Origin of the sequence: Sinorhizobium alkalisoli (assembly GCF_008932245.1) — a bacterium.
Lineage (GTDB): Bacteria > Pseudomonadota > Alphaproteobacteria > Rhizobiales > Rhizobiaceae > Sinorhizobium > Sinorhizobium alkalisoli.
Genome location: NZ_CP034910.1, coordinates 114,257 through 342,686, shown reverse-complemented (window position 1 = coordinate 342,686; position 228,430 = coordinate 114,257). Strand labels below are relative to the sequence as shown.

Below are 228,430 nucleotides of genomic sequence, written 5' to 3'. Positions count from 1 at the left end.
TCGCGGCGAGGCAGCCAATCGGCGGTGCTCGCCGCATGGAGTTTCATCAGCATGCGCGTCTGGCCGTGTCCGGCGAGCCCGGCGAGCCCGACGATCTCGCCGCGTTTGGCCTGAAGGGACAGGCCGCGGCCGGTCTGCGCGATCACCACGGGCTCTTTGGCAAGGTCGCGCAGCGTGCGCCGATGCGCCTCGCCCTTGACGACGCTTCCCATGGCCTCGACCAGGCCGTGCTCGCTCCAGGCATCGGCAGGCCGTTCGGCGACGATGCGCCCGTCCTTCATGACCACGATCCGGCTCGCCGTGGCGAGGATCTCGTGGAGGATATGGGAAATCAGAAAGACCGCACCGCCGCCCGCGACGAAACGCCGGACATAAGCGAGCATCTGCTCGGCGAGGCTCCCATCGAGCGAGGAGGTCGGCTCGTCCAGGATGATGAGCCGGGGCGCAATGCCGGCATCGGAGAATGCCATGGCAATCTCGACCATCTGCCGTTCGGCGATGGAAAGATCCCCGACGGTCCTGTCGCTTTCGATCCCGTGGCCCGGAAAAACCGCATCGAGGCTGCGCTCGATCACGAGCCTTGCCCGCCTGCGCCAGCCGAGGCCACCCAGTTGGCGGTGCAGAATGCGGGTATTTTCGACCACGGTGAGGTTCGGGCAGAGAGAAAGCTCCTGGAAGACGCAGCGTATGCCGCGCGCCCTGGCCGCGTTGATACCGTAGCGCTGAAGAGGTTCGCCGTCGCCCGAGATGCTGCCCTGCTGCGGCGTCAGGCCACCATTGATGACGCTGACGATCGTCGACTTGCCGGCACCGTTATGGCCGACGAGGCCGACGCATTCCCCCGGCCGGATGGCGAGCGTCACGCCGGCGAGCGCCCTGACCGCTCCGAAACTCACCTTGGCGTCGGCAACCTCGATTATCGACTTCGACATTCTGACCGTCATTTACCGCCGTCTGTTGTATTGGGATCGATTTGAACGGGGTCTGTGGCGCGGCCCCGAAGAGGACCGCGCGACATGGGCAAGACCGTCATTCCGCGGATTCGATCACCTTGATCGCATCGGCCTGCGAATATTCGACGTTGGCAACACCGCCGGCCTGGGTATTGGCGAGGTTCTCTTCGAGATTGTCCTGGTCGATGCGCAGGAAGGGCACGACGAGGTCCTTCTTGACTTCCTTGCCGTCGAGGATCTGCTGGGCAACCCAGAATGCGAGCGTGGAGACACCGGGCGCGATCGAGACCGACATGGTTTCATAGCCGTTGGCATCCTTCTGCTCCTTCCACCACTTCAGTTCGTCCTCGCGGTTTCCCATGATGATGATCGGCATCGGCCGATTGGCGGCTGCGAACGCCTGGGCGGCGCCATAGCCGTCACCGCCCTGGGTTACGACGCCGACGATCTCGGGAAGGCTCGGCAGGATACCGGCGACGGCCTTCTGGGCGACATCCTGCGCCCAATCGCCATGGACGGACCCGACGATCTTGAACTGCGGGTACTGCTTGACGCCCTCGTGAATGCCCGCCGAGATCTCATCATCGACGAAGACGCCGGCAAGGCCGCGGATCTCAAGGAGGTTCCCGCCCTCGGGCAGCTTCTTCGACAGATATTCGACCTCGCTGCGGCCCATTTCCTTGAAATTGACGGCGATCCGCCAGGCACAGGGCTCGCTCACCACGCCGTCGAACGAGACGACGATGATGCCGGCATCGCATGCCTCCTTGACCGCGCCGTTGAGCGCGGTCGGCGAGGCGGCGTTGAGGACGATGGCGTCATAGCCCTGCAGGATCATGTTCTGGATCTGCGCGGCCTGCTCGGTCGCCTGGTTTTCCGCCGTCGTGAAGGGATCGGCAGCCGCAACCACGCCCGCCTTGACGGCCTCGCCCGTCACCTTGTCCCAGCTCGTGAGCATCGCCTGCCGCCAGGAGTTTCCGGCATAATTGTTCGAAAGCGCAATCTTCTTGTCGGATGTTTCGGCCGACGCGGAATTCGGCATTGCGGCGCACAGGACGACCGCTGACGCCAGAAGCATCTTGCGAAATGTCATGTTTTCCTCCCTCTGGACCCGGCTTCGGCCGGATCGCCTCATCGGCCGCTCTCTCTGCGGTCGTCTGCAAATGGGACTTGCACTGAGCTTCCTCCTCTCAGTAATGGCAGGATGCGGGAGAATTTGTCGCCTGTATAGATCGTATACGGCAACCCGTTTGCGGGCTTTTGCACAAAAGGCTGCGTGTTCGTGCAAGACGAGCACGCCCTGTCGAGCGCTTAATGGAGCTGGCGGTCGCCGCACACGGAGCAACGGGCGCGATCGCGGGAGGAACAGCGCACATGCCGCATCTGGCGCCGGCCGCCTTGGTCGATCACTATCTTGGCATATCCCGGCTGCTTGCCGGCCAGCTCGACTTCCGCTCGGCGATCCGCGCCGTCGCGGCGGAAGTGGCGCATATCATCCCCCATGATCACCTCGACGTCTGCATCCTGATGGTCGACGGCAACTATCACACCGCCTACGAGACCGGCATGGACACCGCCTGGGGCGATGCCGCCTCGGCGCCGGTCGTCAACAGCCCGATCCGTTCCCTGCTCTGGGGCGAGGTCGATTACCTACTGACGGACGACGCCATCAATGATGCGCGCTTCCATTTCGAGGGCGCCTTCAAGCGGCCGATCATCGAACAATCGCTGCGCAGCCGCTTGCACGTACCGCTGAAGGTTCAAGGCAAGATCATCGCCGCGCTCAGCTGCTCGTCGCAGACGCCCGGCCTATATACGAAGCAGGACGTCGGCAGGGCGCGGATCATCGCCGACCTGCTGGCACCCTATTTCTTCGCGCTCAGGGCCGCCGAACAGGCCCAGCAATCCGCCATCGTCGAGGCGGAGGCGCGTGCGCGCGAGGAAGGCTTGCGCCAGGGCGCGTTGAAGCTGACCGAGGCGCTCGAACAGGAGCGCCAGCGCATCGGCATGGACCTCCACGACCAGACCCTTGCCGATCTTACGCGGCTGTCGCGCCGCATCGATCGCCTGGCCCGCGCCGGCGAGCTGAGCAGCGAGGTGCTGGAACCGGTTTCCCGCAGTCTGCATCATTGCATGCAGGATCTGCGGCAGATCATCGAACAGGCAAAGCCCTCCGTTTTGCAGCTCTTCGGCCTTGCCCAGGCAATCGAAAACCATCTCGACCGGTCGGTGCGCGACAGCGGGATGCCGATCGAGTGGGCTCTCGTCGACGAGAGCGGTGGCGCTCTCGACGGCCTTGAACCGACGGTCAGCGTCGCGCTTTTCCGAATTGCGCAGGAGGCGATCAACAATGCCGTCCGCCACGCCCAGCCGATGGCGATCACCGTCAGGCTGCGGCTTGAAGCCGGCGAGCTCGCCATCGAGATTTCGGACGACGGACGCGGCCTCGCCAGAGCCCGCGGGCGCATCGGCGGCGGTATCGACAACATGAAGACGCGGGCACGGCTCATTTCCGCGAAATTCGCGATCGGACCGGGTGATAGGAACCGCGGCACGACGGTCGCTGTCCTGCTGCCGCTCGAAGAGCGCCGGGCAGACCTCGAGCCCCAGCCGCAAGCAGCCATCAAGGAGGATCCGCGATGAAGGTACTGATCGTGGAGGACGATCCGCTTCACCGTTCGTATCTGCACGAGGCGGTCTGTGCCGCCCTTCCCGAATGCGATACCGTCATCGAGGCGGAGAACGGCATCGCCGGCGAGCAGCTCGCGCGAGATCACAAGTCGGCACATATCGTCATGGACCTGCAGATGCAGACACGCAACGGGATCGAGGCGGCGCGCACCATCTGGAAAGAGCGCCCGGAAACGCGCATCCTCTTCTGGTCGAACTACTCCGACGAGGCCTATGTCCGCGGCGTGTCGCGCATCGTTCCGGACGGGGCCGCCTATGGTTACGTGCTGAAGTCCGCCTCCGACGAGCGGCTGAAGCTGGCGCTTCGCTCGATTTTCGTGGAAAGCCAATGCGTGATCGACCGCGAGGTGCGCGGTTTACAGCAAAGGAGCATCGGCCACGCGAACAGCTTCACCGATTCCGAATACGAGATTCTCGTCGACATTGCGCTCGGTCTGACGGACCGGACAATTGCCAAACGCCGCAACCTGTCACTGCGCAGCGTCCAGAACCGGTTGCAGCAGCTCTATGACAAGCTCGACGTCTACCAGGCCGTCGCCGAGGAACAATCCGACGGCCAATTCAACCTCCGCGCCCGCGCCGTCACCGTCGCTTTCCTCCGGAAGCTGCTGAACTACAGCGCATTGGAGAAAGCCGAATCCGAGCTTCAGGAGTGGCTCCAGGAACAGAAGTGAATGGGAAAGGATGGCAATTCACTGAAAAGACGACATCATCGCCAGCTTCCATCGATATCATCCCGGCAAGGACGCAAAGCGCCATCCCGGGGTGGCGAGTTCTGAAGCAAGGTCGCAGGGGCGATCCGTGCCTGGTCCGGTCCTCGAAATCGGCACCACAAGCAGTCGCTATGTATTTGCGGTCGGCGCTCGCCGTTTCGTCGAAGCCTGGAATGCAGAAGGACCTGCCCACTCTTGCGGGTCGGCGCTGCCCATATTGGCGCAAGCGCGACGAAGGGGAAGGGCAGGAAGTTGAGCATGATCCAGGAGTCCGTAGCGGCTGATCGCGCCGGCCTACTTGTTAACCGGTCACGAATGCCTTGCGCCTGCAGGCTCTTGCTGGTCCAACTTCGCCGTAAGGTCACCTCTGTATTCCAAACTGTACCCGACAGGGAACCATTGCCAGTCCCGCATTCTGCTGAACAGACCCCAGAGGCCACCAGGTGAGAAGAGCACGATGAGCAGTGTCAGCACACCGAGGACGATCATGTAGCTCGCCCCGTAGTGGCTGAAGAGGCGTGTCGCGAAGAAGTAAAGCAGTGCTCCGACGATTGGCCCTTCGAGGCGGCCGAGGCCACCGACCATGACGATGAATATGCAGATGGACGACCAGTAAGGGTCGAAGCCACTACTTGGCGAGATGCGCAGTTGCGCCATGTAGTAGATCGCGCCCGCCAGACCGGTCCCCATTGCTGCCATCACGAAGATGCCGAAGCGCATGCGCCCCACGTTCACCCCCTGGCTCGCCGCAGAAACCCGATCGTCGCGCATGGCCGTCATGGCGAGCCCGAGCCGCGAACGCAGCATAATGAAGGTTCCGCCGACCGTGACGAGCAGCAGGAGCGCGCACAGGATCAGGCATCCGGCGCGCTGCCGGACCTCGCGCTTCTCGACGTGATGATGCCGGGGATGAGCGGCTTCGAACTTGCGGCCTGCATGCGACTGCGCCCAGGGCTCAGGGAGACCCGTATTGTCATGATGTCGTCCGCTGGCCGGCCAAGCGACGACGCGCTGCTGCGCAGACTGGATGTCTCCAGACTGCTGGTGAAACCGGTGAAACAGTCCGATCTCCTGAATGCGATCACCAACGCACTCGGGGTCTCTATGCGGGAAGACGAGGGCGAAGGCCCGGCCGGCGCGGCGCGCCTGCGGAGGGGCCCGGGGCTCATCGTGCTGCTTGCCGAGGACGGGGCGGTCAACCGGCAGGTCGCCGTCGATCTTCTGACGAAGCGCGGCCACCGGGTCGTGGCCGTTGGGAATGGCCAGGAAGCCGTTGAAGCGGTCGACCGTGAAGGTTACGACCTGGTGCTCATGGACGTCCACATGCCGGTCATGGACGGGCTCGCCGCGACCGCGGCAATTCGGGCGCTCGCTCGGCCCGAGAAGGCTCGTGTACCGATCGTCGCGCTGACCGCGAGCGCGACGGCTGCCGATCGCGAGCGTTGTCTCGCGGCAGGAATGGACGGCTACGTCACCAAACCATTTCGCGCCGCCGAGCTGTTCCGTGTCGTTGAACAATATGACTCCAAGCGGGTTCAGGCGCCGGAAGAACCGGTAACCGCCGTCCCAGCGCAGCCGTTGGCTGCCGACGCCTCGGTCCTGGATTGGGAGCGTGCTCTGCGCAATCTCGATCGGAACGAGGCGCTGCTGCGCGAACTGGCGGCAATGTTCGTGATCGAATACCCGAAGCTGATCGCCGCGCTCGATGCGGCTTATACCAATGACAATGCTGCGGAGTTGCGGCGTGCAGCTCACACCTTAAAGGGCTCAGCGGACGTGATTGGCGCCGATGGCGTGGTGACCGCCGCCCAGCGGCTCGCGGACCTAGGCCGCGAAGGCAAGCTTGCACCCGTTCCAGAGGCACGGCGCGCACTGGGCGCCGAGCTGGATCGACTTGAGCCGGAACTCCAACGAGCGATATTGGACGCCGAGTAAAGTAAAGCGCTTCTACTGGATTGGCCCGCTGGAAAGGCGGGCAGTCGCTGGATTCGGCCTAAACCTTATTTGCGGACCCGGTCACATGTATATGGGTGATGGAGACCGGTAGGGCATTCGCATCCCACGTCAACGACTAACCTTGTAAGGGCTCATGAAACCTTGATTCCCCGGGCGCGCAAGCTCCTTTTTCCATCCGCCAACGATTGTACCAGTCGCTCACAAGCCGCTTGGATGTGCGATCTGGTCAGTCGTGACAAAAGTTAGCATTCTTGCTACAGGCGACTCCATGCTCACGCAACGCATCTCGCGCATCAGCGACAGGCCGAGAAAGCCTCTCCGCATGTCAGTATAGCCTGTCGCCAGCCAGACCTTCACACCGCTCGGGACCGGGATCATCATCGCTCCAACACATCGAGGATGCGGGCCAAGGCTTCGATGTCGACGTCACTCTCGACCCGGAGACGACGGCCATTGCCAAGTTCGATCATCACCATGGGTGCCTTTTTGCGCGGCCGGGAGACTGGCGGCGGCTCGGGCGGGATCGCCGGTGCTGGCAGCGCTTCGACGACCTCCACCGGAACGAGCTGCGGGACGGACGGCGCGGAGATTTGGCAGAGCTCCTTGCGCCAGCGGAAGAGCTGGCTCACCTGAATGCCGGCCGAGTGCGCGATCTCCGAAACGCTTGCGCCTGGCTCAAGCGTCGCCGCGACCAGCCGCTCCTTCTCCTCCCGAGACCAGCGCCGACGCCGCTCGACCGACGTAATCACCTCAATCTGATGCTTCGTCATAGGACTACTCGTAGTGCTTGCACTAGGAATTGTAGTCTTCAGCCTACGTCGGCAAGGCGGCCATCACCGGAGGGGTACTCGAATCCAGTCAAGGGCGCCGGACCGAAGGGTCGGTTTTTGGCCGGCAAGGGGGCTGCTGACCGGTTTGCGCTTGCAAAGGGGGCCGCACCAGACGCCGCAGCAGAATGCGGCAATGGTGGAGGAATCGACAGCGGCGACCAACCGGCTTGCCGACGAGGCGGCAAACCTAGCGCGGCTGATCGCCAGCTTTAAGATCGAGGCCGGTATGGCGGTGCTGCGCGCCGCTGGCAGCGGCAGGAGGTCCGTCGTCTCGCCCGCCCGCGCCCTCAGCCGCAAGCTCGCCGGCGCCTTCGGGTGCCGCGGGACAGCCGCAACAGCGGTCGCCTCCAACCGAACTTAGCCCGTATTCTGGCCTGAGGGGGAGGCTTTCTCCGCAGAGGTCTTCCGCTTACGTAAGTGATGGCGGGGGGCAATTTTCGCGCGCACAGCCTTCAATGGCCGGGCGAGCTCTTCGGAAAGCGCTTCACGGACGGACTCGGCGATTGCGGACACGACAAAGTCCGCTTGTAGCTCTTCGACCAGCTCGGTCCTTGACGCACCGTCCTCGTGCCAGAGCACGATACCGATGCGCGACATTGGCGCAATGCGCTTCAGCCGCCGCACGATGAACCTGGCATGTCGCAGCGAATCCTGGTCGAGAAAGCTCACGAGGATCGCATTGCGACCGGCGAAGGGGAGTCCTCGGATAGCGCCCGGCTTCAAGTCCCTATGACTCGCAGAAGCAACTTCCGCCCCCTGGACTCGGATGACCTGTGCCAGCATCGATGCAGTTACGTCGTCGAGATCGCCCCGTCCGCCGATGCACAGCACGGATTTTCCATCTCCAAGAGGCAAGTCGTACTGCTCGTCTCCATCACCGGTCTCTTCGCCAAACCCTTCTTCCTCCTCCTCCTCCTCTTCTTCACTGGCGATCTCCTCCAGATTGGAGACGAGAGTGCGCGCACTCTGGGCGATCTGAGCCACCTGCGGCTCGGCCAGCGCGCCTCGCACTCGGTCGCGTTCCGCGAGCAGCAGCGCGGGTATAGCGACCGTGTCGTAGAACTCGATGAGGTATTTCTCCTCGAGCATCTCCTCCGCATTGTCGGTCGCCTCGTCCGGATCCCCGGCCAGCAGTCGCTGATAAAGCCGCTCCTTGGGGTTGAGCACAGGTTCGTTGCCCAACAGAATTTCGAGGAACTCGAACTGCGGGACATGGCGACCGAGCACCACGAGGCAAACCGTCAGCGGCGTCGACAGCACCAGTCCGACCGGGCCCCAGAGCCAAGCCCAGAAGATCGCTGCAACGATGATCGCAAGCGGCGAAAGGCCGGTCCGCGAGCCGTACAGCCAAGGCTCGACCACATTGTTGCTGACGAGCTCGAGGACAATGAACAGGGCCGCTGTCCATACCAGCAGGGCCCAGCCCGGAGCCGCGGCAAAGGCTAGAAACAGGGGAAGGCTCGCCGCGATGACCGGGCCGATATAGGGCACGAAGCGCAGCACAATGGCAAGCATTCCCCACAGGACCGCATTGGGTATTCCGAGCAACCAGAGACCGATAGCAAGCGGTATTCCGTACGCGATGTTCACCACCAGCTGCATCAGCAGGTACTGGCCGACCCGCGCGCCGGCATCCTGCAGGGCCTCGGTCGTGCGGTGCAGGTCTCCATAACCTACGAGCCGGATGAAGCGATCGCGCAGGTCCTCCCTTTCGAAAAGCATGAAGATGACGACGACAATGACGAGACCGGTCGTGGCGAGCGGCCCCAGCAGGGGATCGATGATATTCCTCAGGGTTTCGATCGGGCGTTCTGGAGAAAAAATCTCCACGAGCAGCGGCTTTGGCTCCGGTTCCGGTTGGGGAGACAGGGCGGTTTCGGGCTTGGGCCGGCTGATTTCGGTGGTAATCCTTTCCACGACGCGGCTCAGGCGTTCGAATATCTGGCTCTCCGCTCCCGCCTCCTTCAGAACCCTGATCTTCTCGATAATGTTGTACTGGTAGGTTGGGAGATTCTGCGCCACTTCACTGACCTGCACTGCGAGGACAGCGCTAAAAACGGAGAGAAACAAGAAAGCTGTCGCGACCGTGCCGAGAACGGCCACCGAGCGCGGCAAGCCGGCCCTGCGTAGCCGCGAAACCAACGGCGCCAGAGCAAACGTAAGCAGGATGGCGATCGCCAATGGAAGAAAGACTTCGCTGGCGAAATAGAGGACGGCCACCGTTGCTGCCGTCGCTGCAAGCGTTGGAAGCCGGGAAGGCTGCGCGATTGCCGCCGCTCCCGGCGCGAGTGCGACCTGCATCGATCGGCTAGCGGCTTTGACCTGATCCTGGTCAGCTCTCCGTGAAAACCTCAGCATCTCGACCCTTTCATCCCGCCAGCCTCAGACACCCTTGTGCCTCTCCGACGGGTCTCGGGCAAGATGCTCACCGCTCCCCGCCAAACGCTGGGTGACACCTACGACTCCTCCTGACGATCCGCAGGACCGACCTCGCCAGAGGCGAGATCAGCCGAGTGAAGGTGTGATTCACGAACTAAATACGTTACGTACGACCTGGACTTCCGAGACTCCACCCGCCGCATCAGCAAGGACTATGACAACGCCGACCTCAACCGCTTCGCCGGCCAGGTAAACGAACTGGTGACTTCCGTCGACCGCGGCGTCGCCGAAACCCGCCGGGTGATCTCGGCGCTGGCCGAGGGCGACCTCACCGAAACCATGCGCGGCGAGTTCCAGGGCGCCTTCGGCGAGCTGCAGTCCAACGTCAACCAGCAGGATTTGGCTGATGCGCGCGACGCAAGGTGCCTCGCACCGTTCAATCGATTGCTGACTTGCGCAGCCAAATGTATTGCTTTTTTGGTTGAAATTAAAGCGACGTTCAACTTTCGGAGATATTGGGATGAGCAGGTCGATTTTGATCTAAGTTGGTGAGGATGAGCGAATTCCAAAACAAAGCTGTTCGACTTAGAGGCCTGGTTCAGCGGCGAGCTGGCGGTCGCCGAACGGCTGGGCAGCCAGACCTACGGCTATGTCGAAATCGGCGAGGGACAGATGCTCACCGTCGAATTCCCGCGGCATGCCACGATCCGGGTGGGCGAACAGATTCACTTGCGCGGCAATCCGTAGACATTTCATCTCTTCGACGCCAGGTCGGGCCTCCGCCTCAACTGACCGGGACCGCCACGCAACCGCCGGACCGGGCGGAATGTGTCCGATGGGGGTTGCCGTCCTCATTGAATGTGCAGGCCTCTGAAGCCAACCTACATGTCCAGCGTGCCGCCACGAGAGTTCGTACTCCAGAAGGGTTCTGAGGTATCGACGCAAGGCCTCTCGTTCTCTGCCTGGAATGTCGCATAATGTATCGACTGGAACCTGGCCAGCTCTGTGCAGGTGCGACATCAACTGCCCGCGCCGTCGCCGAGAATGTCCATGTATGCGCGATAAACGAAAACCCTGCCGCGGCGTCGCCCGGTGGCTTCTTCGACAATGCCAAGTTTCTGTAGTTGGTCCAGCGCTGCATTCACGGTTGGCACCGTGAGTCCGCTTCGTTTCGCCGCGGATGCGGCAGTCAGATAGGGGCTCGTGCGCATGGCTTCGTGGATCTGGAGGACCGATCCTGTCCGCTCCGATTCCCTCACAATGCGTTCCCGGTCGTCCTCGAAGAGGCGTGCGATACGGTTGGCGGTCTCAAAAGCTTGATCCGCTGTCTCGGCCACTCCCTCCAGAAAAAACTCGAGCCAGGCTTCCCACGTTCCATATTCTCGGACTTCCTGCAGAAGCCGGTAGTAATCGGCCCGGCGCGTTTTGAAATAAAGGCTCAGGTAAAGCAGAGGTTGTCGCAGCACGCCCGCGGCGCAAAGGAAGAGCGTGATCAGGAGTCGGCCGAGGCGCCCATTACCATCCAGGAACGGGTGGATGGTTTCAAACTGGACATGGAGAAGGCCCGCCTTGATCAGCGGCGGAATGCTCGGCGTATCCTCGTGAATAAATCTCTCCCAGTCACCGAGGCAGGTCATGACTTCATTCGGCGGAGGAGGTACGAACATGGCGTTTCCCGGACGCGTGCCGCCGATCCAGTTCTGTGAGGTACGGAATTCGCCGGGGCTCTTTGTGCCACCGCGACCGCTATCCAGCAACCGCTGGTGCATTTCCCGGATGAGGCGCAGTGACAGGGGCAACTGCTGCATCCGCTCGAGGCCGAACATCATGGCGTCGACGTAGTTCGAGACCTCGCGGATGTCGTCGACCGGCTCGCCGCTGATTGCTTCCGTCTCGAAGCGAAGGAGATCGGAAAGCGTCGATTGCGTGCCCTCGATCTGGGACGACAGCACAGCCTCTTTGCGCACGTACATGTAAAGGAACAGTTCCTTGTTCGGCAGCAGAATGGAAACGCCATCAAGTCGTCCTAGAGCGCGTTCCGCCGCACTGAGGCGCGTCAACAGGCCAGTGATTTCGATCGGGGGAGTAGGGGGGAGAGGTGGAGGTATGAAAGCCTTTACGCGCTCGCCGCCAACAGCGGTCTCCACAAAACGACCAAGGCGTTTGTTATCAGCGATGTCGTTTCTCAATGCACTTTCCAGTTCGGCTAAGTCTGTCACCTTTAATTAGCATGTCGCTTTAATAAACGAAATGGCAGTTTCGTTAATTAACGGAGTCGCCTATTTTAGTCCGGATAACAGCTTCAGTTCGAACCCTTAAAGGCAGGGGCAGCTTAAGCAGTGTTGTTTGCAGGGTCTTCGGTTAGCTTCGGCTCAAGAAGATGCTTCCGCCGCGCCACCGTCACCGTGCTCGAGCTATCAACGATCGACCAGTTAACTTTTAAGCAAATGCGGCAAAGATCGTCTGATTGTTTAGCAGAATTGAAGTATTATTCGCTCGTGACTCCATTCCGATCCATCGCAATCTTCTATCACGTGGCCACGCTCAATTCGGTGTCCGCAGCCGCCCAGCAACTGAACGTAACGCCCTCGGCGATCAGCCAGCAGATCCGCGTTCTCGAGGAGCAGCTGGGAAGCACGCTCGTCGCTAAAGTGGGCAGAAAGATCAAGCTGACGGAGGCGGGCGAGCGCTATTACGAGCTGATATCCCAACAGGTCGAAGACATCATTCGGTCGACCGAGATGATGCGTGGCAATAAGACCTCCACCCTTCTGACGATCAGGGCGACGCCCACGGTTTCCACCAAGTGGATTCTGCCACGCCTGCCACGCTTCTTCGATGTCAATCCCCAGATCGATATCCGTCTCGACGGCTCCAATGAGCCGACCGACTTCAATCGCGATCTGGTCGATATCGAGATACGTCACGGAGCGGGACGCTGGCCAGGCCTCCATGTGGAACAACTCGTCGAGGAACGTTTCCTGCCGGTGTGCTCGCCGGCCCTTGCCAGTGCGCATTCGCTCTCGGCCACGGACATTCTGCAACATCGGCTCATCCATTCGGTGAAAGCGCAGATTCAGTGGAAGTCCTGGTTCGCCCATCAGGGCGTCACCCACGATATTCCTTCAAAGCGGCTCTTCTTCGACCGGTCGCACATGGTGGTGGATGCGGCGGTGCTGGGCATGGGCATTGCGCTTGAGAGCAATCTGATGATGGAGCGAGAACTCAAGGACGGCCGGCTCGTCGTCGCGGTGGCCAATCCCCCCGAGATGCGGATTGCGACCCAGTGGATTGTCTGCCCTTACACCCATCTCAGGCGCACGCGCGTCAAGCGCTTCATCGAGTGGATCAAGCGCGAGGCTCAGATCTGGTATAACGAAGATCGATCACTGATTGATTAGCTCAGCTACAAAATCGGGCAGATAATTTAAATTGTTCTGCGGGTCTCTTTGCCGAAGGATACCAGCGTCCGACGAAGATCGTCGGCACGTTGGGAGGAAATACCGAAATCATCGTCTGCGGTAGCACCGTAATCGGTGCCCGGAAACGCGATCGTCGGCGCCCTACCTGCGTGCGCTTTGAGTTTCCGGCCCTGTGGCCGCAAGACGGAGTCATCCACTATGAACCTCTATTCGATGCTTGCCGCGCGTCATGCCGAAGGGCGCCCCATTCGTGTCGGCCTGATTGGCGCCGGCAAGTTTGGCTCGATGGTGCTCGCTCAGGCCCGCAAGATTGCCGGCTATCACATCGTCGGCGTTGCGGATCTCGATGCCGGCAAGGCCCGTGCCTCGCTGAAGCGCACCGGCTGGCAGGAAGACGAGTACGGCGCCCGGTCCCTGTCTGATGCGATGGACACCGGCAAGACCTTCGTGACCGAAGATGCCGCCGCGCTTTGCGCCTTTGAGGGCATCGAATGTATCATCGAGGCGACCGGGCATCCGATTGCCGGCACCCGTCATGCGCTGTTGGCGATCGACGGCATGAAGCACATCGTCATGGTCAACGTCGAGGCTGACGTGATGTGCGGCCCGATCCTGGCGGCCAAGGCGCGGGCCAGGGGTCTCGTCTACTCGATGGCCTATGGCGACCAGCCGGCCTTCATCTGTGAACTCGTCGACTGGGTCCGGTCTTGCGGCTTCGAACTGATCTCCGCCGGCAAGGGCATGAATTTTGAGCCGCGTTACCGCTATTCGACGCCGGATACCGTCTGGGGCTACTTCGGTTGGACCGAGGAAGAAGTCGCCAAGGGCGACTTCAATCCGAAGATGTACAACTCCTTCACCGACGGAACCAAGGCTGCAATCGAAATGGCCGCTGTCGCCAATGGCACCGGGCTTGACTGCCCGGACGACGGACTGGCTTTCTATCCGTCTGGATTGCAGGACTTGGCATCCGTGTTCAAACCCGTCTCGGAAGGCGGTCGTTTGCCGAAGGCCGGTCTCGTCGACATCGCGGCAAGCCAGGAGCCCGATGGGCGTGAGGTGTTGAACAACATCCGTTACGGCATGTTCGTCACCTTCAAGGCGCCCGATGCATATACCCGCGACTGCTTCAAGCAGTATGGCCTCCTGACCGACAAGACCGGTTGGTACGGCTCCATGTGGCGCCCCTTCCACCTGATCGGACTGGAGACCTCCGTATCCGTTCTTTCGGCGATTCTTCGCGGCGAACCCACCGGCTCGTCGAAGGAATATCGCGGTGACGCGGTTGCGACAGCCAAGGGGGACTTCAAGGCCGGCGACATGCTCGATGGCGAGGGCGGGTACGCCGTCTGGGCCAAGGCCATTCCGGCCACGATCTCCAGTGAGATCGATGCCCTGCCGATCGGCCTCGCTCACAACGTCAAGCTCAAAAAGCCGATCAGGCGCGACCAGGTTGTGCGCATGTCCGATGTCGTACTCGTGGACGATCTCGACGTGGTCGAGTTGCGTCGTGAACAGGTGCGCACCATGGGCCCGACATCCGAGGTTGCGGCATGAGCTATGTCGTCCTGCCGCAATTTGACGTCGCCGAAGACCGCCTAGAGACCTTTCTGGAGGCCGCCAGGGACGACGCAGAGAACTCCGTTGCAAATGAACCCGGATGCCAACAGTTCGATGTCGTCGTGGACCGCCGCGTCTCGCCGATAAAGGTGATGTTCTACGAAGTCTATGACGACCGGGCCGCCTTCGAAGCGCATTTGAAAACTCCGCATCTGGCGCGGTTCAGGCAAGCCTTGAGCCTTGTCACGGAAGGGTCGGTAGGCTTCTTCGAACGCGTTGCACCTTGAGGATCAAGCGATGAGCAGAGGCAGCGTTGCGGTGCTTGGTACGGGGCTGATGGGCGGACCGATGGCGGCCAACCTCGTTGCGTCCGGTTTCGATGTTGCGGTGTGGAACCGTAGCGCCGACAAGACACAGTCACTCGCCAAAATGGGAGCCGGCCCTGCCGGCAACCCGGCAGGCGCTGTCATCGACGCCGACTGGGTCGTGGTGATGCTGTCGTCCGGTCGCGTCTGTGATGAGGTTCTCTTCGGTCCCGAAGGCGCCGCGCGCGCCATGCGCAAGAATGCGCTGTTGATCGTCATGTCCTCCATTGGCATGGCCGACGCCCAACTGATGGCTGACAAGGCCAGAAAGCTGGGGCTTCGCTGGCTCGATGCACCTGTCTCGGGCGGAACTTCGGCGGCGAAGGCCGGCACCCTTTCGATCATGGCGGGCGGCGACATCGAAGACGTCAGAGCGGCCAACCCGGTTTTGTCAGCAATGGGCCGGGTGGTGCATATCGGACCCGCCGGAACGGGAGCACTGGCAAAGCTGGTCAACCAGCTTCTGGTCGCAAGCACGATCGTTGCCATCTCCGAGGCCATGTTGATGGCAGAGGAGGGCGGCGCCGACCCGGCCAAGGTGCGCGAAGCGATGCTGGCTGGTTTTGCCTCTTCGCGAATTCTCGAGCTTCACGGTCAGCGCATGATCGCCGGCGACTTCGCGCCGGGTGGGCCCGCGAAATACCAGATCAAGGATACAAGGGCGGCGCTCGATGTGGCCGCCGCGCTCAACCTCGAACTACCGGTCCTCCGACTCGCGGACGGACTGTTCACGTCACTGGTCGACCATGGAGGTGGAGACCTCGACCATTCGGCGTTGATACTCGAACTCAAACGTCGGAACGGAAGACTGCCCCCGGGCAGCCCCCTGCACGACTGATCTTAAGTAAAGGGAGGAGACCCGATCATGAAGAAACTTAACACCACCCGTCGCGCCGTCATGCGCGGGATTGCCGTGGCTGCGATGATAGCAGCCGGTTGCGGGATTGCTGCGCCGTCTTTCGCACAGACGTCGCTTCGCCTGGCCGTACCAGATCCGGCCGACAGTTCCGTCGGTCGCGCCGCAACCCGGTTCGCCGAGTTGGTCAACGAGAAGACCGGCGGCGAGGTGACGATCCAGGTCTTCCCGGATGGCGTGCTCTTCGGCAAGGATCAGAATGCGGCCATCAATCAGCTTGGCTCGGGAGCTCTGGACGGCCTGATCCTGGCGACATCCGTCTACGCCTCCTTCGAGCCGAAGATGAATGCCATTTCCTTGCCCTACCTGTTCTCGAACTACGATCAGTTGAAGGCCTATCTCGCCGGCGAACCGGGTCAGGAACTGCTGACCTCGCTGGATCGCCTGAACATCAAGGGGCTCGGCTTCTTCCTGCGGACCTTCCGCGATGTGACCACGCGCGACCGGGCCATAACCAAGGCAGAAGACTTCAAGGGACTTACCCTGCGCACGCCCAACAATCCGTTGTTCGTTCGTCTCTTCCAGGCGCTAGGCGCCAACCCGACGCCGATGGCCTTCTCAGAGGTCTATTCGGCTTTGCAGCTCAAGGCGATCGATGGGCAGGAAAACCCGGTCGAGGTCCCGTACAACAACCGCTTGTACGAGGTTCAAGGTCAGCTCAACATGACCCAGCACCTCGCTGACAGCTTCCTTCTCGGACTTTCGTCGACTGCCTGGGCCAAAATTCCCGAAGAGCACCAGGACGCTGTACAGGAAGCGGCGGAACTGATGATTTCCGAGCACGACGCCGAGGAGATCCGGCAGGAAGAGGAGATCATCGGCAAGCTCAAGGAAAAGGGCATGCAGGTGAATGACTTCGCCGACGGCGAGCTTGAGAAGGTTCAGGAGATCGCCCGCGGCATCTATGGCGAATTCGAAGATAAGATCGGTGCCGATTTCATGAAGAAGAGCATCGACTTCGTGAAGGCGAACTGATCCGATTGCGGGGCGCTTCGGCGCCCCGGTTCGCCAGAAAGAGGACGTCATGCAACTCCTGGACAAGATCATCTGGCGGGTGGTCGATGCCGTCCTGCTTGTCGCCGTCATCAGCATGGTGGTGCTGATTGCGCTTCAGGTCGGTTCCCGCCTCGTCGGACACTCCGTGGCCTGGACCGAAGAGCTCTCACGATTTCTCTTCATCTGGACCATCTGGCTCGGCCTTGCGGCAGGCTTCCGCAACGGTCAGCATCCCGCGCTGAATTTCCTGACCGGCCTGATCCCGGCCTCCATGCGAATCGCTTACCGGCTTATCCCGGCTGTGAGCGCAATGATCCTGTTCGGGGTTGTCACATGGCAGGGCTGGCATCTCATGATGCAGCAGATCAGGTTTGGGGAGGAATCGGCGATCCTTCAGATCGGAATGTGGCTGACGACCCTGCCGCTCGTGCTTGGCGCCGGTCTCGCCATTGTCGGAACCGCGGTCAATGCGATCGCGCAAGGTAATGAAGACGACGTCGCTGTCGCGGTGCTCGGCAATCACGAAGGAGCCGTTAAATGAGCTACACGCTGATCGCTGTCTTCGCGCTGTTGGCGCTGCTCGACGTTCCGCTTTCCGTCGCGCTCGGTCTGTCGTCGGTCGTGACGCTCTGGTGGTTCGATCTGCCGCTTTCGATGATCACGCAGTCGATGGCGACGTCGATCAACTCCTTCCTCCTGATCGCGGTTCCGCTGTTCATCCTTGCTGGCCAGATCATGGAGCGCGGCGGGCTGTCCGAGCGGATCTTCGACGCCGCCGAGGCACTGGTCGGCCGGCTCCCCGGGGGCGTCGGCCATGTCAACATTGCCTCAAGTTTCGTGTTCGGCGGGATTTCCGGGTCTTCCGTTGCCGACATCGCCAGCCTCGGTCCGATCACCATCCGTTCGATGACGTCGCGCGGTTATCCGAGGCCCTATTCTGCAGCTCTAACCCTGATCACCTCGACGCTGGCAACACTGGTGCCGCCGTCGATCCTGATCATCGTTGCGGCCGCGTCTGCTGGCCAGTCCGTCGGTGCGGCACTCGCGGGAGGCCTTGGCCCCGGCATTCTGCTCGCTGTCGCCCTGGCGATCTACAACACGATCATTTCGCGCAAGAAGGGCTATGGTGCGATCACCAACTTCAGCATGCGCCATTCGGCGCGCTCGCTATTCCGGGCACTGCCGTCCGTCGGCGCCCCGATCATCATCTTGACCGGCATGTTCTCAGGCGTCGTGACTCCGACCGAGGCGGCCGGCTTGGCGGTGCTCTACACGATGATCGTGGCCGGCATCGTGCATCGGGAGATCGGTTTCAAGGACGTTGTCGAGCTCACCATCAGTTCAGGGAGGCTGGCAGGCTCGGTTCTTCTCATACTGATGGTGGCGAGTGCAGCCACCTTCGTGTTCACGGTCGATCTCTTGCCGCAAAAGGCTTCAGGTGTGCTGTCGACGTTCGGGGGGTCGCCGTTCATGACGCTGATGTTGATGGGGCTCATCTTCATCATCGTTGGCATGTTGATGGACATCGTTGCGGCGGCACTGATGCTGATCCCCGTCCTGATGCCGGCGGCCGTTGCTGCGGGCGTGGAACCGATGCATTTCCTGATCTACATGGTCGCCTGCCTGGCGGTCGGCCTGGCAACGCCGCCGGTCGGGACCTGTCTATTTGCCGCAGCCTACGTATCCAAGGTGCCGACGCCGCGCCTCGTCGCCGCAGCAATGCCGTTCTACGCGGTCAATCTCGTCGTGCTGGTCATGATCGCGGCCTTCCCCGAGATCGTCATGCTGCCGATCAGGTGGCTGACCCTATGAGTGCGCCGCGCATCGTCGTCATGGGCGTGAGCGGTTGCGGCAAGTCGACGATCGGCGCGTGCCTGGCGGCACGGCTCGGGCTTAAGTTTGTGGAAGGGGACGAGTTGCATCTGGTTGAGAGTATTGAGCGGATGCGGAATGGGCTTCCGCTCGACGACGACATGCGCTGGCCCTGGCTGGACCGGATTTCTAACAGTCTCCAGAAGCATGCTGATGGCGTAGTTGTGTCTTGCTCCGCGCTCAAGCGGACCTACAGACAGCGGCTTTCCATGGCCAATGCCGTGTTCTTTCTGCACATCGACGTCGAGCGCAAGAATCTGTTGCGACGGATGTCATCCCGCCAGCATTTCATGCCGACATCCTTGCTGGACAGTCAATTGGCAACGCTCGAGCCACTGGCGCCTGACGAGTTTGGTGCGACGCTGGACGGAAGGCTAAACCTGCCACGCCTGCTTGCGGCGGCCGAAAGTGTTCTCGGCCCAGCCATCTCGAACATCTAAGCTCTCCTGCCGTCTTGAAATCGGCATGGATGGAAACAGGATGTTGGAGGACCGTGGGGGGTCTCCAGAGTCGGGTTTCCATTCTCGCGGAGTGCCGTGTAGCAGTCGCGCCGGTCCCCGCCACGCCGTCAACCAACGTGGCCGCCCTTCGGGTTCACCCGCGCAGGGCGCAACTGTGCCGATGCGTCACCATGCTAATTAATGGGGTCGATGGTTCGATCCGGCTCAAGACCATCGTTTCAATGCCGGCGGCGAGGTCCTGGCCGATCGTCGCAGGATGCGTTGGCGGCTGCTTCCACAGCCCATACCGTGTGATCGCGTCGGCGGCGATAGATGGGTGTCCCGTCCGAGCGGATCGATATAATTGTGGACCGATTCTTCGCTTAGACCTGCAGGCATATGGAAACTTCGCTTTATCTGCCCGTCAAAGGCTTCCTCGAAAAGGCAGGCTACGTCGTTAAGGGCGAAGTTGGCGGCTGCGATCTCGTCGGCTTGAGCGATGGTGATCCGCCTGTGGTCGTTATCTGCGAGTTGAAACTGAGTTTCAATCTGGAGCTCATACTGCAGGCCGTCGATCGTGCAGCTGTCGCGGACGAGGTCTGGATCGCGGCGCGAGTCTCGGCCAAGGGCAAAGGTCGCGAGGCCGACAAACGCTACCGCGATCTCTGCCGCAGGCTCGGGATCGGCATGCTCGGCATTTCCGATGCCGGCGACGTCAGCGTTATCGTCGGCTCCGTATCGCCAATGCCGCGAACCAATCCGAAACGGCGTTCGAGGCTCATGCGTGAACACCAGAGGCGACGCGGCGATCCGGCAGTGGGCGGGAGCACACGCGCGCCCGTCATGACCGCGTACCGCCAGCAGGCGCTCGGCTGTGCTTTAGCGCTGGCGTCAGGACCGCTGCGCGTGCGTGAAATCAGATCCAGCATACCGGACGCGGGGAAGATTTTGCTTTCAAATGTCTATGGCTGGTTTGAACGGCTTGACAGAGGCGTCTACGGCCTGACGGGCGCTGGGCGGGAAGCATTGCTGCGATGGCCGCAGCAGGACATGCCGGCAACAATTGCCGTCCCGGTCTGATTTCTGTTCCAGTACACAGCTTTACGCCGCTCAATCGCGAACATGGCCCGTAGTTCGACTCCGTTCAACTGCACAGATGTCGGATGGCGGGTCTCAGGTTCCGCTCCCATCAAGAGCCAGGGATTTGCGCTGGGTGACGCACTACCCATTCTGATCGACAGGGCCGACGATTCTGGCCGCCGGCCTTATTCGCCCAGGTCGGCGCGGATGATGTCGGCCGTGCGGCGGTAGTGGTTCTGCAGGAGCGCGATCGCGTCTTCCGTCCGCCTCTCAATGGCAGCCTTGAAAATCTGGGCATGTTCGTCGCCGACCTTGCGGACCCGAAACGCCTTGCGGATCGAGAGGGCCCGGTAGCGGTAGAGACGGTCCGCCAGCTGTTCGCAAAATCCGATCAGCGGCTTCGAGCCGCAATTGCCGATCAGCAGCGCGTGGAAGCGGCGGTGATGCCGCTCCCATTCGGGGTTGTCCTTGAAGGTTTCCGGATCCAGCGAACGCGGCGTCCGGTCGAGGCGGTGATGGGCGATCAAGAGCGCCTCTTCCCAGTCCGCGTCTGCTCGCTGGATAGATTCGCCGAGCGCGATCCCCTCGACCCAGCAGCGTGTCTTCGTCAGTTCCTGCAGTTCGTCCAGACTGATCGGCTTGACGAAGAAGCCGCGCTGCTCCTTGCCGATGACCAGTTCCTCGCTCGCCAGGCGGTTCAACGCCTCGCGGATGGGCGTCTGACCGGATTCGTAATGTTCCGTCAGAAAGCGCAACTGCAGCTTGCGGCCGGGCTCGAGCTCCGCAGACAGGATGTCGGCCTTGAGGCGCTCATAGACGCCTGTTGCCCGGGTTGCCGGAGCTTCCGTGGATTTCTCGAGCGTGTCCTGGCGCATGTCCGTCTCGTGCGGTTGATACTGAATTTCATATACATCAATTGCTAGAAGCAAGAAATTTATAAATTCCATGTTTACATAACTTATTTTGTATTTTATTCAAGAGATAGAAAGGGAGGAAGGGCGTTGGACGGCAATGCGCGTCAAATCAGGAAATTCGCCTTCGGTCGCAGTTGCGCAGGTTGCGGAGTCGATGTGCACGCGCATGTCGTTCCTTACGAATTTCCCCGCTTCGCCGCCGAAGCCGTCCCGAAATCATGGCCCTCCATGCAGCAGGCCGAAGGCTGTCATCGCACCATGGTCGTTGACGGAAAGAACTACCGGACCGTCAGCGACGCCTGCTGGTCGGTCGAGCGCCGGATCGCCGATATGGATGCGGCGGGCATCGGCCTGCAGGCGCTTTCGCCGATGCCGGAACTATTCAGCTACTGGACGGATCCCCAGCCGGCGGACGATCTGCTGCGGTATATCAATGACGTGATCGCCGGCATGGTGGACGAAGGCAGGGGCCGCTTTGCAGGTCTGGCCGCAGTTCCCCTCCAGTCGCTCGATCTTGCCGTCGCCGAACTCCGGCGCGCCGTGGAAACGCTCGGCTTCGCCGGCGTAGAGATCGGCAGCAATGTCAACGGCGTGCCGATCGGCGATCCGCGTTTCCTGCCCTTCTTCGAGGAGGCCGAAAGGCTCGGCGCGGCCGTTTTCGTCCACGCGGTGCGGCCGGCCGGCATGGATCGCCTCGTCGGCCCCGGACAACTGCAGCAGGTGCTTGCCTATCCGACGGATATCGGACTTGCCGCGGCCTCCTGCATCACCTCCAACCTCCTGTTGAAGCTTCCGAAGCTGCGCATCGCCTTCAGCCATGGCGGCGGAACGCTGGCGAGCCTCCTGCCGCGTCTGCGGGAGGGCTGGACGGTCTTCCCGGCTCTGGCTGACGCCCTGCAGGCGGATCCCTATGATCAGGCCCGGCGCTTCTATGTCGATTCACTGGTCTATGACGAGCCGACGCTGCGCCATCTGCTGACGATCTTCGGCGATGATCGTATCCTGATCGGTACCGACTACCCCTTCAATTTCCATGAGCGTGCGCCGCTCGGCCGGATCGAGGCCGCATTCGAGGATGCGGCCCTGCGCGAGCGGCTGGCCTTCGCCAACGCCGCCACATTTCTGAACCTTCAGGAGGCCGCCTGATGTCCGACTTTTCGCTCGCCGGGCTGAGAAGCGTGGAACTGTCCACGCCCGATCTGGAAGGATCCGTCGAATTCTACACCCGCGTCTGGGGCCTTGAAGAAGTTGCCCGGGAACTGGGCAAGGTCTTTCTGGCGGCCACCGGCAGCGATCACTACGTGCTCGAGCTGAAGCCTGGCGATACGCCCCTCCTGCGCAAGGTTACCTTCCGCGCCCGGTCGCGCGACGAGCTCGCTACGCTGGAAAAGACCCTGGCCGCTGCCGGCTGCACGCTCCTGCGTCCGCTCGGCCCCGCCGATTCCCCGGCTGGCGGCGAGCGCTTCGTGGTGCGCGAGCCGCAGGGGTCGACGCTCGAATTCGTCTTCGGCGACAAGACGAAGCCGGAGCGGATCGTGCCCAACGTCCCGCTAAGGCTGGCGCATGTGAACATTAATTCCAGCGACATCGAAGCGCTGACCGCGTTCTACCGCTCCGCTCTCGGCTTCCGTCTGACCGACCGGTCGAAGATGATGTCCTTCCTGTGCTGCAACAGCGACCATCATTCGGTCGTGCTCGCCGAAGCCAACGTCAACGGCCTGAACCATATCGCCTTCCAGATGCCGGACCTCGAATCCGTCATGCGCGGCTCGGGCAGGGTGAAGGATGCCGGTTATCCGATCGGCTGGGGCGTTGGCCGGCATGGTCCGGGCGACAACGTCTTTGCCTATTTCGTCGATCCGACCGGTGTCGTTATCGAATACACCGCCGAGGTTCTGCAGGTCGACGACAATTACCGCTTCCGCGGGCCGTCCGAATGGGTCTGGCCGCCCGGACGCACCGATCACTGGGGCATCGCGCCGCCAAAAAGCGACGCGTGCAAGAAAGCGCAGGTGTCCGTGTCTTTCGCGGGCCCATGAACCAACCACCATGACAGTTTTGAGCAGGCAGTTTTCCGTGACGAACGACAAAGCAAAAAGCGATCATTACACAGTCCTGGTTGTGGGCTTCGGTCCCGCCGGGGCCATCGCCGCAGGCCTTCTGGGCAAGCTCGGTCACCGCACCCTGGTCATCGACCGGTTGACCGATATCTACGACAAGCCGCGTGCGATTGCAGTCGATCACGAAATCCTCCGTCATCTGGACAATATGGGGATCGCCGACGAGGTGATGCCCCATATCGCGCCGTTCACGGCCTCGCAGCATTTCGGTGCCAAGGGCCAGCTGATCCGGCGCATCGACATGGTGCCCGAGCCCTATCCGCTCGGTTATACGCCGAGCATGGTGTTCACGCAGCCGCCGGTCGAGGCCGTGATGCGGCGCCATGCCGAAGGCTTCGATTGCGTGGACGTCGATCTCGGTGTGGAGCTTATCGGCCTGACGCAGAATGCGGACGGCGTTTCGGCAGAGCTCAAGTCCGCCGACGGCCGAGTGAGATCGGTGACCGCGGATTATCTCATCGGCTGCGACGGGGCCTCCAGCACGGTTCGCCAGATCGTCGACATTCGTCTTGAGGATCTGATCTTCGACGAGCCCTGGCTGGTGATCGACGTTCGGGTGAATGACGCCGGTATTGCCAAGCTGCCGCAAACCTCAGCGCAGTTCTGCGATCCGTCGCGGCCGACGAGTTTCGTGATGGGGCCGAAGAACCACCGTCGCTGGGAAATCATGCTGCTGCCCGGCGAAAATCCGCGCGAGATGGAAAAGCCGGAAAACGTCTGGACGCTTCTGTCTCCGTGGCTGACGCCGGAGGACGGCACGCTCTGGCGCGCGGCGGCCTACCGGTTCCATGCGCTGGTCGCCGAAAAGTGGCGTGACGGGCGCGTCTTCATTGCCGGCGATGCCGCGCACCAGCAGCCGCCCTTCATCGGTCAGGGCATGTGCCAGGGCCTGCGGGACGTCACCAACCTTGTCTGGAAGCTCGACCGGGTGATCAAGGGCATGTCGTCGGACGGTTTGCTCGAGACCTACGGCGTCGAGCGCAAGCGCCACGTGATTGAACTCACCGGCAAGATCAAGGCGATCGGCGAGATGATCTGCATCCGCGATCCCGCCGAGGCGGACGCGCGCGATGCGCGGATTCTCGCGGACGGGGGCGGAAGCCCGCGGACGATCACCCGTCAGGAAATTGTCCCGCCGCTACAGGAGGGGCTGCTTGCCGGCGCGCCCTGCCCGGCGCGGGGCACGCTGTTTCCCCAGCCCGAAATTCGACAGGCGGACGGAGACTGGCTTCTCGACAAGCTGACCGGCGCCGGCTGGCGGCTGATCGTCGACGGCAGGGGCGACATCGATATGCGGGATGTCGCGGCGGCGGCAGCGGAAATCGGTCTCAGCGTCGCGACGATCGTTCCGCCCGGCTCCGACGGCACTTCGCCCGACGCGCTGACGGAGAAGGACGACGTGCTTTCTGGATGGTTCGATCGCCATGAGACGCGCGCCGCACTGGTGCGGCCGGACCATTACGTCTTCGCCACCGCCCGCACGCAGGCGGAGCTGGTGGCCGAGCTTGGCGAGCTGAAGCGTAAGCTCGGCTGAAGAAAAATCGGCGTCGGAGCCGCGATCCGCGGCTTCGCGACATGAATGAGACCGAGGGCTGGAGAACGCCCCGCATGCAAGGAGAGACAGAGACATGAAACTTTCCACCGTCAAGATCGCGGGACGCGTGACCTGGGGCATCGTCGAAGGCGAGACCTTCCACGACGTGGGCGCGGGGATGAAGGCAACCTATCCCGACCTCAAGCAGGCCGTTGCCGCGGGCCTTTCGGGCGTTGCCGAAGCGAAGGCCGGTGCGGCAACCTATCCGACCTCCGAGGTCGAGTGGCTGGCCGTCATCCCGAACCCGGACAAGATCCTCTGCGTTGGCCTGAATTATGAGATGCACCGGCAGGAGACGGGCCGCAGCGTCGTTGAAAATCCGACGATCTTCACCCGCTACGCAAACAGCCAGACCGGCCACCTCACGCCGATCATCCGGCCGAAGGTGTCGAGCGATCTCGATTACGAAGGTGAACTGGCGGTCATCATTTCCAAGCCCGGCCGCTACATCAGCCGCGAGAACGCCCTGGAACACGTGGCCGGCTATTCGATCTACAATGATGGCAGTGTGAGGGATTTCCAGCGGCACACGCATCAGTTCACGCCGGGCAAGAATTTCCCTGACACCGGCGCCTTCGGTCCCTGGATGATGACGCCGGACGAGCTCGGCGATCTCGATCCCCTGCGCATCCAGACCCGCCTCAACGGCGAGATCGTCCAGGACGCGACCTTCGGCATGATGATCTTCGACGTGGCGCGCATCATCGAATACTGCTCGAGCTTTACCCGGCTAGAAGCCGGCGACGTAATCGCCACGGGCACCCCGGGCGGAGTCGGCGCCAAGCGCAATCCGCCGCTGTGGATGAAGCCCGGCGACATCGTCGAAGTCGAAATCGACAAGCTAGGCATCCTGAGGAATTCGATCGGCCAGGAGGCCTGACCGGCAGGTGCGGCCGGTCTCAAGCGGCCGGCCCGCGAAGACGGAAGAGAATTTCAAGCGACTGAGTGTAACCCTGGCCGTCGATCTGCGGCCGTTCATGACAATCGGGAGGATGAAATGAACAGATATCTCGCAGGCGGCATTGCCGCAGTCACGCTTCTTTTGGCTGGCATGGCGCCGGCATCGGCCCAGACGACGCTCAAAGTTTCAAGCTTCCTGCCGCCGAACAACGCCTGGCAGAAGGAGCTAGAGGCATGGGGAGAGGAGCTTAAGGAAAAGTCCAACGGCGAACTTACGCTTCAGATCTTTCCGGCCGCGCAACTCGGCCCGCCGAACCGCCAGTATCAACTCGTCACCAATGGCGTGGCTGACATTGCCGTCATCCTTCACAGCGCGACGCCGGGTCGCTTTCCGATGACCGAACTCGCCGGCCAGCCGCTGACCTTCCCTTCGACCCGCAAGACCAGCGAGATTATGTCTCGTCGCCTGACGGAGCTGGCGCCGGAATATCTTGCTGCGGAGCATCCCGACACGAAGATCCTCTGGATGGCCGTCACGCCGCCGCTGAAGTTGCACACCACCAATAAGGACGTGACGACGGTCGGCGACGTCAAGGGCCTGCGCGTGCGCTATGCCGGCAAGGTGTTCCAGGAAATGCTGGAAGCCTTCGGCGCCGCACCGCTGCCGATCCCGCCGGGAGAAACGGTTGACGCGCTTTCCAAGGGCGTGGCCGACGGCGCAATGTTCCCTTTTGAGGCGACGAAGTCATTCAACCTCGGCTCCGTCGTAAAATATTCGCTGGAACCGGGCCTGGCATCGGCCACCTTCGCTCTCGTTATGAACCAGTCAGTCTTCGACGGACTGAGCGCGGACGATCAGAAGCTCATCGAGCAAACGACGGGCCCTGCGCGCGCCGAGGCATTCGGTCGTCGCTGGGATGCGAGCGAGGCGGACGGTCGGCAGTACATGGTCGACAACAACGTCAAGATCGAAACTCTGTCGGACGAGCAGATCGCGCCCTTCAAGCAGGCCGTCGAGCCGATCGTGAAGAAGGCCGTCGATGCCGTGGATGCGACCGGAAAGCCCGGCAGCGCCTTCATTACCGCCTATACGAAATAATACCGATTACCGCGCCGCCTCATCGGGCGGCGCGGCTCCATGCTGCTTGAGGAGGTCAGCAAATGTCAGTGTCGTCGGCCGGATTTTCGCGGCTCCTGGAGCGGTACTTTCGCCTGCTGCTCGTCATACCCATTCTTGCGCTCGTGGCGATGATGCTCACCACCGTTGCCGACGTCTTCATGCGCTATGTCTTCAACGCGCCGATCCGCGGCGCCTATGACACCGTCGAGATCAGCCTGCTGATCAGCATTTATTTCGCGCTGCCCGCCGTCATTCTGGAGGGCCACCAGATCGTCATAGACCTGATCGACGGCCTCGTGCCCGAAAGGCTGGTCCGGCTCATGAAGTTCGTGGCGGCCATCGCCGCCGTCGTGGTGCTCGGCTTCATCTTCTGGTCGATGTTGAAACCGGCCCGTGACGCCTATGACTTCGGCGATATGAAGCTCGAGCTGAACTTCCCGGTCTGGATCATCTGGATGTTCGCCCTGTTCGGCCTTTTCAACAGCATCATTGCCGCAATTGCAGTTCTTTTCGGGACAGGGTTCGCAGACGGCGGATCGCTGGACGGCGAGGGCGCGCTATGAGTGCCTCGCTGATCGGCCTGTTCGTGGTCCTCTTCATGTTCGGCATCCTGTTTCTCAGAATGCCCGTCTGGCTCGCTCTTCTCATCTGCGGCATTGCCGGCAACACCTTGCTGTCGCGCCTTTCCGTGGCGGCCGCCGTCACCGGAACCAATGCCTTCGACACGGCTTCCAATTACGGCCTGTCGGTCATTCCCCTGTTCATCCTGATGGGCGAGGTGGCGACGAACAGCCGCCTGTCGGCCGAACTGTTCAAAGCGGCGCGCGTCATCCTGTCCGGCATTCCGGGCGGCCTGGCCGTGGCGACGATTGGGGCGTCGGGCGCGTTCGGCGCCGTGTGCGGATCATCGGTCGCGACGGCCGCGACCATGACGCGGATATCCCTGCCGGAAATGCGCGAAGCCGGTTACGACGACGGTCTTGCCACCGCATCGGTCGCCGCTGGCGGCAGTCTCGGCATCCTAATCCCGCCGTCGATCATTCTGGTGATCTATGCGGCGATCTCCGAACAGCCCTTGCCGCAACTCTTTGCCGCCGCGCTGCTGCCGGGCATCCTGTTGATGCTGCTCTATATTCTCGTTGCCCTCATCATCGCCCGGCGGCAGAAGGACAATGTGCCGGTCGATCCGCCGGCAAGCCTCAAGGACCGGTTGCTGGCGCTCAAAGACCCGTGGCAGTTCCTCGCGCTCTTCATCGCGACGATCGGCGGCATCTATGCCGGTGTCTTCTCCCCGAACGAGGCCGCCGCGGTGGGCGCCTTCGGCGCGATCCTGCTCGGCTTCCTCGGCCGGCGGTTGACCTTGCAGGGGCTGGCGCACGCGCTGAAAGTGACGGTGATCACCAGTTGCGTGCTGTTCACGATCATCATCGGCGCCACGATCTTCGCAAACTTCATCGTTCAGACGAAGCTGCCGGATCTGCTCCTCGCCGGCGCCCAGGCCCTGCATCTCGCACCGTGGGCCGTCATGGCCCTGATCATCGTCATCTACATCCTGATGGGCTGTTTCCTCGAAGGGATCGGCATGGTGCTGATCACGGTGCCGGTCTTTCTGCCGGTCGTCGTGAGCTTCGGCTATGACCCAATCTGGTTTGCGATTATCGTCGTCATCGTGGTTGAGTTGGGTCTCATTCATCCACCGGTCGGCATGAATCTCTTCATCATTCAGGCGCAGGCGCCCGACATCAAGATCAAGCAGCTTTACGTGGCGATCCTGCCCTTCCTGCTGGCGCCCTTCGCGCTGATCCTGCTGCTGTTCGCCTTCCCTCAGATTGCGCTTTGGCTGCCGATGCTGTTGTATTGAAGATTGGCCGGTAGCTTCGATACCGACCAGCTCCCAGGGTGACAGGATTCGAAAGGCGTCGCGAGTGAGAGCGCAAACCTGCCGTCCCCGCGCAAAGAATTGGCAGTCCGCTTCGGGGATAAATCGAGCTCTAGATCGCGTCCGGCGCCAAAGTCCGCAGCGGTTGAATGGAGCCGTTCTCCACGAGCGCCGTGCACGGATTGTTTCGAGGATGTTCACGTTCTGGGCCAAAAAGATCGCATAATGTATCAACGGGAACACGGCTATGGCGTTGCGGCGCTCCAGAGAGGGTAGGCGGGCTCCTTCGAACCTAAAGCGAGAGAATGTGGGGCCTTAGAACGTCCACGGTTTCCGTGAGGCCGTTTGCCTCCATATCCAAAAGAAGGAGCTCGGCGGTTTTTTCCGGCCTTCTGAAGCGCTCTCTCATGCGTCTAATCGCTGCTACCGCTCTACCGGTATCCAAGGCAATTGTATCAGCGATAAAGGCATCGGCCGACCTCGCTTCAAGGTTCAATCGGCGGAGCAATTCCTCGGGGAAGTCTCTCAGATTATCGGTCACAATTACAGCAGCCTGCGTCTTCAGAGCAGCTGCAACTACATGCGCGTCGTTTTCGTCGGGGAGACCCTCGCAAGCGGAGAGAAACTGATCAAATTCAACGACCATCGCTTCCTCGAATGCAGCCTCCATGCTTGCTCTTGCGCGCGATGCACGTACGGTGGCGTCGGCGACGTCCTTGTCGGCCAGGATCTTTTCGATGGCCTTCTGGCTCTCATCAAGAATGATTGCGGACCAGCGGAGGCGGAAGAATTCCGCTTCCGCAAGAGTCAGCAGCAAGTTTCGCTTTAGTGCACTTGCGAGTGTGCAGGCGTCGACGAGGGCGGCGAAGCGATTAGCGAACAAGCTTACAGATGCTCCGCGTCCAACTCGGCAAGATCTGCAAGGGCCTTACTCCGCTTCTCGTCGCGTTCCTTCTTGTATTTGAACAGTTGATCGGCCTGAATCCTTCGATGTCGACCAACAAGGGAGTACTCGATCTCGCCCTTATCGAGGAGGGAAATCAGGAACGGCCTCGATACATTGAGAATATCCGCCGCTTGTTGCGTCGTCAGCATCTTGCTGACGGGAACAAGCGTCACCGCGTCACCTTTGCCGATATGACGCAACAGCTCTATTAGGAGGCTGGACAGCGCTGGGGTGAGGGTAATCTCCGTTGGCTGCTGCGTCTCATCGTCGAGCACGCGCAATTTTGCGTCGCCGGTAGCATGAGCCGCCAGTATCTTCCGCAGGTGGTTCGCGGCAGCTTTTTCGGAGGCCGACGGCAGGCGCCCGCCCAGTTCCTGGGCTGCTGCTGGAACTGTCATTTTGAAAACCCTCCGTTTGAAACCCATTTCTATCTTATATTCGAAGCAGACGCAATAAACGAAATAAATGAAAGTACCCGAAGCTCTTAGAGCAGGCTCAGACAGGCTTTGTTGAAATCCCTGGTCTCCAGTTCGATTCCGTTCAAGGCGAGGGGAGTCGATATCCAGGACTGGGCGGTATGTTGCCGACTTCCGATCGTCTCGATTGTGTGGGAAGTTCGCCTTGCCGCCATCGATCTGAACGCGCAGTCAGCTGACAAAGCGGGTTTCGCCAAGACGGGCCCAAAGGGCGTATTTGGGGCCGTTGAACGAACCCGCTGCGCGGGAGGGCGCAAGTGGTAAGGTCTCGGCAATTTCTTGACGTTCGTGTTTTGATTGTGCGTCGCCGGTCCTGATCGGACCATCTGGTTCCTTTCAACCAGAAGGAACCAGACGATGACCGAAGTTACATCCACCACGCCAATCAGTCCGCTGCGCCAACGGCTGATCGAAGACATGAACTTGCGCCATTTCTCGATGGAGACGCAGCGCAACTACACACGCGATGTCGGACGTTTCGCGACCTATCTCAGGCGCCCTCCTGACACGGCCACTGCCGAAGACCTGCACCGGCGCAAGCTGGTCCGGGTGAAGAGCATGCGCAAGCTCCCTGTCGTTCTGAGCCGGGACGAAGTAACCCGACTGCTCAACGCGACCACCTGCCTCAAGCATCAGGCGGCCCTGTCGGTCGCCTATGGCGCAGGCCTTCGTGTGGCGGAGATATCGATGCTCAAGGTCCGCGACATTGATAGCGAGCGTATGCTGATCCGGGTCGAACGCGGCAAGGGCGGACAGTATCGCAATGCCATACTGTCTCAAGACCTGCTCACCCTGCTACGGCACTGGTGGAAGGTCGGGTATCAGCAGGGCGTGATGCATCGCGACGGCTGGCTGTTCCCGGGACAGCATTACACAAAGCCGATCAGCACGCGCCAGCTCCATCGCATTGTCGTCGAAGCGGCTCGAGCGGCCGACATCGGGAAGCGGGTCGGCCCGCACACGCTGCGCCACAGCTTCGCCACCCATCTGCTCGAGGACGGTACCGATATCCGCGTGATCCAGGTCCTGCTTGGGCATACCAAGCTGGAGAACACCGCCTTCTATACCAAGGTCGCGACGCGCACGGTGCGCACCGTCATCAGCCCCCTCGACAAGCTCGGCATCTTCACTGTCGGAGACAATGCACCTGATGCGTGAGGTGTGTCCGCCTCGCTTGAGGTCGCCGACATCTTCCGCGTTGCCGGACCCGCCTACCGGGTCTCTCACGCCGGACACCTGAGCCTGGCCCAGCTTAAGGTGATGTCGGCGGTCGAACATTGCCGCACAGCTGCATTGGGTGGACATGTCGAGACCTGCGAGGACTGCGGGCACTGGCGCATCGCCTACAACAGCTGTCGCAACCGGCACTGCCCCAAGTGCCAGGGTGGCGCCGCGCGCGCCTGGCTCGCCCAGCGGAAGGCTGATCTCTTGCCGGTCGGCTACTTTCATGTCGTTTTCACGCTACCTGCCGAGGTTGCCGCCATTGCCTTCCAGAACAAGGCGCTGGTCTACGACCTGTTGTTCCGCGCCGCGTCGGAAACGATGCTCGCGATCGCCGCAGACCCGAAGCACCTCGGTGCAAAGATCGGCATCACTGCGGTGCTCCACACCTGGGGATCGGCAATGACCCATCATCCCCACGTGCACATGATCGTGCCGGGCGGTGGCATCTCGCTAGACGGAACGCGCTGGATATCGTCACGTCCTGCCTTCCTCCTGCCGGTGCGGGTGCTGGGCAAGCTGTTCCGCCGTCTGTTCCTGACCCGGCTGATCGCACTTCACGACACAGGCCGGCTCGATTTCTTCGGATCGATGGCCCAATTGGCCGAGCGGCGGGTCTTCCTGAGGCATCGGTCGCCGGTGCACAAAAAGCGTTGGGCCGTCTACGCCAAGGCACCCTTCGCCGGGCCGGAAGCGGTGCTCGCCTACCTGTCCCGCTACACCCACAGGGTCGCCATCTCAAACCGTCGCCTCATCGGCTTCGACGAGAACGGGATCACTTTCCGCTACAAGGATCACCGCCGCAGCGGCCCCGACCAGCAGCAGGTCATGACCCTCGCCACCGAAGAGTTCATCCGCCGCTTCCTGCTTCATGTCCTGCCGCGCGGCTTCCACCGTATTCGCCATTACGGCCTGCTTGCCGGTGCATCTCGCCAGACCAGCCTCGATCGCGCGCGAGAATTGCTCAGCGTCGCTCCGCAGCCTGAGGACGATGCGCCGGAGCTTTCCGATACCCGGCCGCCGTGCCCTTGCTGCGGTGGGCACATGATCACCATCGAGACCTTCGCCCGCTGGCAGCAACCCCGCGCACCGCCTCACTGCGCGGCTTCGACCGGGGGGGCCTCGCCATGACCCGGCATGGAAAGACGGCACCCCATCCCGAAGCCCTTGCGCTTCGCGGAACGCTCCACTGTGAGCCGGACACCAATCCAACCGCTTCGACTGACTTCAACACCAGTCAAACTCATCGTCGGCATTCTCGGAAACCGGCGGTTGACGGTACATTCTTGTCAGCTGGTACGCTCCGCAAAACTCGCAGCGCCGTTCCCAAGACCACCCGACCATAACGCAGTACCTGCGGCCCGCGGGTTCATTCCTCGGGGACTTTCGTACGCCTGACGGCACCCGAAACTCAGGCAAACTTGAGGGAGAGCGGCCATTCCACACGGGAAAGGCTGACGGTATGCTCCGACTCCGGGTCGCCGCTCGCGTGTGCAGCTTCAAACCCTCAACGTGTCAACGGCCAGAGTAATCCGGCCATTGGGCAGTTTTTAAAGGTCGGCCCCTTGAGGCGCACGCATGCGCTTGCCCGGAGGAGCAGCTCAAGCGGGGTCTCATATATATATATATATATATATATATCATATCATGCGTGCGGCGCGGTATTGCCGGATATTTCAGCCTGCCTCCCGGGCGCAGCTATACTCGAGACGGTATTCTCCGAACCCGGGCGTGAAGGCGACATGCCTATGCGGCACGGGCCGCAGCTTGCGCTATCAATTCCTCGTCCTTGGCCACGCCCCGCTTGAAAGCGTCCCTGTTCACCAATTTTCCGACATAGTCGAGAAACGTCTGACGCGGAGGTAGGGTCTGGAGGCCGAGGCCCCAGCCGATATGCGAGCCGATATAGATGTCCGCAGCTGTGAACCGGTCGCCTGCGATGAAAGGATGCGCCTGGACCGCGCGTTCCAGTTCGTCCAGCGTCCGCTCATAGCTGCCGTAGCCGAAGAAGAACTCCTGCTCCGGCGCTGGCATGAAATTGGCGCGGTGATTGGTGATGGCCTGTTCGATCGGACCGGCGGCGAAGAACATCCAGCGATAATAATCGGCACGCTCTTCCGGGGTAGGCGCCAGACCGGCTTGCGGAAAGGTTTCTGCGAGATAGGCGATGATTGCGCCGCTTTCGGCCACGGCGTGGCCGTCATGCACGATCGCAGGCACCTTGCCCATGGGATTGACCTGCGTGAAGAAGCGGACCCGCTCGTCATTGGGATCGCCAGACACCGGTCGTTCAAGAGCCGCCCCGCCCCACGCGTCGAATGCGCTGGTCTTCTGGTAATCGATGACCACCGTCTCGTAGGGCTGGCCGATTTCCTCCAGTATCCAGCGTACAATGCGGCCGCGGGAATTGGGATTGGTGTAAAATGTGAGCGTCACGTTCAAATCTCCTGATTGATGGCTGTTGTTATCTGGATCGGCTCCCTTGCTCGCGATGTTGCAGGGCTGCCGGGTCGAAATTTCGCTGTTGCCGGGTACAGGGTTCAACATCGGCACCACAGGAGCAGAAGATAAGGATAGAACACAGTGCGCGCACTAGCAGACGGCGCCAATAGACTTGCGAAAAGCGCCAAGAGCGCTACCGTATACGCCAGACAGTGTGTAAGCACTTGCCCCGTCCGTACGCCGGGCGCTAGGCCCGAGATGTGAGAAGCGCAATTGCCGCGGTGCGATTTGGCCGATGGCATCTCCGCCACCTGCGATCTCCAGCTGGAGTAAAGAGAGATGGCCATGACCAAAGTGCCTTCTGACCGATGCAAATTGCCGAGGCCATTCTGGCAGTCGCTAGAACAACTGGGATTGCGGCCTTCAGCGGTCCTGCGACATGCCAGACTTCCTGCGACGCTTCATCTTGACAATTCCGCGGTCATCAGCACGACGCAGTTTTTCGCAATCTGGAATGCCATTGAGGCGCTCTCCGAGGACCCCGCCTTCAGCATCAGGATGGTGAGCGAGACCAGCACCGCCAACCACAAGCTTGCATTTCTGGTGGCGTCCTACGCTGCCGACTTTCGGGACGGTATGGCGCGGATGGCCCGCTTCAACCGCCTGTGCAGCCCTGACCGCCTTTGTTTCGAGGAGCGCGACGGCAAGGTGTCCGTGACGATCGAGTGGCCTGCGGGCACCGAACCGGAGCCGCCCCTGTCGGTGGACGCAAGCTTTGCCCTTTTGCTGGAACTCGGCCGACGCGGCACTGGCCGTCACCTGCGGCCAATCTCGGTGGAACTGCGGCGGCCAAATCCCGGAACGGACAAGCACGGCATTTTCTTCGATTGTCCGATCCATTTCGGGGCGAAACGTGATCGCATGGTGCTGAATGCGCCGGACCTCGACCTACCATTTCCTGGGCACAACCCCGAACTGCTCCTGATGCTAACCCCCGCGCTGGCAAACGCAGTGCGTGAGATTGAGGCGCAGGCCACACTCGGTGAGCTGGTAAAAGGCGCATTGAAGCGCGCCATGGCCAGTGGGCGCCCGGATGTTGGAGCCGTGGCGCACAAACTGGGGCTGAGCGAGCGCACCCTCCAGCGGCGTATTACCGCGGAAGGCACGACCTTCCGTGCTCTTCTGACCGAAGCCAGACAGGAACTCGGTTCCCAGCTTCTCTCCGACCCCTCGATTGACATAGAGGAAGTGGCCTTTCTGCTCGGATACCAGGACACCAATTCGTTCTATCGTGCGTTCCATGAGTGGGAAAACATGACGCCCGGCCACTGGCGTCGGATCATGTCCCCATCGACAATGGCTGTTTCGGACGGCAGTTAAGCAGAGATCAACGGCCAGGTTGAAGGCGCACACCGGCCGAGGTCGGTGCTCGCGTTCGGCCGAGCTGGTCAAGCGCGAGTGTGCCTCAGTGTCTTTTCGACCTCGCGGGATGCGGCCGCCACTGGCGACGGTGAGTTCACCAGGATGACGTGCGTTAAACAACCCCTCAATCTGCCTGCATGTAATCCGCAACGCTGTAGCAATGGCTCGCCTGATAGGCGTTCCGCCCGCGGTTCATGTGCGTCAGGTTGAACGTGCGAATGGCGCGCACCACGCGGCGGCTCCCGAGGAGTTTGCGGATCGAGACAGAGCCGCGCACATTGATGCCGAAAATGTCCGCATCACGCGGGAAGAAATAACTGACGTCCTCTGGCATCGCGACGCTTTGCTCGAGAAAGGGTTCGTCCACCCGGCTTGGCGTTGCTGAACGATCTGTAGTGAAATCCGAAAGATGCACGATGAATCTGGCGCGGATATCGTCGCCTTGAGCATAGAGCGTGAAAAGCTCCATCCAGCTCGCATTGACGCGTACGAGCGGCTTGTCCGAGGTCGACGGCAGACAGGAAACCGACCAGTAGTAGCGCTCGGTCTTGCGCAGCAAGGGAATGCAGTTTGGACCGTATAGCCCGAGAATCTCCAGCACTTCCCCCGCTTGCGGGCGACTAAGTAGCTTCTCAAATCGAGCGACATATTTGAAGCGCTGTTCCAGGGACTCTGAGCGGTCGCCCGCGTCCGGCAAGTCGATCTTGCCCGCTAACCAATCGCGCTGCTGCTCAAGATCAAGGAGCAACACACCGGTGGTTCTGGGGCGAGAAGTCGTGCCCATTTCAGGCACTCTGCGAAATTCGTGTGCTCGTCATCGGCCGACTCCTGTGTTGTCGCTTGGGCGGTTGCGATTCTAAGCATCACGCCCAATGCGCCTCCGAATGATACGTCGCGGACGGAGAATTTGGAACGGCTGCGCGACCACGAGGTGGAAGTCGCCTCACCGTTCGCTGCCTTCGCAGCGGCTTGACTTCAAGGCTGATGTTGCCGGTTCTGCAGAGCGGCCGCTTCTGGGATCAGAAGTTCGATCTACAACCCGGCGTGAAGAACGTCGCTTTCAGCGCCAGCTCGTCCATCAGCTCGAGGATCTTGGCGACGCCGACGCGGGCGTCGTAGCCGCCATGGGAAGTGGTGACCATGCGATCGACGTTCGAAGGGTTGTTGCCGATCCATGCGGTCTCCGCGTCGACGTCGAAGCCGATGAAAACGGCGCTCTTGGCGCCGTTCGGCCAGGCGATCAGCGGCGCTTGTGGAGCCGGGTTGAGCGGTCGCGGCGTGAGATCGTGGTTCATGGCATATCCTCAGCGAAAAACGGGGCGGCTGTCGGCGTCGCCGGTCAGCAACATTTCCAGCCTGCGGCAGTCGTCCAGGTTGTTGAGATCGGCGAGCATCGTTCAGAGCTGATCCGCCTGCCCCGCGGCTGTGCTCATCGTCGCGAGTTCCTGGAACTTGGCGGCGACCAGAGGACTTACTGCGTCATGCCTATGGGTTGGCCCGCGCCAATGCGGGTTCGCCGGGCGTGGACGGGGTGAGCTTCGCCCAAATCGAGGCGGAGGGCGTGGAAGGGTGGCTGGCGGGCCTGCGCGAGGAACTCGTCTCGAAGAGCTACCGGCCACAGCGGGTGCTACGGGTGATGATCCCGAAGCCGGGGGGCGGTGAGCGCCCGCTCGCATCCCGACCATTCGGGATCGGGTGGTTCAGACCGCTGCCAAGCTGGTGCTGGAACCGATATTCGAGGCGGACTTCGAGGACGGTGCCTATGGTTATCGGCCCAGACGCAGTGGGACCGACGCAATCAAGGAAGTGCACCGGCTTATCTGCCGGGGCTACACGGACGTGGTAGACGCTGATTTGTCGAAATACTTCGACACTATTCCGCATTCGGACCTCCTCAAATCGGTGGCCCGACGCATTGTCGACCGGCACGTGCTGCGTATGATCAAGCTGTGGCTGAAGGCGCCGATCGAAGAGCGGGACGGTGCCGGGAACCGGCACATGAGCGGTGGCAAGAGCAGCACGCGTGGCACGCCGCAAGGTGGGGTCGCAAGCCCGCTGCTCTCGGTCATCTACATGAACCGGTTCCTGAAACATTGGCGGCTCACCGGACGCGGCGAGGCATTCCGTGCGCATGTCATCTCCTATGCCGATGACTTCGTCATCCTCAGCCGCGGGCACGCGGGTCAGGCGCTGGCGTGGACACGGACGGTGATAACGAAACTTGGGCTGACGCTCAACGAGGCGAAAACCTCGCTGAAGGATGCCCGAACGGAACACTTCGACTTTCTCGGTTACAGTTTCGGGCCGCACCCTTTCCGGAAGGACGGCCACTGGCACTTGGGTGCGAGCCCGTCCAAGAAGAGCGTGCAGAGGATCAAGACGAAGATTGGTGATCTCCTCGTACCCGGTAACAATGAGCCGTGGCCCGTGGTGTGTACCCAGCTGAACAGACTTCTGCGCGGCTGGTCTGGATACTTCGGCTACGGAACACGTTTGCCGGCCTATCGGGCGGTCGACAACCACGCCCATGACCGTGTTCGCGCTTTCCTCCGCAAACGGCACAAGGTGCAGGGACGCGGCACGCAACGATTCTCCGACGATAGTGTCTTCGGGGACTTCGGCGTGCTGCGTCTTCGACGCCTGCACATTGGATCGCCGCCGTGGGCCTCGCGATGAAACCAGTCGGAAAGCCGGATGCGGGAAATCCGCACGTCCGGTTTGATGAGCGGGGAAGGGAAACCGGGCGATGCCAACACGGCCCAAGCCACCGCGCCCTTCCTCGACTCTACAAGTAAGAGGTGCATCGAGCCCGCGAATCCGAGGTTCGCTCCTGAACATGCGGCCGTTCGGGACCGGGCGGCCTTTAGAGCGGCGCGACGAGATCAACGCGTGCTTCTCTCTCGCCCTTGTTCGCCGTTGTTTCGCAATCCGCACAAAAAGCTTGACGAATGTCGAGACTTGATATTTAGTTCGGTCGTAGAACGAATTAAATTGGCGACCATGACCGACGCACCTCGTATTTCCCGGCAGTTCTCCCAGCGCTCCGTCATGGAGTCGATCGTCCAAGGGGGGCCAATCTCGCGGGCTTCCATTTCGAAGCTGACGGGTTTGTCGAAGCAGACCGTTTCAGAGATCGTCCGGGACCTGGAGGATGACGGATGGGTGCGGGAAACAGGTCGCACCAGCGGACATGTCGGCCGGACCGCCGTTACCTATGAGCTGGTGGTCGATGCCGCCTTCATCGCTGCGGTCGATCTCGGTGGCACGAAAGTCCGTGTCGCAGTGACCGATCTTACCGGGCGAATCGTTGCCGAAGATGCGGCCCCGACCGATCCGCGCGGAGGCGCCTATCTCGTCGGCCAGATTGCCGACATGACGCTGTTGGCTGCAGAGGCGGCGAAGGTACACCGCGAGAAACTTCGGCTTGCCGTCGTAGGCGTGCCAGGAGCGCCGGATAATCGCACCGGGCGCGTGCTGCTTGCGCCGAATATTCGCGATTTTGATACGATGGATGTGCTGGAGGCGTTCCGAAACGCCTTCGGGTTCGATGTGGTGTTGGAAAATGACGTCAACCTGGCGGCGCTCGGCGAGAGCTGGCAGGGCCAGGGGCAGGGGATCGACAACCTCGCATACGTAGCGCTCGGCACGGGTATCGGCAGCGGTCTCATTCTCGGTGGAAACCTCGTCCGTGGCGCAGCCAATGCAGCGGGCGAAATGGGCTTCCTGCCGATCGGGGCCAATCCCTTTGACCCGGAATCCCTACGGGTCGGCGCCTATGAGCGTGCCGTTGCCACATACGGCATCATCGAACGTTACGAGATCGCCACCGGGGAAAGGATCAATGTCCCCCAGATCTTCGAGCGCGCCGCGGTGGGAAACCCCGCAGCCGTCGCTGCGATCGACGAGACGGCCAGGCAGGTCGCCTGCGGCATCGCCGCCATCTGCGCCATCGCAAACCCGGAGCTCGTCATCCTCGGCGGCTCCATCGGCCTGCGACCGGAGATCCTGGAGCGCGCGCGCCACTTCCTGCCACAGTGCTTCCCCTATCCGGTCGATGTCGTCTCCGGCGAACTCGGTGCGCGGGCGGCACTTGTCGGGGCGACGGCCATCGGCCTCAGCCAGTTACACAACACGCTCTTTGGTGTCGCAACGCCGAACGCCAGCCTTTCCCTTCCGCCGACCGGCACTGAACCACCCCAGGAGGCCGCAGAATGACGCTAGAAAACGACCTTTTCATCCGTCTTCGCGCAGCGCTCGACCGTGATGCGGCCCTCGACCTGTTCCGCGGGGCGATCCAGCGCAACAGCATCACCGGCAACGAGGCCAATGTCGTCGCTTATCTTGCCGAGGCGATGCGCAAGCTCGGGCTCTCCCGCCTGACGACGGCGGACTTCCTTCCCGGGCGCCCGAATGTCTGGGGCGAGCGCAAGGGTGCTGGCGGTGGAAAACGCCTCCTCTTCATTGGCCATACGGATGTCGTGCATGTCGATGGCTGGCGTGAGAACTGGGTCGGTACGGAGCGCGAGGATCCCTTTGGCGCGGCCATTGTCGACGGTGCGGTCTGGGGCCGTGGGGCAGGGGACCTGAAGGCCGGTATCACCTCGTCGCTTGCCGCCGTAGCGTTGCTGGACGCTGCCGGCATCAAGCTTGCCGGGGATGTCTCCTTCGCCTTCGTCGGCGACGAGGAGAGTGGCCAGCCGGGCACCGGCGTCTCTGCTGGTATCAAGGACTATGTGGCGCGCATGGAGGCCGGCGAAGTTGAGCGGCCCGATTTCGTGGTCTATGTCGAACCCACGCAGCTTGCCATCTACCCGGCGCAGATCGGTTTCTTCATCACGGACATCACCATTACCGGGCGCTCGGCCTATTTCGGCGCGCCGGAACTCGGCAAGGATGCCCTACGCGCCAGCCATGCCGCGATGAGCGCGCTCTGGACGCACTCCGACGAGATTTCTGCCCGTGCAGAGCATCCGCTCGTCGGTCGTTCCTTCCTGGTGATCACCGGGCTGACTAGCGGCGGCTACATCGCGGTTCCTGACAAGTGCGAACTGTCCCTGATCCGCAAGCTCCTGCCAGGTGAGTCGCTCGACCAGGCCGCGGCGGAGATCGAGGCCGCCGTGCGCGGCGCCATCGACGATCCGGAAATCACGGTGGAATTCTCCTATCCGGCCGGCCGCGATCATGCGCTCGGCGGGACGGCGGCGGAGATCGATGCGGGCAGCCCGGAGGTCGCGATGCTGGCGCAGGCGATCGGCGGCGCGCTCCCCGGGCGGGGCACCATTCAAGGGGCGCCCTTCTGGTCGGAATCGCCATTCTTCGTGAACCGGCTCGGCATACCGGCGGTCTATTGCGCACCCGGTGATATCCGAAATTGCCACACCTACAGCGAACACGTTGAGATCGAAGAATTTCTCGCGGGCGTCATCGGCTTTGCGGCCTTCATGGCGCGCTTTTGCGGAACAGTTGACTGAAGCATCAACCACGAACCAAAAGATGGGAGCACACTATGCAGATGACAAAATGGCTGACCGGAGCCTTGACGGCCGGTCTTGTCATGAGTGCCGTAAGCGCCATCGCCCAGACCGTTGGCCCGGCCGGCGAAGCGGCAACGCCGAGTTCTGAAGTCACGCTCAGCGATGCCGACGTCGCGGCGCTGAAGGACAAGGGCTATAAGGCCGCGCTGCTCTGGCACACCTCGTCGGATTTCACGAATGCAGTCGGTCAGGGCGCGACCGATGAGTTCAAGCGCGCCGGCATCGACATTGCCGTGACCACCGACGCGCAGTTCGATGCCGCACGCCAGCGCAGCGACATCGAGACGGCGCTTGCCGCCAAGCCGAACGTCATCCTTGCCTTGCCGCTCGACCCGGTAACATCCGCCGAAGCCTTCCGTCAGGCGGTTACGGACGGCGCCAAGCTGGTTTTCCTGTCGAACGTGCCGAAGGACTACAAGCACGGCGCTGACTATGCCGCAATCGTAACCGACGATCTCTACCAGATGGGCAAGCAGGCTGCCGATGCGCTCGCCAAGTCCATCGGCGGCAAGGGTACGGTCGGCTACATCTTCCACGACGCCACCTACTACGTCACCAATCAGCGCGATCAGGCCTTCAAGTCCACCATCGAGAAGGACTATCCAGACATCAAGATCGTCGCGGAACAGGGCATTTCCGATCCGGCGCGCGCCGAGGAACTGGCCAATGCGATGCTGCTGAAGAATCCGGACCTCGATGGTATCTACGTCACCTGGGCTGAACCGGCGGACGGCGTGCTGGCAGCGCTGCGCGGTGCGGGCAACACCAAGACGAAAATCGTCACGCTGGATCTCGCCGAGCCCGTGGCCCTCGACATGGTCAAGGGCGGCAACGTGGCCGCGCTCGTTGCCGACAAGGCCTATGAACTTGGCCGCGCAATGGCGGCTGCGGGCATGAAGTCGCTGCTCGGCCAGGAGACGCCCGCCTTCGTCGTCGCTCCGGCGCTGACCGTGACCAAGGACAACGTCTCCCAAGGCTGGAAAGATTCGCTGAACCGTGACGCGCCGCAATCGGTGCTCGACGCAGCGAAGTGACCGCCTGGCTGCGGCGGCGCCAGGCCGCCGCAGTTCTATCGCCTGATCACCACAGTTTTCCGGGAGGAAACCATGCGTCTTGCAACGACACTCGCTTTGATGACCGGCCTTTTGAGCGCGCATGCCTTCGCGGCCGATGGTGCTACGACAGGGCCCCACGGTGAAGCACCGACGGCCGCAAGCGCCGTTACGCTGACCGCCGAGGAGGAACAGAAGATCAAGGACGGCAAGTTCACCGCCGCCCTCGTCTGGCACGAGATGAGCGAATACACCAATGCGGTGAACGCCGGCGCTCAAGATGAATTCAAGCGCCTCGGCATAGAGGTGGTGGCCCAGACGGATGCCAGCTTCGACGGTGCACGCCAGAAGGCCGATGTCGAGACGGTGCTGGCGAAGAAGCCGTCGATCATCGTATCGCTTCCGGTCGATCCGGCCAGCGCCGCCGCCGTTTACGATCCCGCTCGCGCGGCTGGCGTCAAGCTCGCCTTCGTCGACAATTCGCCGGCCGGCTACGTGCACGGCAAGGACTATGTGACGATCGTTTCCGACGACCTCTTCCAGATGGGCAGCAAGGCTGCAGTCGCGATGGTCGATGCCTTGGGCAAGAAGGGCAAGGTCGGCTACATCTTCCATGACGCCGATTTCTACGTGACCAACCAGCGCGACCAGGCCTTCAAGAAGACCATCGAGCAGGACTATCCGGAGATGAAGGTCGTCGCCGAACAGGGCATGGCCGATCCCGCCCGCAGCGAGGAGATCGCCCAAGCGATGGTGACGCAGCATCCCGATCTCGACGGCATCTATGTCACTTGGGCCGAGCCGGCACTGAGCGTGCTGTCCGCCCTGCGCGCGGCAGGCAACAGCCACACCAAGATCGTCACCCTCGACCTCAACGAGCCGGCTGCGCTCGACATGGTCACGGGCGGCAGCGTGGCGGCGCTGATTGCCGACGAGGCCTACAATATCGGCGTTACGGCGGCCCGCTCGGCGGCCGGTGCCATGCTCGGCAAGGAGGCCGCACCCTTCCTCGTCGTGGATTCCCTGGCGGTCACCAAGGACACGGTTAAGGAAGGCTGGAAAACGTCGCTCAACAAGGACGTCCCGCAATCCATCGCCGATGCCCTGAAGTAAACGACGTCAGGTCGGCTCGCATTCACGGAGGTAAATCATGTCCAGTACCAACCAAGGTACCGCGGTCCGTGCGGCGGGGCTGGCCGACCGCGTCAACCTGCAGCAATATGTCGTCTATTTCGGCTTCCTGGCGATCTTCCTGTTCTTCGCCGTTGTGCTGAAGGACAGTGGGTTCCTGACGGTCCGCAATCTCTCGAACATCGTGCTCCAGACGGCACCGGCGACGATCATGGCCATCGGCCTCGTCTTTGTCATGTCGGCGGGCGAGATCGACCTTTCCATCGGTACGACCGTGTCCGTGGCCGCCCTTGCCGCCGCCGTGACCATGCAGGGCTACGGCCTCGTCCCCGGCATTGTCGCGGGGCTCGGCTGCGGCTTGCTGATCGGCCTCGTCAATGGCGTGCTCGTCGCCTATGTGCGGCTGCCGTCCTTCCTTGTCACGCTCGCGACGATGGGCCTTTTTGCCGGGGTGTCGCGCTCGATGACGGACCTGCGCAGCATTCCCGTCACCAACGAGTTCTTCACCGGCTTCTTCGGTTCTGGGGCGCTGCTCGGCATTCCGTCGCTCATCTGGTGGACGGCCATCGCGGTCGCCTTCGGGCATATCCTCTACCGGGAAACCCGCTTTGGCGCGCATGTTCTGGCCATCGGCGACAATGCGCGGGCGGCCAGTGTTTCCGGCATCTCCGTGCCGAAGATGCGGCTTGCCGTGCTGATGCTTTCCGGTGCGCTCGCCGGGCTGGCCGGCCTGCTTTATGCCGGTCGTCTTCAAGCCGCGAAATACACGCTCGGCGAGACCGACCTGATGACGGTCATCGCGGCCGTCATCGTCGGCGGCACGTTGCTCAATGGGGGGAAGGGCTCGATCATCGGTGCGCTCGTCGGCTCGCTGATGATGGGCATGCTCAACAACGGCCTCATTCTGATGGGCCTTTCCGTTTCCGACCAGATGATCGTTCGCGGTCTGATCATCCTTGCCGCAGTCGCCGTGTCGCTGCGCGAAAAGTCCCGCTGAGGAGGATCGAATGTTTCTCGACGTTCTGCGCCGGCGTAATCCCGGCTTCATCGAAGCAGCCCAGAAACTTCACCGCGAGGGCAAGATCCCGGCCAATGCCTATGTGATCGACCTCGACGCGGTCGAGCGCAATGCCCGCATCATCAAGGATGAGGCAACGCGGCTCGGCCTGAAGACCTTCGCCATGACCAAGCAGTTCGGCCGGTCGAGCTCGGCTTGCCGGGCGATCCTGCGCGGCGGCATCGACCGTTCCGTGGCCGTCGATATGGCCTGCGCCAAGGCCACCCATCGGGCAGGCCTTAAGGTCGGCCATCTCGGCCACCTCCAGCAGGTCGCCCGCCACGAGGCGAATGGCGCGGCGAGCGTGCTTCAGCCGGACTACTGGACCGTATTCAACGAGACCAAGGCGCGAGAGGCGGCAGCCGGTGCCAAGGCGGCGGGGCGCACGCAGAACCTGTTCGCCCGCATCCATGCGGAAGGCGATACATTCTATCGTGGCCACGAGGGCGGGTTTGACGCTGCCGATGTGGTCGCCGTTGCCGACATGCTCGACAGCCTCGACGGCGGCCGTTTCGCCGGCACCACGACCTTTCCCGCGCTGCTCTTCGACCATCAGGCCCGCAAGGTCCTGCCGACACCCAATCTCGCCACGCTGACAAAAACCGCTGAAGCTCTGGCCAGGGCAGGGCGTAGCGGCATCGAGGTCAACGCTCCCGGTACGACCTCCAGCGTAATGCTCGCCGCGCTGGCAGAGGCGGGTGCCACTCAATGCGAACCGGGCAACGGCCTGCACGGAACCACGGCCCTGCATGTCGTGGAGGACCTGCCGGAACTGCCCGCCATACTCTATCTCACCGAAGTCTCCCACCTGTCGGGCGGCAAGGCCTATTGCTTTGGCGGCGGCTTCTATATCGATCCGATCTTCCCCGACTACGATGTCAAGGCCATTGTCTCCGATGAGCCGACGGTCGCCGCAGGTGCCCTGCGCGGCGTCGAAATCCCGCCACCCTCGGCCATCGATTATTATGCGATGATCGATGCGGGCGGTCCCGCCGCGCCGAAACCCGGCGACACCGCCATCTTCGGCTTCCGCGGACAGGCTTTCGTCACCCGGGCCTATGTTGTCGGCGTTTCCGGCATTTCGTCTGGCACACCGAAGGTCGAAACCATCGAGAACACGTCGGGCGAAACCGCCGCCTGGCCGATCTAGGAGGATAGGGCATGAGTGCAAATGCTGCCGCTGCGATCGGCCAGCCCGTCCTGGCGCTGAAGGACATCCGCAAGACCTTTGGCGGTGTCGTCGCCATCGAGAACTTCTCGCTGGAGGTCTATCCGGGTGAGATCGTCGCCCTTGTCGGCGATAACGGCGCGGGCAAGTCGACGCTGATCAAGATCATCTCCGGCGTGCACCCGCCGACCTCGGGTTCGATTGCCATCGAGGGCGAGCCCGTCTCCATGTCGAGCGCCACGATGGCGCGAGCGCACGGCATTGAGGTGGTCTACCAGGACCTCGCGCTTGCCGACCAGCAAACGGTCTACATGAACATGTTCCTTGGCCGCGAACCGACGAAGGCCTTTGGTCTTCTCGATCGCCGCCGGATGATCGCCGAGACGGAAAAGCTCGTAACGGAGCTGGATGTCCGCATTCCCTCGGCGCATGCGACGATCCGCGACCTCTCGGGTGGCCAGCGCCAGGGTGTTGCCATTGCCCGCGCAACGCATTGGGCCAGCAAACTCATCCTGCTCGATGAACCCACCGCCGCCCTCGGCGTGGCGGAAACCGCCAAGGTGGAGGAGATCGTCGCCTCGCTGAAGACCCGCAATATCGGCGTCCTGATCATCAGCCACAGCCTCGACCAGGTCTTCAAACTTTCCGACCGCATCTGCGTGCTGCGTCGCGGTAAACAGATCGGTGTCCGGGAAACGAAGAAGACCGACAAGAACGAGATCATCGCGATGATCACTGGTCTTCAGCAGAGCTGACAAGTCGCGCCCGGACATCTTCATAGCAAAGGACAAACGAATGAATGAGACCCAGATGTCGCGCGAAATCCGGGAAATCCCGGCCGTCGTTGAACATCAGGTGACGCGTGGCGCAGGCGTTTATCACGAAGCGGGAAAACGTCTGCGCCATGATGGGCCGCGGTTTCTTGTCTCTTGTGCCAGAGGCTCCTCCGACCAGGCGGTAACCTATTTCAAGTACCTGCTGGAGACGCGCCTAGGGATTCCCCTTGCATCCATCGGTCCCTCCATTGCCTCCGTGTACGATGCGCCACTGCGGCTCGATGGGGCGGCCTTGCTTACTGTTTCCCAATCAGGTGGGAGCCCCGATCTCGTCAGCCTGCAGGCCAAGGCCAGAGGTGCGGGTGCTCGCGCGGTTGCGCTTCTGAACGAAACTGATTCACCTGTTGGCAAGGGGGCCGACACGATCCTGCCTATGTGTGCAGGACCGGAGAAAGCCGTTGCTGCGACCAAGTCCTTCGTTGCATCGCTCGTTGCACTGGCATCCGTCATAGCCTCCTGGAGTGAAGACAAGGAGTTGCTTGACGCGCTGCAGCGTCTGCCCGAGGCCCTGGCAAAATCGCTGGCCTGTGATTGGACGCCCGCCTCAATCCATGTTGCCTCCGCGCACTCGCTCTATACGATTTCGCGAGGCCCGGGCCTTGCGATTGCTGGCGAAGCTGCGCTGAAGTTTAAGGAGACGTGTCGCTTGCATGCGGAGGCCTATAGCGCAGCTGAGGTCCGTCATGGTCCGATCGCACTCGCGCGGGATCGTTTTGCGGCGCTTGTCTTCGCAAATGGCGATCAGTCCGACACTAGCATTTTGGACGCGGCCGACCACCTTTCCGCCGCAGGCGCTCGCGTCTTCATTGTAGGCGGGACCAGCCCTGGCGCCCTGCCTGTTGCCACCGCACCGCATGCGTTGCTCGCGCCAATTTGTCATGCCGTGAATTTCTATCGGTTCGTCGAAACCCTTTCTGTTTCATTGGGAGAGAACCCTGACGCTCCCGCTCTCTTGCGGAAGGTGACTGAGACAGTCTGAATTGGACTGCGATCGGGGTGCATGGAGCAGTCCGCGCACGCGGATGGCACCCTTTGCGAGGCTCTCTTCTTTTAGGGGCCGCCGCCAAAACCGCCCAAAGCCAGCGGCGGCGAGAGAAGCGGGCTAGCAAGGTGGACGCCCTGAAGGATCACATGAGTTTGCCCTGATACGCAGCCTTACCATGCGATTTCGCGGCATTCTCCGGAGCGGTGAACGAGCAAGCTCGACATTTGGATCGACGATGCCGTCAGCTCCGGGCTCGCCCCGATGGTCCGTTTTCGCGCGGGTCTTGCACCGTGACATCGGCGCCGTTAGAAGGATCTCTCTCAGCCTTTCTCTGGCAAGCCGCTGCGTCAGCCCCTCGTATTTCGACATCTTCTCCTCCTTGTTTGTTCCCAGCATGCCAAGCTCGCGATGAAATGAAATACTCCGTTTGGGCGGCGCCCCTAATCCTTGACTGCAACCTGTGCTGTGAGACCCTACGACCTCTCGGTTGTGGTGCGTAGGGAAGGCATGGCACAGCTCTCACGGAAAGTGGCCCTCGCGCTGCTCATCCTTCCGGCGCTGGCGAACTGTCCCTCCATGCATCATCACCGCGGCCGCCGTGCGGTGATCGATGCAATCCGGCGCGGGAACCAGCGCATCCTCCGATATCGCTGCGCGCTCCGCGTAGCTTCCCGGTGCGTAAACCAGGCGACGCGGTCACCGGGCCGGAAACTGTTGACTCCGGCGCCGACAGAGAATATGGGCCGGGGCGACGGAATGGAACTTCGGTCCGGGGAATGTTCGACGTTCAGGGTATCAGCCCCCGGCTGGTTTGATCCGGCGATAGAGAAAATCCTCGCAGATGATCGTCTGCACGGCGCTGACTCCCGGCAGTGAGCGGATGCGGTGATCCACGAGGTCGAACAGGTCGTCGGCGTCGCGGCACATCACCTCGGCCAAAACATCGAACTTGCCGGCGCAGATCGCTATATAGGCGACCGATGGGAGCGCCGACACCAGGTCACCGACGGCGGTGATGCTGACGCCAGATGCCACATTGAGGCAGACCCAGGCGATTGTGTGGTAGCCGATGCTGCGCGGATTGGTCATCGCCAGCACCTGGACAACGCCCTGCTCGACCAGCCGAGCATATCGCTTGCGGATCTGGCTCTCCGAAATACCGATGTGACGCGAGATTTCCAGGAAGGCCACGCGGCCGTCTTCGCTCAAGTGGTGGATGATGTCCCGATCGATCTTGTCGAGCGGCGCGCTTGCTAAAGTGTGCTGCGCATCGTCCTTGATCTGCGTGCGATCCCAGGCGGGCTGCTGGTAATGCAGGCTGAGGTAGGGAAAGACCTCGATCTCTTTGACGCCGTCCATGCCGCGGATCGAGCCATCGAGGATTTCACCCAGCTCGCGATTGTCACAGCAGACCAGTTCGGCGAGGACATCGTAGCTGCCGAATGTCGTCACTGCATAGTCGACGGCCTTCAGGGCGAACAAACGCTCGGCAATGCCAAGCCGTGTCGCCCCGCCAGTAATCCGGATGCCCACTAGCGCCACGGAATTGTAGCCGATGGCGCGCGGGGATGCGACGGTGGTAATCTCGATCAGCTCCAGCGCCCTGAGTTCCGCGACGCGCTTGCGTGCGGTCTTCTCCGCCATGCCGAGCTTTTCGGAGAGGTCGACGAAGGAAATCCGGCCATCGGCCTGCAACAAGCGGATGAGCTCGATATCGGAGGCACTGATCTCGGCATCGCTACCTGCGCGCAGCAGGCTGGCATGCCGTGTCTGGGGGGCTCGCTTTATCGCTGACATCTGGGATCCAGTGCGGCAGGGTAGAAGATCTGCAAACTCCGAGGTCCCCGGAGTTTGCTCTTTGCTTCTAGGCATCCACGCCCAGCGGTTCAAGTCACGTCGCTATGCGCGGCGACGTTGATCCGCCGCTGGAGGCGTGTCGACTTGCCGACGCCCCAGACCAGCGCGGAGCGCAAGTCGAGCAGCGGCCGCGGCCAGCGCGTGCCGACGCGACCATAGAGGCGCGAGAATTTCTGCGTCGCATCGACGACCGGTCTTTGCCTGGCTTCCCACAGATGCAGGCCAGTCCGGACATCGACGCTTTTTGAAAGCTGGTCGGCGAGAACGAAGCCGGTCTGCATAGAAACGCCCGCCCCCTGACCGAGATTGGGAGACATGGCATGGGCGGCATCACCGATGATGGCGACCTTGCCCTTGTGCCAGGCATGGCAGGTCACGTCGCTGAATGACGCCCAGCGGCCATTATCGGTAAGGCGGTCGATATAGGACGAGAGCGCCGGGAAGGACGCCTTCCAGGACGTCTTGTCCGGCGGGGACAGCCTGCCCGGGACATCGTTGGCCGGGCAGCAGATGTAGAGGTATACCTTATCCTCGCTGGCCGGCACCACGCCGACGCGGCGACCGCCATTCCAGTATTCCAGCGACTTTCCCGCCGCGTCCTGCGGTATGCGCGGGATGAGATAGCGGCCGCAGCCGTCCTGAAGATCCACGACGCGTTTGGTCAATCCAAGACTGTTGCGCACCGCCGAGCCGACGCCGTCGGCGCCGACGATCAGGTCCGCCTTCAGGCGCTCGCCGCTCTCGAGGATAAGTGTGCCGTCTTCGGTCGCGCCCGAGACGCGAGAGTTGACGACGATCTCGACGCCGGATCGGGCGGCCGCAGTGGCAAGGGCCTTGTGCAGCTGGCTGCGCAAGACTGTGTAGAGGCGCGTGCCCTGCATCATCCAGCCCGATTGCAGCAGGCGTTCGCGCTCGTCGCGGATCTCCCAGTACTGGTTGCGTTCGCCACCATCGATGGCTTCGTCATAGGCGCCGATCGCCTCGAGGACGCGCAACGCATTCTCCCACATGAAGATTCCTGCGCCGATTTCGCGGAGCTGCTCACCACGTTCGTGGACCCGCACGCTCCATCCGGCCTGAGCGAGCGCCGTGGCCGCCGTAAGCCCTGCTATTCCTGCGCCGGCGATCTCGGCATGTCTCTTCTCTTGAACCATTGTCTTCCTCATGTTCCCCCTTCCGCGGGCGCGATGCGCAAACGCGACGGTCTATGGTTGGTATTTGCCTGATTGGGTGGTCGTAATTTCAGCTCGCCATCTCTCTGATAAGCCTGAGCCGGATTCTGTCGGCGACGACGGCCACGATCAGGATTGTGCCGATCGCCACCATCTGCAGGTAGGAGTCGACCTTGGCGAGGTTCATGCCGTTCTGGACCAGTCCGATGAAGATCGCGCCGAGCACGACACCGCCGACGCGACCGGTGCCGCCGCTGAGGCTGACGCCACCGATCACGCAGGCCGCGATCGACTCAAGCGGCATCGAGGCGCCGATATTGGCCTCGCCCGTCGCTAGCCGCGCCGTCAGCATCAGTCCGGAAATCGTGGTCAGCGCGCCGCACAGGACATAGGTCTTGAACAGCGTCGCACCGGGATCGATGCCGGAGAGCCGCGATGCCTTGACGTTGCCGCCGACGGCATAGATGTAGCGGCCGAGGCGCGTCCAGTTTAACAGCAGATAGACGATGCCGATCAGCACCGCAGTGACGTAGATCGGCACCGGTAGGCCGAGAAAGGTGCCGAACCCGAGAATGGCGCCGAAGGCTTCCGGAATTCCCTGGACCGGGATGCCCGATGTCAGGTAGAGCGCGGCACCGAAGCCGACCGACGACATGCCGAGCGTCATCATAAAGGGATTGACACCGAAGAGCGAAATGCCTGCGCCGTTGATGGCGCCCAGCGCTATGCCGGCAGCGAGGCCCGCAGCAATGCCGATCAGGATCGAGAGTCCCACCATGTCGGGCATCGCCGACAGCGAGGCGACCATGGCCATGGCGCTAACGACGGAGGTGATGGCGAGCGTCGTGCCGACCGAGAGGTCGATGCCGCCGGAGATCAGGGCCAGCATCTGGCCGAGAGAGACGATGGTCAGGTAGCTAGACTGGCGGGCGACATTGATCAGGTTGCGCGAGGTCAAGAAATTGTCGGACAGCAGCGTGAAGGTGATCATGGCCGCCAGCATGAGGAACGGCAAAACGCCAAGCTTCACGAAGAGCCACTTGATCAGCGTCACCGGTGTCTTCGACCTGACGCCCTGATCGTGGCGGGTGATTTCAATAGTCGTCATCAGGCGTCCCTTTCGAAGAAATGGCCGAGAACATTCTCCTGGGTGATGTCGGCCCCATGGAGTTCGGCTCGGACCTCGCCGCGATACATCACATATGCGCGGTGGGTGAGATTGAGGATTTCGGGCAAGTCAGAGGAGATCAGGAGAACACCGGCGCCGGCCTCGCAGAGCTTGCCGATGAGTCCGTAGATGCTGGCGCGCGTGCCCACGTCCACGCCGACGGTCGGCTCGTCGAAGATGAAAAAATCAATTTCCCGGGCGAGCGCCTTGGCGATCATGACCTTCTGCTGGTTGCCGCCAGAAAACTGCTCGACGGCACGCTCGAGATCCATCGGGCGGAGCTTGAGATCGCGCGCCAGCTCCCTCGCACGCCGCATTTCCTGCCCGCGCCGCAGCCATCCGAAGCGCGAATAATCGCTCGAATCCAGCGACGACAGTGCGATGTTCTCGCGCGTACCGCGCATCGTCACCAGCCCCTCCTCCTTCCGATCAGAGGGAATATAGAATAGGCCCTGCTTCATCATATCGGAGACAGAGCTGCCGGTGACGTCGCGCGCCTTGAAGCGGATCGTACCACCTGCCACCCGTTCGAGGCCGAAGACGGCGCGACCGACGCTTCCCTTGCCCGAACCGACAAGGCCAGCGATCCCCACGACCTCGCCCGCACGGACATTGAGCGAAACCGACTTCATCATCCCCGACGACAGCGAAACGCCATCGAGCTCGAGCATCAACTCGCCGGGATCGTGACGAATGTCGGGATAGATCTGGTCGATGACACGACCGGTCATCTTCTCGATGAGTTGTTGGTCATCCGCCTTGTCGACATCGAGGGTGACGATCTTGCGGCCGTCGCGCATGACGGTGATCCGGTCGCCAATGCGGCGGATCTCGGCCATGCGATGGGTGATGTAGATGATGCCGGTACCCGCGCGCTTGGCCATCTCGATCAGCGCGAAGAGCCGGTCGGTTTCCTTCTCGGTCAGCGATGCAGTGGGCTCGTCGAGGATGAGCACCGAAACGCCTTCCGTGAAGGCCTTGGCGATCTCGACCATCTGCTGATCGGCGCGTGCGAGTGTCGCGACGAGCGCTTGCAGATCGAGGTCAAAGCCGAGCCGGTCGAGGATCTCCCGCGCATTCCGGCGCAGTGCCGCCTTGTCGAGAAACGGACCGCGGCGAAATTCCTGGCCCAGGAACATGTTCTGCTCGACCGTCAGTTGCGGCACGAGTGAGAATTCCTGGAACACGGTGCGGACGCCATGCGCGCGCGCATCATGGACCGACTTGAAGCACACGGTCTTGCCGTTGATCACAATACTTCCCTCGCTCGGCTCACCAGCACCGGCCAGCAGCGAGATCAGTGTCGACTTGCCCGCGCCATTCTCCCCGAACAGGACATGGACTTCCCCGGCGCGCAGGTCGAAATCCATGTCGGCCAGGGCGACGACGCCTGGGTAGCGCTTCATCAGTCCCTTCGTCTCGAGGAGAGGCGCAATACCTGCCGCTGGCGCGGCAGGACTGGGCTTGAAAGCCGGGTTGCTCATGGCTCACTCAACCGAGAAGATCGGCTTGAAGTCCGTCGGCGCCACGGAGGCCAGCGGGTCGAAGCTCGCCGCATTCTCCTGGTCGATGACCTTCAGCTTCGGGCCGGCATGCTTGACATAGTCCTTCTTCTCCAGGATGCGGATCGCCTGGTCGACGGCGATACGGGCCTGGATGACGGCGAGGTCGGTGGGGGCCGCCAGAACCTCCTTCTTCACGATCGCATCATAGATGCTCGGCGTGGTGTAGTAGGAGACCACCTTGATCTTGTCGCTCAGACCACGCTGCTTGAGAACCTGGATCGCCGCTTCCGCCGTCGGCGCGGTGCCGACGATATACGTGAGATCCGGATTGGCCTGCAGCGCGTCTTCGACGAGCTTGAGCTGCACCTCCTTGCCGGTATCGCCATAGCGGGTATCCACCAGTTCGATATCCGAGCCGCTGATGGCAGCGACGAAGCCCGTATTGCCCGCCTCGACCCAGCCCGCGCCGGCGGGCCCCGGGAACCAGGCGACCTTGACCTTGCCGCTGCCGGTCGGATGCTTGCCGGCAATGTAGCTGCCGGCGCCGGCACCCATCTCTCCGAAGGACACCAGAGACTTGGCCGCGATATCCTTGGAGGACACGCCGTTCATGAAGTCGATGACCGGAATGCCTTGGGAGGAGATTTCCTTGATCAGATTGTTGAGCCCGTCGCCCGAAATGGCGCCGAGGATCACGGCCTGGGCTCCGCTGGCGACGCAGTCCTCGACCTGCGAGATTTGCCTGGCAAGATTTGTATAACCGCCCGCCTCGAGCACTGTCATCTTGACGCCCTGGCGCTTCGCCTCCTCGGTCACGCCATAATCGACGGCAACCCAATAGGCATCCTTCATATGCGGCACCGATACACAGATGTTGAGCGCCTCGGCCGGCTTTTCCGTCGGCGTATAGCTGATGGTCGAACGCGGGCTCGCCATGTCGAAGGGCGGGTTCCAGGATTCGACGTCGACGGGATACCAGCTCTTGTCGGCCGCCAGCGCGGTTCCGGCAAGAAGGCATGCGACAGCTGCCACGCTCGCAAGCGTGTTCCTCTTTTTCATTATGTTCACCTTCCCAGTTGAGGCGCGCGGACTGCGCGCCGTTTCAGTGGCGTGGCGCGGTGTTCTTCACCGTTCTGCCACGCGACATCACGTATCCAGGCTTCAAGTGCCTGATTTCATCGACCGCCATCGACCGCGGATCGCCATCGACTGCAATGATGTCGGCCAGCTTGCCCGGCGTGAGGCTGCCCTTGTCATCCTGCTCGCCGAGCACTGCCGCCGCATCGATCGTGTGCATCCGGAGCGCCGTATCGAAATCGAGCGCTTCGTCCTCGTCGATGGTCAGCCCGGCATAGGTCTGCCGCCGCATGCAGCACCAGATGCTGAAGAAGGGGTTGGTCGCTTCGCGCTCCGAGCCGATCCAGACGTCGGAACTTCCGGACAGGCGCCAGCCCTGCTCGATTAGCGAGCGGAACGGGAAGCGGCCACGCGCACCGTAGGCGCCGAGATAGTCCGGGAAATATTCGCCGAACGTGTACAGGAAAACCGGCTGCGGCACGGGAATGATGCCCGCCCTCGCCCAGCGATGGGCAGTCGCCGGATTGGGCAGGAGGTTGCCGGCATGCTCGATCCGCATGCGCGTACGGCCGGGCTCGGTGCCGCCGAGCTTGATGATCATGTCGCAGAGCCAGTCCTGGGCGCGGTCGCCATTGGCATGGACTGCGAGCTGGAGGCCGGCTTCGCGCGCCATTATGAACGCCCTCCGCAGAAAATACTGGTCGAAGGCGATCGAGCCAGACGAACCGGGATGGCCAACATAGCAGCAGTTGACCGCCGCCGATTTTGCCGAGAAGCCGCCATCCGAGAACAGCTTGAGGCCTTGGATGCGGAGATCGCGCTCCGATACCGTCAGCCGGATGTGGTCGCGCCAGTTCTTGACCTTGTCGAGACTTTCGAGCGTGCCAGGCGACCAGAGGTAGATCCGCATGCTGGTCGGCAGTTCGCCGCTCTCTGCAAGCGCATTCATGCATTCGATGCCGGCCACTGTCTCCGAAATCTCGCCGATGGTCGTCACGCCGAATTCAGTAAAATACTGCCGCAGGCCCGAGGCGATGCAGGCCTTGAGCTCCTCGGCATCCGGTCGCGGAAGCGGCAGCAGCGAATCCATTTCCTTTATGACGCCGGTCGGCTCGCCATCGTCGCCGAAGATCACTTCCGGCTTGCCGGTGATGGAATGCTCCGGCGCGACGAAGTTGCGGTCGATCCCCGCCCGCTCGAGCGCCTTGGAGTTCAGCACCGTGATATGCCCTCCGGCACGTAAGGCGATCGGCCTGTCGGCTGAGACCTTGTCGAGTTCGGCGCGTGTCGGCAGGCGACCTTCCTTCAGCTTGCGGTCGAAGAAGAGGTTGGCCTGCCCAACCAGCCATTCGCCGGGCTCCAGGTCCGCGGCGCCTGACGACAAGGCGTCGGCGACATCTGAAACGGTCGAGCATTCCGGCGCGCGGCAATCCACGGTACGAAAAGTCGTACGGCAGACGACTTCGGCATGGGCATGGACATCGACGAAGCCCGGCAAAAGCGTCGCATCGCCGAGATCGACGACCTCATATCCGTCAAGTCCGGCAACGTCCTCGCGGCGCGCGAGCCGCTCAATGCGATCGCCCGAGACGACCACGCCCTGCCAATTCGGACGCACGCCGTCCTCGCAGGAGATGACGCGACTTCCAAGCACAACCCTCTTCATGCTGTTCCCACTTAATATTAGAGTTAAGAAGGATAAAGCATGACCGTTTTTCGTTGTCAATAGACGGAATTGTTCCTTTTTTCGATCCAGAATCTGCGATAGCGGTTCATTATTCGTCCAATTCACGTGCGCCTAGTGACGCTATTCCGCAAGCCCTTGATTTTTCTCGACCATTTTTCAAACCGTTGGAGAGTTGCTGCTAACCCGACAGTTGCCGCGCTGCCACGAGCATCAACCGAGAGCAGCCGAAAACATCGAAGTTCAAGGTTTCCACAGCTCTTGGCGCAACCTTCCACCGAATTGACAACCCGACGTGTGGATACGTCAGCGCGGAAACTGGCTTCGCACTGTTGCCGTCCCTCTTGTTGATTAGGTCGAAGCCATGAAAGTCTCTTCCGACCTGCACAGCGGACGTTCGGTTCTGGCAGGAGAAGTCCTGCTTTCCCTGAAGGTTTTTCGATGCGGGCCCCGCGGTGACGGCTGCCTCCGGGTGGTGTTCCGGCCCGCGTTGGAATACCTTGGAAGGAGGAAGCCGCGGGAGGCGGGCGCTGGCTTCTATGGGGAAAGCACCTGGGCGTGGCCGGTGGGCTCGGCCGAGCGAGCGAAGTGGCCGACCATCGGCGACCTGGTTTGGAGCGAGGCGGTCTGCGCTCTGACGGTCGCGTGTGGTTGCGTGCCGCAAGATCGGGACCGTTTCCATTGGCATTGAATGCCGCAGGTCAGAGGTGGCCCGGAGCGGAAGAGCGGACCGGAGCCGCCGGGATGCAGATGGCAGGCATGGGATCATGCGGCCTCCTTTCGAGGCGGTGCGCGGGTTGTCGGGCGTTGGACACGGCGGAAGATCTCGACGATGCGCATCGGGCCGCCGCAATCCGGGCATGGCTCTCTCAAGGTGAGCGGGATGCTCTCGGCGCTTGGCGCATCGGCCTGCGATGGCACTTAGGAACGCATCCCAAACGGAGATTGGAGTACCGCTCCTGGGCGCGTCTTCGTCGTCCAGCAACGGCAACCCGTCACGCACGCCTGCCTTGCGCAGAAAGTCCGTCCACAGTCTTCGGCCCGATTCCGACTTGAGCGCCCAATCGGGCTCCGAGATCAGCAGAAATCTCGCCGCTTGAACGCAATCGGGAGACAGGGATGCCGCTTCGGCGAGGTATGTCGAGAGCTTTCTTCCTTCCGGCGTCCAACCCTACGAGAAGCGTGCGGTGCTTGCTTCCCGCCATCCGCTTCTGGTTTCGACGTGCAAGTCGATTTGGCGCAGGACCCTCTCCGACCTTGGTCCTTCTGCCCGCCAGACGTCGAAAGCCCATTTGAGGGCAGCCTCGCGGTGCTTTGGAGCGGGCTTGTCGCCGAACAGCGACGGAACGCTCTGCAAAACTTGCAATGCATCGTATCGACGCAGGAGGCCAGCCTTTATGAAGTCTGAGACGACTTCGGGCGATACGGGAATATCGTCGGCGAGAATCGCAAACTTGCTGGCGACCGTGGAAGGCGGAAGCGGCGCGCTATCCCTGTCTCTCGAACCTGAGCGGCGCTCACGGACAAACACCGGTGCGCCACTCGGCAGACCCATCGCCGCGTGCAGCCCGCCGTCCCTGGTTTTCATGATCAACTTGCCGGCAAGCTGCCTCAGCCCGTTCATTGGGGTGAGGCTTTTCGTGCCTCGTCATAGAGAGTTCCCCAGGTTCTGGCCGGGGAGCCGTCCTGATCAAGGGAGCGCGCAACCGACTCGATCCACTCGGCCAGCCCTCTTTCGTCGGGCATGGACCTGACGTTGGTCGGCTCCATAAGCTTGCGCAGCCGCTCCAGTCGCTGTAGGCCGAGACCCGGATCAGCAAGGTTCCTGACCCCCGCCTTGACCAGCCTGCGGACGCGCAGAAGCTTGTAGCCCTGCTCGGGCCAGATGCGGGCATTTCGGAACGTTACCCAGTCCCCATTGTCACCTGCCGCCGGGACTGTTTGGCAATGCCAATCTCGCCAACGGGAAAGTTGCTGCTCCTTAATAGCCGTCAAACGCCTCTGCCGACCTGGCTTCGGTCTGCGAATAGATCCTTGGATCATCGGCGAGGGTCTCGACGCTGCGAAATCCAAGGCCCTTGTTGCCGATCCCTTCTCCAACGGACTTGCTGGATACGCCCACGTTCCGGATCGCGTTCACATTCTCCCAAGTGAACCCCTTTCCCCTGTTCGCTACGAACAGGTCGCCTCGCTCGGGTCCGTGGAACATGAGTTTGAGGAGGATGGAGCCATCTTCACCCTCGTCGTGTGCACCGTGAGCGTTCTGGAGGAGTTCGAAGATGACGCGGTCGCCGTACTCCCCGCCGATGACCTCGCTGATATTGCGGAGGCTTTCGTAGGTGAGGAGGCCTGAGCGAATTGCATCCACCGCATTCAGCAGCTGCGCCCGGAGCACTCCTGTCAGGCGCTGTACCGGTGTCAGCGTCGACGGCGTCGCGCCCCCGGTGCGATCATCGTTCAAAAGCGCTAAATCAATCGAGATTGAGTTGCCCACGGTCACCATTTGCGTCCCCCTGGCGCAAGATGCCACTCGAAGGCTGGTTTCGCCAGTACGAAGAAGCCTGGCTCGGACGGTTTGTTAACGCTGGATGTTGGGGCTAGTGTTACTCGTCGCTCCACTTCGGCAAGCTAGAGCGGCTGATCCGTTGGCACCCTCTTCCCCTAGGGCAAAACAAATGGCCCCGGGGGAAGTGTTTACCTTAACATGCGAGACCCGCGCGATACCTACCGCGCGGTCACGCGGCCTGCTTCTCGCCGAGTATGCGGGCCTCGACCAGGGCCGAGACGATGACGCCGGCGACCAGGGCCCAGAAGGGGGCGCTGATGCCGAGGAGCGAGACGTTCGACATCGCGACGGCCAGCGCGACGAAGGCGCCGGTCTGGTTGCCGAGCGACTTGCCGAAGGCGTTCTGGAGGGCGGACAGGAGCACGCCGATCATGGCAAGGCCGGCGACGGTGCCGATGAGGGCCGATGGCAGGCTGAGCACGATCGGAACGGCGGCCCCGGCGAGAAGGCCGAAGGCGGCGAAGAGCACGCCGTTGACGATCGTCGCGGCATAGCGCCCCGCCTTGTTCTCGCCGGCCTGTTCGGACGAGCATATCGCCGTCATCGGGCCCGCGATATTGGCATTGTGGCCGCCGAGGAAGCCGGCTGCGACGCCGCCGATGCCGGAAATGATCGTCATCGCGTTGACCGGCGGCCGATAGCCCTCGGCCATGAGCACGCCGGTCGCCTGCGCATTCTCGGCGCCGATCACGAGAAGGGCGAGCGGGATGGCGATCGCGAAGAAGGCATCGAGCGAGAAGACTGGCAGCGTGAATTCCGGCGCGGCAAAGGCGATGTTGGCAGCGCCGCCGCCGACTGCACCGGTGGCGAGCGCCGCGATCAGGCCGGCGACGAGGGCCGCCAACACCGGCGGAATGGTCTTTGTCAGTCGCATCGAGACGAAGAAGGCGAGGATCGCAGCACCTGCAATTAGCGGTGCCGTGCCGAGCGCCGTCACGGTGCCGATCGCAAACCGGATCAGCGCACCGGCGATCATCGCCATGACGATCGGCATCGGCAGCCAGCGCATCACCTTGCCGATGAGCCCGGTGACGCCGAGCAGCAGAACCAGCAAGCCCGCCAGGATGAAGGCGCCGACGGCTTCGTTGAACGGAATGGTCGCAAGCGAGCCGGCGACGAGGGCAGCACCCGGGATCGAATAGGCGCCGTTGATCGGCTGCTTGTAGTAGAGCGCGAGCAGCAGGCTGATGAGCCCGCCGAGCACGTAGATCGCGAAGAGCCAGGCGACGGTCTGCCCGTTGCTAAGACCGCCCGCCTCGGCCGCGCCGATCACGATGAGGGCCGGGCCGGAGCAGCCGAAGATGGCGGCGACAAGCCCGGCGCTCATCGACTTGATGCCGAGATGTTTCGGCAGGTCGCGCAGACCCGATGCGATGCCGGGTCCCCGTTCAATAAGGCGTCTTTCCTGTATCGTCTGCTGGGTCGTATCCATTCTCTATCCTCCCGAAGCGGATCCGAGGCCGCTCCCTCCTCGTGGAAAATGAAGCCGGGTTCCCGCCCGACCGGGGGTTCAGCGTCCGACGAAGGCCGGCGCGCGCTTTTCGTGGAAGGCGAGCACGCCTTCGCGGAAATCCTCCGATGTCCGAAGCCGGCTGTAGCAATGGCCCTCGAGTTCGATGGCCGTCGACAGCAGCGCATCATCCGTGTCGTTCAGGAGCTTCTTCGCTGTGCGCTGGGCGAGCGGCGAGAAGCCGATAAGTTCCTCGACGAGTGCATCGACGGCCTTTTCAAGGTCGGTATCCGCGACGATTTCCGAGGCGATGCCCCAGTCGTAGGCCTCCTGGCCGGTGATCCGCTTCGAGCGCATCACGATGTTCTTGGTACGGGTGACGCCCACCATCTTCTGCAGGCGGGCCGAGCCGCCGGAGCCCGGGATCTGGCCGAGCTTCTGCTCGGGCAGCGCATAGCGCGTGGTGTCGGTCGCGATGCGGAAGTCGCAGGCGAGCGACAGTTCGAAGCCGACGCCGAAGCAGTAGCCGCGGTTGGCGGCGATGACCGGCTTGGAGCAGCGGGCCGGTGCCGCAATGTTCCAAGCGAGGTGCGAGACATGCTCCGGGCTTGCTTCGAGGAAGCCCTTGATGTTGCCGCCGGACGAGAAGTGCCCGCCCTTGCCGGCGACGACGATGATGCGCACGCGGTCGTCCTCGTCCAGAGCCTCGAAGACGAGGCGCAACTGTTCGCGGGCCAGCATGGAGACGACGTTGTAGGGCGGACGGTCGAGCGTGATGTCGGCGCGCTGGCGGGCCGCATCGATCGTGACGGTGAAGCCGTCGAGTTCGACGAGGCGCGGGTCCTGGAATGCGGCTTGTTCGGTCATGGGTTTTCCTTTCGTTGGTCTGGCGGCGTTCTGGCCGCTCACTGATGTTCGGGAATGCGTTCCTCGGTGTACTCGCCGGCCACCAGAAGGCGGCGCAGCAGCTTGCCGACAGGGGATTTCGGGATAGCCTCGACGAAGACGAAGCGGCGCGGCCGGCGGAAATTGGCAAGACCGGAATCGCGGCAATGGCGGTCGAGATCCTCGGCCGTGACGGCGCCGCGCCGCTTGACGAAGGCGACGACGATCTTGCCCCAGCGTTCGTCGGGCAGGCCGACGACGGCGACCTCGGCGACGCGCTCATGCAGCGACAGGCAGCTTTCCACCTCGACCGGCGAAACGTTCTCGCCACCGGTGATGATCATGTCGTCGGCCCGCCCGGTGACGAAGAGATCGCCATCCCGGTCGACGAAGCCGGTGTCGCCGGTGAAGTACCAGCCGCCGTGCAGCGCCTTGGCGTCCGCGTCGGGCCGGTTCCAGTATCCCTCGAACGCCTCGTCGCTCTTCATCAGCGCGATGATCTCGCCTTCCTCGCCGACGGCCGCCAGCTCGTCCGGGCTTGGGCTGCCCAGTTTGACGACGCGGATCATCTGGTTGATGCCGGCGCGGCCGGCGGAGCCGGGTTTTGCAGCCGCCTTCTGCTCGATCGTGAAGGTGTAGATCTCCGACGAGCCGTAGTGATTGACGAAGAGCGCCGGCCGGAAGGTCTGGTCGAGCCGCTTCAAGAGCCCGTCGGTCATCGAGGCGCCGGCATAGCCGAGCTTGCGGACGGAGGCGACGCGCTCGGGCGAAAAGGCCTCGTGGTGCACGAGGTCGTGGTAGAGCGTTGGCACCAGATAGAGGTTGGTGATCTTCTCCTTTTCGATGAGGTCGAGCGCCTTTGCCACGTCGAAGCGCGGCAGGCAGACGAAGGTCCCGCCGATTAGCGAGGAAGCGATCAGCGAACGCACGCCCATCGTGTGATACAGCGGCATGACGCCGAGTGTGCGCTCGCCATGCCGGTAGAGGTTCTGCGCGACGTGGGCCACGGCGCCGGCGCGTTCGGCCCGATGCCGTCGAGGCACGCCCTTCGGCTTCGACGTCGTGCCAGACGTATAGAGCATCAGCGACCAGTCTGCGGCGTCCGCCAGCGGCACCGCATCGCGGGCGCTGCCGTCCATGATGCCGGCGAGTACATCGGCGGAGAATAGCGGCAGGCCCTGCGCGAGGCGCGAAAGGCGAACGGCTTCTTCGGTCGAAGCCTCGTAAAACACGGCCTTTGCGCCGGCATCCTCAATGCCGAAGTCGATCTCGTCGGCCTTGGCTCGCCAGTTGAGCGGCGTGACGATCAGGCCGAGAAACTGGCAGGCCCAGTGCAGCGAAGCGTTCTCCCAACGGTTCTGCATGGCGGTGAGCACATGGTCGCCCCGCTTCAGGCCAGTCTCGCTTAAAGCTGCGGCAAGCGCCGAAACCTTGTCGTACCAGTGGCGATAGCTCAGTCGCATCTCCCCGTCGACGATCGCAAGCGCGTCCGGGTCGCGCTCGACGCTCGCGAGGAAGCTCGTTCCAAGATCAAGCATTCGGTTTCTCCTCCTTCCGTTGTTCCTCCGCGGCGGCGAGCGCCGCCTCGACGATGGTCGCGTAGCCCGTGCAGCGGCAGAGATGGCCGGAGAGGTGCTCGCGAATGTCTTCCCGGCCCGCGCCCGGCCTCTCGCGCAAGAGCGCGTCGAGCGACATCAGGATGCCGGGCGTGCAGAAGCCGCATTGCAGGCCGTGATGGCGGCGGAAGGCCGCCTGAAGTGGTGAGAGCACCGCCGGGTCGGGCGAAAGCGCTTCCACGGTCCGCACATCGCTGCCGCGCACCTGCTGGGCGAGCGTCAGGCAGGCGCGTGCCGGCTTTCCATCGATCTGCACGGTGCAGGCCCCGCAGACGCCGTGCTCGCAGCCGACATGGGTGCCGGTCAGCCCGAGCTCGTGGCGCAGCAGGTCCGAGAGCAGCATGCGGTTTTCGGCTTCCGCGAGGACCGTTCGGCCATTCAAGGTGAAGTCGACCGGATGTTTGCGGGCAGCGTTCATGCGCGGCATCGGCTTGCCTCCTTGAGGGTCTCGCGGCCAAGGCTGCGGACCAGTTCGCGCCGGTAACGGGCGCTTGCGTGAATGTCGTCGCGGGCGTTCAGCGACCAGGCGATATCGTTGATGGCATCGTCGAACTGGTCGTCGTTAAGTGCCGGCAGCGGAAAGACGCGCGGCCGGTCGTCGACGCCGGCAATGCCGAGCCGCAAGCCGCTGTCGTCGGCGACGGCGGCGCAGGCGACGATGGCGAAATCACCATGCCGCCGGCCGACCTCGCGGAAGGCATAACCACTGCCGGGCCGGGCCTTTGGAAAATGCACGGCCTCGATCATCTCGCCCTCGGCAAGATCGGTGGCCATCATGCCGATGAAGAAGTCGTTCGCCTTGACCCTGCGCTTCTGCTTGCGGCTGCGCAGGCTGACCGCCCCCCCGAGCGTCAACAGAGACAGCGGCAGCTCCGCGCTCGGATCGGCATGGGCGATCGACCCGCAGACCGTGCCGCGCGCCCGCGTCTGCACATGGCCGAGCCACGGGAAGGCGGCGGCCAAAAGCGGCAGGTCGCGCAAAAGGCTTGGCCAGGCTTCCAATTCCGCCTGCCGCACACCCGCGCCGACGACGATCTCGTCGCCGGATGTCTCGATCCGGTGCAGTACCTCAAGCCGCATGATGTCGACGAGCAGGGCTGGGCGGGCGAGCCGCATGTTGAGCATCGGCACCAGCGACTGTCCGCCGGCGATCACGCGGGCCTCACCGCCGCCTTCGGCGAGCACGGCAAGCGCTTCCTCAAGCGTTTCCGGACAGAGGAAATCGAACGATGCGGGTTTCATCGGCGCCTCCCGAAGAGGTTGAAAAGCCGCTCGATGAAGCCGGCGGCGGCGCTGGGAGGCCCGCCGCTGCCGGCGTGACGGGCGAGCGCCTGGAAGAACTGGCCGATCACCACGCGCGCCGCGCCGTCGAGCAGGCGCCCGCCGACCGAGGCGACCTTGCCGCCGATCGCCGCCTCGTAGCGATAGTCGATGCGGGTGCCGGTGGTGGTTTCTGTCAGCGTGACCCGACCCGTGCCGCGGCCGGAGCCGAGCGCGCCTTCCGTGCCGCCGGCGAGCGTAACGGCTTCCGGCTCGACCATGTCGGACAGGCGGATATCGGCGCGGTAGCGGCCCTTGACCGGGCCGATGCCGAGTGTGACCTCGGCGCGGAAATGCGTTTGGGAGACCTTCCGGACCTCGTGTGCACTGGGGATGATTGCCTTCAGCGTGTTCGGGTCGAGCAGCATCGCCCACACCGATTCGCGGGTGGCGGTGACCTCGGCCGAGCCCGAACCGGTCAGCATCCGCTCACCTGGGGCCCCGGTGGCGACTGGGGTCGGATCTCGCGGCTTTGACGGCGGTCGCTCCTCGCCATAGAGCCATTCGCTGACCCGGCTCGGCGACAGTGGCAGCCGGATGTCCTCGGCGCCGAGCGCATCGGCGACGGCATTGGCGATGCAAACCGGCGTCGACATGCAGTTTCCCTCGCCGACACCCTTGGCGCCGAGCGGCGTGAAGGGCGAGGGCGTCTCGTGATGGAGGATAAGCGGCTCAGGCGTCTCCATGACGGTCGGGATCAGGTAGTCGGCCAGCGTTCCGGTCAAAAAGCTGCCGTCGCCGCCATAGGCATATTCCTCGTAGAGTGCCGCGCCGACCGCCTGGGCAAAGCCGCCGCGCACCTGGCCATCGACCATGCCGGGATGCAGGATGCGGCCGCAGTCGTGCATCGTCACATAGCGGTCGATACGCACCTGGCCGGTCGCCCGGTCGATTTCCACGCCGCAGAAGTCGAAGATGAAGCCGTGACAGAGCGACGAGTTGATGCCGTCCGCCGCTGTCGGCGCCTGAAGCTCGTCCGGCGTCCAGAAGACCGTCTCGCGGATAGTCTGGCCGGTACCCTCGGGCAGAGTGCCGGGCGCCCAGTGGCTTGCCGCAGCGACGCGCCCGAAGGAGACGGCATTGTCCGGATTGTCGCGATCGAGGAGCTTTCCGGCCCTGAAGTCCACGCGGTCAGCCGTGATGTTGAGCTGGCCAGCGGCGATCGTTGCAAGCCGAGCCCGGATGCGGTCGGCCGCAAGTGCTGCAGCGCCCGCGACGGCGGGAGCGAAGCGGCTTGCATAATTGCCCGAGGCGATCGACCAGGCGTCGCGCGACGTGTCGAGCTCGGTGTTGACGCACACGGCCTCCATGGCAAGCCCGAGCCGCTCGGCAACCACCTGCGCCAGGACGGTACGGTGGCCCTGACCCTGCGGCACCGAAGCTACTTTGACGGTGACGGAGCCGAGAGGGTCGATGGCCACCGTCGCGACGGCCTGCGCGCCGCTTTTCGGTCCCGCCTTCGCCCGCTCGTCCGGCGTCAGCACCGTCGTGATGTAGCCCATGTTGGACACGCTCGGCTCGACTACCGTCGCATAGCCGATGCCGTAGAGCCGCCCTTCGGCGCGCGCACTGTCCCTTCGGCGTTGCAGCGCCTCGAGGCCGCCTTCTGCGCAGGCGCGATCGAGCGCGGTCCGGTAGTTGCCCGAATCGAGCAGTCCGCCGGTCGCGGTACGATAGGGAAAGGCGTCTGCCGGCACGAGGTTGCGGCGAATTACGTCGAGCCGGTCGAGGCCGAGCTCGTCGGCGATCTTATGCACTAGTCGTTCCAGCGCAAAATAGACCTGCGGCCCGCCGAATCCGCGGTTCAGCCCGGTCGGTGTCTTGTTGGTGAGGACGACGCGGTTGCGGATGGCGACGTTTTCGATCGCATAGGCGCCGGTCATGTTGCCGTGCATGCGGTAGAGCGTCGCCGGCTCCGGTGCGCGCAGATGGGCACCGCAATCTTCCAATTGATCCCAGAAGAGGGCTGTAATACGGCCGTCGGCGGTAACGGCGGCCTCCAGGGTCGTGACGCGGTTGGTCGCCGAGACGGACGCCGTCAGATGTTCGAGCCGGTCCTCGATCCATTTTAGCGGCCGCCCGGAGACGCGGGCGGCGACGGCGGCGAGGATGACATAGGGAAACACGCCCTGCTTGACGCCGAAGGAGCCGCCGGACACGGGCGGGGTGCGCAGCCGCATTCGGTTGCCGGGCACATTCAGCGCGCGGGAAATCACCGCGTGAATCGAGAACGGACCCTGAAAATTCGCCGTGACGTCATAGGAGTCCTCGCCGGGGTCGTATTCCGCGATGACGCCGTAGGTTTCGATCGGCGTGCAGGAATTGCGTGGATAGGCTATGCGGATGGAGATGCGGTGGGCGGCCGCTGCGAGCGCGGCTTCCGGGTCGCCGTAGCGAAAGGTGCGCTCGTTGATGAGATTGGTTTCGAGCGACGGATGCAGCACCGGGGCGTCCGCCGCCAGCGCCTGCTCAGGATCGACGACGGCGGCCAGCGTCTCGTAGTCGACCTCGATCAGATCGAGCGCGTCTTCGGCGACATAGCGGCTTTCGGCGACGACGAGGGCAACGGGTTCGCCGACATAGCGCACCCGGTCGCGGGCAATCGGCCAGCATTCGACATTGGCCTTGACCCCCACCGTCATGCTGCGGGTGAGCCGCGCCACGTCCTCGCCGGTCAGCACGGCAAGGACGCCGGGCAGCGCGCGGGCGGCAGTCGTATCGATTGTCCTGATTTCGGCATGGCCGTGCGGCGAGCGCAGGATCGCCAGATGCGCGGTGTCGCGCCGAACCGGCAGGTCGTCGATATAGCGGCCGCGGCCGGTCAGAAGTCCGGCATCCTCGACACGTTCGAAGGCCCGCCCGATCAGCCCCCCCTTCGTTTCCAATCTCGTCATTCGCTCCTCCCACACCCATCCGTGAAGGGGTGCCGTGGAGCGAATGGTGGAGAAGGGGGGACGATCGGGCGATACCGCCGCGTCTCAGACCTTACCGAGGAGTCTCAAAATCTTGAGCCGATAGCCGGGTGACGCTGCGGAAAATGCTCGGCGACGAGCCGGCATGGTCGTGGAAGAAGCGCGAGAAATGCGCCGGCACGGAAAAGCCGAGCTGGTCGCTGATCGCGGCGAAGCTCTCCGTCCCGTCGGCGACGGCCGCGACCGCCCGTTCGAGCCGCTGCACATTGAGGAAGACGCGCGGCGTCACCCCCATCGAGGTTTCGAAGAGTCGGAAGAAGTGCGCCCGCGACAGGCCGATGTCGATCGCCAGCCGGTCGAGATCGGCGATCTCCCCCGGTGCCGCCTTCATGCGATCGATGGCCTTGCGGATGCGGAAGTCGAGCACGGGGCGCGATGCTAGGTCGCGGATCGAATTCGGCACCGCGCGCCAGTCGGCGAAACGCTCGATGACGGCGATCATAAGTTCGCCGAGAAGCACCTCGTGAACCTCGGCGCTGTTCGGCTCCTGCACGATCGCCTCCGCAAGCGTGCGCGTGCGCGAACGGATACAGGGCGTGATCGAACCGACATTAGAGGCGAAGAAGTCGGGCGCATGGCTCGCCGCCCAGTTCGGCCGGAAATGACCGAGCCATTGCGGTTCGATATAAAGCGCGAGGATCACCGTCTTCGGACGTGTCTGGTCGTGCGCATAGGCGTGCGGCTCCCAGGCGTTGATGAGAACGGCGCTTTCGTCCGTGAGCGGCACGAGCCTGTCGCGCACCGAAAACTGCGTATCGGCTCCCTCGACCTTCAACAGGACATGGCAATGCGGGTGCGCGTGCCGCACCAGGGGTCGGTCCATCTCCAGCAGCGCCACTCTCCCGAAGCGGCCACGTGCAATGCGCAGAGCATTCGACATCGCTCAAATATTGGTCATTTCGCAGAAACTGCAAGCCCCGCAGGATTTCAACCCTCAAGGCTAGTGTCGGGCAGATCTCTTCAGGCCGACGAGACTGAGCCTGTGGAGTATTCATGTGGCGCGGGCACGCGCCACACGGTCTGAAAACATTCCACGGCACTGCGCGTGACGACAAGGCCGGGGAGCGCGACCCAAGCGTGGGTCAGCCGGCCGATTGAGCCCTGAACGCCGATTCACACTCAAAGCGCAAGAAGCTGTCCTTGCGGTTTTTTCGTGTTTGCGATTGACATTGCACAGTCAACATGAAAAAACCGAAATGAGTTCCTAATTGCGAACTCATGAAGAGGAAGGCGAATTCGGCGCCCCGGCTGAGAAATCATGTGACACGACGGGGGCAATCACTCGAACTCAGGGAGGAATTCTGAGGTGACGAAAGAGACGATCCGCAAATGTGGCGCGGTCCTGGCGCTGATCGCCTCGGCCGCGATGGCCGGCACAGCTTTGCAGCCGGCGGCTGCGCAGGAAAAGAAGGTGATAGGCTGGTCCGTGGCCTATTTCGATCATCCAGTCTATCAGTTGATGATGAAGGGCGCACAACAGCTTGCCGACAAATCCGACTGCGAAGTGATCTTTTCGGACGGCAAGAATGACGCCTCCGTGCAGGCGTCCCACATCGATAACTTCATCGCGCAAGGCGTCGATGGCATCATCCTGACGCCGACCGTGTCCGATCCGCTCATCCCCGCCGTCAAGAAGGTGAACAGAGCGGGAATCCCATTGGTAATGGCCGACCGTCGCATGCAGACGCACGGCCAGGACTTGAAGTGGGAAGCGCTAGTTTCCTGGGACATGGTTAAGTCCGGCGCCATCGGCGGCGAGCAGACCGTCGAAGCGATCGGTGGCAAAGGAAACATCGTCGTCGTCGAAGGAACGCCAGGAGCCGGCTCGACGATCGACCGCGGCAACGCCTTCTACGAGGTGATCGCTAAGCATCCGGACATCAAGATCCTGGCGAAGATCCCCGCCGACTTTAATCGCGCCAAGGGCCAGGAAGTCACCGAGAACATCCTGCAGCGTTTCAAGCCGGGCGAAATCGACGCCATCTACTACATGGCCGACGAGATGATGTTCGGCGGTTTACAGGCCATCAAGGCCGCGAACCGCTTGCATGAATTCAAGATCATCAGCGTCGACGGCCAGAAAGAGGCGCTGGACCTCGTCCGCTCCGGTGACATCGATTACGACGCGATGTTCCATCCGGACGACCAAGCCGTTGCGGTCAACATCCTGTGCGACATTGTCCATGGGCGGAAGCCGGATCTTGCTAACCAGACATATGAGGGCCGAAAGATGGACCTCGTTGAGTTCGAAGGCATGCCTTGGGTTCGTCCGACCGTTTACCCGGTCGACAAGTCGAACGCCCATCTGCCGGAAAACCAAGGCTGGTGACACGTACACTTCGCGGAGCGCCGGCGGCGCAAGTGCCGCCGGTTGATGAATTTCCCTATTGAACCCACGGTCCCGTCTTTGACAACGACCGGAATGTGTCGGGTAACCGCTGAGCAGCAGGTCCAATGGCAGCAATTCTCGAAATGCAGGACATCGAAAAGTCCTACCCCGGCGTCAAGGCGCTGCAGGGGGTATCGCTGACCGTCGAGAAGGGCGAGGTGCATGCCTTGCTCGGCGAGAACGGTGCCGGAAAATCTACGCTGATGAAAATCCTTGCCGGCGCGACCGGCAAGGACCGGGGCGCGATCCGCATTGACGGACAAGACATCGAGATCAACGGGCCCCTGCATGCGCGGGAACTCGGCATCGCGATCATCTACCAGGAGCTCAGCATTCTGCCGCATCTGAGCATTGCCGAGAACATATTTCTCGGCCGGCTGCCGCGACGGCCGGGCATGCCGTGGCTGATCGACTGGGCGCTCTGCCACGAGCGAAGTAGTGCCCTGCTGGCGCAGGTCGGCCTCGCCGTCGACCCCCGAACCCTGGCGTCACGGCTCAAGATCGCCGACCAGCAGATGGTCGAGATCGCCAAGGCGATTTCGGAGAAGGCCAAGATCGTCGTAATGGACGAGCCGACCACGTCCCTGACCACCCACGAGGTCGAGACCCTCTTCAAGACCGTGCGTAGCCTTCAGGCGGGAGGCGTCAGCGTAGTCTACGTTTCCCATCGACTCGCCGAAGTGAAGGAGATCTGTAATCGCGCCACGGTCTTGCGAGACGGCATCAAGATCGGCACCGTCGATGTAGGCGAAACCACCAGCCGCGACTGGGTCCGGATGATGGTCGGCCGCGATCTCGACCAGTTTTTCCCGAAGGCTGAACTTAAACCTGGTGCGGAGATGTTGCGCGTGCGCAATCTCTCAAGCCGCAAGCTACGCGATATTTCCTTCTCCGCCTTCGAAGGCGAGATACTAGGCATCGCCGGCCTCGTCGGATCGGGTCGCTCGACGCTGGCCCGAACCATATTCGGGGCCGAGCATAAGTCGTCCGGAAGCATCGAAATCGGCGGCAGTCCGACGGAGATCGGCTCGCCCATCGCGGCCATCACCAACGGCATTGCACTGGTTCCGGAGGACCGAAAGGGCCAGGGGCTGGTCCTGCCGATGACCATCCGGGAGAATATAACACTTGCGAGGCTACGTGGTGTGAGCCACGCCGGCCAGCTCAATCTCGGACGGGAACGGCGCGTTGCGCAGGAATATGTGCAGTCACTCCGTATCTCCACACCGCATATAGACCAGAAGACGATCTATCTCAGCGGCGGCAACCAGCAGAAGGTCGTCCTCGCAAAATGGCTCTATTCCGACGCCAGGGTGCTGATAATAGACGAGCCTACTCGGGGCATCGACGTCGGCGCCAAAGCGGAAATTTACGCCCTGCTGCAAAAGCTCGTGGAGCGCGGCAAGACGGTCATTATGATCTCATCCGAACTGCCGGAACTGATCGGAATGAGCGATCGAATTCTCGTAATGCATGACGGAAGACTCACCGGCGAACTCGCTCGCAGCGAATTTAGCGAAGAAAAGATCATGACTTTCGCCTCGGCCGTCGTTCATTGAAGTAAGCCGGGCGGGCGACCGCCTCGCCAAGCCGGGCTCAGCGATCCGGCGCGAAACCAGGGAGGTGAACCACATGGACAAAGGCATCGACGTGCATCGCGCCGGCGTTTCCGACCGTCTTTCCGCACCCACCGGCATTCTCCGTCTGCTCGGCAGATTCAGCGACCAACTCGTGCCGGGGGCTTTCCTTCTCGTACTAGTGGTGGGCCTAAGCCTGCTGTCGCCGAATTTCCTCTCGGTCGGCAATTTTCTCGATATCGCGCGCGTCGGTTCCATCATCGGCATTATGGCGGTGGGCATGACACTGGTCATCCTTACAGGCGGCATTGATCTTTCTGTTGGGTCGACATTCGCCCTTGCAGCCGTCGTCACCGCATCATTCGTACCCAACAGCTTTAGCGACGCGCCGACCTCGATCGGGGTCGACCTTCCCGTGCCGCTCGCCATCGCCGCGGGCCTTTCCGTGGGTGCTGGGATTGGCTTCGTCAATGGCTTCATCATCGCGAAATCCCGCGTCGAGCCCTTCATCGTCACACTGGCGACGATGGCCTTTGTCCGCGGCCTGACCTATCTCTATACCGGCGGCTTTCCCACGATCTTCCGCCCGATGCCGCCAGCCTTCGAATGGGTTGGCCAGGGGTATGTCTTCGGCATTCCAACGCCCACGATCTTTTTTGCCCTAGTCGTCGCGGTCGGCCTTTGGATCACACGCCGGACCACCTTCGGCCGCTCGATCTACGCGATCGGCGGCAACGAGCAGGCTTCGCGCCTCTCCGGCATCAATGTCCAAGCGGTCAAGATCCGAGCCTACACACTGCTGGGAGCACTGGCGGCATTGAGCGGCATTATCCTCTCCTCGCGCGTCGCTGCAGCGCAGCCGACGGCCGGGCTCACTTATGAACTCGACGTGATCGCTGGCGTGATCATCGGCGGCACCAGCCTGCTCGGCGGCCGAGGATCGGTGATGAGCACTGTACTGGGCGTCTTCATCCTCGGTGTCATCTCTAACGGGCTCAACGTGATCGGCGTCGAGACCTACTACCAGTATGTGGTCAAGGGCCTGCTCTTGATTATAGCCGTCGGTCTCGACGCGCAGCTCCGCAAGAGGGCCTGATGTCCCCGAGGAGCGACAAATCCATCCGGAGAAATGCTATGCAAGGCATGTACCAAGACGCGATGCCACAAGCTACCCAGCGCCCAGGCGGGAGCGCACGTTTGCTGCTTTCTCGCGGGGGCCATCAGATGATCGTCGTAGCGCTGATCTCGCTTTTGGCGGTCGGCATCTATGCGGTCGAGCCGAAATTCCTGTCCGCCTACAGCATCGACAACATACTTCGCATGGCCAGCATTTACGGAATCGTGGCACTCGGCATGACCCTTGTGATCATAACCGGCGGCATCGATCTCTCGGCTGGCTCAATGATGGCGTTGGGAGCGGCGCTCGGAGCGGGATTACTTGGAACGGCGTTCAGCGCCGCCAATCCAATCCAACTCGCATCGCCGCTTGCCATTCTGGTGGCGCTGTGCGTCACGGGACTAATCGGCATGCTGAACGGAGTGGCCGTCGCCCGGTTCGGAATAGCACCATTCGTGATGACTCTTGGCATGATGACGGCCGTGCGCGGACTGACATTTATCTTTGCCGACTTTACGGTGCAGGCGGTACCTGGGTCCGCCATTACCTTCTCCGACCCTCTCTTCGACTGGCTCGGCGCTGAATCGTGGGGTCCGCTCCCGACTGCTACAGTGCTATTCCTGGGGCTCGCCCTGGTCATCTCTCTGACCTTGCGGCATACGCATTTCGGCCGCGCGATCTATGCGATCGGAGGCGATTCCGAGACCGCACGGCTAGCCGGCATCAACATCCGGGCCGTGATCATCGGCGTATACGCCATCATGGGGATGCTCGCCGCACTGGGCGGAATAGTGCTCGCGGGACGTCTTTCGTCCGTGTCACCGCTGATGGGTGTCGGCTATGAACTTGATATCATCACAATCGTGGTCGTGGGCGGCGCCAGTCTCGCCGGGGGTCGTGGCACGATCCTCGGCACCGTGCTGGCCGCTATCCTCATTTCCATGATCGACAACGGCCTCAATATGCTCAACGTGCCGTCTTTCTACCAGTACCTGGTCAAAGGGTCGGTGCTGCTCGCCGCTGTGATCGCCGATCAATGGTACCAGCGCCGCCGCGCGGCCATGTTGGCGATCCAAGCTGGCTGAGAGGGGAGAGGTATGCGTACCCGGAAGTTCGAAAGAGTCGATGCCGTCATCATCGGCACAGGCGCCACGGGCGGGACGGCGGCTAAGGTCCTCAGCGAAGCCGGGCTCAAGGTCGTCGGGCTCGACAGGGGGCCGTGGCTGAAGCCGAGGGACTTTTCCGGCGATGAGATAAAATATGTGAACCGGAACTTCCTGGTTCCGGATCCGCTGCTTAATCCACGCACCTATCGTGAGAGCGAGGCGGACGAGGCAAAGATGGCCGCCTTCTCGCTTCTGCCGCAGATGGTGGGCGGCGGTACGGTTCATTGGGCAGGATGGTTCCCCCGTCCGAAGCCTTCAGATTTCATCCAACGATCGCTGCATGGGAGTGTGGAAGGTGCCAGTCTCGCCGACTGGCCTTACAGCTATCACGACCTTGAGCCCTATTTGTCAAAAATCGAATGGGCATTCGGCTGCGCCGGCCTTGACGGCGCCGACAAGTTCTGCCCGCCGCGCAGCAAACCCTATCCCACACCGCCGATGGCGCCGACGCGGTTCGGCAGAACCTTCTATCGCGCCTGCGAGAGACTCGGTATCAACGCGCATCCGATTCCCCAGGCAATGATCACGAAGCCGTTCAACGGCCGCGAGCCGAAACATTTGACGGGTTTCTGGAATCTCTACGGCGATCCGAGCGGCATGCGCTCTGGAACCGCAACCACTTTCATTCCCGAAGCGCTAGCAACCGGAAACTACGAATTGCGGACCGAGTGCTATGTGACTCGGATCGTCACCAATGCGGGCGGCGAAGCAAAGGGCGTTGTCTATCTCGACGCCGACGGAAATGAGGTCGAGCAGGAAGCGGGCGTCGTTATCCTCGCCGCCGGCGCGATCGAATCCGCCCGTCTCCTGCTGCTTTCGGCTACGGAACAGTACCCGGATGGGCTGGCCAACAGCAGCGGTCTTCTTGGCAGGAATGCCACCTTCCATGAGTACCTATACGCCGTGGGCTTGTTCGACCGTGAAGTCACCGAGCCTTTCGACGGTTATGCCGGCCACTATCTTAGTGGCGGCTCCATGCAGTTCTACGAAACCGACGAAAAGCGCGGCCACATCAACGGTTCCATCATAGGCGCCTCGCAGGTCGGTCATCCGATCAATTGGATGCTACCCGGGCGTCCAGCGTGGGGCGCGGCGGCCAAGCAATCCGACCGGGAATATTTCCGTCATTCAATGAAGATTGGCGTCTGTCTCCACGATCTTCCAGTCGAAAATAACCGCGTCGACCTCGATCCGGCCGTGAAGGACGCTTGGGGCCTGCCGGCGGCGCGCATTACGCACAGGTCCCACGCGAACGATCTGGCGTTGGCGAAGTGGCAGATTGCCAAGAACGCCGAGATTCTTGACGCCGCCGGAGCCAGTCAGATCACAGCGGTGATGCACAAACGATGCACTGGCAACACCTTCCACCAACACGGCACCGCGCGCATGGGCTTTGATCCGGAGAAATCGGTCATCAACGAATGGTGTGAGGCGCACGACGTTCCGAACCTCTACGTCGTAGACGGAAGTGGGTTTCCAAGTGCGCTCGGCGTCAATCCGACACTGACCATGATGGCGCATGCCTGGCGGGCTAGCGACTTCATCGTCAAGCACCACGCCAAGGGAACGAAGTATCGACTCGACCGCCCGAGGGCGGTGCGAAAGACAGCGACGGAGGCGTGAAATGGCAGGCAGAGCCGAATGGCCGGTGGCCAAACGCAACATCGCTGAGGCAGGAGAGCGGCGCTTGTTCTTCACGGAGCACGAATGGGCGACCATTGAGGCGGCGACCGCCCGCATTTACCCTACCGATGATCAGCCGGGCGCGCGGGAAGCGAAGGTCGTCCGATTTATCGACCGCTACCTTTCAGGCCTCGACTTCATCTTTGCCGGCGCAGACGGCGACGGCTTTCTGGCGGTGAGTGGTCGTGATGCGGATGCCTGGCGCATACGCATCAGCAGGCTGCAGGCGACATACCGTGCGGGCATCCTGAACCTGGACGCCATCGCGGGTCGGGATTTTGGTGCCGAGTTCCGACTGCTGTCCGACGAACGGAAGGACCGTGTTCTGGAATCCGTTTCCGGCGCGCCGAAGCCAACAGGCATCCGTGTGTCGGAGAGCGGGGAGGCCCACGTCCAGAATATCTCCGACGACGCGTTCGGCTTCTTCGATGCGCTGGCACTTCACACGCGGCAGGGGTTGTTCTGCGACCCCGTCTATGGCGGCAACCATGGCCGGGTCGGCTGGATGATGATCGGCTTTCCGGGACCGCATTCGCTCGCTGATACCCGTGATTGCACCTATGGCCACCCGGACAAATTCCTAACCGACTACGACTGGGCCGATCTCATTCCGCATCTGAGATCCAATGGTCGGCCGCAAGAGCAAGCCGAGTACGAAAACGAGGGCGCGAAACCGCGCGGCAACAGGGAAAACAAATGACAGGGATCAATTCAATGGACAAGACCCGCGTGGGCGACGCGGAGGGTTTGATGTTCTTCAACATGGACGAGGCGCGCGCGCTCGACGCGATGACGGCGCGGATCGTGCCTTCGGAGCCCGATGGGCTCGGAGCGCGCGAGGCCGGCGTGGTTGCCTACATCGACCGCTCGGTAGCTGGCTATTTCCGCGATCTCCAGGGGATCTACCGGGTCGGTCTGCAGCAGCTCGACGATAGCTGCCGTGCTGGTCGCGGCCGGATCTTCGCCGATCTTTTAACGGCGGACCAGGATGACGTGCTCGCCTCTCTGGACCGCGCAGACACCGATCTTACAATGCCCGCACAGGCGGCCGCAAATGCCGACGGCCGCGATGATCTCCTGGCCCGCTTCTTCGCTATCGTACGTGAACACACCATCCAGGGCATGTTCTGCGACCCAATCTATGGTGGCAACCGCAATTTCACGGGCTGGAAACTAATTGGCTTTCCCGGTGCGCAGTGGGGCTATAGCGCCGATCAAATGCAGGAAGGTTTCGACGCCACGACGATTCCGATCCTTTCTCTTTCCGACCTTCAGCGCACAAGGACAGGTTCTTCCAATGACTAAAGCAAGAGACGCCATTGTCGTCGGGCTTGGCGCTTCGGGCGGCATCATCGCCGCGGAGCTAGCCAAGAGCGGCGTCAAAGTCACCGCCCTCGAAAAAGGTCCGCATTACTCGCAGGACTACTTTCGCGAGAAACACGACGAGATCCGCTATTATACGCGCGGCGCGTTAGTGCCGCACCTTTCGCACAATCCGATCACTTGGCGGGAGCGCGATGGCGAAACGGCGAAGATCCTGCCTTGGGCCACCGGGCCGCTTGGCACCACCGAGCCCCTGCACCTGCCGCCATCGATCGGCACGGGCGGCGGCACGCTGCATTGGGGTGGCGCGGTCTGGCGTCACCGCAAGGCGGATTTCCACATGCGCACGAGCCTGATCGAGCGATTCGGCGAGGCTGCGCTGCCGGAAGGCAATTCCATCGTGGACTGGCCCTTTGGCTACGACGACCTCGAAGCCTATTACGACCGCGTGGAATGGGAGCTCGGCGTCTCGGGCCAGGCCGGCAACATCAACGGCGAGCTGATGCCGGGCGGCAATCCGTTCGAAATGCCGCGCAAGCGCGGCTATCCCATGCCGCCGCTGCGCTCTGCCGCCGCAAACTCCCGTTTCGTCGAGGCTTGCCGGCGGCTCGGCCTCAATCCCTTTCCGCAGGCGGCGGCCATTGCCTCGCAGGATTACAAAAACCTTAAAGGCTGCACCTATTGCGGCTTCTGCCACGGCTATCCCTGCCATGTGAACGCCAAGCAGACCTCCCATGTCACCAGCGTGCCCGACGGTCTCGCGAGCGGGAACATGGAGATCATCCCTTTCGCGCGCGTCGTAAGCGTCAACCATCGTGGCGGCCGCGCCAAGGGCGTGACCTATATCGACGCGCTTGGACGGGCGCAGGAGCTCGAGGCCGATATCGTGGTCCTCGCGACCTATTCGCTGGAGAACACCAGACTGCTGCTGGTGTCAGGCCTCAACGGCAATGGTCAGGTCGGCAAGCATTTCATGACTCACTGCTTCGGCTGGTCGACCGGTGTGGTGCCGGAGTTCAGCAACACGTTCATGGGTCCGCTGGTGGGCGCGCACGTCGTCGACGACTATACATCCGAACTGATCCCGGACAACGAAGACGGCGTGCTGTGGGGTTCGCCGATCACCAGCTTTCCAGGCGACACGCAACCAATCGAGGCTTCGCACAACACGCCCCCCGGTATGCGCAAATGGGGTGCCGACTACAAGAAGTGGTTCGCCGACTCATACCGGCGCATCTTCTCGATGCATACGCAGACGTCCAGCCTCCCGTATGAGGGCGGCTATTGCGACCTCGATCCGAACGTAACGGACCCTTACGGCCAACCGGCATTGCGCATGACCCACGAATGGAAGCCGCACGACATCCAGTCGATGGCGTTCTTCCGTAGGGTCAAACAGAACATCGCCCGCGAGATGGGCATCAAGGAATTCTGGGAAGAGCCGTCGCCGCCGCCGTATCATCTCTCGACCCACGAGGTAGGCACACATCGCATGGGTCTCGATCCAAAAGAGTCGGTCGTCGATCCATACGGCCATTCCCATGAATGCGAGAACCTGTACGTGGTCGGCGGAGGCCAGTTCCCGACGCTGCCGTCCTATAACCCTACCATGACCATCCAGGCGCTCGCGTTCATGACTGCTGACCGGATTGCGGAAAGGGTTTGAGAGCATGACAAGGACATCGTCGATTTCACTCGAAGGCAAGGTCGCGTTCATCACAGGGGCGAGCAGCGGCATCGGGGAAGCCACTGCCCGCGCCCTGGCGGCGGAGGGCGTCAAGCTCGGGCTGGCATCGAGGCGAACAACCGACCTCGGGCTGGAAAGCGCCGCGGCCTTCGCCTGCGACGTGCGCAATCCGGCCGAGGTCAAAGCGGCGGTTGACGCCACCGTCGCGCGCTTCGGGAAGCTGGATATCGTGATTGCCAATGCCGGCGTTGGGTCGTATCGCCCGGTCGTCGAGACGTCGCCGGTTGAAATCGACGAGATGGTCGACATCAACGTCAAGGGCCTGATCTACACTGCCCAGGCGGCGATTCCGCATCTCAGCAAGAACGGCGGCGATTTCGTGACGCTGGCCTCGGAAGCCGGCCGCCGTGGTCTTCCGGACGAAGCGGTCTATGTGGCCTCGAAATTCGCTCAGGTCGGATTCACGCGCTCGCTCGACCACGAACTACGTGGCTTAGGTATCCGCTGCTCAAGCATTTGCCCGGGTGGCGTCGCCACGAACTTTGGAATGGGCAGAGGGCTCCGCACGCCGGACATGCCGGCGCTCGACAATATGATGCGGTCGGAGGACGTCGCTGAGGTCGTCATCTTCACGCTGACTCGCCCGCCGTCCTTCCGAATCCTCGAAACGGCATTTCGGTCGATGCATGAGGCGTCCTGGGGATGAGGTATGCATCGTACACAATGCCGCCCGCCGGTACGCGCACATGAAGAAGATCGTCACCATTGGCGAGATTCTCGTCGAGATCATGGCCACCGAGAGGGGCGAGGGGTTCAACCGACCGCTATCGCTTGTCGGTCCGTTCCCGTCTGGCGCCCCGGCCATCTTCATCGATCAGGCCGGCAAGTTCGGACAGCCCTGCGGCATGGTGAGCTGTGTCGGCGATGACGATTTCGGCCGCGTCAATCTCGATCGCCTGAAACAGGACGGTGTCGACATCTCCGGCATAACAATAGACCCCGATGTGGCCACCGGCAGCGCCTTCGTGCGTTACCGGCACGACGGTTCACGTGATTTCGTCTTCAACATCAAGCACAGTGCGTCCGGGCGGACAGCGCTGACCGAATCCGCCAAGAAGCTGATAGAAGGGAGTGACCATCTCCACGTGATGGGAACGTCGCTGTTTTCCGCGGCAATCGTCGAGACGATCCTGACGGCGATGGCCATCGTCAAGGGCAGAGGCGGCACCGTTTCCTTCGATCCGAATGTTCGGCCGGAGATGCTTGGACTTCCTGGCCTGCGTGGGGCGTTCCAGAGCATCTTTGCGCGCTGCGATCTGTTCCTACCAAGCGGAAGCGAGCTCTTCTTGTTTACCGATGCGAAGGATGAGGCTGGCGCGATCGCGGAAATCCTCGGACGCGGCGTCCAGGCGATTGTGGTCAAGAATGGCGCCGATGGCGCGACGTATCACGACGGGCGGCAGACCTTGCGTCAGGCGGCGTTCAAGGTTCGGGAAGTTGATCCGACGGGCGCCGGCGACTGTTTCGGCGCCGTGTTTGTGAGCTGCTGGCTGCGCGGGATGCCGCCCGACGACGCGCTTCGCTATGCCGCCGCCAGCGGCGCGCGCGCCGTAGAAAGGCAGGGGCCGATGGAGGGCGCCTCCACCCATGAGGAACTCGACACATTCATCGCGAGTACGGGACACACTTGATGGAATACAATCGCATCGCCAACATCGCACGCGACCGCTCTTCGGGATCGCTGTCAGGCATTCCCTCCGTCTGCACCGCCCATCCGCTCGTCATCGAAGCCGCGCTTCTTCACGGCAAGATGGCCGGTACGGAGGTTCTGATCGAAGCGACTTGCAATCAGGTCAATCAGGAGGGCGGTTATACCGGCATGACACCCGCCGCCTTCCGCGGCTTTGTCCAGGATATCGCCGACCGCGTCGGCTTCGATCGCAGTCACCTGATTCTCGGCGGCGATCATCTCGGCCCCAATCCGTGGAAGCATCTGCCGGCTGAAGAGGCAATGTGCCGCGCCGAGGCCATGATTGGAGCCTATGCCGAAGCTGGCTTCACCAAGTTGCATCTCGACACGAGTATGGGCTGTGTTGGAGAGAGCGTTGCCCTTGCCGACGAAGTCACCGCCGCGCGTGCCGCGCGTCTCGCCACGGTGGCGGAGGCGTCAGCCAAGGGCAGCAAGCCTTCCTATGTCATAGGCACCGAGGTTCCGGTGCCGGGCGGCGCCTTGGAATCGATTGGTCATTTGGAGGTGACGAGCGCTGAGGCCGCGCTGAGGACAGTGGAGGTTCACCGGGCAGCCTTTGCGGCCATCGGTGCCGAACGGGCTTTCGATCGTGCTGTCGGCATCGTCGTGCAGCCGGGCGTGGAATTCGGCAACGCCAACGTGATCATCTACCGTCGCGAACAGGCGCGCGCGTTGAGCGCCGTTCTTTCGCGCATGCCGCAATTCGTGTTTGAGGCGCATTCGACCGACTACCAGCCGCCTGAAGCGTTGGGCGCTCTGGTGGAGGACGGTTTTGCGATCCTCAAGGTCGGTCCATGGCTTACCTTTGCGCTACGCGAGACGCTTTATGGCCTCGACCAGATCGCGCAGGTCCTTGACCCCGCCTTTGCGCGAAACGGCCTGTACTCCACGATGGAAGCGCTGATGCTCCGCCAGCCAGAGAATTGGAGAAAGTATTATCACGGCGATGAGCCCGAGAGGCGCATCCAGCGCCACTTCAGCTACAGCGATCGAATTCGCTACTATTGGCCGCAACCGGAGGCGAAGGAAGCGGTGAAGCGCCTCCTGACGTTCCTCGGTAGCCAACTCATTCCCGAAACTCTGGTCAGCCAGTATCTGGCTGCGGCCTATCCGGCTGTTGCGAAGGGTCTGGTCAAGCCCGATGCCAGAAGTCTGCTTATCGCCTCGGTACAGCGGGTGCTCGATATGTACGCTCACGCATGCCATCCCGATGACTGAAGTGCGCTGAGCAACCGGCGGGCATCAGCCCGGAACGCCAAGATCATCAGTCCACGTCCCGATTGGCTTCGGAAGAGCGTTTCCTCACGCCTAGCTAACACGCTGAAAAGAAACAGAAAAATGACATTTGAAGCTTGCAAAGTTCGTTATTACGAACTAAGTTCGGTTTTACACGACACTGTTCAACGCGACTTCACCTTTGCCTTCCGAGGCTGGAACCAGGAGGAACCGATTCCATGATCAACCCGTACACCGTAGTGGGACTTTCCACGCGAAACTATGCCGTCAAGTCGACTAGGGAGGCGCTGGAGAACATTAAGCGCATCAATGATTTTATGGATGTCGCGGTGATGGTTGCGGCGACCGATGGCGCCCCAGTGCGGTTAATCGTGCTACCCGAAATGGCCATACAGGGCATGCCCATGGATTTCCGTGCCGGCAACAAGGAGCAGCACGAGTCCGCGGCAACCACGATCCCTGGGCCGGAAACCGAGGCACTGGCGGTCAAGGCCAAGCAGTACAACGCCTACATCGCAGCCGAGCTGTTGTGGGTGCGCGACGAGGATTTTCCCGGGCACCTTTTCAACGTTGGCTTCGTCATGAGCCCGCAGGGTGAAATCGTATACCGGCGCGCCAAGGCGACCAGCGATGCCTACGAGGGGGGCGCGCTTGGCACGACGAACCCGCACGATCTGTGGGATGAGTGGATCGAGAAGAAGGGTAACGGCAGCAAGCTCGACGCCTTCTTCCCTGTCGCTCGCACTGAGATCGGCAATATAGGCTACCTGATCTGCCACGAAGGTGCTTATCCGGAAACCGCTCGCGGCCTCGCCATGAACGGCGCCGAGATCATGATCCGTGCTACGCTGATCGAGCCCCAAGTTATGCAGGGTATGTGGGAGTTGCAGAACCGCGCCCACGCCATGTTCAACCAGATGATCGTGATTTCGCCCAATCTGGGACCCCAGGTCGGCAAGGATGGCGGCTTCTTTGACGTGTTTGGCGGCCAGTCGATGATCGTCGACCACAAGGGCCATGTCCTGGTCAAGCAGCCGGGCATGGCAAACGGTGACAGCTTCGTCAGTACCGTGATCGACATTGAGGCGCTGCGCCGTGCACGTATCGCCAACGGCGTCACCAACTGGTTCAAGGACCTACGCACCGAGCAGTACGCGGCCATCTACGAAGAGCCTATCTACGAGAAGAACCAGTATCTCAAGGAACTGCCGCGGGAGGGCTGGCTTGCCCGAGAAGACCAGCGGCGCGCCGGCAACATTGAGAAACTGGTCAAGCGCGGCGTTCTGACCAAACCGTCGGCATAGGCAGGCTCACGCGAGCTAGGCCACGATCAGCAGGGCGCGCGCCGACGAAAACGTAGGAGGGCGCCCCGCGGCGCTCCTCCTTGCTGACATTTCAAAATCCGGAGTAAAGACATGTTCCAATGCCACGGCTATGCTGCCACGTCGTCCAAATCACCGCTGGCACGATTCGCGTTCCAGCGCCGTTCGCCGGGTCCAAGCGACGTTCAGATCGAAATCCTTTACTGCGGCGTCTGCCACTCCGACCTGCACCGAGTGCGCGATGAGTGGGGCGGCACCCTTTATCCGTGCGTGCCAGGCCATGAAATGGTCGGTCGTGTCACCGCTGTCGGCCGCGCGGTCACGAAGTTCCGGGCAGGCGACATTGCTGGGGTCGGCGTCATGATAGATTCGTGCCGCGAATGCGCCAATTGCCGTGACGGCTTCGAGCAATATTGCGACAAGGGCAATACCGAAACGTACAACAGCCCGGATAAGCACCTGGGCGGCCACACGTTTGGCGGCTATTCCAGCCATATCGTGGTCGACGAAGCCTTCGTCCTGCGTATTCCCGACAATCTTGAGCTTGCAGGCGTTGCGCCGTTGCTTTGTGCGGGCATCACAACCTATTCGCCACTGCGCCGCTGGAAGGTCGGACCCGGCCAGAAGGTTGGCGTGGTCGGCCTTGGCGGCCTTGGCCATATGGCAGTCAAATTTGCGCATGCCTTGGGCGCGCATGTCGTTCTGTTCACGACTTCTGCCGGTAAGGCCGAGGATGCCAAACGGCTCGGTGCCGACGAGGTTGTTCTGTCCGGTGATCCCGCCGCGATGGCACAGCACACCAACAGCTTCGATTTCATCCTCGACACGGTTTCTGCCCGACATGACATTAATGCGCTGCTCCAGCTTCTAAGGCGTGACGGAACGCTCACTCAGGTCGGTGTGCCGGCGGAGCCACAGCCAATCTCGGCAGGAAGCCTGATCGGCAAGCGCCGGAGTTTTGCGGGCTCCGGCATCGGGGGCATCGCCGAGACTCAGGAAATGCTCGACTTCTGCGCCGCACACGGCATCGCTTCGGATATCGAGCTGATCTCCATTTCAGAAGTCGATGACGCGTTCGAGCGCATGCTGCGCAGCGACGTGAAGTACCGCTTCGTTATCGATATGGTGTCGCTGCAGGAGGCGCGGTAGTCGCCAAGGAGCGGCCCGGCTCCCGGCCGGTCGCATGAGGAGGATTGGCATGCTGAAGTCGGCCGCGTCGGGGTATCGCGAGGGGTTTGTCAAGCGCGGGGCGTGACGATGAGAATTCTCTCGATCTCCTTGGCAGCCGCCATCAGCGGTTTGACAAGCGCATGCAGCCTTTCGATCGGCGCCCGCTGCAGGGGAACCGAAAGGCTGACATGGACCACGGGCCAGTGTGGAACGGCAACAGCTACTCCGACGCAGCGTACCCCGACGTAGGCTTCCTCCATGTCGAGGGCGTAGCCCTTCTCCCGAACCTCATCGAGGCGCGCCAGGAGTTCGGTGCGAGTCTTGATCGTATTCTTGGTCAGCTGTCGCAACTCTTCCGGCATGCTTGTGATTACTGTTTCGTCCAGCTTCAATGCCATGGAGGCAAGTCCACCCGCTGAGGCATAGGCGGGATGGCGTCGTCCGATCTGAGGGGCCAGGCGCACGATCTGCGCCTCCGGGTCGATCCGGCTCAGTATCACCTCTTCGCCGCCGCTGAGGATGCCGAGATGGCAGGTCTCATCGCTTTCCTGGACGAGCCGCTGCAAAACCGGACGGAGAATCATGGCGAGATCGCCGGGGCCCGCGGCGCCGGCCGCCGAAATCTCCATTGCGGCCAGACCAAGTGAATATTTGCCGCTGTCTTCATCACGGCGGATGAAATTCAGCACTTCCAAGGTGAACAGCAGCTTGTGCAGCGTGGCTTTCGGCACCCGATGATGTTTCTGAAGGTCGACGAAGCTCTTTGGCGCCGGGCTGTGGGCGACGTCGAGAAGGAGGTCGAGCGCGCGTGTGACGCTCCGATTGAGGCCGGCTGGCCGCGAGCGCGCTCCCGCTTTGGCGCGGACGGTCTGGCCGCTTTCCCTCGTCTCTGAAGGAGAGATTGCCTTGCCTTTCGCGGTTTTTCTTTCCTGTAGGTTCACTCTCGAAACACTCCCACTTCACACATGTTGGTTCATCGGAAAATTAAAACCGCCTTGAGCCGGGCTCGTCGCTCCTACCGATCTCACTTTATTGTGTATGGATCAAGGTGCTGACCGCCGCTTCAGCGATCTCGACATCCTGCTCGGTTGTACCGCCGCTTATGCCAAGGCCAGCGACGCATTCCCCCTGGATCCAGATCGGAACTCCACCACCGAGCGCGGTGTAACGCCCACCTGCTGCCGAAGGGAGCAAAAAGAGGGGATTCCCCGGTTGCGCCAAGGCCGTCATTTCAGCCGTGCGCATCCTTAGAGCCGCGGAGGTGTAGGCTTTCCTCTCCGACATTTCGATCGAAATGAGGATGGCACCATCCATGCGTTGCTTCATCACGACGTTGCCGTGCTGGTCCACGATGCAAGTCGTGACGGAAAGGTTATTGGCTTCTGCTGCGGACTCGGCGGCCGCTGCAAGCTGTTTGGCCAACTGAATAAGCTTCACGTTCCGCGCTCCTCCGACTTGCCCGTATGCCGCCGATCAGGCACCGCAGCGTTCGCGATATCTACATATAGGAACCGAGTTCCAATAATCGCATTCTATGCGAATTGTCAACTTGGCGCCATGGTCGAATGGGCAGGCGAATGCCACATCATCAACGTGAAGCGCGCCAAACGCTTTGCAGTTAATCGGGTTCTTCCTCATATGTGGAACGGCCCGGTTAGCAAGGCATTTATTGCGCAAGTCTCCGTCGGACGGTGTAGTCATATGTCCGGCCTATCGAATGCGGTCTATGACCGCTGGCCACGATGAGATCCGCAATGCCGATCGCCTTATCATTTTGCCGCGCTCGTGATTGAGGAAAACGGTTTCATCGGTATCGAGATTTCGCCATTGGGATCATCACGCATCTTAATGAGTCCCCTTGGTGAACCGGAAGCGGGCTGCTTCCTCTTCCCTTCCTTTATATTCGCCCTGGCGATGCTCACGCTCGGCGGAGGAGCGCAAAAGCCCCAGAAAGAACAACTCTGAGTGATAATTAGGCCCGCGGTCTACCGGCAATGCTCTTTGGACACAAAGACGACGCCAAACTGGATGGCCAAGCTACGATTTAACGGGAGGATTGCTCATGAAGGCCCGGATTTCTGTACTGACCCTTGGTGTCGCAGATCTTGAACGGTCTCTCGCTTTCTATCGTGACGGACTGGGTTTGCACACCCCAGGGATCGTGGGCCGCGAATTCGCGCATGGCGCTGTCGCGTTCTTTGATCTTTCAGACGGTATTAAACTTGCGATCTGGAGTCAGGACGATTTGGCTCACGATAGCGGTTTGACGAAAGCGCCGGCCAGTAGCACGTCGTTCTCGATCGGCCACAACGTCTCGCAGCGAAGCGAGGTGGATGAAGTAATGGAACAGGCGCGCGAAGCGGGCGCAGCCATCGTGAAGCCGGCCCAGGAGACATTCTACGGGGGCTATGCGGGCTATTTCACCGATCCCGATGGCCATCTATGGGAGATCGTGTGGAATCCGGCCAATTTGCCGGAGGATTGAAGCGGATACAGGTCGGGGCCAATTTCGGTGCGGATAGCGTCGGAACTGGCAGTAGTGGGCTGGTAAACGATGTTGCCGCGGCAATTAAGCCCGGTCGATGTTTAACTGCCAAGCGACACCCGCAGCCGACGACGCCAAACTTCAATGGTGCTTTCAAAATCAGTACTCCTTAACCGGGCTTCTGCTCCGTCAGAGCAGCGTGCGGCCGCCGTTGACGGCCAGTTTCTGGCCCGTGATGAAATCGGCCTTCTCCGACGCGAGGAAGACGACCATGTGCGCGATGTCCTCCGGCGTGCCGAAGTGCCCGGCGGGCGTGCGATCAAGATACCAGGCGATCCGCTCCTGCGGTGATCCCGCGTGCCTCTCAACCGGGATCCAGCCCGGCGCGACCAGGTTGACGGTGATGCCTTCCGGCGCGAGTTCCTTTGCCCAGGAGCGGGTCATGGACAGCATCGCGCCCTTGGCCGAGGCGTAGTTGCCGAAATTGGGATTGCCGAGCTCGGCAATCTCGGAGCCGATGTTGATGACGCGACCGCTCTTGCGCGCCCTCCAATCCGGCAGCACCGCCTGCAGCAGTTCGAGCGGAGCTTTGACGAAGAATTCGATCTGATCGAGATAGGTACGCCAGGATTGCTCCATGAGCGGCATCTCGGGCTGCGGGCCCGTTGCATTGTTGACGATGAGATCCACGGGACCGAGCGTGTTCTTGATCTCCTCGATACCGCTTTCGATCGCCGACTGATCGATGACGCTGAACTTGACGGCCTGTGCCTCGCCGCCGCCATCGCGGATCCTGGCGGCGACGGATTCTGCGCCGGCCGTGTCGTTGGCGTAGTTGACGGCGACGGCCCAACCCGCCTTAGCGAGTTCCTGCGCCATGACCGCCCCGAGACCGCGTGATGCGCCTGTTACGAGTGCAACTTTCATAGACTTATCCTTTGTATGCGATGTCAGCCCAAGGTCACGGACTGACCGGTCCGTGCCGATTCTTCTGCGGCGTAGGCGATCCGCAGTGCTTTGACGCCATCCGCCACGCCCGGAGAGATCGTCTGGGCATCGCGGACCGCTGTGATGAAATGATCGAGCTCGACGCTGTAGGCGTTTGCGTAGCGCTCGAGGAAAAAGGGCTCCGGGTTTGAATTCCAGGTGCCGGAAGCGCCCAATCGGGTGACGCCATCCCGTCGCAGGTTGGCGAGTTTCAGCATCCCTTCTTCACCAAGCACTTCGACCCTCTGGTCATACCCGTAGGCAGCACGCCAGGAGTTGTTGATGGACACAATGGCGCCCGACGGCATTTTCAATGTCAGAACGGCCGTATCCGGCAACTGCGCGTCCCGCATGGCGGTCGTAGTCAAGGCAGATGCCGTGGCATGGACCGAGACGGGATCTTCGCCCGTCAGCCATCGGGCGACGTCGATATCGTGGATGGTCGTTTCCCGGAACAGCCCGCCCGACTTCACGACGTAGTCGATTGGTGGCGGTGCGGGATCGCGGCTGGTGATGATGGCAAGCTCCACGGCCCCGATCTCGCCTGCTTGCAGGCGATGGGCGAGGGCAGTGAAATCGGGATCGAAACGACGATTGAACGCCAGCAGGAATGGCACGCCGCTCGCTTCCACGACCGTTGCGACGGATTGAACGCATTCCAGATCCCGAGCCAGCGGCTTTTCGCAGAAAATGGCTTTTCGCCCCGCAACGCTGCGCAAGATCAGGTCCGGGTGAGAGTCCGCGGCACTCGCGATGATCACCGCGTCAATATCGGCGCCATCGAAAACAGCGTCTTCCTCCAGCACCGCGACGCCGTGTTTTGCGGCCAAGCGCTCGGCACTCGGACGATGCGCATCGACGATCCCGACGAGACGGGCGCCGGCGTGCCGCATCAGTGTCGCGGCGTGGATTTCGCCCATGCGGCCTGCACCGAAGAGAGCGACGCGCAGGTGCGATTGCGTCCTAAGCGTGTTGTGTGACGTCATTTTATGATGCCGATCTTTTCACGGTCGATAGTAAGCGCGACGGACACCAGCACCATGATGCCGAACAGGATGTTTTGGAATGCGGGGTTCAAACCCAGCATCACCGTTCCGAGACGCACCATCACCGCGATCAGTCCGCCGATCAGGACGCAGCCGATGCCGCCGACCCCGCCGGAGATCGCATTTCCGCCCACGACGACCCCGACGATCGCCGGCAGAAGATAATTGTTCGCCATGGCGGGCGAACTGTAACCGGTCTGACTGAGAAACATCAGACCGGCCCCTGCCGCGAAGAAGGACGAGAGCGCGAAGGCGATAGCCTTGACCCGGCCGACCTTCACGCCTGCGACCAGCGCCGCACGCTCGGAGCAGCCGACGGCGAAAAGGTCCCGGCCGAGTCGTGTGAACCGCAGTGTCAGACTAAGGGCAATGGCGCAAATAACAGTGACGATCAGCCCATGGGGAATGCCAGCCGTCTTGGTGCCGAGAAAAGGGATGATCACGGACGGGCCGAGGGGCGCGGCGGTTGCCTGGGTGATATAGTGGGCAGTCCCATAGAGAATGCCGAGCGTGCCGAAGCTCACCACGAAAGACGGGATCTGGGCGCGATGGTGGATGACACCCTGGACGTAGCCGATCGACGCCGCGAGGCCCAGCGCCAGCAGGATGCCCGCATCGCCTGCGACGGGAGAGATGATCACGAACAGCACGGCAGAGAACGATGCCATTGTCGCGACCGACAGGTCGATGCCGCCAATCAGGATGACGACGGCCGACCCGATGACGAGCATCAAAAGCGGTGCCGCATCGGTGGCTACAGCTGTCAGCGCCCGCAAGGAAATGAAGCGTGGTTGGAAGAAGGCGATTATTGCACAGATGAGCATCAAGGTGACGAATGGCACGACAAGCGTGCGCACGAGCCTGCGCTGCGAGATGCGCGTATAGTCCGATCTGCTCCGGTCTAGGTCGAAACCGGCCATTGGTTTTGTGATGGTCATACCATTGCCTCCACTATGGCTTCGGGCGCCGGCTTGGCGAGGAAGAGGTCGGGGAACGTTGCCGTGACCTGCCCATCGCGCATGACGACGATCGTGTCCGCCATCCCCAGCGTCTCCTCGAGCGTTTCCGACACGAAGAGAATCGATATTCCCTGGTCCGAAAGGTCACGGATCGCCTCGAAGAGGTCCGCCTTCGCACCGGGGTCAAGCCCGCGGGTGGGGTGATCGAGTATCAGCAATTGCAGGTTCTCGCACAGGAGCCATTTCGCCAGCGACACCTTCTGCTGATTGCCGCCGCTCAGCCGCTCGACATATTCGGCAGCGTTGGGCGTCTTCACTTTCAAACGGGCCATCCAGTGGAGCGCGGACTTGATCTCGCGCTCTCTGTCGACGAACAAACCGTTCCCAAGTTTGCTGCCAAACGAAAGTACGATGTTGTCCACGATCGTGCGGCCGGTGACGACGCCTTCCAGCTTTCGCTCCGCCGCAAGGTAGCCGATGCCCGCCGCAATGAGATCGCTTGGGCGCGCACTGGCCAATTGCTCCTTGCCATTGAGAATGATCTTGCCCGATACACCCTCTTCGAGACCGAAGAGCGCGCGACAGAATTCTTCCGCCCCAGACCCGGCAACACCGGTCAGAGCCAGGATTTCGCCTTGGCGAATGGTGAAGGACACATCCTTGAAGGCGCCAGGCACGGACAGGCCATGCGTTTGGAGGCGCGGTGCGGCCGATCCCATTGGGCGGCGGCGCTCCTCCAAGAAATAGTCCTCAGAGCGTCGCGAACCGACCATCAGATGGTACAGTTCCTTGTGGTCCGTCTGCGACGGGATGCGCTCGGCGACGTTTTCCCCGTTGCTCATGACATGGACGCGGTCGGAGATTTCCAGAACCTCGTCCATGCGGTGAGAGACGAAGACAATCGAAGCACGTGCCTTCAGGCGCCGGATCTGCCGGAAGAGCCGCTCGATTTCCGATGGACTGAGGAGAGAGGTCGGCTCGTCGAAGAGTATGACGAGCTGATCGTCGATCAGCTCCTCCACGGCAAGCACTTTCGCAAATTCGACGAGTTGGCGCTCGGGGAAGCTCAATGTCTCCACCCTCGCGTCCGGCGGGATCTCGCATTCGAGCTTTGCCAGCTGACGTTCGGCGGCCTTGTTGAGGCTTCGCCAGTTGTAGAAGCCATAACGGTTTCCAAGGGACGGCTTGTCGAAGAAGATATTCTCGGCGACCGTCAGGTTCGGGATCAGCGACTGTTCCTGGTGCACCATGCCGATGCCGAGCGCAGCAGCGGCGAGCGGAGAGCGAATGACGCGCTGCTGCCCGCGTAGCATCAGTGCCCCCTCCGTCGGCTGCTCGACCCCCGTAAAAATCTTGAGTAGGGTCGATTTCCCGGACCCGTTCTGACCAATCAGGCCGAGGATCTCATTTTCGCGCAGCTCCATCGAGACGTCGGCCAGCGCCCGGACACCCGGATAGATCTTTGATACATGTCTTGCAGCGAGAACACTCATTTGACCACCCTCGTGCGGGCCCGAAGCTGCCAGTTTCCGACAACCAGCGCGGCGATGATGATGATGCCCTCGATAACATGGCGGAGATACGGGTCGACGCCCAACTGCACCATTCCATTCCGGAGAACTTCGAGGATGAGAACGCCGATGATCGAGTGCAGGACGCCACCCTTTCCGCCGCTGAGCAGCGTGCCACCGATGACTGCGGCGCTGATTGTCGGGAACAGGAATCCCTGACCGGCACTTGGATTGCCGACCGCGAGCTGCGCGGAGATCATCGCGCCACCCATGCCCGCGAGAAGGCCCATGAACGAGAAGGCGAGGACTTTGTGGAGCCGCACCGAGTTGCCGGAAAGGCGCGTCGTCTTCTCATCCATCCCGATCGCGAACGACATACGGCCGAACTGCGCGAAGTTCTGCAAAGAGATCCCGATGAACGAGACGAGGAGCGCGATGAAGACGAGGTATGAGACGCCAAACTGTTTGTCGATCGCCAGCATCGTCAGCCGGGCATCGAGGATTTCCGGCTGCCGCCCGGGAAACAGCAGCGTGGCGACGCCGAGTCCGATAAACCAGGTCGCCAGGGTGACGATCAGCGAGGGCAGGCGCAGATAGGTGTAGAGCAGTCCATTGGCGAGGCCGAATGTGACACCAGCTGCGGGGCCGGCCAGGATGGCGAGCCAGCCGCAGTCATGGGCCGTGATGGAATTGGCGATGAGGAGCGCGACGACCATGCTCGAAGCAGCCATCACGCCTTCTATCGACAAATCTATCGAGCCTTGAATGATGATGAACGTGATCCCCACTGCCAGCACGACAGGGATAGCGGACGATTCCAGTATCGCTTGCGCATTGGCGATCGAAAAGAACTGTGATGAAGCGATCGAAAAGACCAAGCAAAGGACGAGAAGCGTAAACGCCGGTCCTAATTCTTTGAGCTGTATCTTCATTGAATGTCCCGTAGTGCCAGAAATTAATCGCCCCTCGTCGTAACGAGGGGCGATGCTGGCGGCAGCGCTTGGGAGTTGTGCCATCAGCTTGAACCCTTTATTTGTTGGCCCCAGCCGGGATCTGACCAACCGAAGCGGCCCAGAAGTTTGCCTTGAGCGCGTCGTAGGAGAACTGTGATGCATCCTTGGTCGCATTAAGAACCGAGGCTGCGTTGTCCTTCGTGACGAGCGTCTGCGACAGGAAGAAATCACGCTGATCCTGCTTCAGTTCGTCGACATTGATGTCGCCTCTGACGGCAGCGGCGGCCAGCGCTACAGCGTAGGCGCCCTGGACATAGCCATCGATATACATCGTCGACAGCATGTCGCCCTTCTCGATCAGCTTGATCACGTCGCTCGAGCCATCGGATCCCGTGACCGGGATCTTGCCAGCCAATCCCTTCTCACGCAGGGCCGCGACGGCGCCGAGCGCCATCCCGTCATTGGCGGAGAAGACGCCGTTGAGCTGGTCGCCGTACTTTGCAAGCCAGGCGCGCGTGATCGACTGGCCCTGGGTCTGATCCCAGTTGCCCACCTGCGTGTCCAGCAGCTTCAGGCCCGGGCATTCCTGCAACGCCTTGTGAAGCCCGGCGATGCGCTGCTTGGCAGGCGGGTTATCGGGGATCCCGTTCAAGGCGACGATGTTTCCCTTTCCACCGAGCGCATTACAAAGGGCCATGCCGTTCTGGTAGCCGGAGTCCACGCCGTCGAACGAAATGTTTGCGACCCACGTGTTGGGCGCGGTGTCCCACGGGTGGATTTCGTCGGGCCGATTCCAAAGGTTCACGTATTTCGCGCCAGCTGCGTCAGCGCGTTCGATCATGGCTTTCGTGAATGCATTGGAGGCGGGGTCGACAGTGACCAGACAATCCTCACAACCGGCAGCGAATACCGCACCGAACTGCTCCAGCAATTTCTGGCCATCGAATTCGCTTGGGATGACCTTCACATCCTTGCCCAGAGATGTTGCTACAGCCTTTGCCCCTTCGATGTAAGCTACCCAGTATTCGCTGGATGCGCTACCGACGCCCAGGTAGACGTCGCTTACGTCGTTCGCGAGCGCCGAACCAGCGAGGGTGATAGCCGCAGCACTCGATACGAGCGACATCATAAGTTTCTTCATTGATTATCCTCCTGTCAGGCTCCTTCTCCCAAGGAGCGGCTCGTTCTCTCATAGAATGCATAGCAATGCAACAGCATAATTCTCTAAATTCCGAGCGATGACTTTGACCTGCCGGGGCCGACAAGCCGCGGCTGGCGGCACAAAGCCGTCGCGAAGGCAAGGTTAGATGGTGTTCTTCGCGTTCCCACGAAAGATGCGCACGCCCAAGCCATTGGGCTAGAGCGAGAAGATTATGTGCAACGCTATGCACATCTGGTGCTCGGTTTTTCCATCTGCACCAGGGGGCAGGAGCGACGCTCTTGTCGTGGCCCCAGGTTTGATCGGCGCCAACAATGAGATCGCGAGATGCCGTCCTCGTCGTATTTAAGAGACATAAGACATCAGCAAAGCGGCAAGAACCGCCACAACCTTCGCGCAAACCTAAATTCAAGCGCTACCACGACGCATTATAAGACCCGACAGCATTCTGGTGATGCCATCGTCTCCCGCCTTGACCGCCGGATCGTCGATGATGCTAAGCGCTTCTTGCACCATGCGTTCGACCGGCTGGCGGATTGTGGTCAAGTCGTAGGCATTCCAAGAGGCCATCGGAATATCGTCGAAACCGACGACGGCAAGGTCTTCCGGCACGCGGATGCCGCGCTTTCGTGCAACGTCGATCAGTGCGAGCGCCATGATGTCGTTGCAGCAGAAAATGGCGTCAGGTGGATTCTGCGCAGACATCAGCGTCTCGCCGGCACGGTAGCCGCATTGGTAATCGAACTCACCCGATGCCTGCGCGTAGATCGACTGCCCTGCTTCCGCAAGAACGTCGCGAAGTCCGCGCAAGCGCTCAGCATGCGTAGAGGTGTTCGCGATACCGCCGATAAAGCCGATTTTTTGGTTGCCGCGCTCTAAAACTATGCGGCCGGCATCGCGGCCGCCTTGATAGTTGTCGCAGGCAACGGCGTTGATGCGGATGTCGCGCTGTATCCGGTTCAGGAGAACAACCTTTATCTGATGCTGTCGGCAGGCGCGCGTCATCCTAGAGGTCAGTTGCGCTGATGTGACGATAATCGCCGATGGACGCGACGCCAGGATCTGGTCGGTTGCCACGTCAACATCAGCGTTGGCCGGAAGCGCGTATACAATAAGTTGGCGGCCAGTTTCCTGTAGACTCTGGGCCAGCGTGTCCACGACAGTCGGATAGAACGGATTCAGCAGATCGCCGGAGACCAGCGTGACTGTTCCGGCCGCAATCATATTGGCCGTCCGCCGTGCGGGGCTGACATAGCCGATCTCCTCGGCAGCGGCGAGGATGCGTTTCTTTTTCTCCGCCTCGATCGGTGCGCCCGGCGAAAAGGCGCGGGAGACCGCCGCCACCGAGACCCCTGCTGCATGCGCGACCTGCTTCGCCGTCGGCTTCATTCTCAACTCCATTGAAAGTTTTTCACTCAGGTTATGAAAACTTGCAATTGACCTATAGCGCCATATCCTCGCCGCCGAAAGGGAGAGACATCCATGGCCATTACCTATCTCAAGCGCGGCAAGCCCGAGGCGGCCCGCTCCGAAGACGACGCCAAGGTTCGCACCACCGTCGAAGGCATCCTCAAGGATATCGAAACGCGCGGCGACGCCGCCGTGCGCGAGCTGTCGGAGAAATTCGACAAGTATTTGTCCGCCTCATTCCGCCTGAGCGAGGATGAGGTCGAGGCGCTGATGAACAAGGTGTCGCCGCGCGATATGGAGGACATCAAGTTTGCGCAGGCGCAGGTGCGCAGTTTCGCGCAGGCCCAGCGGGATTCGATGCTGGACATTGAAGTCGAGACGTTGCCCGGCGTCATCCTCGGTCACCGAAACATTCCGGTCCAGTCTGTCGGCTGCTATATCCCCGGCGGCAAATTCCCGATGGTCGCCTCGGCGCATATGTCTGTGGCGACGGCCTCCGTCGCCGGCGTACCGCGCATCATCGCGGCAACGCCACCCTTCAAAGGAGAGCCGAACCCGGCCGTCATCGCCGCCATGAAGCTCGGCGGCGCGCATGAGATCTATGTGATGGGTGGCATCCAGGCGATTGGCGCCATGGCGCTCGGCACCGAAACGATCAAACCGGTCGACATGCTGGTCGGCCCCGGGAACGCTTTCGTCGCTGAAGCCAAACGCCAGCTCTACGGCCGTGTCGGCATCGACCTTTTCGCCGGTCCGACCGAGACCATGGTGATCGCCGATGAGACCGTGGACGCCGAGATCTGCGCGACGGATCTGCTCGGCCAGGCCGAGCATGGCTACAATTCCCCCGCCGTGCTGATCACCAACAGCCGCAAACTTGCCGACGCAACGCTGGTGGAGATCGAGCGCCTGCTCGCCATCCTGCCGACGGCCGAGACCGCGCGGCGTAGCTGGGAGGATTACGGCGAGGTCATCGTCTGCGACACGCATGAGGAGATGCTCGACGTCGCTAACGACATCGCCAGCGAGCATGTCCAGGTCATGACGGACCGCGACGACTGGTATCTTGAGAAGATGCACAGCTACGGCGCGCTCTTCCTTGGCGCCCGCACCAATGTCGCCAACGGCGACAAGGTCATCGGTACCAACCACACCCTGCCGACGAAGAAGGCCGGCCGCTACACCGGCGGCCTCTGGGTCGGCAAGTTCTTGAAGACCCACAGCTACCAGAAGGTGCTGACAGACGAAGCGGCTGCGATGATCGGTGCATACGGTTCGCGTCTCTGCATCCTCGAAGGTTTTGTTGGCCACGCCGAACAGTGCAACGTGCGCGTCCGCCGTTATGGAGGCCGCAACGTGGGTTACGGGCAGGCCGCGAAATGACCTCGTCCGCCTTACCGCGTACTCCGTCCTTCCGCCTCAACGGCAAAACTGCGCTTGTCGTTGGTGCATCGTCAGGCATCGGCCAGGCGGCCGCCATCGCCCTTGCGGAGGCCGGCGCTCAGGTCACGCTTGCAGCTCGTTCGATTGGAAAGCTCGGGCGGACCGTGGAAGCGTTGAGGGAGATCGGGCTCAGTTCGATCGCACTGGCAATGGATGTTGAAGACGTCGAGTCCACCGAGCGGGCCATCGAAGATGCTCCGGCGTTCGATATCCTCGTCAACAGCGCGGGGCTGGCTCGCCATGGGCCGGCGCTCGAGACCACGCTGTCTGACTTCGATACGGTAATGGGGACCAATGTGCGCGGCGCGTATTTCGTCACCCGCGCTGTTGCCCGGAAACTTGTTGCGGAAAAACGCAGCGGTTCGCTGATCAACATTTCTTCGCAGATGGCGCATGTCGGCGGCATCGACCGTGCCGTCTACAGCGCAACGAAACATGCCGTCGAAGGCTTTACCAAGTCGATGGCGATCGAATGGGGCCGGCACGGCATTCGGGTGAACACGATCTGCCCGACATTCATCCGCACGCCGTTGGCGGAGCAGACGTTTTCCAACCCGGAGCGGGTGCAATGGATCGAGGAGAAGATCAAGCTTGGGCGCATAGGCGAGCTGACGGACATTATGGGGCCAGTGACGTTTCTTGCTTCTGACGCGGCAGCAATGATCACGGGATCTGCACTTATGGTCGATGGCGGCTGGACCGCCGGCTGAACACGTGAACAGGAATGAGCCGATGAAAATTGCCACACCGCGCGAGGTGTTTAGGGGAGAGGCGCGTGTCGCGATGACGCCAGATAGCGCCAAACAACTTCAGAAATTGGGATATCAGTGCCTTGTAGAAATCGGCGCGGGACTGCCTGCGGGTTTTTCGGACGAGGCGTATCGGGCTGCGGGCGTCGAGGTGGTTGCGGATGCGGGTGCCTTGTGGACGGAAGCCGAGGTGATTGCCAAGGTGCGGCCGCCCGAGGCAGGCGAGATGGAGCGGTTGTCGGCGGGCAAGACGCTTATCTCGTTCTTCTATCCGGCACAGAACAAGGACCTGCTCGAACAGGCACGGGCAACCGGCGTCAACGTCATCGCCATGGATATGGTGCCGCGCATCTCGCGTGCCCAGAAGATGGACGCCCTGTCGTCGATGGCCAATATCGCCGGCTATCGCGCTGTCATCGAGGCCGGCAGCAATTTCGGGCGGTTCTTCACCGGCCAGGTGACGGCGGCCGGCAAGGTGCCGCCGGCGAAGGTGCTGGTGATCGGTGCAGGCGTCGCCGGTCTTGCCGCCATCGGCACGGCGACCTCGCTCGGCGCCATCACCTATGCCTTCGACGTGCGCCCGGAAGTTGCCGAGCAGATCGAGTCGATGGGCGCCGAGTTCGTCTATCTCGATTTCGCCGATCAGCAGCAGGATGGCGCCGCGACCGGTGGCTATGCCGCCCCGTCCTCGCCGGAATTCCGCGAGAAGCAGCTGGCCAAGTTCCGCGAACTCGCACCGCAGATCGACATCGTCATCACCACGGCGCTGATCCCCGGCCGTGATGCACCCAAGCTCTGGCTGGAAGACATGGTCACGGCGATGAAGCCGGGCTCGGTCGTGGTCGACCTTGCAGCCGAACGTGGCGGCAATTGCGACCTGACGGTGCCCGACCAGAAGATCGTGTCGCCGAACGGCGTCACCATCGTCGGCTATACCGACTTCCCGAGCCGGATGGCCGCCCAGGCCTCGATGCTCTATGCTACCAACATCCGCCACATGATGACGGACCTGACGCCGGGCACGGATGGTGTCGTCGCCCACAACATGGAAGACGACGTCATTCGTGGTGCCACGGTCACCAAGGATGGTGAGATCACCTTCCCGCCGCCACCGCCAAAAATCCAGGCGATCGCCGCGCAGAAGCCGAAGGAAAAAGCCAAAGAACTGACGCCTGAGGAGAAAAAGGCCAAGGAAGTCGCCGCCTTCAAGGCGCAGACGAAGAGCCAGGGCATCCTGCTGTTCGTCGCGACCGCTCTACTGCTCGTGGTCGGTTCCGTCGCGCCGGCCAGCTTCATGAGCCATTTCGTGATCCTCGTGCTCGCCTGCTTCGTCGGCTTCCAGGTCATCTGGAATGTCAGCCATTCCCTCCACACGCCGCTGATGGCGGTGACGAATGCCGTCTCCGGTATCGTCATTCTCGGCGCGCTTCTTCAGATCGGCTCGGGCCATTGGCTCGTGGTGACGCTGGCGGCCCTGTCGGTGCTGGTCGCCACGATCAACATCGTCGGCGGGTTCCTCGTCACGCGCCGTATGCTCGCCATGTTCCAGAAGTCCTGAGCTAGAGGCCACAATCATGACCATCGGTATCGTTTCGGCCGCCTATATCTCTGCGGCTGTTCTCTTCATCCTGTCCCTCGGTGGCCTGTCCGGTCAGGAGAGCGCCAAGCGCGCCGTCTGGTACGGCATTGTCGGCATGGCGCTCGCCGTCGTCGCCACCATCTTCGGACCCGGCGTCGGCAACTGTTTCATCATTCTCTTCATGATATCAGGCGGTTCGGTGCTCGGTTATTACGTCGCATCGCGCGTGCAGATGACCGAGATGCCGCAGCTTGTCGCTGCACTGCACTCCTTCGTCGGCCTGGCCGCCGTCTTCATCGGCTTCAATGCCCATATCGAAGCGGCCAACATTGCCGGCATGGACGAAGCCGCGCGTTCAGCCCTATCGGGCTTTGCCGGCATTCTCGCCCACAAGACGCCGGTAGAACTTGCCATCATGAAGGTCGAGGTCTTCCTCGGCGTCTTCATCGGCGCCGTCACCTTCACCGGTTCGGTGATCGCCTTCGGCAAGCTGGCCGGCAAGGTCGACGGCAAGGCGAAGAAACTTCCCGGCGGACATTTCCTCAATGCGGCTGCCGCGATTCTGTCGCTGCTGCTGCTGTTGATTTATGCCAACGGCGCGGGTGCCTGGACGCTTGTTGTCATGACGCTTCTCGCCTTCTTCATCGGCTATCATCTGATCATGGGCATCGGCGGCGCCGACATGCCCGTCGTCGTGTCGATGTTGAACTCCTATTCCGGCTGGGCGGCCGCCGCCATCGGCTTCACGCTCGGCAACGATCTGCTGATCGTCACCGGCGCGCTGGTCGGCTCCTCGGGTGCGATCCTGTCCTACATCATGTGCAAGGCGATGAATCGCTCCTTCATCTCGGTCATCCTCGGCGGCTTCGGCGGCACCACGGGACCGGCGATGGAGATTTCGGGCGAACAGATCGCCATCGACGCTGACGGCGTTGCCTCTTCGCTCAACGATGCCGACAGTGTCATCATCGTTCCAGGCTACGGCATGGCGGTGGCGCAGGCCCAGCAGTCCGTGTCCGAGCTTACCCGCAAGCTGCGGGCAGCGGGCAAGACGGTGCGCTTCGCCATCCACCCCGTCGCCGGCCGCCTGCCGGGCCACATGAACGTGCTGCTCGCCGAGGCCAAGGTGCCCTACGACATCGTTCTGGAGATGGACGAGATCAACGACGACTTCCCCAACACCGACGTTGTCATCGTCATCGGTTCCAACGACATCGTCAATCCGGCCGCCCAGGAAGACCCGAACTCGCCGATTGCTGGCATGCCGGTGCTCGAGGTCTGGAAAGCCAAGCAGGTGTTCGTCTCCAAGCGCGGCCAGGGCACCGGCTATTCCGGCATCGAGAACCCGCTGTTCTACAAGGACAACACCCGCATGTTCTACGGCGACGCAAAGAAAGCGGTTGACCTTTTGCTTCCCAACATCGCTTGATACTGCAAAAGAAGGTCGATGCATCGCCCAGCTATCGTGTCGCCGAAGCTCAAAAAATGGCTGCCACGTCAAAGAGATTGGACGTCCGTTTCAATTCACATGGATTCTCGTCACTTGCGTGCAGTAGATCCTCTCTCGACAAGCGGAGCTCGTATCAGATGAAGCGAATTTCCAGCGAGGTGCTCTCCGTCAATCATGCGCGCAAGTTGGTCCATCGCCCGGCCAATCATCGCATCACCATCCTGTCGGACTGTCGTCAGGTCGAAACTTGGCCACGCCGCAGCCGGGATATCATCAAACCCAGCGATGATCACGTCGTCAGGAACTGACAAACCTAGGGCTTTGACCGCTTCCATTGCACCGATCGCCATCAAATCGTTGGCGCAGAATATGGCGTCGGGTGGCTTGCGCGAGGAGAGAAGCTTTTTAGCTGCTTCGAAGGCCTCGTCGTGTCGGAAATCTCCGTAAGCCACAGCCACATCGTTGATGCCGTTTTGCCTAAGGCCACTCAGATACCCCGCAAAGCGGTCCTCACTCGCGAGATTGCCCTTTTTTCCCCCGATGTATGCGCACCGTCTCGCACCACGTTCCAAGAAGAGGGCAGCGACCTGGCGTCCGCCCTCCACATTGTCGCTGCAGATCGAAGCAACCCACTCGTTGGAGAGTTTATTGTTGAAGAGGACGACCGGCGTGTGCATCTTTGCGCAACGCTCAGCGGCCTCTGGAGAGACAATAGAAAGAGCCGAGACGATACCATCTACCCGGTAGCTTAGTATATCCGGAATGATCTCATCGATATATTCTCCGTGGTTCACGGAGAAGAGCATGACGTTCGAACCATATTTCTGAACCGCGTGAGAGAGTTTTTCGACCACGCCCGCGTAAAACGGGTTGTACAGCCCACCGCTCACGATGGCGATCAGAGAAGATTTGTGAGTCAGCATTATCTTTGGAATAATGCTCGGCCCATAACCTAACTCCTCGGCCGCCTTCATCACTTTTTCTCGAGTCTTCGGAGAAACGCTGGCACCCTCGGTAAACGTGCGGGAAACAGCCGACTGCGACACCCCCGCGAGCCGGGCGACGTCGATAGATGACGCGTATTTCTTTCGAAACGGCCCACCGTCCATGACTTTTGCGCTTTTTTTCAACTGGCGTCCGATCTGCTGGATCTCATTGGACCAGAAAATAGCATAGGAACAGGGAAATCCTAGCCAGATAGTGGATAGCTATTCAAAAATTATTGCATTGCTATGCAAATGCGGCTAGACGGTTGAGAGACCAGCGAAATGACCGTTGGAAAATGGAGGAATCCCATGCACGTGAAACTCGCGAACGCCCCGGTGTCCTGGGGCGTCGACTATGCCGACGACCCGAAGAACCCGCCATGGCATAAGGTCATGGACGAGATTGCCGAAGCTGGCTACAGCCACACTGAACTCGGTCCCTACGGCTTCTACCCGACCGACCCGAAAAAGCTCGCGAACGAGTTTCTGAGCCGCGGGCTGACTGTCGCCGCCGGCTTCGTCTTCCAAATCCTTCACGATCCCGCGAACACGGACGCCGTGCTCGAAAACACCGCTCGAACCGTCGAGCTGCTGTCGGCCGTGGGCGGCCGCTACCTCGTCACCATCGACCATATCTCCGAGGAACGGATGGCGACCGCCGGTCGCCGCGACTTCGCCAAGAAGCTGAGCGACAGCCAGTTCGAACATATGATCGGCCTCATCGACCGCATCGCCGATATCGCGCTCGCTTCCGGCGTGAAGCCGGTCGTCCATCAACATGCAGGCTGCTACATCGAGTTCGAGGATGAGATAGAAGGTGTACTCCAGCGGCTCGATGCCGAACGCGTCGGGATCTGCATCGACACCGGTCACATGGCCTATGCCGGGATCGATCCCGTCGCCTTCTACGAGCGGCATGCCAAGCGCGTGCAGTATTTCCATTTCAAGGATATCGACCCCGACGTCCACAAGCGCGTTCTGGCGGAGAAGATTCCATTCCTCGCCGCCGTCGAGCAGAAAATCTTCTGCCCGATGGGAGCAGGTGTGGTTGACTGGGAAAAGTTGGCCAACGCCATCAAGACGCTCGGCTATAACGGCGCTGCCACTATCGAGCAGGATATCGATCCGACGCTCTCCTTCGACCCGCTAGGTGACGCCCGCAAGAGCCTTGCCTATCTCAAGTCGGTGGGTTTCTGAGCACTCCGCGGGCGGCCTCAGCCGTCCGCCGACATTCGATACTAAGGATAGGGCTTACCTATGAGCAAGAGACTGAAAATTTATGCGGTCACCCATGATATCCTGGGCGATGTCTTCTGGGAGGTGTTCCGCCGCGGGTTGCTGGATGCTGCCGCGCGGTTCGATGTCGATGTCGAGCATCTGCGCCCCGGCAGGTTCTCGCCCGAAATACAGGCCGGCCTGATCGACGGCGCACGCCATGCCCGCCCCGACGGGATTATCTCGACGGTGCCGGACGTGGCGGCCGTGGAGGGCGCCCTGAAGGCGACGATCGCGGATGGCATCCCGGTCATCTGCGTCAACGCGAAGGACGGAAGGCCGGAAGGCGAGCGCATCCCCTACCTATTCTACATCGGCGGTGACGATTTCAACGCAGGTGAACTTGCTGGCCGCTATCTGCTGGAGAATGTGAAGCCGCGCGCGGCGATGTGTGTCGACCACTATCTCTATGAGCATATCTGCCATGGCGACCGCTGGCACGGTTTCAAAAGCGCTGTCGACAAGGCCGGCGTTCCCGCGGAACGTCTGCGCGTTCCGGGGGGCGAGCCGGAGGCCTGTGCCAGGGCCGTCGCCGACTATATGGAAAGCCATCCGGACGTGGACGCCGTCCTCACCCTCGGCCCTCCGGGCGCGCAGGCGGTCCTCGATGCCGAAGCCCTTGTCGGCTCCGGACGGACTTGGAAACACCTGACCTTCGACGTTGCCCAGCTCCAGCTCGACGGAATCCGCTCCGGTCGGATCATGGCGACGATCGACAGCCAGCAATATCTGCAGGGCTTCCTGGCGGTGCAGCACATGTGGATGCACAAGACCCAGGGCTTCACCCTCGCCGCCGATATCTATACCGGCCCCGCCATCGTCGACCTGTCAAATATCGATGAGGCCGAGCAGGGCGTGAAGGCTGGCACGCGGTAGAGAAAACCCGGGCGGCTCGCGCCGCCCGGGTTTCGTCTATTGGAAGACATGCGGTGGAAGCCCCCGCACGCCCGGTTCCACGACGAAGAGATCGCCGGAGTGGGGCTGTGATTTTCGCCCGTCTTCGTCCAGCAACCGCTTCGTCGTGATGATCACCAGATGCCGCAGATCGGGGCCTGCGAAGACGCAGGACGTCACCTGCGTCGCCGGCAGGACGATCTTGCCGATGCGCTTGCCCTCCGCCGAGAAGCGATGCACGGCCCCGCCGCCGAATTCGGCGATCCACAGGCCGCTCTCCGTATCGACCGCGACGCCATCGGGGATGCCGGTAAAGTCGCCGACGTCGATGAAGACCTCACGATTGCTGATTACCCCGGTGCCGGCGTCGTACTGGAAGCGCCAGATCTGCTTCGTTTCGCTGTCGGCGAAGACCATGTGCCTTGCATCCGGCAGCCAGGCCAATGTATTCGGCACTCTGACTTCGTTCAGGACCGTGGTTACCGAGCCCTCCTTTTCCAGCCGGTAGAGGCAACCGGTTGGAAAGCGGCCGAGGGTCGAGATGGAGCCGACCCAAAACCGGCCCTCAGGATCGCATTTGCCTTCGTTCAGCCGGTGGTCAGGCTTGTCCGGTTCCGGATCGATGATGAATTCAACTGTGCCCGACTCGGGGTCAATCCAATGGATTCCGTTCTGAAGGCCGGCGATGAGCCGGCCGTCTTGGGCCAGAGCCAGCGCTCCGCCGAGTGCCGGAAGTTCCAGCACCCGATCTTCGCCCGTGCTCCAATCATAGGCATGTAGCTTCTTGCCGGTGATATCCATGAAAAAGAGCACACCCCGGTCCGGATCCCAGACCGGGCACTCCCCAAGCTCCGTTTGCGCAGCAAGCAGCAGCTTCGGTTCGAGGTTCATTGCCTTTCTCCTCAACCGAGATAGCGCTGGTTGCGTTCGCCGGCGCGGAATTTCGTGGTCGCGTCGGAAACGGAACTGGTGTTGGTCACCTCCGCCGCGCCGACATCCCACCATACGCCGGAGCCGATGGAGCGGCCGCGCTTCTCCGCCTTGACGACGATTACCACCGGCCCGCGAACGGGGCGTGCCTTCGCCAATGCTTGCCTGAACTGTTCCTCGTCGGCGGCCGACAGCACCGTGGCGCCCATGGAGCGGGCATTTTCGGCATAGTCGACTTCGAGATAGCTGCCGTTGGGGCGAAGCACGTCGTTGTCGCGCGCGCGGAACTCGTTGCCGAGATTGTCGATGCCGGTCGAGTTTTCCTGCAGGTCGCGGATGCATTGGTAGCCGTAGTTCTCGACGACGACCACGGTGATCCTGGCGTTTTCCTGCACGGCGGTGACGATCTCGGTCGGCCCCATCAGATAGGTGCCATCGCCGATGAGGACAAAGATCTCGTCGTCGCCGCGATTGGCGAGCCGCGCGCCGATGGCGGCCGGGATTTCGTGGCCCATCGTGGAGAAGCCGAATTCCAGGAAGGCCTTCGAGCCGTTCGAGTTGTCCCATCCTTTGTGGATCTCGCCGGGCGGTGTGCCGGCCGCCGCGATCACCACGTCACCGGCCCGCGTCGCCTCGTTAAGGATACGCGTGATGGTGCCATAGTTCAGCTCGCCCCCGGGCGTCACGGCGATGTCATTGCGATAGGCTTCCTTCCATTCAGCCTGCCGCGACCTGATCTCCTCGCGATAGGTGCTCGCGGTCGCATAGCCGGCCGCGCGCAGACCCACCGCGATGCGCTCGATGGACAACCGGGCATCGCCGACCAACGGTACGCCGCGCAGTTTGTGAGCGTCGTAGCTGTTGTTGTTGATCGAGACGAAGGTGACATCGGGATCGTGGAACGCCGAGCGGGAGCCCGTCTGGAAATCCTGCAGGCGCGTGCCGATGGCCACGACGACGTCGGCCCGTTCGGCGATCCGCCCGGCCGCGCCCGTTCCGGTCACGCCCATGCCGCCAAGGCAGAACGGTGTGTCGAGGCTGACCCCCTTGCCGGCGTGGGTCTCGGCGACCGGAATCCCGAATTCATCGGCGAAGTCGCGTAGCGTGCGTTCGGCCGCTGAATAGCGCACGCCGCCGCCGGCGATGATCAGCGGCGAGCGGGCCTTCGAGAGCACGGCAATCGCCTCGTCCACATCGTCCTGCGATGGCTCGCGGCGGCGGATAACCCAGTTCCGATCGCGGAAGAATTCGACGGGATAGTTATATGCTTCGCCTTCGACATCCTGGGGGAACGAGATCGTGACTGCACCGGTATCGGCGGGATCGGTGAGCACGCGCATTGCCTCGGGCAGGGCGGTCAGGATCTGCTCGGGGCGCGAGATGCGGTCGAAAAAGCGGCTGATCGGGCGGAAGCAATCGTTGACCGTGAGATCACCGTCGACGGGATGCTCGAGCTGCTGCAACACGTTGCCCGTGCGGCGGTGCGCGAAGGTGTCGGAGGCGAAGAGCAGGACCGGAATCCGGTTCACCGTCGCGGTCGCCGCCCCAGTAATCATGTTCGTCGAGCCCGGGCCGATGGAGGCGGTGCAGGCCAGGGTCGCGCGGCGGTTCTTCATCTTGGCATAGCCCATCGCGGAATGAACCATCGCCTGCTCGTTCTTCGGCTGGTAATAGGGCAGGTCCGCGCCATATTCCTCGATCGCTTGGCTGATCGAGGCTACATTGCCGTGACCGAAAATGCCGAAGATGCCTCCGATGAGCCGTTCCCGGTCGCCGTCGAAGACCGAATATTGCTTCTGGAGATATTGAATGGTGGCCTGAGCCGCCGTCAGTCTGATCGTATTGGACATGTTTCCTCCCGCTGTGGCTAAGCCCTGCCTGCGATTTCGAGATTTTTTCACTTAAACGAAATTGCAAAGCTATGCAAAGACAAAAGTTTCCGATATATCCCGGATTATCGTGGGGAATTGCCCAGTTGAATCGGCGATTATCAAAGGAGAAGGCATAAGCAAGCTATGCAACGATTTGCAAACAAGGTCGCGCTGATTACCGGCGCGTCGACCGGCATCGGCCTGGAAACCATCAAGCGAATCCGGGACGAGGGAGGAACGGTTTTTGCCGCGCACCGGCGCGGGAAAATTGACATCGAGAGCGTCGCCTCCGTCAGTCTCGATGTGACGGACGAGGAGAACTGGGCACGGGCCATCGCTGAGGTCGTCGCGGCCGCCGGTCGCCTCGACATCCTCGTCAACAATGCTGGCGCGCGTGAAAGCGGCGCCGTCGAGGAGACCAGTCTGGAGCAGTGGCATCGGCTCATCGATACGAACCTGACCAGCATCTTCCTGGGCTGTCGGGCCGCCGTGCCCGCGATCCGCCAGGCGGGCGGGGGAGCGATCGTCAATGTCGGCTCCATCACCGGAATCCGCGGAACGGAGAACATGGTCGCATACAGCGCGTCGAAGAGCGGCGTGACCTCCATGACCTCCTCGCTCGCGCTCGATCTCGCCCGCGACAATATTCGCGTGAACGCCGTCTGCCCGGCGGCGATCCGCACGCGGATGGTGACGAACTGGCTGGACGCCGCCGAGGATACGGACGCGGCCGAGGCCGTCGTCCTCGCGAAACACCCGATGGGCCGCATTGGCCGGCCGGACGAGGTCGCAAGCGTTATCGCCTTTCTGGCAAGTGACGATGCTTCCTTCATGACGGGGATGTCCATTCCCGTCGATGGCGGCAGAAGCATTCGTTGAAAACAAGACATTCGAGGGGGATTCCCATGGAGAAAATTCGTTTCGGCATCGTCGGCTCCGGCTACATGGCCAAGCTGCACAGCTTGGCGCTCAGAAACATCGGCGCCTATCTTTGGCCCAAGCTGCCGCGCATTGAGATGGTCCGTATGGCCGATATCGTGCCGCATGCGGCGAAGGAGGGGGCTGAGCGCTGGGGCTGGCAGAGCCATACGAGCGATTGGAAAGAGGTGACACGTGCCGATGACATCGACGTGGTCATCATCATTACGCCCAACGACAGCCATGCGGAAATCGCCATCGATGCCTTCGCCCATGGCAAGCACGTCTTCTGTGAGAAGCCATTGTCCAATACCGTGGCCGAGGCCGAACGGATGACGGAAGCCGCCAAGGCTTCGGGCAAGGTGAACCTCGTCAATTTCTCCTACCGCACCTGGCCGGGGATCGAGCTTGCGCGCCAACTCATCCGCGAAGGCGAACTCGGCGACCTCCTACATTTCGAGGGGCACTTCTTCCAGGACTACGCGGCCGATCCTGCCCTGCCGTTCTCCTGGCGCTTCGACAAGCCGGTTTCCGGGGGCGGCGCCTTTGGCGATATCGGCTCCCATATCATGGATATCGCCTGCGCCCTTATGGGATCCGTCAAATCCGTCACTGCCAAGACACGCCGTCTCTATGAAAAGCGTCCCGTCAAGGGGCCGGACGCCAAGCAGGTCACCGTCGACGACCTGACCGCCTCGCTGGTCCAGTTCTCGAACGGCGCGCTCGGCTCGGTCCACGCTTCATGGGCCGCGACCGGCCATAAATCCGATCTCAGCTTCTCGGTCACGGGTACGAAGGGTGCGCTCTCCTTCAGCTGGGAGCGCAACAACGAACTTCATTTCTTCAGCGCCGACGATGCCCAGCGCGTCGGCGGCTTCCGTCGCATCATGCTCGGCGGCATTCACCCGGAGGCGGACCCGTTCTGGTATGCGCAAGGCCAGGGGCTCGGCTATGGTGAAGCCTTCGTCGTCACTGCCCGCCGCGCCATCGAGGCGGTTATCAACGCGAATGCCAATGCCGCGCCGAACTTCGCTCAGGCACTGCACATTAACCGCGTCATCGCCGGCGCCTTCCAGGCGGCGGAAGAAGACCGGTGGGTGGAGATCGAGAAAACGGCGGCGTTCGACTGAGTTCCTATAGTTTCGAGATCATGTCATGGCACAATACAAAGTCGTCATCATCGGGTCGGGCCGGATTGCCGACGTTCACGCGCTCTCCGTCGCCCGCAACCCCGGTTTGCAGCTCGTGGGCTTCGTGGATCCGTTCGGGGGAAGCCATTTCGGTGAAAAATGGTCTATCCCGGGATACGTGACGCTCGCCGGCGCCGTCGATGCCTGCAAGCCAGATGCGCTGGTGATCGGCTCGCCGACCGAAACCCACGTTTCCTATGTGCTGGAGGCCTGCCGCTTCGGTCTGCCGACGCTCTGCGAAAAGCCCGTGGCTTTTTCGCGGGAGCCGATCCTGGAGGCGATCTACGCCGTCGCGAGCAGCGATATCCCTGTGGTCTTGGGCTTCCACCGCAGGTTCGATGCTAACCGGCAGGAGGTCCACTCGCGCGTCAGGGCAGGAGATATCGGCAGGGTGGAGCATATCCTCCAGCTCAGCCGCGATCCCCGCCTTGCCGCCCGCTCCGAGGTCCTGCACCAGGGCAATATCGTCGCCGACATGGTTGTCCATGACCTTGACGAGCTGAACTGGCTGATGGGCGGTCTTCCCGAGCGCGCCTATACCCGGCTGGACCGCAACGCTGACCCGACGCTAGCCGAGATCGGCGATTTCGACACCGCCAACATCATCCTGTCATGGAAGGGCGGGGCTGTTGCCCATGTCTCGGCGACGCGGCGCGCGGCACATGCCTTCGAGCAGCGGCTGGAAGTGTTCGGCGGCGAGGGCCGGATCATCTGTGAGGACCCGCGCATCAGCCCGGTGATTTTCGACGGCGCGAAGGACACGCGCATCGCGCGTCGCTTCGAGCATTTCTGGGACCGTTACCGGCCCGCCTATCAGGCCGAGATAGACCATCTTGGCGACATTCTCGCGAAGGGTGCCGCACCACTTTGCACACTGGAGGACGGGCTTCGAGCCTATGATCTCGTCGAGATCGTCCTCTCCTCGGTTCAGGAAGCCGATAGGATCTGAGCCGAATCTCGATACATCATATGGAGGAATTTATGACGGAGAAAAATACAGTCGGAGTCGGCATGATCGGCCACGCCTTCATGGGAAAGACCCATTCCATCGGCTACCGGGACATTCCCGTGATCGCGCCACTCGACGTGCCGCGCCCGCGCCTGAAGGCAATCTACGGCCGCGACACCGCCAAGTTGGAGGAAGCGCGCGAACGTTACGGCTGGGAGCGTGCCGTTTCCGACTGGCGCGAGATTATCGACGACCCGGATATTCAACTGGTCGACAATGTCGGGCCCAACTCCATTCACGTCGAGCCTATCATTGCCGCCGCGCGCGCCGGCAAGCATGTTTATTGCGAAAAGCCGCTGGCGCCCGATGCCGCTCAGTCCTTCGAGATGTGGAAGGTGGCACACGAGGCGGGTGTGAAACACATGTGCGCCTTCAACTATCGCTTCTTCCCGGCCTTGCAGCTCGCTCGCCAAATGATCCAGGATGGCGCACTCGGCGAGATTTATCATTTCCGCTCGAATTTCCTCGTTTCCTCCTCTCTTTCCGAAAACCGTGTGAAGGGCTGGCGCGACGACAAGACGCTCGCCGGCTCCGGAGCGCTCGGCGATCTCGGCTCGCACCATATCGACATCTCCCGCTTCCTGCTGTCCTCCGATCCGGTCCGCGCGACGGCCGTGACGGGGATCGCGGTGGGCAAGGCCGGCGATGAGCAGCGCATAGAGACCGACGATCTCTTCGCGGCCCTCCTGACCTACGAGAACGGCGCGCTCGGCGTGCTCGAAGCCTCCCGCGTCGCCGGCGGCAACATGGTGACCAGCCGCATCGAGGTCGACGGATCGCGCGGCTCCATTCGCTTCTCGATGCAGAACCTCAACGAACTAGAATACGCCGGCACGGACAAGGCATGGCGGCGGATCAACGTGCTGCGCGACGGCGATCCCTACCAGAAGAACTGGCTGCCGCCGGGACACCCGCTGGGCTGGGTCGACACCTTCAGTCACGAGGCCATGCACATGCTCGCCGCCATCGGCGGCTTGGGCGAGATCGCGCCGATCGGCGCCACATTCCGCGATGGCTACTATTGCGCGGAAATCGTCGACGCCATCGTCCGCTCCGCCGCCGAAGGCGCGAGCGCGAACATTTCCTATCGAAAGCTGTGAGGACCGGGCATGGCAAGGGTATTCGTAAGCTGGCCGGGCTATAGCCCGGCCGACGAGGACACCGGGGCGCGCCTGATCGCGGCCGGCCACGAGCTCGTGTTGCAGCCGAAGATAGGCAACCGGACCGCGGAAGAGCTGGCAACACTGCTGGAGGACTGCGACGCGGCCATCGTCAGCACCGACCCCTTCACCCGCGAGGTGCTGGCGGGCGACAGGAACCTCAAGGTCATCGCGCGCGTCGGCGTCGGTACCGATTCCATCGACCACGACGCTGCGCGGGAATTCGGCGTCGGCATTTCCATCACACCCGGCATGAATGCTGAAACGGTGGCGGACCAGGCGCTGGCCATGATCCTCGGCCTTATGCGCCGCGTGGTGACCCAGGACCAGGCTGTGAAGGCTGGCCGCTGGGACCGGGTGGGGGAGGCGACGCCGACCGAGCTTTACCGCAAGACCGTCGGCCTGATCGGCGCGGGCATCATCGGCAAGGCCGTTATCCGCCGTCTCCTCGGCTTCGGCGTGCGCGTCATCTATTTCGATGCGATGGTCGAGAGCGTCGATGGCGCGGAGCGATGCGGTTCATTGGAGGAGTTGCTGGCGAACTCAGACATCGTTTCGCTGCATGCGCCGCTCCTGGCGGATACCCGAGAGCTGATGAACGCCGAACGTATCGCTCTCATGCCGAAGGGATCCTATCTGGTCAATACGTCGAGGGGCGGCCTTGTCCACCAGCCCTCGCTGTTTGCCGCACTTCGCTCCGGCCATCTCGCTGGTGCCGCCCTTGATGTCTTCGAGGTCGAGCCGCCCGGCGCTGAGGCGTTGGCGGACGTGCCGAACCTCATCGCGTCGGCCCATATCGGAGGGATCAGCAAGGAGTCGATCGCGCGCATGACCCGCTCCGCGACGACATCCGTGCTCAGCGTGCTGAACGGGGAAATCCCTGACACGGTGATCAATCCCGAGGCTCTGCGCGTCCGTTTGGCAGGAGCCTGACCATGGAGAGGACCCGGGCCTTCAAGGAAAGAACACGCGCGCGAGAACGCACCATCGGGACATGGATCAAGACGCCGTCGAGGATCGTCACGGAGGTTCTGTCGGGTTCCGTCCTCGACGTGCTGTGCCTTGATGCCGAGCACGCGCCGTTCGACAAGATGGATCTTGACGGCGCGATCCTGTCGGCGCGGGCGCAGGACATGCCGGTCCTCGTGCGCGTGCAGGCGCCCACCGTCCCGGAAATCTTGAACGCGCTCGACCTCGGCGCGACGGGCGTGGTTATCCCGCATGTCTACGACATCGCCAAGACAATGAAACTCGTCTCGTCCTGCCTATACGCGCCCGGAGGACGGGGCTATGCGGGTTCGACCCGCGCGGCTGGCTATACACGAGTCAAGATGGCGGACCACATCAAGGCTTCGAACAGTCTCACAACGATTATAGCTCAGATCGAGGACGCCGAAGCCCTTGCCGTCCTTGATGACCTCATGGCAATCGATGAAATCGACTGCTTCTTCATCGGCCGGGCCGACCTCGCGGTTGCCCTCGGCGCTACCTCGGCTGCTGCCCCGGAGGTTATTGAGGCTTCGAAACGAATTTGCGACGCCGCGTCTCGGCGCGGTAAGGCCGTCGGCATGTTTGTACCGGACTTGGCCGAGATTCCTCGCTGGAACGAACTCGGCGTTTCGCTCTACCTCTTGGAGTCCGACCAGGTCTTCCTGCTAAATGGCGCGTCCCATCTAAAGGAAGCGGTCTGCCGGGCGAGCGAACTACAGTAGACTGTATATCCGAGGTTCATGCGAAGTTGAACTTGAGAGCTTTTCTGAAAAGGAAACTTCTGGAGCCGAAGCAATAGCTTGCAACCCTCAGATTGCATTATGAGATCGATCCGCCATTGGAGGAATCATACGGTCTGTCCTAACTGACGATCAATGATGGAGTTTCGAATGCAACACTGGCTGGACAGGTTGACAGATCTCGCCGCAATCCCTGGCCCGGGTTGGAATCACCACGCGGTCGGCGGCTGCCGCTACTTCTCTGGGTTCCGAAGCCTCGAGATTGCGACGAGTACCTTCTCCGGAAGGAGCCATCGGTATCATGACTGTGCAACCTCCCTGCCAAGCCGCAGTATCTCGGAGACGAGGAGAGTGAGGTCTTCCGGACGGGTGCGATGGTTGCAGATCGCCGCCCGCAGGCAATGCCGCCCGCGGATCGTCGTGTCGGAGAGCGCGGCGGCACCCGTCTCCTGCAGGCGCAGCATGATTTCGACATTGGTCTCATTCAGCCTCTCCTCGTCCTTGCCTTCGGAGGCGTAGCGGAAACAGACGATGTTGATCTCTGGCTCCGCGATGAGTTCCAGCGGCGGGTGCGAGGGGACGAGATCGGCGAGAAAGGCGGCTTGTGCGACGTTCTGGTCGATCAACCGACCGAACTTCTTAACCCCGTGTTCCATCAGCGCCATCCACACTTTCAGCGCCCCGAAGCCGCGGCTGGTCTGCAGGCCGAATTCGTGGAGCCATTGGCCGGAGGCGATGCCGCGCGACATGCCCTTCTAGTTTTGCACTTAATCATGAGACGCGCGTCGCAACGATTTCAACGAGGGGAGCGGGAAAAAGGTGGGGGTAAGAATCTTCGGGTAATCGAGGCCTTTTCGGAAGGGGCACTCGTTTGACAGCGCAATTGAGGATGAACGTCTGGGTCGAGCGTGTCGGGGTCGATGGCGTTCCGCAACGTCGGGAAATCGCAATCGTCGAACGGATTGTCGGTGGAGCGAGCCTGAACGATTTCGGCCTCTCCTTGGCGGAAGGAAAGGCGATACAGCGCCGTCTGCAGGAGGAGCTGACACAGTTTCAGACGGATCAGGCCGGCCAGCGGGATCGGAAATGTCACGACTGCAACCGTCTTCGCGGGGTTCATGATTATAGATCTCGTAGGGTTCATTCACTCTTCGGCCTTTGTGCGCGTGCCTCGGTTGCGCAGCTGCGCATGCGGAAAGACGACAAGATCGGGCATCGGAAGCATCGAGACTCTGTTGAATGGCAGAGCAACGCCGGAATTGGAGCGAATCCAGGCCGAACTTGGCTCGCGGCTGTCGTTTCGAGAAGCTGCCCGTGTGCTTGATCTCTTTGTGCCAGCCGCGCGACCACATAATCATCGGACCGTCAGCAACCGGCTCGCCAAGGTCGCCGATCAGATTGAAAGATGGGACCTCGCAAGCCCCTATCGCATCAGCCGAACCAGCGAATCCGCCGTTTCCGTTTTCATTGATGGCGCCTACATTCGCGCTGTTCCTGGATATCAAAGCCGGCATTTCGAGATCGCGATGGGACGCGTTGTTTCACAGGGTCGGCCACCGCGTCGGTTCGCGGCTGCGCCGAATGTGGCCACCGGCAAGCACGATGTCGTTCGTGCGGCGATGCGAGCGCTAGGATGGCTGCCTGGCCGCGATGTTACTGTCTTCAGCGACGGAGAAATTGGGCTGCAAAGTATCGTGCTCAGCGCAACACGCCAGCCCGTAACGCATATTCTTGACTGGTTCCATCTGTCGATGCGGCTCCGGCACATCGAACAGGCCTGGGAAAGAATCAAGCATGTCCACGATTTGAGCATCTACCTTCGGGACGTCGCGGTTCATGTGCCGAGGTTTCGGCATCTCCTTTGGAGCGGATACGTCAGGGAGGCAACCAGAGCCGTGAAGCATATGCTCTACCAGCTGGACCAGCACGCTTGGCCGCGACACGCCAGCAACAAGCTCAAGCGCCTGTACGAACTGGTCAGAAATCTTCGCACCTATCTGATCCAGAACAAGGCTTCGATTGTCGACTACTGCCAACGATATTGGTCAGGTCAGCCGATATCGAGTTCTCCGGCCGAAAGTGCCGCCAACAGCCTCGTCAATGCCCGCATGAATAAGAAGCGTCAGATGCGCTGGTCTCCGATTGGCGCTCACCGGGTTCTTCAGGTCCGAGCCGCGGTTGCCGACGGCCGCCTCAAACAAGCCAAGCTTACCCTTGCGGCTTGACCCCCCACCTTTTCCCGCTCCCGGTCGCAACTGCGGCCGAGCGACTAAGCTTCGGTTGCCTTTAGGCGGTACCGTCCACCACCACCTGAAAAATAGCTTTATCGCTGATGCACATAAGTGCCGGGCGCATCATCGATCGGCGGATAGCCATCCTTGGCAGCGCCGATGTCCGGGGGTGCCACCCGTTCCGGCGCGGAATGGCTGGCGAGCCAATCGACCCAATCCGGCCACCATGAGCCGTCCTTCGATAAGGCTGCTGCGGCCCATTCCTCCGCACTGACACCAGAATCGATCTCGCGCGTCAATGCGATGTGAAAACGTCTGCCGGGATGGTCTGGTTCGGAGACGATGCCGGCGTTGTGGCCCCCGCTTGTCAACACAAAGGTGACGTCGGTATCGGTGAGATAATGTATCTTGTAGACCGAGTGCCAAGGTGCGACATGATCTCGCTCCGTCCCGACGACGAACATGGGAACGCGGATGTTCTGAAGGTGAGCCGGGCGCCCGTCAACGATGAAACGGCCGGAGGCAAGTTCGTTGTCGAGATAGAGGCGCTGCAGATATTCCGCGTGCATCCTGTAGGGCATATGGGTCGGGTCGGCATTCCACGCCATGAGATCGCTCATGGCGGTGCGCTCACCGATCAGATAGTCGTGGACGAGGCGTGACCACACGAGATCGTTGGTGCGCAGCAGTTGAAATGCGCCCGCCATCTGATCTGCGGAGAGACAGCCACTGCTCCACATCATGCTCTCGAGATAGTGCATCTGGCTATGGTCGATAAAGCGCGCCAGTTCACCAGGTTCGGAGAAGTCCGTCTGCGCGGCAAACAGCGTAACGGATGCCAATCGCTTGTCCTCGGCGCGCGCCATGGCGGCCGCCGCGATCGCCACAAGCGTCCCTCCTAGGCAGTAGCCCGTTGCATGGATCTTGCGTTCAGGAACAATGGCGCTGACGGCATCGAGTGCGGCCATGATTCCCAGCCGCCGATAATCGTCGAGAGTGAGGTCGCGGTCCTTCGCGGTCGGATTGCGCCAGGAAAGGCAAAATACGGTGTGGCCTCGCGACACGAGATAGCGGACGAGCGAATTATGCGGTGAAAGGTCGAGGATGTAGTATTTCATGATCCAGGCCGGCACGATCAGGATCGGCTCGGCCAGGACGTTCTCCGTCGCGGAATTATACTGGATCAGCTCGATCAGGTGGTTTCGGTAGACGACCTTTCCGGGCGTCGCCGCGATATCTCGTCCTACGCGGAACGCTTCGGTCCCGACCGGGGGCTGCCTCATGGCCAGCCGGCCGGCGTCTTCGAGCCAGTTGCGGATTCCCTGCGCGAAGTTCGCCCCGCCCGTCTCCATTGCCTTGTGGATTACTTCCGGGTTGGCGAAAGGAATGTTGGACGGGGAGAACATGTCCAGCAGCTGACGTGCCGTGAAGGAGACGACGTCCTCGTGGTGCGGTGTCATGCCGGGGACGTTGCGCGTAACATTGTGCCACCACTGCTGGTACAACAAGAACGCCTGAGCCCAGACCGTGTAGGGTTGCTTTTGCCAGCCCTCCGCGCGAAACCGGTTGTCTCCCGGCGGTGCCTGAATGCAGGGCGGCGCGTCCGGACGCGTGGCGGCTTCAGCCATGTAAGTCAGTAGCTGGCCCCAGTTCCGCGCTGCCTTGTCGGCAAGTTCCATGCGCTTGCCCGGAGCCGATGCGAGGTGGATCGACCAGTCGAAGAAGGCGAGAGCCAATGCGGCAGGTGAAAGACCTCCCGTCGCCATTGCACTCAGAGCCTCACGCATCCGATCGATCGCTCGGAATGCTTCGCTCCCCAAGTCCTCGTCCTCGTTCGGCAACGGCGATTGAGCCGCTATCGAGACGGCCGAGCCTGCTTGCGTCGGGCGGTCTGCAGCCAAGACTGGTCTGTCACGCGTCAACGTGTCCATCTCGAAACTCCGTTCAGACTTGCCGCCGCACTCGTTGATGCCGATTAATGCCCGATCGCCGACGGGAAAGTGTCCTCGAACGGAGCAGTAGACGGAACGTTTTACTATTTATAATGGTGCGCTGCTTCTCAGGTCTGTGCAAGTCAGCCTTTCGGGCACAAAAGGCTGGCCTGGCGCGACCGATCCGGCAGGGACGCGATCGACCTTTACCTCATAGAGGGCATTGGCCATGGGACACCACACGACGTAGCATCGGGTTACGGACACGCCGCGCCTTACATGCTGGACGCAGGAATCTCCTCTACCCTCTATATGGCCCGCTCGTGGGGCCTGACCCCGTCGATCCAGGGTCGGCGGGCAAGAGCTGACTACACCAGGTCCCGCCCGACCAGACATGCAGCCGGCCGATCACAGCCGGATCGACAAGGAGACATTCAGGCGGTGATCGAAAGGGCACTGCGTTCGGCAGGACTGTGCAAGGACGGGCAGCAACGCCTTCAGCCGCTTCGGACGGGCGGATCGGACGAGGATCCGACTGCCGATTTTTTGCCATGTGGCGCCAGTGGTCTGGCTCGGCCATTATTTTTCCTCCTGTCTTGCTGCAGAAGTGTCGCCTCGCCATCGAAAACGGTCAACTCCAACCTTGCACAACCCATCATCTATCGATTGACTGGGTCGCGTCCCCACAGGTGGTGTGGTTAGGTGGTAGCGAAGCCGCTCGCGAGCGACCCTCGAGCGCGCCGTAGCCAGAGAGCGGTGCCGGAGGCTCGGTGTGTCTTTTCAACAGATTTTACGGGCATTTTGGCTTGTGTGTCCGGTTCTGCCGACCTCATTCGCATTGCCAGAGTCACCCTCGGTTTCTATCCTGACGCATGATCCGCACCTTAGTGGTGCGCCCGAAGCCTGAGGACACTGGAGGCCGATGACATCTCAGCTGGATATGTTTTCCTCGCCGCCTGAGCCAGGGGATGACGTCGTCGTAAAGCTGCGAGGACCCTTGAAGCTGCGGCGGCAGACGCAACTCGATGACGAGGGTATGGCCCGGCTTTTGGAGGAGAGCGGCAGCTATCGCAGGAGCAGCTCGCCGCGGAGCTCGCTTTCCTGAGGTCAGAGATCTACCGGTGGGAAGAGGCCGACCCACCGGTCAAAAGGCTGACGGCGTTTGATCGGTACAGAGCTTGATAGGCCGCACAGGCCGCGGCAGGCAGGTTTGCGCTGGCTCCTTCCCGCGGCGGTGTTGCAGTCTCAAAAGGTGTGAGAAAGCAACCGCTGCAGCAGGATCGTAGGCCGGCACGCTCAAGGTGGGACACTATGAAGACACCGTGGAAATTCATTGCCCGATTGACATCGCGGCGACCACCGGCGGAAGCGCAAGGGAGTTCGATCGGGGATGACAACGAACCCAAGGATCTCGAGAGAGAAGTGGATTCGTCCACGCATCCAGCCAGTTCGACGGTAGCTGCCAGTCCACTTGCCCACGATGAGGACGGCTCGGCTGATCAAGGGTCGCTCGCATCGGATAAGGCGAAAGGTCATGGCGATGCCGCGCATGCGTTGAAATCGCTGATCGATGCTGAAGGGGCCCGAACAACTGCGCGAGACGAAGCCGGCCAATCGGATGACGAGGCGAAGTCGTTGATTCCGGAAACCCAGCGAGCGCAAAGTCGCAGAGCAAACCGCGGCTGAAGCGTCGAGGACGTGAAAAGAGAGCCGATGCCCGCGTGGCTGGAAGGAGCGCCGTCGCCCCAAAGCATCAAAGCTCGCAGCCCTCATCTTCACGTGACGTGTTCTACCAGGAAGTGGGAACACTCGATGAAGAAATCAAAATGCTGAGGACCCAATTGGCTGAAAAGCTTCATCTGCAGAACGTTCAGCTAAAGAAGATGCTTGGGCGGTTCGACATTTCGTGAGCTTGGTGGCGTTCCCAATAAACGCGCACTTGCGCCGTCCTTGCTTGGCGGCGAAGCCCGTCGCCGACGCCTTAGCCGTGACGGGCGTGATTTCGAGAAGGCGGTAACCCGCGGTATCATAATCGTGCTCGAGCCGAACCTGCGCCAATCTGTAGGGGTCGCCACGATCGTCAACTTGGGGGATCGTGGGCAGGGCGGCGTTTATTCCAGGTGAGCGTTGGGAGCCTTTCACCGTCGCAGTCAAGCTCTGGGCCCAGCCCAGGCCTCAACGTTCCGTGAAGCAGGACTCTCATGGTTGTGTTGACTCTGTGGAACACTCAGCCGAAAACAGGCGATGACTAAAGGAGGGAATTGCTGATGGCTGACGAGAGTAATGCGGGACCGGTTGCTGCGGCTGTAGCGACGGAAGCAGAAGTGAAAGCACCAATGGCTAAGAAGCGGAGGTCGTCACAGCCTCAGAAGGCGGCTTCCGAACCAGTTCAATCAAAGACGTCGGCCGCTAAACGCAGGGGCTATACCGAGCAAGAGAAAAGCGAGAAGCTCAAGCTGATCGCGACGCGAGTCACCGGAGGCAACACTCTCAAGGATGCTATCAAGAGCGCCGGCATTTCAGAGCAAACCTACTACCATTGGAAAGGCGCTGCGAAACCTGTCGAGCAAAAGGACACGAAGAGCACCAAACCCCTACCGGCCGGCGATGAGTTGGCAGATCTTGTCCAGCTCGAAGAGGAAAACCGGAGACTCCGCAAGCTGCTGGCGGAGAAGCTGCGAGCGGAAAATGCCGAACTGCGCAAGAGGCTCGGTCTCGACTAGTCCGGGTTGCGCGGGGCGACCCTTTCTTCGGCGTCCTTCGTGTTAGCCACAAGCTGATCTTTGCTCCCCATTGGCATTGTCGCGGCAAACGAAGCGCTGCCGTTCCCCGCCTCTTGCCGGGTGAACGGCGCGCCAGGGCGAGCAGTTGAAGCGCGCGAGGAGGGGCTGTATTGGTGCGCCAGTAGGAATGCAGCGGCGCCAAATCGGCGTAGAATTTTTCACGCTTTGGGATCGAAAGTAGATGAAGACGCCACAACGGAGATTCGTTGTCGAATTCAAGTCGGGACGACGACTGCCAAAAGCCCAGACGAACTCAATCTGGGGAGACACAGATCTCAAGGCTTTGGCCCGCGAAGTGGAAGATACGGCGCCGCATCTGTTCAATTCAAATGAACCACCTGGAACGCCCGACCCGGGTGAAACCAAGCCGGCTGATCCGATCAATGCAGAGTCTGTCTACGATCGCGCCGACGATGTCGACGTTGCGCGAGCAGCGACAGCATTTACCAACGGCGCAGAGGTCGAAATCCCGAAGCCCCACGAGGCCGATCATCCGGCCGAAGTGAATGGCCAAGGACAGAAGAGCCAACCGGCATCGCAGCCTCGAACGACATCTACCGGCACTCCTCGAAAGCGCGCCAAGCGTGCCGCCGCCCAGGCGATCGCGTACGACTCGAAGGCTCGGCACGAGGATCGAAAGGCGCAGAGCGGGACTGTAGAAAATCCCATCTCCCTCGACGAGCTTGCCGCCCTGGATGCAGACAACAAACGCCTCAAGAGGTTGCTGGCTGAACAGCTTCTTGCACAGAACCTTTGGTTCAAGGCGATGCTTGAACGATTTGATGTCGAATAGCGAGGTGGCACCACTGGTGTCTGGCCAAGAAACCCGCTGAGGCGCAATGTCCGCGGTAGCCAAGCCATGCGGAACGTGGAGGTGGGCACTTGGAGTGTACTGACACTGCGCGCCCGCTAGTTGGCGGTGGTGGCACTATCAAAGCGCAGTGAAGCCTTCGCGATCTTTTGTTCGACCCATGCAGCAAGGTCGTTCCAAAGCTGCTGATCCAGGCCAACGTGGCACGCCATGGCGATGATCTCCTGATAGGAGATTGGCGTGATTGTGGCTTGACCGCCGAGGCTCGGATCAAGCAGGCCGCGTCTCGCCTTCCGTGCCGTCGGAAAACTCGGGTGGTCGGCGAAGGCGCCAACGGCGGCGGCTTTGAGGTTCCAGTGCTCGCCGATCGCAGCCGCCAGCACCACGTTGCGCATCCATTGATACGCGTCGCCGGCAAAAGGGCAGGGTGCGTAGTTGGCCGCCGGGTCGAGTGCGAAGACCTTTGGGATATAGTCCCAGTAGCGGATCCCCTTGCCTGCAAGGGTGCACCGGGAACGCACGCCGCTGCCGGGGTTGGCCTGCTCGATGTAGTTGCCATTGCACTGCGGCTGCCTGGTGCGTGACCCGCTGGCCTGGCTGCATTTCCCGCCCGGCTCGGTGAATTTGCATTCGATGATCAGTGCCGCCTTTGACCCAATCGCAAGGGCGTCGACTTGGGTCGGCCGCGGTTCGCCCAACAGTCGGTCGGTATCGGTCCACTCGAGAGCTATCGACCAGGGGCCGCCAGGTGATACACCCACATGCCGGGCGATGGCATCGAGGACGCGATCGCGGTCAATGCTCATCTTGAGCGTGCCGAACACATCGATGGCGATGGCTTGCGACGAATGGACCTTGTGGGCCTGGATTTTGTTAGTTCGGTCACGATGCCAGGGGAAGGTAAGCCAGTCGCCGATCGCTTCATGACTGGCCGGAAACAGGTTCTCCCGAACCGCCGCGAAATCCAATGTCATGTTGGAGGCAACCGGCGATTCAGGCATCAATCAGTCCCTCGATCCGCATTCGCGCGTCGGGCAGGCCCGATCGCGCCGGTCTCCGTGGCGGCTTCGGTGCGGGCAGAGCGGCGGTGCACCAGCTGAGTTGGCGGGGCAGGGCGCTAGCTGACATTCGGCTTGTCCACGAGCTTTTCAACCAATCGCCTGAGCTCGGAGGGAGTCGTTTGGCCGGCCACGACCTCGTGATAGCCGATCCCGGCGCGTCGGAGTGCCTCCTTCTTGACGGCATCGCGCGCGGCCGCGGCGCCCTGATGATGCGCGCCGCCCTGGTACTCGATGGCATGCCGTGGCTGGCAGTCACCGTCGACCAGCAGCAGGTCGACCCGCTTCGAGTTGATGCAACGGTAGGCGTCGGCATCCTTGCTGCGGAGCACCTCGCCCAACGAAACCTGCGCCATCACCTGCCAGGCAGGATTGCAACCGATTACGATGCGGTCGAGCGCCTTGAACACCCGCGCCTCGCTCTTGTTGAGGAGCGGCTGAATGGTGAAACTGGAGCCCATGACGATGCGCAGCTGGTCAGCCGCGTCGAATTGCTTCGGCGGTTCCGGGGCAGGCGTCGGAAGCCACGGCCCCACGGCGACGCTCGCCCTATTGCCTTCGGCCAGCGCCACGAAGCTTTCGCCACCGAGGACGACGTGGGCGTGTTCGAAGCCGGAATAGGCGAGCCGGAAGTGATAAAGCAGGTGATCGAGCGGCTGGCCTGCGATCGTGATCCCCAGTTCGTTCATGTTGGTGAAGTCGGAAAGCCCCAGTCGGCCAGGCTCATGAACCTGGCGAAAGATGACTTCCTGCTCGTCGCCATTGATGGCCCGCCAGGCACGGATCCGCCGTTCCATTGTCCGGCGAACGCCTTCGCTGAGGTCGGGATGGCGGCGCAACATCTCCTCGAAGACGGCGACTGGGCGAATGCCAGGTGCCGCCTTCAGCAGCGGCGCGACCTCGGCATCGAAGATGTCGGCGAGTGGATCGGGACGCCGACGGCCGCGCGGCTTCTTCACTTGTGATGGCAGTTGCGCGTTCTTCTCGATGCGATAGGCCGTTGCTCTGCTGAGCGACGCCTTCGCGGCGGCGACCTCAACCCTGTGCTCTTGTCGTAACTTCATGAAAAGCCTCATCTGATGATCGGTTATGTGACGACCTGGCACAAAGGTGGTTCCCCGTTCTTCGAAGAACCCAAGGTACCGGTCGAACCGCAATCACCAGATGAATCGGCGCGCCAGCAGCGGTAGAACTCCGTTCGGGCTACGCCCTCTCTGCGTTCCACCGCTGCTGCCGAGTCTCATCTTGATTGACGCTTCGTCTCATCTTGGTTGTCGCGCTGCAAACAAACAGAACGGCGATGAGAAGGTGAGGCTTCTCGATCAGCGCAAGAACGTCGGCAGGGCTCACGCTCATGCCGCCGGCAGACCCGACCGCGAGCGCGCCGATCACCAGTCCAGGTGCCGTGAAAAGCAGCGACCTCTTTTGCGGGCGATAGTGCATGGCCCCCTCTCCGCCATTTCGCGCGCGGATTGTAAACGCCTGGGCGCAGTGGCCGAAAGCTACACAAAAGAGTTAGCGGCCGGCCTTTGGCGCGCCGGAGGTCTCGGCTGGACACCGGGGTGGTGGGCGGCGGCGCCCTGGGAGGCTGCTCAACGGACGTCCCAATTTGCGAAGACGGCCGACCACGCAAGTGAACCTCTCGTTCGTTTCAGCCACCAGACGGCTGGAGAACCGTCGCGCTGGGCCGCTTGCGTCGGACCTCCTCGTCCTTCCCGCCTCCTGACTGGGACCGGGTCCGCCGGTGCAACCCCGGTCCCAGGCTCCTTTCGTTGCCGTTCCTTGGTTTCTCGCCTTACTGCCGGACGGCGCCTTGCCGTCAATGGCCTGCCCGCGCCGGCGCTGTACCCTGTTTGACGCCGATCTGAGCTAGTCCATTTTGAGTAGAAATGAACGGCGCGATAATTATCGGGACTGCGCGATAATGACAATGGCGTTCGTTGGTCGTATTGATAGAGCATAAGTGGAGCCAAGTATTGAGTGACCGCTTAGCTATTTTTGTCCACGCTGGATCATCAAATTAAGCATTTTTCGCAAATTATCTACGCAATGCTTTAGGTAGAAAATTAACACAGTAAGGCAGCGACACAGAGCCAGCAAAAAAGGAATGCCAAGGAGGGACAAATGTACCGCACGAACTCGACCATCGGCAATTTTGAAGATAACAACAGGGCATTGCCGAAGAAAAGCAAGATTGTAATGCTCGCGAAGACCGACCTGTTCGCCGAATGTCTGACGCAGGCGATCAGCACGCGTTTTCAAGATCAAGACATAGTAAGCCTTTCCGATGCCGACGGTCTCCTGGGCGGCAATCTTGTCGACGTAAGCCTGGTCATGCTCTACCGCCTGCCGACGGCAGCATTTCCATCGATCATGAGGACGATCCACGAGTTCCATCCGAAGGCCGCGATCGGCCTGATGGTGCAGAATGCGGACGAGCTCGACTCGTCAATCGCGGGATTTGTCGATGAAGGGTTGGTTCACGGCGTGCTGCCCCTTAATCTCAATCTCGACGTATGCCTTGCCGCCATCGATCTCTTGATGAAGGGCGGCGAGCATTTTCCCGCCGCTTTGCTTCGGCGCGTAGCGCCGAGAGGTCTCGCAGGGGGAGGCCCTGACGCGCGAAAACAATCGTGTTCGGAAAACACCGATTTGGAACGCGAGGCCGACTTTGGCCAAGGCCGCCTGACGATGCGCGAGACCCAGATTCTCGATCTCATCTGCGTGGGCACGCAGAACAAGATCATCGCCGATCGTCTCAAGCTTTCCGAAAACACCGTCAGGGTGCATGCCCGCAACATCTACAAGAAGATGAACGTGCGCAACCGGACGGAGGCGGCGTCGCGCTACTTCCGGAGCGACGCTAGACTCACTGCGCCTCGCACACCGTGCTAAGCACTCATCCACCTTGTTCGGAACCGAATTTTTTTCCGCCCCGGTCACCAAGGCGTCGATAAAGCGTACGGACGTTGATCCCTGTTAGGCGCGCCACCTCGCTGGACGAGAGCTTTGGATCAGCCCACAGCTTCTCTGCCTCGGCTAAGGCTTCCGCTCCGAATCTCTCTGGCGCGCCACCTACTTTTCCGGACGTAACCCTTGCCCGGCGCATTTTTGCTGCGATCTCTCTGCGGTTCTCGCCTTCAGCACGACGTGCGAACTCGATCACCTTCGCAGCGTCAGGGTGCCAGATGACGGTTTCGCCGGTTTCGGCATCGAAGAGTGCAGCCCTTTGGTCGCCTATTGCCTTCATTGCATCCAGCACGTCGCCAGTGGATGTGCCAAGACGCGAAGCGCTTGCGACCACCAGTTCGTCACCCGCTTCCAGGCTGCGGATCGCCTCAAGCCGCTGCGGCAGCGTCGGCTGGTTGTGTTTAGGGATCACGTCAACATAGACCGGCCCGTACTCCGAGAAATCGTCGATGCCAGCACTCGCTAGTGCCTTTTGCTGATCCTCAAGAGAAGGCCCAGCCTTTGACAGACGAATGTATCCGCGCCTCATTTCAAAAACACATCCTATGACATAACTTTTTCGATTGACGCCATGACAGAGGTTATGTCATAGGGCAATCAAAAGTAGTTTCAGGAATCATCGCGTACAACCATTACGGACATCGCGATGAACAGGCAAGACGGTTCACCGGCTTCCGTCGAGAACGACATCCCCACCCCAAATGACCGGCTTCAAAAGAGGTAACGATGCTCGATCAGCCTAAGCAGAAGACTCCGCATGCCATCGATGTCCATGTTGGCAGTCGCATTCGCCTGCAGCGCGTTCTAATGGGGATGAGCCAATCTGCCCTGGCGGAGGGGCTCGGCGTCACATTTCAGCAAGTCCAGAAATACGAGAAGGGCACCAATCGCGTTGGGTCGAGCCGGTTGCAGGCCATAGCGAATATCCTTGGCGTGCCCGTTGCCTTCTTCTTCCAACAGGGGCCGGATGTATCGGCACAACCGCAAAAAGACGGCAGTGAGGAAAGCGAAGAAATCGCTCAGTTTTTAACCTCGTCCGAGGGCATAGCTCTCAACCGGTCTTTCACAAAAATAAAGGACGCCCGTGTCCGACGGACATTTGTCCGCTTGGTCGAGGCGCTGGCGAATTCCGGATGAGGCCGAGCGGGTGGAAAGTTCGCGTTGCCGACATTGATCGGAAGGCAAAGGAGGGCATGGTCTCCAGGGCGGACGGTCGAGAGACTGCGGCGGAAGTCCGAGCGGCATTCTCAGGCGCGGCGGGATGCAGCGGCATTTCCCCGCGATGCGGCGGGTGAGATGCCCACGGTCCTCTTGAACGCCCGGCTGAAGGCCGCTTCGGATTCGTAGCCGATTTCACGGCCCACCGCTGCCACCTTCATCGAGCTGTCGGCAAGAAGGCGCGCGGCGATCTGCATACGCCAGAGCGTCAGATACTGCATCGGCGCGTGGCCGACGAGATGGGTGAAGCGTGCCGCCAGCGCTGCGCGCGACATGCAGGTACGGCTCGCTAGTTCGTTGAGCGTCCACGGATACGCGGGTTGCTCGTGGAGCATCACCAGAACCTTGCCGATCCAAGGGTCGCGCAAACCTGAAAGCCAGCCCGTCTCGTGGGCTGGCAGGGTCTCCAAGTACCGGCGCATCACCTCGACGAAAACCAGTTCGCTCAATCTCAGCCGGATGGACTCGCCGCCGAGTCGCGGCCGACGCGCCTCGGCAAGCGTCAGATCGATGAGGCGGCTCAAGAGATCCTCGCTCCCATTGCAAGGCCGCTTGATCTGCAAGAGGGGCGGCAGAGTGGAGAGCACGGGATTGAACGGCTGCATGTCGCATCCGAGGAAACCGCAGACAAATTCGCTGCGAGGCTCGCCGCCGCCGCCTTCCCTGGTCACGAACGGCAGCCTGCCCCCCGCCATGTCTCGGAGAAAGTGCATCGTCGCTTCGACGTCGAATTCCGGCGGCTGGCCGGGTTCGCTGAGCATCGAATAAGGATCGCCATGCGGAAGCACCAGCACATCGCCCGCCTCGAACCAGGTGGATGCGACGCCGCGGATGCTGGCCCAGCCCGCGCCCTTCAGGATAATGTGGTACGAGACGATATGTTGCGCGCGCGGTAGGACGATGGAGGAGAACGCTTCCGCACGCGGCACCTCTACGCCCCAAGGAAAAGACGCATCCACCAGGAAAAAGAGCGCCCCCGTCAGCCTGACGGCGCGCAGGACATCGGAAAGCGGATCCGTGCCCCGCGTCGCGCATGCGGCGGGCGGCTGCATCGTGGCCGAAGCGTCGATCGACCGCCCCGCATCACGCACCATGGACGATGCGACAAGCGACAAAGACGTATGGTCATGGGCCTGCGCCATTCCGCAGCATAGCCTGTGTGCGCTGGCATATCTACCGAATGTGCCGGAGATGGAAGACGAGGGCGGAGAAGGACAATGATGACGCTTGAGGAAGAGCGCAGTCCGGCCGAGATCTACGATGCCCATTTCGTACCGGCGCTGTTCGTCCAATGGGGACCGGTCGTCGCCGCCGAAGCCGCGGTGCAAAAGGGCGATCGGGTGCTTGACGTGGCCTGCGGCACCGGCGCTCTTGCGCTCGCCGCAGCGGCGATCGCCGGCCCATCGGGTTCCGTGGTCGGGCTTGATGCCAATCCGGACATGCTGGCGGTTGCGCGTCGTAAGCCCGGACAGATCGAATGGCTGGAAGGAAAAGCCGAGGCGCTGCCTTTTCCGGACAATGGCTTCGACGTCGTCGTGAGCCAGTTCGGCTTCATGTTCTTCGAGGACAAGTCGAAGGCACTCGCCGAGATGATGCGAGTCCTGAGGCCGGGCGGGCGGTTGGCGGTCGCCGTGTGCCATGCGGTTGAGAACTCGCCGGGTTACCACGCCTTTGCCCTGTTGCTCGATCGGCTGTTCGGGAAGGCGGTGGGAGACGCCTTCCGCGCACCCTTCAGTCTCGGCGATGTTGGGCGGCTGCAAGAAATCTGCAGGCAAGCGGGTCTTATGGGAGCGGAGATCGTGCAACGCAACGGAAAAGTCCGCTTCAAATCGATCGATGCGCTGGTGTCGACGGAACGCGCTTGCGTGTGGACGCTCGGTGGCGTGCTGACTGACCAACAGTTCGAGGTGCTTCTGAAGGAGTCGGAGACGGCGCTCAGGCCCTTTGTGATCAATGGCGGCAAGATCGAGTTCGACATGCCGTCGCTTATCATAAAGGCATGGAAATCCTAGTCGTCTATGGTGAAAGAGGCCGTGTCGCTTGGGTTGGCGGCCGTGACCCTTCCCAAAAAAGCTGCCGTCTGGCGAAATCGCGGGGTCGTATCTTCGATACTTCGGACGCTTTGTGTTGTTCGCCACACGATGCAGGCGTAGGATTTTGCGGGCTGCTCCCGGCGTTCGCCTGGGGCGGTCAATCAAACGGGAGATTTGCCATGAAAACCCTCGCGCTTGAGGTCCGTGGCAAATTGCTGGCGATGAGCGCGGCCACGATCGACAGGACGTTGGGACCGATCCGAGAGGGTTTGGGACGTTCACGACGGCGGCCGGCGGCGCACGCCCTGCGACGGAGCATTCCCATTAGGACGTCGGCGGATTGGGACGATCCGGCGCCAGGCTTCGTTGAGGCGGATCTCGTCGCCCATTGCGGCCCTTCGGCTCGCGGCAGCTTCATCCAAACCCTTGTGCTCACCGACATCGCGACCGGCTGGACGGAATGTGCGCCGCTGCTGGTTCGCGAGCAGACGCTATTGAGCAGTGTCCTCACAGAATTGCGCAAGCAACTGCCCTTCGCGCTTCTCGGCCTGGATACGGACAACGACACGGTCTTCATGAACGAGACGCTGAAGGCCTATTGTGACGCCGCCAACATCGTCTTCACGCGCTGCCGCCCCTACCGCAAGAACGACCAGGCCTTTGTCGAGCAGAAGAATGGCGCCGTGGTGCGCAGGGGGTGCGATGAAACGATCGCTTACGTAGGGCTTCTGCGTCGCGTTCCGGCGACTTAGACGATTAGCCTCGCCACTCTGCCCTATTACGTGCTCGCCGCCTGCGTGACCAGCTTGTGCAACGACTGCTGCATCGCCTCGGGCAGCGGAATACCGCAATTTGCCCCCCTCGGACGGATTTCGTGCCTGGCATGGTGTGAGTGCTCGATCGTGCGGTCGGACCGCACCTGCCCTCGAATTAGCGATCCTGAGTGTGCTCATGCTCATCGGAGCTTGAGCGCTGTCTACGGGGCAGGTGACTTTCCGCCTGCGGAGCGCGGATGGCATGCCGCTCTCTGCCGGATCCGTCCGTGGGCTGCAGCAGCTGGCGAAATTCATCCCGTTTCCCGTGGATCGATGCAAAGCTTCGATCGTCTCCGGCACTGCATCCAAATACAAACAACGCGCCGGCGTGGATCAAACCTATCGCGGGTGGCAGATTGCTGCCCTTTGGAGTACTTGCCGGATCGCGAGCCAACGGTGGAGGTGGACTCCTGACACCAGCCGTCTTGCAAGTGGATCTTTCGGCTTCATTCTTGCTCCGGCCCCTTGGGCAACGGTGAGCACGCGGTCGGCAAAGTCCCAAGCGTAGAGATCGAACTCGGTCTTCCAACCTAGCTGCCATGTACCCTTGTTGAGCGCCGGGGAAAACGCAGTGGCCCGGAGCGACCGAACTGACCGCTGTTCTCAGGTGCGCAACGCCAGATCTTTTGCGTCCTAATAGGCGTCGCCAAGAAAAGTTCTGAAAATGACGCAGGGCTAACGCTCGACTGTCGGCGCTATAACACTGGCTGTCGCATGGTCCCTCCCGCTCACCCTCGTTCGGTGAGGACAAAAGGAAGAGGAGAAAGATCATGCCAGTTGAAACCGAAAAGAAAGAACGTGTCCGCGCCCTGCTAAAAAAGGCCAATATCGAGATCGGTGCCGCCCTTACCCGTGTCGATTCGATGGGTCCCTATGAGCTTGCCGAGGTCGCCGGTGCAGCGGAAGCCACACGTGCGTTCTTCGACAAGAACAACGTTTGCGCGACCCCCGAGGTCGGCGGGATTGCCTCGCTGGAAAGCGCCCGGGCCTTTTTCGACAAGAATAACGTCTGTGGCGCTCCGGATATCGGCTCCGACGCAGAGAAGGGGCTTGCCCTGATCAACGCCTTGCGCGGCGCGATCCGCTAACGCAGCCCGTTTAACGGCTGCACTCCCACCGCCTTGCCTCCCGGGCGGTGGGCTCCCTGAACCATCGGGACGATTGGATTTTCCTGTCTGAGGGCCCGATCGTTTCGATCCGTCGAGTATGCGGCAGGCCCGGAAAGGCCGATGCCGAGACATCGGAGGATGTGATGACTGTCCATTCCGCGCAAAGCGATCAGCCGGGCCTTGCCCTCTCGCGATACGTCGTCGCCAGCGAAGCATTTGTCGAACGTGGAAGCGAACGCGTGCATCGGCTGGTGCTCGCCACCCGGTCAGGCAGGATTTTCAGGTTCGACGCCACACTCTGGGAAGACTTGTGTAAGGGTAGGTTCAGCAGAGTTCCGGCCCCTGCGATAGAGCGCCTTATAGAGGCGAATCTGCTGGTCGGTGACAGGACGGGCGAGCTCGCCGAGGTCTTGAGGGAGAACGATGCTGCCATTTCAAAAACGACCCGCCTCTATCAGGTCATCCAGCCCTCGGCCTTCTGCCAGCTCGGCTGTACTTACTGCGGTCAGACGCATTCGCGGCGGCGGCTCGATGAGGCGAATCAGAAACGTATTCTCGAGCGTATCGAGCGGAAACTCAGGAACAGGCGCTATGACCTCCTTCATGTCGGCTGGTTCGGCGCAGAACCCCTTGCTGGCCTTGCCTCGCTTCGCGCCTTAAGCCCCTGCCTGAAAGAGATCGCATCCCGTCACGGCGCCGACTATTCCGCCCATATCGTCACGAACGGCGTCAAGCTTGATGTTGCGACGGCCCGTGAACTTGCCACCGAGCACAATGTACAAAGCGCCGAAATCACGCTCGACGGACCGGCGCGAGAGCATGACGCGCGCCGGTTCTTCAAGACCGGCGGGCCGTCGTTCGATCGGATTCTTGCCAATCTCATCGATGTCGCTCGTCAGCCGGATTTGCCGCTGGCGCTGAGGATCCGCTGCAACGTCGATGCGCGCAACGCCCACAGCGTCGAGCAACTGATCGACGTCCTTGCCGACGCCGGCCTCGCGGGCCGGATCAATGTCTATTTCGCACCCATCCACGACTGGGGCAACGCAGCCTCGGACCTAGCGCTGGCACCGGAGACCTATGCCCGAAACGAGCTTGATTGGACCGTCTATGCAATGTCCCGCGGCTTCTCCATGGGGCTTTTGCCGACAAGAAAGAAAATCGTCTGCATGGCTGTTCAGCCCGATAGCGAAGTCATCGATGCCTATGGAAATATCTTTAACTGCACCGAAACTCCTTATGTCGATGCCTATGGCTCACCGAACCGTCACCGAATCGGAACCTTGCAGCACGATGACGTGAACCGATCGGTCAACCGGTTCGGAGTCTTCAACGCAGACGTAGCCGACGGCAGTTATGGCTGTTCGAAATGTCCGATGCTGCCCGTTTGCGGAGGCGCCTGTCCCAAGAGCTGGAACGAGGGGCAGGCGGCCTGTCCGTCCTTCAAGCACAATATGCCCGATCGCCTGCTGGTGGCCCATGCCCTAAGCAAGCTGGTCGATTCCCTGGAAGAACTGGAATGCAGTGAGGAAGGAGTATGAAATATGGACCAGTTAAACCAACATGCGCTTGCGTCCTTGCTCCTTGGCGACACGCCACTGGAGACGTTCTGGACGGAGAACTGGAATAGGTGCACTCACCTTGTAACCGGCCGCGGTTCCGGCACATTCAACGGCTGCGTAACCCTTTCCGAACTGGAAAATGTGATTTCCAATACGCGGCTGCCGCTTGGCAATTTCGATATGGCGCATGATCAGAAACCGCTGGACAAGAGCGCGTATTGCGAAAACGGGCTGGTATCGCCACGACGCGTCTACGATCTACATGGGAAAGGCGTGACGATCATCCTGCGGGCTGCGCATTACTGGCTACCCGGCCTCAATCGGCTGCGAGTTGCCGCAGAGAAGCTGTTTGGCTGCCCCGTTCAGGCCAATGTCTACCTGACGCCACCCGACAACCAAAGCACTCCGCCGCACTGGGACACGCATGACCTCTTTGTGCTGCAGATTGCCGGCTCCAAACGTTGGCCCCTCTTCGCCAACATGAACAATCCGCGCCCGCTCGGGGGTGAACGTTTTCGTCCGGGAGTGGATCCGGTCGGCGCAATGACGCAATTAGCCGAACTGAGCCCCGGCGATTGCCTTTACTTGCCGCGCGGCGAAATTCATGCACCAGTCTCAATTGCCTACTCGGTTCACGTCGCGCTTGGCGTTTCGTCCTATCGCTGGATCGACATTGTTCACTCTGCATTGCAGCAGATACTGCCTCCAGACAGCATCCTCCGAGAGCCGGTTCTGCCGTCTGCCATGTCGTGTGATCTCCCAATGCAGGTACGATCCGTGTGCAAGGCCATGAAGCAATTGGCCAACGAGAAGGCCCTCTCTACAATCGCCCGGATCATGGTTTCGTCCCATGGTGATGAAGACGTGCTGCCTGCCCCCGGGCGGCTTCGCGAAATTGTCGAGCGCGGCGCTTGCTTGGGTTTCCACGACAAGCTCAAAAAGGTGGCGGGCAGTCATTTGCAAATCGCGCAACGCGATAACCGAGCCTATCTCGTTATTGGCGAAAAGACGGCGTCATTCCCGGCTAACCAGCGGAATGGCTTGCAGTGGTTGGCCGAGAAACCAACCGTGACACCCGCTGATCTTGCCGAGAAGATGGGCTTGGACGAGGAGACGGGCCTCGCTGTAGCGCAAACATTGGTCGAGGAAGGCTTGCTCTGCCGTGCCTGACATCCTCGCTGATCTCAGTTGGCGCCCCGCGATTGAGGAAGATCTATCCATGATCGCGGAGGCACAGCTGGAGACATTCGGCATCACAAAAGGGCGTGCCGCCACTCTCGAGGAAGGCGCCGTTATGGCGGATCGGACTGCCAAGGCGATCCGCAGTCCGGATGCGCATCACATCGAGGTGTTGGAACAGCAAAACCGTGTCCTCGGCTACTACTGGGTCTCACTGGTAGCGTCTCCCGCGCCGATGCTTCTCGATATCTACGTCGTTACCTCAAGCCGGGGCCGGGGGCTCGGCGATGTCATCATGCGCAGGATTCTGGCGGTGCTGCGCGAGCGGAAAGTGGATTGCCTCAATCTTGTCGTCTCACGCGACAACCATGCCGCCAGGGCCCTCTACAGTCGGTTCGGCGCAAGCCTAGTAGAAATGTCTGGAGACCTCCTCGTACTCAGTTTACCGGTGAGCTCTACTGCTTGACTCAACGAGTTTCGATGAGCCGGATCGGCCGGCGATGATGCCAACGAATCAAAGGCCATAGAGGTCGGGAAAATGGACCTTTCCATTCCAGCTCGGCAAAAGGAAACTACCTTCGTCCGTCAGAATCTTCACGGTATTTGACAACAGCCAGCTTTTGGCTGTGACGCCGTCGCTTCTCTTCTGCAGTTTGCCGAGGGAAAAGCCCAGAGAAACAAAGCCGGCGACAAGCGCCGAAGCAGCGGACGTGCCGCCAAAACGGCAGAAATAGGAGCCGAATTCACGCATTCCTGTTTTCGGTTCATTGCTCGCGAACGGGCTGTAGGAGTAGCCGTGTATGCCGGGGACGTCCGTGGTGATGATCTCGAAATGCGAAAATTTCCGATTGTCATTTAACGGCGGAAGTCCCGTGGGGTCGTAATGGGCATTTTGCGTATCCAGGCGTATTTCGTCCCGATCGTAGGCCTCGCCGTCATTACTTGGTGCGAAGACCGTGGCATTCGTGCCCTTCGAATAGCTCGACATCATGCCTTTGGCGTTAGCCGCGCCAACGGATATGATCCCATTGTGCTCAGTTGCTAGGTTTGCCGGATAGATCGGCTGTTCCTCCCGATTGTTCCCGGCCGCGCAGATGATCGGTCTGTTCAGCGAGATGTTGATGATCAACTGGGCCAATTCACTCCACAAAAGCTTCTCCCTCGGGGAGATCTCGCACACCGACACAAGATCTACGAGCGAATGACCCTTCACGTCCACATTCTCGATTTGAGGTAGCGTGCGATACGGATCCGGAATACTGCGCGGCAACAAAATGACGTCAGCGTCGATCAGTTCGGCATACAGGAATGCGAAAATGAGCTGTTCAGGATCCGTGTCGAAGTTGGTCGAAATCGGCACGACTTCGCAGAACGGGTCGACGCCAGAGTAGGGAAGCGGGAATTCAACGTCGCGTGCGCCGTGTCCCAGATACTCCTCTGCGATTTCGACGATGGTTGGGCGTCCCGCGACCAAACCAGCGATTGCGGTGCCGTGCGTTGAAAAGACCGGCGACGCGGTTGCCTCAACACCGTTGATGAGGGGGAGACTATTCGGGGACAGGCGGTCAAGGATCTCGTTCAGCAATACGCCGCATTCGGGCAGATCGTTTGCTGCTGCGGTTCGTGCGTTCAAAACAATGTCGTCAACTCGAATCGAACTCTCGTAATACGGGAATGCTCCGAGTCTGTTTGAAAAAAAGTCGATTGCGAGCTTCCGGTTGACTGCTCCACGTAAGCAGGGGTGACCGACTGCAACTGAGGTATCGATGATTGCTACCCGGGTCTTCCGCTCATCCCGATAAGTGTTGTCCTGTCCGCCTGCCTCGATGAGCGCTGGCAGAACGCCTATAGTGTCCAGATGCCATAGCGCCGGGTAGTCCTGATAGGCTTCGCGTCCAAGCGTGCTTTGTGTCATCTCGATCTTGTGCATGGCCTAGATCCACTCCTTTTGTGCGGCAAGCATTTGCTCCTCACACACTACCTCAAGGATCGGCATCAGCATTCTCGCCAGGTCATGTCCGGCGTCGCTGTCGGAGCGATAGTGGAGCCCAGCCCATTCCCGATTTTCTGCAATTCGGCGGGCACTCTTGAACAATTCCGAGCTTGCCGGGTGCTCTGGAATCACCCTCGAAATGACGAATGCGATCGCAAAGGACTGGAACGAGTGGTTGCTTGGATAAGACGCATGGGCGGGATTGGGCAGATAGGGACGCAACCGGGGATCGGTGATGTTCGGTCGAGCGGCCGCGAAGCGCTCCTTGTAGCGCATGCCGATTTCATCACAGATCAGCAGAACCAGAAGCAAGAGGCCAACGGTCGCGTCATAGCCATCCTTTTCTTCAATGCCGAGTGGACGCAAATAGGCGCTGAGGTCCATAGTGTTCTCGGCGAGGATTTCCTCGAGCCGTCCGAGGTTTTCCGGAAGCGTTCGAAGATATTGTTTCCTAAGGAGTTCGATGCATTCGCGCCTGAGAACCTCAGGGGAGGGCGGCGGCCTCAACGGGAGTGCAGCCCATCGTTGCTCCATCGAGTAGAGCAGCCTGCGCTCCTTCCACGGCTCTAGGTCTAGTCGATAACCTGCGTCGATCGATCCGAGTCGTGAATTCTGGTTTCGATTTCGATTTCTGTTCCTGTTCCTGTTGCGATTGCGATTGAGTGTGTTGCGGGAACTCCTGTTCAGCGAAAGCATCGCGCTGAGCGCCCCGCCTCCTACAGTAAACCCAGCCTCGAAACCATCGAAGACGGCAGTCGAGTGATCTGCGTCGCCGTGCTTCAGGACCAGTCCGGTTGTCGAAACCGCAAATGAGCAGCGGGAGAGTAATTCAAAGGGGGTTTTCAAAGCCGTCCTCCTAATCAAAAATCAAAAGCTTTCTTGATGCCATCCAACACAAGGTCACAGGCGTGAGGGATCGGAAGCCGGAAACGGCTACGCTGAACCTCCGGGTCAACGAAGTCAGGGTCCGCCTGAAGCATGCGGTTCAGGAGATCTTGGGCTTGCGATTGAGCTCCGAGGTGGCCGCACGAGACCAGTGAATAGCGGATGGCCGCATTGAAGTTGGGCTGCTTTGCAAGCGCCCGGAAACCGAGATGGACAGCACGGCGATGATCTCCGGATAGTGTGGAGATCATGCAGGACGTGGTCTCATAGGTGTAGTTAATCGGGCTGTATGTCCCCAGGTAGACCGCACGTTCCGACGCTGTCTGAGCACCCTTGAGGTCGCCTGTGTACAGTCTGTGTAGCGCGAGATGGTCCCACACGAATGCCTGCATCGGGTTCAGGCGGACGGCGCGATTGAAAAGATCGGCCGCGAACTCATGGCGGTTAAATACGTAGCCATGGACATGTCCCAAGCAGGCGAGTGCTATGGAATTGAAGGGGTTTGCTTGGAGTGTATCGCTGGCAAGCTTCTCGACCATTTCAAGACTCGCCTGGTCGATCCTTCCTAGATTCTCGCCCAGAGCAAATGATGCTGAATATGCTAACAGAGCCTTGAACAGGCTGTTCCCGTTATCGGCTGACAAACGCTCGAGGAGATTGACCGAGTCGCGGTACTTTTGATCGTCGAGGTTGAACATTCCACTCAGGATGCTGTAGCCGACCAAGGTTTGCCCGTCATTACGGAAAGCGGTTACCCTTCCGGAATAACGTTCGACGGTTTTGGCGAGCTGATCAATATTCTGACCAATGAAGTGATTGATGGTCGCCATGTCGTCATGTTCGATCTCCTGAACGCGGAACTGTGCGGACTGGCTCATGAGCAGCGAGAGCGTATCTGCACTGTAGACCAAGAAAGTCAGCGTGACCGAGTCAGCGACGCCAAGCACCCGGGTGCGAACCAGAAAGTCGGCCTGACTCCGCTGGTCGATAAGTGCTGTCGCGCCGAAATCCATTCTGAAATCCAGGAGCTTGAGGTTCTGGAACTCGGCCAGACTGGTAACAATCGATTCGGTAATGAAATCGCCGAGGGTCTGAATTCCGCAGTTCTGGCCATGGACGATGCTCGGCAGCAATCCGATCTCGATCTGCATCTTCTTGGATGGCACCGCTGGCGCATGGCCCTGGCTATTGTTGTTCAGCGGCGGACTACCAATCCTGCTGGCAAAGTTTTCAAGTTTCTTCTGCCATGCGGACCGCTCCATCAGAAGCCAGTCTTCGAATTCCTCGTCATTAATGTCCATGCCCTCAAGGAGGTCATAGTTGAGCGCGTCAGCGTTCGGTTTCTCCGCCAGTCGACCCGGATTGTCTGTCAGCGCCCTGACATCGATCCATACACGGTCCAAACGGACACTCACGGCTTGCCGGTCGAACTCGAGAAAATCGACCGCTGCGTCACGAAGGGCTCTCTTGAGTTCGAACAATGTCTGACGCAGGCTACTGGAGGAGTGATGCTCATCGCTGTCGCTCCAGAGTTTGTTGCGAAGCCAGGCGCGCGTTCGCGCGCCCCGCGGGGAAAGAGCAAGCATGGCGAGGATCGCCTGAGCCTTCTTGTTTTTCGGCGTGCAGTCACGGTCGTCCGCGGTTTTTAGTGCAAACGCACCCAGCAGGTGCAGTTTGGCATAATCTTGCACTGCGTCAGCATAGTGGGCCATACGCGGCTCTCCCCCAGATCACGAGCTCCACTGCAAGGCGTAAATCCTAATACTTATGGTGGTTGTCAGCCAGAGAATTCACCCATAATGGTTATTCTCCGTTATTCCAGCGTTATCCGAAGCTACGCCTTCGTTGAGGATGCGCTAATAGCGAGCCAACCAAACAGGGTCCTCGGTTTAATTCCTCTCAAGGCGAGGGGGCGACCTCCCGGGCTGGGCGGCATGTGCCGCTTTCCGATCGTCTCAGTCGGGTGGTGAACAGAAGTACGGGCGAGCACCGTGTATGTCGGCACTGCGGACTTTCAAGACGTTCGGATTGGCGACTGGTAGGGACGAGTTCGACCCATTGATGACCTTGATCATCGCAGACGTGAGCGTCGAAAACGAGGTCGCGCACCGGACCTTCAGCGCGATAGCATTCGAGAGTGCTCTCATGTGAGGTCATTCGCCATATTTGGCATCCCCTCATCCGAGGCCGCCGAGTTTTCGAGACTTGAATACTGGGAGGTACACCAGCCGGGGAGAAGGCAATCAAGATCTGTGCTCGACCAACGTGAGCATCTGGCGGTGCCGTCGCTCGTCCAGGCGAAATTCACCAATGCCACGCCGGAACTCGCTGTCCGTCATTATAGCGAGCTCATGGCAGCTCGGCAGGGGAGCGAAACCGCAAATGTATTTTCCATGTTAAGATAGATTTGCAACGCTTAATCTCGGGCTCGGCAATGGCCGAACGCTAACTTACTCTGGCGCAGGAGCACGGGTGCAATCGCGAAGCGTTTTCTTGACTGATTGGGGCAAGGAGGTTGTCATGTCCACGAGTACTGTCGACCGCCCGCTGCGGCCAGGCGATCGGGCACCGAACGTGGTACTCGATGCGATCTCGCGCGAAGGCAAGATTGCGCTCAATGATTTTCGAGGCCATAGCCCGTTACTGATCGGTTTGTTTCGAGGTCTACACTGTCCGTTCTGCCGGCGCCATGTCGCGGCGATGGCGCAACTCAAACCGGCCCTGCATGAGAAAGGCGTCGAATGCCTGGCGGTCGTCAACACCCCGGTCGAACGCGCGCGGCTCTATTTCCGGTACCACCCGACACCAGATCTTCTCGCGGCCTCCGACCCGGAGCGGGCCTCGCACCGTGCTTTCGGCTTGCGTGAGGTCGGGATGGATACGGTCATGGCGATACGGGTCCATCTCCCGCGCGAGTTGCCCGAGCCGATGGACGTAATGGCAATGAACGAGTTTCTCAACAAGAAGGAGGGATATGAGATTACGGAAGCCGATCAGCAGATGATGGGTCGCCAGCCGCAGCTTGTCGGTCAGTTCCTACTGGACCGGGCGGGGATCGTACGCTGGAGCTTCACCGAAGTTTTGGAGGTTGGCTATACGTTCAGGGCGCCGAATCCTGAGGAACTGATGTCGGCCGCTTATCAAGTCGCACATTAATAGGCTGCGACACATTCGGCAGCGAGGATTTTGGGGCGGCAAGCTCAATCTTCACGATGCGATAGCGGGCGAAAGAGCGGGCGGCGTCGGGCCAGGGCTCAGCCCGGAAAAGGCTCTTGAGCTGGGATTGAAAGTTGATATCAACGCGATCCCAAAGGAGGTGGCCGCGGCCCTCAACAAGGGCGAGGTCGATCTCAAGGACCCCGCCAGCACCCTCGTCCTGCTCAAGTCCAATGCAGTCGTTGGCGTGACCGGCTTCTTCAGCGAGGATGGCAAGACGTTGAGGTCCGTGGCCCAAACACCTGCCACCGGAGAGTTGGAGAGCCAACCTTCCTCCCCAACCGAAATGTCGCACAAGCGGAACATAGGGCCTATTGGCCGAATTCCTCCGGCCGACCTGACTGAGTTCACACTCTGAAGGACGCCAGGATAGGACACGGCCCCGTTTTATCCTCTGCGCACTCGGACACCAGCTTCCGGAGAGCTTCCCGAGCACGGAGAAGCTCTCCGATCCTGGCGTCAAGCTGCTCAAGCCTCTTCTTCGCCAGTTGCCGCGCGGCCGAGCGGTTCTCCCCGGCATCCAGCGCCAGAAGCTCGCCGATCTCCTCCAGCGTGAAGCCCGCCGTCTGTGCCTGTTTGATGAAGCGCAGCCGACGCACGTCCTCCCTGCCATAACGGCGCACGCCTTCCAGCGGCTTCGGCGTCGCTAGCAGCCCCTTGCGCTGGTAGAAACGGATGGTCTCGACACCCACGCCTCCGGCAGCCGCAAGTTTCCCGATCGTCAGTTCTTGAGGGTCTTGACTCTGTACCATGGTACGGAACTTATAGTCCTGCCAACGATTTCACAAGAACAAGGAGATGTGAAAATGTTGGACAAGACCAATCCGCAGAATCTCTCCAAGAAGGCCGTCCTGTACCGGATGGTGATGCCAAGCCACACCTGCCCCTACGGGCTGAAGACAAAGGACCTGCTGCAGCGGTCGGGCTACGAGGTGGATGATCACCACCTGAGCACCCGCGATGAGACGGACGCTTTCAAGGCGCAGCACGGCGTGCCGACGACGCCTCAGGTCTTCATCGATGGCAAGCGGGTCGGCGGCTACGACGACGTGCGCCGCTTTCTCGGGAAGCCCGTCGCCGGCCCGAAGGCGACTAGCTACCGCCCGGTGATCGTGCTGTTCACGCTGACCGCACTCACGGCGATGGCGGCAAGCCATGCCGTCAACGGCACGCCCTTCACCTTGCGCGCAGCGGAATGGTTCATCGCCTTTTCGATGGTCGTTCTGGCGATGATGAAGCTCCAGAACGTCGAGAGCTTTGCGACGATGTTCCTGAACTATGACCTCCTGGCAAAGCGCTGGGTGCCGTACAGTTATATCTATCCCTATGCAGAGGGACTGGCCGGCGTGCTCATGGTGGCGGGCGTCCTGAACTGGTTGTCGGTCCCGGTCGCGATGTTCATCGGTACGGTAGGGGCTGTTTCGGTTTTCAAGGCCGTCTACATCGACAAGCGAGAGCTGAAGTGCGCCTGCGTCGGCGGATCGAGCAATGTCCCCCTTGGGTTCATCTCGCTGACCGAAAACCTGATGATGATTGGCATGGCAATCTGGATGGCCGCTGGAAGCATTGGCCTCACGGCAACGCACCCGATGTAGAGAAGCATACGCGGCCGCGCTCTTTGGCCTCTTTGTGCGGCTGTCAGTATCGCATCAGTTCCGCTGGCCCTTGCCACACCTCCTGACCTGCGAGAGATTTGAAACGGGAGGAGAGATCCATGGGTATCTACCGCGACGTTCATTCTGCCGAAGCGATGCGATCTCTCCATGCGAAACGAGCGTCTGCGCCCCTATCGCGAGCGGGTGATCGGTGCCGCCGAGGGGCGCGTCCTGGAGATCGGCAGCGGTTCGGGCCAGAATCTGCCTTTTTACCGTCCGGTCGTCCGGGAAGTTCTGGCGCTCGAACCTGACCCAAATCTGCTCGCGATGGCGCGTCGTGTTCCACGTTCTGAGATGCCGGTCAAATTCATTGAGGCATCGGCAGAAGCGATCCCGCTCGACGACGGCAGCGTAGACACGGTCGTGACGACATGGACCCTGTGCACTGTTCCAGGAGCCGATGCGGCGCTTTCGGAAATGCGGCGCGTGCTCAGGCCGGGGGCAGGCTGCTATTCGTCGAGCACGGGCTTTCGCCTGACCGTGGAGTGCGCTGGTGGCAGGATACCCTCACTCCGGTTTGGCGGCGGATCACGGGCGGCTGCCGCCTCAACCGCCCGATCTGATCGATGATAGAGCGAACCGGCTTCGGCATCGATTGCATTGAGACCGGCTGCATGCGCGGGCCGAAACCCATGACGTTTATGTACGAAGGCAGCGCTCGGCCGAGGTAATGATAAGCGCACGCGCAGTCACTGAGTTGTTTCCCGCTCATGACGGCTCATCTCCGCCTGATAGGCCCGCTCCTGCTCCGGCCAGGTGCTTTTGATGAAGGCGACCACGGCGCGGATTTCTTCGTCGCTCATGACCTTTCCGAACGCCGGCATATCGCTTTGGTAGCCGCCGCCGACAACCGCGGCCGGTCCTTCCTTGGTGATGCGGAAGAGCATGCCGTCGCTATGATGCCAGGTGTGGCCCGATGCGTCGTGCGGCGGCGCGGGCATGCGTCCGGAGGGCAGCGGGCTTTTCCAGTCGCGCTGCCCTTCGAGGTTGGGTCCGTGACAGGCGGCGCAGTGTTTGGCATAGAGCGTCTTGCCGAGCGCGATAGTCCCGGCCGAGGCGTCGCCGTTCGCAATCCGGGCGGCCAGCCATGGCCACGCGCCTATGAGTACCGACCCGGCCGCGGCAATCCCCAGAGCTGATAAGAGAACCGTCCTCGCCGACATCGGTGGCTAGCTTCCCCGGGCCGAGGCGATCAGCCGCTTCATAGTCGCCTCGTCGACGAGTCCGCGGACGACTTCCTTTCCCACGACGAAGCTCGGCGTGCCGCCGATGCGCAGGGCCTCCGCAAGGGCGATATTCCGCTTGATGGCGGCGTCGATCGACGGGTCTTGCATGTCGGTCTTCAGACGCTCGACGTCGATCCCGACATCGGCGGCGACTTCGAGGGTCGAGGTCTCGGTGATGCGGCCCTCGTAGGTCATCATCGCCTGGTGAAAGGCGAGATATTTGCCCTGCTTGCGGCTCGCGAGGGCGGCGCGGGCGGCGAAGACCGATCCGGGGCCGAGGATGGGATATTCCTTGAAGACGAGACGCAGTCCCTTGTCGGCGTTTTCGAGCTTGCCGAGCAGCGGTGCCGCCTGACGGCAATAGGGGCTGTTGTAGTCGAAGAACTCGACCAGGATGGCGTTGCCCTCGGGATTCACGCCGACCGGGGCGTCCGGGTCGTTGAAGATTTCATCTTGCCGCTCCGAGACCACCTTCGCCGCTTCGCTGTTGGCCGCCGCCTGCTGGCGCGCTTCCAGTCCTTTCACGGACTCAAGGATCACCTGGGAGTTGGCGAGAATATAGGCATGGGGTTGCCGCTCGAGATCGTCCGTCTTGCGAAGGGGCGGAAGGACGCCCGCGGCAAACAGCAGCGCCAGCCCGGAAAGCGCGACCGACAGGGCCGCCGCCGCAACGGCGCTGAACGCCAAGACCCTAAGGCCTCGCCCCCGTGCTCCAGCGGAGTCCTGCTTGGATGAGGCATTGTCGGGCGCTTCTGTTACCATGGGAGCGATCCTTTGAGCTTGTCCCAGAAGCCCGGCTGGGGGTGCGGGTGCGGCTTCTGGGTCCGGTTTGTCAGCGCGTTGACGAAGAGGACCAGATTGACGGGCTCGAACCTCAGCCCGTGAAAGCGGGCGCGCAGGCGTCCGTCCTGGTCGATCACGTGGGTGACGATACCGTGCATCTGCATGCCGCCGTCGCCTTCGGTGAACTTGAGTCCGTAGGCCTCGGCGATCTTGCGGGTCGTGTCCTCGGGCTTGTCCGGCGCGGACGTGAGGAAGACCCAGTTCCGAGGATCGAGCCCGTGCGCCTCGCCGTAGTCGCGGAGGACGAGTCCGGCGTCGTGCTTCGGGTCGGTGGTGACGGTGACGAACTCGACCATCTCTTTCATCGGCGTCTGGTTGATCATCTTCTGGATATCGGCGATCCGTTCCGCGTGCAGCGGACAGACGTCCGGGCAATTGGTGTAGACGAAATTCAGGACGACGACCTTGCCGCACAGGGCCTCAAGCCCGATGACGCGGCCGTCGGCATCCTGCAGCGTGAAGCCAGGCGCTTCGCTGTCCACAGGTTGGAAGTACTGCTCCTTGTCGCGAAGTTCCTGGTCGACCTCCTCGAGCGAGTGCGCCGCGGCGGGCGTGAGCAAGACGAACAACGCGGCGACCGCGAGCAGTGCCAGTCGCACCATCCGCACCGGATACATCATCGCGAACTCCCCTTGTTCATGGAGGCGGCGACGCCTCCTGCTTTCCCTTCCACGATCGACATTAGGAACGCTATCATGTCCGGTGCGTCCCATTCGGCCGGGCCCATCAGGCGGCCGAGCTCCCGTCCCTCCTCGTCGATTAGAAGTGTTGTGGGTAATCCGGCAGCCGCAAGGGCGGAAAGCGCCTGACCCGAAACGTCGACGTGCACGGCGAGACGCCGCACCCCTATCTCCGAGAAGAACGCCTTCACCGCCGCTGCTCCCTGGCGGTCGACCGAGAGGGCGACGACCTGGAACCTGTCGCCGCCTAGCGCCGCCTGCAGTCGATCGAGGGTCGGCATCTCCTTGCGGCACGGCAAGCACCAGGTCGCCCAGACATTGAGGAGTACGACCTTTCCGCGGAAATCCGCAAGCGAGCGCGGCTGTCCGCTACCATCGGTGAACCGCACTTCCGGGACAGGCGTCGGCGCATCGTTGAGCACGAAGCCTTTCGGCGCACCCTCAGGTGCTGGTTGGGAGGGTCCCTGGAACGCGAGAACGCCCGCAAGCCCGGCGAGACCTGCAGCGCCCAGCAGCAGAAGCAACCGGCGGCGCAGGGCAGATGGCGCAGATGTCCCATCTGTGTCGATGTCCATCCTGTTCATTCCGTCGTGTAGACCTCCGGTGCCTTGCCGTCCTTGGGCACGGTGTAGATCACGAACGGTTCGGTCTTTGTACCGGCCATGCCCGGCGAGCCCATCGGCATCCCCGGCAAGGTGATGCCGGCGATCGGCGGCCGCTCCTTGAGGAGCTTGCGCACGATGTTCACCGGAACATGCCCGTCGACCACGTAGCCGTCGATGAACATCGTGTGGCAGCCCTGCATGTTTTCCGGCACGCCCGCCTCGCGACTGATCTCGAGAAGGTCGTTGGTCGGCTTCACGTCGACATTGAAGCCGTTGTCGCGCAGATAGGCGGCGTAACCTTCGCAGCAGCCGCATTGCGGGTTTTTGTAGAGCGTCGCCTGCAGCGGATCGGCAAGGGCCGGCGCGGCGAAGGCGATGAGAGCGACGAGACTGGCGAAGCGGATTGAAGGATTCATTTCGGTTCTCCTTGAGCGGTTCTGTTTGGTTCAGGCGACGCGCAGCACCGTCATCATCCCGGACATCTGGTGGTCCATGACATGGCAGTGCAGCATCCAGTCGCCGGGATTGTCGGTGACGAAGGCGGCCCCGACGACGTCCTTCGGAGCCAGCAGCACTGTGTCCTGCCACTGGCGGTGCGGGAGGGGCCTACCGTTGCGGGTCAGCACCTTGAGGCTGTGCCCGTGGATATGCATCGGGTGCCACCAAGCGGTCTCGTTGCGCAGCTCCAGCAGGACGCTGCGGCCCCGCTCGAACGTGAGGTCGTTTTCCATGCCGGCATGGCCGTCGCCGGTCATCGACTGGCCGTTGATCGACCAGACCGCGCCGTGGCCCATTCCCATCATTCCACCGCCACCACCCATCATGCCCCGGCCCATCATCCCGCTTATACCGGACATTCCGGACATGCTCATCATGCCGCCCTGGAGGGTCAGCGTGTGGCGCTCGGCAGAGGCGAGGTCCGGCTCCGGCAGGGGATTGTGGGTCAGTGCAACAGGCCCGTCGAAAGCGTGCGCGCGGATCGGCGGCCGCTCGTCGTACGCAATCTGCGTCAGCCGGTATGACAGGCCATCGTAGAAGTCATCGATGACGTCGTAGCGCCGCTCCGGCTCGCCCTCCAGATCGAGGACAAGATCGACGCGCATGGCCGGGCCGAGAAGGATGCGGCCGTGCTCCGGCTCGTGCGGATCGCAGGGCTGGCCGTCGATCGCAACGACCATCGGTCGATGCCCCTCGAAACGCAGGGCCATGATCCGGGCCAGCGACGCGTTGACGAGGCGCAGACGGACGCGCTCGCCCGCCCGGAAGGGCTCTGCTTCGGAGACCCGGCCGTTGAGGGTCACGGTGTTGCCGACGCGGCCGGACATCGCCGCCTCCATCCGGTTGCCGAAGCGGGGTGCGATTCCGCCCCCATCCGTCAGACGCCAGTCGGATAGGAGCCAGAGAAGGTCACGGTCGACAGCGACGGGCTCACGATCCTCGACGATCACGGCTCCGGCGAGGCCGCGGCCGAGCTGTTCGAGGCTGTTCGCGTGCGGGTGGTACCAGAAGGTTCCCGCATCCGGCGGCGTGAATTCGTAGACGAAGGTCTCGCCGGATTTGATCGGCGGCTGCGTCAGCCCAGGCACCCCGTCCATGGCATTGGGCAGCCGGATACCGTGCCAGTGGACCGTCGTTTCCTGGTCGAGGCGGTTTTCGACGACTAGGCGAGCGCGCTCGCCCTGGCGAAGGCGCACGACCGAGCCCGGAACCGTTCCGTTGTATGTCCAGACATCCGTTTCCGGCCTATCCGGACGAAGTCGTGTGCGGCCGGGCGCGGCGACGATGCGGTAGCCGTCGGACGGCGCGGACCGCGCGGGGAACGGTGCCAGCGCACTCGCCAGCAGAAGGCCCGCGCCGGCCTGGAGCAGACCACGGCGAGACACGAGACAATGGGATTCGCTATTCACATTCGATCCTTCCGATCATCGTCGATGACGGAACGCATGGGCGTCAATGCACACGCGTTCGTTCATCCGGCAGTACCGCTTGGTCGCGACAGCCGGAACTCAACCGAGGTCGGAGGTTCGTGGTGGATCGGGGTCGGGCTGCAGCGCCCTGCCAACGAGGAGAGGATCGCGGATCGCCTCGGAAGCCGGATCATCAACAGGCGGAACGAACGCGACCGTTGGAAGCGGTGAGACCATGGGTGCGGCGCAGATACTGCCGCAGCCCATCGCCTTCATGGCGCTATCGCTGGGCTGGTCGGGGCAACCCTGGCAGTCTCCTTGGGCCGACATTGCCATGTCGGACATCGTCGCCATCATCGCGGCCATGCCGATCGCCTGGGCGACCGAAATGCCCATTCCCGCGGCAAGGAAGACCGCGAGAAGCAAGTGGGTTAGCTGCCGGACAGACCAGTGCTTCATGATGGAGAGGATCGCGCCGAACACTCGGGAATACAAGCCATGATGCGGCGCTACGGCGGCCCGGCGGGTCAACATCGCGTTACGCGACGCGGGCGGACGTCTCAGCGGAAGAACAGGTATTTGATCAAGGCCGCAATCACGAGCACGATCATGAGAAACGTGAGGATGCCGATGCCCCCCATGCCCCACAGCATGCCGCCGCCCATCATATCGTTCATCGTGGCTGCCTCCTTTCATTCGGCCTTACCCCTATTCATAGTGCTTACTGCGGTGCGAAGCTGCTTAGGCGCAGGTGATGCGGGTATGGTTGTCATTCTGGCTGTCCTTGATGGCTCCGGGGGCTGAGCCGCCCGCTTCACCGACCTGGATTGACCGCTGATTGCTCGATGCCCGCGATGGCTATGTAAGGCGATGTCGGCGTGTCCGGGCCTGCGCGGTCGCCGCGTCATGCGAGGAGCGTCATGGAGATTTACGTTGGAATAGATGTTGCCAAGGAAACCCATTGGGCCTGCGCTCTCGATGCGCGCGCGCAGGTTCTGCTCGACCGCGCGGTCGATAACGATCAGGCCGCGATCGAGCGCCTCGTCGCCGACCTGCGCGGCCTCGGTGGCGAGGTCGTGGTCGGGCTGGACATCACCGGATCGCTGGCGCGCTTCTTGGAGGCCATCCTTCTGGCCAAGGGGTTGCGTCTCGTCCATGTGCCCGGCATCGCCGTCAACCGGGCCGGACAGGGCTTTTCCGGCGGAGAGAGCAAGTCCGACCCGCGCGATGCGCGCACCATCGCCGAGCTGGTCCGGACGCGTGATCTGCGCCCGATCCTGCCAGACGACGAGACCGCCATCGCACTGCGCCTCAAAGTCACGCGACGCCGCGAACTCAGCGACGACCAGACGCGCCGCATCTCCCGCATGCGCCAGCTCCTGGGCGCCATCCACCCCGGCCTCGAACGCCGGCTCGATCTGACGGCCAAGGGACCGCTCGTCCTTGTCACCCGCTACGTCACGCCGACCGAGATCCGCCGGGCCGGCCTCAAACGGCTCATGGCGCATCTCAAGCGAACACCTCACCTGCACGCCATCGAGGCACTGGCCCAACGCGCCCTCGAAGCCGCCGAGGGCCAGAGCATCGCCGTTCCCGGCGAGGCCAGCTTCGCCGACATGATCCGCGAGCTCGCCGCTGAGGCCCTGCGGGTGCGCGAGGCGATCGCCCGCATCGACCGCGACTTGGAGGCCCTGCTCGAGCGCCACCCTGACGGCGCCCTCATCCGCTCGCTGCCGGGGATGGGGGCGGTGCTGTCGGCAAAACGCATCGCCAACATCGGCACCATCGAGCGATTCCACTCGGCCGACGCCCTGGCCAGCGCCGCAGGCCTGACCCCCATCATCCGCCAGTCCGGAAAATCCAGGAACTGGCGCCGCGCATTTGGCGGCGACAAGGCCCTCAAGCGGGTATTCTTCCACAGTGCCTTCTGCGCCGTCTCTACCAGAGACCCGCTCTCCAAAGCCTTTTACGACCGAAAACGGCGAGAGGGAAAACATCACACCCAGGCCATCATCGCCTTGGCCTGCCGACGCGTCACCGTCCTGTGGACAATGCTCCGAACCAGACAAACCTTCGATCCAACTCAAAGAGCCGCTTGACTTGCGCATTACTCAGCTGCCTCCATGAGCCGCTCCTCTGCGGCCTCGACCGCTGGTCGCTCGTCGGAGCGGGTCGGCAGCCGCCAGCCCTTCACCAGTCCGTAGATCGCCGGGATCACGGCAAGCGTCAGCACCGTCGATGAGATCATGCCGCCGATCATCGGCACGGCGATGCGCTGCATGATCTCCGATCCGGTTCCAGTGCTCCAGAGGATCGGCACCAGCCCGGCGATGATCGCCACGACCGTCATCATCTTCGGCCGCACCCGTTCGACCGCTCCGACCATGATCGCCTGATGCAGGTCGCCTCGCGTGAACGCGCGCTTCTCCGCCGCACATGCCGACCGCTGCTCCCGGAGCGCCTGGTCGAGATAGATCAGCATGATCACGCCGGTCTCGGCCGCCACCCCGGCCAACGCGATGAAGCCGACGACCACCGCCACCGAGGCGTTGAAGCCCAGCCACCACATCAGCCAGATGCCGCCGACGACCGCAAAGGGCAGCGACAGCATGACGATGAGCGTCTCGGTGAGCGCCTTGAAGTTCAGGTAGAGCAGCAGGAAGATCAGCGCCAGTGTCAGCGGCACGACGATCGCGAGGCGGGCCTTCGCCCGTTCGAGGTACTCGTACTGGCCGCTCCAGGCGACCGAGTAGCCGGGGGGCATCGTCACGCTTTTGGCGACCGCATTCTTCGCTTCCGCGGCGTAGCCGCCGAGATCGCGATTGGCAATGTCGACGAAGACGTAGACGGCAAGCTGGCCGTTCTCGGTGCGGATCGTCGTCGCACCACGGGTCAGCTTCACGTCGGCGACAGCGCCGAGAGGAACCGTCCCGCCGCCGGGAAGCGCGACCTCGACATCGCGGGCGATCGATTGCGGATCGCTCCTGAAGGCCCGCGGATAGCGGACAGCGACACCGTAGCGTTCACGGCCCTCGACCGTCGACGTGACCACCTCCGACCCGAGCGCCGTGCCGATCACCTCCTGGACGTCGTCGATGCTCAGGCCGTAGCGCCCGAGCGCCAAGCGATCGGGGACGATGTCGAGGTAGTAGCCGCCGATGACGCGCTCGGCATAGGCGCTTGACGTGCCGGCGATCGTTTTCAGCACCGTCTCGATGTCGCGCGCGATCCGCTCCATCTCCTTGAGGTCGGTGCCGTATACCTTGGCGCCGACGGGTGTGCGTATGCCCGTCGACAGCATGTCGATGCGAGCGCGGATCGGCATGGTCCAGGCGTTGGAAACGCCGGGGAACTGCAGCGCCGCATCCATCTCCTGTTTCAGGCTATCGATCGTCATTCCCGGCCGCCATTCCGACTTCGGCTTCAGAGTGATGATCGTCTCGAACATCTCCGTCGGCGCGGGATCGGTGGCCGTCAGCGCTCTCCCCGCCTTTCCGAAGACGGTCTCGACCTCCGGGAAGGACCTGATGATCCGGTCCTGCGTCTGCATCAACTCGGCCGCCTTGGTAACCGACAGGCCGGGCAAGGTCGTCGGCATGTACATCAGCGTGCCTTCGTTGAGGCTCGGCATGAACTCGCTGCCGATCTGCCGCGCTGGCCACACCGTCGCGGCGAGGGCGGTGACCGCCAAGAGGATGGTGATCGTCTTCGCGCGCAGCACCCCGGCGATGACCGGGCGGTAGATCCAGATGAGAAAACGGTTCAGCGGATTCCTATGCTCCGGGACGATCCGGCCGCGCACGAACACGACCATCAGCGCCGGAACGAGCGTCACCGACAGCAGCGCGGCGGCCGCCATGGCGAAAGTCTTGGTGAAAGCAAGCGGACCGAACAGCCGTCCCTCCTGCGATTCGAGCGTGAAGATCGGAAGGAACGACACGGTGATGATCAGCAGGCTGAAGAAGAGCGCCGGGCCGACTTCGCTCGCCGCCTTGATCAGCACCTCGGTACGGTGCTGGCCGGGCGGCGCGCGTTCCAGATGCTTGTGAGCATTCTCGATCATGACGATCGCCGCGTCGATCATCGCGCCGATGGCGATGGCGATGCCGCCGAGACTCATGATGTTCGCTCCGATGCCGAGCGCGCGCATCGCGATGAAGGCGATCAAGATGCCGATCGGCAGCATGATGATTGCGACGAGGGCGCTGCGCACATGCAGCAGGAAGGCGATGGTCACCAGGGCGACGATGATCGACTCCTCGATCAGTGTTCCCTTCAGCGTCTTGATCGCTGCCTCGATCAGCTCGGAACGGTCGTAGACAGGCAGGATTTCCGTGCCCGCGGGAAGGCTTTCCTTGATCGCCGCGAGGCTCTTCTTGGCGCTGTCGATGACGTTAAGCGCGTTTTCGCCCACGCGCTGCAGGACGATGCCGCTTGCGACCTCCCCTTCTCCATTGAGTTCGGTGATGCCGCGACGCTCGTCCGGAACCGTCTCCACCCGTGCTACATCGCCGAGACGCAGCGGCGTGCCGCCCTCGGTCATCAGAACGACGTTCTCAATGTCCTTGATGCCCTGCAGGTAGCCTTTGCCCCGTATCATGAACTCGAATTCGGAGATTTCGACCGTTCGCCCGCCGACGTCGCGGTTGCTTGCGCGGACCGCATTGGCGACCTGCTTCAGCGTCACGTTCTGGGCCCTGAGCCGCGCGGGGTCGACGACGATGGAATACTGCTTGACGAAACCGCCGACGCTCGCGACCTCGGCGACGCCCTCGGACTTCGAAGCGGCGAAGCGGACGACCCAGTCCTGCAGCGAACGCAGTTCCGCGAGCGACAATTCCTTGGCGACAAGGGCGTACTGGTAGACCCAGCCCACACCCGTCGCGTCCGGGCCGAGGCTCGGCGAAACGCCCTCCGGCAGTCGGCTTGAGGCGGCGTTCAGGTATTCGAGTACGCGGCTGCGCGCCCAATACGGATCGGTCCCGTCCTGGAAGATTACGTAGACAAAGGATACGCCGAAGAAGGAGAAGCCACGCACGACCTTCGAGCGCGGTACCGTCAGCATGGACGTCGTCAGCGGATAGGTGACCTGGTCCTCGACCACCTGCGGCGCCTGGCCGGGATAGTCGGTGAAGACGATGACCTGCACGTCCGAGAGGTCGGGAATGGCATCGAGGGGAAGCGAACGCAGGGAATAGATCCCCGCGGCGATCGAGAGCGCGGCGCCGACGATGATCAGCACGAGATTGCGGGCAGACCAGGCGATGACATTCGAGATCATGGCTGCCCCTCGCTCGCGGTCAGCGCATTCAACGCCGCATTAAGGTTGCTTTCGGCGTCGAGGAGGAAGTTCGCGGAGACGACGATCTTCTCGCCGGCTTCGATCCCCTTCCTGATCTCCGTCCGGTCATCGCCTCGCGCTCCGAGCGCGACGTCGCGCGGTTCGAAGCGGCCTTCGCCTTTGTCGACGAACACCACCTGGCGGTCACCCGTGTCGATGACGGCGCTGTTCGGCACGGCGACGACGGGGTTTCGTTCGCCAGAAGCGATCTCGACCTCGGCGTACATGTTGGCAAGCAGCAGGCCCTCGCCGTTGGAAAGCTCGACCCGCACCCTGGCCGTCCGCGTCTGCGTCCGAAGCTCAGGATAGATCAGATCGACGGTGCCCTCGAACGCCTTGCCGGGCAGGTTCCTTACCCTGACCGTCGCCGTCGCGCCTTTCCGGATGACCATGGCATCGTATTCGGGGACGTCCGCGATCACCCATACCCGCGACGTGTCGGCGATGCGGAACAGGACGTCGCCGGCCTCCGCCATCATCCCGGTGGTCGCGTTGCGCTCGAGGATGACCCCGTCGCTCGGCGCGAGATAAGCGATGCTCCTGGGCACCGTCCGTTCCTTGGCAATGGCTCTGATCGTCTCTTCCGGCACGCCGAGATTGCGCAGTTGCAGCGCGCCGCCGACGTCGAGGTCCGGCTTGCCGCCGCTGCGCAGTTCCGTGGTGTATTCGGCCCCGGCCTTGACGACCTCCTTCGAGTAGAACTGGAAGAGGCCGTCCCCCTTCCGCACCCGGGCGCCTGTCGTCACGTTGGCGACGCCCTCGATGAAGGAGTCCGCCCGCATTGAGACGATCCGCACCAGCCGCTCGTCGAACGTGACCGTCCCCGGCACACGAACCTCGCGGCTGACGACGGCTCGCTCGGCCGTCGCCGTCTTCACCCCGATGCGCTGGAGCTTGCCCAGCGAAACCTTGACGACGGAGCTGTCCGCTTCGTCGCCCTCGTAGACCGGGATGTAATCCATGCCCATCGAGTCCTTTTTTGGGACCTTGGAGGTGTCGGGCAGGCCCATGGGATTGCGGTAGTAGAGCACCTTCCGCTCGCCCGTCGACGGAGCGGCTTCCGCTTTCTTGGCTGCTGCCATCTTCACAGTCTCGAACGATACGTCCTCGCTCTCCCTCACGGCCACGAAGGCACGGCCGTCGGCGGTCTCTCTCGGAGTCGCCGAATATTCCGGCACACCGTCCGGGTGGCGGTAATAGATGACCTTGCCCGTCGGCATGGCCGCGGGCGGCATGGTGTCCCCGAGCGCCTGCCCGGAGATAAGTTCGTTGGAGTCAGTGGCGAGGCCGCGCGTGCCGGCCACGTAGCCTCCCCCGCCGGCAACGGCGAGGGAGCTGACGAGGAGCAGGAATTTGAACGGCTTCACGGCGTCGCCTGCAGGATGACTTCGCCCTGGACGGTGTCGGTCTCGCCCTGCACCTTGGCGGCGAGCTTGAAGCGCCAGCCGCCCTCCATACTGAGGTTCGTCTTGAAGCGGTAGATACCGGGTTCCATAGAGGGGAGCGCCTCGACCGGGGTGGTCATCGCTTCCATGCCTTCCGGTGCCATATCCATCCGGGTGGTGAAGATCACGGCGTTGGAGACGGGTTTCTCCGTTCTCTTGTCAATCAGCCGGACCGCGACGGTCGCCTCCGGCCCCTGCGCCACTTCGGGCTGGACGAGCTGGAACTCGTAGTCCGTTGCCTCGGCGTAGGATGCGGTTGTCGAGGCCAGCACGATCGCCAGCGATGCGAGGATCCCCTTGGGAGAAAAATTGTTCATACGAATACTCACCCTGAACGGGCACGTCGGCCGCGTTCTTGAAAATTTGCGATAGACGGATGCCTCCGCCGGTCTGCGACGGAGCGAATCGAGTGGATCAAAGGGTGAGATCAGGCTTTGGGAGGTCGTGCGGGAGGTTCGACAAGGGCCGACGGCAGGTGGCTATCGTGGCGTATCGCGTGCGACAGTTCGCGCGACGAGAGATCGACACGCCAGCCGCTGGCCTTGTCCTCATGCACCAGGATGATGGAGGAGCATACGAGTGCGAGCGGACACGCCTTTCCGCACTCATTATTCTGAGCGGGCTGCTGTTCCGGGCAGCCGGACATGTCGTCGGAGCTTTCCATGCCCGGCATGGCTTCCATCTGCATGTCGGACGAAAGCGCCATCGCATTCGCCGCCGTGCTCACGCTCACGGGACCGAGCACGACCCCGAGCAACGCCAACACACAGAGCAAGCGCCGGAGCGCGACGACAGCGAACATGCGCCTATGCTTGCATGGCGCGACCCTCATTGGAAGACGGTCACGGAAAGTTGCGACCGACAGCCGCATCCGACCTCGACTGGATTATATTGAACAGCCAGAGGGTCATCCAATCCGCACTACTGTTTCGGACACGAATTGGAAGGGGGGAATCGCAAGGTTCTCCGGTGCGGGTCCCTTTCGCACGCGCCCCGCGGTGTCATAATGGGATCCGTGGCAGGGACAGAACCAGCCTCCGAAATCGCCGGCCTGTCCTAAAGGGACGCAGCCCAGATGCGTACAGACCCCGATCATCACGATCCAGTTCTCCCTGCCCTGACCGGCTGAGCGCGCCACGTCTGTTGCCGGCTGGTCGTAGTCAAGGTTCGCATTTCGCGCCACGGGGTCCTTGAGTTCCTCAAGGGCGGTCGCGGTCGCGGCTTCAACCTCCTTGCCGGTCCGATTGCGGATGAAAACGGGGCGGCCGCGCCACTTGACGGTCAACGACATGCCTTCCGTGAGCGAGGACACGTCCACCTCGATAGAGGCCAGGGCAAGGGTCGAGGCGTCGGGACGCATTACATCGATAAATGGCCAAGAGGCCGCCCCAAGTCCGACCACTCCTGCCATTGCCGTCACCAGATAAAGAAAATCACGCTTGGTGGGTTCGGCCGGTTCGTCGATCGCCACGGGAAGTGCCTTCCTACGTAGGTTAGCTAAGCTTGTTTCCGCTACAAAGACCCTCCCCGAACCAGAGTCGGATGATGAGAACGGTGGATGCCTTAGCCAGAAACTTTGCTGCTCACCGATTATACGTCCGAGGCGCAATGATGGAAATGAGAACGAGCTTCTTCGGAACGTCGAAGAAACAAATGTGGCTTTTTCTCTACGAAGGACGTCTCGCCTGTGTCTACCGTAATGGCTGCTTTGGCCCGGAAGCCGTCACTGGCTACGACAGGCCATTGCGGACCTTCTTCCTGCAAGGCTTCATTCCGGTGGATTCGGAGCTTGATGAGCCGGAAATCTGGCTTGGACCTTCCTTGAGGAGTTTCCGACGCTCACCAACTACAGTCCACCGTCGCACAACCTCAAATTCCTCCGCGGGCTTGCCGAAGACCAGGATCGCCGGCTCATCGCGGCCTGGCCGCGCGACCAGCATCGCTTTGCCGCCTGGTACAACATTCTCAACGAAGCCTATGTGAAGGCACGCTACTCCAAGCACTTCGAAATTAGCGAGGAAGCGCTCGGGTGGCTTCTCGAGCGGACCGAGCATCTTCTCCGCCTCGTCGAGACGATCTGCCAGCAGCGGCTGAACGAGCTGGGCAGGTAGCGGGCGCCACCTGAGCCCTCGTCTTGGTTGCGGATTGATTGCCGGGTCGGTGTTTCGACCAGAGCCGGCCAACGTTGGTCGTATTCTCGATTGCCTCCTCACCCTCAACGGGTCCTCGCCAGCGAGGAAATCGCGCAGTTCCTGAATTCCACCGTGGGCGTCGCCGTCAATCGCGCCTTTGTGAAGATTCAGACGCGAAAACCCACCTGAAGTTCGTCGATCTGGTGAAAGCGCTGACAAAAGAGCCTTCCGAGTAACGCCGGAATCCACGCTGCCAGCGCCACCACGAGGCTTTCGTTAAAGGCGGCTCGGAGAACCCGGGCTGGCCGGATTGCAGAGGATTCGGGTCCCGCTCGGCCGCAGCATGTCGATGCTGTGGTGCAGATGGCATGAACCGAGAGGGTGACGACTTGAACTCGCTGTGTTTCTTCCTGGACAATTTGCGAACAGCGGAATGCCTGGCGCGATGACCTCGGCGGCAGGCTCGCCGCTGACCGACCGAGATCGATGCCTTCGCGGCAGGTGGACGCCGCCGCGCGGCTCAGGACAGCCCTGCGACGATCCTCAGGCCGAGATCGTCGCGAATTCCTGCCTGATAGGCGTTGATCAGCTTTGCGGCGAGCGCTTCCGCTTCGCCTGACTTGCGGGACAAAGCGCGCGTTTGCAGCTCGTCCTGGAAGGCTTTGCCGATCATCGCCAGTTCGTCGGGCCCGATCGGATCGAAACTGGAGGACTGAGCGGAAATCATCTTACCCTCTCTCTCCGACACTGATGCGGCGGAGATCAGCATGCGCCGATTTCGGCTCCATTTGGTGAAATACTGTTTCGCCGGAGATTATCGGAAATGAACCGTACTCACGGCTGTGCCATCCATTTCGATCCACTCCGCGGCCGCAATGGCGGAACCGAACAGGAGGGCCGGTATGGCCAGCGCTCCCGCGAATCTCAGCATCTGAAGACGACGCGTGCGCTTTCCGTCCCAGTCGTAAGCCATCTGCCATCCGCCCCTTGAAAGCATCTGAAAACAGTACGGCAGAATAGAACCAGAGAAAGACGCGCAGGTCGAGTCGATTTTCAAGTATTACTTTTTTAGAAAATTTTGACCAATCGATCTATATTGCGCGGAACCGGTAGCGGCAAATAGTAGAGATCAGACACAAGAAGATGAAGCAGGAGCGATCGCCTCTGTTCGTCGAGGTGCCGAAGACCGTGTGAGGAGGCGTCGAGGGATGATGCTTCGAACTCGCTACTTCACACTGAAGGGGAACTATCGAACGAGATAGGTCTCGATCGCGCCAACGCCTTTCAGGTTGAGCGCGCTACGGGGTTGCAGCCGCCAGGACCCGCGAAGCGCCCGACGGGTCGCCTCGGAGATCTGGATATGGTCGGCAACACCCTGGGACTCCAGGCGGCTCGCGACGTTGACAGTCTCCCCCCACACGTCATAGACGAAACGAAGCCGGCCGATCAGGCCGGCGACCACGGGCCCCGAATGAATCCCGATGCGGATGCGGAAGCGGTCGCCGTCGGGCGCCATGGTCTCGAGCGATTCCAGCATCGACTTGCCGAGTGCCACGATCCTGTCGGCGTGGTCCACTGAGGGTTCGGGGATGCCGCAGGCGGCCATATAGGCGTCGCCGATCGTCTTGATCTTCTCGACGCGATGTTCCTGCGTCAGGAGATCGAACTGGCTGAATATGCCATCCAGGCGCCGGACCAGGTCCGATGGCGCCAGCCGCGCCGCGATGGGCGTGAAGCCGACGATATCCGCAAAGAGAATGGAAACCTCGTCGAAGCGGTCGGCGATGATCTCCTCCCCGCCATGCAGTCGCGAAACGATCTGATCGGGCAGGATCGCGCGGATGAGCGCGTCGGCACGGCTCTTCTCCGTTTCGATCTGCTCGAGATAGCGGTGCTCGCGGTCGAGCCAGCGCTTCTTTTCAAGCGTGGCGTTGATGCGCGCGCGCAAGAGGATCGGGTTGAAGGGTTTCGTCAGATAATCGTCTGCGCCCGCCTCGATGCACCGAGCCACCGCCGCCACTTCGCTCAAGCCCGAGATCATGATCACGGGGACGTGCCGCCACCGGTTCTCGCTCTTCAGCCGCGAGAGCATCTCGATGCCGTTCATGTCGGGCATCAATATGTCGAGCAGGATGAGGTCGAACTCGTCTTCCGAGAGCCTTGCGAGCGCAGCGAGACCAGACTCGGCGGTGAAGACGCGATGGCCTTCGCGCCGCAGGCGCCGCGAGAGAAGATCGCGATTGCCGGCGACGTCGTCGACGACGAGTATCGTGCCGGTCGGAGCGGACCATGCCTCATACTCGTGGCTGAACAGGAGCCGTTCGAGTTCGGCCGCGTCTATTTCGGTTCGAACCTCCGGCTCGATCACTTCGATCGCCTCGCCGCGCGAAAAGCCGGCAAGCGCATCGACCTGTTTCAACAGGTCCGCCGCTGCCGAAAGCATTTCGGCGAGGTCTTCCTTCAGCGTGTGCGGCTGCAAGTCGCCCGAATCTTCCAAGATCATTTCCGAATAGCCGATGATGGCGTTGAGTGGCGTGCGCAGATCGTGGCGCAGCCTTGCCTCCGCGTCCGGGTCGCCCGCCCCGGCGCGATCGGCCTTGCCGTCCGTCAACCGATCGACGAGGCCGTTCAGTTGCCTGGCAGCGGCGCCGATTCGCTCGAGATCGCTCAAAAGGCGCGTCAGGCCGCAATCCCGCGCCTGCTCGAGCAGCAACTCCTGAAAACCCAAAATCGCCCGCGCAGGGCCAGCCAGCCGCTGCTCGACATGGGCGGCGATGGCCTGGCGCTGAAATTCGTTTCCGATACTCATCTAAGCGGTGCTCAATGCGAAGTCTCCAGCAGTTTCTCGATCTTCCTGACAAGCTGCGAGAGATCGATCGGCTTGCTGTCATAGTCGTCGCAGCCGGCCTCGAGCGCCATCTCCCGATCACTTGCCATCGCATGCGCGGTGAGCGCGATGACCGGGATGTCGCAGGTCGCGGGATCGGCCTTGATCCGTCGTGTGGCCTCCCAGCCATCCATCACCGGCAGGCTCATGTCCATAAGGATCAGGTCCGGCTTTTCCGAGGTTGCGAGCTCGACGCCCGCCTCGCCGTTCTCCGCGATCAGCACATCGAAGCCGCGGCGAGACAGTCGCCGCGAAAGCATGTCGCGATTCATTTCATTGTCTTCCACCAGAAGGATTCTCGTCATTTCGGTTCTCCTTCGGTCATGCGCGTCAGCTGTTCGTGGTCGCCGGGGCCGCCGGTTCCTGCGATGGGATCTGCCGTTCGAGGGCTTCGACCAGCTGGGACCTGCTGTTCGCGCCCTTGTTGACGACGGCGACCGCCCGGTCGCGCAGCCATCGCAATTCCTTTGCGGACAGGTCCTTCGACGTGACGACGACGACAGGAATCTTCTGCAGTTCCGGAATTCTCTGCATTTCGCTGAGGGTCTCGAAGCCGTCCATCTCCGGCATCAGAAGATCGAGCAGAACGAGGCGCGGCAGCAGCCGCTTCATCAGTTCGAGACCGCGAATGCCGTCGGCGGCCTCGTGAACCGTCCAGTTTCTCTTCACCAGAATACGACGGAGGAAATCGCGCGATGCCCGATCGTCGTCGATGACGAGCACATCGCGATTGCCGCCGCCGCAGGCCTCGATCGTCCTGATCAGCTTCTCGGTGTCGATGGGCTTCGTCAGATATTCGACGGCGCCGAGCGAAAGGCCGAGCTCGCGATCGGCGAGGATCGTCGCCAGGATCACCGGGATCGTGCACAGTTCGGGATCGCTCTTCAACGCCCGCAGCACCGCCCAGCCGTCCTGATGTGGCATGATGATATCGAGGATGATTGCCGCCGGCCGGTGCGTCCGCGCGGCGGCTATGCCTTCGGCGCCGCTTGCCGCCTCGATCGAGGCGAGCCCGGCTTCCGCAAGCGCTTTGGCGATCAGGCTGCGGGCGGCCGGTTCGTCGTCGATGATCAGGGCGGTGCGACCGGGCGCGGCTGGCGACGCTTCCGCCGTTTGCTCTTCGCTGGTCTGCTGCCCGCATTCCGCCGGCACTTCCATGGTGAAGACCGATCCCTCCCCGACTTCGCTTTCGACGGCGACGATGCCGCCGATCATGCGGCTGAAGCTGCGGGTGATGCTCAAACCCAGTCCCGTGCCGCCGTAGTTCCGGGTGGTCGAGGCATCGGCCTGCGTGAAGGGGTTGAAGAGCCGCTCCTGCTGCCCCGGCGTCATGCCGATCCCGGTATCGGACACCTTGAAGACGAGCCAGTCCACGTCCGCCCTCGCTTCGCGCCGCACCGAAAGCGTCACCCGGCCGGCCTTGGTGAATTTTGCCGCGTTGCTGAGCAGGTTGAAAAGGTTCTGGCGCAGCTTGGTCTGGTCGGAGGTCATCACGCCTAAGTCGGCGCCAAACTCCTGGACGAACGCGTTTTCGTTCTTCGCCATCAGCGGTGCGACCGTGGCACTCACGTCGCGCAGCAATTCGGCGACGTCGAAAGTTTCGAGGAAGACCTCCATCCGGTCGGCCTCGATCTTCGACAGGTCGAGGATGTCGTTGATGAGCGAGAGGAGGTTCCGGCCGGCGGACGCGATCTTCTCGAGATCGGGCACGAACGCCTCCTCTTCCTGCTCCTGTGCTTCCTCGATCAGCATTTCGCTGTAGCCGATGATGGCGTTCAACGGCGTGCGCAGCTCATGGCTCATCGAGGCGAGAAAGCGGCTCTTCGCCTCGCTTGCCGATTCCGCGTTGCTCTTTGCCCGTTCGAGCTCGACCTGCCTGAGCTTCAGTTCGGTGATGTCGGTGTAGACGGCGACAGTCCCGCCGTCCGGAATCTTGCGCTTGGTGATGCGGACCCATTTGTCGCCGAACCGTTTCTCGTCGACGAAGCCGGCCGGATCCCGGTGCAGGCTGAGGCGTTCCTCGATCCACTCTGCCGGTGATCTGCCTTCGAGGTCCACGTGCCCGCTCGCGACATCCTCCTCCAGGACGTCGCGGAAGCTCCTGCCGCGGAGCGTGTTCGGTGCGTGGCTGGGAAAGATCTCGCAATATTTGCTGTTGGCGACCAGGATCTTGTCGTCCGGATCATAGAGGACGAATCCATCGGATATCGCCTCGAGCGCCGCGGCGATCGTGCGTCTTTGCCGCTCTGCTTCCTCCTCGAGCTTCTTCTTTTCGATCGCGCTTTGCCGGAACAGCGATAGCGTCCTTGCCATTGCCCCGATTTCGTCGCCGCCCCCCTGGGGTATTTCGACGTCGTAGCGACCTTCCTTCAGGTCGCCGATCACGCGGTTGAGGCGCCGGAGCGGACCGACGATCGAGCGCAGGACGAGAAGCGTGAGAACGGAGCCGATCACGACGAGGACACCAACCAGGATGGCGGCGGCCGTGGCGGTCCTCTGCGCCTGCTGCACCACCTCGCTCCGGGCGGTCTCCGCCTCGGCCTTTACCTGCTCGACGAGCGCGTTCAGGTCCTGATCGACGCTGCTGCTGTGGGTGCGCGCCTTGGCCAGCAGCGTATTGCCGATGATGCGGTTGTCCTGAGTATAGGCATCGGTCGCTTGGAGCGCCGTTTCGACATAGGCGGCGACTTCCTTGCGGATTCCCTCGACCGTCCGGGGCGAGTGCTTTGCCAGACGCTCCAGCTGCACCTCCAGGCGTTCGCGCGCCCGCTCGGCATTGCGCTGCGAATTCATCAAGAGGCTTACCGAGAGATCGGTCAGCCAGTATCTGAGGTCCCCGAAGGCGACGTGCGCCGCGGCTGCCGATGCCGCGCGGTCGAACAGTTCCGTCGTCTCGGCCATGCGGTCGGCGCTTCGATAGAGCGCCTGCGTCAGAAACAGCGAGGACAGGATGAGGCTGATCAGCCCGGCCGCCGTCAGGGCCGCAACGCGGGCGGAGATCGGTAGCCCGGCAAGGCGGTGAGCAAGCCTCTTGGGCGCCGTTATGGCCCAAAACGACCGCAGTTGCTCATCCGGCGCACTCATTTGAACAAGACGATGCTGATCGCACCGCCGAGGTCGCCCGCCTTTCCTCCCTCCTTCGGATAGCCGGTGACGTCGATTTCACCCTTCGGCGCACCATGGCACGTAAGGCAGGATTCCGTGTAGTATTCCGGCAGCAGCATGCGGAAAGCGGGGCGATCGTCGACGGTCGTCACTTCGGTGTAGCTGTCGCCCTTCGGCCTGTCGGCGTCAGAAAAAACATTCTCGATGACCCCCGATTCCCAGGCATCGGGGAGGGACTTGCGATTGCGTACCAGATCCTCGGGTGCCGTCACGCGGACCAGCGCCTCGGCACCCACCTTGGCGGCGAATTTCTCGTTCATCAACCGCGCGAAGACGGCCGGGACGAAGCCCTTGAAGCCGATGCCGGGACGGTTGATGTCGGCCTGCTGTTCGTCGACGACCTCGCGCATCGCCTCGATCTGCGCCTGGATCAGTTTGCGGTCGCGCTCGGACAGGTCGGCGGTGATCAAGGGATGGCCGGTGCGCTTGGCGTAAAAGGCGATCGCCTCCGTCGTGAAGCGCTCGCCGTCGAGATGCTTGTCGCCGACGGACGGATCGTTGATCAGCGGCTGATAGTTCGAGAGCACGCTTCGCGCCGCCCGAAGGAACTCCGCGAGCCGGGTCCCGGTCGCGACATCGGCAGCCTCTTCGGCCGCCGTCGCAGGCATGAGCAGCATGCAACCGCCCAGTAAGGCCGGAAAACAGGTTCGCGCGATGGCTGCAAAGACTTGCATTTTCCTGTTCCTCGAGCAGGAAGCACAAGCCGGAACCATATCACAGGAACGCTGGCCGCAGGAGTCATCTGTGGGGGGCGGAGCCTTTCGCTACGGGCCGTGCGATGTTCCTTCTTCCCCCCGACGTCTACGTAGAATGACGTATGTGCAGTGCAGTCCCGACGTCGGATGATCCCCAACGGCCAAGGAGAACGAGCACTCCGTTGCGGCGACCAGAACTAGAGGGGTTCAAATCAGATGACTATCAAGGCACGCGTCACCGGCGCATTTATCGCTGCCGTCCTTTCGACGACTGCGTTCAACGGCGCCTTTGCCGCCGAGGACACGATCAAGGTCGGCATCCTGCATTCGCTTTCGGGAACCATGGCGATCTCCGAGACGACGCTGAAAGACGCCATGCTGATGCTGATCGACGAGCAGAACAAGAAGGGCGGACTGCTCGGCAAGAAGCTCGAGGCGGTCGTCGTCGACCCGGCCTCGGACTGGCCGCTTTTCGCCGAGAAGGCGCGCGAGCTGATCTCGGTCGACAAGGTTTCGGCGGTCTTCGGCTGCTGGACTTCCGTGTCGCGCAAATCCGTACTGCCGGTCTTCGAGGAGTTGAATTCGATCCTCTTCTATCCCGTCCAGTACGAGGGTGAGGAAAGCCAGCGCAACGTCTTCTATACGGGTGCTGCGCCGAACCAGCAGGCGATCCCCGCCGTCGACTATCTGATGGAGAACGAAGAGGTCGAGCGCTGGGTGCTCGCCGGCACGGACTATGTCTATCCGCGCACGACCAACAAGATCCTCGAGGCCTATCTGATCTCCAAGGGCGTCAAGCCCGAGGACATCATGATCAATTACACGCCCTTCGGCCATTCCGACTGGCAGACGATCGTCTCTGATATCAAGAAGTTCGGCTCGGCCGGCAAGAAGACCGCCGTCGTCTCGACCATCAATGGCGACGCCAACGTGCCCTTCTACAAGGAACTCGCCAACCAGGGCATCAAGGCCGAAGACATCCCGGTTGTTGCCTTCTCGGTGGGTGAGGAAGAGCTTGCCGGCCTCGACACCGGGCCGCTCGTCGGGCACCTGGCCGCCTGGAATTATTTCCAGTCGGTTGACAATCCGGCCAATGCCGAGTTCATCGAAACCTGGAAGGCCTTCACCAAGAACGACAAGCGGGTCACCAATGATCCGATGGAAGCCCATTATATCGGCTTCAACATGTGGCTGAAGGCGGTCGAGAAGGCCGGCACCACCGACACCGACGCCGTGCTCGACGCGATGATCGGCGTCTCCGTGCCGAACCTTTCGGGCGGCTATTCGACGATGATGCCGAACCACCACATCACCAAGCCTGTGCTGATCGGCGAGATCCAGGCGGACGGTCAGTTCGAGACCGTCTGGGAGACGCCCGGCCTCGTCGTCGGCGACGAATGGTCGGACTACCTGCCGGACTCGAAGGACCTGATCTCCGATTGGCGCGCACCGATGTCCTGCGGCAACTTCAACGTCGCCACCGGCAAGTGCGGCGGCAAGGGCTCCTGATCCGCGAGGCTCAGGCCGGGTCTTCGTGACGAAAGAGATGTTCGAGGGGGGCGGCCGGCGTTCCGGCCGCTTCCTGTGAGACATTTCCAAGACGAAACGACCCCCGGAAACCCTCCGTCCGAATGCGTCCGGACGGAGGGACTTTGGCTGCCGAAGGACGCACGCACTGCAAGGCAGGACGTGATCGGTCGGGCGACGCGAAGGCGGGCGGGATGGGCAGGAGCCTACCGTTCCATCCGCTCTGAACTGACGAAGCGAGAGGCGAATGTACCGCATCTTCCTATCCATGCTGGTAGCCGTGTTCCTCATTGCCGCAGCTGCCCCGGGGGCTCGAGCCGAGGAGGGGCTGCGCGAACTGGTGAACGCCTTCGGTGAGGCCAAGCTCTCCGACCTGGACGAGCACATAGCGGCGCTGGCGAAGACCGGCGACCCGAGGGTCGTGCCGATCCTCGAAGCGCTCGGCGAGGGTGATCTCTATGTGCGCAAGGCGGATGGCCAGGTGTTCTTGACGACGGGGAGCGGTTCGAAGCTCACGCTCACCGACCCGGTGTCCGGAGAAAGTGCCGGTGAGGCGCCGAAGGCGTCCCTTTCGAAGGTCAAGGTCAACAACGGCATCCGCCGTGCGGTGCGCACCGCGCTCGGCAGCCTGACGCTCATGAGCCCGGACCGCAATGCACGCCTCAAAGCGGTGCAGTCGGTGCTGCAATCGCCGAATGCCGATGCCCTCGACGCCATCGAGAATGCGCTTGCCGCCGAGAAGGATGCCGAGGTCGGCGCCCTGCTCGAGCAGGCACGCGCCACGTCCCTCCTGATCTCCGACCGGACGGTCGAGGAGAAGCGGCGGGCGGTTCAGACGCTCAAGGAAGGCGGCGGGCGCGACGCGCTCTCCGTCCTGTCCTCGTCGCTCGGTGCGGCAGACGAGGCCTTGAAGCCGGACATCGAGGCGGCCATTGCTGGCCTCGAGCAGACGCAGGCGCTGTGGGCGGCCGGGCAAAACGTTTGGTATGGGCTTTCCCTCGGCTCGGTGCTGCTTCTCGCCGCGATCGGCCTTGCCATCACCTTCGGCGTCATGGGCATCATCAACATGGCGCATGGCGAGATGGTGATGCTCGGCGCCTACACGACCTTTCTGGTCCAGGATGTCGTTCGCGGTTCCTTTCCCGGTCTCTTCGACTGGTCGCTGGCGATCGCGCTGCCGCTCGCCTTCCTCGTCACCGGCGCCGTCGGACTGGCGATGGAGCGCGGCGTCATCCGCTTTCTCTATGGCCGCCCGCTCGAGACCCTGCTTGCCACCTGGGGCATGTCGCTTATCCTGCAGCAGGCGATCCGCACCATTTTCGGTCCGACCAATCAGGAGGTGGGCAATCCTTCCTGGATGTCCGGGGCCTTTGAACTTGGCGGGCTGACGATCACCTGGAACCGCCTCTGGATCATCGTTTTCGCGCTCGCCGTCTTCGCCGCGCTGCTCTTCCTCCTGAAGAAGACGCCGATAGGCTTGCAGATGCGGGCGGTGACGCAGAACCGGCGCATGGCCTCCTCGATGGGCATCCGCACGCCGTGGGTCGATGCGCTCACCTTCGCGCTCGGCTCCGGCATTGCCGGCATGGCGGGGGTCGCGCTCTCGCAGATCGACAACGTCTCGCCAAATCTCGGCCAGGGTTACATCATCGACAGCTTCATGGTCGTGGTCTTCGGCGGCGTCGGAAATCTCTGGGGCACGCTGGTCGGCGCCTTCTCTCTCGGCATCCTCAACAAGTTCCTGGAGCCCTATGCCGGGGCCGTGCTCGGCAAGATCCTCGTGCTCGTGCTGATCATCCTCTTCATCCAGAAGCGGCCGCGCGGGCTGTTCGCACTCAAGGGCCGGGCGGTGGAAGCATGATCACCTCGTTTCTCGTCAAATCACTGGACCGGACGATCGTCATTGCCGTGGCGATCCTCATAGCACTCGCCGTTCTCGTGCCGGCGCTCAACCTCCTGACGGCGCCGGATCATCCGCTGCATGTCCCGACCTACCTCGTCTCGCTCTTCGGCAAGTATCTGACCTATGCGCTGCTGGCGCTCGCGCTCGACCTCGTCTGGGGCTTTTGCGGCATCCTCTCTCTCGGGCACGCGGCCTTCTTCGCGCTCGGGGGCTATGCCATGGGCATGTACCTGATGCGCCAGATCGGTGCCCGCGGCTCCTATGGTGACCCGCTGCTGCCGGATTTCATGGTCTTCCTCAACTGGAAGGAACTGCCCTGGTTCTGGTACGGCTTCGACATGTTCTGGTTCGCGGCGCTGATGGTCCTGCTCGTCCCGGGTCTCATCGCCTTCGTCTTCGGCTGGTTCGCCTTCCGCTCGCGCGTCAACGGCGTCTATCTCTCGATCATCACCCAGGCGATGACCTATGCGCTGCTGCTCGCCTTCTTCCGGAACGACATGGGCTTCGGCGGCAATAACGGCCTGACGGACTTCAAGGACATTCTCGGCTTCAGTATCCAGGCGAACGGCACCCGTGCCGCCCTCTTTGCGGCCTCGGCCCTGGCGCTCGCCATCTCGCTCGTCATCGCTTCGGGCATCGTGCGCTCGAAACTGGGCAAGGTGCTGGTTGCGTTGCGCGATGCGGAAAGCCGCACCCGCTTCCTCGGCTACCGGGTCGAGCACATGAAGCTTTTTGCCTTCACCGTCTCGGCGATGATGGCGGGGGTCGCCGGCGCCCTCTACGTGCCGCAGGTCGGCATCATCAATCCCGGCGAGTTCGCCCCCGGCAATTCGATCGAGGTGGTCATCTGGACGGCTGTCGGCGGCCGCGGCACCCTGATCGGCCCGATCGTCGGCGCGATCCTCGTCAATGGCGGAAAAAGCATCTTCACCGCCGCCTTTCCCGAATTCTGGCTCTTTGCGCTCGGCGGACTGTTCGTTCTGGTGACGCTGTTCCTGCCCAAGGGCGTGGTCGGCACCGCGCAGGACTTCATCGCGCGAAGGCGCGCCGCTCGCGCGATGGCCCGGAGGCAGAACGGGGATGTGGAAGGGGGCCTTGCGGCCGCCGAACCGATGGCTGCGGAGTAATCGTCATGACCGAGAAGAAACCCAGGAGCCTGCTTTATCTCGATGGCGTTTCCGTCTCCTTCGACGGCTTCAAGGCGCTGAACTCGCTCTCCTTTATTGTGGAGCCGGGGGAGTTGCGGGCGATCATCGGGCCGAACGGCGCCGGCAAGACGACGATGATGGACATCATCACCGGCAAGACGCGGCCGGACGAGGGCGAGGTCTATTTCAGGGGCGACATCGACCTCACCCAGAAGGACGAGGCGGAAATCGCCCAGCTCGGCATCGGCCGCAAGTTCCAGAAGCCGACGGTCTTCGAAAACCACACGGTCTGGGACAATCTCGAACTGGCGTTGAACCGCCGCCGCGGCGTCTTCGCCACGCTGTTCTATCGGCTCACCGGCGAGGACAGGGCCCGGATCGAGGAAATCCTTTCGACCGTGCGGCTGACCGCGCGCCGGGACGATCTTGCCGCCAATCTCTCGCATGGCCAGAAGCAATGGCTGGAAATCGGTATGCTGCTCGCCCAGGAGCCGGAGCTCTTGCTCGTCGACGAGCCGGTCGCCGGCATGACCGATGCGGAGACGGCGGAAACCGCGATCCTGCTCAAGGAGATCGCCAGGACGCGCTCCGTCGTCGTGGTCGAACATGACATGGGCTTCGTCCGCGAGCTCGGTGTCAAAGTCACCTGCCTCGCGGAAGGTTCGGTGCTGGCCGAGGGCTCGATCGATTTCGTCAGTAACGATCCGAAGGTGGTCGAGAACTATCTCGGCCGATGAGCGGAAGGATTTCTATGCAATGCTGAAGGTCGAGAACGTCAATCTGCACTACGGCGCCGCCCAGGCGCTGCGTAACGTCTCCTTCACGGCGGAAATGGGCAAGATCACCTGCGTGCTCGGGCGCAACGGCGTCGGCAAGTCGAGCCTGCTTCGGGCGATCACCGGTCAGCATCCGGTGACTTCCGGCACGGTCGCCTTCAATGGCACGGTGCTCGGCGGCATGGCGCCTTTCCGCCGCGCCAAGCTGGGCGTCGGCTATGTGCCGCAGGGGCGCGAGATCTTTCCGCTGTTGACGGTGAAGGAAAATCTGGAGACCGGCTATGCGCCACTGAAGCGGGCAGATCGCTCGATCCCCGAAGACATCTTCAGCCTGTTTCCCGTTCTTCAGTCGATGCTGGCGCGGCGCGGCGGCGATTTATCCGGCGGCCAGCAGCAGCAGCTTGCGATCGCCCGCGCGCTCGTCACCCGCCCGAAGATCCTTGTGCTCGACGAGCCGACCGAAGGTATCCAGCCGTCGATCATCAAGGATATTGGCCGGGCGATCAGATATTTGAAGGAATCGACCGGCATGGCGATCCTGCTCGTCGAGCAATATCTCGACTTCTGCCGCGAGCTTGCCGACCACGTCTACATCATGGATCGCGGCTCCTTCGTGCATGATGGGCCGGCGGAGACGCTGGATACGCCGGAGGCGCGCCGCCATCTGACTGTATAGTCGCGTTTTCCACAGGCCGGGATTCGAAGTGCCGTTTCAATGGTTTGAGGCCCGTGCGCGTTTGCCGCGGGGCGGCTCTCCCCTTGTAAACCGGCTTTGCGGCCGATTGCGTTTGCGCCGGGGCGAGCTTTGAACCATACTGCGCACGCTTTGTGAAAGAGCATCACAATCCGTTATTGCGGACAGAATTGGCCATTCGCGTTTCCGGCCTCACCCCTTGGAGGAGACACAATGACGAATTTCCTGCCTGAGCTTTACGAAGGGCATGCCCCGATCACGCTTCAGACCCTCTTCAGGGATGCTCTTGAAGCCTATGACGATTGGGAAGAAGACATGCCGGAGCCGATCGTTACCTTCGAGGGCAAGGTTCTCCCGATCAGCGCCGTCTTCGAATGGATGAGGCCCTGCACGGATATTCTGCCCGCCAACATGCTCGGTATCATTACCGATCAGCTCACGAAGCCCTGGCGCGGCTCAGGGCCACTGGACGAGATGACCTTCTCCACCGCCGCCCGGGTCATGTCCATCCTTGTCCGGCGCCGCCTCATGCGGTTCGGCCGCGGCTCGATCGAGGCTTTCCTCGATCGATTCAACCCGCCTCAGAGACCCGGACGCGAAGGCTGAGGAGAACTCCTCGGAAGGCGCGGCCGCGACCGCGCCCATTCAAATTCGACAGGCGTTACGCTCCGTCCTTCGTTGGCCGCAGCCGTCGCTTTACACAAGATATTGGTAGCGCTACGATTTCGCCATGACGCCCTCGGGAGGAGCCTGTCGGGCGTCACTGGACTTGCGTATCGATGATTTGCGCCGTTGGTGGAGCTTGCCTTGTCCGCTCCAGCCGGCAGACGTGTCTGCGACGGATGATCGCCGCGGGCATCCGATCGATGCCGATCGCAGAATGACATAACGGGAGGGAATTCGATGACCGGAACGCTCGTCAGCGGCATTCTCACAGCCGCTGCATTCGCACTTCTATCCACCACCGCCACCGCAGAGCCTGAAATCGTCGCCGGCCCTTCGGCCGATCCGGAGTGCTTCGCTCCGTGGACGCCCGAGACCAAATTCTTCAAGTTTCCGAAAAAGGAGGGGCCGTACCGGATCGCACTCGCCAATGGCTATATCGCCAATACCTGGCGCATCCAGATGATCCAGACAGCCAAGGCCTATGCCTCACAGCCGGACGTTGCGGCCAAGCTCAAGGAGTTCAAGGTCGTGTCCACGGGCGAGGACGTCCCGGCGCAGATCTCGGCGATCAACAATTTCATCGATTCCGGCTATGACGCGATCATCGTCAATGCGCAGAACCCCACCGCCTTCGGGCCGGTCATCAAGCGGGCCAAGGAAGCGGGCGTGGTGCTGGTCGCGTTCGACAACGTCCTCGACACCGAGGACGCCATCAACGTCAATGTCGACCAGAAAGGCCTCGGCGTGCTCTGGGCGAATTGGCTCGCCAAGCACCTTCCGGAAGGCGGCAAGATCCTCGAAGTGCGCGGCGTGCCCGGCACTTCTGTCGATACCGATCGCCACAACGGCATCCAGGAGACTTTCGCCGCCACGGGCAAGAAATGGGATGTCGTCGAGGTGCTCGGCAAGTGGGACGATCCGACAGCGCAAAAGGCGACTGCGGATGCGATCGCCGTCCATAAGAAATTCGACGGCATTACCGCGCAGGGTGGCGACACCGGCGTGGTACAGGCGCTGATCGACGCCGGTCATCCTTTCGTTCCGTTCGGCGGGGAGACGGAAAACGGATTCCGGAAGTTCTGCGCCAAGCACGCGGACGAGGGACTGAAGTGCTCGTCGGCCGGCACCGGCCCGGCCCAGGTCGCGGTCGCCATCAAGACGGCGATTGCGGCCCTCGAGGGCGAGGTGGTGCCGCAGTCGATCAAGCTGCCGCTGGCGATCGTCGAAGATCCGAACTTCAAGGAGGGCCAGGATTATTATCCGGACCAGTCCGACAACTTCTTTGTCGGCAATGCCTTCCCGACCTGCGGCATCAACTTCACGGCCCAGGAGATCATGGGTCAGACCAAGGAGAACCAGTAGCTTCTCCCCTTTGAACGATGCGCATGCCGCGCCTTCTGCGGTGCGGCATGCACTGACAATTCGGTCCGAGGCACCCGATGATCGCAGCAGAGACACCGTCCCCGCTCATCCGCATGGAAGGCATATCGAAGCGCTATGGCGGGGTCCGCGCCCTTGAGAATGCCCATCTCGAAGTTGCGCCGGGCCGAATTCATGCGGTTCTCGGCGAGAACGGTGCCGGCAAGTCGACGCTCATCAAGATCATGGCCGGGGTCGTGGCGACGGACGAGGGTCGGATGCTGCTTGATGGCCGGGAGGTCACGTTTCGTTCGCCGGCCGAGGCTGCGGCGGCAGGGATCGCCTGCGTTTTCCAGGAACTTTCATTGATCCCGGACCTGAGCGTCGCCGACAATATCATCATTTCCAACCCTCCCCACCGTTTCGGCCTGATCGACCGGCGTGCCCAGCGCGCTCTCGCGGAGGAGGCCCTGGCGCGAGCCGGCGCCGATGACATCCATCCGCGCGCAGCCGTCAAGGATCTGCCGCTCTCACGCCGGCAGATGGTGGAGATCGCCAAAGCGCTTGCCTCGAAGCCGCGGGTGCTCATACTCGACGAGGCGACCTCGGCGCTTACGGCGAGCGATGTCGCGAAGGTCTTCGCGGTTCTGAAGCGGTTGCGTCAGGAAGGCCTTGCGCTGCTCTATATCTCGCATCGCATGCACGAGATCACCGAGCTTGCCGATACCTGCACGGTCTTTCGCAACGGTCGCAATGTCGCGACCTTCCCGGCCGGGAGCCACAGCAACAGCGAAATCGTCCAGATGATGATCGGGCGCGAATACAGCAACGTCTTTCCCGCAAGACACAGGCGGGCGGTTGTGACCGCGAAGGCGCCGGTGCTCGAATGCCGAAATCTCGGCTGGGGCGATCGGCTGCGCGATATCTCGTTCTCGGTCGCCGAGGGAGAGGTCGTCGGCCTCGGCGGGCTTGAGGGCCAGGGCCAGCGGCTGCTTCTTCTCGCCCTCTTCGGGGTTTTGCGCGGAATGAGCGGCTCGGTGCTCGTCGACGGTCGGCCGGTGACGATCAGCAGTCCGACGCAGGCGCGCAAACCGCCTCTCTCCATGGCGCTCATCCCCGAGGACCGCAAGACGGAGGGCTTGATGTTGCCGATGACCGTGCGGGAGAACCTTTCCTTCGCGGCGCTCGACCAGATCTCCGCCGGCGGCATCATCGATCGGAAGAGGGAAGGGCAACTGATCAACGACATGGTGCGGCTGCTGGAGATCAAGACCGCCGGCCTCGACGTGCCCGTCGGCGCGCTTTCCGGCGGCAATCAGCAGAAAGTTGTGATTGCCAAATGGCTGATGCGAAAGCCGCGGATCATTCTGCTCAACGACCCGACGCGCGGCATCGACGTGGGCACAAAGCAGGAGCTCTATCAGCTGTTGCGGCGGCTGGCGGAGGTCGGGGCGGCGATCGTCTTCTATTCGACGGACTACGACGAGCTGATCGGCTGCTGCGACCGGGTGCTGGTTCTTTACGACGGCCGCATCGTGCGGGAACTCAAGGACGGTGAGATCAGCGAACGCGCGCTTATCGCCAGCGCCCTCAATGTCGACGAAGGTCAGGAGGGAACAGCGGCATGAACGAGTGGCGCTATTGGCTGAACGAACAGCGCGGGACGCTGACCGGGCTCGCGCTTTTCCTTGTGATGTTTGCCGTCTATGTCGCCAACCACCCGGCCGGGTTCACCGCGAATGTCGTTCACACCGCTGCCAACAAGGGCGTGCTGCTTGCCTTTGTCGCCATGGCACAGGCGCTGGTGGTGATCACCGCCGGCATCGACCTGTCGGTCGGCATGATCTTCGTGCTCACCAACTGCATTGCCTCCTGGATCGTCGTCGGCGCGGCCGTGCCTACGGCTCTCGGCGTCGCAGCGGTGCTATTGGTCGGGGCGCTCTGCGGCGCGATCAACGGCCTTCTCGTGATCTACGGACGTCTGCAGCCGATCGTCGCGACGATCGCGACAGGAGCCGTCTATTTCGGCCTGGCGCTCCTGCTTCGGCCTTTTCCAGGCGGCTCCGTCAACGAGACTCTTGCCGACGCGCTGACCGGTCGGCTTTTCGGGGTGGTACCCTCGAGCCTGGTTGCGCTGACCGCCGTCGTCCTCATCGTCTGGCTGCCCTTCAAAAGATCGATCGTGGGCCGGGCTGCCTATGCGGCAGGCTCTTCCGAGCAAGCGGCCTTCATGTCCGGCATGCCGATCCGGCGCGGCAAGTTTGCCGCCTATCTCCTGGGCGGACTGCTCGCGGGAATGGGGGGATTGTTCCTCACCTTCTTCACCTATACTGGCGAAGCGGCCTATGCCAGCGGCAATGCCTATACGCTGTGGTCGATCGCCGCAGTCGTGCTCGGCGGGGTGTCGCTCTATGGCGGTCGCGGCAGCGCGGTGGGGGCGATCTTCGGCGCCTTTGCGGCGCGCACCACTGGCGACATGCTGTTTGCCTTCGACGTCGACCCGCTGTGGCAGCCGCTTCTTCAGGGCATCGTGCTTTTGATCGCGGTCAGCATCGGCTCGCTCGCGCTCCTGCGTGTCCGTAACCGGCTGGACTGGTTCCAATGAGCGAGACGTCCGAAAGCCGAATTTCGATCCGGGCGCGCCTTCCCGGTCTTCTTCGGCGCGCCGATCCCGCCGTGCTGACTGCCTTCGGCTGCATCCTGCTTCTCCTTTCGCTCGGCAGCCTCTATTCAAGCAACTTTCTATCACCGGACTATCTGCTGCAACAGCTCAAGGTCGCGTCTTTTCTCGGCGTCGTGGCCGCCGGGATGATGGTCGTCATCCTTCTCGGGCATATCGATCTGTCGGTTCCCTGGGTGATGACAAGCGGCGCCATGATGGCCTGCGCCGCGGCCGGGCTCGGCAGCATGGGAGCCGTTGTCGCCATTCCCGCCGGCGTTCTCTGCGGCGTCGCCTTCGGTCTCTTGAACGGCGTCGGCGTCGCCTTTCTGCGCATCCCTTCGATGATTGTGACGCTTGCGTCCAATGTGGTCGCACAGGGGCTGATGGTCGTCTACACCGGCGGCTTCTCGCCTCAGGATTCGGCGCCCCCCGCCGTCAGGTGGCTTGCAACCGGCGCAATCGTTCCGGGCCTGCCCAATGCCATCCTCGTCTGGCTCGCAGTCAGCATGGCGATGGTGTTCCTGTTGACGCGGACCGCTTTTGGTCGCGCCGTCTACGGCATCGGCAACAGCGAGCGCGCAGCCTTTCTCTCCGGCATCGGCACAAGGCGGGTGGTCATGATGGCTTTCGCCTTGTCTGGCGCCTTGAGCGCCTTCGGCGGCGTGCTGCTCGCGGGCTATGCGTCCAAGGCTGCGCAGGCGATGGGGGATCCCTATCTGTTGCCGTCCGTCGCGGCGGTCGTGCTCGGCGGCACGTCCATCCTCGGCGGCCGCGGCTCCTACTACGGGACGGTCGCAGGCGTCATCTTGATCACGCTCCTGCAATCGATCCTCTCCGTCATGCAGATGCCGGAGGCCGGCCGTCAGATCGTCTACGGCGTTGTCATCATCGTGATGCTGTTGCTATACGGCCGCGCGCCGCCGAACCGCTAGCGCATCAGCTCGAAATTCGGGCCTAGAATTTACAGCGGTCTTTGCGCGTCCGAAAAGACGCGGCGCTGCAAACGTCCAATCCTTGAGAAATGGCTTGACGCGAATCAGAGGATGAATCATTCCTCTAACGGAACAGATCGCATATTCCGAAACTCAGCGTAGCTCAGCGATTGCACTGTAAGGAATGGCGGCGGGCGCAGTTGTGCGGCCGGCGAAGAGGCTTCGTCGTCTTTTGCCACTGCGCCGATTCAAAGAGTTCACGGCGGCCTTCGCACGTCCGAAAGGGTGCGCGGCGCCGTAGGTATGGGGGGATTTGGCGATGGACATGACGGGTTCGACGGCCGAAGCCGCAAGCGCAATCGGCGAGTTGGCGACGGCCGGCCAGGGCCTTCGCAGGTCAGCGGACGAGGCGATTGCGGCGGATGCGCGGGCGCTTTCGGAGCAGTTGAAAGCCATGCGCGACCGGCTGTTCCCGCCTTTGGCGAGGAAGACGCTCAGAAGCTTCACCTCCGGCGAGGCCGCAAAACTCATCGGCGTTTCTGACGGCTATCTCCGGCAACTCTCGCTTGCGGGCGAGGGGCCCCAGCCCGATACCGGCGCCGGCGGGCGTCGCTCCTATTCGCTTTCCGACATCAACGCGCTGCGCCGCCATCTTGCCGAACAGGCGCTTGCCAAGGGCAACGGCGCCAAGGCGCGCGGCTACCTGAAATGGCGCGATACCAGGCGCGGCGAGCATCTGCAGGTCGTTTCCGTCACCAACTTCAAGGGCGGTTCCGGCAAGACGACGTCGTCGGTTCATCTGGCCCAGTACCTTGCCTTGACCGGCCACAGGGTGCTGGCCGTCGACCTCGATCCGCAGGCCTCGCTCTCGGCGCTCTTCGGCTACCAGCCGGAGCTGGACCTGACCGGCAACGACACGCTCTACGGCGCCATCCGCTATGACGCCGAGGCGCGGCCGCTGCGAGAGATCATCCGCGAGACCTATTTCGACGGGCTCGACCTGGTGCCGGGCAATCTCGAGCTGCAGGAATTCGAACACACGACGCCGCAGGCCTTGAGCGCCCGTCAGAGCGGCTCGGATGCCGGGCCCCTGTTCTTCGCCCGGGTGCAGACGGCGCTCGCAAGCGTCGCCGATCATTATGACGTCGTCGTCATCGACTGCCCGCCGCAGCTCGGCTATCTGACGCTCTCGGCGCTCTGCGCCTCGACCTCAGTCATCGTCACCGTGCATCCGCAGATGCTCGACGTCGCCTCGATGAACCAGTTCCTCTACATGACCTCGGACCTGCTGAGCGTCGTGCGCGAGGCCGGCGGCGAGCTCAATTTCGACTTCCTGCGCTATCTCGTCACCCGCTTCGAGCCGAATGACGGGCCGCAGGCGCAGATCGTCGGTTTCATGCGCTCGCTCTTCGGCGATCGGGTGCTGACCTCGTCGATGGTCAAGTCGACGGCGATCTCCGATGCGGGGCTCACCAAGCAGACGCTCTACGAGGTGGGCCGGGAGAACTTCACCCGCGCCACCTATGACCGGGCAATCGAGTCGCTCAATGCCGTCAACGGCGAGATCGAGGCTCTCATTCACGCGGCGTGGGGGCGCTAAAAGATGGCAGGCAACAACCGGAAGAACGAATTGCGGGCGCTGTTCATGGGTGGGGCTCCGGCCTCTCCACAGGCCGCGGGTGAGCCTTCTGCGGACCCGGCCGAGTTGACACCTGTCAACAGAAGCACGCCCGCCCCGACTCCGCCACGCGCGGCCTCCGGCGCGGTCAAGGCCATGGGGCTTTCACTCGGCAGCATCACCCGCGAGGCGGAGGAGGCGCGCGCACTTCGCGAGGCGCTGACGGCGGGCGAGCGCGTCGTTTCGCTCGATCCGGCGCTCGTCGAAGCCTCCTTCATCGAAGATCGCCTGACCGACGGCGAAGTCGACGATCCGGATTTTGTGGCGCTCGTCGAGAGCATTCGCGAGAACGGGCAGCAATCTCCGATCCTTGTCCGCCCGCATCCGGACAAGCAAGGGCATTACCAGACCGCCTATGGTCATCGTCGCCTGAAGGCGGTGCGCCGGCTCGAGCTCCAGGTGAAGGCGATCGTCCGGCCGCTTTCCGACGACGAATTGGTGCTGGCCCAGGGCAAGGAAAATGCCGAGCGGCGCAACCTCTCCTTCATCGAGCGGGCGCTTTTCGCTGCGGCGCTTGCCGCACGCGGTTTCGACCGCAAGGTGATCGGCGATGCGCTTGCGGTGCAGAAGAGCGAGCTCTCCCGTCTCCTACAGGTCGCCGACAGCGTACCGCACAACGTCGCGCGCGCCATCGGTCCGGCACCCAGGGCCGGCCGCGCCCGCTGGATGGCGATCGGCGCACTGCTTGATAAAGTGGACGCGCGCGTCGCGGCAGAGGAGGAGATCGCTTCTTCGGAATTCCGCGCCGCCGACACCGACCAGCGCTTCCAACTGGTCTTCGATCGGCTCTCCGATGGGGACAGGCCGAAGCCGGAAATGCCGGAAGAGTTGAGGGACGAAGCCGGACGAGTCTACGCGCGCCTGAGGCGCAACGGGAAGTCGCCAACAATCGAGTTCGTACCCGAAACGCATCCTGTCTTCGTCAACGAGGCGGTGAACATGCTGGGGAAATACCACGCGAACTTCATGGATCGTCAGAAGTCGCTGCTCCGTCGCTGATTTACCCGTAGTCCACCCAGACGCCGCCCCGATCGGCCGAGCGGACGCAGTTTTCGACCCAGCGTACGCCCTCCAGCCCGGCGTCGATGCCGGGAAAGACGAGGTCCTTGCTGCTTTCCGGCGCCAACCCGCGATGGCCGTTGATCGCCAGGCCGAAGCGGCGGTAGAGGTTGCCCCAGGCCTCGAACAGGCCTTCCGGATGGCCGCCGCCGATACGATCGTCGAGGCGGGCTTGCGGATAGAGATAGTCCATGCCGCGCTCGAGGATGCGGACGGGTTCGCCCTGGATCTCGTAGGAGAGCTGGTTCGGCCGCTCGTCCCACCATTCGATGCTCGCCTTCGATCCGACGATGCGAAGCTTCTGACCGTGCATGGAGCCGGCATTGACAGCGCTCGACCAGACATTGGCAATCGCGCCGTTGTCGTATTCCATCAGGGTCACCGCATTGTCCTCGAGCGGTGCCCGGCTCTTGATGAAGCTCTGGCGCACGCACATCAGCCGCTTGATCTTCATGTGCGGCAGGATGACCTCGGAAAGATAAAGCGGATGCGTGCCGACGTCGCCGAGCACATAGCTGGGTCCGGCGAATTTCGGGTCGACGCGCCAGCGGGTCGACGGGTTCCGTTCCTCGACGGCGGCGCTGTGGAAACCGTGGGCGAATTGCAGGTTGACGATGCGGATTTCGCCGAGATCGCCGTTCTTCACCATGGCGCGGGCCTGCTCGATCATCTGATGGCCGGCATAGCCATAGGTGACGCCGACGATGAGGCCGCGCGCTTCTGCCAGTGCCTTCAGTTCCTTCGCTTCGGCAACGGTGAAGCAGAGCGGCTTTTCGCAGACGACGTGGATGCCGTGTTCGAGCGCCGCCTTGCAGATCCCGAAATGGGTGTTGTTCGGCGTTGCGATCGAGACCGCTTCGATGCCGTCGGCGCGCTTCGCCTCCTCCGCGAACAGCGTCCGGTAGTCCGGGTAGCTCCGCTGTTCGTCCAATCCCAGGTCGATGCCGAAGGTGCGGCCCCGCGCCGCATCGATATCGAAGGCGCCGGCGACGAGTTCAAATGTGTTGTCCCTCAGCGCCGCCGAGCGATGGATGTAGCCGATCTGGCTGCCGCGCCCGCCGCCGACCATGCCCCAGCGGATCGGTTTCGTTCTCTTCTCTGACATTGTGGTGTTCCCAAGTGTTGCTTCAAAACCCGACCGAGCGCAGATAATCGCGACTTTCCTTCACGTCGGTGAGGCTTCCCGCCACACTCAAGGGATCGCGTTCCTGCTCGACCGTGATGAAGCCCTGATAGCCGATCTCGTCGAGCGCCTGCCTGATTGCCGGGTAGTCGATGATGCCGCGCCCGATCGGGCACATGACACCTTGCGCGCAGGCCTCGAAGAACCGGATATTCTCGCCAAGCACCCGGCGGAAGACCGTTTCGTCGATGTCCTTGAAATGCACATAGTCGAGGCGACCGCCATATTTCTTCAGCGTCTCGACCGGGTCCATGCCCGCGTAATAGGTGTGGCCCGTGTCGATGCAGAAGCCCGCAAGCGCCGCCGGCACGTCGTTAGCGATCCGCTCGATCTCGTCGGCGAATTCAATATAGCCGCCGGCATGCGGATGGATGACGGCGCGCACGCCGTATTTGTCGCGGGCGACCGCGGCAATCGCCTTGATATTGGCAACCATGCCGCGCCACTCCTCGTCCGATAGCCGCGGCGCACGGTCGTAATGGCCGGCGGAATAATCCCGCTCGTCGTGGCCCCAGTCCATGACGGTGAGATAGGGCGTCCTGAAACGCTGACCGGATAGCTGCTGCGGCTGCGGCAATCGCGTGATGACGGCGCAGATTTCGTCGGTCTGGCGCAGCAGGTTGGCCTGGTTCTCCGGCGAGACGAGATCGTCGAAGATCGTGCCGGCGACGATGAAGAGCTTGCGTTCGTCAAGCGCCCGGGCGACCCGTTCGGACTCGAGCGGCACATAGCCGTAGGGGCCAAGTTCCAGACCGCCATAGCCGGCGGCGGCCGCCTCGTCGAAGACGCGCTCCCAGGCGGGCAGGTTCGGGTTGTTGACGTCGTCAACGCCCCAGCAGCAGGGGGCGGTCGTGATGGTGATGGTCATTGCGAGTCGTCTCTGTCGATGCTCGGTAAGTGAACGCTTACGCGCGTTCGGCCGGCCAATATTTGTCCACGTATTTCTGAATTTCCTCCCGCATGAAACGGCCGGACTCGTCGGCGCGCTCTTCCCAGCCGAAGACGCAGGCCGTGACGATGCCGTCGAAGCCGACCCCGGCGAGCGAGGAAAAGAAGACGTCCCAGTTGATCTCGCCCTGATACATGTCCATGTGCTGATGGATGGTCACCTTCGCGCCGGGCGGGTTGATGATGTAGCGCAGACCGGACGAGGCCTTGTGGTTGTAGGTGTCGGCCACGTGGACATGGGCGATCAGCGACCCGGCCTCGCGGATCATCTCCGCCATGTCATTGCCGAAGTAGAAGGTATGCGGCGCGCAATAGAGAAACTTGACGTTCTTGGAACCGATCGTCTTCAGCATGTCGACGGCCGGCCGCAGCGTCTCGCACCAGTCTTCCGGATGGGGCTCCATGTTGAGCGTTACGCCTTCCTTCTCGAAGACCGGCACAAGCTCCTCCATAGAACGCCACCACGCGGCCTCGCTGTGCTCGTGGCTATGCATGCCGCCACAGCAATTGGAGCGATGGCCGCGGTCCGGCGAGGGGCCGCGGCCGAATTCGGAATTCATCGTGTCGCAACCCATCTCGACTGCCGCCTGGATCGCTTCCTTCCAGTAGCGCACCGCCGCCTGGCGCTCGTCCTCATGCGGGCTTGCCCAGCGATACATCGGCAGGATCGATGCGAGCTTTACGCCGTGGTCCCTGAGCGCCGACTTGAATTCGGCGATCCGCTCTTTGTGCGCGCGCGGTCGCACCCACCAGGGGAGAAAATCCTCGCGCGGCGAAAGCTCGATATGGTCGTAACCAAGCTCGGCGGCCTTGCGGCATAGGTCGCGCAGGCCGAGGTGGCGATGCATATAGGGGTCGAGTGCGATCTTCATAGCTGCTCCTCCGTCGCACCAATCGCTGGAAGCGAGCGGCGCCCGATCTTCGAGTTGTGGTTCGGATCGAGAGATCCTCCCGAACTGTCGGAGAGACTAGCTCCGGCCGCTTCCGGGCCCTAAATCTACTTTGATCAAATTTGATCATTGACGAGGGTTCCTCTCGCCGGTTGAACTGCGTTTCAGGAGGGAGTGCCATGGTGAGGATCACCCTGAAGGATGTGGCGCGGGAGGCCGGCGTCGGTACAGCGACGGTCGAGCGCGTCGTCAACGGCCGCGGCGGGGTTCGGCCGGAAACGGTCGAAAAAGTCTTTCGCGCTGCGCGCAAGCTCAACTATCGCCACAGTTTGCCGGAAGCGCATAGGGGGATGATCCGGATCGAGGTCATTCTCGTCCGCCCCGAGACGAGCTTCTACTCGCGTATGAACCACGCCTTCGAGCGGATCGCGGCGCTACTGGACAAGAGCATCGTCGTGCACCGCACCTTCGCCCGCGAGAACGATCCGAAGGAGTTCGCCCATCACATTGCCCATCCGACGGTTCGCCGCTCGGCGCTGATCGTGGTGGCGCCGGACCATCCGGATGTGGTGAGGAGCCTGAGGACGGTCGCCGGCCAGGGCACGCCGGTCGTGCAGATCATGACGAGGCCTGCTCCGGAACTCGCCTATGTCGGAATAGACAATTACGCCGCGGGACGCACGGCTGCCTTCTACATGTCGCGGATGCTCGTCGGGCGGCGGGGCGTTTTCGTAGCGCTCTGCCACAGCGGCGCCTATGAAAACCACAAGGAACGCATCCGCGGCTTTTCCGCCTATCTCGCCGAACACGTCGGTGATCACTTCTTCAGCCAAGTGATGTTCGATTATGACGATGACATCACCTCGATGGAACTCCTGCGCGCGGCGCTTCGCGACGATCCGGATATCATCGGCCTCTACACCGCCGGCGGCGACAACCGCTCGGTGGCCGCGATCCTGAAGGAGCACGCGGCGCGCGACGTCTGCTGGGTCGGCCATGAGCTCTCCGAGCAGTCGCGCAAGGCGCTCAACGAGGGTGTCATGGCAATCGTGCTCGACCAGGCGCCGGAGATCCAGGCGAGGCGGTCGATCGACCTGATCCTGCGCTCGCTCGAACTGATTGACGTCGACGTCGGCCCCGAACCGGTACGGTTCCTGACGGTTACGGCGGAAAATGCGTGACTCCGCCAGCCGTGCCGCTCAGGCGCGCCCGGCTCGTGCATCCAGACTGAAGCCGCCAGCGCCGAATGCCATCACCTGCAGGAAACCGCCCGTGATTGCGATGTTTTTCATGAAATGAATCGTCTGATTCTGGTCCGCGAAGTCCATATGAAAACCGAGTGCCGATGCGAGGGTGAAGAGTGCCAGGACGAGTGCCGCCAGCCTCGTTCGGTAACCGAGGACGAGAAGGATGCTGCCGCCGAGTTCCACCAGCAGGGCAACCGCATAGGCGACCCACGGCAATGGCAGATTGGCCGCGCTTATATAACCGACTGTACCAGAGGGATCGACCAGCTTTTCCACGCCGGAAGAGACGAATATAGCCGAGAGAAGCAGTCGGCCCAGGAGCGCGAGGGAACTTGAAACTGCAAGATTGTTACCCATGTCGGTTGCCCTTTCTCCACGAGTGTGGCGCCTCCATGCTCCCATGGACCGGGCTCTGATTAAATGGAGACGCCGGCCAGCCGGAGGCCGTCCGCCAGCCGATCGAGCAGGCCGGGATCCTGGTAGGGCAGGGCGCGCTTGAGATGGTCGATGGAAAAATTCGGGTTGACCTCCAGCACCTCTCGCCAATAGCGTCGTGCTTCTTCGTGTCGTCCAGTGCGACCATAAAGGCAGGCGAGATAAAAGCGCGTCATGTCCGATCGCGGCGCAAGCGTCAGTCGACGCTTGAAGGCGATCTCGGCCTCGTCAAAGCGTTCGAGGCTCAAGAGAGCCCTCCCGAGAAAATGCAGCGACAAATCGAATTGCGGATCGAGCCGGTTGGCCCGCGTATACAGCGCCAGGGCGTCTTCGTGCCGCCCCTGGAAATCCCTTATGCTGCCCAGTGCGGTATAGGCGGTGGCCGAATTTGGGTCGAGCTCGAGCTCCCGCTCGGCAGCGCGCTCCGCCTCATCCAGACGTCGCATCCAGGCAAGGGCAAGCGAGAGTGCGTGTAGGCCTTGCGGCTCGGTTTCGTCCGTTTCGATTGCCTTTTGGGCCAGTTCGAGGGCCTGCGAGAGATTGTCGGGGGTCGCGCCGTTCCATTGATTAATGAAGTCGGTCAGGGCGACGATCGAGAGTGCGGCGTAGGCCGCCGCCAGGCCCGGATCGATCGTGATGGCGCGCTTCAGCATGCTGCGCGCGTCCATGGACGATTGTGCGTTGAACTGCAGGGTGGACCGGCGGGAGCGAACGAGCAGATCATAGGCTTCCGGATCGACCTTGCCGCGGCTCTCGCGCCGCTCCTCTTCGCTCGGGGTCAACTTTACCCGCAGCGCCTCGACGATCGTGCGGGTCACTTCGTCCTGCACTGCGAATATGTCTTCAAGTCCGCGATCGTAGCGTTCGGCCCACAGATGGCCGCCGGTCGTCCCGTCGATCATCTGGGCGTTGATGCGGATTCGGTCGGCGGCCCGACGCACACTGCCTTCGAGAACATAGCGGACACCCAGTTCCCGGCTCACTTTGCGGATGTCCGGAGACTTGCCCTTGTAGGCGAAAGAGGAGTTCCGGGCGATCACGAAGAGCCCGGATACCTTCGAGAGATCGGTGATGATGTCCTCGGTGATGCCATCGGCGAAATAGCCCTGCTCCGGATCGCCGGACATGTTGTCGAACGGCAGGACGGCTATCGATGGCTTCCGTGGCAGCTGCGGCGTGGTTTTGCCCTCGGTTTCGACCGGATCGATCGCGCGACCTTCCGGCGACCACGTCCAGATGTGCACCGGGCGCTCGATGTTCTTGACGTCGTGATTTCCGCCATCGATGAAATCGAGCCCGACGCGACCATGCACGTATTCATGAATACCGTCCGAAATCGCCACACCACCGGGAGCGGCAAGCGCCTCTATGCGGGCAGCCACATTGACGCCGTCGCCGAAAAGGTCGCTGTCGTGGACCATGATATCGCCGAGGTTTACGCCGACGCGCAGGACGATGGCGGGGGTCTCCGACGCCGCCCGGTTTGCGGACGCCATGGCCTGCTGAAGTGCTGCGGCGCATTCGACTGCATTGACGGCGCTGCCGAACTCGACGAGCACACCGTCTCCGGTCCTCTTGAAGACGCGACCCTGATGGCTGGCGACGAGCGGCTCCAGCACCTCTGTCCACCGCCCCATGAGCAGCGTATGGGTGCCCTTTTCATCCCGCTCCATGAGCCGGCTGTAGCCGACTACGTCCGCCGCCAGAATGGCAGCAAGCCGGCGTCTGATGGACTCGTTGGCCATGTGCGATGGCACCTTCCCAAGCATACGCTCGCGCGTGGGCCGTCGAAATATATGCTCAGTTTGCTTTGCCGCAGGTATTCTGATCGGAAATCATAGGGCACTTTGCCGGACCAGCTTCGCGCCCGACCATGAGATTTTACCGGCGACCAGCTTCGATGTCTATTCAGATGAGGCCAATCCGTCGGCGGTGCTGATTCGGCTCCGCACCTGAAGGGCGTTCAACTTTCGCGAGGTCCGGTGGCGCGCAGCTCTTGCCCCTTTGGGGGATGATCGCTTTCTTCCGGGCCGTGCAGTTTTTCCGCGGTTGAAACAGAAATTGATGAGCGGTCAAAGCCGGCGAAGGCGCCGGGTTCAATTACCGGAAACTCCGGCTGCGCGGTCTCGTTGGGCCCTCGAAACGCGGGCATTGGGGGCTCAGGCGCATCCGGCGGGCTCCCCCGGGAAGGAACTTGTTAACCTTCATTTCCTATTCGCTAGGAACAGCCCCTTCGATGATGAATTTCGAGTTTTCAGGCCATGCGTATACCCCGGACAAACTTCTCGACGGCAGCTTTGCATGAGGCAGATCAGGCGGATGAATTCGGACATCCGCGTCTGGAGATGCCGGGACACACACACACCCAGTCGGAAACGCCCGCCGCTCACGATCACCTGTTCGAGGCACCGGAAGCGCCGCGCCGAGTTGGCCGCCGCGAGGCCGACGATGCGGGCTATGTAAACCGGGCGGCACGGCTCTATGGTCATGGCTCCGCCTATGCGCCAGCGCAGGTGACGGCGCTGACGCGCGACCCGCTGCCGACGCTTGCCGACATTACCGGCCAATCGGAGGGGCCGAGTTGGGAAAGCCATTTCTTCCTCTCGCCGAATGTCCGCTTCACTCGCACGCCGGAGCGCGAATTCATGAAACGCCGGGCACCCGCGGTCGAGGAAGAAGAGGCCGAGGAGAGCGCGGTCGTAGAAAACCCGCCCGAAGACCAGGCAGTGCCGCTCGCGGCCAATGATCTCCCGGAAGTGCGAGCGGCGGAACCCGCCCCGGCCGGCGTCGCGCCGCCCGTCGCACCCGAAGCGGACGCGCCGGCTCATAGCCCGTCGGAGCTCTTGCGCGTGCTGATGCGGCAGTTGCCGCACTGGTCGCACATGCAGTCCGCGGATGCCCCGCGGGCCCCGCGGGCCATCCCGGAAACCCTCTCCGCGGAGGGGATACCAACCGTCGCCAAGGCCGAGGAGCCGCAATTCGCGCAGCCTCAAGCAGCGGCAGAGGCCGCCGTCGACGAGACCGTTCTCGGTTTCACCCCCATGCTCAAGGCCGGCGCCGAGCTTGCGCACCTCTCCGATCATGCGTTCTTCGAATTCATACCGCTGGAGATGCCTGCGACCGGCACCTCCCGGGTTTCCGTCGGTCCGGCGGAAGCAACGGTGGAGACCCCGAAGCAGAGCCATGCCCCGAAGCAGACGCAAGTCTCGGCGGCGGCCGTGATCCCTGCCAAATTTCCGGCGATGCCGCAGACCGCGCCCGCCGCGCCGGCGGAAGAACTGCCGGCAGCGATCACCTCGCTTTTCCGCATCGTCGAATGCCGGCGACCGGCGACGGTCGATCATCTGGAACAGACGGAAGCGGCCGATGTCGTGCCGGTGGCCGCGCAGACCGCGGCACCGGCTGAGCCCGATGAGACGCCGGTGGTCAAGGAAGAGGAGACGCAGCCTGCTGCGACAAAGGCCGCCGTAACCATGCCGGCCGTCGTCGAACGGGCGGCCGCGCCGCTCCAGCCGGTCGTTCGAAGCACCCGGCTCTCGGGCGCCGATTCCTACGAATTTCCGTCCGCGGAATTGCTGCAGGAGCCGCCGCAGGGCCAGGGCTTCTTCATGACGCAGGAGCAGCTCGAGCAGAATGCAGGGCTTCTCGAAAGCGTGCTCGAGGATTTCGGCGTCAAGGGCGAGATCATCCATGTGCGCCCCGGTCCGGTGGTGACGCTTTATGAATTCGAGCCGGCGCCCGGCGTCAAATCCTCGCGCGTCATCAACCTTGCAGATGACATTGCGCGTTCGATGTCGGCGCTCTCGGCGCGCGTCGCGGTCGTGCCCGGCCGTAACGTCATCGGCATCGAGCTGCCGAATGCGACGCGTGAAACCGTCTATTTCCGCGAACTGATCGAATCCGTCGATTTCCGCAAGACCGGTTGCAAGCTTGCGCTCTGCCTCGGCAAGACGATCGGCGGCGAACCGGTAATCGCCGAACTCGCGAAGATGCCGCACCTGCTCGTCGCCGGCACCACCGGTTCGGGCAAGTCGGTGGCGATCAACACCATGATCCTGTCGCTGCTCTACCGGCTGAAGCCGGAGGAATGCCGGCTGATCATGGTCGATCCGAAGATGCTCGAACTCTCCGTCTATGACGGCATCCCGCACCTGCTGACGCCGGTCGTGACCGATCCGAAGAAGGCGGTGATGGCGCTCAAATGGGCGGTGCGCGAGATGGAGGACCGCTATCGCAAGATGTCGCGCCTCGGCGTCCGCAATATCGACGGCTACAACCAGCGGGCCGCGGCCGCCCGCGAAAAGGGCGAGCCGATCATGACCACGGTCCAGACCGGTTTCGAGAAGGGGACCGGCGAGCCGCTCTTCGAGCAGCAGGAGATGGATCTGGCGCCGATGCCCTATATCGTCGTCATCGTCGACGAGATGGCTGACCTCATGATGGTCGCCGGCAAGGAGATCGAAGGCGCCATCCAGCGCCTCGCCCAGATGGCGCGCGCCGCCGGCATCCACCTGATCATGGCGACTCAGCGTCCTTCGGTCGACGTCATCACCGGCACGATCAAGGCGAACTTCCCGACCCGCATCTCCTTCCAGGTCACTTCCAAGATCGACAGCCGCACCATCCTCGGCGAACAGGGCGCCGAACAGCTTCTCGGCCAGGGCGACATGCTGCACATGGCTGGCGGCGGCCGCATCGCCCGCGTTCACGGCCCCTTCGTCTCCGACCGCGAGGTCGAGCACGTCGTGGCACATCTGAAGACCCAGGGCCGTCCCGAATATCTGGAAACGGTCACGGCGGACGAGGAGGAGGAAGAGGAGGAGGACCAGGGCGCGGTCTTCGACAAGAGCGCGATCGCTGCGGAAGACGGCAACGAATTGTACGAGCAGGCGGTGAAGGTGGTGTTGCGCGACAAGAAGTGCTCCACTTCCTATATCCAGCGCCGCCTCGGCATCGGCTACAACCGCGCCGCCTCGCTGGTCGAACGCATGGAAAAGGAAGGCCTGGTGGGTGCCGCCAACCATGTCGGCAAGCGCGAGATCATCTACGGCAACCGCGACAATGGGGCCGGCGACGATATGGATTGAATGGGCGGCTGGGCACACGCTCGACGTTGACATTGAGCTCGCGGCGACACCTCCCTCTGGCCGGCAGGCCATCTCCCCACAAGGGGGGAGATCGGATGTGGCACGCGCGGTGCACCCATCAAGCGGCTATGCATTGCCAAGCCTTCCCGTTGGGGCGATTGGCTCGCCGCGAGTCGATCTCCCGAGATGGCCGGCAGGCCAGAGGGGGGGTATTGCGTCCGTCCCCTGATTGTTCTTACGGCAACATGGCTGCCTTGCCGCCATACCTTAATTTCTGATGAAAGAATGGGCAATTGTGACAAATCCATTGCCGATAACAGGCTTGGCAGAGCGCAAGTCCTTGATAAAGATCAACTGACGGCCTTGGCACGCGACTTGCTTGCCTGTCTTGTATGCAAGATTTGTCGCCACAGCAGAATGTCCAGGCAAGCATAGACGAGGCCATCCTTTCCGGGATCCTCTCGGCGCGCATCCGTCCCGGCACGCGGCTGAGCGAGAACGAGGTCGCGAGCCTCTTCAATGTTTCCCGCACGAGGGTACGCGAGGCGATGATGCGGCTCGAGCAGCGCGGCATCGTCAAGGTCAGCCCGCGGCGCGGCTGGTTCGTTGTGGAGCCCTCCGCCGAGGAGGCGATTACCGTCTATGCAGCGCGCCGGGTGGTCGAGGCGGGGCTGCTCAGCAGCATGAACCATCTCTCGGAGAGCGGCCGTGAAACGCTTCATGCGCATCTGGCCGAGGAAAAGGCGGCGATCGCCGCGCACGACCGCCAGAGGCTCACCTGCCTCATGGGCGATTTCCACATCCGCATCGCCGAACTCTCCGGCAATCCGATTCTCGTCGAGATCCTCCGCGATCTCACCGCGCGCACGATCCTGATCTCGCTCATCTACCAGTCCGACTTCCATGCCATGCAATCGCATCTCGGCCATTGCCGCATCGTCGCGGCGATTGAGGAGGGCGATTTCCAGAAGGCGGCGGCGCTTGCCGTCGAGCATCTGGACGAAGTGGAGACGGGGCTGGACCTGTCGCGGCGCCCCGACCCGCTCGCCGATCTGAGGCGCTCGCTGTCGCTGCCGCCGCAGGTGCCCGCATCTTCAAATGCATCCCACAAAACCAAACCATGAAACCAACAGAGGAGAATGACCCGATGCTTTCCAGAAGACTCTTCGTCGCCGTGGCGGCGATCGCCACCATGATCGGCTTTGGCTCCGTCGCCAAGGCCGATGCGCTCGGCGACATCGAGGCGCGCGGCACGTTGCGCGTGGCCGTACCGCAGGATTTTCCGCCCTTCGGCAGCGTCGGCACCGACATGGCGCCGGTCGGCTATGACATCGACATGGCGAACCTGATCGCCGACAAGCTTGGCGTGAAGGTCGAGCTCGTCCCGGTCACCAGCGCCAACCGAATTCCCTACCTGCAGACGAACAAGGTCGACCTCGTCATCTCGAGCCTCGGCAAGAACCCCGACCGTGAGAAGGTGATCGACTTCTCCACCGCCTACGCGCCGTTCTATAACGGCGTCTTCGCGCCGGCGGACGTCGCCGTCACCAAGGCGGAGGAACTCGCCGGAAAGACAGTCGGCGTCACCCGCGGCGCCGTCGAGGATCTGGAACTGACGCAGGTCGTGCCGGCCGACACCGTCATCAAGCGTTACGAGGATAATAACGGCACGATTTCGGCCTTCCTCTCGGGACAGGTCGAGGCGGTCGCCACGGGTAATGTCGTCGCCGCGGCGATCCTTGCCAAGAATCCGCCGAAGCGGCCGGAGCTCAAGTTCCTGATCAAGAACTCGCCCTGCTATATCGGACTTTCCAAGGAACAGCCGGCGCTGCTCGAGAAGGTCAACGGCATCATCGCCGCCGCCAAGGCGGACGGCAGCCTGAACGCCATCGCCCAGAAATGGCTCGGCACGGATCTGCCTGCCGATCTCTAAACCGCCCGACACCGGCGCCATCCGGCCACTGCATGTCTCAACACAGACATGCAGCAAATCAAAGTGCTACAGCGACGTTTGCGCGTCTTATAAGACGCGCGGCGCTGTAGGGCCGGATGGCGCTTTCGATCGTCCAACAGGAGTGCGCATTTGAATTACCAATTCGAATTCGGCTGGCTCTTTCAATACTACCCGCAGATCGTCAAGGGCATTGCAATCACGATCGAGCTGATCGCCGTCGGCGCGGTGGCGGGCATCCTGCTCGGCATCGTCTGCGCCTGGGTGCGGGCACTCGGGCCGGCCTGGCTGAAGCCCGTTGTTGCGGGCTATGTCGAACTCATCCGCAACACGCCCTTCCTTATCCAGCTCTTCTTTATCTTCTTCGGCCTGCCGTCGCTCGGCCTCCAGCTCAACGAGCTCCAGGCGGCCAACCTTGCCATGGTCGTCAATCTCGGCGCCTATAGCTCGGAAATCATCCGAGCCGGCATCCAGGCGACGCCGAGGGGCCAGTTCGAGGCGGGCGCAAGCCTCGCCATGAGCCCCTTCGAGACTTTCCGCCACGTGGTTCTCGTTCCGTCGCTTGAGCGGATCTGGCCGGCGCTTTCCTCGCAGGTCGTCATTGTCATGCTGGGCTCCGCCGTCGTCTCGCAGATCGCCGCCGAGGACCTGACCTTTGCCGCCAACTTCATCCAGTCGCGAACCTTCCGCGCCTTCGAGGCCTATATCGTCTCGACCGCCGTCTACCTCGTTCTGGCGATCCTGCTCCGCCAGGTGCTGACAATGGTCGGCTGGGTCATCTTTCCAAGGAGGGCGGCGCGATGATCGAGTTCACCATCTGGGACATCCTGCGCAACCTGCTGCTCGCCACCCGCTGGACAGTTGTGCTGTCGCTCGTCTCCTTCGCCGGCGGCGGTGTGGTCGGGCTCGTCCTGCTTTTCCTGCGGATCAGCAAACGGAAATGGGCACGGGGTTTCGCCAAATATTATATCGAGCTCTTCCAGGGCACGCCGCTCCTGATGCAGCTTTTCATCGCCTTCTTCGGCCTCGGCCTCTTCGGCATCGACGTGCCGGCCTGGCTGGCGGCGGGTCTGGCGCTCATCCTCTGGAGCGCCGCCTTCCTGGGCGAGATTTGGCGCGGTTGCGTCGAGGCGATCGCCAAGGGGCAATGGGAGGCGTCCGCCAGCCTCGGCATGGGCCGGCTGCAGCAGATGCGTTACGTCATCCTGCCGCAGGCGATGCGGATCGCGGTGCCGCCGACCGTCGGTTTTTCCGTGCAGGTGATCAAGGGCACGGCGCTCACCTCGATCATCGGTTTCGTCGAACTGTCCAAGGCCGGTACCGTCGTCACCAATGCCACTTTCCAACCGTTCACCGTCTACGGCCTCGTCGCCCTCATCTATTTCGCGCTCTGCTGGCCCCTCTCGAAGAGCAGCCAGATCCTCGAAAGGAAGCTCAATGTCGCTCATCGAAATCACTGACGTCCGCAAGAGCTTTGGTCCGAACGAGGTGCTAAAAGGCATCAATCTCGATGTCGAGCCGGGCGAGGTGATCGCCATCATCGGCAGGAGCGGCTCCGGCAAGTCGACGCTCCTACGCTGCATCAACGGGCTGGAGACGATCAGCCAGGGCTCGATCACCGTTGCGGGTGCGCAGCTGATCGACGACGAGGTGCACCTGAAGGCGCTGAGATTGAAGGTCGGCATGATCTTCCAGCAGTTCAATCTCTTCCCGCACCTGACCGTCGGCGGCAACGTCATGTTGTCGCAAATGGTCGTCAGGAAGACGCCGAAGGCGGAGGCCGAGACGATGGCGCACAAGATGCTGGAGCGGGTCGGACTCGAACAGAAGTTCGACGCCTATCCGGACGAGCTCTCCGGTGGCCAGCAGCAGCGCGTGGCGATCGCCCGCGCGCTCGCGATGCAGCCGATCGCGTTGCTCTGCGACGAGATCACCTCGGCTCTCGATCCGGAACTGGTGGCCGAAGTGCTCGCGGTCGTGCGCGAACTCGCCGCCGAGGGCATGACGCTCCTGATGGTGACGCACGAGATGAGATTCGCCCGCGACGTCTGCTCGCGCGTCGTCTTCATGCATCACGGCCGCGTGCATGAGATCGGCCCGCCGGACGAGGTTTTCGCCAATCCGCAGACGCCGGAGCTGAAGCAGTTCCTCGGCGTGCACTGAGGGCGGATCAGGGGCGCACGATGATGCGCCCCTTCATGTTCGGATGGAACCGGCAGATGTAGTCGAAGCTGCCGGGGTTTTGCAGCCGAAGGTGACCCGTCTTGTGCGCGGAGATAAGGATTTCGCTGCCCCCTTTCAAAGTTGCCGTGTGGTCAAGCCCGTCCTCGTTGATCCACTCGATCGTATCACCGACTTTCGCGTCGATTCTCGCAGGCGAGAAGGCGAGCCGTTCAATGGCCACCTGGATGGTCTTTGGCTGCATGGCGGCTGCCACGGTCACGGCCCCTAGAAAAAACAGAAAAAACGCGAATGGTGTTCGGGTCATTGCCGTGCTCACTTCAATTCGGTCGCTACATGTTCGGCGTGCTGCTCATGACCCTGAAACAGCTTCAGCCCTGTCTCGAGCAGGGATTTGAGTTCGGCATTTTCAGCGGACGGGATCAGTTGCGTTTCCAGTGCCTCGTTGACCTGCTTGTGATAAGCGATCTCGTTGTCGATATAGGCCCTGTCGAAATCCGCGCCTGAAAGCTTCGCCAGTTCCTCGCGCTTCATTTCGGCCGCCCGCGACAGCGCCTTGCTGGTGTCGTTGTCATCAGGCGTCAGGTTCAGCTTTTTCACCAGATCGAGCGCCTGCGTGTTTACGGCCTCGTGGTCGCGGACCATGCCCTTGGCGAATTCGATCACGCTCTCGTTCTTCGACATGGCAATGGCCTGCTTTGCTGCTTCGACATCGAGCACGCCGGCGGTATAGGCGATGTGCGCGATTTGCGGATCCGTCGGCTTGCCGGCGCCGAGGGCGCCGGTGGCGCCGATCAGCAGAGCGATTGCAGCCGCCGCGGTCGTCAGTCTGATGGTCATGGGATGTTCCTTTCCTCGAAGTTCAAAGCATTAAACACAACGCGCTTTGGATGCTCCGGCGGGTGAAACGTTCCCATTTAATCGCCGCCGCCTTTAGCGCGGGCTGAGGAAAGTGCGCGCGGTTTTCCGCCCGCATCCCGCGCTAAAGCGCGTTGCGTCTATTCGTATTCGTGCAACGCGCTCTCGTTCTTTTTTCATGTCGTTGTCCCAAAACCGCGGCACACTTTTGGGCGACATGCATTAACTTGTTATCTGGGGAATTGCTGGGTGAGGCGAGCCAGAACGGCTTCCGTGAGGCGCTCACAGCGCATGCCGGCAAAGGGAAAGGCGTCGAGCAGGACAGGACCGATCTGCCGCTGCAACTGCTCCATCAGAAGTCGGCGCCCCCGATGCAGTCTCGAGCGGACGGTTTCGGCGCGCAGGCCCAGCAGGTTGGCGGTTTCCTCGTTTCCAAGGCCCTCGATGACTCTGAGGACGAAGACGGTCCGATAGATGTCCGGGAGATGATCGGTCGCCTTTTCGACGAGGTCGAGGATCTGTCGTTGGGCCATCGTCTTTTCCGGATCGTTGGTGGCTGCAAGCGGGAAGGCGATGATCTCCGCCTGGTGCGATAGGTCGTCGGCCAGCCTTTTCTGGCGCCGCCTTTTACGCAGGCGTCCGAGCGCCTCGTTGATGACGATGCGGGCGAGCCATGTCGAGAGGGCGGAGGCGCCGCGGAATGCCGCGATGTGGGAGAAGGCGCGGACATAGGCCTCCTGTAACACGTCTTCCGCATCGCTGTCATTCCGCACGATGCTCCTGGCGATGCGATAGAGCCTGCGGTTATGCGTCTGCATGATTGAGCGCAAGGTTTCGAGATATTCCGGCGACGGACGGTGTTCCTGAGGTTCGGCGATGGGCATGATCGGCTCCTTGTCGCACCGTGGATGGTCGCACCTTGGATGCTCGGTCTCGCGAAACGTTCCCGATTGTCGCCACGAGCGTCTCGGACATTATAGTGCGTCCGATCCAGTGCTTCGAGCTGCGAAACACATATTCCATTTCGGGAAGGAAAAGAGAAAGCCCGGCGTGGGAGGAGGTACGCCGGGCTTTCGATTCCGACCGGCAACTGGGAGGAGGAGGGTTGCCGATCCGACGATAGAGCTTGGGAGGAGGTGTGCTTTATCGTTAAGTCATACAATAATGTTGCGGCGCAGCAAATGCAAGCCCTTTCGATGAAATATTTATTCCAAAGGCCGCAAACGGCGCAGAATTTCATGGTGGCTGCGGCCTTGGCGGGCGCAATAGGGGCGGCCGCCCGTCCCGGGGTCGATCCGCTTGCTTTCGGCGGGATTTGCGCCAGATTCGAAAAGGGTAGATCAGGGAGATAGCCATGGCGGAGGATCGCAAGGCGGCTCTGGTGCGGATCACCGGACGGGTGCAGGGCGTGTGCTTTCGCGCCTGGACGCGCAACGAAGCTCAAATGCTTGGTCTTTGCGGCTGGGTCCGCAACGAGCGGGACGGATCCGTCACGGCCCTGATTGCCGGACCAACGGCCGCCGTCGACACGATGCTGCATCGGTTGTGGGAGGGACCGCCGGGCGCATCGGTCTCGACCGTCGCGAGTGAAGACGCGTCGTCGATCCACGCGCCAGCCGGATTCCAGATCACCCATTAACCCTTCCGATATCGCCGGACCGCGCTACACCCGCTGCAGCGCCACGGCTATGCCCTGACCGACGCCGATGCACATGGTCGAGAGCGAATGGCGCCCGCCGGTTTCGATGAGTTCCAGGGCCGCCGTACCGGTGATGCGGGCGCCCGACATGCCGAGCGGATGGCCGAGTGCGATGGCGCCGCCGTTGCGGTTGACGCGGGGATCGTCGTCGGCGATGCCGAGTTCGCGCAGCACCGCCAGGCCCTGGCTGGCGAAAGCCTCGTTCAGCTCGATGACGTCGAACTGGTCCTCAGCCATGCCGAGCCGCGCCATGAGTTTTTGAGAGGCGGGCGCCGGGCCGATGCCCATGACGCGCGGCGGCACGCCGGCGGTCGCGCCGCCGAGAACCCGCGCGATCGGAGTCAGCCCGTGCTTTTCCGCAGCCTCTTGCGAAGCGATGACCAGCGCCGCCGCTCCGTCATTGACGCCGGAGGCGTTGCCGGCGGTTACGGTGCCACCTGCGCGGAATGGCGCCCTCAGCTTGGCAAGCGCCTCGATGGTCGTGGCGCGCGGATGCTCGTCCTTCTCGACGATAATCGGCTCGCCCCTCCTCTGCGGAATCGTGACGGCGACGATTTCCCGGGCAAGGCGGCCGTTCGCCTGGGCGGCGGCGGCTTTCGCCTGGCTTCGGAGCGCGAAGGCGTCCTGGTCCTCGCGGGAAACGCGATAATCCTCGGCGACGTTTTCGCCGGTCTCCGGCATGGAGTCGACGCCGTATTGCGCCTTCATCAGCGGATTGACGAAGCGCCAGCCGATCGTCGTGTCGTGGATTTCCGCATGGCGCGAAAAGGCGCTCTCCGCCTTCGGCAGCACGAAGGGCGCGCGCGACATGGATTCGACGCCGCCGGCGATGATCAGCTCCGCCTCGCCGGACTTGATCGCCCGGGCGGCGCTGATCACCGCATCCATCCCGGAGCCGCAGAGCCGGTTGATCGTGGTACCGGAAACGGAGACCGGGAGACCGGCCAGCAGCAGCGACATCCGCGCAACGTTGCGGTTGTCCTCGCCCGCCTGGTTGGCGCAGCCGAAGATCACGTCGTCGACTGCTTCCCAGTCGACGGAACCATTGCGCTCCATCAGCGCCTTCAGCGGGACGGCGCCGAGGTCGTCGGCCCGCACCGCGGAGAGTGCGCCGCCGAAGCGTCCGATCGGCGTGCGGATATAGTCGCAGATGTAAGCGTCGCGCATCAGGCGGCCTCCTTGCCGGAGCCGGTGCCCTCATGGGCCTTCTTCGTGCGGGCGTTGATGTCACGCAGCACCGCGAGTTCGGTCTCGGTCGGTGCCGGCGTCTCGATGACGGTGTCGGCGAATTTGATCGGCCAGCCGCAATTCTCGACGATGCGGTCGCGGTCGACGCCGGGATGGATGGAGACGACGGTCAGTTCCTTCGTCTCTGGATCCGGCTCCAGAATGCAGAGATCGGTGATGACGCGGGTCGGCCCTTTCGTCGAGAGGCCCAGCCTTTCGCGATGAGCGCCGCCTTCGCCGTGGCCCATGGAGGTGATGAAGGGTAGTTTCTCGACGAAGCCGCGCTTGGTCAGCGCCATGGTGATGAAGATGCGGCCGCAATTCGACGCGATCTCCGGCGCGCCGCCGCCGCCCGGCAGGCGCACCTTCGGGCGGTCGTAGGGGCCGACAACCGTCGTATTGAGGTTGGCGAATTTGTCGATCTGGGCGCCGCCCAGGAAGCCGGTGGTGATGCGGCCGCCCTGCAGCCAGTAGCGGAACATTTCCGGCACCGACACAGTGAAAAGCGCCGTGTCGCAAAGCTCGCCGTCGCCGATCGAGAGCGGCAACACATCCGGTTTCGTGCCGACCGTGCCGCTTTCATAAATCAAGGTGATATCCGGCGCATGCGTCAGCCGCGCGACGTTGCAGGCGGCCGAAGGGGCGCCGATGCCGACGAAGCAGACGTCGTCGTTGGAGAGCGCGCGCGCAGCGGCGATCGTCATCATTTCATTGGGGGTGAAATCCGTCATCCTCGCCTCCTCATGCAGCCTTGGCCGACTTCTTCGCGGCATGGCGGGCGAAGTCTTCCGGCTTCGCGTCGAATACGTTCTCCTTCATCCAGGCGGCGAAGCTTTCCCGATCGCGGGCGATCTCGTCCCAGCGGATGTAGAATGCGTTGTTGCGCGGGTAGTAGCCATGCGCATAGGAGGGGAAGGCGCCGCCGGGCACGTGGGCGACGGCGGTCACGGCCCAGCCTGGCAGCACGACGGAATTCGGGGAGGGCGGCGAGAGCTGGTCGACGATCTCCTCTACCGTGACGATCGAGCGCCTGGCGGCAAGCACCGCCTCCTTCTGTACGCCGACGATGCCTTCGATCAGCACGTTGCCCTTGCGATCGGCACGCTGGGCGTGAATGATGGTGACGTCCGGCCGGATCGCGGGCACGGCGGCCAGCACCTCGCCGGTAAAGGGGCAGGTGACGCTCCTGATGTTGGGGTTCACCTTGGGCAGGTCTGCTCCGATATAGCCGCGCAGCATGGCGAAGGGCAGGTTTGCCGCGCCCGCCTCGTAGGCATTCGCCATCGCCGCATGCGAATGTTCCTCGATCTCGAGGGGCCGGGGCCATTGATTCTCGACCGCATCGCGAAAGCGGTGCAGCGAGCCGACGCCGGGGTTGCCTCCCCAGGAGAACTTCATGCCCCGGGCGGCGCCGACGCCGATCAACTGGTCGTAGAGAATATCCGGCGTCATGCGGATGAGGAACAGACCCTTCCTGCCCTGGCGGATCACTTCGTGGCCGGCGGCATAGGGGATCAGGTGCGTGAAGCCTTCCATCGCGACGGTGTCGCCGTCGCGGACATTTTCCGCCACGGCTTCGGCAAGCGGCAGGATGCGAGCCATTCTTCCTCCTCCAGGATTTTCCGGACCTGTTTTCGCTGTCCGGCCCATTCGTCAGCGGCAACCGCCGGAAATAAGCGCCTGTTTGGACGGTTCGTCAATTTTTTTTGTGCGATATTTGACTTTTGTTCGTATAACGCACAGTATGAAAACGGAACGGAGAGGGACGAGGCAATGCGGGAAACGGATTTCGTCAGCGGATTTGCGCGGGGCCTCGCGGTCATTGAAGCCTTCGGCGAGGCACAGCCGCGGCTCTCGATCGCGGAAGCCGCGAAGATGACGGGGCTCGATCGCGCCACCGTGCGGCGCTCGCTGCTGACCCTTTCGCAACTCGGCTATGCGGACTACGACGGCAAGTTCTTCGCTCTGACGCCGAAGATCCTGCGGCTTGGCCACGCCTACCTCTCGGCGACTCCGCTGACCGCAATCGTGCAGCCCCATCTCGACCAGCTTTCGGAGAAAGCCGGCCAGAGCGCCTCCGTTTCGGTGCTCGACGGCACCGAGGTCGTCTATGTGGCGCGCGCCTCGCAGCGCCGCGTCATGTCGATCAACCTGATGCCCGGCTCCCGCCTTCCCGCCTATTGCGCCTCGATGGGGCGGGTCCTGCTCGCCGCGTTGCCCGAAGCGGAGGCGCGCGACATTCTGCGCCGCACGGAATTGAAGGCGAACACCCCGCACACGAAGACCGACCCGGAGGAACTGGTGGCGGAGCTTCGGCGGGTTCGCGACCAGGGCTATGCGGTGATCGACCAGGAGCTCGAGCTTGGCCTCTGCTCGATCGCCGTGCCGCTCATCAACGCGCGCGGACGGGTGGTCGCGGCGCTCAACATCGGCGCGCCGGCCGCCCACGTGGCTGCCGGCGAATTGGCGGAGCGCTATCTGCCGCTGCTTAAGGAGACGCAAGCGGCCTTGCGGCCGCTCGTGCAATAGTGGCGACCTCAGCCGTGACAGTTTGGTGCTTGGTGCCCAAAGTAATGGCTATCTACAGCGCCGCGCGTCCCATTGGACGCGATGGTCGCCGTAGGGCTTTGAATTGCTGCATGTCTTTGTCCTTGAATAAAGGTCGATCAAAAGAGACATGCAGTAGGTGTAGCGGACGGCAAACATCCGCGTCTTGAACGGCAAACATCGACAATTTCCGGACGACATTAGATGCGAGATTCCGACCTGCCGGATGCCGACACTCGTGCGGCACGCCGCCACAAGTGCTCCCGAAACAGAGTTCGAAGATCTCGAAAGTTCTGGAAGCCGAGGAAGCCTGCGAGCCGGACCACGGTCGTCGGTGACACCGAGCAGGCAAGTGCCACCGAATTGGAGCTACCAAAGGCGATTAGTTCCGGCGTGACGAGCGCGCAGCGAACAACCCGTTCAAGCTGATCTGGGAATTCGAGCTGTCTCAAGGCGATCATCGACTTCAGTTCCGAAAGACTGCTTGGTGGTGCATCTTCATTCAGGCCCCGCATTCTCTACTGTCCTCCAGATGTGAGCCGCCATTACGGGTGTCCATGTGAATTCGGGCGCACCGTCGTTCGACCCTCAGATTGCCTGCGGCTTGAAGTCACTCTGCGCGACGGGCATCACCGCCTTGAGCAGGGAGACGGATTTCTCCAGCCCTTCGAGGCTATTGAGCAGCACGTCCTCATGCTCGATCGACAGCCAGCCATCATAGCCTGCCATCTTCAGGCGATAGCAGAACTGTCGCCACCACTCCTCGCCGTGGCCGAAGCCGAGGGTGATGTAGGACCAGCTGCGCGCCGAGATGTCCATCAGCGAGCCGTTCTCCAGCAGTGAGGTCGTGGCCTGGACCGGCGCGTTGAGCATCGTATCCTTGGCGTGGACATGATAGACGGCATCGCCGAGGGCTTCGGCTGCGACCAGTGGATCGGCCCCCATCCAGAACAGATGTGATGGATCGAGATTGGCGCCAATGACCGGACCGATCGCAGCGCGCAATTTGAGGAGCGAAGGGACGCTGTAGACGCACTGGTTGCCGTGGAGTTCAAGTGCGATCCGCTCGACACCGTTCTCGCTGGCGAGCTTGGCGATCTCGGTCCAGAATGGCAGAAGTTTTTCTTCCCACTGGTAACGCAGGATCGCTTGCGTTTCCGGCGGCCAGGATGAGACGACCCAATTCGGCATCAGGTCGCCATTACGTCCTGCCGGCAGTCCGGACATGGCGCAGACGGTTTTGATCCCCATTTCGCCGGCGATGCGAATCGTGTCCTCGAGGCACTCGCCCTGCTCGAGTTGGGTTGGATGCAAGGGATTGCCATTGGCATTCAACGCAATGATCTCGAGCCCGCGGGTTTCGAAGGCGCGAGTGAAGGCGCGGCGGGCATCGGCGCTTGCCTTCATGGTCTTCAGGTCGAAGTGGGGAGCTGTCGACCAGCCGCCCGTGTTGACCTCCACGCCCGAGACTCCAAGGCGCGCAGCGCTGTCGAGTAGCGCATCGAAGGTCATTCCGCCGAGGCTGTCGGAAACGAAGCCGAGTTTCATTTCTTTAATCCTTTACTGCTTGTAGAGGGACGGCTTTTCCGTCCTTGCGATCATAACGCGCTCGCCCGTGCGCAGCGCCTCGACGCCGGCTTCTGCGACCAGCGCGGCGCAATAGCCGTCCCAAGCGTCGGAGGCGATTGCCGGGAAGACGCCGGTTCGAACGAAGTTCAGGAACGCCTTGTTCTGCAGTCGGTAGGCCTCGGCAAAGCGCGGGCGCCAATCGGGTGCATAGCGCTCGTAGGCCATCAGTTCGCCATTGTGGCGCGTGTAGACAGGTGCGTTCAGGGCAATTGATCCGTTCTCGCCGATCAGTTCACCGCGAACGTCTTAGCCATAGGCGGCGTCATTGTTGATCTCGATGTTGACGAGCTGTCCCTTGTCGGTTTCGAGAACCATGAATACCGGTGCTCCGGATTTCGATGCGTCGATGCCTGCGGGCTGGAAAACCGAGATCGCCTTGTAGTCGGGTCCAAGTACGAAACGCGCGCGCGGATTCCCGAATGGCCGGACAAGAGCCGAGACCAGGAAGTCGCCACATTGGCTCCGAGGGGGCTAACTGCTCCCATGCCTGCAACAACGATACGGCGCATGTGTTCTCCGTTGTATTTTGTTTGGATCCGTCCGCGAAACGGCGCTGGGTGATCTTCAGAAATCCAAGGATCAGGCGGCTACAGTTATGACCCCCGCGAGGAGATCGCGGGAATCTCATGCTTTCCCGGCGGAGGCGGCGATCCGCCGAACTTCGTCGGCCGCTACATCGAGAAACCGCTCCGACATCTCTTCATCATTCAGGATACGCGAGATCGTCACGGCACCGACCATGAGCGACAGCATTGCCATGGCTTTGCCACGGTCCTCTGGACCTTCCGCCGCCGGCATCAATTCGTCGAGGATTTCAAGATGAGCTTGAATTCCGTCCTGGAATGAAGCTCGCACCTCCTCGCTTTGACGCGCCGCGTCAGCGCCAAGCGCCACCAACGGACAACCGTCGCTCTTCTCTTCGCGATGTCCCGTCGACAGGTAGAGCTCGATAACGGCCTCGAGGGGATCAGGACTTTCGGCGGCAACGGCCGACCATCTGCGTGTCGCGTGCTCCATCGCCCGCCTCGATGCCTGTGCCACAAGATCTTCCTTGGATTCGAACTGCTTGTAGAACCCGCCCTGGGTCAGGCTGGCCCCCTTCATCAGATCCTTGAGCCCGATGCCGTCGAAGCCGCGCTCTCGAAAAAGCCGGCTCGCCGCGTTGATGACCGCTTCGCGATTTGCCTCCGCTTGGGCGCGGCTAACTCTCATGATCGACCTCCAATTAGATTTCATTTGACATCTATACCGATTTTAGATTTAGATTGCAATCTAATTATGGCGACGCCTGTCAACAAGGGGCATCTGGCATGAAGCGCAAATTCCTTTTCATAGCGATCGGTCTCGTGGCTGCAGCCGGGGGCGCGGCGTATGCGTTCGTTTTCGAAACGCCTGGACGAGACGCAGAGGTTGCGGATCCCCGCGTCGCATCGCCACTTGTAAGGGTCGTGGAAGCGACGAGGCCTGAACGAGCCGAGCGAGCCTTCACAGGTACGATCGCCGCGCGGGTTGTGAGCAATCTTGGTTTCCGGGTGCCGGGCAAGATCACCCAGCGCCTCGTGGACATCGGTGAACAGGTGACGGCGGGGCAGGCGCTTCTGTGGATCGACGAGACCGATCTCCAGCTTGCGCTCACCGCCAGGCGCAACGCTGTCGCTGCGGCACGCGCTGTCCTGGTCCAGGCGCGTGCCGACGAGGAGCGCTATGCTGTTCTCGTAAAGAATGGACTGGCGGCAACGCCGCAGCGTTATGAGCAGGCCAAGGCAGCGCTCGATACCGCCTCTGCGCGGCTCGCCGCCGCCGAAGCGGAAGCAAGGGTCGCGGAGAACGAGGCGACCTATTCCGTGATGGTGGCGGATTCGGATGGAACGGTGGTCGAAACGCTCGGCGAGCCGGGGCAGGTCGTCTCAGCCGGCCAGACGGTGCTTCGCCTCGCGCATGCCGGTCCCCGCGAGGCCGTGATCGCACTGCCCGAGACGCTCCGGCCCGCGGTCGGCTCTAAGGCCGAGGCCAGCCTGTATAGGAACGGCGAGCGGCGCTACACGGCACGTCTGCGGCAATTATCGGACTCCGCCGACCCCCAGACGCGCACCTACGAGGCCCGTTATGTGCTTGACGGCCAGGCTGCGGCAGCACCGCTCGGCGCTACGGTTACCATTAGGATTGCCGATCAGGCGCGCCAGTCGCAAGTCCAGGTGCCGCTCGGGGCGGTGCTCGACGACGGTGAAAGGACCGGCGTCTGGGTCGTCGACAGAGCCAGCTCGAGCGTGCGCTTTCGACCCGTCAAGCTTGTCCGCGTGACCAGCGAGACCGCCATGATCTCCGGATTGAACCCTGGCGATCCCGTTGTTTCGCTCGGCGCTCATCTCCTGCAGGATGGTGCTCGCGTCAAAACTGCATCCGAAAGTGGGGGCAACTGAAGATGAACCTCAATCTTTCTGCGATCGCCGTTCGCGAACGCGCCGTTACCCTGTTCTTCATCCTCCTGCTGGTGGCCGCCGGCGCCTACGCCTTCCTCATGCTTGGACGGGCGGAGGACCCGAACTTCACGATCAAGACCATGACGGTGACGACTGCATGGCCCGGCGCGACGGCGCGCGAGATGCAGGACCTCGTCGCCGAACCGCTGGAGAAGCGGCTTCAGGAGCTGACCTGGTACGACCGGGTGGAGACGACCACACGGCCGGGCTATGCGTATATGACGGTCACGCTGAAGGACAGCACCCCGCCATCCGTCGTGCACGAGGAGTTCTACCAGGCCCGCAAGAAGCTCGGGGATGAAGCCCGCAATCTGCCCTCCGGCGTCTACGGTCCCTTCGTCAACGACGAATATTCGGACGTGAGCTTCGCCCTTTATGCGCTGAAGGCAAAGGGCATGCCGATGCGTGAGCTGGCCAGACAGGCCGAGGTGATCCGCCAGGACCTCCTGCACGTGCCCGGCGTCAAGAAGATCAACATCCTCGGTGAACGCCCCGAACAGATCTTCGTCGAATTCTCCTACGCCAAATTGGCGACCCTCGGCGTCTCGGCACAAGATATCGTTGCCGCCCTGCAGCGGCAGAACACCGTCACACCGGCAGGCTCGATCGACACAGAGGGACCGCAGGTCTTCATTCGGGTCGACGGCGCTTTTGACAGTGTCCAGGCGATCGCCGACACGCCGATTGCGGCTGCCGGGCGGACGCTGAAGCTCTCCGACATCGCCGAGGTCCGCCGCGGCTACCAGGATCCTCCGACCTACCTGATCCGGCGCCAGGGTGAGCCGACCATCATGCTTGCAGCTGTGATGCAGGAGGGCTGGGACGGTCTCGCACTCGGCAAGGCGCTCGAGGACAGGACTGCAGCGATCGCACAGGCACTGCCGCTCGGGATGACGCTCGACAAGGTGACCGATCAGGCCGTCAACATCACCTCGGCGGTCGACGAATTCATGATGAAGTTTGCGATGGCGCTCGGCGTGGTGCTGGTAGTGAGCCTGCTCAGTCTCGGCTGGCGCGTGGGCATCGTAGTGGCGGCTGCCGTCCCCCTGACGCTTGCCGTCGTCTTCCTCATCATGCTGGAAACCGGCCGGTTCTTCGATCGCATCACGCTCGGCGCCCTCATCCTGGCGCTCGGCCTTCTCGTCGATGACGCCATCATCGCCATCGAGGTGATGGTGGTGAAAATGGAAGAGGGCATGGATCGCATCAAGGCGGCGGCCTATGCGTGGAGCCACACGGCGGCGCCGATGCTCTCGGGAACACTCGTGACGATCGCCGGCTTCCTGCCGGTGGGCTTTGCGCGCTCGACCGCCGGCGAATACGCTGGCAACATCTTTTGGGTGGTTGGCTTCGCCCTCATCGTCTCCTGGATCGTCGCCGTCGTCTTCACACCCTATCTTGGCGTCAAGATGCTGCCCGCGATCAAACCGATCGAGGGCGGTCACCACGCGATTTACAACACGCCGAACTATCGGCGTCTGCGACGGCTCATGACCTTTGCGGTGCGCCACAAGTTCGTAACCTCCGGTATCGTTGGCATCGCCTTCGCGCTTTCCATAGTCGGCATGGGCGCCGTCAAGCAGCAGTTCTTCCCGACATCCGACCGGCCGGAGGTGCTGGTGGAGGTTCGGCTGCCGCAAGGCACCAGCATCGAGACGACGACCGCGACCGTCGAGAAGCTCGAACACTGGCTGGAAAAGCAGCCCGAGGCCAAGATCGTCACGAGCTATGTCGGTCAGGGCGCTCCCCGCTTCTTCTTCGCGATGGCGCCGGAACTGCCTGATCCCGCCTTCGCCAAGATCGTCGTGCTCACGCCCGATGCGGAGGCGCGCGAGGCTTTGAAGCATCGGCTCCGCCAGGCGTTGTCACAGGGGCTCGCACCAGAGGCCTATGTCCGTGTCACCCAGCTTGTGTTCGGACCGTACACGCCGTTCCCGGTCGAGTTTCGGGTGATGGGCCCTGATCCGGCGCAGCTATACAGCATTTCCGAGAAGGCGCTCGACATCATGCGCGGCGTCCCGGACGTGCGGCAGGCCAATCGCGATTGGGGCAATCGCACACCTGTCCTTCGCTTCATCCCGGATCAGGAGCGGCTGAACCTCATCGGCCTCTCGCCGGCCGAGGCGGCCCAGCAACTGCAGTTCCTCCTCACCGGTACCCCCGTTACACAGGTGCGCGAGGACATTCGCAATGTTCCGGTCGTCGCGCGTAGCGCCGGCAACGAACGACTGGATCCGACGCGTCTGGCGGATTTCTCCTTAATGAGTCGCGACGGCCGCGCCATTCCGCTCGACCAGATCGGCCATTCGGAGATCCGCCTGGAAGAGCCGATCCTGAAGCGCCGCGATCGCACGCCCGTCATCACGATCCGCTCGGACATCAACGAGGCGACCCAGCCGCCGGAGGTCTCGAAGCAGATCATGAGCGCCCTTCAGCCGCTGATCGCATCGCTTCCCGCCGGCTATCGCATCGAATTGGGCGGATCGATAGAGGAGGCTGCCAAGGCCAATACCGCGCTGGGCAAGGTTTTCCCGGCCATGATCGCCGCGATGCTGATCGTCATCATGCTGCAGGTGCGATCCTTCTCGACGATGGCCATGGTCATGCTGACGGCACCGCTTGGCCTTGTCGGCGTCGTGCCGATGTTGCTCACCTTCAACCAGCCGTTCGGATTCAACGCCATACTGGGCCTGATAGGGTTGGCGGGCATCCTTATGCGCAATACGCTGATCCTGACCGAACAGATCAAGGAGAACCGTGCTGCCGGCCTTGACGCCTATCACGCCGTCATCGAGGCCACGGTGCAACGCACGAGGCCTGTGATCCTAACCGCACTCGCCGCCGTGCTGGCCTTCATCCCCCTCACACATTCGGTCTTCTGGGGGTCGATGGCCTATACGCTGATCGGCGGAACGGCGGTCGGCACGGTGCTGATCCTGCTCTTCCTTCCGGCGCTCTACGCGGCATGGTTCAGGATCAAGCCGACTGCAGATGAAATCCATGAGGATCCGACGGAGGAACAGGTAGTGCGACTGGCAATGGCTGCCGAGTAGCGTGCGTTGCTGGCTGGCTGGCCTTGCGTGAACACGAGGCCGGGCCAGCCACGCGATTTTGCCGTTTGCAGATGATCGCATGGGCGAGCCAGGTCGATACGCTCATCCAATCTGGAGTCACCCATGGATGACCCGGTCCGAGCGGGGACTGGTATCAGCTTTCCCTGACGGTTTCTCCCGCCAAACGTGTGCTCTCCGGCGGACGGCAAACGCCTTCCGGCCATGAATTCACCAAAACTACGCGACAGAACCGCGGTCGCGGGACTTTCCGTCCGGTGCGGGAGCATCCTGCATTGGGCGAGCCGGCCGGCATGACCTTCCACGTCCGCAGGACATTTTTCACACGGGGATGACGAAACATGAAAGTTGTAGTCGAAAACACCGTCTGCCTGAACACGGGCGATGCGGCGATCCTGCTCGCGATCAGGCATATCCTGAAGACGCTGTTGGGTGATGCGGTCGATTTCGTGGTGTTCGACAGCCAGCCGGAGGTCGCGGCTAGGCTCTATCCCAAGGAGCATTATCCGGATATCGAGCTTCGCAAGCTCCCGTCGGAGTCCTTCTTCAAGTACAAGTACGACGACAACACCGTCAAGAATGCGCTGAAGCAGGTCTATAACCAGGCGGTCTTCCAAGCTCTGCGCCATGTCGGCAGCGGCAATTATCTCGACCGGCGTTTCTTCAGCGACGACGACCGCAAGAGCCTGGCGCTCTACAAGGATGCCGATCTGGTAATCACCACCGGCGGCACCTATCTCGTGGAGAACTATTCGCTCGAGCGACGCATCAACGAATTCAAGGTGGGCGAGATGCTCGGCAAAAGGCTGATCTTCTTCACCCAGTCGCTGGGGCCGTTCGAAAAGCCCTATAACCGCCGGATGCTGCAGCCGGTTTTCGCGCAGAGCCCCCTGATCCTGCTCCGCGACGAGCGCTCGCGCGAGCACATCGTCGATCTCGTCGACGATCCGGGGAAGTGCCATGTGGTTGCCGACGCCGTCTTCGCGCTCGCCGATGTCGAGCGGGTCAAGGCGCTGCTGATCGTCGGCCGCCCCGCGCCGAGCGGCCGCGTCGGCATTTCGGTGCGGCACTGGCATTACGTGAAGGACGGCGCCGGGGGCATGGACCGCTATATCGACTCCGTTCGCGAGATCGCCACGCGTCTCGTGCGCGATCATGGCAAGGAGGTCACCTTCATTTCCACCTGCCAGGGCGTGCCGGAATATGCCCATGACGATTCGAAGACGGCAGAGGTGATCGTCTCCGGTCTTGCCCCCGAAATCGCAAGCCACGCGACGGTCGACACATCCTTCCATACGCCCGAACAATTGATGGCGGTCGTCAAGGATTTCGATTTCGTCGTGGCGACGCGGATGCACATGATGATCATGTCGCTGTGCGTCGGCACGCCGGTGCTGCCGATCGCCTACGAGTTCAAGACGAAGGAACTCGCCAAGCGCATCGGCGTTGCCGACGTGCTGCTCGATATCGACACGGTGACGCCGGACGAGGCGAGCGCCAGGCTCGACCGCTTCGCCGGCAGTCTCGATCACTATCGCGCGGTGAGCCTCGAGGCGGTTGTCGAGGAGCATGCCTCGGCCATGTCGGCGGCGGATCTCATCCGCCCGCTGATCGAGGGTTCAACTGCGAACAGCGCCCAGCCCTCGCCTGAGGACGTCGAGCAGAACCTGGCGCGGCGGGCGTAGGACGAGCGCGAATACCAGCGCCGCCGCGTAGTTGAGGGCGATGGCGGAGCCGAGTGCAAGCATGTCGGAGGTTCCGGTCAGGGCCTCCGGCAGTAGCCCGTAGCCGAGCCAGGCGACGAGCGCCGATCCCAGAAAAAGGCCCTGCACCAGCAGGAAGTCGACTGCCGACACCGGACCGACGCGCTGCAGAAGCCATGCCAAAACCGGCACGCGCAGCACGTAGCCGCTCACCGCATAGGCGGCGGCGACACCGACCGCCCCCCATTTGAGGCCGACAGCGAAGGAGAGCACCGTCGTCAGCGACGAATAGATGCCCCAGCGGAACATCGTCTTCGTTTCGCCCTGGCAGATGAAGATCCAGCCGGTCGTGCTCGAAACCGGTTGCATGAGACTGGCGATTCCAAGCCAGGCGAAGATCGGCGCCACCGGCAGCCACTTTTCGCCGAAGAGGATACCGACGGTCGGCTCGGCCGCCAGGGTGAGTGCCGCGATACCGGGCATCGTGACGATCGCCAGCAGCCAGTTGGTTCGCAGATAGATGTCGCGGAAGCGCGCCTTGTCTTCCTGGATGCGGCTCATGAGCGGGATCATCACGCGTGACAGCGGCTGCGTGATGTTCTGCAGCGGAAACAGCAAGAGCTTGTAGGCGCGATCGTAGTAGCCGAGCTCGACGGCTCCGGCGAACTTGCCGATCAGGATGTTGTCGAGATTGCGCGAGAAGAAGTTGACGAGATTGAAGCCGGTGAGATTGGCTCCGAACGAGATTATGTCGCGGTCGATCCTGAAATCCGGGCGGCCGGGTATCCAGCGCGTCGACAGCCAGGCCGCCAGCAGCGCGACGCCGGCGGAGGCGGCGGGGCCGATCACCAGCGACCAATAGCCCATGCCGAGCCAGGCGGCTGCGGCGGTGACGAGGAGGCCTGCGACCGCAGCATAGACATCGTTCAGCGCCAATTGGCCGAACTTCAGATGCCGGTTCATCAGCGCCAGTGGCAGGGACGCAAGGCTGCCGAGAAGCAGCGGCAGGGCGGCGGCTACGGTGATCGCCGTCATCCGCGGATCACCGTAGAAGCTGGCAACGGCCGGCGACGACGCGACGACGACGAGCGTGCAGGCAAACCCGATGAGGGCGCTGATCCAGAAGACCTGGTTGAGTTGGCGCTCGCCGATGTCCTTGCGCTGGACGACGGCCTGCTGCAGTCCCAGATTCTGGAACAGTCCGACGAAGGCGACGATCGGGCTCACGGAGGCGACGAGACCGAAATCCTCCGGCGCCAGGAGCCGGGCGAGCACGACGACGGAAATGAACTGGATCGCCATGCGGACCGCTTGCGCGCCGCCGGTCACCAGGCCGCCGCGCAAGGCGAGACGTCCGAACTGAAGGTTTTCCTGATTCAAGCGGCCTGCCTCTTTTTGGCGAAGCGGCCGACGATGCCGGCGAATTCGTCGTCCAGACGCTCCGCGTCGAATTCCGCCTCGACCTTGCGCCGCGCCTGCCGGGCGATCGGTTCGCATCGCTCCGGATGCTCGGCGACGAAGCGGAGCCGGTTGGCGAGCGTCTCGAAATCCCTTTCAGGAGCGAGAAAGCCCGTCTTCTGGTCTTCGACCAGCTCGGGAATACCGGAGTGATCGGTGCTGACCACCGTCAGGCCGGCAGCCATCGCCTCCATCAGCGCCACCGGGATGCCTTCGACGTCGCCGTTGCTGGCGGTCACGCTCGGCAGGACGAAGGCGTGCGAGCGCCTCAGCCATTGCTTGACGTCGTCATGAGCTAGGCTGCCGAGGAAGGAGACGCGATCGGTGATCCCGAGTGTGCGGGCGAGCGCTTCCAGTTCCTTGCGCAAGGGACCGTCGCCGATAATGCGATAGTGCCAGGCAAGCTTCGGCGCGTCGATGGCAAGCCGTCCGAGGGCGCGGAGCGCAAATTCCACACCCTTCTTCTCGGCGAGCCGGCATACCGAAACCAATTGCAGCGACGCGTCGCGCCAGGACTTCCAGGCATAGGAGATGTTGTGCAGGTCGATGCCCATATGATGGACCGCGACCTTCTCCTCCGGGGCGCCGGCCCCGATCAGGGCGCGGCGGAAGAAGTCGTTCACCGTCAGGTTCAGCGTGCCGTGGCGGAAGAGGTCGCTGTAGCGGTCGAGATCGCTCTCGTGCATCGGCACGCCGACATCGTAGCCGTGAAAGATGGTGACGATCGGAGGAGTCAGCCGTTTCCATTTCTTCAGCCGGGCAGCACGGGCGCCATTGTGGCCGAAATGGGCGACGACTGCGTCGCAGCCATTCAGTCTCGCAACCGAGGTGAGGTCAAGGGCGGTGGAGACCTTGTCGTGGAGCTTCGGCGGCAGACGCCGCAACGCGGGCCGCGCGCGCGCCGCCGCGCCCCACCAGTCGCGGGTTCGCTCGAGAAGCGTCGCCAGGGGCTCCCGGCCGCTATTGGCGAGATGGCAGTCCGTGATGCCGTTGCAGACGACCTCGACCTCGAAACCGCGCTTGAGGAGGCCGACCATCTGGCCGATGACGAAGGTTTCCGACAGTTGTGGAAATTGTCCGACTACAAAACCGATGCGCATGCCTTGCCTCAGGAAGCCTTGCGTTCGGCGGAGCGGCTCAAGGCGGCCCGCTCGAGGACTTCGAGGAAGGCGGCGAACTGCCGCGCCGGCTGCATGAGCGGGCGCCCGGCGAAAGCCAAAGCGGCTTTCGACAGCCGCTGATATTCCGTCTCGTCGCTCCAGAGACGACGGATGGCGCCGGTCCATTCGTCGAGCGGGGCATCGTAATCGAGGACGATGCCGCCATCGCCGATCGCTTCCGGCAGTCCGCCGCGGCGCGAGCCGACCACCGGAATGCCGCTGCAATGGGCTTCGGAGGCGACCCGACCCCAGGCCTCCTCCCATTTGCTCGGCGCAAGCAGGATCTTCGTGCGACCATATATGGTTTTCATGTCGCTGGTGCGGTTTTCCAGCCGAACGTTCTTGAGTGGCGTGATAATCTTCTCGATTTCGGCTCGATGGTCGTCGGAAAGCTTCCAGCTCTCAACGAAGAGAAAGGGAATGTCCGGGCAATTCGCGGCGATCTGAACCGCGAGCTCGAAGCCCTTTTCCTTGTACGGATTGATGAAGGTCACGTAGTCCCGGGTCGTCCGTGTCTTGTAGGTTTCGGGATTGATCGTTGGCGGGATGACCACCGAATCAATGCCGAATCTCTGCTTGTAGGCCCGGGCGGTGAATTCCGAATTTGAGATATAGAGCGCGGAGGTCAGTTCGCGCAGGTCGCCGGCAAGCTCATGGAACTCGACATTTCTGAGATAAACGACCAGAGGCACGCCATGCGCCTCGAGCGCCTTGCCGATCGGTACGGATTTGTGACACTGCACGACCGCCACATCCGGCTGAAGTCTCCTGACGGCAACGGTTGCCGCCTCCCAGGGAAACCAGCCGCGAACGACCGGATAACCGGGAAAGCTGTCCATGACGCCGCGCTCGCCGGACAGCTTGAGCTTCAATCGCGCCTTGAAGCCGAAGAAGCCATCGCCGAACAGGGCGGCCAGCACACCTGCCTGGTGGCCGCGGTCGCGCAATTGCTGGACGAGATGGTGCGTGCTCGACTGAACGCCGCCGCTGAATTCGGGATAGTAACCATTGCCGCCGGCAAACAGAACCTTCATGCCGTTTCTTCTCCTTCATAGAGACGTTTTGCCGTGCCCGCTTGCACCCTCCCGATCAGCTAGGCGGACATGCACAAACGCCACAATGACGGCAATTGTTGGGTCGCCCGACGAGCGGGGGGTGCAACTTGCGATTTTGGCATGGATGCGTCAGGCGATCGACCGGCGGGCCGCGGGTCTCGGGGATATTCGGAGACCGGTTCATCCAGCCGCATGTGCTCAGTCCTCGATCGGGGTGACCGTAGCGAAGGGTGGCCGTCGCTGTGCTGCACCGCACAAGAGAGTGTCACGGCAGGCCCGTACAGTCAATCGAGTGTAAGCCTTTCGGATTAGCCCGAAAGGATTGATACGCACGGAGGCATTGACGCCGCGGACGAGCTGGCCGCAAATCAGGCAAGGGCGATGGCGAGGGGAGCGTGAAGTGCTCGCTTTCACGACTGCAATTTTTGATGATACAGTCCACGGTTGAAGAGACGATTTGAAGAGCCGGGCGCAGGCGCCTGAGCGAACCGGGAGGTGTGCATGCGCAGTTTCACCTGGAAGAGCCTGTCCTTTGCGCTGGTATTCGCGTGCGGTTCGGTCCCGCTGCAGCCGGGATGGGCAGCCTCGCCCGCTCCGGTCGCGGCCGAGCATGGCATGGTCGTAACGGCCCAGCACCTCGCCTCCGATGTCGGCGTCGAGGTGTTGAAGAAGGGCGGCAATGCGGTCGATGCGGCGGTCGCCGTCGGCTATGCGCTTGCCGTCGTCTACCCGACCGCAGGCAACATCGGCGGCGGCGGCTTCATGACGATCCGCTTCAAGGATGGCCGCACGACCTTTCTCGACTTCCGCGAACGCGCGCCGCTTGCCGCGACCAAGAGCATGTATCTCGACGACAAGGGCGATCTCGTCAAAGGCCTGAGCACCGAAGGCTATCTTGCCGTGGGCGTGCCGGGGCCGGTCGCAGGCTTCGAATTCGCCCGCAGCCGCTACGGCTCGCAACCGCTCAAGGAACTGATCGCGCCAGCGATCCGGCTTGCGCGCGAGGGCTTCGTGCTGGAGCAGGGCGATATCGGCGCGTTCGAGCGCGCGGCCAACCGGTTGGCAAAGGATCCGGCGGCCGCCGCGATCTTCCTGAAAGCCGACGGCAAGCCATTCGCCGTCGGCGAACGCCTGGTGCAGGTCGATCTGGCCGCTTCGCTCGCGAGCATTGCGGAGGATGGGCCGGACGCCTTCTACAAGGGGCAGATCGCCGACTTGATCGTCAAGGCGAGCGCGGAAAGGGGCGGCATCCTTTCAAAGCAGGATTTCGAGCGCTATCAGGTGCGCGAACTCGCGCCGGTCAAATGCAATTACCGCGGCTATGACATCGTCTCCTCGCCGCCGCCCTCCTCGGGCGGGGTGATCATCTGCGAGATACTGAACATTCTCGAGGGCTATCCGCTCACCTATCTCGGCTATGGTTCCGCCGGGACGGTGCATGCAATGGTGGAGGCGATGCGCCACGCCTATGTCGACCGCAATACGGCGCTCGGTGACCCGGATTTCGTCCAGAACCCGGTCGCGAAGCTCACCGACAAGGCCTATGCCCGCGAGATCCGGGCGAAGATCGACCCCTTCAGGGCGGGCATTTCCGAGGCGCTGACGCCGGCGGACTTTGCCGAAAGCAAGGAGACGACGCATTATTCGATCATCGACGACGAGGGCAATGCGGTTGCAGTCACCTATACGTTGAACGGCTCCTTCGGCGCCGGCGTCGTCGCGCCGGGAACCGGCATCCTGCTCAACAACGAGATGGACGATTTCACCGCCAAGCCCGGCGCGCCCAACCTTTATGGTCTCGTCCAGGGAGAGGCGAACGCGATCGCACCCGGCAAGACGCCGCTTTCCTCCATGAGCCCGACCATCATCTCCAAGGACGGCAAGCCCTTCATGGTGATCGGCAGCCCGGGCGGAGCCCGAATCATCACCATCACGCTGGAGGCGATCCTCAACGTGATCGATCACGGCATGAACATTCAGGAGGCGGTCGATGCGCCGCGCATTCATCATCAGTGGCTGCCGGACAAGGTGTACATGGAGCCCTATGCTCTTTCGCCCGATTCGCTGAAGCTGCTTTCGACCATGGGTCATAATGTTCAGGTCGACGAGAACTGGAAGATCTGGGGGCAGGCGACGGGCATCCTGGTCGGTGGAGGCAGCGTGAGCGAAATCGAGACCGGCGGCGGCGCGCGCTACAACGGCGCCGTCGACAGCCGCATCGGCGCCGGGGCGGCGAGGGGGTATTAAGGAGCCGAATGCACGTATGCGCCAATGACGCAAAAGGCCAATCAATGGAACCTTTTAGATGTGGCGTGCTTTCGACAAGCAGGGGCTTCGGCCCGCTGCAAAGTCCTGATCGTGATCACGGGGTGACCTTCTTCTCCACCGATCGTCGGGCGCGAAGCCGTGGTGCTCCGGATGAGCTTTTGAAGGCGGCGGAGGAAATCTGCGATGCAGTTCGCCCGTATCAATGACAACACGTTTCATTACCGATTGATCGGCGCCGTCACGGACAAGCCGGTGATCGTCTTCGTCAATGCGCTCGGCACGGATCTCCGCATCTGGCGCGATATAGTCATCGGGCTCGCCGGCGCCCATACCATGCTTCTCTACGACAAGCGCGGCCACGGCCTTTCCGATATCGGCCAGGTTCCCTATTCGATCGAGGAACTGGCCACCGACCTTGCCGGTCTTCTCGACCGGCTCGGGGTGAGACAAGCGATCGTCTGCGGGCTTTCGGTCGGCGGCCTGATCGCGCAGGCGCTCTATCAGCGCCGCCCCGACCTGGTGCGGGCGCTCGTGCTTTCCAACACCGCCCACAAGATCGGCACGGCCGAGATGTGGGACGAACGCATCGCCGCGGTCGAGAAAAAGGGGCTAGCGGCGATCGCCGACGGCGTGCTCGAGCGCTGGTTCACGCCGGCCTTCCGCCGGCCGGAAAACGCGGCCTTCGCCGGCTATCGCAACATGTTGGTGCGCCAGCCGGTGGCGGGCTATGTCGGCACCTGCGCCGCGATCCGCGACGCCGACTACACCGACGCGGCCGCGAAGATCGCCGTGCCGGTGCTCTGCATTGCCGGCGACCAGGACGGCTCGACGCCGCCCGACCTGGTGCGCTCCACCGCCCGGCTCGTTCCCGGCGCCCGCTTCGAGATCATCCGCGACGCCGGGCATATCCCCTGCATCGAACAGCCGGCGGCGCTGCTTGCGGTGCTGCGCGGCTTTCTCGCGGCAGCCGTGCGCGCCGCCCGAACGCGCCCGTGATGTGACGAGATTTCGGCACTACTGCACCAGCCGTCCCCGCTCGCTCTCGTAATAGCGCGCGAGCGATGGCAGGGCTGTCTTGAGCTCGTCGAACAGCCCGTCGTCTACCGTGATCTCGCCGCGATACTTTGCCTCGAGATAGGCGCGATGTCGGGCAAGCGCCACTGCCGTGACATTCTCGGCGACGGTGAAAACGGGCGAAACCGCGCTCCGACCCTTGACGCTGATCCGGTCGAGCTCGGCGATCGCATATTTTGAAGCGGCAAGCGCCGCAGTGCGTTCGCCGAGCAGCAGGGGGATGCCATAGTGCTTCGATGCGCCTTCCAGGCGAGACGCAAGATTAACGGCGTCGCCGAGCGCAGAATAGTCGAAACGGCGGGCGGAGCCCATGTTACCGACAATGCATTCGCCGGTATTGATACCGATGCCGATGCGAAGCCGGCGCGGCACGCCCCCGACGGCCCTGGCTTCGGCTTCGAGTTCGGCGTTGACCCGGGAGAGCGCGGCCAGCATATCGAGGGCCGCGGTGACGGCATGAAGCGCATGGTCCGGATCGTCGAGCGGGGCGTTCCAGAAGGCCATCAGGCAATCGCCAATATATTTGTCGATGGTGCCGCCCTGGTTCAGCACGGCGTCGGACAGCGGCGTCAAAAGGCGGTTGACCAGCGCCGTCAGGCCCTCCGGGTCGTCCTTCATGTCCTCCGCGATCGTCGTGAAGCCGCGAATGTCGCAGAAGAGAATCGTGAGCGTGCGCCGCTCTCCACCAAGCTTCAAGTGCGACGAGTCCTGCGCCAGCCGTTCGACCAGCGTCGGCGAGAGATATTGCGAGAAGGCGCGCGTGATCGCCCGCCGCCGTCGGCGCTCCTCGGCGTAGTCGAGGCCCGCCTGGCCGACCGCAACGCCGAAGAAGGCGAGTGCGGGGCCGATTGGCGAGACGAACAGATGCCCCAGACGGAGAAGCGCATAGCTCCCGACGATCATCAGGGCCAGGGCGAGGGTGCCGGCGCCGAGCGTTTTCCAGCTTGTCGCCTTGAAGACGGCAAACGCGGCCGCGAGCGCAGCGAAAACGGTGGCCGGGATGGCAATGCCGGCACCGGCCTGCCGGACGAACAGTCGGTGGACGAGATTGTCGTATATGGTCGCCTGGATCTCCGCACCCGCGACCAGGCTGCGCGAATGGACCGTGTCGGAGGTGGCGAAGGCGTCTATCCCGCCGCCGGCGATCGACGGAGCATTCTGGAGACTGAGGCCGACGATCACGACGCGGTCGCGGAAAACACCTTCGGGCAGGAAATTGGGTGGGTCCAGAGCTTGGTAATAGGAGAAGGTCGGATAGGTCCGCGGCGGACCGAAACTCTGGATCAGAGCATTTTGCGGAGGCGCGGCGGTTTCGCGCCCGGCGACACCGGCGAGGGCAAGGGCGAATCCATCCGGATAGGTCGGAACCTGCCGCAAGGTGCCGTCGCCGCTGAGATGGACCGAGGCGATGCCTACTTTCGCGCCCCATTCGATGAAGAGCGGCAGGGGTTCGGTGCGCACGAACTGTTCGGCCTGCGGCGTTTCGATCAGCGATAGGTCGCCGGCGAGCACGACGTCCGGACCGAGAGCGGTGGCGAGCGCCGCATCATTCTCAGCCGCCACCGCCGGCTCGGCAAAGACGATGTCGAAAGCGATCGCCCGCGCGCCCGCCTCCCGGAGCGCTTCGACCAGCCGGGCGTGGAGCGCGCGCGGCCAGGGCCATTGACTGCCGATCTCGGCCATTGACGGCTCATCGATAGCGACGATGACCGGTCCATCCGCAGGCAAGGATGGGCGTCTAAAGGTGGAGAAATAGTCGTAGACTCGAAGGTCCGCGAGCGTCCAGGCGCTGGTGAGCGAGGCAAGCGAGACGAGGATTGTGACAAAAATCGTGAGGGCGCCGAGCTTCGCTCTCCGGGTGGCGGAAAGCCGATCGGCACCCATCTGCCTGGGTGCAGCTCGAGCGGAAAGGGCCGGCCGGGGATCGTCCATCAGAACCGCACTCTGGCCGTGCCCTTCACGGTCGGTCCCCAGCCGGGCAAGCCGTTGCGGAGTTCGAATTCTTCGTCAAGCAGGTTGAAGCCGGCGAGCTCCACGTCGATGCGTTTGTCGAAGGGTTCCCACTTTAGTGTCGCGTCGAGCGTCCAGAAGTCGTCGAGCGTCGCGGCAAGATCTCTGCGCTCGCCGACATAATTCGCAGCGATTGTTGCTTTGACATTAGCGGTGTTGACCCAGGTCAGCGCCACTTGGGCAGCATTTTCCGGCAGAAAGGGAAGATCGCCACTGCTCCCCGCCGAGAGGTTTTCGCTTGCCATGCGGGCCAGGGTCGCAGAGAGCCCGAGGCCGTGGCCAAGTGCGAGATTTGCGGTCAGCGCCACGCGATCGGCTCTAGCCTTGTCGAACACAAATTCCGTCGTCGAGAATGGAACATTGACCGAGCCTCCGCGAATTTCCTGATGCTGATAATCGACCGCGGTGAAGAACCGCTCGTTCCATTCGGCGTCCCAGTGGAGTGCCAGCGTGTCGGCATATCCGGTGGGGCCAATCAGGAATTGGTTGGGCTGCAGACCGACGATGCCGATCGGCGCGAGCGTCGCCGCGCCGAAGCTATAGCCTTCGCGTTGGACAGCCGCACGCAGCCAGTGGCCTTCGGTCGGCGCCCAGGCGACCCCGAGCTGCGGCTCAAGTCTGGTATGGTTGTCATTGACGTCCTCGATGTAGCGGGCAAACAGTGCGCCTTCGACCTTGAGGTCGGGCGCGATCTCGTAAAGCCCATTTACATAAGCCTTCGCCACCGCCCGCACAGATGACTCGAAGGAAGGTGGGAGTGGCAGTACCGGTGGAAAGATGAGGCTGGCACGAGTCGCGGTGTCGGTCCGGACTCTTCCACCTTCAGCGCCATAACGCCACGTCAGGTCTCCAACGCCGTACATGTGATTGACCGCGGCGACGTATGTTCGCTCCTTTGCCTCGACATCAAGGCTGCTCCCGGCGCCGACCGCGTCGCGAATGGTGACGCTATCGTCGGTACGAAGTTCCTTGAAAAACAGGGCGGCATTGCCGACACTGCGGTAGTCGAATGTGTGACTCCAGGCGAGGCCGGAAATGACCCCGGAGGAATTGTCGCCTATGTTGACGTCCGGCGGAGCGGGCAGAAATTCCTGGAACTCGTCCACGTCCGAATAATTCGCGAAGCTCACGATGCGGTCGTCGGGAGTTGGACTGGCCGTGACGTAGCCATTGCCACCGACGATTCGCAATTCGCGCTCCATGCGCCCTCCCGCGAGATCTACCGTGTCCCTCGGCTCCTCCCATTGGAACGTGCCGTAGACGCTGATCGGGAACGGGGATAGCGTCAATCCGCGGATCGCCGCTTCTCCTATCCAGCCGGTATGATCTTCATTGGCGATGAAGCCGCCGCCAAGCTCCGCCTCCAGGAACGGCGAGCGCAGCAGGTTGGCCGTGCGCTCGCGGCTTGCCAGCATGTGCGGCTCGATCAGCAGCCCCTGGACGAGTGCGGAGAAACTGGTGGGATTGACCGTGTTGGCGATCGCGTCCGCGGCGAAGTCGTAATTGTTGAAGAACGGATTGACGCTGCCGTGCACTGCCTGGTCCACGTAGCTTGCGCCGGTGAAGGGATCAAAGACAACATCGCCGTAATACTGGCCCCAGGCGTCGAGACCCTGCAGGCGGAAGGCGTCGTTAAGCGTCGATCCCGCTTCCTGGTTGGCACCAAGGGCCGCCGTGTCGCCGCCTTGCGCCCGGACGCGTCGCATGAAGTCCTGGGCGTTGCGGATCGCTGCATCCGCGTCATAGGCATCGATGGCGATGGCCGTGCGGACCTGCGCGACGACGGGATCATTGAGGTCGAGCCTGTCTGCGTTGTCGAGTGCCTGGGCGGCCGGTATCCGGTCGCCCTTTTCGTAATGGGCGGCCGCGAGCAGGAGTTGGGCATTGGAATAGGCCGGGTTGGCGGTCGAGCCGGCGAGCAGATCTTCAACCGCCTTGTCCATGTTCCCGTTCTGCATGTGATATCGCCCACGCGCAACCAGCATCACATCGAAGGAAGGATCGATCGCCAGCGCCGCATCGATCTCGCGTTTGGCTTCGGCGAGCCGCAATTCGTCCAGGTACTGGATCGCAAGATTGGCGTGATAGAGCGGGTCTGCCGGATCGAATTCCATCGCCTTCCTGAGCGCCCTTTCAGCGGCGCGGCGGTTACCCCGCTCGCCTTGAACGAGGGCGATCGAATTCCAGATCGACGGAGAACCGGGCGCGGTCATCAGCGCCCGCTCGAGATCGGCAAGCGCGCCTTCTTTGTCGTTTTCGATGTGGAGTCGATAGTTCGCGCGCGCTTCGAGTGCAGTCGGATCGTCCGGATCGATCGCCAGCGCCCTGTCGATGCCGTCGCGCATCTCCTCACGATCGTCGAGCAGCATCGCAAATTGCGCGCGGGCGGCGGGTAGAGTGGCATCGTCCGGGTTCTGCCTTTCGGCTCTTTTGAGTGTCTCGATCGCGGCACGGATATCGGTCCGGAACCCCGCCGTCCAAGCCGCGGCCAGCGCGCCATAGGCGCCGGCCGCTTGACGGGGAGGATCCTCGACCCGGTCGGGATTGGCAAGCGCGCGGGCGAAATATCCGCCATAGTCGGCGATGGGGCGGCGTTTGGCGTCGAGCCCAGGCGCTGCCTCTGCAAACAGCCTGGCCGCATCGTCCTGGCGGTTCTCGGAGCCGGCAATGAGCGCCTCTATCAGCGTGGCACGCGCGGTCTGCGACCGATCAAGGCCTCGTCGCCGCGCCTGATCGACTGCAGCCAGCGCCTTTTGTCGCCCGTCGAGCGTCAGGTGGATTTCGGCCAGGGTCAGCCAGTCCTCGGCGGTCCGGGAGGACGCCGGTTGCGCCTCGATCCGCCCGCGTTCCCGACGCATATCGGAGACCTTAAGCGGCGAAGGCGGCATCCAGACGAAGGCATCGCGCAGGGACAGATGGAAGAGCATCTGCTCGCGGTCTTTCGGGGTAACGATGACGATCTTGGTCGGCGCGCTGCCGATTGCCGCCACCGCGCCCTCGCCCTGCTCAACCGTTACGCTACCAAAGGCGTTTTTCAGTTCGACCACGCCTTCAAGGACGATGAGCGAGGTCTTGCCGTCGGCACCGACGGTCAGCGTCCAATCCGTGCCGCGAATGGCAGCGGTTGCGGCGGGCGTGTCGACCGCAAGGCCGTCGCCGCCGCGTTCGGCGCGTGCCCAGATCGTGCCCGACTGCAGTTCGAGACTGGTGTCGCCCTGGCCGATCTCTTTGACGCGGAGGGCCGTGTTCCGCCCCAGCCGGATCTGCGTCCGGTCCGCAAAGAGCACGGCGAGCGCACCGGTGGCGTTGGTTCGCAGAACGTCTCCGGCCAGGAGGTCCTGGGCGAGATCGACGATCTGCCAGTTGGATACGTCGACGAAGCGCACTTCCTCGCCGGCCTTGCGGGAGATGACGGAGCCGGCGACAGGCGTCGGACGCGGCAACCGCTCGGCAGACGCCGGTCCTGACGCAACAAGTGCGATTGCGGCCAGGCATGCCCCTTTAAGTGTCGCCCGCATCAGCGATTTATCCCCTCGTTGCATGAATCCAGTGGAATTCGGCGGGCGAAAAGTCAAGATCGCTCTTTTGGGCAGGATTGTTTTATTGCGACGGTGTAATAAAGCTGAAACAGCACATGAGGGGTTGTTGGCGATGAGCGCGGGCGGAAACCTGCTTAAACTGGACGGCGCGGCCGAATGTCTGAGTACCCGCGATGCGGGGCCGGAATATTACGATCACATCCGCAAAATCAACGACATTTTTTATGATCAGATCAAGATGTCAGATCAGAAGGCAGCCTATATCTTCACTTTCATGTTCGCTTTTTTAATTTCTTCGCAAGAAGGAAGGGGTGTCTTTACATGGCATCGCTATGTAGGGGGCGAGTCATTGCCGATGGTATTGTCGGCCGTCTTGGCGCTGGCATCGATCGTTACAATCATATCGGCAATTCTCGTCGTCTTGCCGCGGAAGAGCGCCACGTCGACCACTTTGTTCTGGGGTGCCTGGCCGGCCCATCGTGCCGGTTTTCTGGAGGCCGCGGGTGGCGGCGACCGATCCTATCTCCTGCGCCAGTACGTCGAGAATGCCGATGTGCTTTCGGCGATCGCCTGCAGCAAATACCGCTGTGTGGCTTTTGCCTTCCGCGCCCTGCTCGTCACCGTCATCTGCTATGTCTGTCTCCTCGCCGTGAATTAGCCCAACGGGTCACCCGTAGCGCATCAAAAACTCTTCAGCCGAGAGGTGACGGAAATCGTCGAGCGCGCGCCGCAGCCTGGCATGGTCCCAATCCCACCAGGCAACCCGGTCCATGGCCTCGCCGATCTCCGCGGTAAAGCGCGCGCGGATGAGTTTGGCGGGCACGCCGCCGACGATCGTGTAGGCGGCGACGTCCCTGGAGACGACGGCGCCGGCGCCGATCACCGCGCCATTGCCAATGGTCACGCCGGGAAGGATCGTGGCGCCATGGCCGATCCAGACATCATGGCCAATGGTGACGCGGTTCTGGCGACGCCAGGCGAAAAGGTCGTGATCCGGCTCGGCGTCGTCCCAATACATTGGGGCGCGATAGGTGAAATGATGCAGCGTCGCGCGCCATGTCGGATGGTTGGTGGCGTTGATGCGCACGGCCGCGGCGATGTTGACGAACTTGCCGATGGTTGCGCACCAGATCGAGCCGTCCTGCATGATATAGGAATAGTCGCCGAACTCGACTTCCTCGAGGCGCGAGCGCTCCTGGATTTCCGTATAGTGGCCGAGCGTCGAATTCACGACGCCCGCGGTCGGATGGATAAAGGGTTCGATGCCCAGTCTCTTGCTCATGCGGCACTTTTCCTCGGCGAGAACTGCGACACGTCGATGGTACGGTCGGCGACGGCGTCGCGTACTTCCTCGTCGTGGAATATGCCGACGAGCGCCGTGCCGTCGGCCTTCTTCGCGGCGATCATTTCGACGACGACGGCACGATTCCTGGCGTCGAGCGAGGCGGTTGGCTCGTCGAGCAGCAGGATCTTGTGGTCGGTAATGAAGCCGCGGGCGATGTTGACGCGCTGCTGCTCGCCGCCGGAAAAGGTGGCGGGCGGCAAGTCCCAGAGGGCCTTCGGCAGGTTGAGTGTCGACAGCAGCTCCGCCGCCCGTTCGCGCGCCTCCTCGATCGCGACCCCGCGCCCCTGCAGGGGTTCGGCCACGATGTCGAGGGCGGAGACGCGCGGCACGACGCGCAGGAACTGACTGACATAGCCGAGCGTGATTCGGCGGATTTCAAGCACCAGGCGCGGCTCGGCCGCGGCGAGGTTCACGAGTCCACCGTCATGTCCCATCAGGATCTGGCCTTCATCGACGCCGTAATTGCCGTAGAGCATCTTCAGGATCGAGCTCTTGCCGACGCCTGAAGGACCGCCGAGAACGACGCATTCGCCGGCCTTGACGGAAAAGGAGACGTTATCCACCACCGGCAGGCGGACCCCATCGCGCAGGTGCATGGTGAAGCTCTTGGAGACTTCTGAAACAACAAGCGGAGTAGCCATGATTTTCATTCTCCTTGCCGCATGAACTGTCCGTGATCGGGGTTCCGCCTTTCGGCATCATGCGTCAGACCTGCAGGATCGATGAGACGAGAAGCTGCGTGTAGGGCTCGCGCGGATCGTCGAGAACCCGGTCGGTGAGCCCCTGTTCGATAACGGCGCCGTCCTTCATCACCATCATCCGGTGCGACAGGAGGCGTGCGACGGCGAGGTCGTGCGTGACGATGATCGCCGAGAGCCCCAGGTCGTGGACGAGCCCGCGCACGAGGTCGAGCAGTCGGGCCTGCACGGAGACGTCGAGGCCGCCGGTCGGCTCGTCCATGAAGACCAGGCGCGGAGAGGTTACGAGATTGCGGGCGATCTGAAGGCGCTGGCGCATGCCGCCGGAAAAGGCGCGCGGCTGGTCGTCGATCCGATCCTCTCCGATCTCCACGCGTTTCAGCCAATCGCCGGCGGTGGCGCGGATCCTGCCATAATGCCGGCCGCCGACCGCCATCAGTCGTTCACCCACGTTGGCGCCGGCCGAGACCGTCATCCGGAGCCCGTCGGCCGGGTTCTGGTGTACGAAGCCCCAGTCGGTACGCATCAGGAAGCGGCGCTCCGCCTCGCCCATGCGCGCCAGATCGCCGTACCGGCCGTCACGCATGCGGTATTCGACAATGCCGGAGGTCGGCATCAGCCGTGTAGACAGGCAGGAGAGCAGCGTGGTCTTGCCGGAGCCGGACTCGCCGACGATCGCAAGCACTTCGCCTGGATAGAGCTCAAAGGAGACATTGCGGCAGCCGATGCGGCTCCCATAGAACTTCGACACGTCGTTGACTTTGAGGAGCGGTGCAGCGCTCATCGGGCGGCCTCCTTTCCTAGATGCTCGGGGCGAGCGAGCATGGGGCCGGCATGACCATGGGCCCGCCGGTCCTCGCAATGGTCGGTGTCGGAGCACACGAACATGCGTCCGCCCTTGTCATCGAGCACCACCTCGTCGAGATAGACGTTTTCGGCGCCGCACAGCGCGCAAGGTCTGTCGAAGGTCTGAATTTCGAAGGGATGGTCCTCGAAATCGAGGCTTACGACCTCGGTAAAGGGCGGCACCGCATAGATGCGCTTCTCGCGGCCGGCGCCGAAAAGCTGCAGCGCCGCGGACATATGCATCTTCGGATTGTCGAATTTCGGGGTCGGCGAGGGGTCCATGACATAGCGGCCCTCGACCTTTACCGGATAGGCGTAGGTGGTGGCGATATGGCCGTTGCGGGCGATGTCCTCGTAGAGCTTCACATGCATGAGGCCGTATTCTTCGAGCGCATGCATCTTGCGCGTTTCGGTCTCGCGCGGCTCAAGGAAGCGCAAGGGTTCGGGGATCGGGACCTGATAGACGAGCGTCTGGCCGTCCCTGAGCGGCTCCTCGGGGACGCGGTGGCGCGTCTGGACGATCGTCGCCTCCTTCGTTCTCGTGGTGACCGCGACATTGGCGACCTTCTGGAAGAAGGCTCGGATCGAGACGGCATTGGTCGTGTCGTCGGCGCCCTGGTCGATGACCTTTAGCACATCGTCAGGCCCGAGGATCGCGGCGGTGACCTGCACGCCGCCGGTGCCCCAGCCATAGGGCATCGGCATTTCGCGCGAGGCAAAAGGCACCTGATACCCGGGAATGGCGATCGCCTTCAGGATCGCCCGTCGGATCATCCGCTTCGTCTGTTCGTCGAGATAGGCGAAATTGTAGGTGGCGAGGTCGTTCATTCCGCCTTACCCCTTTTCAACGTGCCATTGATTGCCGCAAGCTGTCGTGGCGCAGGTGAGATGGGTATGGCTGTCATTCCGGCTGTCCTCGATGGCTCCGGCGGCTGCGCCGCCTGTCGTCGGCATTGCCGGCGTCCTCGTATTCACGGCGCATGCGGCGCACCAGGTCGAGTTCCGCCTGGAAGTCGACGTAATGCGGCAGCTTCAGATGTTCGACGAAGCCCGTCGCCAGGACGTTGTCGGCATGCGAGATGACGAATTCCTGGTCCTGGGCGGGCGCGACGATATCCTCGCCGAACTCGTCGGTCCTGAGCGCCCGGTCCACGAGCGACATGGACATGGCCTTGCGCTCGCTCTGACCGAAGACGAGGCCATAGCCGCGGGTGAATTGCGGCGGCTCGCTCGCCGACCCCTTGAACTGATTGACCATCTGGCATTCGGTCACGCGGATTGTCCCGAGCGAAACGGCGAAGCCAAGCTCCGGCAGGTCGATTTCTACCTCGACTTCGCCGATGCGGATCTCTCCGACGAAGGGGTGGGTGCGGCCGTAGCCGCGCTGGGTGGAGTAGGCGAGCGCCAGGAGGAAGCCCTCGTCGCCGCGGGCGAGCGCTTGCAGGCGGAGATCGCGCGCCATCGGGAACTCCATCGGCTCGCGGGTGAGGTCGCCCGCGAGGTGGCCTTCCGGCATCTCTCCGTCGCCCTCGATCAGTCCCTGGCCGTCCAGAATGTCGGAGACGCGCATGACCGCTTCGCCCGGCTCCTTGCGGGCCGGTTCGACGACGGGCTCATCGCCGATCAGCGACGGGTCGAGCAGGCGGTGGGTATAATCGAAGGTCGGCCCGAGGAGCTGGCCACCAGGCAGGTCCTTGTAGGTTGCCGAGATGCGCCGTTCGATCTTCATCTTCGCCGTGTCGATCGGCCGGGAAGAAGCGAAGCGGGGCAGGGTGGTGCGGTAGGCGCGCAGGATGAAGATCGCCTCGATCATGTCGCCGCGCGCCTGGCGCACGGCGAGGGCGGCAAGCGACCGGTCGTAGAGCGAAGCTTCCGCCATGACGCGGTCGACGGCCAGGCCGAGCTGCTCGATGACCTGTTCGATGGTGATCGCCGGCAGCGCGCGATCGCCGCGGCGGCGGTCGGCGAGCAGGCGGTGGGCATTGGCGATGGCGGCTTCCCCACCCTTGACGGCTACATACATGCTATCACTCCTCGGTCGACAGCCTGGTCGTGCGCGGCAGGCAGAGAACGCCTTCTTCGGTCGTCAGCACCAGGTCGACCCCGCGGGGGAAGATCGCCCGGTTGGCGGCCCAGAGATCGAGGAAGACGTTGGGCAGCCCTTTCGGCGCAACGACGGCCTCGCCCTTGATACCCGGCCCGTGCGCGGTCATTCGGCGCCCGCCGGTCAGGGCCTCGACCTCGATCACCAGGGTCGTCGAGCGATCGGGATATTCCTGCGAACCGAGCGCGTATTGGTCGAAGCCCGGAATGGGGCCCCCTTTGTCGATGAAGGCGAAGCGGGCCTCGGCCTTGACTTCAGTGAGCCCAGCGCCCGTATGGAAGGCGATCCATTGCGGCACCGCGGATCTGGAGAGCGCCGGAGAGAGCCAGACGGGGGTATCGTAGTCGCAAAGCGTGAGCGCGACCGCACCGCTGACCTGGCCGAGCGGAGACGGCGGTTCGGCGGGCGCCGAAAGGCGTCCGATGGAGCCGGGCCGGGCGAAGCAGTCCATCAGGATGCGAAAGACCGATTGTGCCGAAAAGACCGGGTCGGCAAAAGCGCCGGCATAGATTTGCGACTGGGCGCCCATCAATCTTCTCCGCGGACCATGGTGAAGAAATCGACGCGGGTCGCAGCCGTTTCCTCGGCCTTGCGGCGTTCCTCTGCCAGAAGGCGCGCCGCGATCTGCCGGTGCAGTGCTTCGACGGCGGGTTTGTAGGCCGGGTTCTGATAGATCGCGTCGAAGATCGCCGCAAGGCGGGCGCACTCCTTGTCGGTTCCGAGCAATTGTCCATGACCGATCTCGCCGCTCGAAAGCCGGACCGTCGCACGGGTCACCGTCGCCTCGCCGAGGTTGAACGGGTTGCCGCCACCGCCGATACGGCCGCGCACCATGACGAGGCCTGTTTCGGGGCCGCGCACCGCGGCCACTTCCGGCTTGTCGGCGATTGCCTGCCAGGCGGTGGCGAGCTCGGCACGCGTGGCGCGGGCGAGAAGCCGCATGGCGTCGCGCCGTTCGGCAGCCGGTTCCGCAAGTCGGCCATGCTTTTCCGTCGCGTTCATGCTCATACCTTCAAATGTCTATTGATCTAGACAAGTATACATCTTATGCTTTTTCTTAGCCTTCGCAAATGACAGGCCTGTGACATCGGGGAAGAAAATGGTGGCAAGGAAGGCCGTGGAGCGGCAGACGGGGGTTGCGCTCTGGCGGCAGATCGCCGACCGCGTAAGACTTGCGATCAGCAACGGTGACTACGACGCGACGGGAATGGTGCCGCCGGAGACGGCGCTGGCGCGCGAGTTCGGCGTCAACCGTCACACGGTGCGCAGTGCGTTGGCAGCGCTTGCAGAAGAGGGGCTGGTGCGCGCCGTGCAGGGGCGCGGCACGCTGATCGAGCGCAAGGGCCGGGTGACGTATCCGATCTCCCGGCGGACCCGTTTTTCTGCAGGGCTCGGCGGTCAGGTAAAGGAAATCGGCTCACAACTGCTTGCTCACAGGGAGGTGCAGTCAAGCAGCGAAGTCGCGGCCGCTCTCGCGCTTCCGCCGGGCGCCGTCGTGGTGGAACTGCAGACGGTCAGCAGCGGCGACGGGCGGCCTCTCTCGGCGACCATCGCCTATTTTCCGGCCGGTCGGTTTCCCGAGATGGCGCAGCGATATGCGCGCCTCGGTTCCGTCACCAAGGCCTTCGCGGCACAAGGGCTCGACGACTATGTTCGCGTCTCGACGGACATTGTCGCCCGGCACGCCGATGCGGAGGAGCTCAAGCTGCTCAAGCTCTCGGCCGGCGCAATCGTCATCGAGGCGCTCTCGGTCAACGCTGACGTGGAGGGACGGCCCGTCGAATACTCGCGCACGCGCTTCGCCGCCGATCGGATGAAGTTCAGGATCGAGACTTAGATCACTGATCCTCGCTCCGCCTCGGCCGATTGTGGCAATGGCGCCGCATTTCCGACGAGTTTTTGCCGCATCTGTTAAATCCCGCATCAGGATCCACGCATTGTCTTCTTTTGGGGAGAACAGAAATGGCGACGTGGCGACCCGATCCTTCCTTTTACCCATCACCGCGCATGGCTGCAAAGGCACCGAAGGAGACCCTTGCCTATGTTGCCGCCTTCGACCCGGACCGGAAGCGGCCGGACGCGATCGCGGTAGTCGACGTCGATCCCGCGTCATCGACCTACTCGCAGATCGTCGGGCAGGTCGAGATGCCGAATGTCGGGGACGAGCTTCACCACTTCGGCTGGAATGCCTGCTCGTCATGCCTTTGTCCCAATGCGCCGCATCCGCATGTGGAGCGCCGCTACCTCGTCGTACCGGGATTGCGGTCGTCGCGGCTCCACATCATCGACACCAAGCCGGACCCCAGGAAGCCTGAGATCGTCCGCGTCATTGAGCCGTCGGAGATTGCCGAAAAGGCGAACTATTCACGACTGCACACGATTCATTGCGGCCCGGAGGGCATCTATGTCAATGCACTCGCCGACCGCGACGGCAACGCGCCCGGCGGCATCTTCCTGCTCGACCACGACAGTTTCGACGTGCTTGGGCAGTGGGAGATGGATCGCGGGCCGCAGAAGCTCGCCTATGATTTCTGGTGGCATCTCGGCCACGACACGATGATCACCAGCGAGTGGGGAACACCCGACACTTTCGAGAACGGCCTCGTTCCCGAGGTGTTGCTCGCTTCGAAATATGGGCGGAGGCTGCATTTCTGGGATCTCACCAGGCGCAAGCACGTGCAGGAGATAGATTTCGGTGAGGAGCATCAGCTCGTCTTCGAACTGCGCCCGGCCCACGATCCAACCAAGGCCTATGGCTTCGTCGGCTGTGTCATCAGCCTGAAGGACCTCTCCGCCTCGATCTGGACCTGGTATCGCGAGGGCGATCAATGGGCGGTGAAGAAGGTGATCGAGATCCCGGCGGAGCCCGCCGATCCCGACCTCCTGCCGCCCGTGCTGAAAGGTTTTCAGGCCGTGCCGCCGCTCGTCACCGACATCGATCTCTCGATGGACGATCGTTTTCTCTATGTCTCCTGCTGGGGCACCGGCGACATGATCCAGTACGACGTTTCCGATCCGTTCGCGCCGAAGGAGGCCGGCCGTGTGCGGATCGGCGGGATCGTCGCGCGCGCGAGCCATCCGAAGGCTTCGAATGGCGCACTCAACGGCGGGCCGCAGATGGTGGAAATCAGCCGGGACGGCAAGCGCATCTATTTCACCAACTCGCTCTATGGCGCGATCGACCCGCAATTCTATCCGGAAGGCATCGATGGCTGGATGGTTAAGCTCGACGTCGGCGATGATGGCGGCATAGCGGTCGACGAAAAATTCTTCATCGATTGGCCGAAGGGTCACCGGCCCCATCAAGTTCGGTTGGAAGGCGGCGATTGCTCCTCGGATTCCTACTGCTATCCTTGAGGCGAGAGCGGTGCTGTTGAAGGAGAGCGGTGGCCCCTCATCCGGCCTGCCGGCCACCTTCTCCCCGCCCGCGGGGAGAAGGTGTATCCTCGCCGTCTCAATACCCTCTCCCCGCTTGCGGGGAGAGGGTCGGGGGCTCGGCGCCTAACTGAGCATTAAGGAGAGCGGACCCGTGCGGCCGCACCGGAGCAAATGACGACTATCTGGCCATGGCTTTCCCTGGCGGGCCTCGGGGCGTTCCACGGCGCAAACCCGGCAATGGGCTGGCTTTTCGCCGTGGCGCTCGGCCTTCACCGGCAAAGTGCGCGGATCGTCTGGTTGTCCCTCGTGCCGATCGCCATTGGCCATGCCGTTTCCATCGCGATGGTGTTGGCCGTCGTGACGGTATTCGGGGCCGTCCTGGACTTGCGGAACCTGCAGCTTGCCGCCGCCGTCCTCATTCTCGGCCTTGCCGGCTATTGCGCCGTTTACGGGCATCGCCACCGCGTGAGGGTCGGTATGCAAACCGGCATGGCCGGACTTGCGATCTGGTCCTTCCTGATGGCGACGAGCCATGGTGCCGGGCTGATGCTGGTGCCCGTGGTCCTAAGCCTTTGCCTGACGGACCAGTCGGGAATTGCCGGTATAGGCAATTCGCTCCCGATTTCGCTCGCCGCGGTCGGCGTCCATACGGGTGCGATGCTGGCCGTGATCGCCGCGATAGCGCTCATCGTTTTCGCCTGGGTCGGTCTTGCCGCCCTGCGGACAGCCTGGATCAATTTCGACCGCCTCTGGACGCTGGCGCTCGGGGCAACCGGAATCATTCTGCTGATTTCATGAGCGTTCAGGCGGTTCCCGTGAGTTCCTCTTCCCGCTGGGCCTTCACATAGGCGATGTAACCGCGCACGTCGGCGGCCGGTTCGGAATAGGCCGTTCCGAGCGCCTTCTCCATCGCTTCCATATGGGTCGTCGCCCAAGCCGGCAGCGGGTAATCGATCGCCTCCAGGAATTCGAGCGTCGCGGCCAACCTTATGTCGGCGATTGACGGCTGATCGCCGCCGATAAAGGGCTTGCCGGCCATGTAAAAGGCATGGAAGACCTCGAGCGGTTCTGCAAGCGCATCCGCGGCGGCCTTGCGGGCCTGCTCCTTCGTGTCATGGTCGGCATCGGTATAGCCGACCTCGCCCGGATATTGCGGGAAATGCAGAGCCGGATAGGTAGCCCGTGCGAGATAGGGATAGAAGGTGCCGATCAGATAGAACATGGCGCTGTCGATCATCGCGCGCCTTTCCGGATCCTTCGGATAGAACTGGTTGAGACTGTGCTTGTTGCAGAGATACTGCATGATGGCGCAGCTTTCCCAGAGAGCGCCCCTGGGCAGGTCCGCCGTTTCGATCATCGGCGTCAGATGCGAGGGAGCCTTCGCCAGATATTCGGGGGTACGCGTCTGCCCGTAGACGTCGTGCTCGGTGAAATCGAGACCTGCTGCCCGCAGGAACACGCGAACCGTCATGTTGTTGACGCTGGGCTTGATCACATTGAGTATTATCTTCGACATGACTGAACCTCCGTTCCTCAGTAGGGATTCTTCGGGGCACGCTCGGCCGACAGCGTCGGTCGCGAGCGTTGCATGAGTGCTTCGATCGCATCGGCGAGATGCACTTCGGCAATGGCGTAGTCGCCGCGCGCCACCCGGATTTGATGCGCCTCCATCAGCACCGCGGCATGGGTGTGGCCGGCCGGCGGTTCGAAACGGTAGGAGGCGAGCTCGATCAGAAGGCCGAGCGGGTCCTCGAAATAGATCGAATCCATGAAGCCCCGGTCCTTGACGCCGCTATGGCTGATCTCCCGCTCGTTCAGCCGCTCCACTGCCTGCTGGAACGTGGCGCGCGAAACGGCGAAGGCGATGTGATGGACGCAGCCGATATCCGTCGGCGTGCGGCTCGGATCGGGCTTGCGGTTTTCGTCGGTGAATATGGTGATCAGCCGGCCGTCGCCCGGATCGAAATAGAGATGGCTTTCCGATGCCCGGTCGAGGTTCGGCTGCTCGAAGATGAAGGGCATGCCGAGCACGCCTTCCCAGAAATCGATTGATGTCTGGCGGTCCGCGCCGACGAGTGTGATGTGATGGACCCCTTGCGATTGCAGCTTTCGCATTGCCAGTCCTCCCTGTGCAGCCCGCGCATCCACTGCGGACGTTCGCTCGTCCGGCGCGGCCCGATCCTGATTGTCCCGCAAGGCAGATGGAACGCAAGGCCCGAATTGCGAAAGCTGCGGGATCAGATATTGCGCCGCTTGCCTTCGATCAGGTCGAGCACCGTGCGGGCGGCATCGAGCACATGGGTGCCGGGGCCGAAGACGGCAGAGACGCCTTTATCCATCAGGTAAGCATAGTCCTGCCGCGGAATGACGCCGCCGCAGACGATGACGATGTCCTGGCCGCCGCGCGCCTTCAGTGCATCCGCAAGCTGCGGCATCAGCGTCTTGTGGCCGGCCGCAAGCGAGGAGACGCCGATCACGGTGACCTCTTCCGCAAGCGCCAGATCGGCGGCCTCCTCCGGCGTCTGGAACAGCGGTCCGGCGACCACGTCGAAGCCGATGTCGCCGAAGGCCGACGCGATCACCTTTGCGCCGCGGTCGTGGCCGTCCTGGCCGAGCTTGGCCACCATGATCTTCGGCTTGTGGCCGAGCCGCCTGGTGACCTCGCCGAGTCGCCCGGCAAGCACGTCGAGTTCGGGATCGCCCTGATAGGCTTTGCCGTAGATGTCGGTGACCACTTCCGGCACGGCGGTGTAATCGCCGAAGGCCTGGCGCATCGCTTCGGAGATTTCGCCGAGGGTCGCGCGTGACCGGGCGGCCTCGACGGCTGCGGCAAGCAGATTGCCCTTGCCGCTCCTCGCCACTTCGGCCAGCGCTTCCAGCGTCTCGTTAACCTTCAGCGTGTCGCGGCGCCGTTTGGTTTCCTCGATCCTCTTGATCTGTGCCGCGCGGACCGCGGCGTTGTCGATCTGGAGTATGTCGATCGGATGCTCGTTCTCGAGGCGATACCTGTTGACGCCGACGATGACCTCCTCGCCGCGGTCGACTGCCGCCTGGCGGCGGGTCGCGGCCTCTTCGATCAGCCGCTTCGGCAGCCCGGCATTGACCGCCCTGGTCATGCCGCCGAGCGCCTCGACCTCATCGATCAGCGCCCAGGCCTTTGTCGCGAGCTCGTTCGTCAGGCTTTCTACGTAATAGGAGCCGGCGAGCGGATCGACGACCTTGGTGACGCCGGTCTCGTGCTGCAGGATCAGTTGCGTGTTGCGGGCAATGCGGGCGGAAAATTCCGTCGGCAGCGCGATCGCCTCGTCGAAGGAATTGGTGTGCAGCGATTGCGTGCCGCCGAGCACCGCCGACATTGCCTCGAAGGCGGTGCGGATGATGTTGTTGTACGGGTCCTGCTCGGCAAGCGACACGCCGGAGGTCTGGCAGTGCGTCCTGAGCATCAGCGATGACGGCTTTTGCGGATTGAACTCCTTCATGATGCGGGTCCAGAGTAGCCGTGCAGCACGCAGCTTCGCCGCCTCCATGAAGAAGTTCATGCCGATTGCGAAGAAGAAGGAGAGCCGGCCGGCGAAATCGTCGACGTTCAGCCCCTTGGCAAGCGCCGCCCGCACATATTCGCGCCCGTCGGCGAGCGTGAAGGCGAGCTCCTGGACGAGCGTCGCGCCCGCCTCCTGCATATGGTAGCCGGAAATGGAGATCGAATTGAACTTCGGCATTTCTTTCGCCGTATATTCGATGATGTCCGCGACGATCCGCATCGAAGGCTCGGGCGGGTAGATATAGGTGTTGCGGACCATGAACTCTTTCAGGATGTCGTTCTGGATGGTCCCGGATAGCTTGTCGCGCGAAACGCCCTGCTCCTCGCCGGCGACGATGAAATTGGCGAGGATCGGGATCACGGCGCCGTTCATCGTCATGGAGACGGAGATCTTCTCGAGGGGGATGCCGTCGAAGAGGATCTTCATGTCCTCGACCGAGTCGATCGCCACACCTGCCTTGCCGACATCGCCGACGACGCGCGGGTGATCGCTGTCATAGCCGCGATGGGTCGCGAGGTCGAAAGCGACGGAAACGCCCTGCTGCCCGGCGGCGAGGTTCCTGCGGTAGAAGGCGTTGGATTCCTCCGCGGTCGAGAAACCGGCATATTGCCGTATCGTCCACGGCCGGCCGGCATACATGGTGGCGCGCGGCCCGCGCAGGAACGGCTCAAGACCGGGGAGCGAGTCGAGGTGCCCGAGATCCGCGAGGTCATCGCGCGTGTAGAGCGGTTTGACCGCGATCCCCTCCGGCGTCGGCCAGACGAGGCTTTCGGGGGAGGCCTTCAGCTCCTTTTCGGCGAGGGCTTCCCAGTCTTTGATGGTTTTGTCGGTCATCGCATTGCTCCGTCGAAGCGCACTTGCATCTGGTGCTGGCGAAAACCCTCCCCGAACCCTCCCCACAAGGGGGAGGCCCCCGACCGCGGCATCGTTTTGCCCTCTTCCTCGATTCCTCGAGCAGTTGGAGCAAAGGTAAAGTCACGGGGGCGCGGCACCGTAACCCCTCCCCCTTGTGGGGAGGGGTTGGGGAGGGTGGTCCGCCGGTTCAAGATAGCCGTCGGTATCAACGCCGCCTTCATCACTCGAACTCCAGGATCAGTTCGTCGACCGCCAGGCTCGCACCGGCGGGGATGGCGACGCGCTTCACTGTGGCGCGCTTCTCCGCCCTCAGGATGTTCTCCATCTTCATCGCCTCGACGACGGCGATCGCCTGGCCCGCTTCCACGGTTTCGCCTTCCTTCACCGAGATCGAGGTCACCACGCCGGGCATCGGGCAGAGCAGCATCTTCGAGGTGTCCGGCGGCGGCTTCTTCGGCATCAGCCGCGCTAGTTCCGCGACGCGCGGGCTTCGAACGCGCGCGACCACGTCAATGCCGCGCCAACGCAACCGGATGCCGGTTCCGGCGAGTTCGACCTTCACGGCCATGGGCTGATTGTCGATGTTGAAGGTGGCGAGCGTGCGGCCCGGGACCCAGTCGGTGGCGACGGAAATGACGCTGTCGTCGGAGAAGCGGATATAGGCACCATCGGCGGAGGTGCCGCAGGTGACCTGATACTCGCGATCGGCGAGGCTTGCCACCCATTCGTGGCCTACGACCCGGCGATGATTGCCGATCGTACCGGAAATCTGACTGGCGCGTTCCTGCAGTGCCTGGTTGATCGTCACCGCGACGGCGGCAAGCCGC

197 protein-coding genes and 15 pseudogenes (2 of these 212 cut by a window edge) are annotated in these 228,430 nt (G+C 62.2%); 110 read left to right on the top strand and 102 right to left on the bottom strand.

Annotation, left to right across the window (positions count from 1 at the left end; translation table 11 throughout):
• On the bottom strand, positions 1-932 hold the 5' portion of the coding sequence (locus EKH55_RS19220) for a sugar ABC transporter ATP-binding protein (protein WP_246231941.1). 514 nt of this gene lie to the left of the window's left edge; 932 of the gene's 1,446 nt are visible here — the first part of the coding sequence; the start codon lies at positions 930-932; its stop codon lies beyond the left edge, outside the window.
• Between the two features lie 97 nt (positions 933-1,029).
• A complete protein-coding gene (locus EKH55_RS19215) occupies positions 1,030-2,046 on the bottom strand; it encodes an ABC transporter substrate-binding protein (RefSeq protein ID WP_151612488.1) in 1,017 nt (338 codons plus the stop codon).
• Between the two features lie 281 nt (positions 2,047-2,327).
• Here EKH55_RS19215 and EKH55_RS19210 point away from each other — a divergent pair, with 281 nt between their 5' ends.
• Entirely contained in the window at positions 2,328-3,596 is a 1,269-nt protein-coding gene (locus tag EKH55_RS19210; RefSeq protein WP_151612486.1) for a GAF domain-containing sensor histidine kinase, read from the top strand.
• A complete protein-coding gene (locus EKH55_RS19205; protein WP_034857955.1) occupies positions 3,593-4,318 on the top strand; it encodes a response regulator transcription factor in 726 nt (241 codons plus the stop codon). Before EKH55_RS19210 ends, EKH55_RS19205 begins: the two co-directional genes overlap by 4 nt.
• 348 nt (positions 4,319-4,666) lie before the next feature.
• Here EKH55_RS19205 and EKH55_RS19195 read toward each other — a convergent pair whose 3' ends face one another.
• Positions 4,667-5,164 (bottom strand): branched-chain amino acid ABC transporter permease, encoded by a 498-nt coding sequence (locus EKH55_RS19195; RefSeq protein WP_345790240.1) that lies wholly within the window; start codon positions 5,162-5,164, stop codon positions 4,667-4,669.
• Positions 5,165-5,254: 90 nt separating this feature from the next.
• Between EKH55_RS19195 and EKH55_RS19190 the strand changes: the two genes are divergently transcribed.
• Entirely contained in the window at positions 5,255-6,292 is a 1,038-nt protein-coding gene (locus EKH55_RS19190; protein WP_345790239.1) for a response regulator, read from the top strand.
• 398 nt (positions 6,293-6,690) lie between these two features.
• On the opposite strand, the gene tnpA is transcribed toward EKH55_RS19190, so the two are convergent.
• Entirely contained in the window at positions 6,691-7,083 is a 393-nt protein-coding gene (gene tnpA, locus EKH55_RS19185; protein WP_151612484.1) for an IS66-like element accessory protein TnpA, read from the bottom strand.
• Positions 7,084-7,252: 169 nt separating this feature from the next.
• On the opposite strand from tnpA, the pseudogene EKH55_RS19180 reads away from it, so the two are divergent.
• Positions 7,253-7,504, top strand: a pseudogene (locus EKH55_RS19180) (methyl-accepting chemotaxis protein); the annotation flags it as partial.
• On the opposite strand, the gene EKH55_RS19175 reads toward EKH55_RS19180, so the two are convergent.
• A complete protein-coding gene (locus EKH55_RS19175; RefSeq protein WP_151612482.1) occupies positions 7,501-9,501 on the bottom strand; it encodes an AI-2E family transporter in 2,001 nt (666 codons plus the stop codon). The pseudogene EKH55_RS19180 and the gene EKH55_RS19175 overlap by 4 nt on opposite strands.
• 207 nt (positions 9,502-9,708) lie before the next feature.
• On the opposite strand from EKH55_RS19175, the pseudogene EKH55_RS19170 reads away from it, so the two are divergent.
• Both EKH55_RS19170 and EKH55_RS19165 read left to right on the top strand, forming a co-directional pair.
• Positions 9,709-9,915 (top strand): annotated as a pseudogene (locus EKH55_RS19170) (methyl-accepting chemotaxis protein); the annotation flags it as partial.
• A 183-nt stretch (positions 9,916-10,098) separates the two neighbouring features.
• Positions 10,099-10,269, top strand: coding sequence for a TOBE domain-containing protein (locus EKH55_RS19165; protein WP_345790255.1), 171 nt, complete (start codon positions 10,099-10,101; stop codon positions 10,267-10,269).
• 272 nt (positions 10,270-10,541) lie between these two features.
• Here the strand turns inward: EKH55_RS19165 and EKH55_RS19160 are convergent, their stop codons facing one another.
• Positions 10,542-11,711 carry a Fic family protein gene (locus tag EKH55_RS19160; protein ID WP_151612480.1) on the bottom strand — a complete coding sequence of 390 codons (1,170 nt, stop codon included), beginning with the start codon at positions 11,709-11,711 and terminating at the stop codon, positions 10,542-10,544.
• 258 nt (positions 11,712-11,969) lie between these two features.
• Between EKH55_RS19160 and EKH55_RS19155 the strand changes: the two genes are divergently transcribed.
• The 9 genes from EKH55_RS19155 to EKH55_RS19115 all read left to right on the top strand — a co-directional run bounded on the left by EKH55_RS19155 (position 11,970) and on the right by EKH55_RS19115 (position 20,173).
• Positions 11,970-12,923 (top strand): LysR substrate-binding domain-containing protein, encoded by a 954-nt coding sequence (locus EKH55_RS19155; protein ID WP_151613882.1) that lies wholly within the window; start codon positions 11,970-11,972, stop codon positions 12,921-12,923.
• Positions 12,924-13,142: 219 nt separating this feature from the next.
• Complete coding sequence (locus EKH55_RS19150) at positions 13,143-14,501, top strand: NAD(P)H-dependent oxidoreductase (protein WP_151612478.1); 1,359 nt, start codon at positions 13,143-13,145, stop codon at positions 14,499-14,501.
• On the top strand, positions 14,498-14,791 hold the full coding sequence (locus EKH55_RS19145; protein WP_151612476.1) for a putative quinol monooxygenase: 294 nt from the start codon (positions 14,498-14,500) through the stop codon (positions 14,789-14,791). Before EKH55_RS19150 ends, EKH55_RS19145 begins: the two co-directional genes overlap by 4 nt.
• Positions 14,792-14,801: 10 nt before the next feature.
• Entirely contained in the window at positions 14,802-15,707 is a 906-nt protein-coding gene (locus EKH55_RS19140) for an NAD(P)-dependent oxidoreductase (protein WP_151612474.1), read from the top strand.
• Between the two features lie 27 nt (positions 15,708-15,734).
• Positions 15,735-16,760 carry a DctP family TRAP transporter solute-binding subunit gene (locus tag EKH55_RS19135; RefSeq protein WP_151612472.1) on the top strand — a complete coding sequence of 342 codons (1,026 nt, stop codon included), beginning with the start codon at positions 15,735-15,737 and terminating at the stop codon, positions 16,758-16,760.
• Positions 16,761-16,809: 49 nt separating this feature from the next.
• Positions 16,810-17,322 (top strand): TRAP transporter small permease, encoded by a 513-nt coding sequence (locus tag EKH55_RS19130; protein WP_151612470.1) that lies wholly within the window; start codon positions 16,810-16,812, stop codon positions 17,320-17,322.
• Positions 17,319-18,593 carry a TRAP transporter large permease gene (locus tag EKH55_RS19125; protein WP_151612468.1) on the top strand — a complete coding sequence of 425 codons (1,275 nt, stop codon included), beginning with the start codon at positions 17,319-17,321 and terminating at the stop codon, positions 18,591-18,593. The genes EKH55_RS19130 and EKH55_RS19125 overlap by 4 nt, the downstream gene beginning before the upstream one ends.
• The gene (locus EKH55_RS19120; RefSeq protein ID WP_151612466.1) at positions 18,590-19,093 is read left to right on the top strand and encodes a gluconokinase; all 504 of its coding nucleotides are present in this window, start codon (positions 18,590-18,592) and stop codon (positions 19,091-19,093) included. The genes EKH55_RS19125 and EKH55_RS19120 overlap by 4 nt, the downstream gene beginning before the upstream one ends.
• A 399-nt stretch (positions 19,094-19,492) precedes the next feature.
• On the top strand, positions 19,493-20,173 hold the full coding sequence (locus tag EKH55_RS19115) for a DUF2161 domain-containing phosphodiesterase (protein WP_151612464.1): 681 nt from the start codon (positions 19,493-19,495) through the stop codon (positions 20,171-20,173).
• Between the two features lie 185 nt (positions 20,174-20,358).
• Here EKH55_RS19115 and EKH55_RS19110 read toward each other — a convergent pair whose 3' ends face one another.
• Positions 20,359-21,048, bottom strand: a complete 690-nt coding sequence (locus tag EKH55_RS19110; protein ID WP_151612462.1) for a GntR family transcriptional regulator — start codon at positions 21,046-21,048, stop codon at positions 20,359-20,361.
• A gap of 195 nt (positions 21,049-21,243) precedes the next feature.
• Between EKH55_RS19110 and EKH55_RS19105 the strand changes: the two genes are divergently transcribed.
• The 7 genes from EKH55_RS19105 (at position 21,244) to EKH55_RS19075 (ending at position 28,682) form a co-directional block, all read left to right on the top strand.
• Positions 21,244-22,233 carry an amidohydrolase family protein gene (locus tag EKH55_RS19105; RefSeq protein ID WP_246231938.1) on the top strand — a complete coding sequence of 330 codons (990 nt, stop codon included), beginning with the start codon at positions 21,244-21,246 and terminating at the stop codon, positions 22,231-22,233.
• Positions 22,233-23,126 (top strand): VOC family protein, encoded by an 894-nt coding sequence (locus EKH55_RS19100; protein WP_151612460.1) that lies wholly within the window; start codon positions 22,233-22,235, stop codon positions 23,124-23,126. The genes EKH55_RS19105 and EKH55_RS19100 overlap by 1 nt, the downstream gene beginning before the upstream one ends.
• 37 nt (positions 23,127-23,163) lie before the next feature.
• Positions 23,164-24,741: a bifunctional 3-(3-hydroxy-phenyl)propionate/3-hydroxycinnamic acid hydroxylase gene (locus tag EKH55_RS19095; RefSeq protein ID WP_427915860.1), complete on the top strand. Its 1,578-nt coding sequence runs from the start codon at positions 23,164-23,166 to the stop codon at positions 24,739-24,741.
• A 94-nt stretch (positions 24,742-24,835) separates the two neighbouring features.
• Positions 24,836-25,681, top strand: a complete 846-nt coding sequence (locus EKH55_RS19090) for a fumarylacetoacetate hydrolase family protein (RefSeq protein WP_151612456.1) — start codon at positions 24,836-24,838, stop codon at positions 25,679-25,681.
• Positions 25,682-25,798: 117 nt separating this feature from the next.
• Positions 25,799-26,800: a TRAP transporter substrate-binding protein gene (locus EKH55_RS19085; RefSeq protein WP_151612454.1), complete on the top strand. Its 1,002-nt coding sequence runs from the start codon at positions 25,799-25,801 to the stop codon at positions 26,798-26,800.
• 62 nt (positions 26,801-26,862) lie between these two features.
• A complete protein-coding gene (locus tag EKH55_RS19080; protein ID WP_151612453.1) occupies positions 26,863-27,384 on the top strand; it encodes a TRAP transporter small permease in 522 nt (173 codons plus the stop codon).
• Positions 27,381-28,682 (top strand): TRAP transporter large permease, encoded by a 1,302-nt coding sequence (locus EKH55_RS19075; protein ID WP_151612452.1) that lies wholly within the window; start codon positions 27,381-27,383, stop codon positions 28,680-28,682. The genes EKH55_RS19080 and EKH55_RS19075 overlap by 4 nt, the downstream gene beginning before the upstream one ends.
• 310 nt (positions 28,683-28,992) lie before the next feature.
• Here the strand turns inward: EKH55_RS19075 and EKH55_RS19065 are convergent, their stop codons facing one another.
• Positions 28,993-29,583 (bottom strand): PIN domain-containing protein, encoded by a 591-nt coding sequence (locus tag EKH55_RS19065; RefSeq protein ID WP_151612449.1) that lies wholly within the window; start codon positions 29,581-29,583, stop codon positions 28,993-28,995.
• A gap of 2 nt (positions 29,584-29,585) precedes the next feature.
• A complete protein-coding gene (locus EKH55_RS19060) occupies positions 29,586-30,044 on the bottom strand; it encodes a helix-turn-helix domain-containing protein (protein ID WP_069461393.1) in 459 nt (152 codons plus the stop codon).
• A gap of 435 nt (positions 30,045-30,479) precedes the next feature.
• Between EKH55_RS19060 and EKH55_RS19055 the strand changes: the two genes are divergently transcribed.
• Both EKH55_RS19055 and EKH55_RS19050 read left to right on the top strand, forming a co-directional pair.
• Entirely contained in the window at positions 30,480-31,280 is an 801-nt protein-coding gene (locus EKH55_RS19055) for a tyrosine-type recombinase/integrase (RefSeq protein WP_151612447.1), read from the top strand.
• Positions 31,281-31,283: 3 nt separating this feature from the next.
• Positions 31,284-32,474 (top strand): IS91 family transposase, encoded by a 1,191-nt coding sequence (locus EKH55_RS19050; protein WP_151612445.1) that lies wholly within the window; start codon positions 31,284-31,286, stop codon positions 32,472-32,474.
• 615 nt (positions 32,475-33,089) lie between these two features.
• On the opposite strand, the gene EKH55_RS19045 is transcribed toward EKH55_RS19050, so the two are convergent.
• Positions 33,090-33,785, bottom strand: coding sequence for a glutathione S-transferase family protein (locus tag EKH55_RS19045; protein ID WP_210249921.1), 696 nt, complete (start codon positions 33,783-33,785; stop codon positions 33,090-33,092).
• A gap of 339 nt (positions 33,786-34,124) precedes the next feature.
• Here EKH55_RS19045 and EKH55_RS19040 point away from each other — a divergent pair, with 339 nt between their 5' ends.
• A complete protein-coding gene (locus EKH55_RS19040; protein ID WP_345790238.1) occupies positions 34,125-35,165 on the top strand; it encodes an AraC family transcriptional regulator in 1,041 nt (346 codons plus the stop codon).
• Between the two features lie 166 nt (positions 35,166-35,331).
• Here EKH55_RS19040 and EKH55_RS19035 read toward each other — a convergent pair whose 3' ends face one another.
• Together EKH55_RS19035 and EKH55_RS19030 are read right to left on the bottom strand one after the other, a co-directional pair.
• Positions 35,332-35,991, bottom strand: coding sequence for a hypothetical protein (locus tag EKH55_RS19035; protein WP_151612441.1), 660 nt, complete (start codon positions 35,989-35,991; stop codon positions 35,332-35,334).
• A gap of 253 nt (positions 35,992-36,244) precedes the next feature.
• Positions 36,245-36,502, bottom strand: a pseudogene (locus tag EKH55_RS19030) (polysaccharide deacetylase family protein); the annotation flags it as partial.
• 400 nt (positions 36,503-36,902) lie between these two features.
• On the opposite strand from EKH55_RS19030, the gene EKH55_RS19025 reads away from it, so the two are divergent.
• The 9 genes from EKH55_RS19025 (at position 36,903) to EKH55_RS18985 (ending at position 46,964) form a co-directional block, all read left to right on the top strand.
• Positions 36,903-37,883: a reverse transcriptase domain-containing protein gene (locus tag EKH55_RS19025; RefSeq protein ID WP_246231934.1), complete on the top strand. Its 981-nt coding sequence runs from the start codon at positions 36,903-36,905 to the stop codon at positions 37,881-37,883.
• Between the two features lie 324 nt (positions 37,884-38,207).
• Entirely contained in the window at positions 38,208-39,422 is a 1,215-nt protein-coding gene (locus tag EKH55_RS19020; RefSeq protein ID WP_151612439.1) for an ROK family transcriptional regulator, read from the top strand.
• A complete protein-coding gene (locus EKH55_RS19015; protein ID WP_151612438.1) occupies positions 39,419-40,678 on the top strand; it encodes a M20 family metallopeptidase in 1,260 nt (419 codons plus the stop codon). The genes EKH55_RS19020 and EKH55_RS19015 overlap by 4 nt, the downstream gene beginning before the upstream one ends.
• Before the next feature lie 41 nt (positions 40,679-40,719).
• Positions 40,720-41,775 (top strand): substrate-binding domain-containing protein, encoded by a 1,056-nt coding sequence (locus EKH55_RS19010; protein WP_151613879.1) that lies wholly within the window; start codon positions 40,720-40,722, stop codon positions 41,773-41,775.
• 72 nt (positions 41,776-41,847) lie between these two features.
• Positions 41,848-42,906, top strand: a complete 1,059-nt coding sequence (locus tag EKH55_RS19005) for a substrate-binding domain-containing protein (protein ID WP_151612436.1) — start codon at positions 41,848-41,850, stop codon at positions 42,904-42,906.
• A gap of 37 nt (positions 42,907-42,943) precedes the next feature.
• On the top strand, positions 42,944-43,921 hold the full coding sequence (locus EKH55_RS19000) for an ABC transporter permease (protein ID WP_151612434.1): 978 nt from the start codon (positions 42,944-42,946) through the stop codon (positions 43,919-43,921).
• Between the two features lie 10 nt (positions 43,922-43,931).
• Positions 43,932-45,131, top strand: a complete 1,200-nt coding sequence (locus EKH55_RS18995; protein WP_151612432.1) for an alanine racemase — start codon at positions 43,932-43,934, stop codon at positions 45,129-45,131.
• 11 nt (positions 45,132-45,142) lie between these two features.
• Positions 45,143-45,904: an ATP-binding cassette domain-containing protein gene (locus EKH55_RS18990; protein WP_151612430.1), complete on the top strand. Its 762-nt coding sequence runs from the start codon at positions 45,143-45,145 to the stop codon at positions 45,902-45,904.
• Positions 45,905-45,944: 40 nt separating this feature from the next.
• The gene (locus tag EKH55_RS18985; protein WP_246231932.1) at positions 45,945-46,964 is read left to right on the top strand and encodes an SIS domain-containing protein; all 1,020 of its coding nucleotides are present in this window, start codon (positions 45,945-45,947) and stop codon (positions 46,962-46,964) included.
• A gap of 801 nt (positions 46,965-47,765) precedes the next feature.
• Here EKH55_RS18985 and EKH55_RS18970 read toward each other — a convergent pair.
• The 17 genes and pseudogenes from EKH55_RS18970 to EKH55_RS18890 form a co-directional block, all read right to left on the bottom strand.
• Entirely contained in the window at positions 47,766-48,767 is a 1,002-nt protein-coding gene (locus EKH55_RS18970; RefSeq protein ID WP_151612428.1) for an Lrp/AsnC family transcriptional regulator, read from the bottom strand.
• An 89-nt stretch (positions 48,768-48,856) separates the two neighbouring features.
• Entirely contained in the window at positions 48,857-49,981 is a 1,125-nt protein-coding gene (locus EKH55_RS18965; RefSeq protein WP_151612426.1) for an FAD-dependent oxidoreductase, read from the bottom strand.
• A gap of 88 nt (positions 49,982-50,069) precedes the next feature.
• Positions 50,070-51,107, bottom strand: coding sequence for an ABC transporter permease (locus tag EKH55_RS18960; RefSeq protein WP_151612424.1), 1,038 nt, complete (start codon positions 51,105-51,107; stop codon positions 50,070-50,072).
• Entirely contained in the window at positions 51,107-52,573 is a 1,467-nt protein-coding gene (locus EKH55_RS18955; protein ID WP_246231930.1) for a sugar ABC transporter ATP-binding protein, read from the bottom strand. Before EKH55_RS18955 ends, EKH55_RS18960 begins: the two co-directional genes overlap by 1 nt.
• A gap of 81 nt (positions 52,574-52,654) precedes the next feature.
• On the bottom strand, positions 52,655-53,731 hold the full coding sequence (gene torT, locus EKH55_RS18950) for a TMAO reductase system periplasmic protein TorT (protein WP_151612420.1): 1,077 nt from the start codon (positions 53,729-53,731) through the stop codon (positions 52,655-52,657).
• 43 nt (positions 53,732-53,774) lie between these two features.
• Positions 53,775-55,415 carry an amidohydrolase gene (locus EKH55_RS18945; protein ID WP_151612419.1) on the bottom strand — a complete coding sequence of 547 codons (1,641 nt, stop codon included), beginning with the start codon at positions 55,413-55,415 and terminating at the stop codon, positions 53,775-53,777.
• A gap of 783 nt (positions 55,416-56,198) precedes the next feature.
• Positions 56,199-56,339, bottom strand: a pseudogene (locus EKH55_RS30295) (IS91 family transposase); the annotation flags it as partial.
• Positions 56,340-56,604: 265 nt separating this feature from the next.
• Positions 56,605-57,027: a hypothetical protein gene (locus EKH55_RS18935; RefSeq protein WP_151612417.1), complete on the bottom strand. Its 423-nt coding sequence runs from the start codon at positions 57,025-57,027 to the stop codon at positions 56,605-56,607.
• Between the two features lie 26 nt (positions 57,028-57,053).
• Positions 57,054-57,428 carry a hypothetical protein gene (locus EKH55_RS18930; RefSeq protein ID WP_151612415.1) on the bottom strand — a complete coding sequence of 125 codons (375 nt, stop codon included), beginning with the start codon at positions 57,426-57,428 and terminating at the stop codon, positions 57,054-57,056.
• Positions 57,415-57,936, bottom strand: a complete 522-nt coding sequence (locus tag EKH55_RS18925) for a sacsin N-terminal ATP-binding-like domain-containing protein (RefSeq protein ID WP_151612413.1) — start codon at positions 57,934-57,936, stop codon at positions 57,415-57,417. The genes EKH55_RS18930 and EKH55_RS18925 overlap by 14 nt, the downstream gene beginning before the upstream one ends.
• Positions 57,937-58,168: 232 nt before the next feature.
• A complete protein-coding gene (locus EKH55_RS18920; protein WP_151612411.1) occupies positions 58,169-59,431 on the bottom strand; it encodes a benzoate/H(+) symporter BenE family transporter in 1,263 nt (420 codons plus the stop codon).
• 78 nt (positions 59,432-59,509) lie between these two features.
• Positions 59,510-60,316, bottom strand: a complete 807-nt coding sequence (locus tag EKH55_RS18915) for an enoyl-CoA hydratase/isomerase family protein (protein WP_151612409.1) — start codon at positions 60,314-60,316, stop codon at positions 59,510-59,512.
• A 38-nt stretch (positions 60,317-60,354) separates the two neighbouring features.
• Complete coding sequence (locus EKH55_RS18910; protein ID WP_151612408.1) at positions 60,355-61,872, bottom strand: AMP-binding protein; 1,518 nt, start codon at positions 61,870-61,872, stop codon at positions 60,355-60,357.
• Entirely contained in the window at positions 61,865-62,377 is a 513-nt protein-coding gene (locus EKH55_RS18905) for a (2Fe-2S)-binding protein (protein WP_151612406.1), read from the bottom strand. Before EKH55_RS18905 ends, EKH55_RS18910 begins: the two co-directional genes overlap by 8 nt.
• Positions 62,365-63,192: an FAD binding domain-containing protein gene (locus EKH55_RS18900; RefSeq protein WP_151612404.1), complete on the bottom strand. Its 828-nt coding sequence runs from the start codon at positions 63,190-63,192 to the stop codon at positions 62,365-62,367. The genes EKH55_RS18905 and EKH55_RS18900 overlap by 13 nt, the downstream gene beginning before the upstream one ends.
• Positions 63,189-66,164, bottom strand: coding sequence for a xanthine dehydrogenase family protein molybdopterin-binding subunit (locus EKH55_RS18895; RefSeq protein ID WP_151612402.1), 2,976 nt, complete (start codon positions 66,162-66,164; stop codon positions 63,189-63,191). Before EKH55_RS18895 ends, EKH55_RS18900 begins: the two co-directional genes overlap by 4 nt.
• Positions 66,165-66,255: 91 nt before the next feature.
• On the bottom strand, positions 66,256-67,122 hold the full coding sequence (locus EKH55_RS18890) for an AraC family transcriptional regulator (protein ID WP_151612400.1): 867 nt from the start codon (positions 67,120-67,122) through the stop codon (positions 66,256-66,258).
• Positions 67,123-67,548: 426 nt separating this feature from the next.
• Between EKH55_RS18890 and EKH55_RS18885 the strand changes: the two genes are divergently transcribed.
• The 13 genes from EKH55_RS18885 to EKH55_RS18825 all read left to right on the top strand — a co-directional run bounded on the left by EKH55_RS18885 (position 67,549) and on the right by EKH55_RS18825 (position 82,641).
• Positions 67,549-68,571, top strand: coding sequence for a substrate-binding domain-containing protein (locus tag EKH55_RS18885; RefSeq protein ID WP_246231928.1), 1,023 nt, complete (start codon positions 67,549-67,551; stop codon positions 68,569-68,571).
• A 125-nt stretch (positions 68,572-68,696) separates the two neighbouring features.
• Complete coding sequence (locus tag EKH55_RS18880; RefSeq protein WP_151612398.1) at positions 68,697-70,190, top strand: sugar ABC transporter ATP-binding protein; 1,494 nt, start codon at positions 68,697-68,699, stop codon at positions 70,188-70,190.
• Positions 70,191-70,263: 73 nt separating this feature from the next.
• Complete coding sequence (locus tag EKH55_RS18875; RefSeq protein ID WP_151612396.1) at positions 70,264-71,304, top strand: ABC transporter permease; 1,041 nt, start codon at positions 70,264-70,266, stop codon at positions 71,302-71,304.
• Between the two features lie 128 nt (positions 71,305-71,432).
• Complete coding sequence (locus EKH55_RS18870) at positions 71,433-72,410, top strand: ABC transporter permease (RefSeq protein ID WP_246231926.1); 978 nt, start codon at positions 71,433-71,435, stop codon at positions 72,408-72,410.
• A gap of 12 nt (positions 72,411-72,422) precedes the next feature.
• The gene (locus tag EKH55_RS18865) at positions 72,423-74,114 is read left to right on the top strand and encodes a GMC family oxidoreductase (protein WP_151612392.1); all 1,692 of its coding nucleotides are present in this window, start codon (positions 72,423-72,425) and stop codon (positions 74,112-74,114) included.
• 1 nt (position 74,115) lies between these two features.
• A complete protein-coding gene (locus EKH55_RS18860; RefSeq protein ID WP_151612390.1) occupies positions 74,116-74,874 on the top strand; it encodes a gluconate 2-dehydrogenase subunit 3 family protein in 759 nt (252 codons plus the stop codon).
• 14 nt (positions 74,875-74,888) lie between these two features.
• A complete protein-coding gene (locus tag EKH55_RS18855) occupies positions 74,889-75,479 on the top strand; it encodes a gluconate 2-dehydrogenase subunit 3 family protein (RefSeq protein ID WP_246231924.1) in 591 nt (196 codons plus the stop codon).
• A complete protein-coding gene (locus EKH55_RS18850; protein ID WP_151612386.1) occupies positions 75,472-77,163 on the top strand; it encodes a GMC family oxidoreductase in 1,692 nt (563 codons plus the stop codon). The genes EKH55_RS18855 and EKH55_RS18850 overlap by 8 nt, the downstream gene beginning before the upstream one ends.
• 4 nt (positions 77,164-77,167) lie before the next feature.
• Positions 77,168-77,890 carry an SDR family oxidoreductase gene (locus EKH55_RS18845; RefSeq protein ID WP_151612384.1) on the top strand — a complete coding sequence of 241 codons (723 nt, stop codon included), beginning with the start codon at positions 77,168-77,170 and terminating at the stop codon, positions 77,888-77,890.
• A gap of 40 nt (positions 77,891-77,930) precedes the next feature.
• Positions 77,931-78,875 (top strand): tagatose kinase, encoded by a 945-nt coding sequence (locus tag EKH55_RS18840; protein ID WP_151612382.1) that lies wholly within the window; start codon positions 77,931-77,933, stop codon positions 78,873-78,875.
• Positions 78,875-80,152, top strand: coding sequence for a D-tagatose-bisphosphate aldolase, class II, non-catalytic subunit (locus tag EKH55_RS18835; protein ID WP_151612380.1), 1,278 nt, complete (start codon positions 78,875-78,877; stop codon positions 80,150-80,152). The genes EKH55_RS18840 and EKH55_RS18835 overlap by 1 nt, the downstream gene beginning before the upstream one ends.
• Before the next feature lie 236 nt (positions 80,153-80,388).
• Positions 80,389-81,474: a nitrilase-related carbon-nitrogen hydrolase gene (locus EKH55_RS18830; RefSeq protein ID WP_151612378.1), complete on the top strand. Its 1,086-nt coding sequence runs from the start codon at positions 80,389-80,391 to the stop codon at positions 81,472-81,474.
• Positions 81,475-81,585: 111 nt separating this feature from the next.
• Positions 81,586-82,641, top strand: a complete 1,056-nt coding sequence (locus EKH55_RS18825; RefSeq protein ID WP_151612376.1) for an NAD(P)-dependent alcohol dehydrogenase — start codon at positions 81,586-81,588, stop codon at positions 82,639-82,641.
• An 89-nt stretch (positions 82,642-82,730) separates the two neighbouring features.
• Here the strand turns inward: EKH55_RS18825 and EKH55_RS18820 are convergent, their stop codons facing one another.
• The gene (locus EKH55_RS18820; RefSeq protein WP_246231922.1) at positions 82,731-83,603 is read right to left on the bottom strand and encodes an IclR family transcriptional regulator; all 873 of its coding nucleotides are present in this window, start codon (positions 83,601-83,603) and stop codon (positions 82,731-82,733) included.
• Between the two features lie 88 nt (positions 83,604-83,691).
• On the bottom strand, positions 83,692-84,099 hold the full coding sequence (locus EKH55_RS18815; protein WP_151612374.1) for a GlcG/HbpS family heme-binding protein: 408 nt from the start codon (positions 84,097-84,099) through the stop codon (positions 83,692-83,694).
• Positions 84,100-84,724: 625 nt separating this feature from the next.
• Here EKH55_RS18815 and EKH55_RS18810 point away from each other — a divergent pair.
• A complete protein-coding gene (locus EKH55_RS18810) occupies positions 84,725-85,147 on the top strand; it encodes a VOC family protein (protein WP_151612372.1) in 423 nt (140 codons plus the stop codon).
• A 189-nt stretch (positions 85,148-85,336) separates the two neighbouring features.
• On the opposite strand, the gene EKH55_RS18805 is transcribed toward EKH55_RS18810, so the two are convergent.
• The 7 genes from EKH55_RS18805 to EKH55_RS18775 all read right to left on the bottom strand — a co-directional run bounded on the left by EKH55_RS18805 (position 85,337) and on the right by EKH55_RS18775 (position 93,151).
• Complete coding sequence (locus EKH55_RS18805) at positions 85,337-86,074, bottom strand: SDR family oxidoreductase (RefSeq protein WP_151612370.1); 738 nt, start codon at positions 86,072-86,074, stop codon at positions 85,337-85,339.
• 23 nt (positions 86,075-86,097) lie between these two features.
• On the bottom strand, positions 86,098-87,120 hold the full coding sequence (gene iolG / locus EKH55_RS18800; protein ID WP_151612369.1) for an inositol 2-dehydrogenase: 1,023 nt from the start codon (positions 87,118-87,120) through the stop codon (positions 86,098-86,100).
• The gene (locus tag EKH55_RS18795; protein ID WP_151612367.1) at positions 87,117-88,118 is read right to left on the bottom strand and encodes an ABC transporter permease; all 1,002 of its coding nucleotides are present in this window, start codon (positions 88,116-88,118) and stop codon (positions 87,117-87,119) included. The genes iolG and EKH55_RS18795 overlap by 4 nt, the downstream gene beginning before the upstream one ends.
• On the bottom strand, positions 88,115-89,632 hold the full coding sequence (locus EKH55_RS18790) for a sugar ABC transporter ATP-binding protein (protein ID WP_151612365.1): 1,518 nt from the start codon (positions 89,630-89,632) through the stop codon (positions 88,115-88,117). Before EKH55_RS18790 ends, EKH55_RS18795 begins: the two co-directional genes overlap by 4 nt.
• The gene (locus EKH55_RS18785; RefSeq protein ID WP_246231920.1) at positions 89,629-90,711 is read right to left on the bottom strand and encodes an ABC transporter permease; all 1,083 of its coding nucleotides are present in this window, start codon (positions 90,709-90,711) and stop codon (positions 89,629-89,631) included. Before EKH55_RS18785 ends, EKH55_RS18790 begins: the two co-directional genes overlap by 4 nt.
• Entirely contained in the window at positions 90,680-91,744 is a 1,065-nt protein-coding gene (locus EKH55_RS18780) for a sugar ABC transporter substrate-binding protein (RefSeq protein WP_151612363.1), read from the bottom strand. Before EKH55_RS18780 ends, EKH55_RS18785 begins: the two co-directional genes overlap by 32 nt.
• A 426-nt stretch (positions 91,745-92,170) precedes the next feature.
• Entirely contained in the window at positions 92,171-93,151 is a 981-nt protein-coding gene (locus EKH55_RS18775; protein WP_192803839.1) for a LacI family DNA-binding transcriptional regulator, read from the bottom strand.
• 93 nt (positions 93,152-93,244) lie between these two features.
• Between EKH55_RS18775 and hisD the strand changes: the two genes are divergently transcribed.
• From hisD to EKH55_RS18755, 4 genes are read left to right on the top strand one after another with little or no spacing between them, the layout of a single operon-like run.
• Entirely contained in the window at positions 93,245-94,555 is a 1,311-nt protein-coding gene (gene hisD, locus EKH55_RS18770; RefSeq protein WP_151612359.1) for a histidinol dehydrogenase, read from the top strand.
• A complete protein-coding gene (locus EKH55_RS18765) occupies positions 94,552-95,325 on the top strand; it encodes an SDR family NAD(P)-dependent oxidoreductase (RefSeq protein WP_151612357.1) in 774 nt (257 codons plus the stop codon). The genes hisD and EKH55_RS18765 overlap by 4 nt, the downstream gene beginning before the upstream one ends.
• Before the next feature lie 22 nt (positions 95,326-95,347).
• Entirely contained in the window at positions 95,348-96,922 is a 1,575-nt protein-coding gene (locus tag EKH55_RS18760; protein WP_151612355.1) for a Re/Si-specific NAD(P)(+) transhydrogenase subunit alpha, read from the top strand.
• A gap of 16 nt (positions 96,923-96,938) precedes the next feature.
• The gene (locus tag EKH55_RS18755; protein ID WP_151612353.1) at positions 96,939-98,372 is read left to right on the top strand and encodes an NAD(P)(+) transhydrogenase (Re/Si-specific) subunit beta; all 1,434 of its coding nucleotides are present in this window, start codon (positions 96,939-96,941) and stop codon (positions 98,370-98,372) included.
• A gap of 110 nt (positions 98,373-98,482) precedes the next feature.
• Here the strand turns inward: EKH55_RS18755 and EKH55_RS18750 are convergent, their stop codons facing one another.
• Entirely contained in the window at positions 98,483-99,523 is a 1,041-nt protein-coding gene (locus tag EKH55_RS18750) for a LacI family DNA-binding transcriptional regulator (protein WP_246231917.1), read from the bottom strand.
• A 165-nt stretch (positions 99,524-99,688) separates the two neighbouring features.
• Between EKH55_RS18750 and EKH55_RS18745 the strand changes: the two genes are divergently transcribed.
• Both EKH55_RS18745 and EKH55_RS18740 read left to right on the top strand, forming a co-directional pair.
• Positions 99,689-100,576, top strand: a complete 888-nt coding sequence (locus EKH55_RS18745) for a TIM barrel protein (RefSeq protein WP_151612349.1) — start codon at positions 99,689-99,691, stop codon at positions 100,574-100,576.
• A gap of 60 nt (positions 100,577-100,636) precedes the next feature.
• The gene (locus EKH55_RS18740) at positions 100,637-101,530 is read left to right on the top strand and encodes a sugar ABC transporter substrate-binding protein (RefSeq protein WP_151612347.1); all 894 of its coding nucleotides are present in this window, start codon (positions 100,637-100,639) and stop codon (positions 101,528-101,530) included.
• Positions 101,531-101,566: 36 nt separating this feature from the next.
• Here EKH55_RS18740 and EKH55_RS18735 read toward each other — a convergent pair whose 3' ends face one another.
• Positions 101,567-102,439: an SMP-30/gluconolactonase/LRE family protein gene (locus tag EKH55_RS18735; RefSeq protein WP_151612345.1), complete on the bottom strand. Its 873-nt coding sequence runs from the start codon at positions 102,437-102,439 to the stop codon at positions 101,567-101,569.
• Between the two features lie 11 nt (positions 102,440-102,450).
• The gene (iolD, locus tag EKH55_RS18730) at positions 102,451-104,328 is read right to left on the bottom strand and encodes a 3D-(3,5/4)-trihydroxycyclohexane-1,2-dione acylhydrolase (decyclizing) (RefSeq protein ID WP_151612343.1); all 1,878 of its coding nucleotides are present in this window, start codon (positions 104,326-104,328) and stop codon (positions 102,451-102,453) included.
• A gap of 165 nt (positions 104,329-104,493) precedes the next feature.
• Between iolD and EKH55_RS18725 the strand changes: the two genes are divergently transcribed.
• From EKH55_RS18725 to EKH55_RS18700, 6 genes are read left to right on the top strand one after another with little or no spacing between them, the layout of a single operon-like run.
• Positions 104,494-105,228, top strand: coding sequence for an SDR family NAD(P)-dependent oxidoreductase (locus EKH55_RS18725; protein ID WP_151612341.1), 735 nt, complete (start codon positions 104,494-104,496; stop codon positions 105,226-105,228).
• Positions 105,229-105,254: 26 nt separating this feature from the next.
• Positions 105,255-106,397 (top strand): Gfo/Idh/MocA family protein, encoded by a 1,143-nt coding sequence (locus EKH55_RS18720; protein ID WP_151612339.1) that lies wholly within the window; start codon positions 105,255-105,257, stop codon positions 106,395-106,397.
• A gap of 25 nt (positions 106,398-106,422) precedes the next feature.
• The gene (locus EKH55_RS18715; RefSeq protein ID WP_151612337.1) at positions 106,423-107,406 is read left to right on the top strand and encodes a Gfo/Idh/MocA family protein; all 984 of its coding nucleotides are present in this window, start codon (positions 106,423-106,425) and stop codon (positions 107,404-107,406) included.
• 32 nt (positions 107,407-107,438) lie between these two features.
• The gene (locus EKH55_RS18710; protein WP_151612335.1) at positions 107,439-108,566 is read left to right on the top strand and encodes a Gfo/Idh/MocA family protein; all 1,128 of its coding nucleotides are present in this window, start codon (positions 107,439-107,441) and stop codon (positions 108,564-108,566) included.
• A gap of 9 nt (positions 108,567-108,575) precedes the next feature.
• Positions 108,576-109,559 carry a phosphoglycerate dehydrogenase gene (locus EKH55_RS18705; protein WP_151612333.1) on the top strand — a complete coding sequence of 328 codons (984 nt, stop codon included), beginning with the start codon at positions 108,576-108,578 and terminating at the stop codon, positions 109,557-109,559.
• A gap of 2 nt (positions 109,560-109,561) precedes the next feature.
• Positions 109,562-110,338 (top strand): HpcH/HpaI aldolase family protein, encoded by a 777-nt coding sequence (locus EKH55_RS18700; RefSeq protein WP_151612331.1) that lies wholly within the window; start codon positions 109,562-109,564, stop codon positions 110,336-110,338.
• Between the two features lie 317 nt (positions 110,339-110,655).
• Here EKH55_RS18700 and EKH55_RS18695 read toward each other — a convergent pair whose 3' ends face one another.
• Entirely contained in the window at positions 110,656-111,105 is a 450-nt protein-coding gene (locus EKH55_RS18695; protein ID WP_151612329.1) for a pyridoxal-dependent decarboxylase, read from the bottom strand.
• 140 nt (positions 111,106-111,245) lie between these two features.
• Between EKH55_RS18695 and EKH55_RS18690 the strand changes: the two are divergent.
• Positions 111,246-112,581 (top strand): annotated as a pseudogene (locus EKH55_RS18690) (ISKra4 family transposase).
• 98 nt (positions 112,582-112,679) lie between these two features.
• On the opposite strand, the gene EKH55_RS18685 reads toward EKH55_RS18690, so the two are convergent.
• Positions 112,680-114,518 (bottom strand): PHA/PHB synthase family protein, encoded by a 1,839-nt coding sequence (locus EKH55_RS18685; protein ID WP_151612327.1) that lies wholly within the window; start codon positions 114,516-114,518, stop codon positions 112,680-112,682.
• 153 nt (positions 114,519-114,671) lie between these two features.
• Here EKH55_RS18685 and EKH55_RS30290 point away from each other — a divergent pair.
• The 5 genes and pseudogenes from EKH55_RS30290 to EKH55_RS18660 all read left to right on the top strand — a co-directional run.
• A pseudogene (locus tag EKH55_RS30290) lies at positions 114,672-114,998 on the top strand (extracellular catalytic domain type 1 short-chain-length polyhydroxyalkanoate depolymerase); the annotation flags it as partial.
• 594 nt (positions 114,999-115,592) lie between these two features.
• A pseudogene (locus EKH55_RS29790) lies at positions 115,593-115,700 on the top strand (3'-5' exonuclease); the annotation flags it as partial.
• Between the two features lie 129 nt (positions 115,701-115,829).
• Positions 115,830-116,428: pseudogene (locus EKH55_RS18670) on the top strand (hypothetical protein).
• Between the two features lie 357 nt (positions 116,429-116,785).
• On the top strand, positions 116,786-117,241 hold the full coding sequence (locus tag EKH55_RS18665; RefSeq protein ID WP_151612325.1) for a transposase: 456 nt from the start codon (positions 116,786-116,788) through the stop codon (positions 117,239-117,241).
• Positions 117,242-117,482: 241 nt separating this feature from the next.
• A complete protein-coding gene (locus EKH55_RS18660; RefSeq protein WP_151612323.1) occupies positions 117,483-118,094 on the top strand; it encodes a hypothetical protein in 612 nt (203 codons plus the stop codon).
• A gap of 116 nt (positions 118,095-118,210) precedes the next feature.
• On the opposite strand, the gene EKH55_RS18655 is transcribed toward EKH55_RS18660, so the two are convergent.
• From EKH55_RS18655 to EKH55_RS18645, 3 genes and pseudogenes are all read right to left on the bottom strand, one after another.
• Positions 118,211-119,086, bottom strand: coding sequence for a PGN_0703 family putative restriction endonuclease (locus EKH55_RS18655; RefSeq protein WP_192803870.1), 876 nt, complete (start codon positions 119,084-119,086; stop codon positions 118,211-118,213).
• Between the two features lie 143 nt (positions 119,087-119,229).
• Positions 119,230-119,712 (bottom strand): annotated as a pseudogene (locus EKH55_RS18650) (DUF2726 domain-containing protein); the annotation flags it as partial.
• 12 nt (positions 119,713-119,724) lie between these two features.
• Positions 119,725-120,276: pseudogene (locus EKH55_RS18645) on the bottom strand (IS21 family transposase); the annotation flags it as partial.
• Between the two features lie 1,018 nt (positions 120,277-121,294).
• Here EKH55_RS18645 and EKH55_RS18635 point away from each other — a divergent pair.
• Positions 121,295-122,065, top strand: a complete 771-nt coding sequence (locus EKH55_RS18635) for a helix-turn-helix transcriptional regulator (RefSeq protein ID WP_151612317.1) — start codon at positions 121,295-121,297, stop codon at positions 122,063-122,065.
• A gap of 4 nt (positions 122,066-122,069) precedes the next feature.
• On the opposite strand, the gene EKH55_RS18630 is transcribed toward EKH55_RS18635, so the two are convergent.
• Positions 122,070-122,669, bottom strand: a complete 600-nt coding sequence (locus tag EKH55_RS18630) for a recombinase family protein (protein ID WP_151612315.1) — start codon at positions 122,667-122,669, stop codon at positions 122,070-122,072.
• Positions 122,670-122,866: 197 nt separating this feature from the next.
• Here EKH55_RS18630 and EKH55_RS18625 point away from each other — a divergent pair, with 197 nt between their 5' ends.
• Positions 122,867-123,277 carry a helix-turn-helix domain-containing protein gene (locus EKH55_RS18625; protein WP_151612313.1) on the top strand — a complete coding sequence of 137 codons (411 nt, stop codon included), beginning with the start codon at positions 122,867-122,869 and terminating at the stop codon, positions 123,275-123,277.
• A gap of 110 nt (positions 123,278-123,387) precedes the next feature.
• On the opposite strand, the gene EKH55_RS18620 is transcribed toward EKH55_RS18625, so the two are convergent.
• Entirely contained in the window at positions 123,388-124,500 is a 1,113-nt protein-coding gene (locus tag EKH55_RS18620) for an AraC family transcriptional regulator (protein ID WP_246231915.1), read from the bottom strand.
• Positions 124,501-124,575: 75 nt separating this feature from the next.
• Between EKH55_RS18620 and EKH55_RS18615 the strand changes: the two genes are divergently transcribed.
• Together EKH55_RS18615 and EKH55_RS18610 are read left to right on the top strand one after the other, a co-directional pair.
• Positions 124,576-125,370, top strand: coding sequence for a class I SAM-dependent methyltransferase (locus tag EKH55_RS18615; protein ID WP_151612312.1), 795 nt, complete (start codon positions 124,576-124,578; stop codon positions 125,368-125,370).
• Positions 125,371-125,579: 209 nt separating this feature from the next.
• Positions 125,580-126,086: pseudogene (locus EKH55_RS18610) on the top strand (ISNCY family transposase); the annotation flags it as partial.
• 83 nt (positions 126,087-126,169) lie between these two features.
• Here the strand turns inward: EKH55_RS18610 and EKH55_RS18605 are convergent.
• Positions 126,170-126,247 (bottom strand): annotated as a pseudogene (locus EKH55_RS18605) (integrase); the annotation flags it as partial.
• A gap of 729 nt (positions 126,248-126,976) precedes the next feature.
• On the opposite strand from EKH55_RS18605, the gene EKH55_RS18595 reads away from it, so the two are divergent.
• The 4 genes from EKH55_RS18595 to EKH55_RS18580 all read left to right on the top strand — a co-directional run bounded on the left by EKH55_RS18595 (position 126,977) and on the right by EKH55_RS18580 (position 130,522).
• Positions 126,977-127,294, top strand: coding sequence for a hypothetical protein (locus EKH55_RS18595; protein ID WP_151612309.1), 318 nt, complete (start codon positions 126,977-126,979; stop codon positions 127,292-127,294).
• A 164-nt stretch (positions 127,295-127,458) separates the two neighbouring features.
• The gene (locus EKH55_RS18590; protein ID WP_151612307.1) at positions 127,459-128,856 is read left to right on the top strand and encodes a radical SAM/SPASM domain-containing protein; all 1,398 of its coding nucleotides are present in this window, start codon (positions 127,459-127,461) and stop codon (positions 128,854-128,856) included.
• A 3-nt stretch (positions 128,857-128,859) separates the two neighbouring features.
• Complete coding sequence (locus EKH55_RS18585) at positions 128,860-130,047, top strand: JmjC domain-containing protein (protein ID WP_151612305.1); 1,188 nt, start codon at positions 128,860-128,862, stop codon at positions 130,045-130,047.
• Positions 130,048-130,096: 49 nt separating this feature from the next.
• Entirely contained in the window at positions 130,097-130,522 is a 426-nt protein-coding gene (locus tag EKH55_RS18580; RefSeq protein ID WP_151612304.1) for a GNAT family N-acetyltransferase, read from the top strand.
• A gap of 48 nt (positions 130,523-130,570) precedes the next feature.
• On the opposite strand, the gene EKH55_RS18575 is transcribed toward EKH55_RS18580, so the two are convergent.
• The 3 genes from EKH55_RS18575 to EKH55_RS18565 form a co-directional block, all read right to left on the bottom strand.
• The gene (locus EKH55_RS18575) at positions 130,571-131,986 is read right to left on the bottom strand and encodes a S8 family serine peptidase (protein ID WP_210249920.1); all 1,416 of its coding nucleotides are present in this window, start codon (positions 131,984-131,986) and stop codon (positions 130,571-130,573) included.
• A 3-nt stretch (positions 131,987-131,989) separates the two neighbouring features.
• Positions 131,990-132,433: a phosphatase PAP2 family protein gene (locus EKH55_RS29630; RefSeq protein ID WP_210249919.1), complete on the bottom strand. Its 444-nt coding sequence runs from the start codon at positions 132,431-132,433 to the stop codon at positions 131,990-131,992.
• Between the two features lie 476 nt (positions 132,434-132,909).
• On the bottom strand, positions 132,910-134,646 hold the full coding sequence (locus EKH55_RS18565; RefSeq protein ID WP_151612300.1) for a transcriptional regulator: 1,737 nt from the start codon (positions 134,644-134,646) through the stop codon (positions 132,910-132,912).
• Between the two features lie 808 nt (positions 134,647-135,454).
• Here EKH55_RS18565 and EKH55_RS18560 point away from each other — a divergent pair.
• On the top strand, positions 135,455-136,090 hold the full coding sequence (locus tag EKH55_RS18560; protein WP_151613872.1) for a peroxiredoxin-like family protein: 636 nt from the start codon (positions 135,455-135,457) through the stop codon (positions 136,088-136,090).
• A 127-nt stretch (positions 136,091-136,217) separates the two neighbouring features.
• Entirely contained in the window at positions 136,218-136,508 is a 291-nt protein-coding gene (locus EKH55_RS29785; protein WP_246231913.1) for a hypothetical protein, read from the top strand.
• Here EKH55_RS29785 and EKH55_RS18550 read toward each other — a convergent pair.
• Positions 136,498-136,902: a MerR family transcriptional regulator gene (locus tag EKH55_RS18550; RefSeq protein ID WP_151612298.1), complete on the bottom strand. Its 405-nt coding sequence runs from the start codon at positions 136,900-136,902 to the stop codon at positions 136,498-136,500. The genes EKH55_RS29785 and EKH55_RS18550 overlap by 11 nt on opposite strands.
• 54 nt (positions 136,903-136,956) lie before the next feature.
• Here EKH55_RS18550 and EKH55_RS18545 point away from each other — a divergent pair, with 54 nt between their 5' ends.
• Positions 136,957-137,745 carry a glutaredoxin family protein gene (locus tag EKH55_RS18545; RefSeq protein ID WP_151612296.1) on the top strand — a complete coding sequence of 263 codons (789 nt, stop codon included), beginning with the start codon at positions 136,957-136,959 and terminating at the stop codon, positions 137,743-137,745.
• 119 nt (positions 137,746-137,864) lie between these two features.
• Positions 137,865-138,476: pseudogene (locus tag EKH55_RS18540) on the top strand (class I SAM-dependent methyltransferase).
• An 18-nt stretch (positions 138,477-138,494) separates the two neighbouring features.
• Here the strand turns inward: EKH55_RS18540 and EKH55_RS18535 are convergent.
• The 7 genes from EKH55_RS18535 to EKH55_RS18505 form a co-directional block, all read right to left on the bottom strand.
• Positions 138,495-138,968 carry a c-type cytochrome gene (locus EKH55_RS18535; RefSeq protein WP_151612294.1) on the bottom strand — a complete coding sequence of 158 codons (474 nt, stop codon included), beginning with the start codon at positions 138,966-138,968 and terminating at the stop codon, positions 138,495-138,497.
• 6 nt (positions 138,969-138,974) lie between these two features.
• Positions 138,975-139,793 (bottom strand): DsbA family protein, encoded by an 819-nt coding sequence (locus EKH55_RS18530; RefSeq protein ID WP_151612292.1) that lies wholly within the window; start codon positions 139,791-139,793, stop codon positions 138,975-138,977.
• Positions 139,787-140,494: an SCO family protein gene (locus EKH55_RS18525; RefSeq protein ID WP_151612290.1), complete on the bottom strand. Its 708-nt coding sequence runs from the start codon at positions 140,492-140,494 to the stop codon at positions 139,787-139,789. The genes EKH55_RS18530 and EKH55_RS18525 overlap by 7 nt, the downstream gene beginning before the upstream one ends.
• Positions 140,491-141,138: a TlpA family protein disulfide reductase gene (locus tag EKH55_RS18520; RefSeq protein WP_151612288.1), complete on the bottom strand. Its 648-nt coding sequence runs from the start codon at positions 141,136-141,138 to the stop codon at positions 140,491-140,493. Before EKH55_RS18520 ends, EKH55_RS18525 begins: the two co-directional genes overlap by 4 nt.
• Positions 141,135-141,575 carry a DUF411 domain-containing protein gene (locus tag EKH55_RS18515; RefSeq protein WP_151612286.1) on the bottom strand — a complete coding sequence of 147 codons (441 nt, stop codon included), beginning with the start codon at positions 141,573-141,575 and terminating at the stop codon, positions 141,135-141,137. The genes EKH55_RS18520 and EKH55_RS18515 overlap by 4 nt, the downstream gene beginning before the upstream one ends.
• A gap of 30 nt (positions 141,576-141,605) precedes the next feature.
• Positions 141,606-143,066 carry a multicopper oxidase family protein gene (locus tag EKH55_RS18510; protein ID WP_151612284.1) on the bottom strand — a complete coding sequence of 487 codons (1,461 nt, stop codon included), beginning with the start codon at positions 143,064-143,066 and terminating at the stop codon, positions 141,606-141,608.
• 99 nt (positions 143,067-143,165) lie between these two features.
• A complete protein-coding gene (locus EKH55_RS18505; RefSeq protein WP_246231911.1) occupies positions 143,166-143,549 on the bottom strand; it encodes a hypothetical protein in 384 nt (127 codons plus the stop codon).
• Between the two features lie 437 nt (positions 143,550-143,986).
• Here EKH55_RS18505 and EKH55_RS18495 point away from each other — a divergent pair, with 437 nt between their 5' ends.
• Positions 143,987-145,165 carry an IS110 family RNA-guided transposase gene (locus EKH55_RS18495; RefSeq protein WP_151613870.1) on the top strand — a complete coding sequence of 393 codons (1,179 nt, stop codon included), beginning with the start codon at positions 143,987-143,989 and terminating at the stop codon, positions 145,163-145,165.
• Between the two features lie 8 nt (positions 145,166-145,173).
• Here the strand turns inward: EKH55_RS18495 and EKH55_RS18490 are convergent, their stop codons facing one another.
• The 5 genes from EKH55_RS18490 to petA all read right to left on the bottom strand — a co-directional run bounded on the left by EKH55_RS18490 (position 145,174) and on the right by petA (position 151,323).
• Positions 145,174-148,347: an efflux RND transporter permease subunit gene (locus tag EKH55_RS18490; RefSeq protein WP_151612280.1), complete on the bottom strand. Its 3,174-nt coding sequence runs from the start codon at positions 148,345-148,347 to the stop codon at positions 145,174-145,176.
• The gene (locus EKH55_RS18485; protein ID WP_151612278.1) at positions 148,344-149,774 is read right to left on the bottom strand and encodes an efflux RND transporter periplasmic adaptor subunit; all 1,431 of its coding nucleotides are present in this window, start codon (positions 149,772-149,774) and stop codon (positions 148,344-148,346) included. The genes EKH55_RS18490 and EKH55_RS18485 overlap by 4 nt, the downstream gene beginning before the upstream one ends.
• Entirely contained in the window at positions 149,771-150,169 is a 399-nt protein-coding gene (locus EKH55_RS18480) for a FixH family protein (RefSeq protein WP_151612277.1), read from the bottom strand. Before EKH55_RS18480 ends, EKH55_RS18485 begins: the two co-directional genes overlap by 4 nt.
• Positions 150,170-150,279: 110 nt before the next feature.
• A complete protein-coding gene (locus EKH55_RS18475) occupies positions 150,280-150,654 on the bottom strand; it encodes a hypothetical protein (protein ID WP_225192329.1) in 375 nt (124 codons plus the stop codon).
• A 105-nt stretch (positions 150,655-150,759) separates the two neighbouring features.
• A complete protein-coding gene (gene petA, locus EKH55_RS18470; RefSeq protein WP_151612273.1) occupies positions 150,760-151,323 on the bottom strand; it encodes a ubiquinol-cytochrome c reductase iron-sulfur subunit in 564 nt (187 codons plus the stop codon).
• A 364-nt stretch (positions 151,324-151,687) separates the two neighbouring features.
• Between petA and EKH55_RS18465 the strand changes: the two are divergent.
• Positions 151,688-151,963 (top strand): annotated as a pseudogene (locus tag EKH55_RS18465) (HEPN domain-containing protein); the annotation flags it as partial.
• A 541-nt stretch (positions 151,964-152,504) separates the two neighbouring features.
• On the opposite strand, the gene EKH55_RS18460 reads toward EKH55_RS18465, so the two are convergent.
• From EKH55_RS18460 to EKH55_RS18440, 5 genes are all read right to left on the bottom strand, one after another.
• Positions 152,505-152,711, bottom strand: a complete 207-nt coding sequence (locus EKH55_RS18460; RefSeq protein ID WP_151612271.1) for a hypothetical protein — start codon at positions 152,709-152,711, stop codon at positions 152,505-152,507.
• A 519-nt stretch (positions 152,712-153,230) separates the two neighbouring features.
• A complete protein-coding gene (locus tag EKH55_RS18455; RefSeq protein ID WP_151612269.1) occupies positions 153,231-154,793 on the bottom strand; it encodes an adenylate/guanylate cyclase domain-containing protein in 1,563 nt (520 codons plus the stop codon).
• An 11-nt stretch (positions 154,794-154,804) separates the two neighbouring features.
• Complete coding sequence (locus tag EKH55_RS18450) at positions 154,805-155,176, bottom strand: response regulator (RefSeq protein ID WP_069460999.1); 372 nt, start codon at positions 155,174-155,176, stop codon at positions 154,805-154,807.
• A gap of 25 nt (positions 155,177-155,201) precedes the next feature.
• Positions 155,202-157,955, bottom strand: coding sequence for a response regulator (locus EKH55_RS18445; protein ID WP_151612267.1), 2,754 nt, complete (start codon positions 157,953-157,955; stop codon positions 155,202-155,204).
• A complete protein-coding gene (locus tag EKH55_RS18440; protein ID WP_151612265.1) occupies positions 157,952-158,710 on the bottom strand; it encodes a c-type heme family protein in 759 nt (252 codons plus the stop codon). The genes EKH55_RS18445 and EKH55_RS18440 overlap by 4 nt, the downstream gene beginning before the upstream one ends.
• Positions 158,711-158,947: 237 nt before the next feature.
• Here EKH55_RS18440 and urtA point away from each other — a divergent pair, with 237 nt between their 5' ends.
• The 12 genes from urtA (at position 158,948) to repB (ending at position 173,075) form a co-directional block, all read left to right on the top strand.
• Positions 158,948-160,240 carry an urea ABC transporter substrate-binding protein gene (urtA, locus tag EKH55_RS18435; RefSeq protein WP_151612263.1) on the top strand — a complete coding sequence of 431 codons (1,293 nt, stop codon included), beginning with the start codon at positions 158,948-158,950 and terminating at the stop codon, positions 160,238-160,240.
• A 265-nt stretch (positions 160,241-160,505) separates the two neighbouring features.
• Positions 160,506-162,119, top strand: a complete 1,614-nt coding sequence (gene urtB / locus EKH55_RS18430; protein WP_151612261.1) for an urea ABC transporter permease subunit UrtB — start codon at positions 160,506-160,508, stop codon at positions 162,117-162,119.
• Entirely contained in the window at positions 162,116-163,288 is a 1,173-nt protein-coding gene (urtC, locus tag EKH55_RS18425) for an urea ABC transporter permease subunit UrtC (RefSeq protein WP_151612259.1), read from the top strand. Before urtB ends, urtC begins: the two co-directional genes overlap by 4 nt.
• 5 nt (positions 163,289-163,293) lie before the next feature.
• The gene (urtD, locus tag EKH55_RS18420; protein WP_151612257.1) at positions 163,294-164,046 is read left to right on the top strand and encodes an urea ABC transporter ATP-binding protein UrtD; all 753 of its coding nucleotides are present in this window, start codon (positions 163,294-163,296) and stop codon (positions 164,044-164,046) included.
• Between the two features lie 19 nt (positions 164,047-164,065).
• Positions 164,066-164,761, top strand: coding sequence for an urea ABC transporter ATP-binding subunit UrtE (urtE, locus tag EKH55_RS18415; protein WP_151612255.1), 696 nt, complete (start codon positions 164,066-164,068; stop codon positions 164,759-164,761).
• A gap of 231 nt (positions 164,762-164,992) precedes the next feature.
• Positions 164,993-165,385, top strand: a complete 393-nt coding sequence (locus tag EKH55_RS18410; protein WP_069461007.1) for a BRA0787 family protein — start codon at positions 164,993-164,995, stop codon at positions 165,383-165,385.
• A gap of 297 nt (positions 165,386-165,682) precedes the next feature.
• Positions 165,683-166,807: a sugar ABC transporter substrate-binding protein gene (locus tag EKH55_RS18405; RefSeq protein WP_151612253.1), complete on the top strand. Its 1,125-nt coding sequence runs from the start codon at positions 165,683-165,685 to the stop codon at positions 166,805-166,807.
• A 77-nt stretch (positions 166,808-166,884) separates the two neighbouring features.
• On the top strand, positions 166,885-168,432 hold the full coding sequence (locus tag EKH55_RS18400) for a sugar ABC transporter ATP-binding protein (protein ID WP_151612251.1): 1,548 nt from the start codon (positions 166,885-166,887) through the stop codon (positions 168,430-168,432).
• The gene (locus EKH55_RS18395) at positions 168,429-169,409 is read left to right on the top strand and encodes an ABC transporter permease (protein WP_151612249.1); all 981 of its coding nucleotides are present in this window, start codon (positions 168,429-168,431) and stop codon (positions 169,407-169,409) included. Before EKH55_RS18400 ends, EKH55_RS18395 begins: the two co-directional genes overlap by 4 nt.
• Complete coding sequence (locus tag EKH55_RS18390; RefSeq protein WP_151612247.1) at positions 169,406-170,398, top strand: ABC transporter permease; 993 nt, start codon at positions 169,406-169,408, stop codon at positions 170,396-170,398. Before EKH55_RS18395 ends, EKH55_RS18390 begins: the two co-directional genes overlap by 4 nt.
• Positions 170,399-170,717: 319 nt before the next feature.
• Entirely contained in the window at positions 170,718-171,998 is a 1,281-nt protein-coding gene (gene repA, locus EKH55_RS18385; RefSeq protein ID WP_151612245.1) for a plasmid partitioning protein RepA, read from the top strand.
• Between the two features lie 3 nt (positions 171,999-172,001).
• The gene (gene repB / locus EKH55_RS18380; RefSeq protein ID WP_069461012.1) at positions 172,002-173,075 is read left to right on the top strand and encodes a plasmid partitioning protein RepB; all 1,074 of its coding nucleotides are present in this window, start codon (positions 172,002-172,004) and stop codon (positions 173,073-173,075) included.
• 1 nt (position 173,076) lies between these two features.
• Here repB and EKH55_RS18375 read toward each other — a convergent pair whose 3' ends face one another.
• From EKH55_RS18375 to EKH55_RS18365, 3 genes are read right to left on the bottom strand one after another with little or no spacing between them, the layout of a single operon-like run.
• Positions 173,077-174,240 carry a Gfo/Idh/MocA family protein gene (locus EKH55_RS18375; RefSeq protein WP_151612243.1) on the bottom strand — a complete coding sequence of 388 codons (1,164 nt, stop codon included), beginning with the start codon at positions 174,238-174,240 and terminating at the stop codon, positions 173,077-173,079.
• A gap of 22 nt (positions 174,241-174,262) precedes the next feature.
• Positions 174,263-175,186 carry a TIM barrel protein gene (locus tag EKH55_RS18370; protein ID WP_151612241.1) on the bottom strand — a complete coding sequence of 308 codons (924 nt, stop codon included), beginning with the start codon at positions 175,184-175,186 and terminating at the stop codon, positions 174,263-174,265.
• Positions 175,187-175,223: 37 nt separating this feature from the next.
• The gene (locus EKH55_RS18365) at positions 175,224-176,138 is read right to left on the bottom strand and encodes a sugar phosphate isomerase/epimerase family protein (RefSeq protein ID WP_151612239.1); all 915 of its coding nucleotides are present in this window, start codon (positions 176,136-176,138) and stop codon (positions 175,224-175,226) included.
• A 197-nt stretch (positions 176,139-176,335) separates the two neighbouring features.
• On the opposite strand from EKH55_RS18365, the gene EKH55_RS18360 reads away from it, so the two are divergent.
• A complete protein-coding gene (locus EKH55_RS18360; RefSeq protein ID WP_151612237.1) occupies positions 176,336-177,337 on the top strand; it encodes a LacI family DNA-binding transcriptional regulator in 1,002 nt (333 codons plus the stop codon).
• 18 nt (positions 177,338-177,355) lie between these two features.
• Here EKH55_RS18360 and EKH55_RS18355 read toward each other — a convergent pair whose 3' ends face one another.
• Both EKH55_RS18355 and EKH55_RS18350 read right to left on the bottom strand, forming a co-directional pair.
• Positions 177,356-177,760, bottom strand: a complete 405-nt coding sequence (locus EKH55_RS18355; RefSeq protein WP_151612235.1) for a DoxX family protein — start codon at positions 177,758-177,760, stop codon at positions 177,356-177,358.
• Positions 177,761-177,819: 59 nt separating this feature from the next.
• A complete protein-coding gene (locus tag EKH55_RS18350; protein WP_069461018.1) occupies positions 177,820-179,583 on the bottom strand; it encodes an adenylate/guanylate cyclase domain-containing protein in 1,764 nt (587 codons plus the stop codon).
• Between the two features lie 516 nt (positions 179,584-180,099).
• Between EKH55_RS18350 and EKH55_RS18345 the strand changes: the two genes are divergently transcribed.
• The 6 genes from EKH55_RS18345 to EKH55_RS18320 all read left to right on the top strand — a co-directional run bounded on the left by EKH55_RS18345 (position 180,100) and on the right by EKH55_RS18320 (position 187,039).
• Positions 180,100-182,925 carry a DNA translocase FtsK gene (locus EKH55_RS18345; protein WP_151612233.1) on the top strand — a complete coding sequence of 942 codons (2,826 nt, stop codon included), beginning with the start codon at positions 180,100-180,102 and terminating at the stop codon, positions 182,923-182,925.
• Between the two features lie 392 nt (positions 182,926-183,317).
• Positions 183,318-184,049 (top strand): GntR family transcriptional regulator, encoded by a 732-nt coding sequence (locus tag EKH55_RS18340; protein ID WP_151612231.1) that lies wholly within the window; start codon positions 183,318-183,320, stop codon positions 184,047-184,049.
• 23 nt (positions 184,050-184,072) lie between these two features.
• The gene (locus tag EKH55_RS18335; RefSeq protein WP_151612229.1) at positions 184,073-184,858 is read left to right on the top strand and encodes a transporter substrate-binding domain-containing protein; all 786 of its coding nucleotides are present in this window, start codon (positions 184,073-184,075) and stop codon (positions 184,856-184,858) included.
• 150 nt (positions 184,859-185,008) lie between these two features.
• Positions 185,009-185,680: an amino acid ABC transporter permease gene (locus tag EKH55_RS18330; RefSeq protein ID WP_151612227.1), complete on the top strand. Its 672-nt coding sequence runs from the start codon at positions 185,009-185,011 to the stop codon at positions 185,678-185,680.
• On the top strand, positions 185,677-186,336 hold the full coding sequence (locus tag EKH55_RS18325; protein ID WP_151612225.1) for an amino acid ABC transporter permease: 660 nt from the start codon (positions 185,677-185,679) through the stop codon (positions 186,334-186,336). The genes EKH55_RS18330 and EKH55_RS18325 overlap by 4 nt, the downstream gene beginning before the upstream one ends.
• Entirely contained in the window at positions 186,314-187,039 is a 726-nt protein-coding gene (locus tag EKH55_RS18320) for an amino acid ABC transporter ATP-binding protein (protein ID WP_069461024.1), read from the top strand. Before EKH55_RS18325 ends, EKH55_RS18320 begins: the two co-directional genes overlap by 23 nt.
• Before the next feature lie 7 nt (positions 187,040-187,046).
• Here the strand turns inward: EKH55_RS18320 and EKH55_RS18315 are convergent, their stop codons facing one another.
• The 3 genes from EKH55_RS18315 to EKH55_RS18305 all read right to left on the bottom strand — a co-directional run bounded on the left by EKH55_RS18315 (position 187,047) and on the right by EKH55_RS18305 (position 188,799).
• A complete protein-coding gene (locus EKH55_RS18315) occupies positions 187,047-187,364 on the bottom strand; it encodes a cupredoxin domain-containing protein (RefSeq protein WP_151613869.1) in 318 nt (105 codons plus the stop codon).
• An 8-nt stretch (positions 187,365-187,372) separates the two neighbouring features.
• Positions 187,373-187,897: a DUF4142 domain-containing protein gene (locus EKH55_RS18310; protein ID WP_151612223.1), complete on the bottom strand. Its 525-nt coding sequence runs from the start codon at positions 187,895-187,897 to the stop codon at positions 187,373-187,375.
• 248 nt (positions 187,898-188,145) lie between these two features.
• Entirely contained in the window at positions 188,146-188,799 is a 654-nt protein-coding gene (locus EKH55_RS18305) for an RNA polymerase sigma factor (protein ID WP_151612221.1), read from the bottom strand.
• Between the two features lie 470 nt (positions 188,800-189,269).
• On the opposite strand from EKH55_RS18305, the gene EKH55_RS18300 reads away from it, so the two are divergent.
• Positions 189,270-189,554 carry an acylphosphatase gene (locus tag EKH55_RS18300; protein ID WP_151612219.1) on the top strand — a complete coding sequence of 95 codons (285 nt, stop codon included), beginning with the start codon at positions 189,270-189,272 and terminating at the stop codon, positions 189,552-189,554.
• Positions 189,555-189,578: 24 nt separating this feature from the next.
• Here EKH55_RS18300 and pcaF read toward each other — a convergent pair whose 3' ends face one another.
• The 3 genes from pcaF to EKH55_RS18285 are packed head-to-tail and all read right to left on the bottom strand — an operon-like array spanning position 189,579 to position 192,443.
• Positions 189,579-190,781, bottom strand: coding sequence for a 3-oxoadipyl-CoA thiolase (gene pcaF / locus EKH55_RS18295; RefSeq protein ID WP_151612217.1), 1,203 nt, complete (start codon positions 190,779-190,781; stop codon positions 189,579-189,581).
• On the bottom strand, positions 190,781-191,572 hold the full coding sequence (locus tag EKH55_RS18290) for a CoA-transferase subunit beta (RefSeq protein WP_151612215.1): 792 nt from the start codon (positions 191,570-191,572) through the stop codon (positions 190,781-190,783). The genes pcaF and EKH55_RS18290 overlap by 1 nt, the downstream gene beginning before the upstream one ends.
• A 10-nt stretch (positions 191,573-191,582) precedes the next feature.
• Positions 191,583-192,443, bottom strand: coding sequence for a CoA transferase subunit A (locus tag EKH55_RS18285; protein ID WP_151612213.1), 861 nt, complete (start codon positions 192,441-192,443; stop codon positions 191,583-191,585).
• A gap of 171 nt (positions 192,444-192,614) precedes the next feature.
• Here EKH55_RS18285 and EKH55_RS18280 point away from each other — a divergent pair, with 171 nt between their 5' ends.
• Positions 192,615-193,370: an IclR family transcriptional regulator gene (locus EKH55_RS18280; protein ID WP_151612211.1), complete on the top strand. Its 756-nt coding sequence runs from the start codon at positions 192,615-192,617 to the stop codon at positions 193,368-193,370.
• A gap of 218 nt (positions 193,371-193,588) precedes the next feature.
• Here the strand turns inward: EKH55_RS18280 and EKH55_RS18275 are convergent, their stop codons facing one another.
• From EKH55_RS18275 to EKH55_RS18255, 5 genes and pseudogenes are all read right to left on the bottom strand, one after another.
• Positions 193,589-193,849 carry a MurR/RpiR family transcriptional regulator gene (locus EKH55_RS18275; RefSeq protein ID WP_151613868.1) on the bottom strand — a complete coding sequence of 87 codons (261 nt, stop codon included), beginning with the start codon at positions 193,847-193,849 and terminating at the stop codon, positions 193,589-193,591.
• Between the two features lie 127 nt (positions 193,850-193,976).
• Complete coding sequence (locus tag EKH55_RS18270; protein WP_151612209.1) at positions 193,977-194,936, bottom strand: sugar phosphate isomerase/epimerase family protein; 960 nt, start codon at positions 194,934-194,936, stop codon at positions 193,977-193,979.
• A gap of 12 nt (positions 194,937-194,948) precedes the next feature.
• Positions 194,949-195,182 (bottom strand): hypothetical protein, encoded by a 234-nt coding sequence (locus EKH55_RS29780; RefSeq protein WP_246231907.1) that lies wholly within the window; start codon positions 195,180-195,182, stop codon positions 194,949-194,951.
• 242 nt (positions 195,183-195,424) lie between these two features.
• A pseudogene (locus tag EKH55_RS18260) lies at positions 195,425-195,526 on the bottom strand (beta-ketoacyl synthase N-terminal-like domain-containing protein); the annotation flags it as partial.
• Between the two features lie 115 nt (positions 195,527-195,641).
• On the bottom strand, positions 195,642-196,229 hold the full coding sequence (locus EKH55_RS18255) for a TetR/AcrR family transcriptional regulator (protein WP_151612208.1): 588 nt from the start codon (positions 196,227-196,229) through the stop codon (positions 195,642-195,644).
• A gap of 98 nt (positions 196,230-196,327) precedes the next feature.
• Here EKH55_RS18255 and EKH55_RS18250 point away from each other — a divergent pair, with 98 nt between their 5' ends.
• The 3 genes from EKH55_RS18250 to EKH55_RS18240 all read left to right on the top strand — a co-directional run bounded on the left by EKH55_RS18250 (position 196,328) and on the right by EKH55_RS18240 (position 202,253).
• Complete coding sequence (locus EKH55_RS18250) at positions 196,328-197,437, top strand: efflux RND transporter periplasmic adaptor subunit (protein ID WP_151612207.1); 1,110 nt, start codon at positions 196,328-196,330, stop codon at positions 197,435-197,437.
• A 2-nt stretch (positions 197,438-197,439) separates the two neighbouring features.
• Complete coding sequence (locus EKH55_RS18245; RefSeq protein WP_151612206.1) at positions 197,440-200,550, top strand: efflux RND transporter permease subunit; 3,111 nt, start codon at positions 197,440-197,442, stop codon at positions 200,548-200,550.
• 359 nt (positions 200,551-200,909) lie between these two features.
• Entirely contained in the window at positions 200,910-202,253 is a 1,344-nt protein-coding gene (locus EKH55_RS18240; protein WP_151612204.1) for a polysaccharide pyruvyl transferase family protein, read from the top strand.
• Here EKH55_RS18240 and EKH55_RS18235 read toward each other — a convergent pair.
• From EKH55_RS18235 to EKH55_RS18225, 3 genes are read right to left on the bottom strand one after another with little or no spacing between them, the layout of a single operon-like run.
• Entirely contained in the window at positions 202,188-203,651 is a 1,464-nt protein-coding gene (locus EKH55_RS18235) for a lipopolysaccharide biosynthesis protein (RefSeq protein WP_151612202.1), read from the bottom strand. The two genes, EKH55_RS18240 and EKH55_RS18235, sit on opposite strands and share 66 nt — an antisense overlap.
• Positions 203,648-204,829, bottom strand: a complete 1,182-nt coding sequence (locus EKH55_RS18230) for a glycosyltransferase (RefSeq protein ID WP_151612200.1) — start codon at positions 204,827-204,829, stop codon at positions 203,648-203,650. The genes EKH55_RS18235 and EKH55_RS18230 overlap by 4 nt, the downstream gene beginning before the upstream one ends.
• Before the next feature lie 8 nt (positions 204,830-204,837).
• A complete protein-coding gene (locus EKH55_RS18225; RefSeq protein WP_151612198.1) occupies positions 204,838-205,923 on the bottom strand; it encodes a glycosyltransferase in 1,086 nt (361 codons plus the stop codon).
• 522 nt (positions 205,924-206,445) lie between these two features.
• Here EKH55_RS18225 and ggt point away from each other — a divergent pair.
• Both ggt and pcaD read left to right on the top strand, forming a co-directional pair.
• A complete protein-coding gene (gene ggt / locus EKH55_RS18220) occupies positions 206,446-208,191 on the top strand; it encodes a gamma-glutamyltransferase (RefSeq protein WP_151612197.1) in 1,746 nt (581 codons plus the stop codon).
• 204 nt (positions 208,192-208,395) lie between these two features.
• The gene (pcaD, locus tag EKH55_RS18215) at positions 208,396-209,208 is read left to right on the top strand and encodes a 3-oxoadipate enol-lactonase (protein ID WP_151612195.1); all 813 of its coding nucleotides are present in this window, start codon (positions 208,396-208,398) and stop codon (positions 209,206-209,208) included.
• Between the two features lie 18 nt (positions 209,209-209,226).
• Here pcaD and EKH55_RS18210 read toward each other — a convergent pair whose 3' ends face one another.
• Together EKH55_RS18210 and EKH55_RS18205 are read right to left on the bottom strand one after the other, a co-directional pair.
• Positions 209,227-211,170 (bottom strand): CHASE2 domain-containing protein, encoded by a 1,944-nt coding sequence (locus EKH55_RS18210; RefSeq protein ID WP_427915881.1) that lies wholly within the window; start codon positions 211,168-211,170, stop codon positions 209,227-209,229.
• Between the two features lie 47 nt (positions 211,171-211,217).
• On the bottom strand, positions 211,218-214,814 hold the full coding sequence (locus EKH55_RS18205; RefSeq protein WP_151612192.1) for a FecR domain-containing protein: 3,597 nt from the start codon (positions 214,812-214,814) through the stop codon (positions 211,218-211,220).
• A 133-nt stretch (positions 214,815-214,947) separates the two neighbouring features.
• Here EKH55_RS18205 and EKH55_RS18200 point away from each other — a divergent pair, with 133 nt between their 5' ends.
• A complete protein-coding gene (locus tag EKH55_RS18200) occupies positions 214,948-215,493 on the top strand; it encodes a Pycsar system effector family protein (protein WP_069461050.1) in 546 nt (181 codons plus the stop codon).
• 9 nt (positions 215,494-215,502) lie between these two features.
• Here EKH55_RS18200 and EKH55_RS18195 read toward each other — a convergent pair whose 3' ends face one another.
• The 7 genes from EKH55_RS18195 to phnG all read right to left on the bottom strand — a co-directional run bounded on the left by EKH55_RS18195 (position 215,503) and on the right by phnG (position 220,830).
• Complete coding sequence (locus EKH55_RS18195; protein ID WP_069461051.1) at positions 215,503-216,117, bottom strand: DapH/DapD/GlmU-related protein; 615 nt, start codon at positions 216,115-216,117, stop codon at positions 215,503-215,505.
• Positions 216,114-216,821: a phosphonate C-P lyase system protein PhnL gene (gene phnL, locus EKH55_RS18190; protein WP_151612190.1), complete on the bottom strand. Its 708-nt coding sequence runs from the start codon at positions 216,819-216,821 to the stop codon at positions 216,114-216,116. Before phnL ends, EKH55_RS18195 begins: the two co-directional genes overlap by 4 nt.
• Before the next feature lie 64 nt (positions 216,822-216,885).
• Complete coding sequence (gene phnK / locus EKH55_RS18185) at positions 216,886-217,662, bottom strand: phosphonate C-P lyase system protein PhnK (protein WP_151612188.1); 777 nt, start codon at positions 217,660-217,662, stop codon at positions 216,886-216,888.
• On the bottom strand, positions 217,659-218,552 hold the full coding sequence (locus EKH55_RS18180) for an alpha-D-ribose 1-methylphosphonate 5-phosphate C-P-lyase PhnJ (protein ID WP_151612187.1): 894 nt from the start codon (positions 218,550-218,552) through the stop codon (positions 217,659-217,661). The genes phnK and EKH55_RS18180 overlap by 4 nt, the downstream gene beginning before the upstream one ends.
• A 73-nt stretch (positions 218,553-218,625) precedes the next feature.
• Complete coding sequence (locus EKH55_RS18175) at positions 218,626-219,747, bottom strand: carbon-phosphorus lyase complex subunit (protein ID WP_192803837.1); 1,122 nt, start codon at positions 219,745-219,747, stop codon at positions 218,626-218,628.
• Positions 219,748-219,751: 4 nt separating this feature from the next.
• Entirely contained in the window at positions 219,752-220,357 is a 606-nt protein-coding gene (phnH, locus tag EKH55_RS18170) for a phosphonate C-P lyase system protein PhnH (RefSeq protein ID WP_069461055.1), read from the bottom strand.
• Complete coding sequence (gene phnG, locus EKH55_RS18165) at positions 220,357-220,830, bottom strand: phosphonate C-P lyase system protein PhnG (protein WP_151612185.1); 474 nt, start codon at positions 220,828-220,830, stop codon at positions 220,357-220,359. The genes phnH and phnG overlap by 1 nt, the downstream gene beginning before the upstream one ends.
• Before the next feature lie 100 nt (positions 220,831-220,930).
• Between phnG and phnF the strand changes: the two genes are divergently transcribed.
• From phnF to EKH55_RS18150, 3 genes are all read left to right on the top strand, one after another.
• A complete protein-coding gene (phnF, locus tag EKH55_RS18160; RefSeq protein ID WP_427915880.1) occupies positions 220,931-221,665 on the top strand; it encodes a phosphonate metabolism transcriptional regulator PhnF in 735 nt (244 codons plus the stop codon).
• A 125-nt stretch (positions 221,666-221,790) separates the two neighbouring features.
• A complete protein-coding gene (locus EKH55_RS18155; protein ID WP_069461058.1) occupies positions 221,791-223,185 on the top strand; it encodes a selenium-binding family protein in 1,395 nt (464 codons plus the stop codon).
• A 192-nt stretch (positions 223,186-223,377) separates the two neighbouring features.
• Positions 223,378-224,004, top strand: coding sequence for a hypothetical protein (locus tag EKH55_RS18150; RefSeq protein WP_069461059.1), 627 nt, complete (start codon positions 223,378-223,380; stop codon positions 224,002-224,004).
• A gap of 4 nt (positions 224,005-224,008) precedes the next feature.
• Here EKH55_RS18150 and EKH55_RS18145 read toward each other — a convergent pair whose 3' ends face one another.
• The 4 genes from EKH55_RS18145 to EKH55_RS18130 form a co-directional block, all read right to left on the bottom strand.
• Positions 224,009-224,722 (bottom strand): glutathione S-transferase family protein, encoded by a 714-nt coding sequence (locus EKH55_RS18145; protein ID WP_069461060.1) that lies wholly within the window; start codon positions 224,720-224,722, stop codon positions 224,009-224,011.
• 17 nt (positions 224,723-224,739) lie between these two features.
• On the bottom strand, positions 224,740-225,321 hold the full coding sequence (locus EKH55_RS18140) for a VOC family protein (protein ID WP_069461061.1): 582 nt from the start codon (positions 225,319-225,321) through the stop codon (positions 224,740-224,742).
• 122 nt (positions 225,322-225,443) lie between these two features.
• Positions 225,444-227,582 (bottom strand): methylmalonyl-CoA mutase, encoded by a 2,139-nt coding sequence (gene scpA, locus EKH55_RS18135; RefSeq protein WP_151612181.1) that lies wholly within the window; start codon positions 227,580-227,582, stop codon positions 225,444-225,446.
• 241 nt (positions 227,583-227,823) lie between these two features.
• Positions 227,824-228,430: the end of an acetyl-CoA carboxylase biotin carboxylase subunit gene (locus tag EKH55_RS18130; RefSeq protein WP_245314786.1), read on the bottom strand. 1,397 nt of this gene lie beyond the right edge of the window; only the last 607 of its 2,004 coding nucleotides appear in the window; its start codon lies beyond the right edge, outside the window; it ends in the stop codon at positions 227,824-227,826.

What these genes read in the sequence shown, in the direction of transcription:
- EKH55_RS19215 (WP_151612488.1), bottom strand. Translation starts at nt 2,046, where the DNA reads ATGACATTTCGCAAGATGCTTCTGGCGTCAGCGGTCGTCCTGTGCGCC.
- EKH55_RS19210 (WP_151612486.1), top strand. Translation starts at nt 2,328, where the DNA reads ATGCCGCATCTGGCGCCGGCCGCCTTGGTCGATCACTATCTTGGCATA.
- EKH55_RS19205 (WP_034857955.1), top strand. Translation starts at nt 3,593, where the DNA reads ATGAAGGTACTGATCGTGGAGGACGATCCGCTTCACCGTTCGTATCTG.
- EKH55_RS19195 (WP_345790240.1), bottom strand. Translation starts at nt 5,164, where the DNA reads ATGCTGCGTTCGCGGCTCGGGCTCGCCATGACGGCCATGCGCGACGAT.
- EKH55_RS19190 (WP_345790239.1), top strand. Translation starts at nt 5,255, where the DNA reads ATGATGCCGGGGATGAGCGGCTTCGAACTTGCGGCCTGCATGCGACTG.
- tnpA (WP_151612484.1), bottom strand. Translation starts at nt 7,083, where the DNA reads ATGACGAAGCATCAGATTGAGGTGATTACGTCGGTCGAGCGGCGTCGG.
- EKH55_RS19175 (WP_151612482.1), bottom strand. Translation starts at nt 9,501, where the DNA reads ATGCTGAGGTTTTCACGGAGAGCTGACCAGGATCAGGTCAAAGCCGCT.
- EKH55_RS19155 (WP_151613882.1), top strand. Translation starts at nt 11,970, where the DNA reads ATGCGGCAAAGATCGTCTGATTGTTTAGCAGAATTGAAGTATTATTCG.
- EKH55_RS19150 (WP_151612478.1), top strand. Translation starts at nt 13,143, where the DNA reads ATGAACCTCTATTCGATGCTTGCCGCGCGTCATGCCGAAGGGCGCCCC.
- EKH55_RS19145 (WP_151612476.1), top strand. Translation starts at nt 14,498, where the DNA reads ATGAGCTATGTCGTCCTGCCGCAATTTGACGTCGCCGAAGACCGCCTA.
- EKH55_RS19140 (WP_151612474.1), top strand. Translation starts at nt 14,802, where the DNA reads ATGAGCAGAGGCAGCGTTGCGGTGCTTGGTACGGGGCTGATGGGCGGA.
- EKH55_RS19135 (WP_151612472.1), top strand. Translation starts at nt 15,735, where the DNA reads ATGAAGAAACTTAACACCACCCGTCGCGCCGTCATGCGCGGGATTGCC.
- EKH55_RS19130 (WP_151612470.1), top strand. Translation starts at nt 16,810, where the DNA reads ATGCAACTCCTGGACAAGATCATCTGGCGGGTGGTCGATGCCGTCCTG.
- EKH55_RS19125 (WP_151612468.1), top strand. Translation starts at nt 17,319, where the DNA reads ATGAGCTACACGCTGATCGCTGTCTTCGCGCTGTTGGCGCTGCTCGAC.
- EKH55_RS19120 (WP_151612466.1), top strand. Translation starts at nt 18,590, where the DNA reads ATGAGTGCGCCGCGCATCGTCGTCATGGGCGTGAGCGGTTGCGGCAAG.
- EKH55_RS19115 (WP_151612464.1), top strand. Translation starts at nt 19,493, where the DNA reads ATGGAAACTTCGCTTTATCTGCCCGTCAAAGGCTTCCTCGAAAAGGCA.
- EKH55_RS19110 (WP_151612462.1), bottom strand. Translation starts at nt 21,048, where the DNA reads ATGCGCCAGGACACGCTCGAGAAATCCACGGAAGCTCCGGCAACCCGG.
- EKH55_RS19100 (WP_151612460.1), top strand. Translation starts at nt 22,233, where the DNA reads ATGTCCGACTTTTCGCTCGCCGGGCTGAGAAGCGTGGAACTGTCCACG.
- EKH55_RS19090 (WP_151612456.1), top strand. Translation starts at nt 24,836, where the DNA reads ATGAAACTTTCCACCGTCAAGATCGCGGGACGCGTGACCTGGGGCATC.
- EKH55_RS19085 (WP_151612454.1), top strand. Translation starts at nt 25,799, where the DNA reads ATGAACAGATATCTCGCAGGCGGCATTGCCGCAGTCACGCTTCTTTTG.
- EKH55_RS19080 (WP_151612453.1), top strand. Translation starts at nt 26,863, where the DNA reads ATGTCAGTGTCGTCGGCCGGATTTTCGCGGCTCCTGGAGCGGTACTTT.
- EKH55_RS19075 (WP_151612452.1), top strand. Translation starts at nt 27,381, where the DNA reads ATGAGTGCCTCGCTGATCGGCCTGTTCGTGGTCCTCTTCATGTTCGGC.
- EKH55_RS19060 (WP_069461393.1), bottom strand. Translation starts at nt 30,044, where the DNA reads ATGACAGTTCCAGCAGCAGCCCAGGAACTGGGCGGGCGCCTGCCGTCG.
- EKH55_RS19055 (WP_151612447.1), top strand. Translation starts at nt 30,480, where the DNA reads ATGACCGAAGTTACATCCACCACGCCAATCAGTCCGCTGCGCCAACGG.
- EKH55_RS19040 (WP_345790238.1), top strand. Translation starts at nt 34,125, where the DNA reads ATGGCCATGACCAAAGTGCCTTCTGACCGATGCAAATTGCCGAGGCCA.
- EKH55_RS19035 (WP_151612441.1), bottom strand. Translation starts at nt 35,991, where the DNA reads ATGGGCACGACTTCTCGCCCCAGAACCACCGGTGTGTTGCTCCTTGAT.
- EKH55_RS19020 (WP_151612439.1), top strand. Translation starts at nt 38,208, where the DNA reads ATGACCGACGCACCTCGTATTTCCCGGCAGTTCTCCCAGCGCTCCGTC.
- EKH55_RS19015 (WP_151612438.1), top strand. Translation starts at nt 39,419, where the DNA reads ATGACGCTAGAAAACGACCTTTTCATCCGTCTTCGCGCAGCGCTCGAC.
- EKH55_RS19010 (WP_151613879.1), top strand. Translation starts at nt 40,720, where the DNA reads ATGACAAAATGGCTGACCGGAGCCTTGACGGCCGGTCTTGTCATGAGT.
- EKH55_RS19005 (WP_151612436.1), top strand. Translation starts at nt 41,848, where the DNA reads ATGCGTCTTGCAACGACACTCGCTTTGATGACCGGCCTTTTGAGCGCG.
- EKH55_RS19000 (WP_151612434.1), top strand. Translation starts at nt 42,944, where the DNA reads ATGTCCAGTACCAACCAAGGTACCGCGGTCCGTGCGGCGGGGCTGGCC.
- EKH55_RS18995 (WP_151612432.1), top strand. Translation starts at nt 43,932, where the DNA reads ATGTTTCTCGACGTTCTGCGCCGGCGTAATCCCGGCTTCATCGAAGCA.
- EKH55_RS18990 (WP_151612430.1), top strand. Translation starts at nt 45,143, where the DNA reads ATGAGTGCAAATGCTGCCGCTGCGATCGGCCAGCCCGTCCTGGCGCTG.
- EKH55_RS18985 (WP_246231932.1), top strand. Translation starts at nt 45,945, where the DNA reads ATGAATGAGACCCAGATGTCGCGCGAAATCCGGGAAATCCCGGCCGTC.
- EKH55_RS18970 (WP_151612428.1), bottom strand. Translation starts at nt 48,767, where the DNA reads ATGTCAGCGATAAAGCGAGCCCCCCAGACACGGCATGCCAGCCTGCTG.
- EKH55_RS18965 (WP_151612426.1), bottom strand. Translation starts at nt 49,981, where the DNA reads ATGGTTCAAGAGAAGAGACATGCCGAGATCGCCGGCGCAGGAATAGCA.
- EKH55_RS18960 (WP_151612424.1), bottom strand. Translation starts at nt 51,107, where the DNA reads ATGACGACTATTGAAATCACCCGCCACGATCAGGGCGTCAGGTCGAAG.
- EKH55_RS18955 (WP_246231930.1), bottom strand. Translation starts at nt 52,573, where the DNA reads ATGAAGCGCTACCCAGGCGTCGTCGCCCTGGCCGACATGGATTTCGAC.
- torT (WP_151612420.1), bottom strand. Translation starts at nt 53,731, where the DNA reads ATGAAAAAGAGGAACACGCTTGCGAGCGTGGCAGCTGTCGCATGCCTT.
- EKH55_RS18945 (WP_151612419.1), bottom strand. Translation starts at nt 55,415, where the DNA reads ATGAAGAGGGTTGTGCTTGGAAGTCGCGTCATCTCCTGCGAGGACGGC.
- EKH55_RS18925 (WP_151612413.1), bottom strand. Translation starts at nt 57,936, where the DNA reads ATGGTGACCGTGGGCAACTCAATCTCGATTGATTTAGCGCTTTTGAAC.
- EKH55_RS18920 (WP_151612411.1), bottom strand. Translation starts at nt 59,431, where the DNA reads ATGGATACGACCCAGCAGACGATACAGGAAAGACGCCTTATTGAACGG.
- EKH55_RS18915 (WP_151612409.1), bottom strand. Translation starts at nt 60,316, where the DNA reads ATGACCGAACAAGCCGCATTCCAGGACCCGCGCCTCGTCGAACTCGAC.
- EKH55_RS18910 (WP_151612408.1), bottom strand. Translation starts at nt 61,872, where the DNA reads ATGCTTGATCTTGGAACGAGCTTCCTCGCGAGCGTCGAGCGCGACCCG.
- EKH55_RS18905 (WP_151612406.1), bottom strand. Translation starts at nt 62,377, where the DNA reads ATGCCGCGCATGAACGCTGCCCGCAAACATCCGGTCGACTTCACCTTG.
- EKH55_RS18900 (WP_151612404.1), bottom strand. Translation starts at nt 63,192, where the DNA reads ATGAAACCCGCATCGTTCGATTTCCTCTGTCCGGAAACGCTTGAGGAA.
- EKH55_RS18895 (WP_151612402.1), bottom strand. Translation starts at nt 66,164, where the DNA reads ATGACGAGATTGGAAACGAAGGGGGGGCTGATCGGGCGGGCCTTCGAA.
- EKH55_RS18890 (WP_151612400.1), bottom strand. Translation starts at nt 67,122, where the DNA reads ATGTCGAATGCTCTGCGCATTGCACGTGGCCGCTTCGGGAGAGTGGCG.
- EKH55_RS18880 (WP_151612398.1), top strand. Translation starts at nt 68,697, where the DNA reads ATGGCAGCAATTCTCGAAATGCAGGACATCGAAAAGTCCTACCCCGGC.
- EKH55_RS18875 (WP_151612396.1), top strand. Translation starts at nt 70,264, where the DNA reads ATGGACAAAGGCATCGACGTGCATCGCGCCGGCGTTTCCGACCGTCTT.
- EKH55_RS18870 (WP_246231926.1), top strand. Translation starts at nt 71,433, where the DNA reads ATGATCGTCGTAGCGCTGATCTCGCTTTTGGCGGTCGGCATCTATGCG.
- EKH55_RS18865 (WP_151612392.1), top strand. Translation starts at nt 72,423, where the DNA reads ATGCGTACCCGGAAGTTCGAAAGAGTCGATGCCGTCATCATCGGCACA.
- EKH55_RS18860 (WP_151612390.1), top strand. Translation starts at nt 74,116, where the DNA reads ATGGCAGGCAGAGCCGAATGGCCGGTGGCCAAACGCAACATCGCTGAG.
- EKH55_RS18855 (WP_246231924.1), top strand. Translation starts at nt 74,889, where the DNA reads ATGGACAAGACCCGCGTGGGCGACGCGGAGGGTTTGATGTTCTTCAAC.
- EKH55_RS18850 (WP_151612386.1), top strand. Translation starts at nt 75,472, where the DNA reads ATGACTAAAGCAAGAGACGCCATTGTCGTCGGGCTTGGCGCTTCGGGC.
- EKH55_RS18845 (WP_151612384.1), top strand. Translation starts at nt 77,168, where the DNA reads ATGACAAGGACATCGTCGATTTCACTCGAAGGCAAGGTCGCGTTCATC.
- EKH55_RS18840 (WP_151612382.1), top strand. Translation starts at nt 77,931, where the DNA reads ATGAAGAAGATCGTCACCATTGGCGAGATTCTCGTCGAGATCATGGCC.
- EKH55_RS18835 (WP_151612380.1), top strand. Translation starts at nt 78,875, where the DNA reads ATGGAATACAATCGCATCGCCAACATCGCACGCGACCGCTCTTCGGGA.
- EKH55_RS18830 (WP_151612378.1), top strand. Translation starts at nt 80,389, where the DNA reads ATGATCAACCCGTACACCGTAGTGGGACTTTCCACGCGAAACTATGCC.
- EKH55_RS18825 (WP_151612376.1), top strand. Translation starts at nt 81,586, where the DNA reads ATGTTCCAATGCCACGGCTATGCTGCCACGTCGTCCAAATCACCGCTG.
- EKH55_RS18810 (WP_151612372.1), top strand. Translation starts at nt 84,725, where the DNA reads ATGAAGGCCCGGATTTCTGTACTGACCCTTGGTGTCGCAGATCTTGAA.
- EKH55_RS18805 (WP_151612370.1), bottom strand. Translation starts at nt 86,074, where the DNA reads ATGAAAGTTGCACTCGTAACAGGCGCATCACGCGGTCTCGGGGCGGTC.
- iolG (WP_151612369.1), bottom strand. Translation starts at nt 87,120, where the DNA reads ATGACGTCACACAACACGCTTAGGACGCAATCGCACCTGCGCGTCGCT.
- EKH55_RS18795 (WP_151612367.1), bottom strand. Translation starts at nt 88,118, where the DNA reads ATGACCATCACAAAACCAATGGCCGGTTTCGACCTAGACCGGAGCAGA.
- EKH55_RS18790 (WP_151612365.1), bottom strand. Translation starts at nt 89,632, where the DNA reads ATGAGTGTTCTCGCTGCAAGACATGTATCAAAGATCTATCCGGGTGTC.
- EKH55_RS18780 (WP_151612363.1), bottom strand. Translation starts at nt 91,744, where the DNA reads ATGAAGAAACTTATGATGTCGCTCGTATCGAGTGCTGCGGCTATCACC.
- EKH55_RS18775 (WP_192803839.1), bottom strand. Translation starts at nt 93,151, where the DNA reads ATGAAGCCGACGGCGAAGCAGGTCGCGCATGCAGCAGGGGTCTCGGTG.
- hisD (WP_151612359.1), top strand. Translation starts at nt 93,245, where the DNA reads ATGGCCATTACCTATCTCAAGCGCGGCAAGCCCGAGGCGGCCCGCTCC.
- EKH55_RS18765 (WP_151612357.1), top strand. Translation starts at nt 94,552, where the DNA reads ATGACCTCGTCCGCCTTACCGCGTACTCCGTCCTTCCGCCTCAACGGC.
- EKH55_RS18760 (WP_151612355.1), top strand. Translation starts at nt 95,348, where the DNA reads ATGAAAATTGCCACACCGCGCGAGGTGTTTAGGGGAGAGGCGCGTGTC.
- EKH55_RS18755 (WP_151612353.1), top strand. Translation starts at nt 96,939, where the DNA reads ATGACCATCGGTATCGTTTCGGCCGCCTATATCTCTGCGGCTGTTCTC.
- EKH55_RS18745 (WP_151612349.1), top strand. Translation starts at nt 99,689, where the DNA reads ATGCACGTGAAACTCGCGAACGCCCCGGTGTCCTGGGGCGTCGACTAT.
- EKH55_RS18740 (WP_151612347.1), top strand. Translation starts at nt 100,637, where the DNA reads ATGAGCAAGAGACTGAAAATTTATGCGGTCACCCATGATATCCTGGGC.
- EKH55_RS18735 (WP_151612345.1), bottom strand. Translation starts at nt 102,439, where the DNA reads ATGAACCTCGAACCGAAGCTGCTGCTTGCTGCGCAAACGGAGCTTGGG.
- iolD (WP_151612343.1), bottom strand. Translation starts at nt 104,328, where the DNA reads ATGTCCAATACGATCAGACTGACGGCGGCTCAGGCCACCATTCAATAT.
- EKH55_RS18725 (WP_151612341.1), top strand. Translation starts at nt 104,494, where the DNA reads ATGCAACGATTTGCAAACAAGGTCGCGCTGATTACCGGCGCGTCGACC.
- EKH55_RS18720 (WP_151612339.1), top strand. Translation starts at nt 105,255, where the DNA reads ATGGAGAAAATTCGTTTCGGCATCGTCGGCTCCGGCTACATGGCCAAG.
- EKH55_RS18715 (WP_151612337.1), top strand. Translation starts at nt 106,423, where the DNA reads ATGGCACAATACAAAGTCGTCATCATCGGGTCGGGCCGGATTGCCGAC.
- EKH55_RS18710 (WP_151612335.1), top strand. Translation starts at nt 107,439, where the DNA reads ATGACGGAGAAAAATACAGTCGGAGTCGGCATGATCGGCCACGCCTTC.
- EKH55_RS18705 (WP_151612333.1), top strand. Translation starts at nt 108,576, where the DNA reads ATGGCAAGGGTATTCGTAAGCTGGCCGGGCTATAGCCCGGCCGACGAG.
- EKH55_RS18700 (WP_151612331.1), top strand. Translation starts at nt 109,562, where the DNA reads ATGGAGAGGACCCGGGCCTTCAAGGAAAGAACACGCGCGCGAGAACGC.
- EKH55_RS18695 (WP_151612329.1), bottom strand. Translation starts at nt 111,105, where the DNA reads ATGTCGCGCGGCATCGCCTCCGGCCAATGGCTCCACGAATTCGGCCTG.
- EKH55_RS18685 (WP_151612327.1), bottom strand. Translation starts at nt 114,518, where the DNA reads ATGGACACGTTGACGCGTGACAGACCAGTCTTGGCTGCAGACCGCCCG.
- EKH55_RS18665 (WP_151612325.1), top strand. Translation starts at nt 116,786, where the DNA reads ATGGCTGACGAGAGTAATGCGGGACCGGTTGCTGCGGCTGTAGCGACG.
- EKH55_RS18660 (WP_151612323.1), top strand. Translation starts at nt 117,483, where the DNA reads ATGAAGACGCCACAACGGAGATTCGTTGTCGAATTCAAGTCGGGACGA.
- EKH55_RS18655 (WP_192803870.1), bottom strand. Translation starts at nt 119,086, where the DNA reads ATGACATTGGATTTCGCGGCGGTTCGGGAGAACCTGTTTCCGGCCAGT.
- EKH55_RS18635 (WP_151612317.1), top strand. Translation starts at nt 121,295, where the DNA reads ATGTACCGCACGAACTCGACCATCGGCAATTTTGAAGATAACAACAGG.
- EKH55_RS18630 (WP_151612315.1), bottom strand. Translation starts at nt 122,669, where the DNA reads ATGAGGCGCGGATACATTCGTCTGTCAAAGGCTGGGCCTTCTCTTGAG.
- EKH55_RS18625 (WP_151612313.1), top strand. Translation starts at nt 122,867, where the DNA reads ATGCTCGATCAGCCTAAGCAGAAGACTCCGCATGCCATCGATGTCCAT.
- EKH55_RS18620 (WP_246231915.1), bottom strand. Translation starts at nt 124,500, where the DNA reads ATGGCGCAGGCCCATGACCATACGTCTTTGTCGCTTGTCGCATCGTCC.
- EKH55_RS18615 (WP_151612312.1), top strand. Translation starts at nt 124,576, where the DNA reads ATGATGACGCTTGAGGAAGAGCGCAGTCCGGCCGAGATCTACGATGCC.
- EKH55_RS18595 (WP_151612309.1), top strand. Translation starts at nt 126,977, where the DNA reads ATGCCAGTTGAAACCGAAAAGAAAGAACGTGTCCGCGCCCTGCTAAAA.
- EKH55_RS18590 (WP_151612307.1), top strand. Translation starts at nt 127,459, where the DNA reads ATGACTGTCCATTCCGCGCAAAGCGATCAGCCGGGCCTTGCCCTCTCG.
- EKH55_RS18585 (WP_151612305.1), top strand. Translation starts at nt 128,860, where the DNA reads ATGGACCAGTTAAACCAACATGCGCTTGCGTCCTTGCTCCTTGGCGAC.
- EKH55_RS18580 (WP_151612304.1), top strand. Translation starts at nt 130,097, where the DNA reads ATGATCGCGGAGGCACAGCTGGAGACATTCGGCATCACAAAAGGGCGT.
- EKH55_RS18575 (WP_210249920.1), bottom strand. Translation starts at nt 131,986, where the DNA reads ATGCACAAGATCGAGATGACACAAAGCACGCTTGGACGCGAAGCCTAT.
- EKH55_RS29630 (WP_210249919.1), bottom strand. Translation starts at nt 132,433, where the DNA reads ATGGACCTCAGCGCCTATTTGCGTCCACTCGGCATTGAAGAAAAGGAT.
- EKH55_RS18565 (WP_151612300.1), bottom strand. Translation starts at nt 134,646, where the DNA reads ATGGCCCACTATGCTGACGCAGTGCAAGATTATGCCAAACTGCACCTG.
- EKH55_RS18560 (WP_151613872.1), top strand. Translation starts at nt 135,455, where the DNA reads ATGTCCACGAGTACTGTCGACCGCCCGCTGCGGCCAGGCGATCGGGCA.
- EKH55_RS18550 (WP_151612298.1), bottom strand. Translation starts at nt 136,902, where the DNA reads ATGGTACAGAGTCAAGACCCTCAAGAACTGACGATCGGGAAACTTGCG.
- EKH55_RS18545 (WP_151612296.1), top strand. Translation starts at nt 136,957, where the DNA reads ATGTTGGACAAGACCAATCCGCAGAATCTCTCCAAGAAGGCCGTCCTG.
- EKH55_RS18535 (WP_151612294.1), bottom strand. Translation starts at nt 138,968, where the DNA reads ATGTCGGCGAGGACGGTTCTCTTATCAGCTCTGGGGATTGCCGCGGCC.
- EKH55_RS18530 (WP_151612292.1), bottom strand. Translation starts at nt 139,793, where the DNA reads ATGGTAACAGAAGCGCCCGACAATGCCTCATCCAAGCAGGACTCCGCT.
- EKH55_RS18525 (WP_151612290.1), bottom strand. Translation starts at nt 140,494, where the DNA reads ATGATGTATCCGGTGCGGATGGTGCGACTGGCACTGCTCGCGGTCGCC.
- EKH55_RS18520 (WP_151612288.1), bottom strand. Translation starts at nt 141,138, where the DNA reads ATGAACAGGATGGACATCGACACAGATGGGACATCTGCGCCATCTGCC.
- EKH55_RS18515 (WP_151612286.1), bottom strand. Translation starts at nt 141,575, where the DNA reads ATGAATCCTTCAATCCGCTTCGCCAGTCTCGTCGCTCTCATCGCCTTC.
- EKH55_RS18495 (WP_151613870.1), top strand. Translation starts at nt 143,987, where the DNA reads ATGGAGATTTACGTTGGAATAGATGTTGCCAAGGAAACCCATTGGGCC.
- EKH55_RS18490 (WP_151612280.1), bottom strand. Translation starts at nt 148,347, where the DNA reads ATGATCTCGAATGTCATCGCCTGGTCTGCCCGCAATCTCGTGCTGATC.
- EKH55_RS18480 (WP_151612277.1), bottom strand. Translation starts at nt 150,169, where the DNA reads ATGAACAATTTTTCTCCCAAGGGGATCCTCGCATCGCTGGCGATCGTG.
- EKH55_RS18475 (WP_225192329.1), bottom strand. Translation starts at nt 150,654, where the DNA reads ATGTTCGCTGTCGTCGCGCTCCGGCGCTTGCTCTGTGTGTTGGCGTTG.
- EKH55_RS18460 (WP_151612271.1), bottom strand. Translation starts at nt 152,711, where the DNA reads ATGATTTCCGCTCAGTCCTCCAGTTTCGATCCGATCGGGCCCGACGAA.
- EKH55_RS18455 (WP_151612269.1), bottom strand. Translation starts at nt 154,793, where the DNA reads ATGAGTATCGGAAACGAATTTCAGCGCCAGGCCATCGCCGCCCATGTC.
- EKH55_RS18450 (WP_069460999.1), bottom strand. Translation starts at nt 155,176, where the DNA reads ATGACGAGAATCCTTCTGGTGGAAGACAATGAAATGAATCGCGACATG.
- EKH55_RS18445 (WP_151612267.1), bottom strand. Translation starts at nt 157,955, where the DNA reads ATGAGTGCGCCGGATGAGCAACTGCGGTCGTTTTGGGCCATAACGGCG.
- EKH55_RS18440 (WP_151612265.1), bottom strand. Translation starts at nt 158,710, where the DNA reads ATGCAAGTCTTTGCAGCCATCGCGCGAACCTGTTTTCCGGCCTTACTG.
- urtA (WP_151612263.1), top strand. Translation starts at nt 158,948, where the DNA reads ATGACTATCAAGGCACGCGTCACCGGCGCATTTATCGCTGCCGTCCTT.
- urtB (WP_151612261.1), top strand. Translation starts at nt 160,506, where the DNA reads ATGTACCGCATCTTCCTATCCATGCTGGTAGCCGTGTTCCTCATTGCC.
- urtC (WP_151612259.1), top strand. Translation starts at nt 162,116, where the DNA reads ATGATCACCTCGTTTCTCGTCAAATCACTGGACCGGACGATCGTCATT.
- urtD (WP_151612257.1), top strand. Translation starts at nt 163,294, where the DNA reads ATGACCGAGAAGAAACCCAGGAGCCTGCTTTATCTCGATGGCGTTTCC.
- urtE (WP_151612255.1), top strand. Translation starts at nt 164,066, where the DNA reads ATGCTGAAGGTCGAGAACGTCAATCTGCACTACGGCGCCGCCCAGGCG.
- EKH55_RS18410 (WP_069461007.1), top strand. Translation starts at nt 164,993, where the DNA reads ATGACGAATTTCCTGCCTGAGCTTTACGAAGGGCATGCCCCGATCACG.
- EKH55_RS18405 (WP_151612253.1), top strand. Translation starts at nt 165,683, where the DNA reads ATGACCGGAACGCTCGTCAGCGGCATTCTCACAGCCGCTGCATTCGCA.
- EKH55_RS18400 (WP_151612251.1), top strand. Translation starts at nt 166,885, where the DNA reads ATGATCGCAGCAGAGACACCGTCCCCGCTCATCCGCATGGAAGGCATA.
- EKH55_RS18395 (WP_151612249.1), top strand. Translation starts at nt 168,429, where the DNA reads ATGAACGAGTGGCGCTATTGGCTGAACGAACAGCGCGGGACGCTGACC.
- EKH55_RS18390 (WP_151612247.1), top strand. Translation starts at nt 169,406, where the DNA reads ATGAGCGAGACGTCCGAAAGCCGAATTTCGATCCGGGCGCGCCTTCCC.
- repA (WP_151612245.1), top strand. Translation starts at nt 170,718, where the DNA reads ATGGACATGACGGGTTCGACGGCCGAAGCCGCAAGCGCAATCGGCGAG.
- repB (WP_069461012.1), top strand. Translation starts at nt 172,002, where the DNA reads ATGGCAGGCAACAACCGGAAGAACGAATTGCGGGCGCTGTTCATGGGT.
- EKH55_RS18375 (WP_151612243.1), bottom strand. Translation starts at nt 174,240, where the DNA reads ATGTCAGAGAAGAGAACGAAACCGATCCGCTGGGGCATGGTCGGCGGC.
- EKH55_RS18370 (WP_151612241.1), bottom strand. Translation starts at nt 175,186, where the DNA reads ATGACCATCACCATCACGACCGCCCCCTGCTGCTGGGGCGTTGACGAC.
- EKH55_RS18365 (WP_151612239.1), bottom strand. Translation starts at nt 176,138, where the DNA reads ATGAAGATCGCACTCGACCCCTATATGCATCGCCACCTCGGCCTGCGC.
- EKH55_RS18360 (WP_151612237.1), top strand. Translation starts at nt 176,336, where the DNA reads ATGGTGAGGATCACCCTGAAGGATGTGGCGCGGGAGGCCGGCGTCGGT.
- EKH55_RS18355 (WP_151612235.1), bottom strand. Translation starts at nt 177,760, where the DNA reads ATGGGTAACAATCTTGCAGTTTCAAGTTCCCTCGCGCTCCTGGGCCGA.
- EKH55_RS18350 (WP_069461018.1), bottom strand. Translation starts at nt 179,583, where the DNA reads ATGGCCAACGAGTCCATCAGACGCCGGCTTGCTGCCATTCTGGCGGCG.
- EKH55_RS18345 (WP_151612233.1), top strand. Translation starts at nt 180,100, where the DNA reads ATGCGTATACCCCGGACAAACTTCTCGACGGCAGCTTTGCATGAGGCA.
- EKH55_RS18340 (WP_151612231.1), top strand. Translation starts at nt 183,318, where the DNA reads ATGCAAGATTTGTCGCCACAGCAGAATGTCCAGGCAAGCATAGACGAG.
- EKH55_RS18335 (WP_151612229.1), top strand. Translation starts at nt 184,073, where the DNA reads ATGCTTTCCAGAAGACTCTTCGTCGCCGTGGCGGCGATCGCCACCATG.
- EKH55_RS18325 (WP_151612225.1), top strand. Translation starts at nt 185,677, where the DNA reads ATGATCGAGTTCACCATCTGGGACATCCTGCGCAACCTGCTGCTCGCC.
- EKH55_RS18320 (WP_069461024.1), top strand. Translation starts at nt 186,314, where the DNA reads ATGTCGCTCATCGAAATCACTGACGTCCGCAAGAGCTTTGGTCCGAAC.
- EKH55_RS18315 (WP_151613869.1), bottom strand. Translation starts at nt 187,364, where the DNA reads ATGACCCGAACACCATTCGCGTTTTTTCTGTTTTTTCTAGGGGCCGTG.
- EKH55_RS18310 (WP_151612223.1), bottom strand. Translation starts at nt 187,897, where the DNA reads ATGACCATCAGACTGACGACCGCGGCGGCTGCAATCGCTCTGCTGATC.
- EKH55_RS18305 (WP_151612221.1), bottom strand. Translation starts at nt 188,799, where the DNA reads ATGCCCATCGCCGAACCTCAGGAACACCGTCCGTCGCCGGAATATCTC.
- EKH55_RS18300 (WP_151612219.1), top strand. Translation starts at nt 189,270, where the DNA reads ATGGCGGAGGATCGCAAGGCGGCTCTGGTGCGGATCACCGGACGGGTG.
- pcaF (WP_151612217.1), bottom strand. Translation starts at nt 190,781, where the DNA reads ATGCGCGACGCTTACATCTGCGACTATATCCGCACGCCGATCGGACGC.
- EKH55_RS18290 (WP_151612215.1), bottom strand. Translation starts at nt 191,572, where the DNA reads ATGACGGATTTCACCCCCAATGAAATGATGACGATCGCCGCTGCGCGC.
- EKH55_RS18285 (WP_151612213.1), bottom strand. Translation starts at nt 192,443, where the DNA reads ATGGCTCGCATCCTGCCGCTTGCCGAAGCCGTGGCGGAAAATGTCCGC.
- EKH55_RS18280 (WP_151612211.1), top strand. Translation starts at nt 192,615, where the DNA reads ATGCGGGAAACGGATTTCGTCAGCGGATTTGCGCGGGGCCTCGCGGTC.
- EKH55_RS18275 (WP_151613868.1), bottom strand. Translation starts at nt 193,849, where the DNA reads ATGATCGCCTTGAGACAGCTCGAATTCCCAGATCAGCTTGAACGGGTT.
- EKH55_RS18270 (WP_151612209.1), bottom strand. Translation starts at nt 194,936, where the DNA reads ATGAAACTCGGCTTCGTTTCCGACAGCCTCGGCGGAATGACCTTCGAT.
- EKH55_RS29780 (WP_246231907.1), bottom strand. Translation starts at nt 195,182, where the DNA reads ATGGCCTACGAGCGCTATGCACCCGATTGGCGCCCGCGCTTTGCCGAG.
- EKH55_RS18255 (WP_151612208.1), bottom strand. Translation starts at nt 196,229, where the DNA reads ATGAGAGTTAGCCGCGCCCAAGCGGAGGCAAATCGCGAAGCGGTCATC.
- EKH55_RS18250 (WP_151612207.1), top strand. Translation starts at nt 196,328, where the DNA reads ATGAAGCGCAAATTCCTTTTCATAGCGATCGGTCTCGTGGCTGCAGCC.
- EKH55_RS18245 (WP_151612206.1), top strand. Translation starts at nt 197,440, where the DNA reads ATGAACCTCAATCTTTCTGCGATCGCCGTTCGCGAACGCGCCGTTACC.
- EKH55_RS18240 (WP_151612204.1), top strand. Translation starts at nt 200,910, where the DNA reads ATGAAAGTTGTAGTCGAAAACACCGTCTGCCTGAACACGGGCGATGCG.
- EKH55_RS18230 (WP_151612200.1), bottom strand. Translation starts at nt 204,829, where the DNA reads ATGCGCATCGGTTTTGTAGTCGGACAATTTCCACAACTGTCGGAAACC.
- EKH55_RS18225 (WP_151612198.1), bottom strand. Translation starts at nt 205,923, where the DNA reads ATGAAGGTTCTGTTTGCCGGCGGCAATGGTTACTATCCCGAATTCAGC.
- ggt (WP_151612197.1), top strand. Translation starts at nt 206,446, where the DNA reads ATGCGCAGTTTCACCTGGAAGAGCCTGTCCTTTGCGCTGGTATTCGCG.
- pcaD (WP_151612195.1), top strand. Translation starts at nt 208,396, where the DNA reads ATGCAGTTCGCCCGTATCAATGACAACACGTTTCATTACCGATTGATC.
- EKH55_RS18210 (WP_427915881.1), bottom strand. Translation starts at nt 211,170, where the DNA reads ATGGGTGCCGATCGGCTTTCCGCCACCCGGAGAGCGAAGCTCGGCGCC.
- EKH55_RS18205 (WP_151612192.1), bottom strand. Translation starts at nt 214,814, where the DNA reads ATGCGGGCGACACTTAAAGGGGCATGCCTGGCCGCAATCGCACTTGTT.
- EKH55_RS18200 (WP_069461050.1), top strand. Translation starts at nt 214,948, where the DNA reads ATGAGCGCGGGCGGAAACCTGCTTAAACTGGACGGCGCGGCCGAATGT.
- EKH55_RS18195 (WP_069461051.1), bottom strand. Translation starts at nt 216,117, where the DNA reads ATGAGCAAGAGACTGGGCATCGAACCCTTTATCCATCCGACCGCGGGC.
- phnL (WP_151612190.1), bottom strand. Translation starts at nt 216,821, where the DNA reads ATGGCTACTCCGCTTGTTGTTTCAGAAGTCTCCAAGAGCTTCACCATG.
- phnK (WP_151612188.1), bottom strand. Translation starts at nt 217,662, where the DNA reads ATGAGCGCTGCACCGCTCCTCAAAGTCAACGACGTGTCGAAGTTCTAT.
- EKH55_RS18180 (WP_151612187.1), bottom strand. Translation starts at nt 218,552, where the DNA reads ATGAACGACCTCGCCACCTACAATTTCGCCTATCTCGACGAACAGACG.
- EKH55_RS18175 (WP_192803837.1), bottom strand. Translation starts at nt 219,747, where the DNA reads ATGTATGTAGCCGTCAAGGGTGGGGAAGCCGCCATCGCCAATGCCCAC.
- phnH (WP_069461055.1), bottom strand. Translation starts at nt 220,357, where the DNA reads ATGGGCGCCCAGTCGCAAATCTATGCCGGCGCTTTTGCCGACCCGGTC.
- phnG (WP_151612185.1), bottom strand. Translation starts at nt 220,830, where the DNA reads ATGAACGCGACGGAAAAGCATGGCCGACTTGCGGAACCGGCTGCCGAA.
- EKH55_RS18155 (WP_069461058.1), top strand. Translation starts at nt 221,791, where the DNA reads ATGGCGACGTGGCGACCCGATCCTTCCTTTTACCCATCACCGCGCATG.
- EKH55_RS18150 (WP_069461059.1), top strand. Translation starts at nt 223,378, where the DNA reads ATGACGACTATCTGGCCATGGCTTTCCCTGGCGGGCCTCGGGGCGTTC.
- EKH55_RS18145 (WP_069461060.1), bottom strand. Translation starts at nt 224,722, where the DNA reads ATGTCGAAGATAATACTCAATGTGATCAAGCCCAGCGTCAACAACATG.
- EKH55_RS18140 (WP_069461061.1), bottom strand. Translation starts at nt 225,321, where the DNA reads ATGCGAAAGCTGCAATCGCAAGGGGTCCATCACATCACACTCGTCGGC.
- scpA (WP_151612181.1), bottom strand. Translation starts at nt 227,582, where the DNA reads ATGACCGACAAAACCATCAAAGACTGGGAAGCCCTCGCCGAAAAGGAG.